The sequence below is a fragment of the Paenibacillus sp. FSL H7-0442 genome, from assembly GCF_038593105.1.
GTDB classification, from domain to species: domain Bacteria; phylum Bacillota; class Bacilli; order Paenibacillales; family Paenibacillaceae; genus Paenibacillus; species Paenibacillus polymyxa_D.
Map to the genome: position 1 here is coordinate 4,086,784 of NZ_CP151963.1, position 225,717 is coordinate 4,312,500.

The window sequence follows — 225,717 nt, forward strand, 5'->3', positions numbered from 1 at the left end:
GTACAGGTAGGCATAGCAAAATCCCTCTTCCTAACAAGAGGGTAAACACAGTTGGACAAGTCCTACCTTGACTGACCGTGATACTATTTGCTCAGCCCATCACACCCATATAAGGAGGTGCACAACATGGCAAAAGACGTTCTGTGTGAAGTCAACTCTTGTACGTACTGGGCCCAAGAGAATAAATGCAGCGCTAGCTCCATTTACATCGTAAGCAACAGACCAGAAGACACTCACAAGTCTGAAGAAACAGACTGCAAAACCTTCGAAGCCAAGTAAATCTTTGATTTCAAGCCTAGCTTTATAATGAAGGAGCCCATGCCCGGGTTCCTTCTTTCTTATGATATTCTAACAAGAATGATAATTATTATCAAGTCCTTTTTCGGTACAGAAAAGCGCTTTTCGCTTGTATACAATCATTTCTCTGCTACTTTATAAATCCACGCTGAAAAGGACACTGCTGTTCTCTCTAAAGACAAAAAAAGAAGCGTCGCTCTGAACGATTCGCTTCTTGTGCTTGACCTTTTGTAATTGTTCCTGCTTGGTCGGCTTCATTCGTATGTGCTGTGAAATCTCGCCATAATGGTCATTTGTTTTGCGGCTCTGTGCCGCGCAATAGATTCCAGCGCGTTTTGCCTTGCTTAGCGCTTTTTGTGTTTGAGTACGTGCCATACGGCTTCACTCTCCTTCATTGGACTCCTTTTATCATAGCATCCAATAGTCAAATCGTGAATGGTTTGTCTGACTCAAGCATTCTTCAATTCATTAAATGTCTGAAAAAATATCCGGATCGCCACTGGAGGCCGCTACAATAAAAACAATAACTATAAAAATGATGATCAGTGTATAAATCAGTGTACCGATAATACTACATACCAGTCCAGCAATGGCCATACCTCTGCCTTGCTCGCCATGACGGTTAATTTCCTTCAGGGAAAGACTGGACAAAATAATACCCACAATTCCGATAATCAACCCGATATAGGGAATGACAACAGATAAAATCCCGAGCACCATCGAGGCAACAGCTTTACTATTGGTAGGTGGAACTACTGGGGGCGGGTTAAATGGGGCGTTATAATCGTTCGTCTCCTGAAAAGGATCGGAAGATCGAGGCTCCTTGTACAAATCACTCATCTGTTAAATTCAACTCCAATACGAAAAATAGCAATTATATAAGTTCTAGGGTACCACAATCTTACAAATCAGGACAGTACTTATTTCGAATTTTTAAATTAGAACGTTAAAAAGAAGAAACATAGCGATATTAGCACTTTTTGAGGTAACTGGGCATACAGTATTTTACCTGTTACAGATCAATTGTGCTCCATGAGAGCATCCTGCCAAGGAGGTCGGAGCTATGCTATATCGTGCAACATCCCACAGAAAGCGCTCGCCTCACAAACGTTTAAATGCAAACACACTTAGGATAATATCCACTGCCATGCTGCCATTTTACAAAGCTATAGCAACTCGCCGTGCGTTTGCAGTTCAATGGTCACGAGCTGTCGTTCAGGCGAATTTGGATCGGATGAAATCCCTTCTCTGCTCAGTAGCTCCATTTGCCGCCAAACAAGGCTTAGGCACGAATGGCATCGGCTACTTTATTTCCTTTTTAGCTCAGCCACCGATGCTCTATTATACGAATGGAACAACGATTCCACCGGGGACTGTGCAGTTTACATTTGAGCCGAGAGTTCATCGCGCCATCGCAAAAGCCGTTTTTCCGCTGTATCGCGAATTAGCACGTAATCCATGTTTTGCTTCTGCCTTAGCCAAAGCGATCAACAGACAAGACCAGCGTGCAGTTCATGTCATGATCCGTAGTTTGATTCCATCCTCTGCGCTGAAATCCGTACAAATTGAGGACGATGGCTTTGCATTGCTTTTTAAGTATTCCTTTAGTAAATACCCCTATCGCAATCTGCTCTTTCGAGAGTTCACTTAAAAAGGTTGCTACTAGCGTGCTTGCTTGAGTTCTCCAATGAGCTCTTTTCCCAGTTGTATGGCCATATCTGTCAGCACTCGGATTTCGTCCTTGGATGCATGGTCCAAATGTGTCCCGCAGCAAATGGCAAAATTGCCCGCAAACTCTTTTCGTAAGCGAACTGCAATTTCTTCGGTAATATAAAACTCCTTGTGATTTTGCAATTGCACAGTTTGAATCGGCTCGAGTCTGGCCCCTGCTGTAATCGTTCCCAAATGGGGCTGATCACCGCCAGAAATGAGTACAACGATATCTTCCCCCATAAAATAGGCATCCAGTACAAGACGGATACGTCCGCTTTCTTTTTGCAAATGAATCATATGATCCTCTCCTGCTAAAATATTATTGTGAAACGATTCACTTTATAGAGTTCTACTCATTGTATCGCTTCCTGAACGGTTCGACAATTAAAAATGGCCCACAGCAGCCTCTATAAACCGTGGCTTGCTGTGGGCCTTCATTGATACTCTAAAACAAGCATTCCATTTCCTACTGGGTGTTAACGGATCGTGATCGTATGCACAGTCTTACCGCTTGCGCCGTCATTATCCGTCACCGTTAGCTCCACGGTATACGTTCCAGCTGTGGTGAATTTATGCTTCACCTTGGAACCGACTGCCGTATCGCCATCGCCAAAATTCCAGCTGTAGCTGACGATTTCACCGTCTACATCACGGGAAGCTTTGGCGTTAAATTGTACATTTTTGTTCTTCTTAGCGGATTCATTAGCCTGAATAATGGCTACTGGCTTTTCATTGGATGTAGGTGGATTCGGATCAGGGTTCTGTCCTCCACCATTGGTTACATACAATCTTCCCGGTGCCTCCGTCTCCACTTCATTTCCCGCTGCATCCCTTACCCGGATCACGATGACTCCGCCTTCCAGGTTCAGAGAAGATGAAGTGAAATAAGTACCTTCATAGTGGCCTGACGAAGTTTCATTTAATGGAATATCGTTGCGACCCAAAGTGGACAGGTTGAAAGGCAGCTCCACATGGAAGGACGCTTCCAAACCGGATGCACTGTCAAAGGATACTCGTACCGACTGTCCTGGAGTAATACGCACATCCTCAGCAGGACTAATGTTTTCAAGCTTCGGCAGAGCTGTATCGACATACACCGAGCGCGTAACGGTTGTTTCGTTTTCGGCAAGATCCTTGGCCGTCACCGTAATTTGATTTTCACCTTCGTTGATAAGCAATCGCTTGTTAAAGGTGCCGTCACTTCCAAATTCGGCTGGCTCGCCGTTAATCGTCAAATCGGTGAGGAATTCGTCATACACCGTACCGGTGACGCTCACGACACCCGCATTCGTACGGGCTCCTTCATCTGGCGAAGTCAGGATCAGACCCGGTTTAGTCTGGTCAAGTGTCACGACCACCGGTTCGGAACGATCCGTTATTTTGCCGTATACCGCTGCTTGGACACTTAGCGGATTAGCACCTGGTTGAAGATCAACCGACAAACTGAACTGGCGATCCTTCACCTTCGTTGTGCCAGCCAGCTCCTTACCGTTAAAGAGCTGAATATCGGCTCCTTCTGCCGGAGAAGTTCCTGTTACGGTAATCGTCTCTTCCTGCGTATAGGTAGCCTTCGTAGGAGTCGTAATCGTTGGAGCATTCACCGGATATCTGACGATAGCCCGGATCATGTAGTTACCCTCCTCCTCAGGTGATTGGCTCCATGTGCCGCTTACACCTTGCCAACTTCGAAGCGCATTGGGACTGCTTTCATCTGTAGCAAGACCCGGCGACTGTGTGCCTACAGCAGACTGTGTATATACGATGTAGAAGTCACCTTGAACCGTCACCGGCTCTGGGAGCTGTACCGTCGTCCATTGTGTCTCATCCCGTACGGCAGTCCCGTCGAATGGACCAGCCAACAATCGTCCAGGTGCTCCTGCGGCACCGGAGGCGTCATAGACAGAATATTGGAATGCCGTTCCTCCCGGATTCGGGAAGGCAGAGTTCCAGAACAAAAGCGATGCTCCTGTCACTTGAGTCACTTCCGACTCAGGTGTCATTCTGACTGCCCATGAATTGCCTGCCGCGTTAAAGGCTCTAGCATTTTCTCCTGTCCCGTCATCGTAAGCAATGCCTCCTTGGAACCCGATAAAAGGTTTCAACATGACATTCGCTTCCACACTACCGTTCGGAGGAGCAGTAACGGATACACTGTCGCTATAATAATTTTCGGCTGCAATGGACAACGTGTATGTTCCTTCCAGCACGTCCAGCGTAAATTCTCCAGCCTCATTCGTTTCTACCGGAGCAATGCGTGCATCCTCCACCACCAACACTTTCGCTTTTTGGATCGGTTCACCGGATTGCTTGTCGGTAATGACCCCGTGAATCGTACCGTGAGGTATGGCCTGAAGACTAAAGTTTGCTCTGATGACTTTGTTATTCTCAATCGTGACTGCTTTCGTTTGAGGAACGTAACCGTAGGCTTCAGCCTTCAGCGTATAGTCGCCGGCTACATGGGTGAAGCTGTATTTGCCCGTGGTCGGATCCGTTTTTACCGAACGTCCGGTTTCCAATACCGTAACCGTAGCGCTGGCTGGAAGACTGTCGAGACCGACACGTCCACGTTCCACCGTTGTTTCTGCCGGCTTCACTTTCTCCTGGAATTCACTCTTTTCAGTACTTGTAATTTTGTACAGCGGGAACTGTTCTTCCGCTTTTTCCAGCTTGATATTCGACTCAGGTACGATGTCCTTAGTCACTGTCGTAGCTGGAATGCCAAGCACACGGAAATCGTCAATATACCAGCCGTTCTTGTTCACACTGTTATCCGATTTCAAACGGAAGCGAATTTGGATTTCATTGCCGGCGTAGCTATCCAGATTGTAATAAACTGGAGCCCACTTTTTCCCGTTCGTATTGTGAGAGAATTTGCCCAGCTCGCTCCACGTGTCACCATTGTTTTTGGACACTTCCACATAACCGTAATCATAGCCAGCCTCAATTTCAAACCAGTGATTGAAGGTCAGTGTTGCGTTGCGTACAGCTTGCAAATTAATTTTTGGTGAAACCAGCGAAAATTCAGCTCCGTTCTCATAATTGCTATCCAGATCGGTTGCCCACACATTGGGTCTGGACGCTGCGCTCTCTGGTCCTACTTCCTTAGGAATGCCGCGTTCCCACTCATCTTTGGTGCCGGAATGAGTCCAGCCATTATCCGAGCTGCCATCAAAATGATCGCTATACAGCGTATCCGGCACGTCTACTCTCAGAGAAGCCTCATTCGACTTGATTCCTTCATTGCCACTATAATCCTCGGCCGCCACTGCATAATGGTAGGTCGCTCCACCGACCGTGATGGTATCTGTGAATGTCAGTGCTGAGGTTGTACCGACGGAAACATAATTTTTACCTGACTGGGTAGAACGATACACCTTGTACTGCTTCACATCTTCATCGGAGGAAGCATTCCAGGCCAGCGTGACGTTGCCCACAGTATCTGCTTCAGCAGTCAAATTGCTCGGCGCAGCAGGTGCAACGGTGTCTGGCTCCTGAATCGACAGATCGTCAATATACCAGCCATCTTTCACAACCGTATTGTCACTAGTAAAGTTGAACAGGAGGTATACCTTTTGACCCGCGAATGCCCGCAAATCAAGATATTGTGTTTTCCAGCCGTTGCTGGCGCCGGTAAATGATAATACCTGCTCAAACGCATTCTGATTGTTTGTGGTTGCTACGTACACTTTGCCGAAATCAGAATTGTTTTCAAGATCGTACCAATGCTTGAAGCTGACCAGTGCCCCTTTTGAGCTCTCGGTCAGATCAATCGGAGGGGCCATAAAATAACTGTTGGAGTTGGTCTGATATTGGCCTTCGAGATTGGTCGCGATGACCTTTGTACCCGAATGTGCGCTTTTAGGGCCGCTTGTTGGAGTTCCCCATTTCCAAACACTGCCCTGTCCACCGATATTAATACCGGCAATGTCTTTTTCAAAGTCTTGTGTGTAGCCTGGTTTTACCCCTTTAGAGATTTTCACCTTATATACTTCAGTTTCAAATCCGTTATTACCGTAATCATTTACACGAATATAGTATTCCAGACCAGCGCTATCCACCAAAAAAGTCGGGATGGATGCTTGATATGTACCATCTTTGCTGTCGCCGGAGGTCCGTTCCAACGGAATATATACATAGTTTGACGTACCCGCTGTTTTGGCAAATGCCTCAACGGCTGTCACGCCGACATCATCCGTTACATGAGCAGTCAGAGGTATATCAATACCCTCGAATGCCGCAGCGGGCGGTGTATGCTCGAGAACAGGTGCTTCCAGATCGTCGCCACCCGTTACAACTTTACCAGACACGGAGCCCAGACCCTGCATGACCGAACCGACCGCATCCAGCGCATTAATGACACCATGTCCGTAGCCATTGTTTGGTGAAGTAGGATATGTGCTGTCCGTTCGTGGTGTAGCCGTATTCATCAAAATTTCCTCAAGTTGATCTACGGTAAGCGAATGATTCGCTTGCAGCAACAGCGCTGCAAGGGCCGCAACATGAGGTCCCGCCATAGAAGTACCGTTATATCCGCCTTTATAGGCGCCACCAGCAACAGATGACCGGATATTAACACCCGGCGCGGAAACTTCGGGCTTCACTTCACCATAGGGTGAGGGTCCTAACAATGAGAAGCTGGCCAGATTATCATTGCTATCCGTGGCTCCAGTAGCGAAGGATTCCGGATAGTTCGCCGGATTGGCTACTGAGGCAGGTCCGCCCGGATTGGAAAGAGAGGTGTTACCTGCAGAGAATTCGGGGAAGATTTGAGCATCCCGCCATGCCTGAACCACAGGCCGGAACCATTCATCAAGACCCGGTCCGCCTCCCCACGAGTTGTTCACTACATCTGGAGCAAGCTCGGGATGAAGATTCCCTTGAGCATCTTTTGGCGCAAGCAGCCATTGACCGCCATCCAGTATAATCGCATCCGTCGTTTCCGGATTAAAAATCCGAACTGCAATCCACTTCGCACCAGGAGCAACGCCCACTCGGTTCGTTCCGTTCTCCTCGGAGCCGACCATCGTGCCCATCGTATGCGTACCATGGGAATCGTCTTCCTGATCGACCGGAAGCGTCGCATGACTATGCGGATCGTACCAGCTCAGCTCGGGATTCACGACATTGCCTGCCGCGTCCAGACCCCGCCATTTGCGATGAAGGGCCGGATGTGTATAATCTACACCTGTATCCAGATTGGCAACTACGATTCCGGTTCCGTCGATTCCTTTTTCCCACACTTGTGGTGCGTTAATATGGGATATGTTCCATTCCACCGTAGATGGGTCTACAGCGTTCTTACCTGCATTGCCAGGCTTAGCCGATGTTTTGCCATCGTCCTTCTCCAGTTCTACAGCTTTCTCTACCGTTGCAGACTTCGCCGTTGCTGCTGTCGCTGTTGCAGCTGTTTCAGCCGTTTTGGCATTTGCTCCCTCTGCTTGCTTGTCAACTGTCACCTTTTGCAGATAACGCGTTTCATTGGGTAAGACTTTATCGACCTCAGGTAGTTTCGAAATATGATCCAGCACCTCCTTGGTGCTTGTTACAGCCAATGCATTGACAATAAAATAGCTTTTATATTCCTTCACTCCGCCGCTCTCTGATTGCTTGTCCAAGTAATTTTCAAGCCCATATTGGGTTCTTGAAGCGGTTTCACGCAGAGAGCTGATCACATGGCTGCGTGCAGCCATTTTGGCAGCGGAGGGTGTTATTTTCTCAAGTGAGGCCTTTTGGAGAGCATTTTTGGAAACCTTGTTGGTGTCTACCTGTTCTTTTAATTTGACCAGATAGGTAACATAGTTATTCTCATCAAACTGTTTGGTCAGTTTCGGAGATACCTTCGCGGTCGTGACCTTGTGAGAGGCTGATTTCAGCTCCAGCTTGGAGCCATCCGGTGTGTTATTCGCCAAAGCAGGTTGAACAAAGGAAAAGGCCATTAGTAAAGATAGTCCGATAGACAGTGGTTTCTTGAATCGTTTAGGTTTAATCAATTACTTTTCCACTCCTTTTACTAGGTTTAATGTTTCTGAAATAACCTGTACAGAGTAAGACCTCATGCCTTGCACATCAAACACACGGGTTGCGCAACATGATGTGGTTGGCGACCACCTCCTTCATAGAATATAGAGGCACAAAAATATTTGGCTGTTCATAGATGGCAGTACTTCATAGGTGAGTTTACAATCCCAATAGAAGAGCGATGAAATTCAGTAGAAACCAAGGAGAAAAAGCAGGAGAACTTCGAAGAAAAACATGTTATATCATTACAGTTTATATTAAAAATTGATATATAATCATATATTATGGAATAGTATAAAGTTATCAAAACAGATATACAAGTCATTTTTTTGCATTTTTCTTGAAATTCTATGACTTTTATATTCTTTTATGTACGAAAACCCCTTTTTAGCGGCTACGTAATTAGTGCATTACACGGTTAGCAGGTGTATGCAATCTCTGTACGAGCCGCTCAAAGGGATTTTCGGAAGACTTTCTTAATCCTGTCTGATTATTTTTACTTAAGTACGGAGTTCACCGCAGCAAGCGCGTCGATCAGACCATATCCGTAACCATTGTTCGGTGAAGTCCGATACTGGCTGTCTGTCAGCGGAGTTGCTGTTTTTGAAATAACATCCTCCAGTTGGTCCACGGTCAAAGATGGTTTGGCCTGAAGCAGTAATGCTGCTAATCCGGCAGTATGCGGGCCTGCCATGGAGGTACCGTTCCATCCCCCCTCATACACTCCGCCCGGTACAGAAGAACGGATGTTTACACCAGGAGCCGAAATTTCAGGCTTCACTTCGCCATAAGGAGAAGGACCGCGCAGCGAGAAGCTGGCTAGCTTGTTGTTAACGTCCGTGGCTCCTGTCGCATAAGCCTCCGGCAGATTTGCCGGATTGGCTACAGACCCAGGTCCGCCCGGATTGGACAGTGTTGTGTTGCCTGCGGAGAACTCAGGGAAAATCTGAGCCGCTCTCCACGCCTTGGTGACTGGACGATACCATTCATCCAGGCCAGGTCCACCGCCCCAAGAGTTATTCACCACATCCGGTGCAAGCTCAGGGTGCTTTTTACCGTTTTTATCTACAGGAGCAAGAATCCATTGTCCACCGTCCAGTAAGATGGAGTCGGTGGTATCTGGATTGAATACTCGAACCGCAATCCATTTGGCGCCAGGAGCAACACCGATTTCATTCGTACCGTTGCTGTCCGAGCCAACGCTTGTACCCATCGTATGTGTACCATGTCCATTTGAATCAGTTGGCAGCGATGCTCCATCAACCGCATCATACCAGCTCAGTTCTGGATTCACGACCTGACCGGAAGCATTCAGACCACGCCATTTTCTTTTCAACGCCGGGTGAGTATATTCAACGCCTGTATCCAGATTGGCGACAACAATGCCTTTGCCGTCAATGCCTTTGGCCCAAACCTGTGGTGCTTTGATTTTAGAGATATTCCACTCGACACGGCTTGGCGTTACCGCATCCTTATATACGGATTCTTCCACCGATTTTTGCGCATTCTCTTCCGTCACAGCCGTATCTACAGCGGCCTGATCTGCAACCACTTGGTCAGCTGTAGATTCCTCAACCACAGGCTGGGCATCCTTATCTATTTCTACCTTTTGCAGTTCCCGCTTTTCATCCGGTAAAATTTTGTCGATCTCAGGAAGTGTGGCCAGATTATCCATGACCTCTTTGGTGCTGGTGACCGCAAAAGCGTTCACGATAAAGTAACTCTTGTACTTTTTGACGCTTCCGTTATTAACTTCTTTCTTTAAGTATTCTTCCACGGATTGTTGCGTTTTTTCTGCTGTATCCATGAGAGAGTTCACAACTGTTGTACGTACAGAAAGCTTAGCAGCAGCGGGTGAAATCTGCTCTGCAGAGGCCTTTTGGAAAGCATGCTTGGCAACGGACTCCGTATCCACCTGATCCTTCAATTTAACCAGATAGGTGACATACTCACTGGCACTGAATTGTTGGTTCAGCTTGGCTGAAACCTTGGCGGAAATGGTTGATCCTCCTCTGAGGTGGTTGTGCTGGAATCCCCATATACCGGGGAAATTAGAGAAAAGGCAAGAAGAGCGGTAAAACTGACCGACAGCGTCTTTTTGATATTTTTCGACTTAATCAATACTTTCCATTTCCCTTTACTTGGTTTTTTAATTCTCAAGGACAACCTTCCGGACAGCTACGTCAAAAGCTCACAAAATAGCCTCTGGTACTCACCTCCTTTAAAAAATATAGATTCCGCCGGGGTGAAATCCATAGATCATCATTCTGAGGTGAACAACCCTTGGTGCAGACCGTAAAAAACGAGCATCGGGTAGAAACAGGTGGACAAGTTTGAAAATGATAAGTGAAAAAAATGAAGAGAAAGGTAGGATAAGAAATTTAGAAGTAATCGAGGAGGTTAATGTGCAAGTATTAAAATACAATTTAAAACAAAAGAATGAAACATATGGTATCTTTTGAATCTAGTATAGTGTCATAAAATCAGATATTCAAGCATTTTTTTGAATTTTATTCCTTTTTTCCTTGAAGAAAAGAAAAATCTCTTCCATTTTCGAAGCAAATGCAAGTCTTCATTGTGCACTTGGTTTCGGAGATCAGAAGAGATTTTTCGACATTCAGCAAGAAACTTAAAAGAGTGTTATCTGCCGCTATTTACAGGTATGGGAACCGAGACGGCTCCATCTGGAAAGGATGATTTGGTTGGCTGCGGTCTGCGGCACAGACTCGTACATTCTCGGAAAGCCATTTGCCTGCATCCACAGCAATGATCCTGATTCACCAGTGCAAGAGCAGCCGTAAGGGCCTCTCCTGTGTGTTCAAAAAAATGCTTTTGTCCAATCATGTCGTAGCATCCAGTTTTCTGTAGTAATGCCAGCGGTTGAGGCTGGAGTCCGGAAACAAGCACTGTCCCGCCAGACTTCCGGTATTTCTGAATTAATGCAGTAAAGTTACCTTCTCCCGTCATATCCATAAAAGGAACCTTTCCCATACGTAACAACAAAATCCCTTGTAGGTGATCCGTCCGGCCTCCCACACCTGAGTTTTCCAATACCGAGGCTGCACCGAAAAATAGAGGGCCTTCCACATTGTAAATAGCCACTTGTGGACAATCATGCTGATCTGTAACCATATGCGCGCCTACTTTTTCATGTTTTACAGAAGGATCAGGAAGTACCTTGTCTACTGAAAGTGTACTGCTCATACGTTTAACAAACAATACAACCGCTAGAATCAGGCCTACCTCCACAGCCGTTGTCAGCGTCGTAAAAACCGTCAACAAAAAGGTGACAACCAGCACAATAGAATCCGCTGTCCGCGTTTTGAGAATGTGCGCAAAATGCTTGCGCTCACTCATATTCCACGCTACTACCATCAGCACCGGAGCCATACTGGCCAACGGAATGTTAGATGCATAAGGTGCAAAAAGCACCAGAATGAGGAGCACCACGAACCCATGTACGATGCCTGACATAGGAGAAACAGCACCATTACGGATATTTGTGGCGGTGCGGGCAATTGCACCTGTCGCAGGAATACCGCCGAACAGCGGTGTCAGCAAATTAGCAATCCCTTGTCCAACCAGTTCACGATTGCTGCTATGCCGGGCTCCCGTCATACCGTCAGCTACCACCGCTGAAAGCAGAGATTCAATAGCTCCCAGCATTGCAATAACAAGTGCTGGCGGCAAGAGTTTCACGATCAAATCCCACGTCACCGCAGGAATATGTAGCTCAGGCAAAGATGCTGGAATTGCGCCATACGCAGAGCCAATCGTAGCCACCTGCCCTGGAAAAAGTAAAGCTGCCACCAGCGTTGACAAGAGTAGACCAACCAGTGATCCGGGTATCTTGGGCCATTTTTTAGGCACCAAAATAAGCGCGGCAAGACAGATACAAGCCGTCAGGATACTATACACATTCAGTGAAGGAAGTCGATGGATGAGCTCTGCCATGGAAGGCAGAAAAGTTTCATGCCTCTCTACCCCGCGCAAGCCGAGAAAGTTAGCAATCTGACCACTGAATATCGTCACGGCAATTCCGGCCGTAAAGCCAATCGTTACTGGCTTGGGAATAAACTTGATCAATGCCCCCAGCCTGAGTACACCCATTAAAATGAGCATAATGCCCGCCATAAAACCGGCTATGAGTAAGTTCTCATAACCGTATTGCATGACAATAGCTAGCAAAATCGGAATAAACGCGCCTGTAGGTCCTCCGATCTGGAATTTGGATCCTCCCAGCAGCGAAACCAAAATTCCCGCAACAATGGTCGTATACAGCCCATATTCCGGCTTTACTCCTGATGCAATGGCAAACGCCATACCGAGTGGAATCGCCACAATCGCTACAATACTTCCGGAAATGAGATCCTTTCGCAAAGCCCCTGCGTTATAGCCTTCGAACCTTCCTATCCACTTCATTCCTGTAACCCTTCTTTTCTGTAATAGCATTACTTCTCGTTACGTATACCTTCCAGCAACGAGATAGCTTCGACCAAATGATTGTCAAAAATCCGTCGCGCCACTGCAAGCAGCTCCGTCAAAAGCGGATCACGTAGTGAATACACAACCGATGTACCTTCCTTGAAGCTGTTCACCAAATTTTTGGCTCGTAAAACGGCCAATTGCTGCGATACGGCAGAACCTTCAGAACCGAGCGCAGTCTGCAGCTCGTTCACATTCCGTTCCCCTTCACTCAGCACCTCCAAAATGCGGATGCGCAGAGGGTGAGCCAATGCTTTGAAAAAGTCGGCCTTAAATTTCTGGAGATCTCCTTCCATGCCTGCTCCGTCCCCCTCACAGAATTGTCCTATAAACGATCAACAATATCTGAATATTTGAATATTTAGTACAATAACAGCTTCGGGCCAATTGAACTATGATGTTACTCACACTTCACCATGAGTAAAGTCACATTTTTCCACACTTCTACCTTTCAGGGGTTGACAGCTTCCACAGGTTTCCATTAACATAGCAATTAACTTTAAGAAAAGGGGGCCGACAGACATGACCGTGCTTTACATGATAACGACAGACAGGCAGCATGATACAACCACATATTTGAGTTTTCGTCTCATCGGCCCCGTTCGGGCGACATGATGGGTGATATCACGCTGTCTGACGGCGTGATTAGCCAGGCTTTTTTATTTTTTTATGCTATTGGAAGAACAAGTTATTTTACGTATTTATGATGTGTTGATCATAAAATGTAATAACACTTTCGGTGCAAGAAGCCGTAGACGACAAGTCTGCGGCTTTTTTTGTTTTTTAAATCTTTTTATGCAAGTATTTATGAATTTACTTGAAGAAGGGAACTACCCATTTATATGAATATACAACATACAACCGACTCGTCCTTGCATGAAGGACCATACAGCCATCTGATGAAGCTTCCGGCAGGTGATCTAACCGTCTATGCTTCTCAGCAACTTTTCTCCTCACTGGATTACAAAGTGTTCGAGATGGCTAATAACAATTTACAAATTCCAGGTATCCGCTATATGGGATACACACCAGATGTACATGTAGGCGTCGGAACCTGCATCGGTACGACTGCTGTATGGGGAATGGAGGATGGTTACGTATCTCCCTCCATCGTCGGCAGTGATATTGGCTGCGGCATGCGCGTACACCTGACCAATCTGCACAAGGATGCTTTGAAGGAAACCAAGCTGCGCCGTAAGCTGGTCAAAACCATCGACAAATATTTGCCCATGGAAGCCCACCAACGCGGGCATTATTCGGATATCCGACTGGAGCATATTGTACGCAAGGGTCTACACGGCTTACCCAACAAATATATTCCGGACAGCTACACTCCTAAGAAATCCACCTCACTCACCCATGTAGAGCACAGTAAGTTCTCCTTTGACGAGGAGGTGCTGAATCTTGTCGAAGACCGTACATGGCACCGGGCTCACCGACAGCTCGGCACACTGGGTGGAGGCAATCATTTCGTCGAAATTCAGGCGATTGAAATCGCGGAGGAAAACCGTGAAACAGCTGAAGCTTGGGGGATGTTCGACGGTCAGGTGGCTGTGATGATTCATTCTGGATCGCGGGCTTGGGGTGGAGCAGTCAGCCAGGCTAGTTCATCTGCCATTGCCAAGACGATGAGCCGTCTCGGACTCGGTACCTCTGACCCGAGACTGGTATTCGCACCGCTGGACCATCCCGAAGCTGCACATTATGTCGATATGATGTATTCGGCGCTGAATTATGCCGTGGTGAACCGACATCTCATCGCATACTCCGTGCGTGAAGCCTTTCGCGATGTCTTTGGTACAAAGTGCGAGTTGCGTACTTTGTACGATCTAATGCACAATTATGCTTGGGAGGAATCCCATCCGGATCACGGTAGTGTGTTTGTGCATCGTAAAGGTGCTACGCGTGCTCTTCCAGCAGGACACCCCGACAATCCGCGGCCTTATCAGGCGACAGGGCATCCGGCCCTGATTCCCGGCTCTATGGGAACAGCCTCTTATATTATGGTAGGCTTACCGGGCGGTCAGGATAACTTCCACTCCATTTGCCATGGAGCAGGCCGTATTCGTTCGCGTTCTGCGACCAAACGACTCGTCAGTGTGGACGATTTTGCAGGGGCCCTGGGTGTAGGGACAGACGACGAAATTGTGGTCAATCAGGCATCACTGGAAAGCATTATCGACGAATCTCCGCAAGCCTACAAAAATGTAGATGATATTATCGAAAGTGTCACCGGGGCAGGACTCGCAGCAGTTGTAGCCAAATGCAAGCCGCTAGCTGCCCTGAAAGGAGCCAAATAATTTGAGTATAGACATCCCAGCTATTTATGAATTTGATGAACGTACAGATGGACGCATTACCGGTTATGCCGCTTATGCCCGTCTGATCGACGGTATCAGTGAAGCACTCTATAACCGCTATGGCGTAAAATACGTGCTGTATGCCAGCGATGATCCCAATATTGAGTATTGGGATCTGCTGGAGGAGGATATTCGTTCAGGCAGTCCCGACCTGGAGCATGTGGCACGGGTCTTCGATCGTTTGGAGGAACGCACCATCCAGTATGACGATGACGGGCCGACTCCTGAATACGGCGTGCATCTGTCGATGCGTAATAATGTATTCGCCTATCCCAAGTGGGGCATCGCGCTGGCGCGAGTTCCCTTTTTCCGTGATAATGGCGTGTACAATGAAGATTACGTATTTGCGATAGGCGACCAGGAGCTGCAAGGCTTCCTCGCGGGAGTACGCGGTCGTGAACGTAAGCAGAATATGAAGCGTGTCACCGTGTTTACCGACACAAGCCGTGGACTTTCTCGGCAGGCAGAGCCGATAACCCGCGCAATTACGCGAGATGACGTGATTTTGAAAGCGGAAATCAAACGGGATATTTTCCGATCACTTGATCAGTTTTTTGAAGCGGATCGTACCTTCTATCAGACTTATAACATTCCTTACAAGCGCGGCATTCTGCTATACGGCCATCCGGGCAATGGTAAAACAACACTTGTAAAATCAATTGCCAGCAGTGTACCGGGTCCGGCAGCCTACTGGCAAATTACGGAGTATACAACCAGTGAATCGGTCAAAGAGGTGTTCGAGGCGGCTACTCGCCTGGCTCCGATGGTGCTGGTCATTGAGGACATTGATTCCATGCCTCAGGAGGTGCGTTCTTTTTTCCTGAATACCCTCGACGGTGCTACATCCAAGGAGGGCATCTTCCTGATCGGAACGACCAATTATCCCGAAAAAATCGACCCGGGTCTGATGAACCGGGCAGGGCGTTTCGACCGGGCTTATGAAATCAGTTTGCCTGACGAAGCGCTGCGACTGGCATATCTCAAGTTGCGTAACTTCCTTGTTTTTGCAGGAGAAACGGGTACACAGAAGGCGGCAGCCATGACTGACGGGTTTTCGCTGGCACAGCTCGGAGAACTTTATGTCAGCACGGCTCTGGAGTGGCATGAGCAGGGAAAAGCCGATATTGAACTGATTATCAAAGGTATGCGAGGCGAGCTCGATAAGAGCCGTAAGCAGGACTGGCTAAAAAATGTGGCCGAAGGACGAGTCGGGTTCTTCTGATTTATCCTTTCATTGCCTTATCAAGAAATTTATGTTACGTTGATAAACAATAAAGTATCGAAAGGGTGACCTTAAGCCAATGATCTACTAATCCTATTCCACCAAAGAAAAAAATCGTAATCTTACGAATTTTCTGGATAGGATTAGTGTAGGCTTTTGGGTATTAACGATAAGAGCATTGCTTCTTTGACGGGAGCAGTGTATCTTCTTGTTCGTATGTCTGCCTCCTATCCAGAAACCAATGGATAAGGAGGTTTTTTGCATGAAAAGAATACTTGGGATTCTAATGATTAATATCTTCATTGTTATGGTGGGCGTGGGTTTAATTACCCCCATCCTGCCGGAACTGATCATTGAGTTTGGAGCCAGTGGGCGGGCAATCGGTTTATTGGTAGCAGCCTATGGCATAACGCAGTTCCTGCTCTCTCCCCTGACTGGACAGCTGTCTGATCGATATGGGAGAAAAGTTTTTATCCTCGTAGGTGTCATTGTTTTTGCTGTAGCTAAATTTATCTTTGCTATCGGAGATGAATTATGGATGCTGTATACCTCAAGACTTCTGGAAGGAATGGCAGCAGCCTTGATTGTTCCACCCATGATGGCATATGTAGCGGATATTACAACAACCGAAGAACGCGCCAAAGGGAACAGCCTGCTCGCCGCAGCCATGTCATTCGGATTTGTTATTGGACCTGGATTGGGTGGTCTTCTTGCAGGATATGGAACGAGAGTGCCGCTTTACACAGCGACAGGTGCTGCTATAGCTGCTGTTATTTTTTCAGTGTTTTGTTTGCCTGAAAGTTTATCGAAAGAGCAAATGAAAGCAGCACGGGCAAGAATGATTCAGAAGGAATCTATTTATAAACAATACGCGAGATCATTGAAGTCAAAATATACAATGCTCTTTGTACTTGTCCTGGTGATGACCTTTGGACTCGCTAATTTTGAATCTGTTCTTGGTTTATATGTAACGAACCGCTTCCAATTCTCGCCGCAAAATATTGCTGTCATTCTGACCGCAGGTGCTGTGATCGGAGTCGGTATGCAAGCATTAGTTGTTGCTAAAATAATCAATAAGTTTGGTGAACAAAGAGTGATCAAAGGATCGCTTCTTTTCACCTCTGTTGCTTATATTTTATTTCTCTTAGCCAAAGATTTCTGGAGTATCTTCCTTGTCACTTCCCTTATTTTCTTTGCCACAGCTATGCTTCGTCCAGCTCTTAATACACAATTATCGAAGATGGCCGGGAATGAGCAAGGATATGTAGCTGGTATGAATAATGCCTATATGAGTGTTGGGAATATTTTAGGCCCTACTCTAGCGGGTTTTTTATTGGATGCAAATCTGTTCGCTCCATTTATAGCAGGCTGTTGTATTCTGTTGATTACTTTTTTGCTTACATTAAAAATGAAATAAAAGAAGACAACTGATGAGCAAAAGGCAGCTACGGGTGCGAGGCTTATTTTTCAATGCCCGGCTGTAGCTGCCTTTTATTCAGTCTAAACGCTTATTTTAATAAATACTGTAGTTCCCTTTATTCCACTTCCCCGCTCAGACGATTCAAAAACTGAATAGCCCGTGGACTGGTGGGCTGCTCCAGAACCTCATGCGGCGTACCCTGCTCAACGATTATGCCCTGATCCATCAAAATCACATGGTCCGCGACCTCGGCTGCAAATTTCATTTCATGGGTGACAATGACCATCGTCATTCCTTCAGCAGCCAGTTTCTTCATGACCTTGAGCACCTCGCCTACCAACTCAGGATCGAGCGCGGAGGTCGGCTCGTCGAACAAAAGCACCTCAGGTTCGACCGCCATTGCCCGGGCAATACCGACCCGTTGCTGCTGTCCTCCTGATAACTGATGCGGATAGGATTCGGCTTTATCAGCCAACCCCACTTTTTTAAGCAATTCCAATGCACGTTTGCGCGCCTCGTCCTTGCTCTTTTTCTGAACCGTGACTTGTCCCTCCATCACATTTTGTGCTGCTGTCATATGTGGGAAAAGGTTGTAGGATTGAAACACCATCCCTGTCCGCTTGCGCAGCGCCAAAATATTTTCTTGCCGGAGCTTCGTTCCTTTCGCAAAATTCAGTGCAATATCCCCTACTTGAATCTCTCCTTGGTCAGGAATCTCCAGCAAATTTAAGCAGCGTAAAAACGTTGTTTTACCAGAACCGGAAGGACCGATGATAACAAGCACCTTCCCCTTACCCAACGTTACGTCAACACCCTTAAGCACTTCCAGCGAGCCGAACGATTTGTGTATATTCCGAATTTGGATCACCGGTACAATCTCCTTTATCTGACGGAAAAACGGCCTAGTCGCTTCTCCAGGTAATTTTGCAGCACAGTCAAAATAGTGCTAAACAGCAGATAAATAACCCCCGCCTCGGTATACACCAATAGCGGTTCGTATGTGGTAGCTACAATCTGGTTAGCCGTTCTGAACATTTCCACATAGGTGATGGTCGCAGCCAGTGAGGTATCCTTCACCAAGCTGATGAATGAATTAGCCAACGGAGGTATGGACACACGGGATGCTTGCGGTAGCACGATACGTCGCAATACTTGCCAGCGCGTCATCCCCAGGGAGTATCCCGCCTCCCATTGGCCTTCCTGAATAGATATGATAGCCGCACGTATAATTTCAGAGCTATAAGCCCCTACGCTGAGGGTAAAACCGATTACTGAAGCAATAAACGGGTCCAATGTAATACCTACGGAAGGTAAACCATAGAAAATAATATACAATTGCACCAGCAACGGAGTTCCTCGAATCACCCATACATAGAAGCCGAAAATCAGCTTGAGTATTCTCCATTTGGACAGCCGGGCTAACGCTGTAATCAGCGCCAGCACGAGTCCCAGAGCAAAGGAGATAAGCGTGAGCGGAATCGTAAAAGAAACCCCTGCTTTTAGCAGAGGCAATAATGAATCCATAATGATTTGTATTTGGCGATCATCCATTGTACAGACATCCTTTGAAAAGATAGGTTTGAGAAGATTCGGTTCGCCTTGGCGAACGTTTGGTCTTCATTTATTATTTGGATACGTCGGCTCCAAAATATTTCTCGGAAATTTTCAGATACGTACCGTCAGCCTTCATATCAGCCAACGCTTTGTTTACTTCCTTGATCAAATCTTCGCTGCCTTTATTGAATACAGCTGCGCTGTGTGAAGCATCTGGAGATTCGTCCACCTTTTTGATGGGTGCGTCTGGCTTTTGCTTTTTCAGATCGAGATAGGATAATCCATCATTGACGGTCGCATCCACCCGTTTGGAAGTGAGGAGGTCAATGGCTTGGTTGAATCCCTCTGTTGCCACAATTTCCGCACCGTTGCTTTTCGCGATTTGAGTCAGGTTGCTGGTCAGGGATTGCCCGGACTTTTTCCCTTTTAGATCAGCAAATTTATGGATGTCTGTATTGTCTTCGCTTACGATCAGAACTGCCTTGGAGACAATGTACGGATCGGAAAAATCATATTTTTGCTTGCGCTCGTCTGTAATGGATACTTCATTGAACACTGTGTCAAACCGCTTGGAGTTCAACCCTGCGAATATGCCGTCCCATTGCGTCTCGATAAACTCCGGTTGTACACCCAGGCGTTTGCTCACTTCAGTCGCAATATCGACATCGAAGCCCGTCAGTTTACCAGCAGCATCATGGTAGGTAAACGGAGCATAGGTGCCTTCCGTGCCAATTCTTAGCTTGCCGCTTGCTTTTACAGATTCAAGAGTAGCTGTAGCAGTGGTATCTGCTTTTCCATTATTAGATCCGTTTTCTCCGGTAGATGCATTATTGGTACTGGCGCCTTTATCGTTGTTCCCGCAGGCCGAAACCAGCAATGCCATCACGATGAGTACAATCGGCAAAAAACTAAATTTTTTCATGGTATCCACACTCTTTCCCTTTTCTTGATAACCTAGCACGCGGCTGGTCATTGAATAGTACATCATTCATTTTCACGCGTCAATGCTTTTATCCAATAATCCCTATGAAAAAGGTAAGTTATATATTTTTGTGGCCTAAAGTTATTCTAGGTTGACTCTTTCATTGGCAGGTTATTCATTATAACTCCCCTCACAGCAACTTTTTCTGTACCCTCACGTTGGAGATTTCGTATAATAGGTTTTAATATGCAATTTAGAAATATGTACCGGAGTGTGATCATGGATACCCAGAATTCAACCTTATCCTCTACTTCACCTGAAGGCAGTCCCTCGGCCTGGGCTACTTTCACTTCACCCTTAAAACAATCCAAAGCGTTCACCTTGTTGTGGCTTGGACATTGGATCGCAATGTTGGGGAGCTCAGTCACCACAGTCATTTTGCCACTGGTTATCTATTCCCTAACAGGCTCGACTACTATCATGGGACTGGCGATGACGGTTTATATGCTGCCTAATGTACTTATTCTGCCTTTCGCAGGAATGATTGTGGACAGAATTGACCGAATCCGTCTCCTTCTGTTTACGAATATCGCCCGGTTTGGGCTGATGTTCATTGCGGCCGTGCTGATGTTTACGGGCGGGATGAAATTGCCGTTTCTATTCGTTGGCCTAGCGTTATACGGATTGATGGACGGTATCTTTAATCCCGCTTATTCTGCCTTACGTGCACAGGTGTTCACACCGGACATACGCAATGCAGCCAACGCGCTTAGCCAGATTAGTATACAAGCCGTCCGTCTACTTGGTCCTCCGTTAGGAGGCTTCATTGTATCTTTTTCCTCACCGGGTGTGGGCTTTGGGCTGGATTCTATCGCTTATCTGATATCTTTTGCCTGTTTTTGGATGCTGAGCGCTCATTTGGCCTCCATCATCGGCAAAGGTCAGGTAGATCCAGAACAGCAAGATCAGGGGGGACAGCATTTTCTCAAGGATTTTATCGCAGGCTTTACCATTCTCAAAAGCCATCCTTGGCTATGGATTACGATTCTTGCCTTTTCATTCATTAATATTTGTTATTCAGGCATTATCGCTGTACTCATTCCATGGCTGTTCAAGGTTCATCATGGCTACAATCCAGTCGTATATGGCATTGCGATGGCAAGTAGCGGTATTGGCGCCATGTTGGGGGCCTTTGTGTATGGATCACGCAAGCATTGGAAGCATCGTGGCCTGCTCGCTTACTTAGGAGCTTTTGTCAGCGGTCTTGCTTTACTACTGTTGTCTGTAGTCACTTGGATGCCAGGACTGATTATGAGCATGATGCTCGAAGGGTTTGGCATTATGATATTTGCGATTATCTGGGAGACGAGCCTTCAGGAATTAGTCCCAGCCGAGTCTTTTGGACGTGTAGCTAGTCTGGATCTAATGTTTTCCTTTGCCCTGCTCCCTGTCGGCTATCTGGCAGTAGGTGCTGTGGCGGATAAGCTTGGTGGTATGTTCACCATGGGTATGTTTGCAACCATCGGCATGTGTATCGTGCTAGGCGTTCTGAGTGTTCCTCATATCAGGCGTTTTCAATAGGACTTTTCCTCAAAAAAAAGCTGCTCCCACAGGTTCATTTGCGAACCTTGCGGAAGCAGCTTCTTTCCATTTTAGCCTTGTGCCCCATAGGGGCTAGTCTATTCAATGATTCGTAAAGTTAGCCTCTAGTCCGTCCAACGGAACGGAAGATCAAGCTTACAATCACGACCAGCACAATCGCACCAATTAATGCAGGAACGATGTAGAATGATCCGATTTCAGGACCCCAGTTTCCCAGAATCAAGCTACCCAACCATGCGCCGATAAAACCAGCGATGATGTTACCTATCACGCCACCCGGAACATCACGACCTGCAATAATTCCTGCCAACCAACCAATAATACCACCAACAATCAATGCCCATAACCAACTCATTTTGCGTCACCTCGTTTAAGTTTTTATCGTTGTGTTCTATTATTAACCACTCGAACTCCTTTTGAACACACAAAAGACGATTGGTTAATATTACCACAGTATGGAACACTGATTTAGGGACTTGATACCATCTTACGTGCCTCTACGACTATTTATACCCCTTGTGTGAAAAGTGTGTCTCATATGCGTTTATCCTTGTATTCCTGCTTTTTTTGTGCCATCCTCACATTATGGCTTCATCAATGTCACTTCATGCATAAGTTACAAAAATAACAGATTATTAAGGAGTGACCCCAACTGGAGTGTCGAGTAGGATGTGCCGCGTGCTGCATTGCCATTACGATTTCTTCCCCTATTCCCGGCATGCCAGATGGAAAACCAGCTGGTGTTCCTTGCCCTCAGCTAACTTCCGATTACCGTTGCCGATTGTTTGGCAAACCTGAGCGCCCAGTTGTATGCAGTGGGTTCCATGCTGATGAGGATACGTGCGGAAGCACTAATGAAAGAGCATATCAGCTACTGAGAGAGCTAGAGGAGTCAACTTTACCGGGTAAAACTTAAGGAGAAGTTCATTCTATATGAAGGAGAATTTTGATTATGAACGTTATTGAAAAAAGAATTGCCGAATTGAAGCAATATCGACCCGATCTTACCGCCCCGAAGGATATAGATTTATTCTGGGCCAAAACACTGGAAGAAGTCCACGCCAAACCTGTACATGCGTTCAAAACTCTCGTAGAAACGCCATATCCTCATATTCTTGCCTACCGGGTTACTTTTGAGGGTGTCGATGATACGCCTCTGCATGCCTGGTATGTACGCCCCCGATTTGCCGGAGATCAAAAGCTGCCATGTATCGTTCTGTTTCATGGCTATACAGGCGGAAAAGGCTATCCTGAAGATTATTCCTCCTGGCTTATGCTTGGCTTTGCTGTATTGGCAGTAGATGTACGTGGTCAAGGTGGAGAAACGGGAGACCGTCTGGGTGATGCTCATGGTACGGTTAAAGGCTGGGTAACGAAAGGAATATTGGACAAAGATACCTGCTACTACAAAACGATTACAACTGATGCCCTTAGAGCCGTAGATTGGGTAGCGGAGCAGTCGGATGTCGATTCGGCTAAAATCGCAATCAGTGGCGCCAGTCAGGGCGGCGGACTTTCATTAATGGTGGCTGCGCTCAGCGATAAAGCTGCTATTACAGTAGCGGATATCCCCAATATGTGTCATATGGATTTTGGTATGATGAATTCTACCAGTTCGCTGACGGAAGCAGCTGAATTTGCTAACCGATTTCCGGAGCATTTGGAGCAGGTGCTACATACATTAAGTTATTTTGACGTGATGAATCTTGCTCATCGTATTCGTATCCCGATCATGGTATCGGTAGGGTTCAAGGATACTGTGTGTATGCCAGAGACGATTTTCGCCGCTTATAACCGTATTGAATCACCGAAAACGATTGAAATTTATCCGTTTACCGGACATTGGGTTGAAGGCTTTCAAAGACGTAAAACAGTTGAATTTTTAGTGCAGCATTTTTCATAATTCCTCCGGTGCACAAAAAAAAGAACACCACGCATCAACCTGCGTAATGTTCTTTTCTGCTGCATCGGGGCCAGTCCCGCTTACGCCAGACAAACTCCTCGACAACTCACACAAAACAAAACTTCTAAGATTACGATGCAGCTCGCTGTTCTGCTGCCGAATCCCCTGTCCATTTTCGCACCCAAACAAAATCCATAATCATCAGACCAAACGGAATGAAGGAGGCAAACATAATAAAAAGAGGCCGCCGTATAGACCAATGCAGTGCTGTTTTCCCATAGATCAAAGCAACGAGGAGCAACAAAAAGCTCACCCGGTATATGTTACCAATCACCATAACCGCCTGGGCCATGCCCGCTGCTTGCAGCGGCTGGTGGGTGAATAGTATCGCCAAATAAGCTATAGCTTGAATCCAGAGCATGAGTCGGACACGCCCTAAAGGTGTTCTTAACACAATTTCAATCCCCTCTCCATTAGCAAGGATGTACTCTCATCCTTTACACATCCTTTATTATAACGAAAAGGTCCCCAAACTCCAACCTATCCATTTTGAATTTTGACCTAGTGAGTTGTGTCTGATAGAGTTGTGTAAGAGGTGATTATAAATGCTTAAACTGGGTATACTGGACCAGTCTCATATTCCTGAAGGCGGTACTGCTCAGGATGCATTATCCAATACAACAGATTTAGCCCGCGAAGCTGACCAACTGGGGTACAGCCGTTATTGGGTATCCGAACATCATGCTTCCAAAACACTAGCGCATTCCAGCCCTGAGGTGCTGATTGCGCATTTGACTGCTCACACATCACGCATTCGTGTGGGTTCAGGCGGTATTATGCTGCCACACTATAGCGCGTATAAAGTCGCCGAAAACTTCCGTTTGCTGGAGGCACTCCATCCAGGACGTATCGACCTGGGAATAGGACGGGCTCCCGGCGGTTTACCGCTTGCTACTCGCGCCCTGCAGGAAGGCAAGTACCAATCTGTCGAACAATATCCACAGCAGATTCTCGATTTAATCGACTACTTCCATGATTCGGTGCCTGACAATCATCGGTTTGCCGGTCTTCATGCCTCCCCGATGATATCGACCGTTCCTGAATTATGGTTGCTCGGCTCCAGCGGAGAGAGCGCCCGATTGGCCGCGATGATGGGGGCCTCCTATGCCTTTGCCCAATTTTTCGGGACTCCAGGCGGTGTAGAAGCTACTGCACGTTACCACGAGCAATTTCAGCCTTCGATCCTGGGTGATAAGCCCCATTCCATGGCGGCAGTTACGGTGGCCTGCGCTGAAACCGAAGAAGAAGCTGAGCAGCTGGCGTCCAGTGCTAGTTTGTATTTCCTTTTGCTCATGCAAGGTAAAGAAATGAGTTCTCTTCCGTCGGTGAAAACAGCAATGTCCTATCCATACACAGAGTTGGATCGTGAGCGGCTGCGTCAGTCCGCAGCATGGCGTGTTGTTGGTACCCCTGAACAGTGTAAGGAACAGCTACTAAGACTGGCTGAGCAGTATCGTACCGATGAGTTACTGGTCGTTTCATCCATTCATGACTTTGATAAACGTGTTCAGTCCTACCGTCTGCTGGCCAAAGCTTTTGATTTGGTATAGACAGCCGTTGAACGGAGGCTGAGCTTCAGAAACATAAAAAACCCCCGCCAGCCTATAATGGCAACAGCGGGGGTTTGTCGTAGAGAAGGGTTCATTGGAACCAACCCATCTACACTATGGAAGTAATTCAAGCACTACAAAAGTCTAACACCATATGGTACTTTGGTAGTATACACATCGAAACTAAAGTTCCAGTTGTTACCTCCTAAAGTTCCAGTTCGTATATACCAAAGGCGCATATTCTATACTCCAAACCTTGGAAAAATTGCACCCAAAAGTCCCATTCTTTACTCATTCCGATAAAGTTAATAACGGTTAAATTCTAAGGTTCCTAAGGTTCTATACCCCAAACCAGCTTACCCTGCTGATATACAGTGCCATGGTCCCAGTCTGCAAATGCTTTTTGGGTAGCACCATAGGAGTAATCGTTGGTCTCATCAAAATTGCTCCAATTTGCAGCATGAATACGGGGTTGAATTTCTCCGCTTTCCCCACCGGGCTGAATCGTTCCGGCTCCATCTGTGAAAGAAATCTCCACATATTTATCAGCCTTGGCCTTTGGATTCGGCAATGTTACAAAAGTTGCTTTTACCTTCTCATTGCCAATCCTGGCCCAGTCTACAAAAAACTGCTGAGCTTGTTTGCTTTCATCTGTGTAATAGTAGCGAATTTTTAGATCGCTCAACTTCACAGCTGTTTTCCCTGTATTTTTGATATTAAATTCAGGACGGATTGCGTTATCCTTGGCATTTGTGTCACCGGTGCGATACTGTAGCACAATTCCTTGATCGTTACTGCCTGGTGTACTTCCTCCGTTGTCGTTATCGCCGCCGTTGTTGCCACCACCGTTATTACCGCCAGTGTTGCCATCTCCGCCGTTATCCCCACCGTTGTTTCCGCCTCCACCAATGTTGCTGGAGCCTTCCAGAATCGCCTGTTTTACGAATTTTCCAGAAGCGGACAATTGTGAATCAGGCCATCCGCCCTTACGGTCAGCACCAGACATCAGCGCAGCAGAGGTCTCATTTTTATCTGACAGCGACCAGTTAGTCCAACTGATTCCACGGCTAGCCAGAAAATCAGTCCATACTTTGGATTCATTCAGGAACGGACCACCGTTACCCGAAGCATCGCTTGTACCCCACTCGGTAGCAAATATGCCCACGCCTTTGTTCAGTGCATAATCGACCCGATCGCGCAAGAATTGTCCATGCGTACCCGCATAGAAATGTACGGTATACATTGTATTCTTGTCTGGAAGTGGATGGTCTGCTGCATCATGTACATCCTGACTCCATGTGCCTGTTCCTACAATAATAATATTGTCCGGGTCCTTAGCGCGAATAACCTGAGATACCTCAGACGCATAAGGTCGGATTTGATTGTTCCAGTTCACATTTCCATTCGGCTCATTGGCAAGTTCATAGATTACGTTAGGTAAATGGCCGTACTGAGTTGAAAATTCATTAAAGAAAGCTTTGGCTTCATTTTTATGAATGTTCGGATCGCCATCTGAAAGAATGTGCCAGTCGATAATGACGTACAAGCCCAGTTTCTGTGCTACCTCAATCGCTTCTTTCACTTTATTTTTCAAAGAAGGATTGGCGATATAACCACCTTCTTCAGTGTACAGTGCAACCCGAAATACGGAAATGCCCCAATCGTCCCGTAGCCATTTCATAGAGTCCTGATTTACCAGATCCCCAAACCATTGGACGCCGTGAGAGCTAATACCTTTGAGTTGCACAGGTTTACCGTTTTTATCCACCAATTTACCATTCTTTACTGAAAGTTGTCCGTAACGTTCCACAGGTGTCGTCCCAGCAGCCTCTGCTGTTTGCGTATTCCAGTTGAATCCGTTCGTTAACGTTAATAGTAATACTGCTGTTAGCATCACCGCTACTCTTTTTGCGATCCTTGACAGGATCCATTGCCCATTCATCATTTACACATTCCTTCCTTTTTATAAAGTAGATGAGACTTATCAGTACGTTGTTCTCTGCTCTTTTACCCCCTCCTTTATACAACAAGAGGATCAGGTCCAAACATCGATGTCACTTACCTGTATATGGATGATACTACTATTATAGTTAGTTCCATGTTACATTTCGACTTTATGATAGAAAATGAACAGGAAGTCACGGTTTTGGGATGTGTTCTACTTGGTTGGCTACTATGGAGTACTAAAGGGACAAAAGACTCATTTACTAATTGCAAAATTCGGAGAATTTTAGTTATTTTAATAAAAAAAGACCGCTTCCCGTGCCTTGGCTCGGTAGCAGTCTTATAGATGATCTTATATGTGATCGAATAATGTTACAAATATCGTCTTAACGTATGATCTCCCTATTACCCCTGAGCAGTTGCTTGAGGTTCTTTGGTCGTCTGATCTTTCTTCATATCGCCGCCATCCGTCGCTTGCTCTGTCAGTACAGTCTCAGATGAGTTACCTATTACCTTGTCAATAAGTTGTAGCCAAGGTTCTTCACTACCTCCACAGCTCTCAATATCACCGAGCAGGGACTCTAGCGTGGTTCCTTCTTCTGGCAAATCAATAACTAAACTGTCTTCGTCAACTTGGATGGTGCAGCAGGTTTTCATTGTAAATCCCTCGCTTAATTCATATTTGAGCATGCAGTAAGCTAGCTCAGATGGGATGAACTCCCATGGATTCCGGGATAAGCCCGTTGAATCCGTCTGAAATTATAAACCTAATGCACATCAATTGCAATGAACAAACCTTGAATTTTTAAGAATTAGCGAGTGGTACGGGCAGGAATGGAAATCTAAACGAAGTGTTCGTGCCAGTAATTTTGGATTTATAGAAAATCAGTTCAAACAATCAGCAAGCTCCGTAAAAATCACGCCAAGCGCATAAGCCCCCGCGTCTGGATAACCAAGGCTTCTCTCTCCTACCGTTCCGGCACGGCCCATACGCGCCACGATGTCTTCCGTCTTTTTGGCCCCTAATACAGCGGCTTGAGCACCACTTACAAAGGCTGTCTTCACGTCAAAATCTAATTTTGCGCTCTCCAACCAGCTATCTGCACATGGCACTAATGCATCTATAAGTGTTTTATCGCCAACAACGGCTCCTCTGCCGAAAGAACGTTCGCCTGTTGATTGTATGCCTTGCACCGCAGCCTGCATCATATCTGCGAATTCGGAAACGGTGAGTTCGGTTCGTTCGCCAGCAGATCGTGCCGCTGCGCGAAATGCTGAGCCCCAGATCGGACCCGAAGCGCCACCGCAGTATTCCATGATGACGAGCGAGCATGAATGAAGAAAGGCTCCCATCGTCAAAGAGTCTTGATTCAGGATGTCTCTCCATTCCCGTTTCAGCTGACGAAATCCCTTAGCAACGCTCATGCCAAAGTCGCCGTCGCCTGCATGAGCGTCAAGATCGCAGAAAGGTACCTCATTCTTGATGATAACCTCACTCATCTTATCGACTAGGTAGGTAAGATTGTTCAACGTAATTTTGTTGTTTTCAATAACTGCGAAGGCAGGGTCCGTTTCTACCTCAAAGGATACTTGCCGCTTTTCGTCTGCTACAGTTGAAATATCCGTGAATACGACATGATCAACAGGTCCAGCCACCTTGAACGCAGGCGCGTTGCTTTCATGAGAGAGGAGCGTTTTCAGTTCCTTGTCCAGCTTCATGATGGAAACCGAGATACCTGCCATATCGATACTCGTCATATAATTGTTGACAAAAGTACGATCAATCTTGACCCCCTTCGCTGCTAGTTCGCGAGTGACCGAATGGTTGAAGAGGTACAGTTCTTGCAGAGGCGTACCGCCGAAACCATTGATCAACAGGGCGATTTCTCCGCTGAATCCAGTTTCGATCTGCATGTCTCGAAGGAGATCGGTTACCATTCTGGCTGCCAGCGTATCTGCATCCGTCAGCTTCTCGCGGCTGGTCCCAGGCTCGCCGTGAATGCCAACACCGTACTCGATTTCATCATGCCCGAGCTCTAATGTTGGCGTGCCCTTCGCCGGCACGGTACACGAAGTCAATGCGAATCCGATACTGCGTACATTCGCAGCGGCTTTCTCGGCTACTGCTTTAACTTCCGCCAGACTCCGGCCCTCTTCCGCCGCTGCACCCGCGATCTTGTGGACGAGTACCGTTCCCGCCACTCCGCGCCGTCCGACTGTATATAGGCTGTCTTCTACCGCGATGTCGTCCTCAACCTTTACATAGTCCACTTCCAGACCGTCTTCAGTGGCCAGATGGGCGCCGTTTCTAAAGTTCATAATATCGCCGCTGTAATTTTTGATAATCAGCAGCGCACCTTTTTTCCCGGTCGTCGCTCGGATGGCCTGATATACTTGAATTTGTGAGGGAGAGGCGAAGACATCACCGCAGACCGCGGCATCGAGCATCCCTTGGCCAACGAAGCCGGCGTGGGCGGGTTCATGCCCGCTGCCACCGCCGCTGATGAGCGTTACTTTCTCCGCGTTCAATTCCTTTTTCTTGAGCACTTTGTATTTTGGCAGAAATTCCAACTCAGGATGCGCGAGCGCAATACCACTGCACATCTCAAGGACCAAATTTTCCGCACGGTTGATGACCTTTTTCATGCTACTTTACCTCCGCTTTGTACTGGCTCCCGATACGGTTGGCCGCAGCGATTGCCGCTGCAACCTGCTCCACTGTGACCGGAAACGGCATGGAATGAATCGATTCCTCCAAAATGCAGGCCTTTGCAGCTACTTCCATAAGTTCTTCCTGGCTGATATGATCGACGCCGATATCAGCCAAGCAGACCGGTAAACCGACGGCTAAACAGAAATCAAGTACCTGATGTAATTCTTCCGTCGGTGCGTTTTCGAGCACCAGCTGTGCGATCGTGCCGAATGCAACTTTCTCTCCATGATAATAATGATGCGTGCCTTCCAAAATCGTGAGTCCATCATGAATCGCATGGGCCGCCGCAAGTCCACCGCTCTCGAAGCCGAGGCCTGAGAGTAAAATATTAGTTTCAATGATATTTTCGAGTGCTTGCGTAACCTGGTTTTCATCACATGCCGCTTTTGCTTTGGCACCGTCTTTCAACAGCATTTCATAGCATAGCGTTGCAAGTGCAATCGCCGCATTTGTGCCTACTGCTGGCGCACACTGTCCTTCGCGTACTCCATTAGGCAGTCCGGCATTGACCCTGGAGTAAGAACGGGAGGTCGCACGGGCTTCAAAGTAAGTTGACAGTGCATCACCCATACCTGACACAAGGAATCGGGTTGGTGCATTGGCAATTACGGTGGTATCGACTAATACGACACTCGGACTTTGCTTAAAATAGGCGTAATCGTCGAAAGCACCTTCCGGAGTGTACAGAACGGCCGAGTGACTTGTCGGTGCATCCGTCGCAGCAATCGTCGGACAGATGATAAGCGCTTCCCCTTGAGCTACGCATTTCGCCGCGTCGATCGCTTTCCCGCCGCCAAGACCTACGATACAATCGCATCCGTTTGCAGTAGCAATTTCCTGAAGTCTGGATACTTCCTGTCTGGAACACTCACCCATAAAACCGCTTTCAATAAAAGTCACGTTATATTTACCCAAAGTGGAATCAAGTTTATCTTTTACCCGCGCCACGTCGGCAGGATGCGCAATCAGTAAAGCGGATTTGCCGAAGGTGCTCACATAGTAACCCAAATTCAACAATTCATTTTCACCTTGTACATATTTGCTTGGGCTGATAAAAGCTTTTCTCATCTATAATTCCTCCTTATGATTGTGTTGGCTTCGTTCTGATTAAAACTATAACCGAACCATGTAAACTTTACATTGGAGGAATCAAGGAATATATTATAATCTACAATCGTATTTTTTTGCACTAAGGATCACGAATTGTACTTTTTTGTTATCGCTTACAAGATAATTTACTATTAAGGGATGAGATCTTGATACGTGAACATTTGAGCATCCAGAAAATCTTTGATTTAAAAAAGTGGGAGCAGTTGCAGGATTCATTAGCATCCGTTACCCAATTAGCCATTCTCACCGTCGATTATAAGGGGAATCCCGTAACTAGCCACAGCCAATGCCAATCGTTCTGCAAGAAGGTTCGTCAGAATGAGAATCTTCTTCCCTACTGCCAAAAATGTGACTCTCGCGGTGGACTTGAAGCGGTACGTTCCAACAAACCTTATATTTATCTCTGTCATTATGACATCGTCGACATCGCGGTACCGATCATTATTGACGATAAGTACATTGGCGCCGTCATGGCAGGTCAGGTCCGCTTAGCCGATCCTTCGAGTGCCCTACAGCTGGAGCAAATCCTCACGTCAAAAAATGAAAAACTGTACAGTTCCAAATGGGAGGAACTTAAGAACGACTACGCCGATCTGCCCTCCATGACCTATCAGGAAATTCAGACGATCTCCAACATGTTATCCTTACTGTGTAATTATATTGTTGAAGAAGCGATGAACAAAAATCTCCTCGCAGAAATGTTCGAGAAGGCGTCGGCCACACAGTCCACTCCGCAGTTGTCCGAGATCCTTCCTGGCTACTCGCTGGAGCATATCGAAAACCTTAAGAAAGAAATGAATAATTTCTTAGCAGATGCCTATCTGAATTCCTCAGAAGATGTGGATATTCCGTGCGGAAATCCCGTACTCAAACCCGCCTTCGAATATATCTTTGAGCACAAGGGTGAAACTTTTTCTTTGAAAGCCATGGCTGACTTGTGCCACATTAGCCCAAGCTATTTTAGTCGGCTGTTTGCCAAGGAAACGGGTGAGAACTTTTCCAGCTATCTTTCCCGCTTGAAGATTAGATGGGCGAAGCAGTTGCTCGAAGCTACAGATATTCCTGTATCTCAGATCAGTAGCGAGCTCGGCTTTAATGAGCCGGGGTATTTCATCAAAATATTCAAAAAGTATGAAGGCACAACGCCCGCGGTGTACCGAAAGTATTACAAGGGATAAAACAAACGAAAAACAGATGATTCACGGGTCTAACGTCACATGATCATCTGTTCATAATTTTCTGCCCAAGCTACATGTTCGTGTGTACTTATCAGGCTGCCTGAGATTGTGTTTTGCGCTCAATCATCATCCCCTATTTATCAGCAATTTTATAGAGTGTTTTTTTATCTTTACTGTAGTGTTTCTGACTGATCCTGGGCGTTCGTTTCATTGTGCATGGATTCCGATTTTTTCTTGCGAAATAATTTGGCAAAAAACTTGCCTATCACGCCAAACACACCTGCACAAGCAGCACCAATAAGTAGGATAACCTTAATTCCCGCGCCCTTAAAAAAAGCAATGAGTAATGCCAACAAGCCTACTTTTTTAGCTACTGCCAAGCCTGCTCCTCCCAAAATCAATCCGGTCAGGCCGTATTCGGAAATTTTGTCCGTTGAAGCATTAAAATCCTCGTACCGCTCACCTGATTTGACTATCAGCTTGGGTAATATGTTCTCATTCAAAAACTTCTTATCTGCGTCCAAATGCGCAGGATCGGACACTAATATTGCAGAGATATAACCCTGACGAGTGAGCAATCGAACATTATAATTGATCAGTTTTTCCTTGTTCCCATCCTCCGCCAGCATAGACCAGGTTAGATTATGGGTCCCTTCATTATAAAAAGGCTCGACATCCCAGCCCGTAACATACAAGCGATCACTTTCCGCTTTTTCCTTGTTACTCTCTTCCGTCCCCTTTTTATAACTATCTAGAATGGCATCTGCATCGATATCTTCTTTTTCATCATCCTTAATGTGTCCAAGTTCATCGTATTCAAAAACAACTTCCCAATTTTGATTTTCATCTTTCGGAAATATACTCCCAATCTCCTTACCAGATGGCTTATCATGATTCATCTCGCTTGCCTTTGCTGTGTTAGCTGCATCCAAGAAAAGAAGAGATGAGTCCAGTTCAACCGTAGCCATTTTTCCCAGATCTACCTTTCGGCCACCCTCAATCCATTTTAATTGTTCATTGGATGAGGCCCACGCATTACCCCCACTGAGTAACACCAGACTAAGCGCCAACAGCGCTCCAAAAATCGTTTGGCCCCATTTCATTTTGTTACTACATCTGTTATCTAGTCTCTTGTTCAAAACTCATTACCCCTTTATAAATTCCAATATCTCCCGTGTACCCAACCATATTAGCCACTGCTTCATATTTTGTCAATTCACAGTAGCAAAGGGAGTTTCCGAGACTTAATACTCATTTTTATACATATGTATGCAAATATTCTAATCTAATCGAACTGAATTAATAAAATGTGAATGAACGATTAGAAATACTCATAAAGGACAAGCACAATTGCGCAATAGCACTGCTTCTCCGTTCCAGTTTCCTACTTATGAATTCCTAAACGGGGCTTATTCCTTGATACGACAACCCCATTGACTTCTAGCTTAATTTCGAACAATCCATCTAGCATAAAAAATGTCGAATTTCATCAGATTAAGGAATGCATAATTCATCTAACAAGAGACTTTAGTCTTAGTGACTTTTTGCCTGTTTTTAGACATATGTCAACTTTTTTATTTAAAAGAATGTATAGGCTTTCATAGAGTCGATTTAATTAGAAATAAGCTAATCATTGAATAGCCTTCTAAGAGTTCACTGCTTGTTTTGGAGACTAGGGACTATTCACCAATATTTTATAGTGTCACCATAGCGCACAACTGGTTATTCTCTACGAGAAAAAAACTTATTCCTCTCATGTTCGAGTGAAATAAGTTTTTTAAGATAAATTATAATTTTGGGGCCAATTAATTGTGTGAATTCTTTTTACAATCTGTTATTCTCGCTCTTTTAATTAGCTATTAATATCTTTATTTACATGCATTTAATCTATTAACTTCAACAATATCATTTACGTTGTATTCATCAAACTTTTCAAGAAGAGCACCAAAACCTTTTGATAGTTGAAATTCCATTTCTTCCTGATATATTGGACAAACAACTAAAAATTGTATTGTTTTATCTTTACTTAACATTAACGAGCTAAATCCTTCATCTTCACGAATAGGAGGTAATAATAGCATACAAGTGAAATTATTGTCATTTGCAATTGGTTCTGGAGGATCCCCATTAGGTATAGTGTCTCCATAACAAAACCATGTGTTTCTTTCATGCGGGAACTTGCCAAGTTTTCTTAGCCAACCAAATGGCCAATAATCTTTAAAATCTTTAATATCCTCTTTAGCCACAGGCCATGATGCCGGAAGATACATGATAAGTTCTGTATATTCCCAATCTTTATTATCTTCTGAAACTTGTGCAGGTAGTAAGCTCATTCCTGACGTTATAATAGTATGAAAGTCTCTTTGGTCGTTTGCTCGAAAAATGATTAAGTTTATATTTAGACTTTCTGAAACGGTCTCTATATTTATTAAATCTGGCTCACCAATGTATTTCTTATAATGTTCTAATAATTGATTATTTATATCCAATATTATCACTTCCTCTTATAAGCAATCTCTTTGTATTGAAGTCCTCCCATAGGCTGTTAGAATACCAATAGGCTTCCTTGAGGCCACTTCCCTTTCCAACCACAAGGTATATGTCCTGAATTATATATTTCCAACAATTCTGTATGAAAGCCTGGTTTTACATACGTGCTATAGGCATATTCCATCATTGCAGTAAGCAAATCCCACTCAACGCTCTCATATATACAATTGTTTAATTTATTTCTTTCTATAAAAGTAGAAATATTTTTAAGGACTCCATCCTTAAGTAATAATTTAGCCTCCATAGTAATATTATTCCACTGTCTGTATTCTTCTCGCCAATTCTCATGTAGAGTCGAAGTTAGTTGATTTCTTATTTGGAGTCTAACATTATCCCAAGTAGAATTAACTTTTTTTTCAACATCAACCCAGTTACGTACTTGCGTAACATTAACATTGAGTGTAGCATTAATAGCATCCCCACAGTTACTGAAAAAGTCAATTTTAGATATTGTATTATCGTAAAAATCCTTTACTTCGTTCATTTTCTTCCCCTCAGTTTAGTTTTATTTTTTGAAATAAATATTTATATATAGAATTTATTTGTCCTGGTATTTTTGGTATTGGATCATCATCTTGTAAACCATATTTTAACCGTTGGCTTCTAGCTTTCTCCACTACATCTAAGGTTTGTTTTTCGGTTAATCCGGCCTTTCTCAACGATTTATATAATGCTACGTTATATTCAGCATTTGTAGGAATTAAACCTTTTTTATCCCCTTTTCTATATCTATTAAAAAATTCTTCCATAGTTTTATGTGCCATAAAATGTGGTGAACCAACATCCTTAAATGCATTGCCCTCTAATTCGATAGTATATCCTTCATCTGACGGGATTACCTGTTTGCCATTCCCATCTTTTTTAAATGCAGCATCTTGATTAAGGTGATGCTTTTGCTTCCCAGATTTATCATATTTCCACTCACCATACTTCTTAACAGTTACTTTTTCTTTACTTCCTACTGTTCCCTCAACCTTTTTCGCCGCGTTCTCTTCCATTTCCTTCATGACCTTGTTGTAATTCTTCTGCACATCCGTCTGTGGAAGTGGTCCGCTGTCCATCTTATTAACGTGCGGAACTGGCGCTCCGTTGGCTGTGGCCAACTTCCCGGGGCTGAGGCCGTCTGCCATTTTACTCAGCTGCTCATTGAACTTCTGGCCCAGTTTACTGCCGGCCTGCTCCAGCTTGGTTACAGCTTTGCCAAAGCCTGCCCCGACTGCATCTACACCTTTGCTAATCCATTGCGGTGTAACTTTGCTGCCTACTTTTTCAGCGAATCCGCCAATGGCCTTGCCTACTTTGGAATCCAGTACGCCTACGGTGACAAAACCCAATCCCGCGTCCTTTGCTACTGAGCCCCAGTTGATCTTTTCACCACTCAGCACCTGACTCGCTAGATTTTCCGCAGCATTTGTGACACCGCCGATCGCTGCTTTCCTCAGTAAGGTTCCCCCTACACCGAGAGGGCCAAAGATTGCTCCAGATACCGCCCCGATTCCCGCTTCCTTCAAGCCGGTCAGGGCATAGTCGCTGAAGTCGCTCACTTCCCCTCGGGCGATATCTGATGCGGCCAAGCTTGCTACACCCAAGCCACCCGCCAGCAGCGCTCCTCCGGCTACCGCTGCAATGACCACCGTACCCGCTCCAAGCGTCGCTACCGTAATGGCTGCTACCACGGCTACGGCTGCCACAACTGCCAAACCGCCCAAAATATTCATCCCCAGCTTGCCCCAGTTAAACGGTTCAGGGGGTGGCGGCGGTGGAGGTGGCTCGCCTTCCTTCGGTTCATCATCAAACGGCGGGTATGCAGTTCGGTCGCTACCGTCCGCCCAGACGTTTCCTCCCAACACGTGGTATTCGTTTTCTACCGAAAGCCCCGTGCTTCCTCCCGTTTGATACGCCATGACCTGGCTGGTTCCATCAATAATGATTTTCTTCGGCGTATTCAGAATGATTTCTTGCTCTGCTTCTAACGATAACTTCTTGGGACTAGTTAATTCAATCCCAGTAGCATCGTCCAGACTCATCTGCAATGTCCCACCCGGATCACCCATGATATGGATGCGACCCGGTGCCATTTTCAGCTCACTTCCATGCTCCGTTCCAAAATATCGATCATTAGGATTACTCGTTTTCGCGCAACCGTCTCCATTTGTACGAACCGCACCCAAAATCATTGCTCTGGAACCAGACGCATCTGGAAAGTACAGGCTTGCCTGTGTTCCCACCTTCGGCATACTGTACATCGCACTTCCCGTTGGGGGAGCGAACGGATACCAATGCGGCTCGGATACCCCATCATCCTTATCAATCGCCAGCCGCAGCTTCACTTCCTCTCCCCGTACCGCAATGACCTCTCCTTCCAGAGAAATTCCGATTGTTTTGGGATTGGGGATGAAATCACTGCGAATGCCCTCTGCGCGGGCCAACACATAACTGAATAGCAAATGCCCCTTTTCCATGCGGCTTCGCAATTCAGTTACAATCATTATTTTCTGGCGAAATTGCACCTCGTCTCCAAGAGCATACCGTTCTCCGCTTTCAATCTCGTATTTGAAAAAGTCGGTATCATGTAGCCCGGCTGACTTTCCGCCTGCCCGCTGATAGCCCTTTAAATCCTTACTTGCCGTATATGGCGTATCCTTCCGAATTGTTCGCTGGGTGCCAGCAGGCATGCCGAAATACAGCTTCGGCGATGCGGACTCCCATATGTCGCTGACCACCACTGTATGTAAACGGCTCGCCATCCGTTTCATAAACTCCCAGTCGGTTTCATCATACTGTAAAATGGCTTCGCCTACCGACTGCTCTCCAGTCTGGTACAAGACATCACTTCGCTCATAGCCTTGAGCAAGCTTATTCACTAACTGTTTATATGTGTGTTTCTCCTCAGGAAAAGACCGCTTTCTTTTGACAATATCCAGCTCAAATGAGCCACTGATTCCTTCCAGTGTAAGTGTATACACTCCATTATGGTTCTCAACTTCTACCGTATGGACGACACCCTTAAACAAGCTGATTTCCTCTTGTCCATTCTGCGCATACACATGTAGCTGATCCTCTGAGGTCGCATCCAGCGCAGCCGTGGCATGACTCGACTCCTTACAAATGCCTGTGAGTGTAATACGCCCATGCTCACCCGGCTTCCACTCGATCTGAACATCCTTTAAGACCTGAATGGGGTAGGGGGAATCTATTCGAATCTGATCATATCCTATCATGTTTCAAACCTCCCTTCCAGCTACTCCTCCTGCTGGCCATTCGTATGAAATTCGATAAATCCATGATATAAACAACTCTGAAATGAAGAGGTCGTCAAGGCTGGCTGGCCTTCCACCTTTGTCGGTTCTTTTGTGTTTTTCCACTTATCCGTCAGCATTGGTAGGCATGGCTTCCCTGAGATTGTGGATCCATCTTCGGCGATCAGATATATAGTCTCGGCACTCGGCTGTTCTGGACTGGTACAAATTCCAAAATGAGGGACATTCTCAGGAGAATAATCTCCTTCATTCATCATGGGTTTACCGTTAACATAAGCCCCGTGGCTGTTCGGCAAATTGATCTTTCGAGGATGGGTCCCGCAAGTGCAACGCATACAAGCCCCCCGTACGACATAATACTCATTGTCTGACATGTGCCCTTTCCCTCCCTATTTCACCTGAATTTGCTCCAAAGCGATCCCGGTATAATCACGCCGCAGTATACTTTCTGCAATGTCCAAACGGACGATGATCATCGGGATAGCACTCTCCTGGATTGTAAATATCTTGTGGCCCCGAATAGCATCTGCACGTAATACCAGCTTTCTAAGCACACTTTGATCTAAATTCCATTCGCTTTCTGGATGTACTGCTGCAAGCCGCTCCACAAAAGGAATATAGTAATTCTTCTGTATCCTCTGTTCGATCTGAGTAAGTATCGTTAATTTCATAGGCATCTCCGGCACATAGGCCTGGACAAGGCGTTTTAAAGCATCTGAAATGAGTGGGATGGGACTTTCTAGATAATCAATAAAAATACTTTCTGCATCTGCCTTCACGTGAAACATCAATGGCTTGACAATATCCTCCGGCTGCAAATCATACAGCTTCCACGGATCAATCGTTTCCATCACCTTTTGTAGCGCAGGAACATGGGTATACCGCACATCCTGTTTTAAGAGGAAATAATCCATAAAGATTCCTCCTTTCGTGTCTCAGCTCCCTCACTACGCGTAAAACGGCACAATATTTCGCTATCATCTCGATACTCTCCAGCAAATATCGTGCATACATTTGCTTTTGGCATCCTTTCTAACGAAGGGGAAGCTATAAAAACTGGCATCTGGCTTTTCAAGAACTCTACAGTGAGCAGATGGTATTTGACCGCCTCAATTTGTTGAATTTGTTCAATATCCATCGTCGAGATCTTACGGGCATAATCTGATTTAAGCTTTTCCAGCTTAGTCATACGATTGAACAGAGGCTCGAAAACAAAGTCTGCCGACCATTCCACAGCGCATTCAGTCTCATCCAGAAACCAATTTTCATCATAGGCATCTAGACGATAAACCGCTTTATTTTTCGCAACACGAGTTCTGAGCAAGGAGATATAAATATATCGAATATCCCCCTTACGACCTTGCTCGTGCTGAAGGGTAGCGAGCTGGCATAGCGACTCTAGAGCTGCTATAAGCTCGTCTTCAATGGCTTGCTGGCGCGTCAGAAAGTTGTTTTCAATAAGAGCCAAATCATGTATCCATTCCGTAAATACGTGCTTTTCCAGCAAATCCTGCAACGCAGCATCCCGATCCATGAGCTTCATTCAATGTTCACCTTACCCCCGGTTAATCTCACATCGTCCATGATGTCGAGTTTGGCTCCGGATTGAATAAAACTTACGCCTTCTTTCCCCTCCATAATAATTTTCGCTCCCCCTGTAATTTGGATATCTTCCTGAGCAGACAGGGTTATTTTTTTGTTACTATTAATTTCGATCCCGCCTTCATCCGTGAGACGCATGAGCATTTGCCCACTGTTGATAATTTCTACTGCACCAGGCTTGAAAACGACTTGTTTGCCGTATTTGGTGCTGATACTTTTAACCGCAGGATCACTTCTTTTAACAGGATCAGAGGAGGCAAGATCGACAGAACTGGCGGCAAAAGCATGCTGCTCCCGTTCATCCGGAAAGTACAGACGGATTTGATCCCCTGCTTCCGGCATAACATACCAGCCGCTGCCATCAGGAGAAGAATAAACCGTAGAATAGGGAAACCACATAGCCCCGGATGCACTCGAGCCTTGATCAATTTCCAGCTTGATTTTTACTTTCTCTTTGGAAATATCAATCACCTTGCCAAACAGAGAGGCTCCTGACAGATCATAGGCATAGACAGTTGGGCATTTTAACCCATGTTCATCACGTAAAATGTAACGATTCACGATCAGATTTCCTTCTGTGGTCGTTTCCGCCTTGGCTATGTAAAGCGTTCTTTTGTGAAAAATGACGGAACTACCGAGTTCTAGCACTTTGTTGCTGGTCACTTCATAGCTCAAGCTGTTAGACTCGCCATATTCCGGCAGTCCGTTACGGGACATGAGCTTGTGCTCCTTCAAGTCTTTTTTTATGGAATAGTTATGTTCGTTCAGCGATTGAGGGGCACTAGAATGGGGGACACCAATCACATATTTCAGTCCTTGTTGCATCGTAATTGGAATTAAAGCAGCATGTAGCCGAGAAGCAATTCTTTTGACAAAGGCCCAGTCCGTTTCATTATATTGCACTAATAATTCACCGATAGCTGCGCTATGAGAAGCCTCATCAATCACTTCTGCATCAGTATATGAACTTGTAACATGCGAAAACAGTTTGTTATACGACTCTCCTGTTTTTTGGAATGAACGACGTTTAGGGCGAATGTCCATCATTAAGGTTTCACTGCTAGCCTCAATCGTAAGCTCGCGTACTCCGTTTACAGCTTTTACAGCAATATTCGTGACGATTCCCTGAAAAAACCGGATCTCCTTGCCTTCACTTTTTAAGAAGACTTCGATGTGCTCATCTTCATCTGCTTTTTCTACGTATTGATCCAGCTTGTCCTCCGAAACAATTCCACGTATGCAGAAGCTCACATGTTCGTTTAACTGTTTAATGAGATGGATACTTAATACACGCTGAAACTGATAAGGGGCCACTTGTACATCTGCCGTGGTGTAAATGGGGTTACTCATTCATATCCCTCCTTTTCTGCCTCGTCAACCGTTTGAATGGTGCGTATCATCTGTAGGGCGACATCCCGCCATTCAGCATACTGCTTATACGGACAACAAAATGTTCCCATGACCGTCTTTCCTTCCAGCTCAAAGTAGAACATATTGTGGTAGATGGGCTGGTCCAGCGCAGGACTTTTAAAGTCAAAATAGCCAATCTGCTTACCATGTACCTCTTCTATTTTTTCTTCATAAAATACATGGGCAGGATTCATATTTTTCATCATTGCCTTCATGCCAGAAGTGAGCTGTTCCACCCATTCATCTTGTAGCGTCTGGTCCACCCGATTCAGGGTAACATCCACACTGCCCAAATCATTCGTCAAAATCATTTCTGGACGTTGCTCATGAGGATATTTAATCTTTTGCAAATGCTTGGGCATTGGACTAAAGATAGAGGGGACATGCATTTTCAGCCGATCCTTAAAGAAAGACCGCTCTTCAAACACATAGGATTGACCGTCAATGATTATGGGTCCTGCTAAAATATTGTTAGGCCTCTTCAGCTTCTCCATCTCACGGAGCTGATCCAAAATCTTTTCATCCTCATATTTCATAATGCACACTCCTCTACCTGATTTTCTAATCCACAATCATCCGTCCGGCTCCGCCGCCCTGCCAACGGCCTGCTGTTCGTTTTCCACGTCCGGCGCCTTCCAGAATAAGAACTAGCTGTCTATGCAACTGAGCATGAGAATAATCTCTGTATTCCGCACCATTTCGGTTTGCGATGTAATGCTGAATGGACTCCCTGTCTACGGCTTCTGAGTTCAGGCATATGAGGGCAAACATACAATCCATCGGATCGGATGCACCACTTTTAAGCAGCTCGGATGCGAAGTAGCGCATCGTCTCCGGGCGCAATGTACTCTGCTTCAAACCCGCAAAAGGAGCATGGATATCACTCCATGTATTGAATTCCGTTGCCATGTCGGCAAAATCCTGATAATCCGAGCGAAGCACGGCTCCCTCTTTGAGCTTGAATCGGCCCAGCTCCATCTCATCCAGACCGATTTCTGCCTCATCCTCCAGCACGATATCTGCATGATGGGCTGTGAAATCCGGGCGATCTGTTTGTTCCAAAAAGAGCAGCTTCAACACCGACAGCCGCCCTGTGGCCGCATACGGCACTTCCTGCTCCTGCTCCAGCAGATACAATCTACCCTTGTGCTTCACGATGCCTCTACCAATGGTCAGCGTGTACTCCCCGACAGTTACGTTCATTCCTGTAATGATGCCATCCGAATAATCCTGATACCGGATATCGAGAAAGCTGCGGGGGTAGTCCCGCAGGTTCTCTAGCATCTCGGTTTTGAGAATACGGCCTTTCTCGAACTTCGGCACGATATGGGTTAACATGTGGTTTCCTCCTCTCCGTGCCGATTTCGGCACAAGTGTCGCCCGGCACCTCAGTAATGACATTGCGTTAGCAACGTTATGCGCCAGCCGGGTCGCTCTGCGACGTCATTACTGCTCTTCTTTATTCAAGGGAACGGACAACCGATTCACACCGGGTGCAGGAGCCGGGACAGGCATCTCTGTCAGCGATGGATTTTGCTTAATATACTCAGAGTAGTCCAGCCAATTTTTGTTCACCACATAGGTACGAGCGATTTTGTCATGCAGCGCCTGCTTTTTTTCAGTGAAAGCTGCCATGATATAGCCTACAAATATAGTGACTAAGCTAATGATTTTACCCCAGTAGCGGGCGTTGGCCCGTCCGAAAGATATTTTTTCATTATTTTCATCCGCAACGACAATCCCCGCAGCCAGCTTGCCGACCGTTCCTCTGCATTTTGATGATTCCATGATGGTGTGGTAAAGCCAATCCAATAAAAGAGGGCCAAAAATAATAATAGCTCCCAAAATTCTCACCGACACATCGTCTAAGTGTGAAACAAACTCCGAAAAATTCGGCATTTTTACGAACGCAGAGACAAACCCTATCGTCACAAACGGCAACGTATCAATCAAACGAATAGTCACAAATAAAATAGTATAATCTAGCAAATGGGCTAAAAATCTTTTCCAAAAACCAGCGTACATCCTGCTGCTCCTCCTGTTTAAAGCCTGCTGTTCATCAGAATCTTTGAATCTGTGTGCCAACCTAAATGTTACATTCCAGCTCCGCGCCCAGCCTGCTCACGAAGGATATAATTCAGCTCGCGTTTGTCCACAACGTAGGTACGGGCAATCAGATCGTGGAGAGCCTGTTTTCTCGCCGTAAAGGCTGCCATAATAAAGCCGGCGAACAAAATGATGACTGATAGAAGCTTACTCCAGTAGCGGGCACTAGCACGTCCAAAGCTGAGCTTGTGATTAAACTCATCTACTACAACGATGCCGAGAGCCAGCTTGCCCACCGTGGCTTTGCATTTGGATGATTCCATAAGCGCATAATATAGCCATATAGCTCCCCAATTCAGCAAGGTCTGTCCTATTACTTTCATGGTAACAATAGAAGACGATCCGTCTGAGAGCAAAGAGCTTTCTGCCGGAGACGGTACCCAATCCCCTAAGGTCCGAATTACCATCCAGATCAATCCAAATATTAAAAATACAAACCATAGAATAAGGCCATCGATGATATAAGCCAAAGTTCGTTTCCAAAAACCTGCATACAGCACGTTATCCCCTCCAAGTGTTGTGTACTTTTCTAATTTCAGCATTTTGCAAAACCCTTAATTTACTATTTCGTGCCGTCAAAGAAATCCAGCTCGGAGAGATCATTCTCGAAGGCAAAAAAGCGTTTGGGTCCCAGATGCAGCAATTCATCTCGGCGAGTAATCGGCACTACATAAAAGCCCCAGCGGCTATCTCCGACAAAAACAAAATATTTCGTTTCCCCATTACGGATGGAGTCCGTATCATCCTGCGGGATATCCCGCCCGTACAGCACTGCAATTTCCTCATACGGCATGGGTTCAAAAGCTTCTGGCCGACTACGATACACATGGCGCTGACGCAGCTTGCCGCCGTCGGCCGTCAGGAAGAACTCCACCTCAGCCGCATGAGACGGCCGGGAAATAGAACCGCGTACCCGATTGCTTTCCAAACTCGCAATCAGCTCCTTCTCGCGTCCCGTATGCGTCCATGCGCTGACCGTGTACGGAATAGCCGGAATATGATTGGTAATGACAGGCTCAATCGTGCCCATTTTTTTAGCGTTCAGGTAACGGATAGCCCCGCGCAGACAGGCCATTTTCAACTCAGGTACCCGGCTGAGGTCCTCTGCCTTTTGACGAAACTCAATACTGCGCCCCGGTACAAATTCCTTGAGTGCTTCGCGAAATACGTCAATCCGGCAGGATTGCCCGGTTAGCTTGATAATCGAATAATCCTGCAAGCGTCCCTCCAGATAAAACTCATCCAGAAACTTGCGCACAATATTGTAGATGTCCGCCTTAAGAAGCTGCTGTATTTCCCGAATGTTAAACACCACATCAGGCAAACCATATTCATCACGAAACCGTCCGTTCTCGATGACTGAAACCAGCCAACGGTCCATCACTGCAATGTTCAGGTCGCTTTCAGCAGATAATACCTGCTCGGATTCGAAGCGGCTGCGCAAGATCCCCGTACGTAGAAAAAATTCCTTTTTCATATTTTCTGCCGCGCTCCACAATAGATGAAAATTACTCAGTACCCGCTGATATTCATCCCGTGTAGCATGCTCATACTGTTTGAACGCGGTAGGCAAGATGGCCTCTGCCTCTCGGTAGCGCTCCTCCAGTCCCGCATATACAGCATCTACACCAAACTCATCCACATGACGGTACAAATCTCCCGAAGGAATGCCGATCAGGGCATCAATATCGGTGTCAGGCAAACGCGTCTCGGCAGCATAATAACCTGCAAATACAATTTTCATAAACTGCATAATCCGATACGTCAGATTATTGCCGCCAAAGTTGGTATCCCCGTTTTCATATGTTGTGTGAATATCCAGCTTGTAAGCAATACGTCCGTCCTCAATTCGGAATCGGCAGGAAGACAAATCTGTCGTGCCTCCACCACAATCAATGACAAGTGCCTGATATTCTTCACCATCCGCAAAAGTCCCTCGTTCCATCTGGTCTGCCAGCGTGTTGTACAACACAGCCAACCCTTCGTCCAGCGCATCCTCCGCTTCAATCCGGTAATCAGGCAAAATATCGCTAAACATCTCTATAAACTGGGGCTGTAGCTTGACCGGAGCAGAAAAGTGCAGGTTGCGGAACCGACACTTAAATTGCTGCTCGGCTGTAGCAATCACATAACGGATAAAAGCAGCTAAAATATCATTGCGGGAAGCAGTTGCTGTATTCCCCTCGGAATCCATTAATTCCTCGATTCGCTTATAATCGTTGACCCACCGCTTGATCCCCCGCAATACTGTTGCACGGCTGCCTGCCACGTCAGATCCACGTAGTGCATCCTCCCCAAATACATAAAGGATATGTTCCGGATTGGAGCAGTCTGCGACGCGAATAGCAGTCGGCAATACTTCGATCCAGTCACCCTCTGCCCCTTGTGGGCCGGGGAATGACACATAGTTGATGGCGTTCAACCTTACCGTGCTGCTCATACCTGTATCAGGAGCCGTAACGTAGGAACTATCTAAATAAGCACCTGCTGTGGTGTTCGAGGTGCCAAAATCAATCGCAAGCACCGCATCTGTTGTTTCCGTGCCCCGAATGATCAGCTCTGCCACAGGAACCCGGTGGCCTTGAAGCTTCAGCGGCAGCATGGGCTTATCTCCATAGTAGAGGTTATAAAAATATTCTGATTCCTGTCTTCGCAGAAACAGCAGGCTATAACTATGATTGGACGTCTCTCGCAGTTCAGCATCACGATGACGAGAAAGATAATATACGCCTGTTCGTGCCTCATCCTTCACCAAATTCAAAACACCGCACAGTTCTCCTGTTGCATTCACCAGCAGCACATTAGATGAGCTCAGCCAAGGCAAATCGGATTCAATCCGGTAGTTGTCCATGCGACCTGTGCGTACACCCTGATACAGCGTGATTTTGGCGGGAACCCGGATACCGCTGCTCTCCTGCCGACGGTCGTTCCAGTTTCGCTGTAGTGCCGATTCCATGCGTTCAAAGCCGCCAGGATTCGGCCTTGTGATGAGTAAATGCTCTTCCGCGCTCCGAAATCGCAAAATCACGCGAATCAACTCTTCACGTGCTAGGCGATTGGCAAAGCCCTCGACCAGTCGTTCCTTATCGCATATTCCGCGTAACTGAAAGGTCGTCATTTGCTCCAATTCCGCCCGCGTGTATTTCGCCGTGAAGCGTATGCTTTTTCGATCGGTGAGCGGGTCTAGCAACCTGTATGTATAGGGTCCGTTCATCGTTCACATGTCCTTTCTTAGCCATTTAGCCTTAATAGAGGGCGATAGCGTCTATTTTCATCGTAGGATCTTCCTCCAAAATGCCGAAATGACTTGTCCAATACAATTCCGTCGTAAAACGTGCCGGAAGAAACAAATCCAGAATCAAATCCACTTTAATCCGTGACAATGGCGTCTCCTCTTGGCCGATATAGATGAGTAGTTCGTCTTTTTCCTCACAATTGGTGTAGATGATTGAGCGATGAAAGACGCGCCGCATCGTTTCTTTTAGCAGATGTACGGCTTCTCCTGTTTCATACAGGCGCAGCAATCCTTCAGCAATCGCGTCCTGATCCTCACGGTTTAATTGTCCAAAGCCTTCCTTTACCTTCGGGCCAAAAATGCCCTCTGCAATATCACGCTGAACAAACCGGATATGGTACTCCCGCCGATTCATCCCTTGATACAAGTCCATTTCCGCCAGAAAATGCATCATAATATCAAATAGCGATTCTCTCAGCTCCAGATACTCTTCAGCATCCGGTGGAAACAGATCCCGAAAAATAGAATAAAAGCGGTAGTACGGATTGATTTCCACTACCTGCTCCAAATGGGAAGTATTCAACTCTGCCAGACTAAGCTCCATATACGGAGAGTAACTGACAGCGGGTACGAAGCGGAATTTATCTACATCCAGCCCCTGTTCCCTCGCGCGCATGAGCAAATCCCAGACGTAATTCACACCCATTCTCCTTCACACTTGTACTCCGGAAAATACATCTGCACTTCCGATACCAGAAAGCTCATTAAATCGGATAAAATATAAGCGGGCGCGGTGGGCAAAACATCGTCAGAACCACGTCTGAACCCCAAACGCATGATCTGCTTGCCTTCCTCTGTCCGTACGTTATCGCTGACAAACGGATTTAACGGATACGTCTGGGTTTTGGTTAAAAGGTTGCTTACATCATTTCTCCCTGCACCTCCCCAGATGTCTACACGTTCCAGCTCAAGCCCCTGCGCTGCTTCAAACGAGTTTACGATGCGCATGATTTCCGCTTTGGCACGGACAATCACGGCCTGTTTTCCTGCATAGCGGCCCAAAAAGCTGTCCTGTCGCCGATTGGACAATAACGGATAAGTCTGACGACTAAGTCTCGTTGTAACAGGCTTCGTAACCTTCAACACATTCCATTCGCCAGACTTATCACGTGGTGTGACAATCGTCAGTTCCTCTTCTGTACGCTTGATATACCGGATATCGCCTTCAGTCCCGTCAATCAAGTAACCATGCTCAGGACCTGTTTTTCGCAAAGGCAGCACATGCTCATAATTCACACGATCCATAGCGGGTATAGGAAAGCCGCTGTTCTTTAGAGATAGCCTTTCAATGTTCCAAAGCGGAAAAACGTCACCCTTCTTAAAACCGTCGAATTCCTCCAATGAAATTGTAATTTCATGAATTTCTTCATGGGCGGCCGGCTCGCCGTTTCCACCAATCAATACACAGTCCACAAACTTATAAGCGTACGGGTGATTAATTGTTTTCCACGGCATGCCATTTTGCATAAACGTGTGATATAACTGCTCAATCTCTAAAATATAAGAACGGTTATGCTCCAGACGAAAACGAATCGGATAATTGCCGGTTTCCGTGACCAACATTCCTGAGAAAATTCGCTTGCTGCGCACCAGTGCTGAGATTCGTTCGGTCTCCATCTCAAGGAAAAGCGTAAACAGCGGCATCGATCCGCCTTCGCGTACCACCTCTGCCACATGGCTGATGTCAATCTGCTTTTCCTCCGTATCCGACGGTAACACAGGGTATAAAAATTCATGAATCGGGTCATAGTCCTCACGCGATGTCAATGACACGTACACATCAATCTTTTCTTCCGTATTCTCAATTTCCTCAAATACCCGCCGTTCTAGCTGGCGGGTCATTTCTTCCTGATATTCGACAAGGTTCATAAATACCCCCGCCATCATATTTTTCAGTAAACGTCTCTGCTCCAAATCGTCCATCTTGCTCAAACGGTCCTGTACCAGCTCTTTCACGACGTCTCACTCCTTTCGGCTCCAGCTTCATTGAACATGAAAACTTAACTTCCATTCGCAGCAGCCCGATCTTGGTTCTCTGAATCAGACGCTCCTTCTGCTTTAGAAGCGGAATCAGCAGTTCCTTGTTCTTTGCTGGTGCCCGCCTTGGCCGAAGAGGCATTTCCATCGCCCGTACCGCTATTTTTTGCCGCTGAAGAGACTTCCTTCTTCGCGGGTGTAGTTCCCGCTGAAGCCGTTGGCGTAGCCTTCGTTTGCGATTCTGCAGCAGGGGTTGCAGCGACGGAAGCTGAAGCATTACTCGCTGCGTCCCCTGCGTCCGTGTCGTTCAACGCTCCGTCAGACAATCCCAATCCAGCAGGAAGCTGACCGTTTTTCTGCTGCTCAGCGCTCTGCTTTTCCTCCGCCTTGGCTATGCTCCGCTCCAATGCCAGAACACTTTCGAGCTTATCGATCTCCTGATAAATTTCCTGTGCCCCGCTATAGGCATCAATGGCTCCTTCATAATCGAGATCCTTCATCATTCGATCCCCTTTAGCCTGAAGCTTGCCAGCTTGAATCTCCTTGAGCTGCTGCTGAATAGCAGTCAATTTATCGTTGGCCTCGGTAATTTTCTTCTCCAGTTCTTTTTGCGCAGACGTATAACCGGATTCCATCGCAGCCTTATTTGCTTTTTTGTACAGCTTGAGTGCATTCGTGTAATCGCCGCCCTGAAATTTCAAATCTCCGTCCTTCATCCAGCTCGCCGTCTCAGCATAGCTGTCCAGTTGGTCGATTTTATGCTCAATATCCTTCACATTGAAAGGCGGGTACAGACCAGCGCTTTTCCGTGCTTTCTCGTAGCTGGCTTCAGCTTTGGTAAAGTCCGCCTTTTCCACGTAGCCGTCTCCGTCCACCAGTAATTGAGATAGTTTCTGCTCGGCTGTATATAGTCGCTTATGAATCTTATCGTTAATTTTAACCGCCGCGTTTTTCGCTTCACTGTAGGACTTGAGTGCCTTCGCATAATCTCCTGCCCTGGCATAATCATCCGCGGCCTGTGCCGATTCGACCATCGTTTCCAGCGCAGCCGCCTTGTTCGCTGCCATACGCGCCAGTGTAATCCATGCTCCCCCGCCCACGATTACAAAGGCGAGCAACGCAATCAAAATCCGTTTGATCAGCTTACGGCGGTTTTTAGGCTTTTCCTGAAAAACTTTATTTACATAAATGGCCGCAGCCGTGTAATTGTTCACCGTCCGGTGCTGTTTGCTTAGCAGAACCTCTTCCAATGTGTCCGTCAGCATGACCGGATCCTTCGCTTCCTCTAGCGCCCCCAGCATTTCCGCCAGCTCAACGTCCTCCCACATCCCGGATGTGGCGAGCAGGATTACATCTCCATCTGCAAGCTGGGTCTTTTTGGCGTAATGGGCATGAACTCCATTCGGATTTCCCAAGTATTCCAGCAGATTACCTCGTTCCTCATGTGTGCTGGTCGCTTCGTCTGGAATGCGTCCATCATCTGCCAATGACTGAGCCAGACTATGATCCTTGCTGCGAAAATTAAGCCTTCCATTGCGAAAATGATATAGCCGCACATTACCGCACGAAACGTACACCATTTTGTTGTAGTTGGTCACTACCATCAGCAGACTGGCTTTGAGCCGAACACGACGGCTTTCAAATTGCAGCCATTCCTGCGCTTCACGCAGATCTCTCATCAAGCGCCGCTTGGACATGGAAGGCTTCTCCATGAAGTTTTCAAGCACCGTTTTGACAACCATTTCTGCGCTGCGCAGCTCCTGATCCGAATCCAGACCGTCTGCGAGGACATAACAGGCCATGTCGTCCGTCTCCATGAATGCAAAATAGTCCCGGTTGTCTATGTAAGAGCCCGCTTCCGACACAAAGGCGGTACTAAAATCGCTGTTGTCCTTGCGCATCGCTACCCCCGTCTTTCTTGTTTCATCCTATCGCCAAAATAAGTACTGTTGCATTATCCTGACTTTTAAAGCCTTTATCATTAATGGCGTCGATCATGGCATCCGCTGTTTCCTGCGGTGTTCCACCCTTGCGCATAATCTCTTCCAATTCAATCTCCGTCAGCGCCTCCTGAATGCCATCGCTGCACAACAGCACATGATCGCCCGAATACAGACGAATCGGTGCACTCCCCAGTTCCATGCTCTCAAAGCCCTCATAGCCCAAGTAGTTGACCAGTTGATTGCGCACTGGACTCGTTTTGGCTTCCTCCGAGGTCATTTGTCCAGCAAGCACTCGTTCCTCCAGCAGTGTTTCTGCTGTATGCTTGGAATTGACTGTTTGGAAATGACCATTACGGTAAATCGTAATCAGGCTGTCACCCACCGCTCCGTAATGCAGCTGATATCCGCACACAATGACCGCAGCCAGCGTCGTTCCTCCACCCTGTCCATTCAAATTTTGCAAAATGCCGCGATTGCTTTGAGTTGCCGCTTCTGCAAAATAGCCGTTCAAATTCGTTGCATCTTCCAGCTTGGCAAATGCCTTTGTAAAAGTCGTCACAGCCAAGGTACTGGACATACGTCCATTGGCCAGTCCACTAATACCGTCTGCGACAACAGCCAGCGTACCGACAGTTGTCGTCATACTGGAGAAATAATCATCCTGCTCGCTCCGGCTCCCGATCGTTTGACCATTTCCGATTTCAATTCCACTTACGGTACGGCTGCCGGAACTTCGCGTCAGTCGTATACGGATCATGAGAAGAACAGCGAATAGTACCGCAGCTCCACTTACAACAAAATAAGGCTGCATATCGTTACCTCCCTGCACCATTGCCCAATTCCATCCTAGTTTTCGTTATCCCACTCAAAATGGGCGCCACACAGCGGGATAAAGATAAATTTGCTGTGTCCCAGCTGAATCACGTCATAGGCAGCCAGCTCTGCTGGTGAATATACCGCCTCGTTATTGTGGTACGCCAAACCCGATGAATCGCCTGGCAGCAAGTAAAAGTTGCGTTTCTTCGGATCATACACAATAACCGCATGATTTCTGCGAGAAATCGTGTTGTCCCCGATAATGCGGACATGCATTTCCTCTGCGCGCCCGATAAAGTTCTTCTCCGCCATAATGCGATAGTCCTGACCCACCTGTGCTCCTTCGATGCATACCAGCCATCCAGTTACCGGATGAATCCCCACCGTCTCACCCAAATACGGCATTGTTTTGTCATTATCTCCCGCGACGTTTGTTTTCGCTGCTGGCTCCGCGCTCTTGGGTGCAGCTATATTTACTACCGTGTTGCAATAAGGACACGTATTTCCGTGCTTTCGTGTACTGAACATGTGTCCGTTCGGGCATCTTGTCAAACTCATAGTCGGTTCCTTCCCCCATTGTCATGATTGTCTTTTCAGCGATCTGAGGATTTTGCAGCATCCTCATCTATTTAACGAGCACCCTTGTATTGGCAATATATAACAAGTCACCTGAGTAAATCCGGTATGGCTCACCGCTTTCCAATTTCTTGGTTACACTTTCGTTGGCAGACCGCAAGCCTGTACCATTACCGGAATCCACATCTTCCACAAACCAGTCGCTGTTCACCCGGTTGAGTACCGCATGTTCCACACTTACCAGGGAGGCATAATCTGTACCTGCCAAATCAATATCCGCCTCCGAACGTGACGTCGTTTTGCCGATTAAGAGCGACGTTTCGCCTTCGATATACCATTCTTTAATGGACTCGCCCTCTTCATCAATCAACACCAGCTTGGCAATCCGCTGACGTTGTGCCCTTGACTTGGCCACAGGTACAACGGACACCAGATTGCGCAGTATGTATACAAGCACGCCGATTCCAATACCTGTCGCGACCACGGTTTTCAAACCGCTGTAGCCTGTACGATTAAACACATAAAAGGCGATCGCCAGCATCAGCCCGAACATGGCAACATCTATGATGAAAACCCATCTGTTCTGCGCCGTTTTCACTGCTTGCTTCCCCCATTTCTATCCTGAAATCATCATTTTTTACGAATACCAAAAAATTGGTTAAACATCGCTGAGGTATCCGTCGGATCACCGGATTTTTTCGTTTTTTTCCCTGGTGAGCCTTCCTTCGTTTTCGGATGAAAACCAAAAAATTGCTCAAAATCAGTTCCTATATCAGCCGGATTGAATCCTTTGGCTGCCGTACGCGCACCGCCGGAAGATGAAGCCCCTCTCCCTCTCTCTTGCTGTTTCCCGCCAGCTCCCTCGGTTTTTCGGATGAGCTCGGCATCGTATGCCTGCCGCAATGCTTCGTCACGCAATGTATTGTAAGCCTCGTGAATCAGCTTAAACTTGCGCGTTGCTTCCTCGCTTCCCTGGTTGGTATCAGGATGATACTTTTTGGCCAGTTTACGGTAAGCCTGCTTAATCTCTGCCTCCGAAGCATCCCGGCTGACACCGAGCAGCTCATAGTAGTTAGTCATTGTGTGATGTTCCCCTCTCCGAAAAAAATAAATATTAAGAGACCCGTAGGCCTCTTAATATTTATCCACCCTGCACTTGTGTGCCGGGTGAGTGTGTGTTTAAGCTGCACTTAACGTGAAGACGTTAAGCTTAAACCGGATATCCGCCGTCGATTGTAGCCAGCTCGGTTTTGTCTTTCTTTTGTTTGATGTAGAGTGTAAATGCACCTACACCTTCTGTGTCGCCGAAGTGCTCGTTGTAGTCTACAACGAAAGCATTCGGGAAGTGGATTTTACGCACAACTTGATCAGCTGCGATAACTTCCAGTGTTACTTTACGGTAGCTGTCTGCTTTTTCAGCAGGAACCAGAGACCACAAAGCCAGTTTCAGCGTGTCATCCGCGCTGTCACCGTCTACTGCTGTGATGATTTTGCCGCTGATGCGCAGCGTGGAGCCTACGTCAGTGGAGCGTGCATTGGAATCGTCCGGTGTATCGGTGTCATAAATAACCGTTTGGATGTTATCCAAGCCCAGCTCAATTGTTTCTTGTCCTTCTACTTTCAATCTGAATCCCATGTGTGTTGCCTCCTTGAAATTAGGTAATATGATGGCGGAAGAAGCAGAGCTTCTTCGCGATTTATGTATAAAGGCGGTTCTAGAAAGAAACGCCTCTAACATCTTTCGTAGGGCTCGGATCATGATTTGACCGAGCTGGTTCCTTTAGTGATCATGACTTCCAGGTTCTTCACATTACCGTTGAAGACCAGGTCGATATGGCACATATTGCTTTTCTCATCAATAATGAAGCTCATATCGTCTCCGTCCTGAATGATCGAGTTAACAGATCCTCTGCTGCTCAGCCACTTGCTCTTCTGACTGCTCGGATTGTTACTGAAGAAGCGGACGATATTTTCGTGTTTGAAGTCCCCTGTCTGGTAGCGCAAAATACGTTCAATGTACGTGCTGACCAGCGTCTTGTAGATGGAGTCAAAACCGTCCTCAGACATCGCCATGCTTCTCGCCTTGTAGACGGTAATCCGGCGGATATCCTTATCCTGGATCTGTGCATTCTCGGACGAGAATACAAAGCCGAAGTTTTTACGGTTGATGGCATCCTTGATCGTGTTGGTGAAACCGGTGATTTCCTTGGCCATCGTCGTCACCGTGCGCAGACTGTTGTCTCCTGCCTCGATATCGAAGCGTACGCCAGGGAAGTTCTTATTGACCGTTTTGAACGTCTCACGCAGGTATTCAGGACACTGATAGGAAGCGACCAAGCCGGCGGCAACGTAGGCTGCACCTACATAAACGCCCTCGATCCACAGCTTGAGAATATCCTCTTTCTCCTTAGAGAGCTGTACACCATCTTCGGTCTGTAGCATTTTGCTGTCGATAATGACACCCGATTTGTCCTTCGGAATAATCGTAAAGTTCGGTACACAAGGAATTGCAAATTCGCTATATTCTCTGCGAACGAGACTAGCGCATTTATCGACATATTTATCAATGCCTGCTGTTGCCATACTGTTGAAAGTCGTTTCTTCACCGGATTCAAAATTAAAGAACATTTGAATTTTGTAATCCTTCACGACTTGCAGCAGCATCGAGAGCGATTCCATTGAATTGCCGCCCTGCTTAACGACCTTCTCGTTGCCCTTGAAGCGTTCACGTGAAACTTTTACCTTACCGGCTGCTTCCAGCTCGACGGATGGAACGATACCGAACCAGATCGTGTCGCTGAATTCATTCTTAGCATTCACCGTGTTCAGGTACGTTTCCAGGCGCGGGATATTGCTGCTTTTTACCAGCATGTCCAGCTTGTTGTTCGCCACCAGCATTGTCGGCAGCATGCCTTTGCTCTTCGTTGCATATTGATCGAAGAACATTTTGACACCGAGAATTTTTTCCACAAGCGGCTTAACCGCCTTTACGAAATCATCCTTGGCATTTTTATAGAACTCCAGATACGTGTTGTAGTTCTGAACCTCAACTGCTGTATCCACCTTGGTCTGAACAGCTGGCAGTGGCACAAACGTGCGAACTACCAAATCCTTCACATAATCAGAAGGCGTATCTGTGATAGAGTTATAATCTTCTTCGAATACTTGAGAGAGATCGCCAGTGCTGTTCTCATCCAACAACATCAGCTCAGTGCTGTCGCTCTTCGGCGCTTCAATAATTTTCAGTTCGCCGCTTTCCCCAATGGAGAGCATGCCCACCTGGATCAGTTCACCGGAGTTTTCCTCTTGCGCGCCACCGAGCAGAAGGCGGGTTTTGATGTCCTCAATTGCCAGTGGAAGCATAGCCATAACGTTGTTGTAGTTTTGACTCGCTTCCTCGAACATGCCATTCAGCTTGTCACCCATGTCAAGTTTCTTCGGGTCACCATCATCCAGCTTGTCGTATTCACCATACATATAGTGAATTTCTTTGCGGACTTGGCGAATATCATCCATGACCTTTTTCGGTGAAATCATATCCAGCAGATTTTCAAATTTGAAATCTACATTAGTGATTCCTTGACTGCGCTTGGTATCGATGAGCGTAAACAACATTTTCAGAAAGTCATTACTTTGATTTACACGAATTTCAGAAATGCTATCCTCATCAATTCCTTCTGGCTTTTTAAGGGTGTAGACGACTTTTTGATTGGCCGCGTTAAAAAACGAATACACGGTCGGTGAAAACTTATCCAAAAATTCGTCAAAGCTGCGCACCAGAAGGTGCTGATTAATCTCCTTGATCTTCTCATCGCTCAAGCTGTCAATACCCTTCACATCACCTACTATGGTGATCAGGTCCAGCTTTTCCGGGTTAATCTCTTCAAAAAGCATTGTCCGGTTGGTTTGATAAATGATTTCCATCGCTGTCGGCAAATGAATAAAGTATGAGTTATAGGTCCATTGCTCCATACACGGACACGGGATGTCCAATTTGAAACGGACGAATACTCATTTTTAGTTCTTTTGCCTCCTCCCCCCTACTTATACATTTAAATTCGTCAAAGGATTGAGCTTATACCACATTTATGGTACAGGCATGTAACCTCGAAAATCGGTCCGAAGCGTTATTCGGCTTTTAACGGCAAAGCATGCAAGTGAGATGTTTTTTTAAATCACAAAGTCAGATAACACAGAAATTTTAAATTTATGATTTCGTATTCCTAACTTCAATCCCAATTTTTGCCGTTGATACGAGAGCTATCATACAAAGCACCCTTCAGTTTTGTCAATTTCTGTAGTCTCAGATTGAAACAGGGCATTTTGACTCATTTTATGCGTGAATACGTAGTTTTTATGATATGTTAGACCTGTTTCTTCAGGGAAATATTCACAAATGGAACTCAATTACCGATAGAAGTCCATTGGATATTTCTGATAAGCGTAAAAGAATCAAATTCATGGCTAATGTGAGGGTTATCAGCTGTTTTGATCCTTTATCCCTTATATCCCAAGGATTAGGAGAGTTGATCCCCTCACGTTGGCCTCGGCGATGGAGGAGCTTATGTTCAGAATAAGGAAACTAGCGATTATTGTTTTCATGACTTTTGTACTATTTTTACAAATGGGCTTAAATGGGGAAATTTGCAGTGTAAATCAGGCTAATGCAGCATCTTTAGGTGCTGTCCCGATCGAGGGTTATGATGCCGTTTTTGTATTGGATACCAGTTATTCCATGAGGGATACCGATCCTGAGGGCATTGCCGCGGAAGTCATCAATATGTTTATGGATTTGAGTGATGCAGACCGCACACGCGTCGGATTCGTTGCCTACAATCATCACGTGGTCGCCTCGAAACCACTCACTTCGATTGCCGTGGCAGCGCAAAAATCCCAGATCCAGCAGGAAATCAGAACACTTAACCGTTCCGGTTATACGGATTTGGGACTTGGGTTGCGCAAAGGCTCGGAGCTTCTAGCCGCAGGAGCATCCCAAGGGCGTCAGCCTTTTATGATTCTATTGTCAGATGGAGAGACTGATTTTGGTGCCTCCTCTGGTTCCCGATCCAAAGGTGACTCCAATAACGATGTATCCTCTGTCATCAAATCTGCACAGACCAAAGGATATCCGGTGTACACGATTGGTCTGAACCATGATGGCACAGTGAACCGACAAGAACTCGAACGGATCGCTTCTCAAACGGGTGGAGCTTCTTTTATTACGAGTAGTGCCGAGGATCTGCCGGAAATTCTGAACCGTATTTTCGCCAGTCAAATTCGCTCCAAGCTCGTTCCAATTGCTGCAATTACGACCACTGGCGAGATGCAGGAATTAACTGTAACTCTACCTGATTCCAGTATGGAGGAAGCCAATCTGGTGCTTTTGTCGGAGCATCCCCTTCTGGAAACACAGCTATATTCCAATTCAGAAAATGTCCGCAGGTACAAGTCGAGCCGATATGCGATTTTAAAAATCGAGCATCCACAGGCAGGCAAAGTGAAGTTGAAACTACGGGGCATACGCGGGGATTTGGTGAAAATCAATTTACTTGGCAGCTACCGACTGGAAGCCGAAGCAACCATAGGAGGAAAGCAAGCATCGGCAACTCATGGCGACAAGCCTGTGCAGTTGCTGAAAGGTCAAGCCACACCGTTTCAAGCTCAGCTCCTGTTACCCGACAGTCAAAAGCTTACGGATGAAGCCGTATATACGTCTCTCCAAGCCCATATTATTGTTACTCCAAAGGGGGGCACAGCCAAAAAGGTGCCTATGACCTATAAGTCAGGAGCCTTCCATACCGAATATGCGTTCCCTCAAACCGGGGATTATACATGGCAGCTATCTCTGGATAGTCCGCAATGGTACCGTAAGGGAACTGTACATAAAGTTCACGCGGCCAATGCAGCGCCACAGGTCTTAAAAGACCTGACGATTCACCTGGTGAAAGAAGACGGTGATTCCCGTCGAAGTGTATCGGATTTTATTGTTGACCCGAATCATGACAAGCTGAACTATAAGTTGGATTCAGAAGCCTCTGGGGATGCGATCCATGCTGAGATTAACGGTAATGATCTGCTGCTATCCGAGCTCCGCACAGGTGACTCTCAGCTAAAGATTACTGCCACCGATCCGGAAGGAGCATCCAGCAGCGCTACACTAACCGTTACCGTACAATCTCGGTATACAGCCATTAAATGGACAGTAGCCATCAGTATCGTGGTAGCCGCTCTTCTGTATTGGTTCTTGCGGCCGAAGCCGCAGTTTGCCGGAAGAATCGAAGGATATTTTCTCGCTACAGCAAGTGGGCAGGAGATTCCGGTAAAATCCTGGCCGCTCACCTCCTTTCCGGGTCGTAAGGTCAGCTTGCAGGAGTTGTTCCGTACGCTTGACGTTCACGAACCGTTGCCAGAAGCGGAACGGATCCTATTTTCCGCAGGTAAAAAAGGGAGCCTGATCGTGAAACATGATACACGCTGTGCCTTACAGCATGGAAAGATCAGATTAGCTCGCAACAAAAAAGCGGTCATGGAGTACAGTGACAAACTGTACATTACATTCGAGGATGGTGTCACTGAAATCGAGCTGCGATACAAAGCGATTAAACCAAATACTTCAGTGTACACCGACCATATCCAAGCTCCGACAGGATAATGTCGGTCACAACGTAAAAAAAGAGAAGCGCCGTCTCTTACGATTAACGAACCGTAAGAGTAGGGCGCTTCCCTTTTTTTATCCAATATTCCGCACGTAGTGCGGCTTTAAACCATCGAAGTGAGCGGCAGCGCTTGTTAGCCTGTACCTCCAGACCACGCCGAATGACATACGGCAGCAGAGAAAGTCCCGCATTTTCAATCTGAATCCGCTCAGCATGATCTGCAAATAATCGGCCTGGCACATCTGGCGGAGGTGTTCCTTTTCGGCAATAATACAGCGTAGCGGCCAAACTATAGATATCCGACACAGGTCCCTGCTGCGAACGATTAGAGTAAAATTCCAGCGGAGAATAGCCCGCCGTGGTGAAAATCGGATGCTCTTTGCCTTCAAAATGCACAGCCGAACCAAAATCAATCAGCTTGACGTTGCCATTTTCCCCAATCATAATGTTGCCCGGCTTAATATCCCGATGAATAATTCCTTTGTCATGAATGTACTCCATGGCATCAATTAAAGGTAGCAGCGTATGGTACAAAAAAGTGGGGTCATACGTTGGCGCAGCCTCTTCTTTCATCATTCGATCCAGTGTCTTGCCTGCACAGTATTCCATGACCAGATAGGCAGTTCCATTTTCCTCAAAGTGATCTATATAACCGACAATTCCCGGGTGACTTAACTCCTTCAACATTTGCCCTTCACGCAAAAAATAATGCATAAACTCCACGTATTTGGATTGCATAGAAGCACCGCAAGTGACCGTTTTTCGATCCATCCCCCGCAAAGCCAGTGCATTCGGAAAAAATTCCTTCACAATGACCTTTTCTCGGTTATCCAACAGCCTTGCCGTATACACGATGGCCAGCTCACTGCGGGACAAGGCGCTTCGAATTTGATATGTATTTCGCAGCTTCGTATTGCGGGCAAGCAGATTCCCGCTTGTATCCACGATCATGACTCGTCCTCCTGTCAGGTTCTTAGCTTATGTCTTTTGTATATATCGGCTTATTACACATCTTTTTATTATACCGTAAAATAGATTATTGGAAAAACAAATAACCTGCCATAATCTCCCACAGAGAAATGATGACAGGTCTTTTGGCATTCATCTGGTCCTTTTTTCTCAAATCCTTTAACCCAGTTTTGTTCCGGGCTTCATGCTACGCACACTGTTCGTATTTTTCTTCCGTTCACTGCGCAGTTTGCCTTTACCTTGTTCTGGAGTGCGAATGGTAAGGGCAATCAGGAACGATACGACGCACAGCACAGCAATTGTGGTAAAGGTCGGGATGAATCCGCCGAGCAAGGCTGCGATAAATGACCCCGCCAGCGCACCAAGGCCAAAGCCTTGATACACAATACCATAGTTTTTACTTTGATTTTTCAGTCCAAAGAAATCAGCTACGATGGCAGGAAAGACTGTAATGTTGCCGCCGAAGCAAAAAGCAATTCCTGCTACACAGGCAAAGAACAAACCATAATTCAGCGGTACCAAACTTAACACTGTAACTGCAGCCGCCGTTGCCAGCAACGCACCCGCTACTACTTTCAAACGACCTACTTTATCCGATAGCGCACCTAAAATGATCCGACCCGCCGTATTGAAAATAGCGACCATAGCGACCGCATTCGCGGCTGTTGCTACATCTAGGCCGGCCATCCGTACGCCGATATCTTTGACGACTCCAATCAGGTATAGACCACTCATACAAGCGGTAAAGAACATGACGAACAGCAGGTATGCCTGCTTGGTGCGCAGCATTTCTTTTACGGTGTAGTCCCGCTGTACAACCCCATTTTGTACCGAAGGCTTGTTCACGACTACAGCTTCTTTTACCAGGAAAGAACCACCCACAATCATGATCAGCACGATCATTCCCCAATATAAGAACGCTTGCGATACACCAACGGACTGAATCAACGAACCATTAATATACTTGAATATAAGACTGCCTGTTCCATATGCCCCAACCGAAATACCGGAAATAAGTCCTTTTTTCTCAGGAAACCATTTAATCAGATTAGAAAGTGATGTAATATATGCCGTTCCATCCGCAAAACCTACGACAATACCCGCCAAAATATATAGCAGGGATAACGAAGTTACCTGTGAACTGAGCATGAGCCCTGCTCCTAACACGACACCTGCACACAAAATCAAACGACGTAGTCCCCATTTATCCTGTAGTTTGCCTGCGAATAAAGTAGCAAATGCCAGTGCAAAACTGGTAATTGAAAATGTAATGGCAACCGAACTGAGGTTCCAGCCAAAGCGGTCCACCAACGGTTGATTAAATAAACTCCATGTGTAAATGGTTCCTAATCCCATCTGGACAATGATTGTTCCAAGTACGACAAGCCAACGATTTCCGCTGTTTGTTTTCATTTCAATCTCCTCTTTTCATTCCGGCTCTACAGCGTCAATTTGTGATTATGATAACCGGGAATCCAGTATACTTTGCGCCTGAGGAGGAGCAAGTCTGTAAGGATTCTCTCTACACGGGTTATTATAACCCTGCATGTCAGCCAGAAATCGTTTGAGGAATGAAATGCACATATAGCGGAATGAAATGCCTTTAAAGTCGCATAATTTGCCGAAATTCCTTGGCCTTGCTACGGCTTACTGGAATTTCAGCCTCTAGTCCACGCAAACGCAGGAGATACGTATGATTAAACCAAGGTACAATTTCACGGATCTGCGACAGATTAACTGTGTACGATCGGTGACAGCGGAAAAAGTCCTGCTGCGGCAACCGGCTATGAAATTCTGAAATGCTCATCGGCATCGTATATTCTTCGTGCCTAGTAAAGACACGGGTCACCTTTTCCTGCGCACACGCATAGTAAATATCGTTCGCATCCGTTACGATGATTTTGTCATTTTTCAGCAGATTAATACGACCTGGCGCAGCAACGGTGCTGGCTTCAGCAGCTCGGGGTTGCGCCGTCTGGACAGGCTCCTGTATTGGAACGTTCTGCTGCTCATAAGCATTTTCCAGCTTACGTAGCATAGATGCGATCCTTTTTTCATCATATGGTTTGAGGATGTAGTCGAACGCCTCCAGTTCAAAAGCCTGCGCCGCATGTTCTTTATAGGCGGTCGTAAAAATAATATAGGGCTTTTTGGCAAATTTGCTAATGTTCTGTGCCAGTAGCATCCCGTCCAATGAAGGAATGTTAATGTCCAGAAAGATCGCGTCCGTCTCCTGATCTTGCAGAAACCGAAACACATCTAGCCCATCCTCGAAACTATCGGTCACCTCAATGTTGCTATGAGTCTGAATAAGATACTCCAGCTCTTCACGTGCCGGAAGTTCGTCTTCTACAATTATGGCCTTCATGACTTCTCCTTTGGTATGTCAAAATAAACTTCGGTGCCCGGCTCATGCTTTAGAATAATAACTCCTTCGCCGTACATAAGCTTGAGCCGTCTGTGCACATTGTACAAGCCGATCTGTTTAGCCGGAACCCGATCATGATACAGGTTATCCACAACATCATCGCGTATACCCACCCCGGTATCTGCCACAGAAATACGCACCTTTTCTCCACGATCCTTTACAGAAATGGTTACTGTACCTGCCCCCTTTTTCTTGAGGATTCCATGATTAATCGCATTCTCAACCAGGGGCTGGATAATAAGGCTTGGAATACGCACAGACACCTCATCCATTACATACTCTACCTGAAGCCGGTTGCCGAAGCGTGCTTTTTCAATTTCTACGTAATCAGACACCTGCTGAAGCTCCTTATGAATTTCAATCAAATCATCATTCAGCTCCAAATTATAGCGCAGATAACCCGATAAATTAATGATCAGCTCTCGGGCCTTATCCGGCTTGGTGCGTGTCGTCGAGGCAATGGCGTTCAACGCGTTGAACAGAAAATGAGGATTGATCTTAGTCTGGAGTGCCTTTAACTCGGCCTTATTCGCCGCTTCCTTAATTTGCTCCACACGCGATACTTCCATTAACGTGGAAATGATTTGAGACAAGCCAATCGCCATCGTCTGCAACGGATACGTGATTTTATAAGCTTTGCGATAATAAATCTTCAACGTTCCGGTTACTTCTCCCCGCTCCTCTAACGGGATAATGAGCAGGGACTGGATTTGGGGTGTTTTATCGTCTGCAATATGATTGCGGATCGTGATTTTACCGCTGCGGATTGTCGATTTAGTCACATCGCTAATGATCTCATCTCCGATGTGATAACGCTCTTCGCCAAAACCGACATAGGCCAGCACATCTCTGGTATCCGTAATCGCCACCGCGTCTGCCTTGATGTCTTCTTTTATGATCGAGCAAATCGTATGCAAGGATTCGGCATTAATGGAGCGAAAATAAGGTAACGTCTTATTGGCAATATCCAGTGCCAGCTTGGCCTGTCTGGCCGCGATATTCTCCTTTTCCCCCTCCACACTCTGGATCAACAGAACGATTAAACCGATACTGACTTCTCCGATAATCATCGGTAGACCAATCTTGGAAACGATGTCCACTCCAAGGCTATGGGGTTGTGCCATCACCATAATGAGCAGCATCGTCAACGCTTCGCAGACCATACCTGCGGCGATACCGACCAGCCATCTCTTGGAACGATTGACCCGGCGGCCGATGTATCCTGACACCACACCTGCCAGAATACTCGTAATCAGACACGGAATCGAGGTCACTCCCCCGATATCAATCAGATAACGATGGATACCCGATATAATACCTGTAACGATCCCAACCCAGGGTCCAAACAAAATACCGCCTGCCATAATTGCTATGATTCGAACGTTAACAAGCGAACCTTCAACTTCAATCCCGGTGTAGGTGCCGAACAGTGCAAACATGCAAAAAATCAATGTTAGTATGGCCAGCTCTGCCGGAGAATGACTGTTCTTTTGCAAGGTTTCCTTAAATCGGGGGATACGTGTAATAAAAAATAAACAAATCAGTAACAACGCTGCGCGCTCAAACAGCTGCATCAGCATTTCCAACAAGGCGTTCACCTGCGTTCCTCCCAAATAAAAACGAATATGCTTATGTTATCGTGTACGTCGTTCATACACACCATACCCAAGTATCATCAAGCCACATACGAATAAAATAATAACAAATATATTGTCAACAAAACTCGGCATATCAGGTTCTGACATAGAAATGCCCGAACTATTCAATTTAACAGGTACGGAATTCGCAGCCCATTGAATGACCGCTATAAAGCGCTCCATCGTATATATCACTCCGCTACCCAATAGGCTCAACACGCCGAATAACAAATATTTAAGCTCCATAAGAATTTATCCCCCCTTAGTTACAAAGCATTTAAACTGCCACAAATTATACCATCAACTTCCATCTAATTATAGCTTCTAGAAATCGCCTCTTCTTCATTTCCCTTCTTCAAACGCAGAAAAAAACCGGAGAGTACCGCTTGATAGCGATACTCCCCGGCTCTCTAGTCCGATGAAGAAGCTTGTCGGTTATTTGCTTTTGCTGATTTCGGTAGGACTGTTGTACTCCTTCTGATCATGTACCAGTTCTTTTAATTGGATAATCAACGCCTCTAGCTCACTAAACCCGGTCACCATATTGGAGGTTATATTTCGTTGTTCCTCTACTCCAGCCAAAATTTGTTCTGATGCTGCACTCGCCTGTTCCGTTACACTTGAAAATTCCGTCATCTCTTGAACAACCTGAGATGAATACTGCTGCATGCTATTCGTACTGTTTTCCACATCCACGGCCTGCATCAGCACTTTATTGGCGTTTTGCAGGATGTCTTCCAGTACAATTTCGGTCGAATGTGCCGATTCCATACTTTGCTGTAGCCTGTGCTGTCCCATGTCAAATTGGCTTACGACAGAATCCATCTGAGTTCTCAGTTGAGTCAAAATAGCTTCCATCGCCACCGAGGTGTTCCCTACCATTTCAGCCAAATTACGCACTTCGCCAGCTACGATGGCAAATCCTTTTCCATGCTCTCCCGCTCTGGCGGCCTCAATGGATGCATTCAAGGACAGCAAATTAGTTTGTTTCGAGATTTGAGTAATATCTTTAAGCATGGCAGACATGTTATCACTTTGTACTCTAAACTCGTCCAGTTCTTCTTTGGTACGACTCATGACTTGACCCAAATCCTTAATTTGAGACGTCAATGCAAGCAGTTGACTGCTCCCTCTGTCCCCGGCATTTTTCGTATCTTCGGAAAGCTGCTTCAGTTCTCGGGAATGATCAGCTACCTCTCGCACGTGCTGGTCAGATTGAGCCAAGTTATCCGTAACCTCGGTGATATTCGAAGCTTGCATTTCTACCCCTTTGGCAACCTCCTGAAATCCGATAGCGACTTCATTTGTCACGCTGCCCGTCGCATCTACTTGATTCCTGAATCGTTCTGTAAAGCTATGCAATCCAGCCACTGCTTGTCTAACTTGCTCAAACAGAAATTCAATTCGTTGCCTTGTAGCATCGATATCTTTATTTTGCTCTTCACTTTTCTTAAACTGCTTTTGATTTAACACCGACACCACTAACAGTAGCAAACCAATGAGTAAAACAATAATAAACTCATGCACATAACGCAAAGAACCGGTAGCCGGGGGAATTGCGGGCGTACCGATTGTTATTTGCACAAAAATATTACAGAGATTTAAGGACATAGCTACCAGAAAATATCGGTAAGATGGATACAGCAAAAACAAAGAGCAGATTAATATGGTGGTCACTACCTCGACGCTAGATAAGTTCAAAAATATACACATTAATACGCTAAAAAACGTAGTAATCCACGGAATAAGGCGGATTCCTTTCTTTTTCACATTCAGGATCGTTAAAACTGCCGCGACTACAAATCCTACACCATTAGATACCCACATCGAGGGATTAGATAATGCCGGGACGATGCCGCTCAAGGCCATAATCCAAAAAATAATGATCACCAATTTGTTTCTTTGCCACAACAATTCACTCGTTCTGTCCATGATTGTGTACGCGCTCCTTAGAATATATATTAGGTATTTATAAAATAAAAATGTAAATACCATACTTTATATATCGTCATATCAGAACACGTAGTGAATGAAAATCATGCAAACACTCCACATTCCCTTTAATCGTCAAATTACAACAGGACAACTCTTAAAGGGAAAGAGTATGTAATTGTAAATAAATGAATGCAAAGAATCGCCCCCCTGACAGGGAGCGATTTTGAATTCATTTTTGATGATCTTTGCAATTGGAAAAGGTTCATGTACCACTGATAATATTAGGATTCCTTGTTTTCAGAAGCCTCTTCAGCGCCTTCGGTTGCCGCTGCATCACCTTCCACAGCAGCATTTTCTACTTCAACTGCACGTGGAACGATAATAGAAGCAAGCAGTTCTTCTTCAGGGACGTGCAGTGTTACTCCTTTAGGGAGTTTCAAGTCGCTAGCGCTCAGCTTGTCGCCAACATCCAGCGCGGATACATCCACCTCAATGGTAGATGGCAAATCAGCCGGAAGACCTTCGACCTCAACTTCCGTTTCCTGAACTTGCAGAATACCGCCTGTTTTTGTACCTGCAGGTGTACCCTGATAATCAATAGAAACACGCACGCGAAGCGGTTTGTTTTTGGAGATTTTCAGAAAGTCGGCATGCAACCATTGGTTATCACGCTGTTGATAATCTTTAATAATAACTGGAATGGTTTCTCCACCCTCTACTGTGAGGTTAAACACCTCTGAACGTCCGGTTTTGACTACTTTATTAAATTCCTTGGCATCGACATGTACAGGGGTTCCTTCAAGCTCAGAGCCGTAAACCACAGCTGGAATCCGTCCTTTTAACCTCAATCCACGAATGGCCGAACCCTTCTTCTCTGTTCTCGGCTGGGCGGTCAGTTGAATACTTCCTCCATTAGAACTCATGATATACAACCTCCTTCAGGTTACCTTACAAATGATTTTCCTCCAAGAATCTTGCCTGTTTACCAGTCGTACTACAGGATGTAAGCCAGCTAGCTGGCAAAACTAAACAAGTCCATAATTTTATTTTACCCCTTTTTTCTGAAACTGACACACGTTTGCATAAAAAAATAGCATTTCTCGAAATGATCGAAAAATGCTATTTTTGTGTATATACGCAACCAAGCACGCAAGTCTAACCGGCCCGATTATCATTTACCAGTAACAAATATTCTTCTCTGCCACTATGAATCAGTACCTGCATCACAGACTGGTTCTGGTCTATATCAATATATCGATCTGCCTCAACATCCTTGGCATCCCAGTGATTAAGCCGGACAATGTAGCCAATTCGCTGTATATCAGGAGCCACCTGAATACGCGCTATTGCACGACCGTCATCCAAATCCCGAAATTCGACATGTCCGTCGCGATGCCCAGTTCCCCATACCCATACGTTCCAGCCAGTGTATTGCCGATCCGTACGCTCGTAGATCAGTTCAATCGTACGAAATGGAGCGACTTCATTATCGTTTCCAAGCTGCACATCTGTCAAAGCCATGGCTGTACCTGCAATTTCTTGATCTGTTCCCTCATCCGAGTCTTCCAATTCGTTCTCCGCCTGACGATTAGCCTGATCTTGTTCAGTCAAAAAGGAGACTCGTGCAGGTTCTTCCTGATCATATAACACCATCATTGACCAGCGCGATACAGTTACACGATGGCCTACGACTTCATACCGTGTCTCATTACCAGCCCCGTGTGCGTCCACGACCACATGCCAACGATCCGATTCCGCAGGCAATACTATCGTCTGCTCCGTATCCGAGCCGTTATAAATCACCACAATATGATTCCAGGCATCGCCGTTAGCATGGTGCCTCAAAGCAAAGGCCACCACATGCCCACTGCTTTGCAGCACTTCCATGTGCTGCTCCACCAGCTCACGTTGGTCCATTCGGAATGCTGGGTGGCTGCGTCGCAAAGCAATTAAGCCTTGGTAGTAATCAAACACGGGGCGAAACCTCGCCTTGTTATCCCAATGAATCGCATTGACCACATCTGAGCTCCGGTAACTATTGTGGTCTCCATATTTGGAGCGCAACAGTTCATCCCCTGCATGAATAAAAGGAATACCTTGAGATGTGAGTACCATGCCGTTGGCCAACAGGGACTTGCGCACGGTTTCGTCCTCTAGCAGGTTATTTTCATCCAGTTCCCCATACGGATCTGCTTCGGCAACAGCATGTTCAGGTGTCCTCCCATCCTGTGGCTTCCCCTGCTCCCATTGTGGAAAACGACAGTGCTCCCGCAAATGTCTTACCGTCAAAATTTTATCCCACAGATTGAGATTATCGTGGGCAGTTACATAATTGACGGTCTCCGATGGCTGAGCTGTGAAATCATGAATAGCCCCAAAAGCACCTTTGAGCACCTGCTCCTCCTGATGTTCTGCCCCCGTGGCAAACCCGCTTCCAGTACCGTCGCTATCCCCCTTAATAGCAGAACGGTAGTTGTCGTTAAAAACAGCAAAGCCTTTGTCCCGTTGTGTTCCTTTTAGCGTAAGCAAGGGTTGTGGAGATTCTCCTCCCGTCCAAGGCTCACCATAGATCAGCAGATCCGGACGCACTTCAGAGCGAAGTTCTTGCGTAAGCTGCACCACGGTTGGTGTATCAATCAGACCCATCAGATCAAATCGAAAGCCGTCTATATGATATTCCTCTGCCCAATAGCGTAGTGAATCCTTGATATACTTGCGCACCATCGGACGTTCGGTTGCCACCTCATTGCCTACACCTGATCCATTGGTGAGCTGCCCTTGTTCATCCGTGCGGTAATAATATCCAGGTACAACAGGCTCAAATGGCCCCTGTTCCACCGAATACGTATGGTTGTATACAACGTCCATAATGACACCGATGCCGACAGAATGCAAAGACTGTACCAGCAGTTTCAGCTCTCGTATACGTGCCTCCGGATCAGCCGGATTGGAAGAATAAGACCCCTCCGGCACATTATAATGCTGGGGATCATAGCCCCAGTTATATTCAGTATCTAATTCCGCAAAGTCATTCACCGTATGAAAATCAGCTACCGGAAGCAAATGAACATGTGTAATGCCCAGTTCCAGCAGATGATCCAGCCCGATACTGTTCCCCTCAGGATCCTTCAATCCCGTATACGTAAAGGCCTCAAACCGTCCCTGAGCAGCAGATAAGCCTTTTTTCCCTGTATTAAAATAGGTATCCATCGAAAAATCACGCACATGAACCTCATAGAGAATGGCATCCGTCGGCCGCTTAAGGGTAGGCCCCGCATCCAATTCCCATCCATCCGGGTTGGTTTGAGCCAAATCAATGATCGCTGTACGTTGCCCGTTGGCTGATACCGCTGTGGCATATGGATCGGCAGCATAATGAACAGTGTTGTCCGCCCACTCCAGCCTGTACATGTAATAATATTTGTTCCAGTCACCTTCCAGCTCTATAGACCATACCCCTTGATCATCACGGATCATGAGAAATTCCTGGCCCCCGCCGTGCTCCTGAACGTTCCCCTCCTGATCGTACGCCCCTGCATCGCTATACAACGCTATATGGACCTGCTTCGCAGTCGGGGCCCATACCTTGAACTTGCTGCCCGCAGGCGTATAAGTAAGACCCAAATCATAGCCTTCATATATGGGATATTTTGTGTGCTCAAGCTCTTTAAGCTGATTGAAATCTGACATTTCTGTTCACCACCCATTTCTGTACATCGGCTTACAGCCTCTGTTCATCCATCATTTATGATGTTTATGACTTGTCAATATACCTTAGGATTTTATAAAATCTTCACCTAATAGGCTAACAAAATAAGACAAGCTTGAAAAGCTGGATGATTTAAATAAGGATGACGCTTCCATTTCAACACACACTCCATTTTATGACAATACCATGAACAGGCTACAACTTTTGCCCTTAGGATATAACAATAGTTAGAAAAGTCAGGACAGTCTTCGATTATCCATTTGAAAAATATCATCAGCAATCCGCATGGTAGAACTTCGGTGCGAAACAAGGACAATCGTTTTATCTTGCTGCTGTTCCTTTAACGATTTTAAAATAATGGCCTCGTTCAGGCTGTCCAAATTGCTGGTAGGCTCGTCGAGCAGTAAGAGAGGCGCATCATGGACAAAGGCTCTGGCCAGCCCCAAGCGTTGACGTTCTCCACCAGACAGCCTGTCCCCTAATTCTCCAACTCGGCTGTCATACCCTTGAGGCAAGGTCATAATAAAATCGTGCACGGATGCCTTACGCGCTGCTTCCACAATCTGCTCATGTGTAGCATCATGCTTTCCGATTTTGATATTAGCTGCAATGGAATCATCAAACAGGAACGTATGCTGGTCGACATAGCTCTGTAAGCCTTTCAAATGTCGGGTCCCAATTTCCTTCAGATCGTGTCCGGATAGCAAAATTGCACCTTGCTGCGGGTCCCTAAATCGCATCAGCAACTTTAGCAGTGTAGACTTGCCAGAGCCGCTTTTACCCTGAATGCCTAAAATCCGCTGATGCGGTATCATGAGACTTACATCATTCAGCACCGTTTGACCATCGTATGAAAAAGTCACCTTGTCTACTCGTGCCCCAGTAAAGGCGACACTCATCCCGTCGATATTTTCCTCTACCTCCGGAGTTTCCTCCAATAGACTCAACACTCGTTCCCCGCTCGCCAGCGTTTGAAGCAAATTGTTGGACAGATTGCTTAGTGCGATGACCGGACCAAATGAACTAAACAGGGCAATGACAGAAATCAGCATACCTGTAAAGTCAACCTGACCATTAGACATACCGTACAATCCAGCCAGCAGCATCAAGAATGAGAATCCAACTACAGCCGCATCTGTGATGGCTCTTGTGATGCCTTCATGATGCTTCAAGTCCTTCTGCTTGGCATCCAACTGATCCGTACGACGGTTAATCTCATTCAAACGTTGTTCTCCTTGTCCATATTGCACAATTTCCTTCATCCCCCGTAAGCTGTCCAAAAAATAACTGCTCAGCTTGCCAAAGCTGCTGCGGTATTCCATCCCCTGACGCTTGCCCATACGTGACGTGAGCAGAGGAATAAATAAACCGACAGTTAGGTAAGCAAGCGCAGCAAGCCAGCCTAGCAGAGGCTCATAAGAACCGATAAAAAACACCATGAGCAGTGAGGTGATGATGCCAATCATAACAGGAGCTATCGTATGCGCATAAAATACTTCCAGCAACTCAATATCACTTGTAATGAGTGAGATCAGATTTCCCTTGTCCTTGCCTTCCAATTTGGCTGGAGCGAGTCTTCGCAGGGCTTGAAGCATCTTGTCACGTAGTACAGCCAGCAGCTTGAAAGCGAGATAGTGACCACTCATTTGCTCGCCATAACGGAATACCCCGCGCAGTACGGCGCAAACCACGATCGTTGTCAGCAAAAACGATAGGGTGTAGCCTGTCGTGATGCCCGTTGCTGTAAGCAGAGCCAGGGCTCCAAACACTATAATGCCAATAGCACAAACAAAACCAAGCACTCCTGTAACAATCGTGATGAGCAGCACAGGTAAAAGAGGTCCCGCCAGTACCAATAATTGGCCCATGATCCGTAATCCGTGTCTACGCATATACAGCCCCTCCTTTTCCAAACTGCTCTACCCGGTGTTGACTGAGATACATCTCCGCATAATGCCCCTGCTGGCTCAACAGCTCATGGTGCGTCCCGGATTCTGCCACCAAACCGTTTTGCAGCACATAGATACAGTCGGATTGGACTACGTTTTCCAGTCTGTGAGAGATAAGAATCACTGTTTTTTGACCTGCCAGCGCATGTATAACCTCCATAATGCCTTCCTCACTTTCACTGTCAATGTTAGAGGTGGCCTCGTCAAAAATGTAGACACGACTATCATGTAGCAATGCTCTGGCTAGTGCTAGCCTCTGGCGCTGTCCTCCTGACAGATTGGCTCCCTGCTCTTCCAGTTCTGCTTCCAGACCTCCTTCTGAGAGGATAAAATCATACAGCTTCACTTGTCGCAAAGCTTCCAGCATGTGTTGCTCATCCGCGTGCTCATTGCCCATTTTTAAATTTGCTTCCACGGTGCCTTTAAAAATATAGCTGTTAAAACCGATCCAGGTCATATGACGCATGCGGCTTTCTTCCGAAATATCGGTAAGCTCGGTTCCTCCAATCGTCAGGCTTCCTCGATACCCCTCGTGATGCCCAACAATCAATCCGGCTACCGTACTTTTACCAGAGCCTGATTCCCCAACAATGGATACAAAGCTGCCCTGGGGAATATCCATGGATACATTTCGTAAGGTATCTCTTTCGTCGTAGGCGAAACTCACCTGTTCCAGACGAATATCTGTGGTTTCTATGCTTTTTTGTCCTTGGATAAGGTCCTCTGTGCTCAACATTTGGAATATTTTGTCACTTGCAGCCATTCCGTTCATGGCGATATGAAAGTAAGAACCCAGAAGACGCAGAGGAATAAAAAATTCTGCCGACAGCAAAACAATGATGATTGCTCCTGCCAAGCCAATTCGTCCAGAAGAATATTCGCTTACCGCGACCAGTACACCCGCAGCGGCACCACCAAATGCGATAAGATCCATAATGGCCACGGAGTTAAGCTGCATAGTCAGCACTTTCATCGTCATTTTGCGAAAATCTTCAGCTGCTGTGTTCATTTCCTGATGTTTATCCTGGTCTGTTCCGTACATTTTGAGCGTAGTCAGACCTTGCACATTCTCCAAAAAGCTGTGGCCCAAATTGACGTAACTACCCCAATATTTCCGAAAAAGCTTTTTAGCCATCCTCATAATGACAATGATCGACACTGGAATTAAGGGAACGCAGATCAATAGTATAATGGCTGCTTTGAATCTGACAAAAGAGAGGGTAATGAATAACGTTACGGGGGCAAGCAGACTGTAAAATAGCTGAGGCATATATCTACCGAAATAGGTTTCAAGCTGCTCTACCCCTTCTACAGCAACCTGAATAACCCCCGAGGTGGAGGTATGATCTGTATATGCGGGCCCTATCTTCAGCAACTTGCTGTAAATTTGCGAGCGCAGCGTTTTTTTAGCATTTACCGAAGCACGATAGGATAACATACTGGCTGCATAATTGCTCAGGCAGCGAACTGCAATAGCAGCAATAACAATGACCGTCATAGATAGAATCAGCTTGCGAGTCACTTGTCCTTCCCATGCCTGCTGCATAACAAAGGCCATAGACAACACAGCGGCTATACTCCCCAAAAGACCGATCCACTGCACAAGCACACCCCATACGATATATTTTCGAGAATGTTCCACTAGACCGAGCAGACGGCTGTCGACCATTTTAGACTCTTTTTTTGGAGTAGGTGCAGGTGAAGATGATGGTGTTATTTTTGCTGCAGCGTTTCTCACTGTTCCGATTCGGAATATAAAGTAATAATATTTAAAAAGGATGACCAAGACGATGAGCGTTTTGCCCCACACATTAGGGGTGAAAATAAAGCCTATAATCAGCATCGTTGACGCTAAGCCCAATGTCGTGATTTTCGTAGACAGCTTCAACGACCTTGTTTGAACAAAACTCTCTAGATGCTTTTGGTACAGGGAGGTATTCGAAAACCACTGGTGAATCCTTTCGGACCCCCGCATAAAGAAAAAGGTCGCGAGCAGCAGAAACGGTGTAGTCGGTAGCAATGGTAGCACTACACCAATAACTCCAAGCGCCAAAAATAAAAACCCTAAGGTAATATAGATCGGTTTCACTATAATCCTCCCTAATAGTTATAATAGTAATGATTTCATTTTATAGATAATGATAATCATTATCAATATAAACAATTTAAGCAGGTTGTTATGTGATGTAAATCACGCATATAAAAATCCTCTTGAAGCACATCTCTACAGAACACGCTAGTGTTGATGTGGATGCTTTGTCTTCAAGAGGATTATCGAAATCTAATGTTAGTAATACGTTGTTTTATGAATTTATAATATCATATTGCTCCAATATCTGCCGATGTAACGGGTGGTCTGCGGTTATGGAAGTATAACGCGTCAGCGCCACACCCAGCCCTTCGTTGCGGATCACCTGCTGAAGCTCGACTGCCTCGGGGTCTTCCGTAATATCAAATTTACAGGCAGCAGCCATTCCTAACGCCAGATGATCCGTCGGAATGCCATACTCCTGCGCTTGGAGCGCGGGACGTACAAGACGGTCATTGGGAGACAGCTTGCGTAATGGTGAACGTCCGACCCGAGTAACATCGTCTATTAGATTAGGGTTGCGGAAGCGATCCAAAATTTTAGAGATGTACTTCCTATGCTCCTCTTGATCCAAACCGAAGCGCTTCACAAGCACCGCTCCCGTTTCCTCCAGTGACCCTTGTATCGAATCCACCACCTTGCTATCCTTCATGGCCTCCTGAATGGTAGCATAACCTGCGGTATAACCAAGATAAGCTGCCACGCAATGTCCCGTATTTACCGTGAACAGCTTTCGTTCAATGTAAGGCTCTAGATCCTGCACGTACAGGATACCTTCGATTTCTTCATGCTCAGATGCCATTTGCGAACGATCCACCACCCACTCATAAAAAGGCTCTACCTGCACATGTAACGGGTCCTCGTGTTGCTGGATCGGCACAATCCGGTCTACGGCAGCATTTGGAAAATACACCGAAGCCTCAGCCTTGGCACGGGTCGCCTCATCCAATAGCGCAAAAACATGCTCTTTCAGTTGCGCACTGCCTCCGATTGCATTTTCACAGGCAATCACATGCAGCGGCCTCGCTCCTCTCTCTACCCGCCGCTTGATTCCTTCCGCAATACCTGCTGCTATGTGCTTGAGGATGCTGACCCCTACCGCGGTCGTTACCAGATCTGCGTGGTCTACTGCATCGGCTACAGCCGCTGCATCCTTGCCGTCAATCGCCGTCACATTCGTGACCAGCTCCGTATCCTTTGTATCATTGGCTAATTCTACGGTGTATTGTTTACGACGGCGTAACTCGGATACAAGGGTGTCGTTGACATCTGAAAAAACAACCTCATAGCCTGCACGCGACAGAATCAATCCGATAAAGCCGCGACCGATATTTCCTGCTCCAAAGTGGACGGCTCTCATAGCTCCAGCTCACTTTCGAACAGATCTATAATTTCCTGTGGGGTCACCGCATTGCGAAGTTTATCCATATTTTCTTCCTCCGCACACACCACAGCGATACTCGTCAAAATCTCCATATGATCGCCGCCTTGTGCTGCAATGCCGATTACCATGTATGCTTTTTCTCCCCCAAAATCTACGCCTTGCGGAAACTGGACGATGGAAATGCCTGTGGATTGAATAAGCGTCTTGGATTCCTTGGTGCCATGTGGAATAGCCAGCCCGTTCCCGATATAGGTGGACACGATCTCCTCGCGTTCCAGCATCTTGTCAATGTACTCACTTGAAATATGTCCTGCATCCAGCAGGATTTGTCCAGCCATACGAATCGCCTCATATTTGTCTTTGGCGGTTGCATTCATTTTTACTTTGTCTATCGTCATAATACTCACGGTAGGTTCCTCCCTGTCCCTAATTTACTGTGGAAAAATCCAGCTAGCTCACTCGATATATAATTGACAATATGATCCCTGCTACCGTGTTCCAGTAGCGTAACCATGTCTTCCTGCAAGAGTAATGCACTAATCTCGCTCAATACCTCCAAGCTTTCTCTCGGCAGCTCACGAGGTCCCAACATGAGCAGCACGCATTCTACCTGTTCGCCTGTATCCGCCAACAGCGGCTCTGCCAGCTTATACAAGGTAAGCGAAGGTTTGCGAATATAGTGGCTACGCGTATGAACTAAAGCAATGGAGGTATCAGAGATCACCTGACTACCTTGGCGCTCTCTTTCCATGAGTTGTGCAGCAACCGCAGAAGGCTCTGTAACATTCCCCCGCCCCGCCTCCAACATGCATATAGCCTCTACGGTCGCCGCCATATCCATCTCCTGATTTTCCAGCGGGTACACTTGAAATTGCTGTACAATGTGTACAATTTCATCGAGACTTTTCCGCAGACCGGTAAGCCACTCCATGTCCTGACCGGGCTGAACAACCTGTTCCTGCTGATGGTCATCAGGATGATTGAGTGTAATATGCTGGATAAATTGACGCAGGCGATCACTCTCCTCCTGCGTCAGCAGCGGGCTGATCTTAAGATAGCGATCTGGTTCAAGCGGTAGCTCTACTGTCGAAATGATCAGATCATAATCCTCCTTGGGGATCCGCGCCGCCTCGTACCATGAGGCCCTATCCACAATTTTGATCTGTGGCAGCTCTTTGGCGAGCCTTGTTGCCAGAAGTCTGGATGAACCAATGCCGCTCGTGCAGACTACGATGGCCCGCACCTCCCGCCGCAATTGTCGCAGCCGCTCCAGCGAAGCGCCGAAATGCATGACGAGAAATCCGATCTCTTCATCAGGGACTTTCATTTCTGTCATGTCCGCCGCAGCCTTTTTCACTGAGTCGAATAAGCTGCTGTAATCCTTGCGGATTTGCTGAAGGAGGGGATTACGAATCGACTTGCCTTCCTTCAAACGTTTGAATACCGGAGCCATATGGGCAATCAGTCCTTCACGCAGAACACGGTCCTCTTCCAATGGCGTGCCTGTTTCTTCCTCCACACGACGAATCAACTCATGAACCGACTCCAGCAGTACAAGATCATCGAGCGGCAGCAGCCGGGTAGAATGATCCTCGGCATCACGGAACAGCAGCCTGAAATAAGATCGTTCCGGGTCCGGAAAGTTAATATCCAGCGCCGCTGACAATTCTGCGCATATGCGTTCTACCATAGCTGTACGCAGAATGATATTCTCATCCGAATCTGTTTTTAAATAGGAGAGAAGAGGATCCATAACATACCCGAGTCGTAGACGTGCCAGCGAAACGCAAATCTGAATCAGCAACTCCATATATTTGCTTTCCACCATGTTTTCCAGCCACTTTTCATGGGGCTGCCAGAGGGCCTTTTCCACGATCAGCAAGTTCCCTCTGCCAATCATCTCCAGCAATTTGTCGGAGACACGGGTCACAGAACGAACCTCTCCCTGGCTGGAAAACAGATCAGATTCATCCAAATGTTCGAGGGCCAGCTCGGAAATCGCCCGTCTTTTGTCTATCTCCCGTCCGGTAATCTCGACACCATATCCCCGTCTGCGGACAAGCACGAGCCCTCGATCTCCGATCCAGTCTTGTAATTCGTCCAGATCATGACTGACCGTAGTTACCGTGACTTTCAGATCTGAAGCCAGCGCCAGCAGCTTGATCGGCTCCCGTGTATCCAGCAGCATGCAGAGAACCACGATCTTTCTCTCCTCAGCCGAATATTCGTCTGGATTCGTATACAGCAATTGCTTTCGCAGGCATACAAGCTGAGCTGGGTCTGCATCTATACAGATACCAATCCCTGACTTTTTCTCCAGCTTCACCTCATGAGTTGCCAGCCAATGCTCGACTGCGCCCAGTTCCCGATGAACCGTCCTTGTGCTGACATTGATCTTCGTGGCAATTTCCCCGGCAGTAACCTCTTTGGACTGCTCCAGAAGATATTCCACGATGTCACGTTGTCGTTTCGTAATATTCATAAGCGCATACCGTTCCTTCCCAAGCTCATCCCTCCAGCAGGAGACGTACACTGCATACAGTCCGCCTGACTATGATGGGGATTAAGAATCGGATTTCAGACGTTCAACCAGCGCTTCGTATTCAGGACTCTTCAGAAAATTGTCAATGGAAATGTGTTCAGCATTCGGGACTACTGTTTTAGCCCGGTCTGTCAACGTTTTTTGCGTAATGACAATATCCGCATCCTGTGGAATTTCACTGATTGCCGTATTCGTAACTGTTACGCCTACGCCCGCCTGCTTCATTTTTTTGCGTAAAATCGAGGCACCCATCGCGCTTGAACCCATACCTGCATCACAGGAAAAGACAATCTTGTTCACTTCGGATTTATCCTTGAGCGTTCGATCTGCGACAATCTCGGCAGCACGATCAGATTCGTGGTTATCTTCCATTACAGTGGCGTTAGCACTGGCACTCTTGCTTTGATTTTTCATATCTTTCAGGCGAGATGCAGCTTCCTCCAGCCCCTCTTCTTGTTGCTTACCTGTCTTGAGTAACACTGCTGCAACAGCAAAGGATACGACCGCAGCAGCGATCACCCCGCTCAGCATTGGCAAATATCCACCTTTTGGCGTCATTAGAAAATAGGCGATGATACTACCCGGTGAAGGAGCAGCAACCAGTCCGGCACCTGTCAACATGAAACAGAAGGTTCCCACAACACCGCCAGCTATAGCTGCAAGAATCAGAATCGGCTTCATCAAAATATAAGGGAAATAAATTTCATGAATCCCGCCGAAAAAATGAATGATGACTGCGCCAGGAGCTGACGACTTCGCAGAGCCTTTACCGAACAGACAGTAGGCCAGCAAAATACCAAGCCCCGGCCCAGGGTTGGATTCCAGCATGAACAGTACGGATTTGCCTGTTCTTGCAGCTTCCTCCAACGCAATCGGACTCAATACTCCGTGATTCAGCGCGTTGTTTAAAAATAATACTTTTCCGGGCTCAATAATGAGGTTGACAAGCGGCAATAGCCCCGCGTTCACGAGGAACTGTACCCCTGCCGACAACACTTGACTGATCATTTGTACAACCGGGCCGATCGCCACATGGGCAAGCAGTGCTAGAATGGCACCGATAATCCCGGCCGAAAAATTATTGACCAGCATTTCAAAGCCTGATCTGACTTTGCCTTCAATGGCCTTGTCGAACTTCTTCAATATCCACGCAGCCAGTGGACCAGCTACCATCGCGCCCAGGAACATCGGGATATCGGCTCCTACTATGACACCCATCGTCATGATGGCACCGATCACACCTCCACGCTGTCCGTGAATCATCGTGCCCCCTGTATAACCAATCAGCAGCGGCAGCAAATAATTTTTCATCGGATCAACCAGTTGTGCAAAACCCTCATTCGGGAACCACCCGGTCGGAATAAAGAGTGCTGTAATTAATCCCCACGCAATAAAGGCTCCCATATTCGGCATCACCATACCGCTGAGAAAACGGCCAAAACGTTGGACGGCGACACGAGCGCCACCGCTTGAACTGGACTTTGTGTCCACTGTGCTCATATTCATATCCTCCTTGTGAGTAAATAGCATCACTACCTTTTCTTAAAATTCATACTAAATGACAGCGCTATCTTCATCAACGAAATGAAAACGTACTTTCGTCATGAACGTTGATGACAACATTTAAATTTAAAATAACGGACAACGTATTATACCTGCATAATTCTTCTTAATATGACCGATAACAATGGAAATTAGTCGAAAAAACAGTGCTGTAAATCTGCACCTTATATAGAGGAGCTCACCTCTAAATCTAATAAATCGACGTAATTACGTCTTCTAAAAGACAACAAAAAAATAGCCGCCATGTCAGGTCATAGCGACTATTTTATACACAAAACGAGCGGACTAACGATGCTTTTATTCAATTTAATATCCATATAAAAATTTAGAATAAAGCGCTAATATTCCATCTTATATTGCTCATTATTGTTCATCCGAAATCAACTTCTCGTACTGATCCGCAGACAGCAGCTTGCTCAGAGCTTCCTCGACATCATTGCCCATCTCTACTTCGATCATCCAACCCTTTTCATAGGGAGATTCATTCACCAGCTCAGGTGTGCTTTCCAGAGCTTCATTTACTTTCAATACGGTTCCCGCCACCGGAGCAAAAAGGTCGGATACGGTCTTCACCGATTCAATTGTACCAATCTCTGCCCCCTGTTCAATCGTTGCTCCCGCCCCAGGTAATTCCACAAAAACAATATCACCCAGTTGATGCTGTGCAAAGTCTGTAATGCCGATCCGCAACGTCCCGTCTACTGTACGCTGAACCCACTCATGTTCGTCTGTATACCAAAGTTCCCGTTTCACTTCACTCATCCTGCTTTCGCCTCACTTCCACATGAATAAAATGCTTTTAATCACCTGTATTAGACAGGTTAAGATTATGACAACATGAACACTCATGTCAATAATACTAACAAAAATACTTCATGTTATCTCATATAGCATAGAATATTAAAAAATGGTAACTTGAAACAAACGCTTACATATCCTTATTTATATATTAAATGTTTTTTGGATTGTTTTATATGACATTTTTATTGACATTTTGAATGGATTTGCGTATTAATGGGTTATAGCAAATGCTTTTGGAAATACCCCGACAACTGCAAACGCGGATGAACGCGGAGGGAGAGACTACCCAAAAGATTCGCATAGCTGTTGTCGTTTCTGAGACAGTTGTGCACGCGAACTCGGATCAAGTTGTTACCTGCAAAACCGGGTAACCTACCGTTGATCCAAAAGGTAGCGCCGAAGGAGTAAACTTGCATTGCAGGTGAATCTCTCAGGCAAAAGGACCTCTGCCGGACGCATCTCTGGAGAGCATTCGCGATTAGAGCGGATCACCCAAGGGGAAACCTGGTTCACACCGGGGTAACTTTCTGGTATCAAGGACAGAGCTGAAAGAAGAGTATGGACTGCCGTCTATACGTTTCTTTCAGCCTGTCTTTTTTGTTTAGCCGATTACACTGGATAGGAGTGAAAAAATGTCTAATTTGCGAAGAACACCATTATTTCCGTCCTACGGGACGCAGCCCGGGGTTCGTTGTATTGACTTTGGCGGGTGGGAGCTTCCCGTTCAGTTTAGCGGCATCCAAAAAGAGCATGAGGCCGTCCGGCAACGCGCGGGTTTATTCGATGTCTCGCACATGGGCGAGTTTTTGGTTGAGGGCAAAGAAGCCGAGGCTTTTTTGCAACGGGTAACCACGAATGATGTCAGCCAGTTGGAACCGGGCCAAGCACAATATTCACTCCTGTGTTACCCCGATGGAGGCGTAGTGGATGACTTGCTTGTATACTGCAAAGGACCAGAGCGCTACATGCTCGTTGTGAATGCCTCCAACATCGACAAAGATTGGGATTGGCTCATGCGCCACGTACCTGCATCGGTTCATCTGGAGAATGTGTCTGATGCGATCGCATTGCTAGCATTACAAGGACCGGAAGCAGCACATATTGCCGCAGCCGTGACAGATGCAGATATTACGAATCTCGCATCCTTCCGATTCCATGAGAACGTGCAATTGTTCGGAGCAAAAGCACTCGTCTCCCGAACCGGATATACCGGGGAAGACGGTTTTGAATTTTATATACCTGCTGAGGAAGCACCCACCGTGTGGAATGGTTTGCTTCGTTGCGGTGAATCGTATGGGCTAATTCCCGCTGGGCTTGGTGCTCGCGATACACTGCGGTTTGAGGCACGGCTGCCGCTGTACGGACAGGAGTTATCTGCCACCATTTCACCGCTTGAGGCTGGTTTAGGTTTCTTCGTCAAGCTGAATAAAGGAGATTTTATCGGCAGGGAAGCACTGCAACACCAGAAAGAACAAGGAATTCCTCGCAAGTTGATCGGGCTGGAAATGATTGACCGCGGTATCCCGCGCGCTCATTATCCAGTCTTCGCGGAAGGCCAACACATTGGTGAGGTCACAACGGGGACTCAATCGCCCACCTTGAAGCGTAATTTGGGGCTAGCCCTGGTGGACAGTCGTTTTAGCACCCTATCTACACCGTTAGAGGTCGAAATTCGAGGTAAACGCCTGCGTGCGGAAGTGGTCGCAGCCCCCTTTTATAAACGGCCACGCTGATCCTAAATCCTCTTCATTTCAAAAAAATGATCATGTCAGATACGAAATTCTGGATTTTCCAACTACGATTATGTATTAGCTAATTTACTATCTAAATTTTGCTTTTCGAAAGGAGCCAGAACTTATGAAGCAGCATCGCTATCTCCCCATGACCGAACAAGATCAAACCGAAATGCTGCGTGTGGTGGGCGTATCATCCATTGATGATTTATTCAGTGACATTCCAGAGGCCATTCGATATCAAGGGGAACTCCCTCTTTCCTCTCGGCTCAACGAAAGAGCCTTAACTCGCCACATGGCCGAGCTGGCCGGGCACAATGCCAATACAGATACACATGCCAGCTTTCTTGGTGCAGGTATTTATGATCATCATATTCCGTCCGTCATTCAGCACATCACCTCACGTTCCGAATTTTACACAGCCTACACCCCCTATCAGCCGGAAGTAAGCCAGGGCGAGCTGCAAGCCATTTTTGAATTCCAGTCGTATATTTGCGAATTGACAGGCATGGCAGTAGCGAATGCCAGCATGTACGATGGAGCGACAGCTCTGGCGGAAGCGGGCTCACTGGCCGCCGCAGCCACGCGCCGTAAACAGCTTATCGTATCAAGGTCTGTCCATCCAGAGGCACGCCAGGTATTGGCAGCCTATGCGCGCGGATTGGACTTGGACATCGTGGAGATCGGCTGTTCGGACGGCGTAACGGATGTCGATGCGCTTGCCGCGGCCGTATCGGAACAGACGGCGGCTGTCTTGATCCAAAGCCCCAACTTTTTTGGAGCCGTGGAAAATCTGAAGCCGATGGCTGACCTGATCCATGCACACAAGGGGCTAATGGTCGTCAGTGCCAACCCATTGGCACTTGGCTTGCTGGAGGCGCCCGGTAAGCAGGGCGCGGATATTGTTGTAGGAGACGCGCAGCCGCTTGGGATCTCGTCCTCCCTCGGCGGTCCGACCTGCGGTTACTTTGCCGTTTCTCAGGCACATATGCGTCGTATCCCTGGGCGTATCGTAGGCCAAACCACAGACCGTAACGGCAAACGCGGCTTCGTGCTGACCTTGCAAGCGCGGGAACAGCATATCCGCCGCGAAAAGGCCACGTCTAACATTTGCTCCAATCAAGCGTTGCTTGCATTATCTGCATCTGTGTACTTGTCCGTCATGGGGAGACAGGGCATCCAGGAAGTAGCCGAGCTGAATTTGCATAAAAGCCGCTATGCGTTAGAACAATTGCTGAGCTTGAAAGGCGTAACTGCCTCATTTCACGCACCGACCTTTAACGAGTTTGCCCTTAGGCTGCCTGAAGGTACGGATGTGAGCAAACTTCAGGACAATCTGCTAGCTGCTGGATTTATCGCAGGCTATGATTTGGGCCGGGACTATCCGGAACTTGCGGGTCACATGCTGATTGCCGTGACGGAGCAAAGAACCAAAGAAGAGATCGACCAATTTGTACACACCTTGGAGGGATTGCTATGACACACACCGGACCGGACCAGAAACAAGAGCTGTTGAAGGAACACGATCAAGCGCTCATTTTTGAATTGAGCCGTCCGGGTCGCATCGCTTATTCCCTTCCCGAGTGCGACGTTCCTCGTCGCCCGGTGGCAGAGCTTTTGCCGGATTATGCGCTGCGCAGCGAACCTGCGGCATTACCCGAGGTATACGAAGTAGATGTTATTCGCCATTATACCGCCCTGTCCCAGCGCAACTTCGGCGTCGACAACGGATTTTATCCGCTTGGCTCGTGTACGATGAAATACAATCCAAAAGTGAATGAGGATGTCGCCCGTTACGCAGGCTTCGCTAAAATTCATCCATATCAGCCGGAGAATAGCATCCAGGGGGCTATGGAGCTGCTGCATACGCTCCAAAACGATCTGGCTGCGTTGACCGGCATGGATGCCGTCACGCTCCAGCCCGCTGCTGGCGCCCATGGCGAATGGACCGGGCTGATGATGATTCGCTCGTACCACGAGGCACGTGGTGAGCGACGTACCAAGGTGCTCGTGCCGGATTCCTCGCACGGTACGAACCCCGCCAGTGCAACCGTCGCGGGCTTCGAAACAATCACCCTTCCCTCCACCCCTGAGGGGCTGGTGGATCTGGACGCGCTCCGCCAAGCGGTAGGCAACGACACCGCTGCGCTCATGCTGACCAATCCGAACACGCTGGGCTTGTTCGAGAAGCAAATTACTGACATTGCCGCGATCGTGCATGACGCAGGTGGTCTGCTCTACTATGACGGGGCAAACTCCAACGCCATCATGGGGATTACCCGCCCCGGGGACATGGGCTTCGATGTGGTGCATCTCAATTTGCACAAAACGATGAGTACTCCGCACGGTGGAGGCGGCCCTGGCGCTGGACCCGTCGGCGTAAAGCAGCGGCTGATACCCTATTTGCCCAAGCCGTTTGTCGTACGTGATCCGCAGGGTGTGTACCGCTGGGATCGGGAGCAGGGAGATTCTATTGGGCGGGTCAAAGCCTTTTACGGAAACTTCGGCATTCTCGTCCGAGCCTATGCCTATATCCGCAGCTACGGTCCTGATGGCTTGAAGCGAGTGTCCGAATGCGCTGTACTCAATGCCAATTATATGATGCATCGGCTCGCTCCACATTTTGATCTGCCCTACCCTGGACATTGCAAACACGAATTCGTGATGTCGGGGCGAGGCTTGAAAAAATTTGGAGTGCGCACGCTTGATGTAGCCAAACGGCTGCTTGATTTCGGCTACCATCCACCTACAATTTACTTTCCGCTGAATGTAGAGGAGTGCATCATGATCGAGCCCACGGAAACGGAAAGTAAGGAAACACTTGATGCTTTTGTCGACACTATGATTCATATTGCGCGGGAAGCAGAAGAGAACCCTGAGCTGGTGCTCAATGCACCATATACTACTCCAGTCACACGATTGGACGAAACTACCGCAGCCCGCAAACCTGTACTGAATTGCTCATGCAGTTAAAACAAATTCTACTTAAAGCATGCAAAAAAGCCGGTATCTAATTAGATACCGGCTGCTGTATGTACACAGCAATTTTTTGTTGGAAAAAGATATAACCTTTGAAATGTAATACCCTTCCTTAGCCTTCGATGCTTTGAACCAATTCAACAACCTGTTCTGCTGTTTGCATGTCCAGAGCTTTTGTAGCCAGTTTTTCCATGTCCGCACGGGACAACTTGGAAATTTGACTACGTGCTGGCAGAATGGAAGTGGCGCTCATACTGAACTCATCAAGTCCGAGACCCAGCAGCAACGGAATTGCTGTTGTATCTCCTGCCATTTCGCCACACATACCAACCCAACGTCCTTCACGGTGAGCAGCATCAATAACCATTTTCACCAGACGCAGAATGGATGGATTGTATGGTTGATACAGGTAAGAAACCCGCTCGTTCATGCGATCCGCTGCCATTGTGTATTGAATCAGATCGTTTGTACCGATACTGAAGAAATCTACTTCTTTTGCGAATTGGTCAGCCAATACCGCTGTAGAAGGAATTTCTACCATGATGCCCAGTTGAATTTCTTCGGATACGGATACACCCTCAGCTACCAACTTTTCCTTTTCTTCCAACAAAACAGCTTTAGCTTCACGGAATTCGTTCAGCGTAGCAATCATTGGGAACATGATGCGCAAGTTACCATGCACACTCGCACGCAATAAAGCACGCAATTGAGTGCGGAAAATATCCTGGCGATCCAGACACAGGCGAATAGCACGGAATCCGAGGAACGGATTCATTTCTTTCGGCAGGTCCAGATAAGGAAGTTCTTTGTCACCACCGATATCCAAAGTACGGACTACAACCGGTTTACCTTCCATTCTTTCCAGAACGGTTTTGTACGCTGTATACTGTACTTCTTCGGATGGAAGCTTATCGCGTCCCATGTACAAGAACTCCGTACGGTACAAGCCAACGCCTTCACCACCGTTGTCCAGGACACCAGCTACATCATTAGGCGTACCAATATTGGCTGCCAGTTCGACATGGACACCATCGACAGAAACCGTAGCTTCGCCGCGCAGCTTGCGCCACTCTTCGCGTTGCTTGTCGTATGCCACTTGTTTAGCACGGTATTCTGCAACAATCTCTTCGGTAGGGTTCACGAATACGTGACCATCCAAACCATCAACGATAATCAAATCGCCGCTTTTAGCTTGAGACAATATATTTTTCGTTCCCACAACTGCAGGAATTTCAAGTGAGCGAGCCATAATAGCCGAATGCGAAGTACGTCCGCCGATATTCGTTGCAAAACCTTTAACAAATTCACGGTTCAGCTGAGCTGTGTCGGAAGGTGTCAAATCTTCTGCAAGCACAATCGTTTCTTCGGCAATTTCTGCAGGACTAACAAAATGAACACCAAGCAGGTGATTCAGGATCCGCTTGGTTACATCACGCATGTCCGATGCGCGTTCTTGCAAATAGGCACTTTTCATGTTTTCAAACATGGAAATGAACTGTGTAGCTACTTCATTCAAAGCATAGTCAGCATTAAGCTGCTCGTCTCTGATTTTAGCTTTAACCGGATCGATCAATTCAGGGTCATTCAAAATGAGCAGGTGAGATGCAAAAATTTCTGCTTTTTTCTCTCCCAGTTCCTTAAGCGTTTTCTCCTTAATCGATTCCAATTCGGTTTGAGATTGTGCCAAAGCCGCATCCAATCTTGCGATTTCAGCTTCAACATCACCAACCGCGCGTCTCTCTACAGCGTAATTCGGATGCTCCAAGATAAACGCCCGGGCAATGGCTATGCCTGCCGAAGCGGCAATCCCAGAAATCTTAAGCATGAACTTCGCCCAGCCCTTCGTTGACGATTACATTTTCAAGAGCTTTCAGTGCTTCGGCAGCTTCAGCGCCTTCGCAGATAATGTTAATAGTATCGCCTTGTTCCAGACCCAGAGACAATACACCCAGAATGGATTTCAAAGTTACTTTTTTACCGTTAGCTTCGGCAAAAGATTCAGCACCGCTGAATTTGTTAGCTGTATTTACCAGCGCAGTTGCAGGACGTGCATGGATACCGTCTTCATCCGTAATTCTAAAAGTTGTTTGCATAATTTGTTCCTCCCACTTTCCTAAAGATAATATTTGTTTACACGCAGTATACCGAATAATTGATCAGACGGCCTAAGCCGCCTAATCAACTAATCCGAAACACATAGAGTTTATTTTATCGTAATTATACCATCTTCGCCAGCCTTCAATACTCCAGTTTTGTTTAAAGTTACCGAAGAACCTTCAGGAAGGTTAGTAAAAATGACAGGTGAGATGATGGATTTAGCGTTTGCCTTCACGTATTCCAGGTCTACTTTCATAATAGGCTGGCCAGCTGACACAAGATCGCCTTCGTTCACCAAAACGTCAAATCCTTGACCTTTAAGCTTCACTGTATTCACCCCGATATGAACAAGCACTTCTTTACCGCCATCGGATTGGATACCAACCGCATGCTTGCTCGGGAATACATTGAATACTTTGCCGTAAACAGGGGACACAATCGTTCCATCATTCGGCACGACCGCAAAGCCGTCACCTGTCATACGTTCTGCAAATACCGGATCGGGAACCGTCGAGATATCAACCAATTCGCCGTTAACAGGCATTACAATATCTTCTACAATAATGGTTTGTTGTTCTTCTCCAGCTTCCTTCTCCTCTTGTGGAGCAGGTTGCGCCGGAGCTGGTGCAGGTGTACGTCCAGCCATGATATCAGCCATTTGAGTTTTAATGGTGTCGGAACGTGTACCGAAAATTGCCTGTACATTGTTACCGACTTCAAGGACACCCGATGCGCCAAGTTGTTTCAAACGAGCTTTGTCAACGTTCGATTTCTCATTAACCTCGATCCGAAGACGTGTGATACAAGCATCCAGATGCTTGATATTCGATGAACCGCCGAAAGCTGCCAAAATGTTGTGTGGGAGCTCGTCACTACTACCAGTTGCTGCGCCATCCACATTTTCTGTGGCTTCTTCACGCCCTGGTGTTTTCAAGTTGAATTTCCGTATGATGAATCGGAATCCGAAGTAATAAATAACTGCCAAAATCAGACCGACGATGATTACATACCACCAAGGCGTACGGGTTGGAATAATCCCGAAAATCAGGAAGTCAATAAATCCGCCTGAGAAGGTCATACCGATTTTGACATGTAAAATTTGCATGGTCATAAATGACAGACCTGCGAATATACAGTGTACTGCAAACAGCAGTGGAGCTACGAACAGGAAGGAAAATTCCAGTGGCTCCGTAATACCTGTCAAGAACGAAGTCAATGCTGCTGAACCCATAATACCTGCTACATATTTTTTGTGTTCTGGTCTTGCTTCATGGTACATCGCAAGCGCTGCTGCTGGCAAACCGAACATCATGAATGGGAATTTACCCACTTGGAACGTACTTGCTGTCAAAGCCACTCCGTCGCGAAGCTGGCTGAAGAAGATCTGCTGGTCACCGTGAACAGTTTGACCTGCTTTGTTAACATATTCACCAAACTCAAACCAGAACGGTGAATACCAAATGTGATGCAAACCAAATGGAATCAGCGCGCGTTCGATAACCCCGAACAGGAACGCCGACAAAGTCGGGTTGGAATACACCATAAAGTGAGATACTGCGTTAAGTCCTTGTTGAACTGGAGGCCAGATCAGAACCAGTGCTAGTCCGACAATAAGTGAGGATACCGCCGTTGCAATTGGAACGAAACGCTTACCCGCGAAAAAGCCCAGATACGAAGGAAGCTCAATTTTGAAAAAGCGGTTGTACATGGCTGCGGCCAGTATACCGATGATTATCCCGCCGAACACCCCGGTTTGAAGCGTTGGAATTCCCAACACGTTCGCATAACCCGGTATTTTTTGAGCAATCAGACCAGGTGTGACACCCACGGCTGTACCCAGAGTAATGTTCATAACGAGGTAACCGATGATGGCAGCCAAACCTGCTACACCTTCACCGCCCGCCAGACCGACGGCTACGCCGACTGCGAACAACAGTGCCAGATTATCAAAAACGATTTGTCCGGCATTCATCATGATCGTCGCAACCGATTGAACCCAGCCCGCATTTAATGCCGGAATATACTGGAGAAAATCAGGATTGACCAGCATGTTACCGATACCCAATAAAAGCCCCGCAGCTGGCAAAATCGCTACAGGAAGCATTAATGCTTTACCGACACGCTGTAAAACGCCGAAAAGCTTTTTAAACATACCTTCCACATCCTTCTCTGAAATTTAGAACAGAGGCAAAACAACAAAAAAGGCATGAGCCGATTTAAGTATGTTTGAAAACAACCTTGGGATATAGCTTACCCCAGTAGGCTGTAAACAATCATAACTTAAAACAACTCATGCCTGATCGAATCAGTAACACGTTAAATGTTCAGTTGTTGTCTTCCTCATTGCAAAATTGATTATAGCACCCCACTAAATGCGAGGCAATACTTTTTTATTCCGGTTTTATCACTTTTTGTTGCTCCCCCTGCTCTTTGCGTTGGGACAACCGCTGCAGATGCATTGTCAAATAACTAACCTCAGCCGGATAAACAGGTTTACGTAGCCTTTTCTCCATAATCTTCGTCAGTTTCCAGGACAGCATATACATTTCTGGATATTCTTCATTCAAAAGCTTGTCCAATCGATAAATCTCCTGCACAATCTCTCCCCGGCGCACACGTTCAATCGCAAACCTCAGATGAGTCAGCAGTCGAGAATAATCAAGGGATTGGAGAGGGATTCGATAATCCAGTGTCGTCTCGACAACCTGAACCATATCAGCAATCAGACGAGAATCCTTCCTAACCTCGGAAATATGCTGGTTTGTCATGGCGCTATAAATATGCAGGGCCACGAATCCGATTTCATCTTCTCCCAGATCTACATTCATCTTATCCCTGATTAAAGCAACAGCCTGCTCAGCCATCTTGTATTCCTGAGGATATATTTCCCTAGTCTCATACAAAAACGGATTATGAATCGTAATTCCCTGTTTATGACGGTTGATGGAAAAAGCGATATGGTCAGTTAAAGCAATCAGAATGTGCTCATTTAGAGGCTTCTTTGCTTGAAGCTGAACAAGATGAAGCACCTCACCGATGACCTCGATGAGCTTTTCATCCAGCTCAGGAAGCAACCGTTTGTATTGCTCCTGTTCTTCATGGCTTTTTAATATAAATAATTTTTCAACTGAATCCAACGGCATAAGATCGCCGGGTCTGCGATTGAAACCGATTCCTTTTCCAATCACGACAACCTCATCATGCTCGGGGTGCATTCCTATAATCACATTGTTATTCAGCGCTTTGGCCACTTTTAGGCTGCTCACATCCGCACCTCTTTTATCAGAACCTTGATCCTAAGAATTATAGCATGAAGCTCAGAGGAATCCACGTTAAAGTACCAAATATTCGGCTAAAGGTCAATAAAAAGAAAACGCTTTTCATCACATTGCCGGAAAATGCTGTGATGAAAAGCGGTCTTTTGGTTAGGGATAGAAGCTCCCAAAGACTTATCGTTATTCTTTATCTGTTAGTGCTGCCTCCACCGAGGCTGGAAGAGGCTGCTTGTTCGCTTCACCGGAGGACGGCACGGAATGAAGGCCTTTTTTCCCAGTGGTAAGCCCCTTGATTAACTGTTCCACATCAATACCGGATACACTCTTCAGCATCTCGGGCGCCGTAGCCATCAGTTCGGTGACATAATTACTGACACGCGCTGCTCCTTCTCCTTTTCCTGTATCAACTACGGTGAGTTTATCAATGGACGCAATCGGTTCGGCAATACGTCCAGCCAGATCAGGCAACATTTTTACGATAATATCAAGCACGGCAGCCTCTCCAAACTTCTGGAACGCCTCCGCCAGTTTTTCCTTGGCCTCCGCTTCTGCAAGTCCACGCAAACGGATGACATCTGCGTCTGCCGTACCTTTGGCGCGTTCGGCATCCGCTTCTGCTTGCCCGTTTAGACGTTTTTGTTCAGCTGACGCTTTAGCCTGTGTCTCAATCGAGTATTGCAGTGATTCAGCCTCACGCATTTTACGCGATTTATCTGCTTCCGCCGCTTGTTCGACCGCATACCGATCGGCTTCTGCCTTCTTTTTCACTTCCGCATCATATTGCTTTTCACGTACCTGTATTTCCTTGGATTGAAGGTCAATTTCCCGTTCTTTGCGCACCAGCTCGACCTTCATCTGCTCCTCGACGGCAGTCTGCTTGGCACGGGCCTCCTGGATGTGATAAGCCTGATCGGCTTCTGCCTTCGCTGTATCCTGTTCTTTTTTAAACGAAGCCACTTTCAGTTCTTTCTCTTTGGCTGCCTCGGCAATGTTGGTATCTCGCAGCAGTTCGGCCTTCTGGCCCTCCTGTTCTGCACGCGCCTTCTGAATCCGGGCATCCCGCACAGCTTCGGCTTCCGCAATCTCAGCATCCCGTTTCACAGCGGCAATTCTCGGCTTACCAAGCGCATCCAGATATCCGTGCTTATCACGCACATCTTTGATGGTGAAGGAAACGATTTGCAAGCCCATCTTTTTCAGATCACGAGCAGCCACGCCCTGTACTTCCTGCGCAAACCGATCCCGATTACGATATACTTCCTCCACTGTCATCGAGCCGAGGATTGCGCGTAAATGCCCTTCCAGCACTTCCTGAGCCTCTCCCCTAAGAGCCTCCAGTGGCTTCCCGATGAACTGCTCGGCTGCTGTAGCCACATCTTCAATAGAACTGCCGACCTTGATGATCGCCACACCATCCGCAATCACGGGAACTCCTTGCTCCGTATACACTTCCGGTGTGGTTACGTCCAGTTTATGGGACAACAGAGAGATGAATTCGGACTGCTGGAAAATAGGCCAAATGAAGGCCCCCCCGCCGCGTACAATTTTAATTTTACGTCCAGAGTCATCCTCGGAAATATTTTTATTTCCCAGAAAAGAACCCGTCACAATCATCCCTTCATCCGGCCCTACCGTTTTGTAGCGGGCCCAAAAAGCGATCCCTAATATGACGATAACGATAACAACAATCCCAGGGACCAGCACAATATCTTGCAAATTTGACACTCCCGATCACGCTCCCTTCAAGTTAAGCGATTGCGCCGTCTAGGTGTCCAGGTACGCTACGCGGACGACGCCCTCTGCGACCTCAACCACGACGATACGGGTTCCCGCAGCAAGCGGTTTGTGATCAAAGCTCGATGCTGTATGTATGGTGTTGCCTGCACCCAAGCGGATCATAACCTCCCCGTAACCAACCTCAGGAACAGGAATGGTGACCTCACCAATCCGGCCAGTCAGCTCACGCATGGAGAAGCCGCTGGATACCTCCGAATTCGCCATGGGTTTGATAAACGCAAAGAACACGAGTATTCCGATGACAAACGAAATCCCTAAAGCAAGCACGACGACCCATCCCGTGCTCAGCCCGGTATACTTTGTCAGCAGTACTCCAGCTCCGCCAAAAGCGGTCATGGCTCCAAGTAAAACGACAGGTCTGAACCAATCAAGGCCCGGCAGCTCCAATGCACCATCCAGCCAACTACCGAGTACATCCCCGATCAGCACACTGACCACGGTAAAGATAGCGCCCCCTGCCAATAGCCACCAAAATATGGTTTCCATGCGACTCCTCCTTCCATGTACCTTTTCAGTCTGGTTTCCAGTCTATAACTATGTTTACGTATTCAACCTAAAAAAGTTTCAAAATTTTCCTCCAATATCCCAAATCAAACCCAAAAAAGCACGTTCGTACGTCTAATGACGCACAAACGTGCTTTAAATGATACAAATGTCGTTTTACAGGGATGCTTTGTAAATTTCGACTACATCTTCGCGATTGAGCTTGTTAAAGCCACCAAAAGATCCGAATTTCACAGCTTTATCAGCCATAACATCGATTTTGGACGCATCAATCTCGTAATCAGCCAGACGGCTTGGTGCACCAATCGAGTTCCAGAAATCACGCAACGCCTGAATACCTTCCAGCGCCACTTCCTCATCACTCTTGCCTTCTGGGTTTACATGGAACACATTGACAGCCAGTTGTTTGAAGCGTTCAGGCTTCACATGCAGATTGTGTTTCATCCAGTTCGGGAACAGAATAGCCAGTCCTCCACCATGTGGAATATCATAAACAGCAGACACCGCATGCTCGATATTGTGAGTAGCCCAGTCACCTGTCAGCCCCATGTTCAGGAAGCCGTTCAGCGCCATCGTACCACAATACATAATTGTTTCACGCAGCTCGTAGTTTTCCAGATCGTTGACCAGACCTGGAGCCGCGTCCATTACCGTACGCAAAATCGTTTCGCACCAGCCAAGTTGGACCGGAGTATTGGATTCCAGATGGAAATAATGCTCCAGCGTGTGTGACATCATATCTACGATTCCGTAAACCGTTTGATTTTGCGGCAGTGAGTATGTGTTCACTGGATCAAGAATAGAAAACGCAGGGAACGCAAATACGCTGCCCCAGCCCAATTTTTCCTGTGTTTTTTCATTTGTAATAACAGAACCCGCATTCATTTCAGAACCAGTGGCTGCCATAGTTAAAACCGTACCTAATGGCAATGCTGCCTGTGGTGCCGCTTTACGCTCTGCAAAATCCCACATGTCGCCATCATATTTTGCACCAACAGCAATGGCTTTGGAACAATCCAGCACACTACCGCCTCCTACAGCCAGAACGAGGTCGATTTGATGTGTTTTACACAATTCCACGCCTTTATGTACTGTAGATAAGCGAGGATTCGGTTCCACACCAGCCAGTTCCGTTACCTCTGCACCGATTTCACCAAGCAAACCTATTACATTATCATACAAGCCGCTGCGCTTAATGCTGCCGCCGCCATATACAAGCAATACACGTTTACCATATTTAGGAACTTCACGCTTGAGAGCCTCCAATTGTCCTACCGAAGATCAATTGTGTAGGATTATAAAATTCGAATGCTTTCATCGCAAACGCTCGCCTCCAATAGTTCTAAAGTTTAATATTAAGAAACTACTCTATTATAACCTTTTCGGTTACAGGAAACAAATCTGCTTTGTTTTCAGAAAAAAACCACACTCCTTGAGGAGCATGGTTCCATGTCATATCTTGGGAGGGTTCTCGTAGTATAGTATGTGCTTCGCAAGCAATTTTATTCTCCCAAAGTATATCCCAATTGTTTCATAAAACGACCAAAGGCCTGCTGTCCGGACGGATTCCGTTTATATACTCCTGCATGCTCTAAAATTTCACTGAATTTCAGTCCAACCTCATTTTGTATGGTACGAACAGCCGTCTCCTTGTCAGGCAAACGACCGAACCGAGTGTTTAACTGGTAAATCCAGTCTGCATGCTTAAACAGCGGATGTCCTTCTTGCTGTACAGCCACAGCCAGTTTGTCATCCCCACACAAAATATCTGCAATTCCATCCAGTTCATCCTTGAGCCGCCCCGGTAATATGGCAAGTCCCATAACTTCGATCAGACCGATATTTTCCTTCTTGATGTGATGCATCTCGCGGTGAGGATGAAAAATACCTTCCGGGTACTCTTCACTCGTTCGGTTGTTGCGCAGTACGAGATCCATCTGATACCTGCCTTCGGAATCACGGCGCACAATCGGCGTCACAGTATTATGCGGAATCGTTTCCCCCTCTTGCTCTGTATGAGAGAGGACATCAGCTACAGGATCACTATAAGCTTTCCAGGCTTCAAAAGCAGCATTTCCCGCTTCCAACAGCGCCTCGGCATCTGTTGACGTAAAACGGATGACCGACATCGGCCAATTTACAATCCCTGCTGTAACCTGCGGGAACGCTTCATTATGGTATACGCCGTCCACACCCGCTTTTTCAATTGGGAATGTATGACGACCACCCTGAAAATGATCATGGGTCAGAATCGATCCGCCGACAATCGGCAGATCCGCATTGGAGCCAATAAAATAATGCGGAAACGCTTTCGTAAAGGCCAGTAATCGGCGCAGTGTATCCTTCGTGAGCTTCATCGGTACATGATTATGATGGAACACGATGCAATGCTCGTTGTAATACACATAGGGTGAATATTGAAAAAACCACGGTTCCCCATTCAATTCCACCGGAATGATACGCAAATTTTGACGGGACGGATGATTTACTCTTCCTGCATATCCAACGTTTTCACGGCATAATTGACACTTGGGATAAACAGGCGGCGGCAAAAGCTTCGCCATCGCAATTTCCTTGGGACTTTTTTCTGGCTTGGACAAATTAATCGTAATTTCCATATCTCCGTAAGATGTCGACTGATTCCAGTACACATTGCTGGCAACCCGATCCATTCGGATGTAGTTCGAATCGATAGATAATTGATAAAAAGCATCAGTCGCCGCCTCTATGCCACGTTCAGCCTCCGTTTGATGAAAGTCACGGATGACTTCAGATGGTCTCGCCATCAGTAGTCCCATAATTTTGGAATCCAGCAAATCACGATACGTATCTGTGTTTTCGGGGATAAGGCCTATGGCAAAACCATAATCTATCAATACATTAAGCACAGGCTGGAGGGCTTCAGGGGCCATAATGCCCCCTACATCCCTACCTGAATAAGGCTCGGAAAAACCAAACTGATCCAATAACAAATTACGGCTGTAATCTGTGTCTTGCGGACCGACCAAGCCCTTATTTTGTGCGAATGCAACCAGTTGCTCCACCGCATATAGAGCCGACTGCTGTACAGTTTCGTCGATGTCATGGGCCAGATGCCGGGAATGTTCCCGGCCTTGGCCTTTATCTGCAGATTGGCGCTCGCTCATATGTCATCGTCTCCCGTCTATTCGTCGCCGTAGCCGTGAGGGTGCGACTGATGCCATCCCCATGCTCCGCTAATAATATCCTCCAGTTGGGTACGCGCTGGACTCCAGCCCAACACCGAACGAGCCTTGTCAGAAGATGCAACCAATATCGCTGGATCGCCTGCGCGGCGAGGTTCTGTCACAACTGGAATCTCGAGCCCGGTGACCTTGCGTGCTGTCTCAATTACTTCTTTCACAGAGAAGCCCTGTCCGTTGCCCAGATTGAACACGTTGCTGTCATTGCCTTCGCGCAAATAATTTACTGCACGCACATGAGCATCCGCCAGATCACTTACGTGAATGTAATCCCGAACACATGTGCCGTCAGGTGTCGCATAGTCCTCACCAAACACAGCGATGTGTGGACGCTGTTTCAAGGCTGTCTGGAGCACCAATGGGATCAGATGACTTTCTGGTCGGTGATCTTCGCCGATCTTGCCGCTCTCATGCGCACCAGCCGCATTAAAATACCGTAAAGACACATATTTGATGCCTAAAACTTTATCAAACCACGACATCATGCGCTCCATCATCAGCTTTGTTTCACCATACACGTTGGTTGGCTCTGTACGGTCACCCTCTTCAATCGGCACCTTTTCCGGTTCGCCGTAGGTAGCCGCAGTAGAGGAAAATACAATTCGGCGCACTCCGGCATCTTTCATCGCCTCCAACAAGCTCAGCGTGCCAAATACATTGTTGTCGTAATATTTACCAGGATTTTGCATACTTTCTCCAACCAGCGAGTTGGCTGCAAAATGGATAACTGCATCGATACTATTTTCAGAGAACAGTTTGGACAGTAATTCTTTATCCCTCAAATCCCCTTCATACAACTTGCCCCCAAGCAACGCTGCTTTGTGCCCTGTTTGCAAATTATCCAGCACCACAACTTCTTCTCCCAGATTCAACAATTCTGCTACGGTATGTGAACCGATATATCCAGCTCCACCTGTTACTAAAATGGCCATGTTATTCGTCCTCCTTCAGTTCTTTAACTCCGTCTCCTGCCTTGCATACATAAAAGCTGGCTTCCAGCCCTGTGCGGGTCTGATAAGCTTCGCCGACTTCCTTCACAAAACGTTCAACATCGTCCTCATGAACCAACGAAACCGTACACCCTCCAAATCCAGCTCCCGTCATACGAGCACCCAACGTGCCAGGAATGCGTCGGGCTTCTTCAACCATGACGTCCAGCTCCGTGCAGCTGACCTCATACAAATCGCGTAATGAATCATGAGAAGCATTCATTAACTGACCAAAAGCTGCAAGTTCATTCGCCGCGAGAGCATCGACAGAGGCCAATACACGAGCGTTTTCCTCCACCACATGCTGTGCCCGCCGACGCACTGTTTCGTCCGTGATGTGGTGCTGAAGCTCTCCGAAACGCGTCTCATCCAGCTGAGCGAGGTATTCCAGTGACGGCTCCTGCTGCTGCAAAATGGACAGTGCTTCGGCACATTGGCTACGACGCTCGTTATAGGCCGAGTCCACCAAACCGCGACGCTTATTTGTATTGCCGATCACCAACTTATAATCTCCCGTACGGAATGGAACTTTGCGGTAATCCAACGTATCGCACATCAGTAGAATTGCATGATCAGCTGCTCCGTTCGCTACAGCGAACTGGTCCATAATGCCGCAATTGACACCAACGTAATTGTTTTCTGCTCGCTGGGACAACAAAGCGATTTCGACCGTATCTGTTTTCTGTTTTTCAATAGTGAGGAACGCGTATCCTGTAACAACCTCAATGGAGGCTGAAGAGGATAATCCAGCACCGTTCGGTATTTCTCCGTGATAGAGCAGGTCATATCCCTTAGACGGATAAACTCCCTTATCAGCTAGCTCTACCAACACGCCCACCGGATAGTCCACCCACTCATCCGTTTTGTTTTTACCTATTTCTCCGCGGGAGATAGATACTTCATACGACAGGTTTGTCGAAGCAAAATGAATCTCATCATCATTACGCGCACGAAGGATCAGCGTCGTTCCAAATTCCAGCGCAGCCGGGAGTACATAACCACCATTATAGTCGATATGCTCTCCAATCAGATTGACACGTCCAGGTGCATGAAATATCCGCAGTTCATTGCTGCTTCCACCATATTTTTTAATAAAATGTTTCTTTAATTCAGTAGAGTTCATATCCGCATCCACCTCGTATACCGTTAGTAAAGGCCACCTGATTTCCCTGTAACATCTTAATCAGGTTGACATCTCTTATGATTTCAGTATAAATGAAAGCGTCACACAATGTAATGCATCCATGTGTTTAAGCTATGGATAAATGTGACTTGGATATGTACAATGTAAGTATACCGCATACGCTAAACTATTCACAAATGCAGGAAGGATGACCCTGTTTTGCAAACGCATTCATATAGTTATGCTGTCGCCTCTAATCCAGTGTTTTATGAAAATAGCCCACTGCATGTGCTTTTTGCAGGAGAGAGCCAAACCAAATCCGGTCATGCCGTAGGGCCGAAAATCTATGATTACTATCTGCTCCACTTTGTAGAATCGGGCAAAGGCATCTTCCGAACGGAACAGCACACATATCAGCTTGAAGTAAACGATTTTTTCCTTATCCATCCTGGTCAGCTGGTGAGCTATACCTCTGATGAAGAGGAACCGTGGCGTTATCGTTGGTCTGCGTTTACTGGACACCATACTGAGCAGGTGGTGCAGGAGGCAGGGTTGCGTGTTCACCAGCCTGTCTTCCATGCTTCCGATCAAAGTCCAATCCCCGGTTATTTGAAGCAAATGCAATTGGCCTTTTATAGCAGAAAATCTAGTTCTCATTTATCAGCCTTGGGCTATTTGTATCTGATTATGGGGGAAGCAGGCAATTACCTGAGCGACTGGACTGATCCGTCCGGGGCGGATTCACAAATTCAACGTACAGTCAAGCAGATGGTGCAATATATGTCCACTCAGTACGCACATCCCGTTTCCATTGAGCAAATGTCTGAAGGACTTGGTTATAACCGTGCGTATTTGTCACGGATATTCAAAAAGGAAACGGGCATCTCCCCCGTCACCTATCTGCTTAAGCTAAGAATTGACAAATCACGTCAACTGCTGCGTGAGCGTCCTGAACTATCGGTAGAGCAAGTGGCCGCTTCGGTCGGACTAACTGATGCCTTATATTTCTCACGTCAATTCAAGCGCTTCTGTGGTCAGTCTCCAACCGAGTACCGAAGCAAGGTTAAGCAGTATCCACAGTCGTAAAACAGACTTAAACAGCCCGCATCCTTTAAACGGATACGGGCTGTTAATTTATATTGTATAAGAGAACACGAAATTAGGCCGATGACTACAAATTAACTTTCGCCATTAGGCTGTGCCGCCGTCCTGTCAGTTCCCGGCATTCAGAATCGAATCAATCCGATCCAGTTCCTCCTGAGAAAAGTCCAGATTGGATAAAGTAGCAACATTTTCTTCAATTTGGCTTACACGGCTTGCCCCAATCAAGACAGAGGTCAGACGTTCGCCGCGCAGAGCCCAGGCCAGCGAGAATTGAGCCAAACTTTGTCCGCGTGCAGCAGCCATCTGATTCAGGGCGCGTACCTTGCGAAGTGTCTCTGGCGTCACATGGTTCTCATTCAGGAAAACCGATGTACTCGCTGCACGTGAATCCTCAGGAATTCCGTTCAAATATTTATTGGTCAGCAATCCCTGCGCCAGCGGGCAAAAGGCAATGCTGCCTACCCCGTTTTCGTCCAGTACATCTTGTAATCCATTTTCAATCCAGCGGTCAAGCAAGGAGTATTTCGGCTGATGAATCAGAAGCGGTGTTCCCAGTTCCTTCAGAATGCGAGCTGCTTCCGCTGTTTGCTCCGCACTATAATTGGACACACCCACATACAGCGCTTTGCCAGAACGTACGATATGATCCAGTGCTCCCATCGTTTCTTCCAGCGGCGTATCAGGATCAAATCGGTGAGAGTAGAATATATCGACATAGTCCAGCCCCATCCGCTTCAGGCTCTGATCCAGACTAGATATCATATACTTGCGAGATCCCCAGTCTCCATAAGGCCCTGCCCACATATTGTAGCCCGCTTTGGTGGAGATGACCAACTCATCCCGGTACGGTTTCATATCACTGGCTAAAACTTGTCCAAAAAATTCCTCAGCTGATCCCGCAGGAGGGCCATAGTTATTAGCTAAATCAAAATGCGTAATTCCCAGATCAAAGGAGCGGGTAATCATGCTACGGCCATTCTCCGCGTTGTTAATCCCGCCAAAATTGTGCCACAAGCCCAACGAAATAGCGGGCAGTTTTAGACCTGATCTCCCTGTACGGTTATATTTCATACTTTCATAACGATCTTCGCCAGCTAAATAAACCATGCTATCCCAGCCTCTCTCGAAACATTGTAATGTCCATCACAACATCATCATAGCGCTTTTATCCAGGCGTTGACAAGAAAACGATTACAAACCTAATTGATGAGCAAGTTTTTCCATAACTTTACCGATTGGATCAGTGATTAAAAGATCCGCCTTATGATCATACGAGGTCGGATCTGTATTCAACAGCACCGTATGTTTACCACGAAAATAAGTAATCAAGCCCGCAGCGGGATGTACTGTCAGCGACGTTCCTCCAATTAACAGCAGATCAGCCTGCGAAATAGCCTGAACGGATTGAATAATGGTATCCTGATTCAGCTCCTCCTCATATAAAACGACATCCGGTTTGATAATTCCTCCATCTATCGGACATTTGGGTACAACCTCAGAGCTGTTCATCACTTCATCTAGACTGTAAAAGCGTCCACATTCCATACAGTGGTTGCGATGCACCGAGCCATGAAGTTCTAGTACATTCACACTACCTGCAGCCTGATGTAAACCGTCAATATTTTGGGTCACAACCGCTTTTAGACGGCCTTGTTTTTCCAATGACGCGAGGAAATGATGACAACCGTTCGGCTCCGCATCGGGATGCAGCATTTTGCTGCGATAGAAGTCGAAGAACACCTCAGGATGCTTCACAAAAAATGAACGGCTCAGCATAACCTCAGGGGAATAAGGCAATTTCTCCTCACTTTGATACAGGCCTGCTGCCGAACGAAAATCCGGAATACCGCTTTCCGTAGATGTGCCTGCTCCGCCGAAAAAAACAACATTCTGCGATTGCTGTATCCATTCCGCCAACGTATTAACATTCATACCCTACGCACCTCCAGTTCTTCATATCCACGAACAACCTTATCCGCATCCAGTAAATGACCAGAACGTTCTGCTTCTGGCGCAAATCCAATAGCGAGCCGCACTCCGGCACGCTTGCCCATCTGCATATCCCCATTGCTGTCTCCGATGACTACCACGTCCGCCGGCGACAGTCCTAGTAACGCGCAGGCTTTTTCAGCCATTTCCGGGTCAGGCTTACCGTATGTAACCCTATCATGTCCGATAATCTCGTCAAAATAAGATGTCAGCCCCATCCACTCCAAATGCTCCTGTGCAGCCTCGGTACTGTCAGAGGTCACAACTGCCAGCTTCAGCCCGGCATGGCGGCTTTGCTCCAGCAATGTCCGCAATCCTGGAAACACCTTCGCTGCCCGATGTCGCCGAATATCAGCCATCGCCGTTTTATTAAAGTCGCGGACAAGCCGCACAGCCTCATTCCACGGTACACCAGCAGTATAAAGCTGCCAAGCCAGTACCCCTGTACTTTCGTCCACCGTCCCCATGGCCAGCGGGCCAGAAGGATCGTAACCGATCACACGCCCCTCCTGATCGTGAACAGTACCTAGAACGGTACCTTTTTCCACCGTAAAACCGGCACCCGCCACGGCAAGATGCTGCTCCATCATATCCAGTATAGAACGAGCCCAGGGGCCCCACAACTGAATAAAATCCAGCAGCGTGCCATCTTTATCGAATAAGATGCCACGGCATGGGTATCGCTTCCCCTGCACGATCAGCTCAGACATGCATTACACCTCCTTTACGGGTTCTTAGAAGCTGAATCCACACTCTCTTTCATCCAATCCTGTAAAGCCGTTACCGTCTGGTTCCATTGCTCGACGGCGCTAATTTTCGCAGGATTATCCCCTTTCTGGGCACCGTAACTGCCAAATTGGGCATGGTTCCCCCCTTCGACTGTAAAATACAGCGTGTTGGCAGGTAAATAAGTTCTACCACTTTGGACATTTTCCATCTGGACGACTCCATCATCACTTCCCAGTAGAGAAATAACAGGCAGATTTTTATCCTTTAAATTTCCTTTGTTATCCGGGTAGGAGGCAAGGAAAAATACACCTTTGACCTGATCAGGATGCGCAGCTGCATATCGGGCCGCCATCACTCCACCTAACGAATGACCTCCAATAACAAACGCTTCTTTCGGATATGCCTTTAGCACTTCATTCGCTAGATCCGGGGAGATCAATGCAAGGTTGAGTGGCATTTTTGCAATAATCACATGATGACCCTTTTCCGCCAGACGGCGTGCCAAAGGCGCATAGCTTTCGGGCTTCACCAACGCCCCTGGATACAAAATGACTCCAGCTCCGCTTCTTTTTACAGGCTCAAAACCAACCCAATGTTCTTGTTCATTTACTTTCACAGCATCCGCTACTTCGGCTAATGCAGCCGCCGCCGTCTCGTCAGGCTGATAAGGCGTAAATACCTTCCATGCTCCCCACCCTGCTATCAGTGCAATAATAATCAGGATGCCTAAGAGAACTTTCCATATTCTCCGAGGACCACGTGTCCCATATGAATTGTATGATCTTCTTGTTCTTCTTCTCATTGTAAAAGTTCCTTTCGCCTTTCGTACCTCGTAATTCGTAATTTGAATATAAAATGTGCCGCTGTATTCTCAGCGTAACTATAGCCTTGTTAGGGTAACATCGTTGCACACACAGGGTCAAATCAGCATACATTTCCAAGTATTAGCCCGTCTTTGTCCGGTGTTCAAGCTTTCGCCACACAATAAGGTTATGATAACGCTTACTATTGTGAATAAAATCACAATGATAAAGTCCAGAGTATCGTACCTTGTTCCTTGTAAAGAATTATTTTTTAAATAGTTTATTCGGCAGAAGCCGCTCGGAGGGAAACACATGACGACAAGCCATGATGTACAAGGGGAAAGCTTCTTTCTCAATTTGCGATTTCTGTTGATCATATGCGTATTTGCAGGAAATGCTCTGGAGCCTCTAGTCGGTTCATTTCATATTGCTCAACAATGGTTCAGCTGGATATTCATGTTTCATATGCCGTTGTTTGTACTCGTTACAGGCTACTTTGCCCAAACATCTTTGACCGGATCTGCAGGCCGAAAAGTTCTGCTTCAGATTGGTATGCAATATCTTATTTTTCAATCGCTCTATTCGATCTTGGATGTTGCACTCTTCCACGTTCCCCATATCCATCATTCGTTCTTTGCTCCTTATTTGCTACTCTGGTTCCTTGCCAGCCATATCTGTTGGAGACTGCTAATGCTGTCTTTTCAGAAAATACCACCTGTCCTCCAATTGGGTATATCCGTGCTGCTCGGTATCCTCGTCGGGTATCTCCCTGTGGATGGTATATGGCTGAGCGTATGCAGAACCTTTGTTTATTTGCCTTACTTTGTAGCAGGTTATCATTTGAATTATGCGGACGTTCGGCGGTTCTTCACAGCTCCTGTCCGCATAATCGCTGGCTTTATATCTCTTCTGCTTATGGTACTGGCGGGAACGTCGTATTTCGACATCCCGGCAGGCTGGCTGTATGGCAATATGACTTACGGTGAATTGGGCCATACCGAATGGTACGCAGGAATTTACCGCATCGGCATTTATGGAGTTCAATGGATAGCATCCATGGCGTTCCTAAGCTTTGTTCCAGCTGTCACAGGACGTATAACCGAGATGGGAAGACGGACACTATATGTCTTTTTACTGCATGGCTTGATCGTCCGTACCGTCGTTGCGAAGGGAGTCTACGAATATATAGATACTCCAGTGGAAGTCATGTTGATTGTGGTGTGTGCTGCTGGTCTGTGCTGTATGTTGACCATGCCTTGGGTTCGAACTGCAACACGACCTCTGATTGAGCCACAGGTAGAGTGGATGCTAAGGCCAGCTCCTTATCCCTTTAGACGGTCCGCGTAATTTTTTTATCCATTTTTTATTTAACATTGAACACGCCACAACCCACTTACAGACCAACATGTGAGCAAGTCTACCCCCTCTTTACTCCACTTGGAGCCTGTTTCATACAGGCGTGACGTGGTAAGTAAAGGATGCGCGCAACAAAAAACAACTTTTTTATTAAGGAGTGATTTGTAATGGCACGTAATCAAAATCAGGGGAAAATGAGTCGCGAAGAGGCAGGTCGTATGGGTGGAGAAGCTACTTCCAAGAAGCACAATAAGGAATTTTATCAGGAGATTGGTAAAAAAGGCGGGGAAGCAACTGCAAACTCTCACGATAAAGAATTTTATCAGGAAATCGGCAAAAAGGGCGGCGATGCTACAGCTGAGTCGCACGACAAAAATTTCTACAGAGACATCGGTCGTAAAGGTGGCAGAAATTAAGGTGTAATGTCCTCTTCCGCTCTCCTTTAACATATAAACAAGCTGAGCCCATCTGCTTTATTGCGGTATGGGCTCTTTCATATTTTCCCTGATACACAAACCTATCAGTATAGATATTTCTAATAGATTCAAATTAAAACCTCTTCTAAATGCAATATATAGACAAATAAAACTGCTCATGTCTATATATTGTTGATTACAGAACACTTCTTGTATTTTTTCAATATCTTCATATATGTAGAAAAAAGCTCACATCTATGATAGACTCTTTAGAAAACATCTGCGCTATCACGGCGTCCATTGAACGCCATACTATTTTTATACTTTGGGGGGAAACCAGCATCATGACAGCTAAGACGAAAATGCGTTCCGATATGATTAAAAAAGGCTTTGATCGCGCTCCTCACCGCAGCTTGCTGCGCGCAGCGGGTGTCAAGGAAGAAGATTTTGACAAACCGTTTATTGCGGTATGTAACTCGTATATTGATATCGTACCAGGCCACGTCCATTTACAGGAGTTTGGCAAAATTGTCAAGCAAGCCATTCGTGACGCAGGCGGTGTACCTTTTGAGTTTAACACCATCGGTGTAGACGACGGCATTGCCATGGGCCACATCGGTATGCGTTATTCTCTGCCCAGTCGCGAAATTATAGCTGACTCTCTGGAAACTGTCGTGTCCGCTCACTGGTTTGACGGCATGGTTTGTATTCCTAACTGTGATAAAATTACCCCTGGCATGATGATGGGCGCATTGCGCGTTAACATTCCAACTATTTTCGTCAGCGGCGGTCCTATGAAAGCTGGTAAAGACAAGAACGGACGCTCTATTTCCCTGACCTCCGTCTTCGAAGGCGTAGGTGCATATCAGGCTGGTAAAATCGACGATCAAAGCTTGCTTGAATTAGAACAATATGGCTGTCCGACATGTGGCTCCTGTTCAGGGATGTTCACAGCGAATTCCATGAACTGTCTCGCAGAAGCAATGGGTCTGGCTATGCCGGGTAACGGCACCATTCTCGCAGTAGCAGAAGAACGTAAAGAATTCGTTAAACAATCTGCACGCCAATTGATGGAATTGATTAAGCTGGATCTTAAACCACGTGATATCGTGACTAAAGAAGCTATTGATAATGCATTTGCATTGGATATGGCAATGGGCGGTTCCACAAATACAGTATTGCATACATTGGCACTTGCCCATGAAGCAGAAGTTGACTACCCTATCGAACGTATTAATGAAGTCGCAAACCGCGTACCTCATTTGTCCAAATTGGCACCTGCTTCCGACTATCATATTGAGGACGTTCATAATGCAGGCGGCGTAAGCGCAGTACTGAATGAATTGTTGAAGAAACCAGGCGCACTGCATGGAGACTGTATTACTGTAACCGGAAAAACCATTCGTGAAAACGTAGAGGGTCAGGAAATTCTGGATACTAACGTCATCCACAAACTGGACAACCCTTATTCCGAACGTGGCGGTCTGGCTGTATTATTCGGTAATCTGGCACCGCAAGGCTCCATCATTAAAGTCGGTGCAGTTGATCCTTCGGTTGGTGGTTATCACAAAGGTCCTGCTATCTGCTTTGATTCACAGGAAGATGCACTGGCAGGTATCGCCAACGGTAAAATTAATGAAGGACACGTTGTTGTTATTCGTTATGAAGGTCCAAAGGGCGGACCTGGTATGCCTGAAATGCTCGCTCCAACTTCACAAATCGTGGGCATGGGGCTTGGTGCCAAGGTGGGTCTGATTACAGACGGGCGTTTCTCAGGTGCTTCCCGTGGTATCTCCATCGGTCATATTTCCCCCGAAGCTGCAGAAGGCGGACCTATCGCTTTTGTTGAGGACGGCGATATCATCGAGCTGGACTTGAACAATCGTAAGATTGAGCTCCAGATTACGGACGAAGAATTCGAACGTCGTCGCGCCAACTGGAAAGGCTTTGAGCCGAAGGTGAAAACGGGTTACCTGGCGCGTTATTCCAAGCTGGTGACGAACGCAAGTAACGGCGGAATTATGAAAATCTAAATGCTTTGCTAAGATAGGACTACTTTATGAACGGCTAAAAAGCCTCTCGATCCCTAACAAAGGATCGAGAGGCTTTTTTATTAGGTCATCAGGGTTAGCCTATTCAGTCAGCTCGCTGTTGAGTGCATGGACATCATCTCTCTGAGCTGTTTGCTCAAGAGCTTCGTTTGAGCGGTGTGAGTCTCCCTGATGAAAACGTTCAAACAAGGTATCCAGTGGCATCACAATTATTTTCGGTACCATTACATCTTTTTTTTCATTCAATTTCTCTAAGCCCGAAGGATGGATAACACGAAATAACAGCTTAAGATATACAGTGGACACATGCTTAAACAATCCTTTGGGAAGCTCTCGAACTTGAAATCCCAACTTCTCTGGTCCCCGATGAATCATACTTACTGCATAGATCGCCTTTACACCCTTCATTTCAGAATCATGTACAATGCGTTGGGTCAGATCAGGAAGTTGTTTTTTTACAATCCGAATTAATTGAATAGCTAGATGTACCATCGACTTTGCCGTCGAACCCAATTGGAACAACTTTTTATTATCAAAATGAAGTTCGATTACCGGGTCCCCTTTTTTTAGCCACCTGCTGTTCTCCATATTTACATTTGGCCCATGATAGATACGGCGACGATAATAAAAGATCGTATCCTCCTGACTTACGGGACGAAGACGAAACAAAACATGAAATAGACGCTCATACTGAAGCCATCCAAATACCAGCGTTCTTTTATACCAACCCGTACTGGACATCTCGGAGGCAGTAGGTTGATTGACAGACTGACGGCAAAACAATGTATCCACCCGCACGCTGCGTAATTGTCGTTCTTGGGCGACCCTCAGTAGCTTCTCCAGTGCGATTAGCATATTCTGTGGCGCTTCCGCGTCTGCCCCCAATGTCGTACCACAGTCATGGAGCAGCATCACCTCGCCACCCCTTAGCTTTTTAAGCATTCTCTCTGCCAATTGTTTAGCTCCAATGCTTGCCTTCCAGTCCCCGAACATGGAAGACCATAATACGATTCGACGACCATTGGTGTTGGAAATATCAAAGAAGTTCACTATCCCCCAAGGTGGGCGATAAAAGGTCGTTCCCTCGCCAGTTACTCGACGAATGACTGACTCTGTCTGGGCAATTTGTCTTCTAACAGTAACAGGCCGCATAAGCCAATTCGATTTGTGCACATAATTATGAATACCAATTAGATGACCTTCATCATGCATGCGTTTCAGAAGCTCAGGGTGTTTTTCTGCATTTATCCCAACAACAAAAAAAGTAGCTTTGGCATCAAAACACTTCAGTAAATCAAGCAGCTGCGATGTATACACTGGATCAGGGCCATCATCAAAGGTGAGCGCATATTCTTGTTCACTTTTGCCGCGCCTGAACACCCGGAAACCAAATATACGACTAACCAGCGCCGGAATAAAAGCATAAAAAGTTGAAATGTAAAACATCCATAACAGCAAAGTCTGCACGTTTTATCCCCACTTTTCTATTCTGAACTCCCCAAGCAGGCTTCCTGAGGAAAACTCACTTACTTATATGTTATCACAATGACGTAAACATGCCGAGATTTCGCTACTTCATATGGTCAGCATTGAGGTCCAATTTAGTGTACAATAAATAAAAATCTAAAAGGAGTCGTTGTATCCATATGCTTCCATTGTACAAAAAATATTGGCGTACCGTTTTTGATATCGGTTTGATCGTATTAACCGTGTATTTAATTATGTTCGTATCCAGCAAACTGTATCAACTTGCCGCACCTGTGTTCCTTTCGTTCGTCGTGTTCTGGTGCATTGAACCTGCTGCCCGTTATTTTCATCGAAAAGGAATGAAAAAAACTTTTGCCTCCGCACTCTCCGTATTGCTGTTTATTATCCTTTTACTTGCTATTTTTTTCGGATTGGGTCTGATTCTGGTTACGCAATTTACGAAAGTCGCGCAAAACCTCCCACAGTATACTCAGATTATCCAAGCGGAATTCACGCGGTATCTTCATCTTTCTCAAGATAAAATCGCTGCTTTACCTCCGGGTGTTACCGAACGTGTGAATGAATATTTTGCGACTGCCACCACCATTGCTACGAAATGGGCACAGCTAGGCTTATCCTTTTTCATACAGTTCCTCAGTTCTTTCACTGTTTTTATGGGCAACTTTGCCATTGCAATCATTTTAGCGTTCTTTTTAAGTATGGAAATTAATCTTTGGAAGAGCATTGCCCGTAGTAAAACACCCAAGACACTAAAAACTGCTTATCTTTTTCTGAAAAACCACGTACTTAAAGCTATCTCCGCTTTTCTCAAGGCTCAAGCTCTACTGGTAGGGATTACCTTTGTTCTCGTATTTATAGGTTTACTCATTTTGCAAGTGGATAATGCCCTCTCATTGGCGCTCGTGGCAGCTTTGTTTGATATCCTGCCCCTGTTGGGTGTACCTGTTATTTTTATTCCGTGGGCCGTGTATCTGTTCATCACAGGCAATACCGGCCTGGCAGTAGGCCTGCTTATTGTCATGGCTGTCACGGTTATCGTTCGTCAGCTGGCAGAGCCTAAAATCACTGGTAATTCCATCGGTGTTTCATCTGCCTATCTGATGCTTTCCTTTGCCATTATATCGTTGTCCATCTTTGGACTGGCCGGATTAATCCTATCCCCCATTCTGATCATTTTGCTCAAGGAATTGTGGCAGCAAGGCTATCTGCAGCAATGGATTCGGTTTCCGACAGAGGAATTTGACGAGCCTCCGTTTATCGTTAAAATACAGGAGGAGGATCGTGAAGCTACTCGTGGTACTCAGGAGGATTGAGCTAACAGATCCATCACTTGACCAAACAATGCTGTAGCTTGATTTGCAGAATGTGTTGAAGCATTTTGCACAAGGACGGCGACCGCATAACGAGGCCGCTCTATCGGACCATACCCTATAAACCACTGGTGATTGATGGGGTGACCGTTCTTCAAAGCTTGGGCCGTACCTGATTTGCCGGCCAGATTCCATGATTTATTACGCAACGAGGCACCAGTCCCCTGTGTCACAACCTTTTCCATTGCTTCACGAAGCGTGCGAGCCGTCGATGTATGAATCAAGCGGCTACCCTCAGGTGAAGGTGCAGCGTGAGTAGGTAGTTCCAGTAAGGTGCTACCATCTGCATAACTGATGCGTTTGACGACGCGTGGTGCATGTACTTGACCATCATGCAGCAAGGTGACGATGAGATTGGCAGCTTGGAGAGGCGTCACCAGCACATCACGTTGGCCGATAGCTGTCTGTACACGTACGCCCGGATCAGACGCGTTCGTATGGGGGCCGAATACGGCTCCCTTTTCTTCGTGATCCAGCGGTCTGAATTGAGGTAGTCCTGCAAGATTCCGCTCCTGCCAGCCCACAGTTCGGCCCAATCCCAGTGCAGAGGCTGTGGCCTGAATTTGCTCAGGATTAAGCCGTTCGCCGAGATGAGCGAACACACTATTACAGGATACGGCAAGCCCTTCCTCCAGGTTCAGGGTACCGTGTCCTTCTTTTTTCCAGCAAGCCAAACCGTACTTGCCATAAGTTCCATGACAATGGAATTGTTCCTGCGGTTGGACAACACCTGATTCAAGTGCAGCAGCAGCCGTAACCAACTTAAAAATGGAACCAGGCGTTATCGCCTTAAGTGCACGATTAGACCAGTCTGTTTTTTTCTGGGGATCAACATGACCGGGATTATAAAAAGGGCGAGACACCATCGCCAGTACATCCGCGTTGCCTGCATCGAGCACTACCACCGCCCCTTCTGCCAAATGACTAGATTCCGTCAGCTTTTCAATCTGTTCCTGTATAGGTAGATCAATTGTAGTCTGTACCTGTAATGGATAGTGACCATTGGATGGAGCACTGACACGCAGCGGTACATGAGCCAATGGACGACGCTGCGCATCTACAAATCGGGAGACGAACGTTTCACCGACGCCGCTCAGTAGCGGCTCCAGCGTTCTTTCCAGCCCGGCTGCCCCCATCGGCAGTTCACTCGCTCGGTCGGCACGTTCATACAAAAAGCCAAGCCATTGCCTGCCATTGGGGAAATCCCTGTAACGTTTCGCATAAGGTACAAGCTCAATAAGCGAAGGGGCTAACTTCAGCAGCTTGCCTGCTTCATGCGGATTGATTTGTACGGGCTCTCCGCGCCCATCTCGCCATATGAGCGGGGATTGCAGCCCTTTCCATCGTGTCAGTAGTTGCTTCTTATTCGTACGCAGTAGCTCGGCCAGTTCTTCGCCATGTAAAGCCGCTTTGCCATCTACATCGGGAAAAAGTACTGGCGTCCATACTACTCCGCCAGTCAAGGGTCGCCCATGCCGGTCCGTAAACTGTCCACGTCCAGAGTCGATAGAAATGCCCTCCTGTCGCTGACGTGCTGACATTTCCTTAAGCGAATGCCCCCCATAAACGGACATATGAATGCCCGCTGTCCCCTGAAGCCAAGCCAGTCGGAATAATAAAATCAGCAGTAGCGCCATCACCCCCAAGGCCATATATGCAATTCGACGTTTTCGTATGAAACTGCTACCACGCCTCGGCACACCCATCCTTCTTTCATCTTTTTTCCAGTAGTATGTCCTGTAGTTGAAAAAGAAAACCCACTCAACTTTTAACGTTGAATGGGTTAACCACGGAGATCAGTGACAATCCTGATTCCCATGGTTTAGTTATATCTACACCGTAAACCGCGAAAGCTGTTCCTTCAAGTTCACTGATACTCCTTCCAGTTTATCCGACAAACCTACCAGTTGATTACCAATATTGGCCTGTTCAGTGCTGAGTGAAGCGACTTCCTGTGAAGTGGCCGAGGATTGCTCAGCTACTGCACTTACATTGGTCATTGCCTCGGACAATGTGGTCTGTGATTCACTCAGATGATGAATGGAGGCGGTGACCGTTCCCAACCGAAGCGCGAACTCTCCCATTTGCTGCTGCACCGATTGGAAAATGTCCGTTGTTTCCTGCACGGCTCCCATTTGCTCCCGGAACAGCGGGTACACCTCAGATAATGCCTGTACCGTTTCATTCATCTCATTGACGATGTTATTAGTAATACCCGTAGCTGTGCGAATAGCTTGACGTGATTGTTCAGCCAACTGCCGAACCTCATTAGCTACCACCATAAAACCACGCCCAGCCGTCCCCGCTCGTGCTGCTTCAATCGTCGCATTCAGTGATAGAATATTCGTTTGTTTAGCAATATCCTGTAATACGTCCAGCACCTTAAAGACATCGGAAGTTGTCTTCTTCAGTTCATCTACTTTGCCTACCAGAGCATGCGTAGTTTCTTCCGTAACCTTAGTCTTGCTCAATAGAGTTTTCAGTTGAACTGTCCCTTGTTCACTGGATTGTTCAACTTCTTGTGCGACCAGACTCATTTCATGATTGGAAGCCATAACCGTATCCATTTGCTGAGATATATTCCCGGTTAGTCCGCTGCCACGTTCGGCCTCTGTTGCCAAACTGGCGGCGCCATGAGCAATTTCTTCCGTTGCTGCTGCTATTTCTTTGGCTGAAATGGCTGTCTTCTTCGAGGCATCGCCTAGTTCCGTCGCTGTTTTCAGAACCTCCTGAGCTGAGGCATTCGTCTGCTCTACCAGCAATGTAATTTGCTCCATCATGATATCAAAGCTTTCTGACAACTGCCCAATTTCATCCTGAGCCTTATAGTTCGTTCGAATTTGCAAGTTGCCTTTGGCGCCTTCGACCATTAAATCCTTCAGGTGTGTCAATGGACGAGCCACGAGACGCACGATCCATAGGCCAATGAACAATGCAATGAGTGCAGCCACTGCAGCAAATATCCAGGTCGTGGTTAGAATCCCCTTAGCGTCTCTCACCAGCTCAGATACAGGTACTACACCCACGAGAATCCATTTGGAAGTTCCCAGCGTATTATGAACCGCAAGCACATTTTGCTCTTTGCCGTCTGCTTCCTGCTCCATAATTTGATTTCCTTCGATCCCCTCAAGCTTGGAAACGTAATCCAGCTTTGTCTTTCCTCCAGCCAAGCTCTCATTGTTAGAGCCTACAAACTCCCCCTTGTCTGTCACAAGGCTAATCATACTGCCTGAGCCCAAATTAACACCTTTCAACTCGTCCTCCACCGCACTGGACTTTAAATCCATAACCAGAACGTAAGTCCCTCCCAACCCAGACATACTGTTCATGGAGCGTGCTAGGCGAAAGGTCTTGCTGCCATTGTCATTCACCTGTGTAGGTAACCAAACAATTCCCTTGTTTTTCAAAATATCCTTAAACCATGCTTCCTGCCGTACATCTTTTTGTGTTCCAGTGCCCATAGCAGCAAACTTGGTTTCTTCCGGGTACAAATACAATGAATCAATCGCTTTATTCGTAAAAGCAATATTCGTTAATTTCTTGTTTACTTCGCCCATAGCAACAAAAGATGCAAAGGGATTTTTATCTTGCTTTACAGCCTTTTGCAACTGATCACTTAATTCAGTATCAAAAAATACCTGTGTCGATGTGTCTTGAAAGCGCTCTAGAATAATGTCAAGCTTTTCTGAAGTTTGCTGAACGGTCTGCTGATAAGCCGTTGCTGCATTTTGCTCAATCGTACTTTTAGCCTTGTAGTATGAGAGCATCCCCAAGCTGACCACAAATAACATAATTGCCGCAAAAAAGATCAGAAACAACTTCATTCCAACCGAACGTATCGGATTATAGTTTTTGACCAAATGCATGAAATCTTTACTGTACCTTTCTGGCTTAAGTAAACGCTTTAAATTGTGTGTACCCTTACGAATCGCCTTAGCTAACCAGGGCGCAACCTTCGAAGACATCGCAACCGTTTGTTCCCCTTTATTCGTTGCTTTACTGCCTTTCAAACCCTGCATTTGATCCGTTTTCTTGGGTTGCCTTTTTACTGTATTCCCCTCTTTTTTCCGTAAACCCATTCCTCTCACCTACCACCATATAATTAGTTTCTAATTCCACGTCATCCATTATGTATCTATTATCTATATAACTTCTATCGGAACTATTCGACAAGGAATGTAGCTTTCCTTTGAGCATCGACTAAATTTTGTGAAACTTTTTTCCTAGAAAACTATTCAAAAAAAGGCCTCTCCAACCGATAGGAGAGGCTTTTGATTCTTTCACCTGTGACTTAAGGCTTATTTATTTCTTTTTACGCATCATATCAAAATACGATACGGGCTGATCTACCTTCATTCTAATTCGTTGAAGCGGGTGACGAGCAGCATCCAACTCGTTGCCTTCCTCATCCCAGATCGTTCCGACCGTTTGTTTGAAGAATGTTCCGTTCGGACCGAAAAATTCAATTTCATGACCGGGTTTAAAATGGTTCCGTTGTTGAATAGTTGCGATCCCACTCGCGGCATCGTAGTCCATGACTAGTCCAGCAAAATCATAAGGGACTGCCTTTTCTTCCGGCTCATAAATATGATCCTCATGATCCGGTGTATCGTAGAAAAACCCTGTATTCAGCGGACGATTAGCTGCCTTGTTAATTTCTTCAATCCATTCTGGTTTGAGCACATAATTTTCAGGATCAGCCATATAGGAATCAATCGCTTGACGATAGACATTCACGACCGTTGCCACATAGTGGATAGACTTCATCCGTCCCTCTACTTTAAAACTGTCTACACCTACATCAATCAGATCAGGGACATTTTCAATCATACATAGATCCTTGGAACCCATAGAAAAAGCATTATCACTCTCTTCAAACAATGGAAGCTGGTTAACACCGAGCTGGAACTGTTTCAGTGCATTGCTAACCTGTGCCTCTTCTTCAGATATCCAAACCTCACCTGGGCGGGCATCCTCAAACAGATCGTATTTCCAGCGGCAAGACTGACAACATCCCCCACGATTGGAATCACGGTCTGTAAAGTGATTGGACAACACGCAGCGGCCGGAAAATGAAGAGCACATCGCACCATGGACAAAAGCCTCGATTTCGATGTCCACATGCTTTTTAATTTCTTCGATTTCCTCCAGACTGGTCTCACGTCCAAGTACCACACGCGGTAACCCCTCGTTTTTCCAAAACTTTACCGCTTGCCAGTTCAGCGTGGACTGCTGTGTGCTCAAATGCACTTCCAATCCAGGAACAGCGCGCAATGCCACGGATACAATAGCCGGATCAGCGACGATAACGGCATGAATTCCCGCCTCGTACAGATTGCGCAAGTACTCCTCAATTCCGGCAATATCTTCATTGTGGGCATAGATATTGGTGGCCACAAGCACTTTAGCACCATACTTGTTCGCAAATTCTACACCTTCGCGCATTTCCTCAAAACTGAAATTATCGGCGTTAGAACGCAGACCATATTTTTGTCCACCAATATATACAGCATCCGCGCCATAGTGAACGGCAAACTTCAGTTTTTCCAGATTTCCGGCAGGAGCCAACAGCTCCGGCTTGTCCAAACGATTCCGTTTACCTATATATTTTCTCGCTTTGGTTATCGTCCCCATGACGTTCCCCCCTCTGTAAATTCATTTTAAAATTAATAAACCTGCTCTTTATAGAAAAATCCGAAGGAAAGTTCCCGTTCAGGATCTTGAAGACGGCGAACTTCATCCAGCCAGCTTTCATCATAAGCGTAAGCATCTGGGTCGGCTGTATAACTATCTATTGCTTTACGATAAGCACGAACAACCGCCTCATTGTAAGCCGTAGGCTTCAATAAGCCCTCGATCTTAAAGCTATGCACGCCCGCCTCCATTAGAATATGCAGGTCCTCCATGATGCAAAAATCATCTGAACTCATAATATGTGTCCCATTTATATCCTCGTAAATAGGGAACTTCTCTTCTTTCCGCTCTGCTTCAATCAGAAACAAGCCGCGTCCTCTACCCAAATCCCCTTCTACATTACGTCCCTGGTGCAGCATATAACTTTGAACAAGCTTACGCTTGGAGTGATAAATATTAGTCATGCCATGTACCTGAACCTGTGCTTCTATGTTCAACTTTGGTATCATTTCGGTAATTTCATCCATACTCAGCTCACGAGCCAAAATGACCCGGGAAGCCCCCTTTTCACCCCAATAGTTGGCGGTTGCGAAGTTGGTAGAGATCATCTCACCGTTCCAGAACAGCTTCAGATGCGGGGCATACTCCTTCACGGCCATAAGCACTGCGGGATCATTAAACTCAATGGCGTCTATGCCGCATCCAGCTAGGGTCTGCACATATTCGGGAATGAGCGGCAATAGCTCGTTCGTCATCAAATTCGTCATAGATACATATACCTGCGCCGCATGCTTGCGTGCTTCTTCTACCACTTCACGGATTTGGTCCGGTGTAAAATGTCCCGGCAGTCGCATTCCAAAGCGGTCATCTCCAATAAGTAATGCAGTAGCTCCAGCCCCCAGCATATGGCGGGCATCCTCCGGAGAGCTGGAAGTTGCCAGTAGTTCGGGTTTGTAAGCCATAGGCTCACCTCCTAATTTGTCTTACGGTTACTTACCTGAATGTTATGCAAATGTTCTTTATACGTTTTGGCAAACAAATGTTCATGTGTCCCGTCTTTTTTGGTCACATAAAATAAATAATCTGTAGCTTTCGGCTGTAAAGCCGCTATCACTGAGTTCAGACTGGGACTTGCAATCGGCCCTGGTGGAAGTCCCAGATGCAAATACGTATTATAAGGGCTTTCCACAGCCAAATCCTTGTAATACAGCCGTTCTTTTTGCTTGTCCAGCATATATTGAACCGTAGCATCAATTTCCAGCTTCTTACCCTGTTTGAGCCGGTTATAAATGACGCCAGCTACTACAGACCGCTCATCTTCCACAACCACCTCGCGCTCTACCAAAGAAGCAACCGTCAGCAGTTGATGCAGCGTTTCACCCCGCTGTTTCAGCTTGGCATCCAGATCGGAAACAGTCTCCAACCGCTTTTGTGTCTGTTCTAGCATCACCTGTATCATATCTTTGGCCGTGCTGCCCTTTTTCAGCTCATAGGTTTCCGGGAAAAGGTAGCCCTCCAGCGCATAGCGAAGCCCCGCCTGCTTTGGAATGTCCCGCACCAGCGCGACGTCAAAAGCGGACGGATCGTTGGCCAGCTGCAAAAATTGCTGCCGGTCTGCCAGTCCTTCCTTTTGCAGCTTATCAGCCATCTGTCTAATCGTAAAACCTTCCGGGATTGTAAAACGAATCATTTCCTCTTTGACAACATCTCCAGCCGATAACTTAGTAATCAACTGATCAAAGGTTGCGCCAGGCTGCGCCTCATATTTTCCGGCCTGAAATGCGCTTCCTTGCTGTTTGAATTTTACATAAGCCTTAAACACGAGCGCATTACGTATAAGTCCCTTTTGCTCCAGCGTATCTGCGATTGCCGATGTTCCTGTTCCCTGCACCACCGTAAAAGCAACGGGTTGTGTTTGGGGCTGAACAGGCTGCATGGCATTCCAAATATAGAGGGCTACCCCTCCTGCTATAATGATAAGCAGTAGCAACAACGTAAACATCCTCGTCCTTCGCTTCACATCCACCCAACTCCTTCACAGCCAAAAAGGGCGGACTGGTCCGCCCTTTCAGGTTTGATCTCATCGCTATCCAGACTTACAGTTCTTCCGGCAACGTACATTCATCGTACAGTTCGGAAATATCTTCCCACTCATCATCATCTTCAATGGTGGTGATAGAGATTTCGCCGTCTGTGGATGAGCTTACATGGTAAAGTTCATGTTCGCCAACAGCAGCCCCGGGTCTACGCAATACGGCGTACCGTTGCTCCCCTACCTTGAACTCTGCTTCCAATTCCATGCGAATCGCATGGCCCTGTTCATCCTGCAACTCTACATCGCCGTCGAACGTTTCCTTCAAATCAGAGGTCCAACTCAGGTCTTCACGTGAATAGCTCGTCATTTCCCGTCTTCCTCTTCCTCTTCTTCTACGAATGTATTAAAGGTCTCTTCGACGATTTCCCATTCGGCATCGTCTTGGATCACAAACAATTTAATATCATCGCCTTCTTCCTCGTAACGGAAGGCGTACACATCGGACTCATCAGCTTCAGGGTCCACTGGCGCAACCATCATGTACTTCGCTTCGGAACCATCTACCTCAAACTTCATAATGACCTCGAACTCTTCCTCGTTGCCCTCGTCATCGGCAATATAAATAATTTCCGGCTCTTCTTCCATACCCACTTGATTTTCAGCCATTACGAAATCCCCCTCACCTTGTACTGTGTGCGTCCAAATAGTTTTGCAAGATCAGGCTTGCGGCCAGTTTATCTACCACCTGCTTGCGTTTTTTTCGGCTGACGTCGGCCTCCAGAAGCGTACGCTCCGCCGAACGCGTCGTCAGCCGTTCATCCCAAAGGTGAACGGGTAAACCCAGTAACTCCTTGAGTCGGTTCGCAAACTCGATGCAAATCTCACCGCGTGGACCCACGGTTCCGTTCATGTTTTTCGGCAAGCCAACAACAACCTCGCCGACCTCATTTTCACGAACCAAATTTGCAATTTTACCGAACTCGCTGTCGTCACCGCGTCGTTCTATGACTTCCAATCCTTGGGCGGTCCAGCCGAAGGCATCACTTACGGCGACCCCAATTCGGCGATCCCCGTAATCCAATCCCATTACTTTCATGCCTGTCTCCTAACGATGCTTAGCAAGATAGAAACGAACCAACTCTTCAATCAACTCATCGCGTTCTTTTTTACGTACCAGGCTTCTAGCATTATTATGCCGTGGCACATAAGCCGGATCACCGGATAGCAAATAGCCGACGATTTGATTGATCGGATTGTATTCTTTTTCTACCAACGCATCATATACGGTCAACAAAATCTCCTGAGCAGAAGCTTCCTTTTCATCTGCCTTGACATTAAATTTGACCGTTTTGTCCATGGAATCCATTGTTGACACCTCGCTTCCACAAAACATGTGTACATGTTTATGCCAGCTTATTCTTTTACATCATACCATAAGCAAAGCCCTACAAGGAAATATCTAAGCCCGTTTTTTCCCAAAAATCTGCAAAAAATATCGAACTTTATCCTTGTGAGGCTGCCGCCACCAGTTCATGCGCACGTTGAAGTGCTTCATCCAGCTTGCTGGCATCCTTACCACCGGCTTGCGCCATGTCAGGTCGTCCGCCACCGCCGCCACCGCATACGGCAGCAATTTCTTTCACGAGCTTGCCTGCATGAAGTCCGGCCTTGGTATGCTCTGCCGGAACTGCTACGACAAAATTAACTTTATCGTCCATTGCAGCGCCGAGCACCAGCACAGCAGCCGGAAGTTTCCCTTTCAGTTCATCAGCAATCGCACGCAACGCGTCCATGCTGGAAGCCTGCACGCGCGCAGCCAGCAGTTGCACCCCGCCTGCTTGCACGACCTGATCGGTCAGCTGGCCTGCCTCAATAACGCTCAGCTTGCTTTGCAGCGATTCATTTTCACGACTAAGGTCTTTAATTTGTTGCTGCAATGATTCGATACGCTTTGGTACCTCAGACAGCTTGGATTTTACAAGTCCAGCCGATACCTTCAACAGCTCTAATTGACCTTCCATATATTCAAAACCAAAACGTCCGGTCACCGCTTCAATACGACGTACACCTGATCCAATGCCGCTCTCGCTGACAAGCTTGAACAAGCCAATTTGCGAAGTATTGCTGACATGACAGCCACCGCATAGTTCAATGCTGTAATCGCCTACTTTAACGACCCGCACGATATCTCCATATTTTTCACCGAACAGCGCCATTGCTCCGAGAGCCTTGGCTTCATCAATCGGTTTCAGTTCAATATTAACGTCCAGTTGGCTCCAGATGGCACGGTTTACACGCAGTTCAATATCCGCCAGTTCTTCTGGTGTAATGCTTCCAAAATGGGAGAAATCAAAACGCAGACGCCCAGGCTCTACCAAAGAACCCGCCTGATTGACATGGTCACCCAGCACTTCTTTAAGCGCTTTGTGAAGCAAATGCGTAGCCGTATGGTTTTTCTCAATTTCTCCACGTGAAGCTTGATCAACTTCAGCTTTCACCGTATCGCCAACGTTCAGCTCACCAGCTTCTACAACAACCTGATGCACATGCTGACCTTGTGGCGCCTTAAACAATCCTTCGACCTTCGCGGTTACCGTACCTCCACGCAGCAAGCCTTGGTCACTGACTTGTCCTCCGCTTTCGGCATAGAAAGGAGTCACATCCAGCACGACCTGGCAAGACTGCCCTTCACTAACAGTGTCCACCAGTACATCTTCATATACAATCGCCACAATTTTAGACTCAGTTACGAGGTCATTATATCCAACAAATTCACTTTTAACCGCCAGATCGGACAAAGCTCCGCCCTGAATCTTCATGCTGGCGCTGTCCTGATGTGCATCACGGGCGCGTTTGCGTTGTTCCTGCATCGCTTCATCAAAGCCTTCACGGTCTACTTTCAAGCCCTGCTCGTCTGCATAATCCTCTGTGAGATCGAATGGGAACCCGTACGTATCATACAGTTTGAAGGCATCTGCTCCACTAATGACATTGCGACCTTCTGCCTTCGCCTGAGCACTGATATCGGACAAAATTGCCAATCCATCTGTCAGTGTTTCATGGAAGCGTTCCTCTTCCGTTTTGATCACTTTGATGATGAAATCACGCTTGTCCACTACCTCAGGGTAATACACACCCATGACATCCCCAACGGTTTCCACCAGCTCAAACATAAATGGACGGTTCATGCCCAGCATTTTGCCATAGCGCACAGCCCGGCGCAGCAAACGGCGGATCACGTAACCGCGTCCTTCATTAGAAGGCAGCACACCGTCACCAATTGCAAAAGCTACGGTACGAACATGGTCAGCAATAACCTTAAGAGCCACATCACTGTCCACATTTTCGTTATATTTCACTCCTGCCATCGCCGCTGTTTTTTGAATTAGTGGCTGGAAGATATCCGTATCAAAGTTGGAATCCACATTTTGCAGAATGGATGCAAAACGCTCCAATCCAGCCCCTGTATCAATATTTTTGTTTGGAAGCGGCGTATAGCTACCGTCTTTGTTATGGTTGAATTGTGAGAAAACGAGGTTCCACACTTCCAGATAACGCTCATTTTCTCCCCCCGGATACATTTCAGGGTCCGTCATGTCGCTACCGTAGGCTTCGCCACGATCATAAAAGATTTCCGTACAAGGTCCGCAAGGACCTTCACCGATATCCCAAAAGTTATCTTCCAGTTTGATGATACGTTCGGCAGGAAGTCCAACTTTTTCGTTCCACAGCTTGTACGCTTCCTCATCCTCAGGATACACAGTTACAGCCAGACGTTCCGGATCAAAACCAATCCATTTTGGATCCGTCAGAAACTCCCATGCCCATGTAATGACTTCTTCCTTAAAATAGTCGCCAATAGAAAAGTTGCCGAGCATTTCGAAAAAGGTGTGATGGCGGCGCGTTTTACCGACATTCTCAATATCGTTCGTCCGAATACATTTTTGCGAATTGGCGATACGTGGATTTTCTGGCTTCACACGTCCGTCAAAATAAGGCTTAAGCGGTGCCATACCCGCATTAATCCACAGCAGGGAAGGATCTTTATGTGGAACAAGCGGCGCGCTTGGTTCAATCACATGTCCCTTGCTTTCAAAAAACTCCAGCCATTTGGAGCGGATTTCACTAGCCTTCATATAAGTAGCCTCCTAATTATGGTGTCACTGGTTCCTGGCACAGGCCATAAAAAAACAGAAAAACGCCCCTGAACGGATCAGGGACGATTGTATCGCGGTACCACCCTGGTTAACGCCGTCCCCTCTGTACGAAATGCCCATGCGCAAGCTGCACACCAACATTTGCTTAACGGACGATCGATCGCCTTGTTTTCACTGGTAACGGGAGCATCCCGGCGGGTTCAGCCCGCACTTCGAAATGAGCTTTCCCTACTGGATAAACACATTTAAACATACTCAATTCAGTATATCCGTGTCATTTAGCCGTGTCAACGCGATATCAGACAAGATACATACGGTGTAAGGACAAAATCAGATCGTTTTCCGCTTCACGTAATAAGCAAAAAAATGTTGAAGTCCTACCTTTAATACCGCCATCACGGGAACCGCTAAAATCAAGCCGGTAATTCCCGCAATTTCACCACCCACTAGCAGAGCGAAAATAATGGCTATCGGATGCAGATGCAGCGTTCGTCCTACCACCTGGGGAGAAATGACATTGCTTTCCAACACTTGAATACAAGTGTTAACGACCACGACCAAAAGCACCATTTTGAAGGAGATTGTAGAAGCCATGATTACTGCCGGAGCGGCTCCCAAAAAGGGGCCCAAATATGGAACGATGTTAAAAACCGCAACCACTCCTGCCAGCAACAGCGCATAAGGCATGCCAATCAGCATATATCCGAGATAAGCCAGCACGCCAATAATGACGCATACCAGTAATTGTCCCCTGACATAGTTGCCAAGCGCCTGATCAATTTCCTTAAGTACCGTTACAATCGCCTTACGACGAGAACGCGGGAGGTAAGACACAATCGTCCGCTCGAACACATCAAAATCTTTCAAAATATAAAAAATGAGGAACGGTACAATGAATACATTGAACAGCATGTTGATCATCCCGCCGATGTTATCCATAAAGGTAGAAATTCCGGTTGCCATCCGATTCTCTAGTTGGAAAAACCATTGATTCATACCCGTTCGCACCCCTTGGGGCAAAATGCCGCTATCCATATTCGTCATTAATCCCTGTGCATGCATGGTCAGCTCAGGCAGATGCTCATTCAGCTCATCCAGTTGTTCAATAAACATCGGAATCAGGTTCATCAGAATCACAACGAGACTGGCCAAAAATACAGCATAGATGAGCAGCACAGCTACGCTTCGAGGCACCTTGCGACCGCCCAGCATATTGACAACAGGATTAAGTACATAGGAGATGATCATCGCTACCGCAAACGGAGCAATGATTGTTTTCAGAAATTCATACAAATGAAAAAACAAAGGTCGCAGCAGCCAGATAAAATATAGAATGACAAGTCCCAGCAGCGTCCATATTCCGTACCGGAACAGTCTACTTTTCGTTAATTGCTCCATTTCGTGCCCCCTTACCGGACTAGCCTTCTTTAAGTATATGCCTGTACCTCTACTTTAATCCTTCCCGCGAGTCTGGAATGCTCCATCGATTACCATTGTAAAAAAATGATGAAAACGGATGAAAATAATTAACAAAGTCATTCCATCTGACGATATAAGTACAAAGCACTATTTTAGGATTTCATATTTCTGAAACATCGGGGGTCATTACATGAACTTAAAAATCAAGCTTATTCTCCTTTTCACTTGCATTGTTATCGTTGCAGCCGGGCCTTTATCCGTTATTAGCATGACAAGTATCAAAAAACAGGCCAACCGTGACATACAAGAGCTTATGACTAGTAAAGCCACCGAAACCGTCAATCAGCTCGACGGATGGACCAGCGGCAATGCCAAAATTATCGAGACACTGGCTGCAGGTCTGGAATCGAGTGATATTTCATCAGATGCCAAAACCGTATCTCTGAAAGCAGCCTTTGAAAACTATAAAGATCAAAATATTTCCAACATCTACGCAGGCTTTGAAGATGGATCCTACTGGGATGGATCTGGCTGGTTTGAAGCTGGTTATGATCCTCGCGCTCGTCCGTGGTACAAGGATGCCAAAACCAAGGGAGAAATGTATTATTCCTCACCTTACACCGATGCAGGCAGCAAGGACTTCACCATTTCTATTGCTAAACCTCTCAAAGATTCCAACGGCTCTATCACCGGGGTAGTCAGCGAGGATATTATGTTAAATGATATGACAAAAATCATTAAAGACATAAACCTGAACGGATTAGGCTACGCATTTCTGATTGACCAGAATGGAGTTGTGGTCGCACACCCAGACAGCAAGCTGGCCGGTAAAAACCTTAAGGATACGCCCGAGTTGGGTTCATCAACTGCGGCCCTGCTGAGCACAGCTTCGGGAAAAACAGACTATACCTATAATGGCAGTGACCGTCAGCTTTATTTTAAAAAGATGCCTAGCACTGGCTGGATTGTAGGATTGTCCATTTCAAAAGATATTGCTTTTCAGGAGTATTACTCCACTCGTAATCAGTTGATTATTACCGTTGCTATCATCTTGGTCGTTGCTATGCTGCTGGCGATCTGGGCGGCAAACAACTTTATCAAGCCAATTCGGAAGCTTCAAGTGAACGTCAAACGTATAGCTGAAGGCGATATGACAGCTCGTGTGGATATTAAGGGTAAAGATGAAATTGCCAGCCTGGGTACAGATTTTAATATCATGTCTGATAATCTCTCTCACCTGTTGCGCAAGGTATCAGATACTGCAGGCGATGTCAGCTCAGCTTCCCATGATATGCATCAGCACGCTAAGGATACTGGAACCATCGCGTCACAAATCTCCAGCGCAGTTCAGGAACTTGCCCAAGGAGCGAGCGACCAAGCTGAGGCTGTATATTCCGGCTCTGAGAGGCTGACTCACATGACAGGCTCCATCGACCAGATTGGCGAAAGTGTCAAACGGACCCAAACTGCCGTATTCGAAACAGATTCTGCCGTGCTTGCAGGGTATGAAACAGCTGAACGTCAAGCGAAACTGGCCGCCGAGTCCAGGCAAACGACGACTGCGGCAGGGGAAGCCGTAGATTCACTCACGCTAAAAACTCAGGATATTGAGCGGCTGGCCGGAGCCATCCATGATATCGCCGCACAAACAAACCTGCTGGCCCTTAATGCATCCATCGAAGCAGCACGGGCCGGGGAACACGGACGAGGTTTTGCCGTCGTCGCCGGAGAAGTGAGAAAGCTGGCTGAGCAAGCGGGCAGTTCCAGTGACAGTATCATGAGTAAGCTGGAAGAAATTAAGATTGCAGGAGTACAAAGCGCGGAGGAAATGAAGAGGGCTCTTGCTGTAACTGTAGAACAGGAGCACGCTGCCATTGCAACGAGACAGGCGTTTGAGTCCATTCGTGGCGCTTCTCAGCATATGCTTGCCCAAATTGAGGACGTTACAGCCGCCGCAGATGATCTCCGTGTGAATGCCGGGCATATTTCCGACGTCATTTCCAGCGTTGTCGCTGTTTCTGAGCAAAGTGCAGCATCTACAGAGGAAGTGGCCTCCTCTGTGCAAGAACAAGGTCATGCCATGAATAATATTGCTGACCTTTCTGCCAAACTCGATTCTCATGCAGATCTTCTATTGGAAGAGGTCAAACGCTTTAAATTGTAGAACTAACCATCTTCACAATAACGGTATACAAAAGAGGGTGCCCTCAGCCATTATGGCCGTACGGGGCACCCTCTTCGTTGTTTTTTATCAAGCGTTATACAACCTACTAAGCCGTATGTAGATCACACCTCTTAGTAAGCAGCCTGTCCACCTTTGGTGTCCAGCTTAGGAAGAAGCGTGAATTTGCGGCAAGTCCTGTTGTGCCATCTCATCTCCAAAGAATAGGTCGTCCAGCGAACTGAGCGTTCCATCCTCTTCCACTTGGTAGACAGACATTTTTTCACCATTCACCTGAAGTTCGATAAAGCATCCCCAGCAATAAAATTGATGGGAGCCAATTTTTCCGATATCTTTGGAATTACAATTCGGACATCTCAATAAACTCACCCTATCCATTAACAGAATATATGGCTTTTTCCAGACGCTGCTCGCTTAATGGGGGAACCATAACAGCATTTTCCCCGATGGACATCTCTTCGGTGCAGGGCAGCCATTTCCGCCCCTCTATAATATCCGATACAAAACCATCGCTGATTTCCAAGCCTATTATGTTATTGCCCATTTCCTGGTCAAAATAAACATCCGAGATGTGCCCGAGCATAAGCCCTTCCTCTGTTAGCACGGATAGATCCTTCAGTTTACAAGGCCCAAGCAAGTACGTATGTTGTATATCATGGGCCTCCATTTTACGCACAGCCTGCTGATTGCGAATCATGATCGCATCCTCACCGTAAGCAACGATGTCATCCCAAGCAACCATTTTCACGTGAGAAGAAAAAAGTCCCTTTCCTTCCAACTCGATCCCTGAGATTCGCCAATCCGCTGTCACCATAAAGTCATGTATTTTACCAATCTGCTTCCCGTCCTCCACATCGAAAACGGCAAGTCCGATCATATCTTGAAGCTTCATATATAGGGTACCTCCTCATTCTGCAATCTGAACGAAGGTGCGGTCCTTTTCCTACATGCCTGTCAGACCTTGCTTCCGTTCATGCAATGAAATGGAAAAACCGCCCCTCCCTTCTTATTAAAATGCGGAGAAATCCCTAGTACCTAGTACGCAGCCGCTTCCATATGGTTTCAATTTTCTTGGCCGTGTATTCCATTTCTTCCGTAGTATTACCCAAACCGAAGCTAAACCGAATCGCTGAATGTAAAACATCTTCAGGAAGATCCATCGCCTGCAATACATGCGATAGCTCTAAAGATCCGGAAGTGCAGGCTGATCCGCTTGCTGCTGCGATTCCTTCCATATCAAGGTTCATCAACATGGTCTCTGTACCAATGGCCGGAAAGCTAACATTGAGAACATTAGGTAAAGAATGATCAGGGTCACCGTTAATCACAAAATTTTGGCTACCCAGAGTGTCTTCCAACCCTTTAAGCAACGTCTGGCGAAGAACCGTATCGTGCGCCCCACGCTCCTCAATGGAAGCATTAGCAAGAGTTGCGGCTTTAGCCAGCCCCGTAATACCGGCGATATTTTCTGTTCCGGCACGGCGTTTCTTTTCCTGAAGTCCCCCATGCATTAGCGGCTGAAGGCGTGTACCTTGGCGGATATACAATGCCCCAACCCCTTGCGGTCCGTTAATCTTATGACCAGACACACTCAGTAAGTCAATCGGGAGGTTCCGGCAGTCGATGGATATATGACCGAAAGCTTGAACCGCATCTACATGGAATACAACTCCATGTTCTCTCGCAATCTGCCCTACTTCTGAGATCGGCTGAATGACGCCCACCTCATTGTTGGCATACATCATGCTGATCAAAAAAGTATCTGGTCGAATGGCAGCCTCGATATCCGCAGGGTTCACGCGTCCAAACCCGTTGACCGGGACATAAGTTACCTCATACCCCGCTTTTTCCAGCTCATCACAAGCATGAAGCACTGCATGATGTTCAACCGCAGTTGTAATCATATGCCCTGAAGTACGGCCGTCTGCCGTAGCCGTCCCAAACAGGGCCAGATTATCACTTTCTGTTCCTCCGCTCGTAAAAATAATTTCTTCAGGCTTGCAGCCCAAAGAGGCCGCAACGGCATCCCGAGCAGCGCTGACGGTGCGCTTGGCATCGCGGCCAAAGGCATGAACGCTCGAAGCGTTGCCGAATTGGCCAGTCATGATGTCCATCATAGTCTGCGCAACCTCAGGATGCATAGGAGTCGATGCGGCATGATCCAGATAAATTCTGTTCATGTTATCCACCTCAAATGTAGAACATGTAATTATCCAATTCATCATGTTCTTGGTATGTGATCAAGTCCTTAAGTGTAGTAGAATCCAACACTTCAGCGATGCTGTCACGAATTCGCAGCCACAGCTGACGTTTTGCCGGATCGTCTTCTTCCGTGAAATCGACCGGAGAAATCGGACCTTCCAGTACACGAATGATGTCTCCCGCTGTTACTCCTGCCGGTTCATTTGCCAAAATATAACCGCCGTAAGCACCACGGATACTTTTTACCAAACCTGCATTACGCAAAGGCGCAATGAGCTGTTCCAGATAATGCTCTGACAGCTGATTTTTTTCGGCAATACTTTTCAAAGAAGTTGGACCTTCGCCAAACCTGGCTGCAAGTTCCATCATAATGGTCAGGCCGTAACGGCCTTTCGTTGATATTTTCAATTGTGCCACCTCACTTATAGTAACAATTCCGTTAAACACGCGGAATAACTGGTGTTGTAAACCTCTCTATTCCGATCCTAACCCTCAGCTTATGTTAACATATTAGGGCAGGTAAAGGGAAACATTACGGTAACTATCTTAAAAAAAGTTGCTTTCGGGCGATTTGGAACAGCTTTAGCCCGCTTTATGTAGCTTTCTTCCATCGTTCGCCGTGTCGTTTGATCGTCCAAACATCGTATCTTATTATCGTTTATGTTACAATAGGTGGGTTCTACAACTATATTGAAAGAATTGGGTGATGACCATGGCTAAAGCCAATCATGAAACCCGTGTCGTCGTCGGGATGTCCGGTGGCGTCGACTCATCCGTTACTGCGCTGCTGCTGAAGGAGCAGGGCTATGACGTAATCGGCATCTTCATGAAAAACTGGGATGACACGGATGAATTTGGCCGTTGTACGGCTGAGGAGGATGCGGAGGATGTGCGCCGTGTCTGCGAACAGATCGACATTCCTTACTATACCGTCAATTTTGAAAAAGAATACTTCGATAAAGTATTCTCTTATTTTCTTGATGAATATAAAGCTGGACGCACACCCAACCCGGATGTCATGTGTAACCGTGAAATTAAATTCGGCGAGTTTCTAAATAAAGCGCTGGATTTGGGAGCAGATTATGTTGCTACTGGACATTATGCACGGGTTGTGGAAGAAGACGGCCACTTTACTTTGCTGCGAGGCGTGGACAGCAACAAGGATCAAACTTATTTCCTGAATGCGTTAAGCCAAAAGCAGCTATCCCGAACCACGTTCCCTATCGGTCATCTGCCGAAACCAGAAGTGCGTAAAATTGCGGAAGCTGCGGGACTGTATACGGCCAAGAAGAAAGACAGCACAGGCGTATGTTTTATCGGCGAGCGTAATTTCAAGGAGTTTCTGAGTGGATATCTACCTGCAAAAGGTGGAGACATGGTGGATATCGCTACTGGTGAAGTCAAAGGACGCCACGATGGTCTGATGTACTATACACTGGGTCAACGTCAAGGCTTGGGCATTGGCGGCTCAGGTTCAGGCGAACCGTGGTTCGTAGCGGATAAGGATCTGGAGAAGAATATTCTGTATGTGGTACAGGGTGATCGTCACCACAGCCTGTATTCTACCAGCCTGATTGCAACAGATGTGAACTGGATTGAAGGCGCAGATACTCGTCCGACCGGCGAATTCCGTTGCACAGCCAAATTCCGTTATCGCCAACCTGATCAGCAAGTAACTTTACAATGGCTTGCGGATGGGACCGTGCATGTCATATTCGATGTACATCAAAAGGCCATTACGCCTGGACAAGCTGTTGTATTTTACGACGGGGAACGCTGTCTGGGTGGAGGAACCATTGATAAGGTTGAAAAACTTCAGCCTGAAACGGTTTAAATGAAAGCCATTTTGCATTGATATAGCAGGAATTAAAAAAGTCGTCTCTCCAGATTTGGAAGGGGCGACTTTTTTTTATGAAAGTTTATTTTAGTTCATGGCTTGTAAAGAATTCATAATCTGCTCTTTATGATGTCTGTCATGCTGGACAAACATTTCTTGCAAAAAATTTCCCATGGTGTATGAGCTATTAGGAAATTGACGGATAAACATTGATTCTGAAACCATCTTGAGCTTCACAATCATTCGCCTACGCTCTGCAATAGCTTCATTTAACAAATCATGTGGTTTCATATTTCTGCCGAATGCAACGGACGAATCGTTAAACGCTTGTACATCAGGATGTTCTTGGAGCGTAATTTGTTCCTCATTGATAATCTGTATGAGTGTCTTAGTGAAGCTTTTGTCCCACCCCATAATATGACTGATCATATCTTGTATTGACCATGTACCCACTATGGGTTTACGAAGTAGCTCATCTGAGTATGGAGATAAAGCTGTAAGAAATACAGTCCATTTTTCTAAATCTTCAGAAATCTCAGCTATCGTCGCCAATTGAATTCCTCCTTTAAGGTAAGTAACTTTTGATAACATCCTCATTTGGGTATATGATGTAAACAAGATCATACTTCAATTGAAAAGGAGCGTGCCTTTATGTCTGATTCATTAGGAATGCTGACACCAGGTAAAAAAGTTTCTTTGAAAGAATGGGACCCTAAGGATACAAATAATATCAAAAATAAAGAAGAAATCCGACAGGAAACAGATCAATTGAAGGAACGCTTCACGGAATTACAAAGCAAATTATTTACAGAGAAAAAACAATCCGTTTTGTTTATATTTCAGGGCATGGATTGCAGCGGCAAAGATGGCGTCATCAAACAGGTATTTTCTAATCTGAATCCGGCGGGGGTGACGGTCCACAGCTTCAAATCGCCTACGGCTGAGGAATTAAGTCATGATTTCTTGTGGCGTGCTCATAGCGTTACCCCAGGACGTGGATATATTGCAGCATTTAACCGTTCTTATTATGAGGATGTGCTAATTACACGTGTTCACGGACAGATATCCGATAAGCAGGCCAAACGGAATATTAAGCATATCAAGCATTTTGAACAGTTGTTGCTGGATAATGGTGTAAAGGTGGTTAAAATCTTTTTACATATTTCAAAGCAATTTCAGTTAGAAAAGCTGATCGACCGAATTGAAAAGCCTCACAAAAACTGGAAACTCGATCCAAGTGATTTGCAGGAACGGAAATTTTGGAAGCAATATACCCAGTATTATGAGGATGTATTAGAGCTAAGCGCAACCAAACAAGCTCCTTGGTATGTCGTTCCTTCAGACAACCGTTGGTATAGGGATTATACTGTGCTGCGGATTGCCGTCCAAACGCTGGAGGAAATGAAGTTGTCTGATCCTGATCCAAGACCTGAACTCGAATCCCTTTTACCTGAATTGTACAAAGAACGAGATAAAAAATAGCTGTATAGGTACAGCACTAAGCTTCCAAAACCGTATCACGGCTGAGAATGCCTTGAGTCGGGATTGGAAGCTTTTTATTGCATTTTTACGTGTTATTTCGAAAATGTATAAAGCTTAACTGACTCTGTACCCGATAGCCGCAGCTACAACTCCTACCACGACAGAGGAAAGTACATACGTAGCCATGCGTCGGTATTCTTTGCGCTCCATCAGTTGAAGAGATTCATAGCCGAATGTGGAAAAGGTGGTGTAGCTGCCACAAAAACCTGTTCCTAACAGCATCCAGAGTGCAGGAGACAACTGGTGTTGCGTAAACTCACCATAGAGCCAGCCTAGCAGCAATGAACCGCTGACGTTAATGATCCACGTCCCCCACGGGAATACGGTACCCAACCTCTTGCCGGCCCACATACCAAGCCCGTATCTCGCCAGTGTACCCATAATCCCGCCTGCCGCCGCCCACCAGATCATAAGCGTTCCTCCTTCGGAGCAGCCTGCGTCATTTTTGTACCTAGACGGATACCTGTCCATGTCAAAAATAGCCCTCCGCCTACGCTTAGCAGGAGGTACAACACAGCCGTCAGCATACGATCGTGAACTGTGAGGCGTACAGCATCCACTGCAAAAGTGGAAAAGGTGGTAAAGCCCCCTGTAAAGCCTGTTCCGATGGCAAGTCGCAATCGCGGCTTGATCCGCCATGATCGCAAGGTTACCGTAAAGAACCAACCAAGAAACAGGCAGCCGATCCAATTAATTAGCAGCACACCAAGTGGAAAATCCGCACCCGCCGCAGGCAGCAGCGATTGCAGGCCATAACGGGTAGAGGTTCCAAGTGCTCCGCCCGCGGCAACGAATAACATGTCTTTCATTTTTTTATCCCCTTCTTCGCACTTGCACGATCATGGCGTAACGTGACGATATCGTACACACTCTGTATATTAAGTCGCACATATATTAAGACTGTGAATCCCGCCAACGCTGGTTTTGCCTGATTTTTGACTCATTCCCCTGCTCAGTAGCCTGATAGAAGGTTTGGTCTGCTATCGCATCGGGCAAATATTGCTGCTTCACATAGTGATTCGGATAATTATGTGGATATTGGTAGCCAACATGACCGAGCTTTTCCGAGCCTTTGTAGTGTGCGTCACGCAAATGGAGTGGCACCTCGGCCGATTTGATATCGTCCATAGCCGACATGGCCCGTGAAATCGCCGTATATACGGCATTCGATTTGGGGCTTTCTACAGCGAACAAAATGGCCTGTGCAATGTTCAGCTTGGCCTCGGGCCAGCCGTTATTGCGATAGGCTTCAAGCGCACTCACCGCTTGCACCATTGCCTGCGGGTTCGCCAGACCAATGTCCTCGCTGCTTGCCGCGATGAGGCGGCGGATAAAGGTCATCGGGTCCATACCGAGTTTTTCTACGGCGTACAGGAACCAGAACAGCGCGGCATCGCTGGAGCCGCGAATGCTTTTGTGGAAGGCCGACAACACATCATACTGCGTGGATTCATCTGCTTTGACAATCGGGCGGCGAATGGATTCCTCAGCGACTTCCAGTGTCACGTGAATCGTGCCGTCTGCCAGCGGAGGCGTTGTGAGCGCCGCCAGTTCCAGCGCGTTTAAAGCGCGGCGGATATCGCCGTTCGCCATGGAAGCGATGTGAGCCAGTGCAGCTTCATCGACCTGGAGCTGCATGTAGCCAAGCCCTTTGTCCGCATCGCTTAAGGCGCGGCGCATAGCAGCCAGCGAATGTTCCTGCGTTAACGCTTCAAGCTGGAACAACGTAGAACGGCTCATCAAAGCGCCGTTGACGTAGTGAAAGGGATTTTCAGTCGTGGCGCCAATAAACACGATCGTGCCCTTTTCCACCGCGGGCAGCAGTGCATCCTGACGTGAACTGTTAAAACGATGTACCTCATCGAGAAACAGAATGGTTTTTTTGCCATACATCGATTTATTCGTCTGTGCAAGGTCAATGACTTCTCTTACGTCTTTCACAGATGCTTCTACAGCATTCAGACGTACAAAATCGCCTTGCGTGTGTTGCGAGATGATATGTGCCAGCGTTGTTTTGCCGCATCCCGGTGGTCCGTACAACAAAATTGAAGAAACCTGATCTGCCTCTATGGCTCTTCGCAGCAGCTTACCTGGACCCACAACATGCTCCTGTCCAATATATTCATCCAGTGAAGTCGGACGCAAGCGATCCGCAAGCAACCGATTGCTTGGCGTTGACTCTTGGGAATATGAAAATAAGTCCATTTCTTTCACTTCCTTATGATTATGAACGAACACTTTCTTTTATCTTTGAAAACATACTATATTAGGCTCGCTCATACGGTTGAAAAACATGAAAATTCAAGTCATCTATAATTCTGATACGGTGTAAACCGACTCTTATTCTACCATATCCGTTAACAAGTTGCAGATAGCATGGTCATGGCACAGCTGTAGGTCTTCAAGTCAGTCGCCCATAAAAAAGAAAGAACAGCCTTAGACGAAAGATGATTTCGTGGCTGTTCTTCGACTGGCATGATTTCATAATTTCATCACTAAGATAAACAGTAAACAAAAAGGAATACAACAACTCAGGCGGTACTTTACAACGCTTTTTCTGTTTACTTCGTCTGTGCCTGTACGTAACTAGGAAGTGAGCCATCATGCAATAGCCACAACTCATGCAGCGCACGGGTACATCCTACATACAGCAGCTTGGCATCCCATGCCCGTTCTCCATAATGCTCATGGTCGGCATCCGCCACAATAACTGCATCGAACTCCAGACCTTTGGATAGGTACACAGGCAGTACCGACAAACCGCCCTCATATTGCTTTTTACCACCGTCAATCAAATTCACATCCATCCCCGCACTTGTGAAAACCTCATGCAGTTCCACAGCCTCTTTTAAGGTACGTGTCAGCACAGAAACAGTACGATACTCCCTGGAGGACAGCTCTTTTAGAGCGGTGAGCAAACTCTGCTCACGCACCGATGAGTCGTAAGATATAGTGCGCACCGGATCGCCACTACGAAATACTGGAACTGCCGTAATACCGCCGCGAACTCCCTGCTCCAAAATCGTGTTTGCAAATTCTATAATTTCCAAGGTTGATCTATAGCTCCGCGTAAGCGCAAAATACCCGGTATGTTCCGGTGCAAAAAGAGAACTCATTTCCTCCCATGCATGTACGCCACGGTATTCATGAATGCCCTGCGATAAATCGCCCAGTATAGTAAAGGAATGTCCTTTGACGAACAAATCCAGCAATGCGATATGAAAAGGTGAAAAATCCTGCGCTTCATCAATGACCACATGGTCAAAACGTTGAGATGATTCTACCTCATGAATCAGCACGTGGAGATACACTAACGCAGTCAGATCTTCTTCACGGATAATCTGTTTTCGCAGATCCGACTGTGTAGCCTTAAAAATAGCAGTCGGCAGAGAAGCCTTCATCTCTGCAGCCGTATCTGCGGGTAACCCTTTAGCTGCTTGAAAAAGCTGCTTGTAGAGCGTCAGTGCGTCGTATTGTGGCCATTTTTTAGCATATGCCTTTTCCCGTGCCCCTGCCTTTTTTTTGCGTTCCTTGAGTGCTGCCGCCGAAGGCGACTTTTTCAGCTCCATTTCAATCCAGCGGTGCACTCTTGCCAGCACACGCTCCTTCCGCTTCGCGAGCGGATAAGGCTTATACTCCTCATTAAACCAATTCAAAATCTCAGCTCGCGGCAGCATCGCTCCATCCCATGGTGAAAAATCCTCCTCGGGAACGGAAATGGGCTCCAGTCGTTCAACAAAAGCTTGAAGTAACTCCATAAAGTGAACTGAACCCTTGAATCTTCCCGGCGCCTCATCCATGGATTCCTCTCTCAGACTGCCACTCTCAAACCAATAAGATAATGTTTCGGCAGGATCAGCCAAAGGTAAATCCAAACCCAACAAGTCCAGCGCCCAGTCTGCAAATGTACTTTGCTGAATATCTCCGACCCCCAGCTCAGGAAGTACATCTGAAATATAGTCGAGAAACATATGGTTTGGTGCGAAAATGACCATTTTGTCCGCTGATACCTGATCCTTGTATTGATACAGTAAAAATGCGAGACGATGCAGCGCTACCGTCGTCTTGCCACTACCCGCTACCCCCTGAATAACGAGGGCAGTATTTTTAGCCGCGCGGATGATCTGATCCTGCTCCGCCTGAATGGTAGATACGATATCCCGTAAACGGTTATCCTTGTTTTCACCTAAACGATAAACGAGAAACTCATCGGAAACGGCCGGCTCGTCGCTTTCACGATTATACGTATCGGCTACCCGTTCCAGAATTCTTTTCCGAATGACAACGTTGCGCTTCAGATAGACCAAACCCTCAATAGTTCCCTCAGGAGCTTCATAGGACGCGGTTTCTTCACCACCTGTAAATGAATAAAATAAGCTGGCAATCGGTGCACGCCAATCAATCACCAGCGGATACGCTGACGTTTCTTCACGCTCTACTCCAATTTTACCGATATAAAGCGGCTTCCGCTGCCCTCTGCCACGCTCGTCAAAATCCATACGCCCAAAATAAGGCTCCTGCGAGCTTTTAGCCAAAGCCTGGCGTTTTTCCTCCCGTGCAGATTCCAGCACTTGCTCTGTAAAATCATGCCCAGTGTATACTGGCGTATTGCGAAGCCGTTCCAATCTCCGATCAATTTCCTCCATAGCAAGCGACAGCCTGTGCTGTTCTTCTTGATAGGCACTTTGAAACTCATTCTCCATTTCAGTTACCTCCTAAGAATATCAAGTCTCGATTTCTGCATCATCCACTTGCTCCGACACAAAAAAAGGAAAGTAAGCGTAACACATTTAACCATAAAAATCCAACCTTATTTCTAATCCCCCTATTTCCCTACTCTTTCACAAAAGTATGGAGCTTTTCGGCACCAGCGAAGCGGGTGATTTGAATCCGAAGAAGCGGAGCGATCGGAGGATCAAGTCACACGCGAAGCGGCCTCTAATACTCCATACTTCTCTCCCCCATCTCCACAAACTGCTTTTGAGCCAGCTCACGGTACACCTGATGGGACTCTAATAACTCTGTATGAGTTCCTGCACCGGTCACCTTGCCCTTGTCCAACACGATAATCTGGTCGGAGTGAACCACCGTAGACAAACGATGAGCAATGACAATCGTCGTGCGTCCTTCCATCAAGTTCGCTAGGGCCTTCTGTACCTCATGCTCAGATGAGCTATCCAGACTAGATGTAGCCTCATCCAGCATGAGGATGTCAGGGCTACGAAGAAGCGCACGCGCAATAGCGATCCGTTGACGCTGGCCTCCGGACAGCTTCATTCCCCGTTCTCCCACCTCAGTGTTGTAGCCTTGAGGTAGATCCATAATAAATGTATCCGCATACGCCATCGTAGCTGCTCGTCTCACTTCTTCCAAGTCAGCTTCGCGCCCCAAGCCATATGTAATGTTATCTCTGACCGTTCCGGTCATCATTGAGCTTTCCTGCGATACATAACCAATTTTGGAGCGCCAAGAGGAAAGTGTATATGACGATATCGGTTCGTCTCCATAACGAATTTCCCCTGTATCTGGCACATAAAAGCGCTCTAGCAATGAAAATAAGGTGGATTTCCCACTCCCGCTCGGACCCACGAATGCTGTCGTCCGGTTAGCCGGAATGACCAAGTTTGCATTATGAAGAACCTCTTCACCTTCGGTATAGGAAAAGACAACATCACGAAGTATAATATCTCTGCTCTCTTTTGCCGCTTCCTGCTTCAACTCGAGCGGTTCCTCTTCATGATCTAAAATCGTCTGAATCCGTTCAGTAGCCCCAACCACCTTTTGCAGACGTGAATACAGAGTCGTGAATTGTGCCATCGGTGTGATCACCTGAAATAGCAGCAAAATAAATGCCACCAAATCCCCCGCGGTCAGCACACCCGATGCAACGCGAACACCACCAACCCCCAATATAATGACCAGTACTGCAGTCAACAAGAAGGTAGAAATTGGACCTACAAGGGCCAGGATACGTGACTCTTGCAAACCGAAGCGGAACATCCGGTAAATACGATCCTCACCAGCCTGAGCCTCTCTGCTTTCGGTTCCGTAGGCCTTCACCAGTCTGATTTCGCCGATAACCTGACTTAACACTGAGGTCAGATCTGCCATCTCATCCTGCTGTTTTTTGGAGATGCGGTACATTTTTCTGCCTACCGGAAATAAAATTAGAGCTGTTAGCGGAACAATAGCCATAATAATGAGCGTCATCACCCAATCCAGATAAAATAACAATGCAATACCACCAATAATTGCAATCACATTAGAAATCAAATTGACTAGATACTCCGTAATTAAGTTCATAATCAGGCTTGTATCATTAGTGACGCGACTCATCGTATCTCCTGACCGATTTCTATCAAAGTAAGGTATAGGTAGAGATAAGATTTTATGCCATAAGCGTTTGCGCAAATTAGCCACAATCTTATGCCCAGCATAGTTCAACATATAGATAGAAACTGCCGAAGCCACCGCTTGAATCACAAAAGCGCCAAGCAGACCAACAATGACCATACGGTTTAGTGAAGAAAAGGTCAAGCCATCAATCAACCCTTTAGTCATCATGGGTACGATTAAACCAGCCATGGTCTGAATCAGGGTCAGAATCAGGGCGATGATCAGAATGGCTTTGGGCGGATGCGCACTCGCAATCAATTTGATAAACCGCCCCATGCCAGCCTTATCCGGTCTTTTACCCGGCTTTTCCTTCATCCGGTCCTCCTGCTCTTCTTGGTGTATATGATGTTCTTTTTCCATATACCATCAACCTCGCTTCCTGTCTGACCATTCTTGTTCAAACAACAACACCCGCGCTCTGCGCGGGTATGAACAGTACAATCTATCTTCGAGTTTACTACACCAGAGAATGAAGCACAAAATTTGCCACAAACAGTACAGATATGATATATAATGCGATAGGTACTTCCTTGCCCCGTCCTGCTGCCAGCTTGGCTACGGGGTATGCAATAAAACCAAATGCCATTCCGTCTACGATACTATAAGTAAAGGGCATCATCACCATGATCAGAAATGCAGGAAACACTTCAGTAAAATCACTGAAATCCATCTCTCGCACATTTTGCACCATTAGCCCCCCAATGATGATCAACACGGGTGCAATGGCACTATCAGGAATATAAGCCAACAGTGGAATAAAGAAAAACGTCGCCCCGAATAAAATAGCAGTTACCAGCGGTGTCATTCCCGAGCGTCCCCCTGCTGCAATACCAGCCGTCGATTCCGCAGCGGCTACCGCCGGACTGCTGCCCAAAATACCGGCAAAGATATTGGTTACAGCCAACACACGCAAGCTGTTTTTAAATAAATCCGGTCTACCAATCATGTTGGTTTGTGCAGTAATCATACCAATATTCTCGAATAGCACAATGAGTAGGAGCAAAAAGACAGCGATCCAGAAAGCTACCGAGACAATGCCTGAAAAGGAAAGCTCTCCAAACAATTGCCCATACTGTCGCACCGTTTCAGAGGTTCGTACCGTGCTTGTAGGCTCTACAGCTCCCAGTATATAAGCAAGCCCAGTTCCCGCCAAAATACTAATTAGTAAACCTCCCTGAACGTTACGCACAAACAATACAATAGCGAGCAGCAACGTTACACAAGCCGTAATTACCTTGGGATCATTAAAATGGCCAATAGCCACAAAAGTCGTCTGATGAGCAATCACGATGCCGCTTTTTTGCAAACCGATAAAGGTTAAAAACAAACCAATGCCTACCGTAATTCCGTGCTGCAAATTATGGGGAATCGCTTGGCTAATCAGCTTGTACAATGATGTAAAGGCCACAATGGCGAATATCACCCCTGTGACGGCAACTACCATCAACGCTTCCTGCCAGCTCAGCTTCATGGAATGTACCAGCGTATAAGTGAAAAAGGCATTAATTCCCATCCCTGGTACAACGACCATTGGAGATTTCCCACCAAAAGCCATCAGTAGACAGCCGATCATCGATGTCAGCAGTGTCCCGAGCATCGCCCCTTGGAGGGGAATCCCGGCATCTGACAAAATAGTCGCATTAACCATAACAATGTATACCACGGAAAAATAAGAAATGGCCCCAGCGGCTAATTCCTTTTTCCAATGATGCTCGGGCTTGTAACCGAGACTTCTGGACCATAGTCCATCCTTCATACCAAAACCCTCCAGCAAGTTGTTCAATCTGTTTACAGTAAGCTGCACTTTTTCAAAACAAAAAAGAGCTGTAGCAACTGTGACACAAAGGATGTGATGCACAGAACTACAGGTCTTAAAGTGAATACATACTGCTGTAAATCTAACGAATGCACTGCCATGCTATTTTTACAACTTACACACCAGCGTGTTCTAATAAATCCTTCACGGCTACACTAACCATGATCAGTCCTGCTACCGGAGGTACAAATGCATTGCTTGCAGGCGGCTGCTTCGCTTTCCGGATTTCAGGTGCGTTGGCAGGTACAATTTTTTTTGTAATTTCTTCACGTGGCTTCTTTGGTTCCTCATCGGAGAATACAACCTTGACGCCTTTGGTAATGCCTTCCTTACGCAACTTGGTGCGGATGACACGGGCAATCGGGTCCATTCTGGTTTGGGAAATATCCGCTACTTGAAAACGACTTGGATCCATTTTATTCGCAGCGCCCATACTGGAGATCAGCGGAATCCCCCGTTTCAGGCATTCCTTAATCAAATGAATTTTGTAAATAATCGTATCTGAAGCATCCAGCACATAATCCAGTTCGTACTTAAATAACTCCTCATACGTTTCTTCCGTATAAAACATGTTCAGTGCAATCGCTTCACATTCAGGATTAATCAGCTTCACACGCTCTACCATCAGATCCGCCTTTTTTTGACCTACCGTCGTTGTCAACGCATGTATTTGGCGATTAATATTGGTGATATCTACAACATCTTTATCAATCAAAATGATACGTCCAACACCTGTGCGCGCCAGTGCTTCCACTGCAATCGAACCGACACCGCCGATACCCAGCACGGCCACCGTGCTATTTTTCATAACCTCAAGACCTTCAGTTCCGATAGCCAGTTCCGTTCGTGAAAATTGATGCAACAATATGGTATATCCTCCCTCACTGATTTAAACTCTATACTTGAACTCCAGCATACAAACCACGAACCCATTATCCATAAAAGGGTAACGGGTTCACGGCATTCTATAATCTATCCACAAGCCACTCGGTGCACTTGCAAAGACAAACGTTCATCTTAAGCTTTAGGAGTAACAGGTTTCGGGGCAAGACGGATGTGAAGCTGTTCCAATTGAGCTTGATCCACTTCGCTTGGCGCATCCATAAGCAGGTCTGTCGCGCTAGCTGTTTTCGGGAATGCAATGGTTTCACGCAGGTTTGTACGACCTGCAAGCAGCATCACAAGACGGTCAAAACCGAAGGCAATACCACCATGTGGAGGCGTACCATATTCAAATGCATCCAGCAGGTAACCGAATTTATCCTTCACTTCCTCAGGCGGCAGGTTGAGCGCTTTGAACATTTTCTCCTGAACTTCACGCTTGAAAATACGCATCGAGCCACCACCCACTTCGTAGCCGTTCAGCACGATATCGTAGGCCTGAGCACGAACTTGACCTGGATCTGTGTCCAAGAGGGCCAGGTCTTCTTCCTTCGGACGAGTGAACGGATGGTGCTCCGCTACATAACGTTTTTGTTCTTCATCATAGCCCAGAAGCGGGAAGTCTACGACCCAGGCAAATTTGAATTTGTTATCGTCGATGAGGCCCAAATGACGGCCAATTTTCAGACGAAGTGCGCCCAATACATCAGCAACTACTTTTTTATTATCCGCAGAGAAGAGTAACAGATCGCCTTCTTCAGCTCCCGTACGCTCTTTCAAGGCTTCGATTTCTTCCGGTGTGAAGAATTTAACGATAGGCCCCTTGAATTCGCCTTCTTTCACTTGGATCCAAGCCAAGCCCTTTGCTCCATAACGTGCTGCAAAAGGACCCAGGTCATCAATGTCCTTACGGCTCCACGTGCCACATCCTTTGGCATTGAGAACTTTAACTTCCCCGCCCTTTTCAATTACTGAAGCAAATACTTTCACACCACTGGTTGCCACGATATCATTGACATTAATCAACTCCAGACCAAAACGCAGGTCAGGCTTGTCTGATCCGTATTTATCCATTGCTTCTGCATGTGTAATTCGTTGGAACGGTGTTTCCAGTTCTACTCCAACGGTTTCTTTGAACAATTTCACCATAAGACGCTCCATCATAGGCAGCAAATCATCCTGTTGCATGAAGGAGGTCTCAATGTCGACCTGCGTAAATTCAGGCTGACGGTCAGCACGCAAATCTTCATCACGGAAACAACGTGCAATTTGGTAGTAGCGCTCCACGCCACCAACCATCAGCAATTGCTTGTACAGTTGTGGAGATTGCGGCAAGGCGAAAAACTCACCTTCATGTACCCGGCTAGGTACCAGATAATCACGGGCGCCCTCTGGGGAACTTTTTGTCAAAATCGGTGTTTCCACCTCAATGAAATCCTCACCGTCCAGGAAATCACGGAATACTTTTGCTGCTTTGGAACGCAGCTTCAAGGTCTGATGCATTTCCGGACGACGCAAGTCCAGATAACGGTATTTCAAACGCAGTGACTCGTCTACTTCCACGCCATCTTCAATGAAGAACGGAGGTGTTTTGGATGCATTCAATACTTCGATTTCAGTGACACGCACTTCAATTTCACCTGTAGGCAGGTTCGGGTTAATCGTTTCTGCATCCCGTTTGACAATGGTACCAGTAACCTCAAGCACATACTCACTACGAACACGGTCCGCAATTTGCAGTGCGTCACCGGAATATGCCGGATTAAATACGATTTGTACAATTCCGCTACGGTCACGCAGGTCTATAAAAAGTACGCCCCCCAAATCACGACGGGTTTGTACCCAACCGTTCAATGTAACTGTTTCTCCGATATGCGCATGAGTCAATGCGCCGCATTGATGACTCCTTTTCATAATACACACTCCTGTTTATATTTAGTAGTTAATGCTATATGACAGCCAGAGGGAGACTCCCCCTGACTGATGTTACACATCTTCTTTATCCTAGTTCTTCCACCAGCTGATCCAGCTTAACAGTGCGCTGCACGCCCGTTTCCATGTTTTTCAGTGCAATTTCACCTTGAACCAGCTCATCTTCACCCAGAATCGCAGTATACCTTGCTTTAAAGCGATCGGCTGATTTCATCTGCGCCTTCATTTTACGACCCAGATAATCTCGTTCTGCGGAAAATCCAGCTTGACGCAATTTGAATAGTTGTTTGGTTACTTCCGTTTCTGCCGCCTCACCCAACGCCACCATATAGATATCTAACGGCTTGGATTCGTTCAGTTTGACACCTTGATGCTCCAAAATCAGCTGGATTCGCTCCAGTCCAATGCCAAAACCAATCCCTGGCTGATCCGGTCCGCCCAGATCTCCAACCAATCCGTTGTAGCGGCCGCCTCCACCGATCGTGTCTATGGCACCAATTCCTTCAGCTTTGAATTCGAACGCTGTCAACGTATAATAATCCAACCCCCGTACCAAACGCGGGTTAACTGTATATTCCACACCCATGGCATCCAAATTTTGCTTCACTTTCTCAAAATGTATGCGAGATTCCTCGTCCAAGCTATCCAAAATCGAAGGTGCACCTCCAAATTTGTCCTGGTCATCTTTGCTATCCAGCACTCGCAGCGGATTACGCTCAATGCGTGCTTGGCTCTCCTTGGTCAACGTATCCTTAATTGGCATCAAGAAGTCCACCAGATGCTGCCGATAAGCTGCGCGACTGGCTGCATTACCGACGGAGTTAATCTCCACCTGTACTCCTTTCAGACCCAGTTCACGGCAGAATTGATACCCGAAAGCAATAACTTCTGCATCCAGTGCCGGATCGACCGCCCCAAATGCCTCAATTCCAAATTGGTGAAACTGGCGCTGACGCCCAGCCTGTGGACGCTCATAACGGAACATCGGACCGATATAATACAGCTTAGTTACATCCGGCTCCCCGTATAGTTTGTTCTCCACATAGGAGCGGACAACCCCTGCTGTTCCTTCCGGACGCAAAGTCATGCTGCGCTTCCCTTTATCCTCAAAAGTATACATTTCCTTTTCCACTACATCCGTCGTTTCACCCACACCTCGAACGAACAAATTCGTTTGTTCGAACATTGGTGTACGAATCTCTCGATAATTAAAGCGGCGGCTAATCTCACGGGCTTTTTCCTCGACCACTTGCCATTTTTCTACACTGCCCGGCAGCAAATCCTGTGTTCCCGTCGGTTTTTGAAAGGCCATTAACGTATCCCCCCATCGTTGTATTTCATATTGTGCTCTTTCTTCTTGCTCCACTTTCAATATAAAACAAAAAATCCCTCGTCCTGTTAACATTAACAGGGACGAGGGATTGTCGTTTACAAATCACCCGTGGTACCACCCACATTCCGGAGTTTGTCCAGACAACCAGCATAAAATCACTCATTGCCCGTCAGCAATATACTGACTCCGCTCATACGTATAACGCCCGTAACGCGCAGTACGGCTATTATGCAGGACCATCCACTGTCGGCACAATTACAATGTACTTTCAGTAGGGTTTCCTCAATTGTTCGCCGCCTGTTCTCGGGGAGGTCATTCATCCGTTCATCAAGGGAATTTTTACAGCCTGGAAATTCCTCTCTGCGCTTGTGGGTTCGGAGTACTTGGTCCCGTCATCAAATCATTTTTCATTATTTTATGATTTTAATGAACCGCTTCGACAAAGTCAAGACATTCTATAGCTTCTCTGCAACTTTCTATCATTGTCACAAATGGACACGAAGAATTTCAACAAATACAAAAAAAAGCAGTCCTAGGCTTTAAAGCCCAGGTTTGCTTTTTTTGTTTATTATTTTATTATCTAACTATACTTCTGTTTGCTCAGTGAAATTCCAGCAATTCTCAAGTCTATTTTCACGTTTTGCAACCATGGGACGCGTTCTAAGTAGAGGGTGCGATGATGTTGCTGCGGTTGTAGCAACATTGAACATAGATCCTTCAGTTGCTGGGTGGGCCGTCTCATGTGGAACCCAGTAACGTTCTTTGGTAAAAGGATATGTCGGTAGATGAAGGCGATGCGGCTTATCCTCACCATATAACCTGCTCCAATCAACATGTAAGCCTCCTACCCACAATCGAGCTATACCTTCCATATCAGCTGAACCGATGTATGTCTCCAATAAAAAATCCAAATCGTCTGAATCATGAGTCCATGCTCTCTCTGACACTGTCTCTTCTCCCTGAATAAATTGCTCCATCTTATGAAGCAGCTCATCCACAGAAGAAGCAACAAAAGAAACTCGCACAGACATAGACTCCCGCCCAACTTGTAGCGTGTAGGCCAGTTCCCTAAGTCTTTCATAGCTTGCTCCCCGCTCTGATGAGCTATGAATCTTAAGAAATTGGAGCAGATTATGCACGATCTGCTTAAGGTTTTCCTCTTTCTTGGCTGAAAGTGGAATAATAACCAATGTTTCCGTGCCTGAAAGTGAGCTTGTTCCCTTCGTTTCCGATGGTACATATTCTTCCAGAATAAGATGAGTATTACTTCCACTTGCCCCGAATGAGCTTATACCAGCCCGTCTAGGTAAAGAAGAGCATGCTCCGTTCATTTCGATTTCTGGTGCTACCCATGCTTCATATTGTTGCTGAATTTGAAAAAATGAATTTTTAAAATCAATATAGGGGTTGATTTCCTTGGCATGCAATGAAGGAAATAGCTCCTTATATTTAAATTGAAGCAGAATCTTAGTTAGTCCTGCAATGCCCGAAGCAGCTTCTAAATGCCCGATATTCGATTTAATAGACCCTATCACACACTGTTGTTTGTTAAGCCCGCACTCACTAAAAGCCAATTCAAGGCCACGCATTTCTATCGGATCCCCTAATGAGGTCCCTGTGCCATGGGCTTCCACATAACCAATAGTTTGAGGATCAACCCCTGATTTCTTAATAGCGTTTGAAATGACTTCCGATTGGGCTACAGGATCTGGTACCGTAGCTCCCGAAGTTTTCCCAGCATGATTTACTGCAGAACCTTTAATGATTCCGTAGATGGAATAACCTTGCTTTTTTGCCTCGGCTAGACTGGTTAAAAGAATTGCTCCAACCCCTTCACCGGGAACGTATCCGTCTCCATCCTTGCCGAAGCTTCGGCATCTGCCGTCAGTCGAGAGAAACTGAGCTTGCTTCAAAAAAAGGTATTTGTGGGGATGAGTAACTAGGTTAACACCACCTGCAACAGCATAGTCACATTCTCCCTGTCTAATGCTCTCACATGCCAAGTGAATAGCAGTAAGAGAAGAAGAACACATTGAGTCTACAGCCATGGATGGCCCATGAAAATTCAGACAATACGAAACCATATTAGCTATTGATGAAGCTGCAATCCCAAATGCTAATGGCGTTCCACGCTGCGTCATCTCCGCACTAAACAGTTCATAGTTATTCCAAAATACCCCTGCAAATACCCCCACACTCTGATCACTGGTGGAGGGATATTGATGATGACTTTTATCAAGCGAGAACCCCGCGTCTTCACAAGCTTCCCAAGCTGTCTGCAAAAACATTCTTGCCTGGGGGTCCATCATTTCCGCTTGCGCAGCTGATATATTAAAAAATAACGGATCAAACTCATCGATTCTGCCCAGGAAGCCGCCGTGATTATAGATCTCTCTAACATCATAAGACAGTTTATTGTCCCGCCAACGCTCGGTAGGAACATTGGAAATACAATCCTTTCCCTCTTTTAAATTAAGATATAATTGCTCTATGTTATCTGCCATAGGATATTTCCCAGATAGCCCCACAATAGCAATGTCGTCATGTTGACTTCGCTTTTTCTTAACACTTGATTCAGCTTCCTCTTCCTGATCCGCGTTCATTTCCGTTAACCTAATAGAGATACCTGGATTTATCGTTATATTAGATTTCATCTGCTCCTTGATTGCTTGAACATTGCCATAGAGAACCACTGTATGAGTGCTCCCATTTGCCAATACAGCATCCAGTATATGAAGCCCATTGGACGTAGGCAGTGCTTCGCTTCCTCCCGCTTTATACAGCAAATCCTGCATATCTTCACTGATCCGCATGCCGCCTTCAGACCACAATGGCCAATTCACCGTTATCGTTTGTCCACAGCGCTCTCCCCGTTCTACTCGACCCTGTCGTTCCCATGCAAATGCATCCATCCATCCATTTGCACTTGCATAATCGGCCTGTCCTAAATTTCCAGTAATAGCTGAAGCAGATGAAAAAATGACGAAGTATTCCAGCGCATCATGTTTTGTTGCCTGATCCAGATTCCAGATACCACTGACTTTGGGTCGAAACACCTCATGTGCATCATGCATTTGTTTATTGATAATAAACTGATCTTTTACGACACCGGCAGCATGAACCACTCCCGTTACAAAACCCCAATGATCACGAATATTTGTCATTATCTTTTCTATAGCAGCCAGATCACCAACATCAGCCTGATAATACCGGACTTCTGCTCCCATTTGAACTAATGAGCGCATTTGCCTATTCTGTGGCTCAGTTAATCCGGATCTTCCAATCAATGCTATCTTAGCCTTACATCTAGCTAAATGATTGGCAACATGAAATCCTAATCCACCAAAACCACCAGTAATTACATATACACCTTGCTCTTTAAAGGGAGAAGCCATTTCCTGAAACTTTTTTTCATACAGTTTATTAACAAAACGTTCAGTAGAATCGGTTGGATACAAAACTGTCCGGGCACCATCTTCGAGATGATGGGCTTCCTGTATTAAAATATCCCTAATTTCCGCTGCCTGCCTTGTAGCCATATGTCTAATCATAATAATTTGACCATGAACTTTGTGATTTTCTAAAGAAGCTGTTTTCAGTAAACCCTCCAATGCATATACAGCTTTATGGTCTTTATCCACATCAGCAACAAGCTGAATCAGGATTTCGGAACTTCCTGATTTCTTAATGTGCGTCTGAATAAGATGAAAAACTTGTTCAAAACAATCCTCAAATTGCTGGATGGACTGTGTACTAACAGAATTAAGGTCTAATATTTTCCATGCATCGTTACTTTGCCGTTCGAACCAGGATAACAGCTTTTTGCTTCCCTTATACATGAGCGTGATATGGAGATATTCAGGATACTGCACTTGGGTTGCCGGTATCGATTCATGGCTCCAGAAACGTTCAAAGAGTAATGCTTGAGGCAAACTAGACTGTGGATCGACAGCAACTTGCGATCCCTGGTCTGTATGCTCCTCCTTTTCCTCTATGAACGCAGTTCCGCTATGTTCAAATAAAAATTCAGTTAATGCTGTAATGTTAGGGTACTCAAACAAAAGTGTAGGGTATAATGCTCCGCTCACTTTCTCCTCTAAAACCTTTACCAGCTTCAACAATTCAATGGAATCCAATCCAAGCTCATAAAACCCTTGTTGTATTCCAATCTCACTGGCAGATACATGAAGAACCCTTGAAATTTCCTCTTGCAAATAACGTTCAATAGCAGTTTTAAGAGTACGTTCGTTCTGTACTGTGGGCGTATCATAATTGTCCTCGCTCCCCACATTTTCATTGAACGCTTGAGCATGATTTTCAAGTAAATATCCAGTCAGGCTGTCGATTGTGGAAAACTCAAATAGCAAAGTGGGATACATTATCGTGTCTACTCTTTCCTCCAATACTTTAACCAATCGGAGCAGTTCGATAGAATCCAATCCTAATTCGTAAAATCCTGCACACACTTCTATCGTATCTGCATCTACCTTGAGTACCTTGGCAATCTCTTGCCGCAGGAAATTCTCAATAGCGATTTTAGTAGTTAAAGAAGAGTATTCACTTTCTTCTATTCCCACATATTTATCTTTCGAAACAGGTTTTATTTGTTGAACAGATTGCGCTTTATCCTTCTCCTCAGGCAGAGAAACTACAGGTTCCATCAGTTTTTGAATCAGTTGGGCGTCTCGGATACGTTTAACTGAAAAATTGCGAAATTCAACAGCCACCTCACCTGTCTCACTATATACAGTGATATCTCGGGATATGAGATCTGGATTGATCAGTAGACCGTCTACAACTTCTCGTTCCTCTGTATACGTATAGATGGTGCTCGGAAGCCTTTGATAAATACAAAATCGTTCTATTGAAATAGGCATATAGGGCGAACCGTCCTGGTTCACCCAATGTTGCGTTCCATTTTTGGAAAAAGACATTCCTGCCATCGATGCCCCATCCAACAATGCAGCATGCGCATAAAAATAATCGGCATCATTTTTCGCTAGCTCACTTAGCTGGAGCTTCATTACTTCCTGATTGCCCCGTTGATAGACGTTTCCCAGTGTTTTCATAAACGTGAAATGCCGAATTTTACATCTGCGGGCCAATTCATACATCTCCTCCATGTCCCACTGCTCTGTGGCATCATCCGCGAAGGCGGCAATATCGGGGCATGGTTCTATGAAAATATGCTCTATTCTATACATCAAACAATTCATATTAATAACCTCAGATGTATCCACAGCTTCCTCATTCTTTACTTTTATACTGGTCACTTTCACCTCCCAATATCGTTCCTTTGGAATGAAAGCAACTAGAATCTGCTGGTCAAAATACTCGGATGTGATGATAGGCTGCATGAACAGGACATGACGTAATTCGATGGCCTGGGTTCCTAAATAGCAATCTGCCAGTCTATAGATCATATCCAGTAAAGCCACCCCGGGCAACGTGCGTATTTCATGCACTTGATGATCCCGTACAATTAAATTGTTATGAGTTAGCCGCTGTGCATAGGTTTTGGGAGTTGTTCCTTTACTCATTGCAGTTTCCCCTCCCTATAAATCTCAATGGGTTCAAAAAATCCCTGCTTCCATTCTTCCGCTTTCCGCGTGACCGGTTTTATGGACTCCGGAATATCCATTGGCTCTGGCCAATAGCGTCGGCGGTTAAAGCGAATCCCTTCATCATCTGAACTCAATACAGCCTGAAGTGCATGTGGAACACCTTCATTACTTACGATGATATGAGCATTATTCCCTCCAAGCCCAAATGAACTGATACCTGCACGTAAAATTCCCGCTATACCTGTCCACTTCGAATGGCGCTTTACAATATAAAACGGAGAGTCATCAAAATTAAACCGTGGGTTGGGATTGCTGCAATGCAGTGTTGCTGGCAGCTCTCCACTACTCATGGACAGTAAAACCTTGATGAAACTTGCTATCCCTGCTGCACTAATCAGGTGTCCAATATTACTTTTAACACTACCAATTCCGCAAAACTGTTTGTTACCTGTAAACTTTGAGAACACAGTTGTCAATGCTTTTAGTTCAATAGGATCACCGATAAGGGTACCCGTTCCATGGGCTTCCACATAGCTAATAGTCTCAGGATGAATATGGGCATCTGCAATCGCTTTTTCAATAAGTTCCTTCTGGGCCTCCGGGTTTGGAGTAGTGATACCCATGGTATTTCCATCATTATTGAGCGCTGATCCGTCAATGACACCATAGATTTTATTGTTATCCTTGATGGCTTGTTGCAGGCGCTTTAGAACGACTACGCCACATCCTTCGCCCACACCAATACCATTAGCATCGGCACTGAATGCCTTGGAGCGCCCTTCAGGAGATATGATATTAGCGGCTCCCAGAAGTTGGTATATGGTCCCATCCAATATAATGTCCACCCCTCCAGCCAGTGCAATCTCACTCTCACCGTTCAATACGCTTTTGGCCGCCACATGTATTGCGGTTAATGAGCTGGAACAAGCCGTATCTACTATCATATTAGGGCCTTTCAGATTATAGACATGAGCCAAATGGGCAGCAATAAAATTTTGACCAACACCGATAATGGTATCTTTATCGTTTTCTTTCAGCTTTTGATAATATTTATTGGTTCTCGCGCCCACAAATACACCCACTTGCTTATTCCATAAAGCTTCTTTCGTATATCCGGCATCTGCAATCGCACCCGCGCCACACTCCAGAATTTTACGCTGTAACGGATCAATTTGTATGGCAAGGGATGGAGGGATGTTAAAATAATCAGGATCAAAATCCTCAATTTGATCCATAAACCCACCCACACTCTCAATTGCTTTTCCGGCAAACGTTTGTCTAATATGCCCCACCCGTGAGATGGGGGCTTCACGTATACTATCCATACCATTCTTTAGATTAAGCCAAAATTCATATTTATTATGAGCATCCGGAAATTGACAATCAATTCCTATTACAGCTATTTTATCATTTTTATATAAATCGTTTTCTTCCCTGTCTAGGAACGCTATATTCTCTTCTAATAAGGGAGAAACGGGCTTCTGTTCACATTCTGTATTTGTTACTCCCTGTGCTTGACTTTCTATGTTAAAAAAAGTCTCAAGTATATCCGTGTGGTTCTCAGTTAGATAGGCTGTCAAACTTTTCATGGTTGGATACTCCAAAATTACGGACGGATCAAGTGAGACTTCCTTTAATTCATAGTCCATTCTGGTGATGACCTGAGCCAGCAAAATCGAATCCATTCCATATTGTTGAAATGGAGTATCCGGTTTGAATTCGGCTTTGTCAATTCTCAATTCTTTGGCAAAAAGTGAAACCAACCATGATTGTGTCTTTTCCGTAAGATCAATTTTATCCAGATATCCACTTCCTAGATTTTGCATGGGAGCCTGTACTGGCCCTCTCTCCTCTTTCACGAACTCTGTTACCGAGAGTCTCCGCTTCATTAACTGAGTAGGGTCCCATATAACCGGATTTACCCATGCAGGAAGAATGACTCGATAGCGGGAATCTGCCAGAAGGCTGTCCAACATATTCAATCCTTCTTCGTTGGACATACTGAGCAAACCTGCTTGTTTGTATGGTTTACTGGTGACCTCCCCCATCCCCACTTCCCTCCAGCTAGGCCACTGGATACTCATTATCGAACAAGGTCCTGTAACCGACTCAGCAAAATAATCCATATATGCATTGGCCATTGCGTAGTCGCTGATCCCTGCGCCAAGTGCTGGAATAATGGCAGACACTGAAGAAAATAGCACTAAGAAGCGCAGAGGCTCATTTCTGAAACTTTGATACATGACATTTAGACCCAGCACTTTGGGATTCAATACTTGTCCAATCACCTGTGGAGATTTTCTTATAAACGCCAGATTTTCCAAATCAGCCAGACCCGCACAATGAATGACGCCACCAATAGGACCCATAAAACGCTTGACGGTTTCCACCGTAATTCGCATGGCCTCCACGTCTGATAATTCAACCGATAGGACAAATACCTCTACTCCAAGGCGTTCGATACTTTGAATTGCCCGTATCTTTGCAGCAGTTGCGCTATCCACAGCCTCAAGTGAATTCCATTGCTCCTTCGGCGGCAGTGGTTCCCTACCCGATAGCATCAGCTTCTTTACACCATAATGCTGTACAAAGTGACGCGCACAGAGTAGGCCTAGTCCTTTCGTTCCCCCTGTCACCCATAAAACATGATTTTCGGGGAATTTCCGTTCATGAACTGGATTGTGCTGTACATTGACTTCATTCAAAAACGCGCAATATCTCTGTCCATCGCGGTAAGACACTTCAGTATCCTCATTGTTGTCCATGTATTCGCAGGCAATTTGCTCTGCAAACAATCTATCAGCCATTCCAGATTGTCCATCCATATGACGTGAGCGGATATAGCTGTACTCGCTTTGCAGCATACGATACAAACCAACGTTCAAAGCTCCTGATAAATTGATTTTTTCATTCTTATAAGATTCCAAGTCTTTTGTAACACAAAGCAACATCAAATTGTTTCTATTCCCATACTCAATAAGCTTTTGCAGCCAGGAAATGTATTCAACTTCCGGCTCCTGAGCATAACCGCACCCAATCAGGTCAATACAGCCCGTATACTTATTCCACATGTGATCCTGCATCAACAGATCATCTTTAATTTCATCTCTACCTAATATTCGCACATCTGAAAAATAAGAAGCCAGACAGGCTGCAAGCTCTCCTGTATCATGAGTGGACAAGATTGCAACTGTACCAACGATATCACTTTTTCCGACAAGCGGACTTGCTGCCCATTGCTTCGTTGTATAAGACAATTTTCGAGTTTCTGATCTGTGATGATCGTCTATACTAGCTTTTCGCGAGTCTGGAGCAATGGTGGCCGCATCTGAGATAGTTTGTTTTTGGGGTACCCAAAATTTTTCCTTGCCAAAAGGATAGGTGGGCAATGAAACTCTAGAATATCCCCCATTTGCAAATAATTGATGGTAATTAAGCCCGTATCCTTGCACATACAATTCAGCTATAGTAGACAAATTTCTAGCGAAAAGAGTTTTATCATTTTCATTTATACATTTCGTAATACATTCATTTCCATGCTGTTTTAATTCCAGATCATCCCTATTCTCAGATCCATTCAGAGCGGAAACATACATATTCGCAGTTCTTCCCGTTTCCAGCCAGTTATCCAGTATATTAGCAAGCTCGCTCGTATGACTTACAATGCATGCCAGCCGATAATCAAGGTGTTTACGGCCCAGTAACAAGGTGTAACTCATATTACCTAAATCCGGCTCTTCCACCTTCTTGCAATAAGCGCTCAACTGATGGGCCTGCTGCTGCAACTGTTCTTCTGTTCGTGCAGACAGAACGATTAAATAACTGGAGACAGGTGCATAATGCCGATTCATTTCAGGAGCTTCTTCAATCACCATATGAGCATTGGTACCGCTGAATCCAAAAGAGCTTATGGCCGCGCAACGTTTTGTATTCCAAGGAACAGACCATTCCTTGAAACTTGTATTTACATAGAAGGGGCTATCGTCCATTTTAATATTCATGTTTCCATGTTGATAATGGAGGGAAGGAACCATTTGCCGATGCTGTAAAGAAAGTAATATTTTCAGCACTCCAGCTATACCAGAAGCATATTGGGTATGACCAAGATTCGATTTAATGGTACCTAACGCACAATAGCTCTTCTTATTGGTGTATCTAGTAAATGCCCGATTCAAGGCCTTATATTCTATAGGATCACCTAACTGTGTGCCTGTCCCATGCGCTTCAACCATTTGTATATTTTCTGGATGAATCCCAAAACGATCGAATACAGTTTGTTCCAAACGTTCCTGAGATTTCGCGCTTGGTGCCGTAATCCCATTAGTAAAACCATCCTGATTGACCGCAGTACCTTTAATGACACCGTATATGTGGTCACCATCGGCAATGGCCTCCTCTAAACGCTTCAGAACAACTACACCTGCTCCTTCGCCTGGCACAAATCCATCTGCTCTATCATCAAAAGCATGGCACCGTCCAGTTGGGGACAACATATTGGCACGATTAGAATACACATAAAAATTGGGAGTTGTCTGAATAAATATGCCGCCCGCCAAGGCCATGTCTATTTCTCTCGTCCAGAGCCCCTGACAGGCCATATGAATCGCTACCAGTGAACTGGAACAAGCCGTATCTACTGCAATCGCTGGTCCATGCAAATCTAGGTAGTAGGAGATTCTGGCAGGGAGAATAGAACTAGCGTTTCCCCAAAAAGCTTGGGCTGGAGGGTTATCGTCGAGCCATTCTGCATAATCGGAAGGACCACAACCTACATAAACGCCACAGTCCTTACCTTGTATCCCCGAACCCGCATATCCAGCATCCTCCAAGGCTTTCCAAGACTCTTCCAGAAAAATACGTTGCTGCGGGTCCATGTATGCAGCTTCCAGTCCTGTAATATTAAAAAATCTGGGATCAAATCGGTCAATATCTTCTATAAAACTACCATAGTTACAATACTCTTTCCCTTGATCGTAATACTGGGATAAATCCCACCGGGATACCTCCTGGATTAAGTCATTTCCATGAACCAAGTGATCCCACAATTCCTCAACCGATGCCGACTGGGCAAAGCGCCCGCTTATACCAATAATGGCGATATCATCTTTTTTATCTTGTATTGGAATTCCTTCAGAAGTCTTTTTATTTAAAATAGAGTCATTTCTGGCAAGTGGACGGGCATTGTCGGTTGCTTTTGTTGTTTTTTCGTTGGCAGATATTCCTTTTCGAGACAAGCCGTCAGTTTGAAACCGGTTGGTCCATGTCCGTGCAACTACATCCTGATGCTGCGACAAAATATAGGAGGACAATTGACGAATGGAACTATAATCAAATAAATCAGTAGTTTCCAATTCAATGCCAAGCGTATGGTTAATCGCTTGAATAAATTGGACTCCCGTAATAGAGTCAATACCGTAATCAGAAAAGGACTCCTCAGAATCTATCATATTAACTTCGACTTTAAGAGTAATGGACAAATGTTGAAGCAAAGTTTCTTTTACAAAATACTGCACATTCTGTTTTGAAGAAGGCGATATCCGAGAAGGGACTGCTGGTGAAAACACTTCCTTATACTGTGACAAGATGTATGCTGTAAGCAAATTAACCGAGCTGTAATCAAACAGATCAGTGCTTTCAAGTTCGATGTGCAATATGCGATTAATGCTCTGCACCAATTGTGTTCCCGTAATAGAATCGACACCGAAATCGGAGAACGAATCATCATGGTCAATTAGGTGAGCCATTACCTTTAAAGATTCTGATAATGTATGGACAATGCATTCTTTCACATATGTTTCGATGTCCATTCCATTCGATTTAAGATTGGTCTGTGTTGGGGCACCAGATGATGGTTGACTTGAAACCGACGTTCTTCCCCTGTCCCGCTTCGTACCTCGAGTGACCTGAACTATACCATCACTTTGCGCACTAATAATCTGCTGCCCAAGCTGGGTTTCTTCCGCTGCCAAAAAGCCAACATGGTGATACCCTTCGATTTCCAATAGTTTTTTCCACTGAGTTGGATATAAGCCTGGACATCCCTGAATACGTACGGCAGGATCTTCATACATCCACCATCCCTCCAACAAACCGAAGGTCAGATGAGTAAAGATGGATTTGTCTGAAATTTCATTTAAGAGAATCAGACCGTTATTAGAGATCAAGCTCTTAGCGTTGCGTAGGGTTCGCCGGATATTCCGGGTAGCATGCAATACGTTAGCCGCAATGACAATGTCATATTTCCCTACCTCAATCCCTTGCTCGGTTACGGCTTCTTCAATATTTAAAACCTCGAATTTCAGAAAAGGATTCTGTTCTCCATAAACTCGTTCCCCATGCTTTAGAAAAGCTTTGGAAATGTCTGTGTAACAATATTCCTCAACATATTGTTGGAATGGCTTTAGTTTATCGAGAACTATTGATGTTGTTCCTCCTGTTCCCGCACCAATTTCCAGAATACGTATTTTTGTTTCTCTATGTTGCTTTAGCCTCTGTTCCAAGAAAGCAGTTACCTGATCCGAGAGCATTTCATTAAAATAATCAGCAACCTTGTTATGCTTGTAAATACCTTCGACAAGGTGCATGGAACCTTTGGGAAACATAATATCAGTTGCGGGAACTTTTCCGGTTAAGATTTCTGGTAGTGCTTTTAACGTAGCTTCAACCAGTAGAACCTGGGCTCTCAAATTAGCATCTTTAGTCCAATGCTGTTTGCTTTGTTCCCATTTCCCCCAAACTTCATGAATATCGGATACGGTAGAGACAACGGCCGGATTACGTGTAAAGATATCCAAACTTTCTTTCATCCATAATCTATATATCTCCTTTAATCCATAGCTTGCCCACAAACGATCATCTTCTGGATTTGCGTTCAGCAGCCCCATAGTACGCAACTGAGCTTGTAATATCTGAATTAAAAGTCTATCTACGGCTTTTATTTGTTCTCTGTAAATGTCGAATTGCTCACCATTCTTCATGGTTGTCCTCCTTGTTTTAATGAGTGCATACAATTTGCTTCTCCCAGTTCACTTCCTTGATTCCCAACGGATCTGTCGTTCGCATAACCCCCAACTGGTGCAGCTGCCCCGATACCAGTTGCTCCAATATTCGCATCCCCTCTTCCGTCCGTATGGATTGGATCCCTAGCCGCTCCATCTGCTTGCGGTATCGTTCTCCTGATACTACCCCAACCTGGCCCCAATACCCCCAGTTCACCACCTTCACCTCACACGACCACTCTACGGATAGCTGGTGCGCGAATGCATCCTTAAAGGTACAGCCTGACACATAGTTGCTTTGCCCCGCTGCCTTGGTGAATGCGTTAAAGGAAGAGAAGAACAATACAAAATCCAATGCTTCTCCTTGAAATGCTCTCGCCAGGTGTACGCTCACATCTACCTTAGCCTGCAGCGATTTACAGAATTCCTCCTCCTCCATCTGTCCCAAACTCCGGTCTGACAGCACGATCGCCGAGTGTACCACACCATGGATATCTCCATACGCCTGACGTACTAATCGACACGCTTCTCCCAAGGCGGTCTCGTCCGATGCATCCGCTGCGATATACATCGGCTCGGGTCCTATCTCCGCTAACCGTTCCCGCTTGCCTCGAATGGCTTCATCCTCTGTCCGCCGCCCGATCCAAACGATCTGTGCCTGGTACGTACGGATCATATATTCACTCCAGACGGTTCCCAATCCCCCCGCTCCACCTATGACTACATACACGCCCCCATGGCGGTAGCGCGTTGGATAACCCGTTTCCATCGTCACAGGGACAAGTTCCTGGCGGTACCATTCTCCTTCCCGGTTCACAAGCCCGTCTCCTTCTGCATTGGGCGGCAGGAACAGCAGCTCAGACCATGGCCACTCCACTCCCGCTTCCATATCCGCTAACCGAACCTTCCAATGGCTATATTCCTTTGCCATCGAACCGATAAAACCGTGTACACTCGCGTGGGTCGGATCGACCTCGTCGTACTTATTTACCGGTTGGGCCTGAACCGTAATCACCGTCCATTCCAACGTCCGATGTCCATACCCCAGCTGCAACATACTTTTGACGAGTCGGAATAACTGGATTACCCCATCTTCTTGGCCCTCAATAATCCGCTTCTCTTCTAGGGCCGGGATTTCCGCTTCCGGACCGATCCAGATCACATGGCGGATGCTTCCGCAATCCTCCAGTTTCCCCTGAATGTCCTCCACCGGCTCTCCGGCATGGAGAGCCACAACCTGCGCCTGCGGGTAGTATGCCATCACAGCTTCCCGTCGCTCCCGGCTCCCGCCAATCAGAACTATGTCGCTCTGAGCAGACCCGGAAGGGTCCGCTTCTTCCGTGATCCTACACGGCTCCCATACGGGCGCTACAATCACGTTCTCTGCTGCCACTTCTACTTCAGACGGTGCCAAAGGATACGTCAAAGGCTGCGTTAAAGAACGCGAACCTCCTCCCTGCAGCCGTGAGGTAAATCCGCGTAGACTTACGCATAGCCTGCCTGTGTCATCGTAGACATCCACACTCCGTTTTTGCACCCGCTCTTCCTGTACTCGCTCCCCTTCTTCGCTCATGTGTACCCACATCTGGCTCGTACACGGACCGTACACGGTCAGCTCCCGCAGGCTAAATGGCAGGGCTGGAGCGCCCGCTGTGTTTTCTTGCGGCCCCAGTAGGGTCAGCCCAATGGCTGCCTGCAACGCCCCATCCATCAAGCTGGGATGAAGCACGTAATCGTGGGCTGTTACCGACACACCAGAAGGTAACGACACTCTTGCCCATACCTGGCCCGCTCCAGCCTGCACGCTTTCCAGCGAGCGCTGGCCTGCTCCATATTCAATCCCCATCGCCGCAAACGCTTCGTAACAGGCGGTAATCGGCACCTCTTGTGCACCCGCAGCCCGGTGCTCCGCAATCCGCTTCGCTATATCCTCCCGCACGCTTTCCACGTTTGTCACCACACGAGCAGTTCCTTGGCTGTACACCACATCTTCCATGGCTCCCGTTGATCCCTTGTAGATTTCATAACCAATGTCACCTTCCTCGCCCGCCATCAGACGGAGCCTTACCTCTACCGGCTGCTCTTCGACTGTGATCGGTTGCATCCAGGTCACTTGCTGTAATTGCAACGTAATCCACTCTCCCGGCTTCCCCTCCAGCGCCTGCTCCACCGCTGTTCGTGCCATTTCCAGATAGGCTACCCCTGGCAGCATCTTACGTCCCTGCACTCTGTGATCCGTCAGGAAAAATTCCTCACCGCTAAAAGTGGAACTATACCGCTGCTCCGACAATACCGAAATATTCCGGTGCAGCAACGGATGCAATCGAGAATCCGTATCCTCCCGGCTTCGCCCGGCCGCTTCCTTCCCTTCCGCCTGCGGAACCCAGTACCGATCCCGCGCAAATGGATATGTGGGTAGGCTGATACGGCACGGCCGGTTCTCTCCGTACAGCGCCTGCCAGTTCATGCTCAACCCCTTAACCCATAAATCCAACAGCTTGGCATATTTCCCTTTATAAATCCACTGACGGATCGTCTCCTGCATATCCTCATCCGTCTCCAGGGCGGATATCGTTTCCTTATAGCGTTTGACATTTCCGCGAAACCATCTGCCAGCTTTCTGATGCTCCGCATATTCCCTCAGCTGTGCTGCTAAATCCGAGACGGATTCCACGATCAGTCCCAATCGTTCTTCCATGGCTTCCCGTCCAACCTGTAGGGTATAGGCGATGGACTCCAACCTGTCGTCGCCGTAATCCCCCTGCTCCATCGCTTCAAGCAATTGAAGCACTTGCTCTTGCAACCGCTGCTCATCCTTACCTGACAGAACAACCATTACGGGTGTGCGCGGTGTTGCTCCGAAATGCTCCTTACGGTTCTCCTGCGGAATATATTCCTCCACCAGCACATGTGCATTCGCTCCTCCGGCTCCAAAGGATGAAATGCCTGCAATACGCGGAAAATCCTTTACCGTACCGTTCATTTCAATCTGAGGTCGTTTCCATTCTGCCAGTTCCTGCTGGAGTACGAAAGGAGTATCCTCAAATGGGATCTCCGGATTCTGCGTCTTTGAATGCAGCGTTGGAGCCAATTGACCATGCTTCATTTGCATCAATACTTTGGTTAAAGCCGCAATGCCTGCCGCGCTTTCACAATGTCCGATATTGGACTTAACAGAGCCAAGAGAACAAAATTGCTTGTCAAGGGTAGATTTTTCATAGGCCTGCTTCAAGCCTTCTATTTCAATGGGATCACCTAGGGCTGTTCCTGTACCATGCGCTTCCACATAACTAACGGACCTTGGATGAATTCCAGCACGCTCCAGTGCATCGGAAACAACTTGCGACTGTGCCGCGGGACTAGGCACCGTATAGCCGTTAGTTTTTCCTCCAGAGTTCAACATGCTTCCACGGATAATTCCATAAATATGATCACCGTCTGCTACGGCTCTACGGAGAGGCTTTAGAATGACGGCTCCTACACCTTCACCATCAACAAAACCATCTGCCTCATCACCAAAAGACTTGCATTGTTTGCCTGTACTTAACATATTCATGTCTGTTAGTTTCAAGTAGTGGGCGGGATCCACAATCAAATTGACTCCACCTGCAATAGCACAGTCACTAGTCCCACTTCGCAAACTTTCCATCGCCAAATGAAGAGCTGTCAGCGAAGAGGAGCAGGCCGTATCTACCGCTAGACTGGGTCCTCGGAAATCAAGAGTGTACGAGATTCGATTAGCGACAGACCAGTATGAAGCACCTGTCGGATAATGCGCATTCATAATCCCCACAAACACTCCCACTCTTTGATGTTCACCGAGAGAAGTAGGAGTATACCCTGCATCTTCAATTGTGGTATAAACGGTTTCCAAAAAAATGCGTTCCTGCGGATCCATTAGTTCTGCTTCACGGGGGGATATACGAAAAAATAAAGGGTCGAATTTATCAGCATCGTCAATAAATCCACCCCATTTTGTATAAATTGATCCTTTCGTGCCTTTCGCTCCCTTGAAATAATCCGCCCAATTCCACCTGTCCTGTGGAATCTCCTGAATACAATTTTTCCCTTTCTGGATATTATTCCAAAAGTCATTAATATTTTTGGCTTGCGCATAACGTCCGGACAAACCAATTACAGCCACTTCATGGTCAAAATTAGAACTCACCTCTAGCTTAAAATCAGGCTCGTCAGGCAGATATAGATGATTTTCAAAAGCGTTAGCCCGTATTCGTACATTGGGGAATTTTAGGGCTGTATAATTCTGTATAGCCTGATTCTCCTTCGGTTCCTCTTCAATACCGACAAGTGCTATTAAATCAGCTTCTCTAGTACGGATAAAATGATCCACCAATTCACGGATCGTGGAGTGCTCAAAAAATAAAGTACTACTTACATTCTTCATTATTTTTTTGAATTCACTTGTCACTTGAACCACAAGAATAGAATCCAGACCGTAATCGGCTAAAGGCTTCTCACTATCCAGCTGCTCTGGAGGAATTTTAAACACCTTGCCAATTAGCGTTTTAAAGAAGTGTTCACTTTTTTGACGAAACAGGCCTCCGTTCATTTGAGACATATGTGTCGCTACTGGCACCTGGTTCCATCGCTGACATGTGTAAGTCTCTGTCTCTTCGTGTTGCCCGCTCCTAAGCGATATATTTAGCTGCTTTTTTTGACGAATGACGCCATCACTTTCAGCCTGAATAATTTGTTGTCCCAATCGATGTTCCCCTGCCGCAGGAAAAGTTACTGAATGAAATCCTTCATGATGCAGCACTTTCTCCCACATTTCAGGATAAAGCCCCGGGCACCCCGGGATACGTACTGCCGTATCCTCATACATCCACCACCCTTCCAACAAACCAAAAGTCAAATGCGTAAATAGGGTATTAGCGGTAACCTCATTTAAAAGAAGCCATCCATTCCGAGACGTACAAGCTTTTACATTCCTTAATGTGTGTCTTATATTGTGAGTGGCGTGCAGCACATTAGTGGCGATAATCAAATCAAAACCACCTTCATCAATGTTCTGTGCGGCAACAGGCTCTTCAATATTCAAAAGCTTATACGTCATCGGTATTTTTCGTGAGTTGTATTTCTCCTGCGCATGGATGAGGAAAGCTCTAGATACGTCAGTGTAGCAATATTCTTCAATATATTCTTGAAAAGGTTCCAGTCTGCTTAACACCGCCTCGCTGGTCCCCCCGGTGCCCGCCCCGATTTCCAATATGCGAATACGTGCAGACAAGTTTCGATCGATACACCCCGTAACATATGCAACAACTTGATCGGACAAAATATCGTTAAAATAGTCGGCAACAGGATTGTTCTGGTAAACATTCTCCACCAGCTTCATAGATCCATTCGGAAACATAATATCGGTAGCAGGATAAGCCCCGCTCAGAATATCAGACAAATGAAACAACATCGGCTCTAACAGATGAATTCTGGATTGTAAGTCTGGATTGTACAAAATCCATTCCTTCTTTTTTTTGTCCCATTCTTCCACAAGTTCATCTAATGGCATAAAACTAGACTCCTCGTTTCTAGCCAGTATGGCTAAACTTTCGTTTAGCCACTTCATGTACATGCTGTTAATTTTCCCGTTCACACGTATCTCGTTGATTTCCAAATTACAATCCGGGTACACTCCTAATTGTTTTAGCTGGCTACCTAACCATTTCAGAAGGAATGTGTTCATCAAGTTCATCGACTCGCTAAATAAATCCAGACGCTTCGTTATTTTCATGACCATCTCTCCATCTGCTTATTTCCGCCAGACCATTAGGGGCATAGCGGACTTCACATATACCGCCCTTTCGCCGCGTTGCATTATCCATGAAATTTAAAAATCTGTGCGCACCATACCTACATTGTAATGAACTCACCCCAGTTCACTTCCTTGATTCCCAACGGATCTGTCGTTCGCATGACCCCCAACTGGTGCAGCTGTCCCGATACCAGTTGCTCCAATATTCGCATCCCCTCTTCCGTCCGTATGGATTGGATCCCTAGCCGCTCCATCTGCTTGCGGTATCGTTCTCCTGATACTACCCCAACCTGGCCCCAATACCCCCAGTTCACCACCTTCACCTCACACGACCACTCTACGGATAGCTGGTGCGCGAATGCATCCTTAAAGGTACAGCCTGACACATAGTTGCTTTGTCCCGCTGCCTTGGTGAATGCGTTAAAGGAAGAGAAGAACAATACAAAATCCAATGTTTCTCCTTGAAATGCTCTCGCCAGGTGTACGCTCACATCTACCTTAGCCCGCAGCGATTTACAGAATTCCTCCTCCTCCATCTGTCCCAAACTCCGGTCTGACAGCACGATCGCCGAGTGTACCACACCATGGATATCTCCATACGCCTGACGTACTAATCGACACGCTTCTCCCAAGGCGGTCTCGTCCGATGCATCCGCTGCGATATACATCGGCTCGGGTCCTATCTCCGCTAACCGTTCCCGCTTGCCTCGAATGGCTTCATCCTCTGTCCGCCGCCCGATCCAAACGATCTGTGCCTGGTACGTACGGATCATATATTCACTCCAGACGGTTCCCAATCCCCCCGCTCCACCTATGACTACATACACGCCCCCATGGCGGTAGCGCGTTGGATAACCCGTTTCCATCGTCACAGGGACAAGTTCCTGGCGGTACCATTCTCCTTCCCGGTTCACAAGCCCGTCTCCTTCTGCATTGGGCGGCAGGAACAGCAGCTCAGACCATGGCCACTCCACTCCCGCTTCCATATCCGCTAACCGAACCTTCCAATGGCTATATTCCTTTGCCATCGAACCGATAAAACCGTGTACACTCGCGTGGGTCGGATCGACCTCGTCGTACTTATTTACCGGTTGGGCCTGAACCGTAATCACCGTCCATTCCAACGTCCGATGTCCATACCCCAGCTGCAACATACTTTTGACGAGTCGGAATAACTGGATTACCCCATCTTCTTGGCCCTCAATAATCCGCTTCTCTTCTAGGGCCGGGATTTCCGCTTCCGGACCGATCCAGATCACATGGCGGATGCTTCCGCAATCCTCCAGTTTCCCCTGAATGTCCTCCACCGGCTCTCCGGCATGGAGAGCCACAACCTGCGCCTGCGGGTAGTATGCCATCACAGCTTCCCGTCGCTCCCGGCTCCCGCCAATCAGAACTATGTCGCTCTGAGCAGACCCGGAAGGGTCCGCTTCTTCCGTGATCCTACACGGCTCCCATACGGGCGCTACAATCACGTTCTCTGCTGCCACTTCTACTTCAGACGGTGCCAAAGGATACGTCAAAGGCTGCGTTAAAGAACGCGAACCTCCTCCCTGCAGCCGTGAGGTAAATCCGCGTAGACTTACGCATAGCCTGCCTGTGTCATCGTAGACATCCACACTCCGTTTTTGCACCCGCTCTTCCTGTACTCGCTCCCCTTCTTCGCTCATGTGTACCCACATCTGGCTTGTACACGGACCGTACACGGTCAGCTCCCGCAGGCTAAATGGCAGGGCTGGAGCGCCCGCTGTGTTTTCTTGCGGCCCCAGTAGGGTCAGCCCAATGGCTGCCTGCAACGCCCCATCCATCAAGCTGGGATGAAGCACGTAATCGTGGGCTGTTACCGACACACCAGAAGGTAACGACACTCTTGCCCATACCTGGTCCGCTCCAGCCTGCACGCTTTCCAGCGAGCGCTGGCCTGCTCCATATTCAATCCCCATCGCCGCAAACGCTTCGTAACAGGCGGTAATCGGCACCTCTTGTGCACCCGCAGCCCGGTGCTCCGCAATCCGCTTCGCTATATCCTCCCGCACGCTTTCCACGTTTGTCACCACACGAGCAGTTCCTTGGCTGTACACCACATCTTCCATGGCTCCCGTTGATCCCTTGTAGATTTCATAACCAATGTCACCTTCCTCGCCCGCCATCAGACGGAGCCTTACCTCTACCGGCTGCTCTTCGACTGTGATCGGTTGCATCCAGGTCACTTGCTGTAATTGCAACGTAATCCACTCTCCCGGCTTCCCCTCCAGCGCCTGCTCCACCGCTGTTCGTGCCATTTCCAGATAGGCTACCCCTGGCAGCATCTTACGTCCCTGCACTCTGTGATCCGTCAGGAAAAATTCCTCACCGCTAAAAGTGGAACTATACCGCTGCTCCGACAATACCGAAATATTCCGGTGCAGCAACGGATGCAATCGAGAATCCGTATCCTCCCGGCTTCGCCCGGCCGCTTCCTTCCCTTCCGCCTGCGGAACCCAGTACCGATCCCGCGCAAATGGATATGTGGGTAGGCTGATACGGCACGGCCGGTTCTCTCCGTACAGCGCCTGCCAGTTCATGCTCAACCCCTTAACCCATAAATCCAACAGCTTGGCATATTTCCCTTTATAAATCCACTGACGGATCGTCTCCTGCATATCCTCATCCGTCTCCAGGGCGGATATCGTTTCCTTATAGCGTTTGACATTTCCGCGAAACCATCTGCCAGCTTTCTGATGCTCCGCATATTCCCTCAGCTGTGCTGCTAAATCCGAGACGGATTCCACGATCAGTCCCAATCGTTCTTCCATGGCTTCCCGTCCAACCTGTAGGGTATAGGCGATGGACTCCAACCTGTCGTCGCCGTAATCCCCCTGCTCCATCGCTTCAAGCAATTGAAGCACTTGCTCTTGCAACCGCTGCTCATCCTTACCTGACAGAACAACCATTACGGGTGTGCGCGGTGTTGCTCCGAAATGCTCCTTACGGTTCTCCTGCGGAATATATTCCTCCACCAGCACATGTGCATTCGCTCCTCCAAAACCAAAGGAACTTATTCCTGCTCGTCTTGGCAGCTCCTTACCCTCATTATCCAACTGAGGCTCCCACTTACAGGTCTCCTGAACGATATAGAAGGGGCTTTCCTCCAGCTCAATATACGGATTCACTGTCTCTAAGTGCAGATTCTTCACAAGCGTTTGATTCTTCATTTGCAACACAACTTTAATTAAACCAACGATGCCAGCCGCCATCTCCAAATGTCCGATATTAGTTTTCACAGTTCCCAATCCGCAATAGCCGGATTTGTCACTACCGTTATGATCCCGATTCTTTAATTCCTGGAAGGCCTGCTTCAGTGCATTGATTTCAATAGGATCTCCTAGAGGCGTACCGCTACCGTGAGCTTCGATATAACCTACTGTATCAGGTCTGATCCCAGCCCTTTGGTACACAGATTTTAATAATTCTGCCTGTGACTTCGGATTAGGCGCGGTCAAAGAGTTGGCTCTTCCTCCATGATTTTCTCCCGTTGCTCTAATAACTGCATAGATATGGTCACCGTCCAGTTCAGCATCCTTCAATTTTTTGAGGAGTATCATACCAACTCCTTCACTTCTGACGTAACCATTCGCTTGGTCCGAAAAGGTCTTACATCTTCCATCCTTGCTGAGCATCCCCGCTTTATGGAAGCTCTTATAATCTTCCGGACTAAGCAGCGTATTAACGCCGCCTGCCACAGCCGTTTCGCAATCACCATTTCTGATCGCCTGAACTGCTCTGTGAACTGCAATCAAAGAACTGGAACAAGCAGTTTCAATAGGCTCACTAGGACCGTGAATATCAAGAAAGTAGCTCATCCTGTTCGGTCCCACGGAGGGCACCTTCCCTGTGGATGAATATCCCTCGACGACTGTACCAGACTTGGTAAGCAGCTCACTGTAGCCAGTTCTTCCTGTGCCTACAAACAATCCCATTCCGGTTCCTGATACTGCTTTAGCCGAATACCCAGCATCTTCTAAAACCTTCCAAACATAGGTCATTAGCAAACGCTGCTGAGGATCCATCAGTTCGGCTTCTCGAGGAGTAATCCCAAAGAACAGGGCATCAAATTCATCCACTCCACTTATAAAACCTCCCCACGGCACCTCCGAATTCACACCTGGATCACAGGTGCCCCATTCCTGGCGTTCACGAGGAATCTTAGTAATACAGTCTTTACCTTGGACAAGATTTTGCCATAACTCATCTACATTTTCGGCCATAGGGAAAATTCCACTTATTCCGATGATAGCCACTGGTTCCAGAACTGCATGTTCTTGTAGGACAGGAGCAACAAATCTGGGGTTCATACGTCTGGAATGAAGGCTTGCTGTTTCTTCCCATTTCCAAGCTCCTAAGTCATTTTTCGTTTCCGATGGTTCTGGCAATGCTTCTCCATACCCTAGTTGCTCTGGCGCCTGCCAATTGAAAAAGTCACGGTGTTCTAGTAACAGATACTTCGCAAATTCCCGAATTCCTGAATATTCAAAAAATAGAGCTGGCGTTATATCCAATTCGTAAGCCTGATTAAGACGATTAGCCAGTTGAGTTAATGAAATAGAGTCAAATCCATATTCTCCCCATTCAGCATCATCATCAATATCCTTAGCATTCACATCCAAAACATTGGATATTGCTTCCGCCAAAATCATAAGCACCTTATGCAACAGTTTTTCCGTACTATCAGCAGCTGTCGAACGTGGTTGAATCGGCTTGGTCTTCGCTTTTTTTAAGGTAAGCAGTTTATCCCTCATTCGCGAAACCTGACCATATATGCCCATAACCTGTTTTCTCCCTGAAGACATGGCCTGATAAAAAATATCCAATCCGGTTTGAATGCTAATTGACTGCATGCCAGTATTTTGTAGCATGAACTTCTCGGTATCCGTATCCATACGCATACCTCCGTCCCTCCAAAGGGGCCAATCCATTACCAGAGTTTGTCCTTTTCGCTGACAAGAAGTCTCCAATCCGGACCGATATTCAGCGTAGCTGTCCATAAACAAATTGGCCATCGCATAATCAGATTGTCCAGCATTCCCCAAAATCCCGGCAGCAGATGAAAATAGAACAAAAAAGTCTAAATCAAACTCTTGGCTTTCTTCATCCAAATACAATGTGCCAGCAACCTTGGGAGCCATTACCTTCTTTACTTCTTCCGCCTGCTTGTTCAAAATGAAACTGTCGTAGATCGCACCTGCACTGTGGATAATACCATTTAAAGCCCCAAACTCCTCTTTAATGCTTTCCATCAACACACGGACTGCTTGACGATCTGTAATATCTGTCCTTTTGTATAAAACTCTAGCCCCGGATGCTTCAAATTCAGTTAGTTTGGACTTCACAAGTTCATTCAGTGGAGATCTCCCAGCGAGAATCACAGTCGGACAGCGAGAGTTTCTTACCATTTCTTCGCAAAAAATAAGTCCCAATCCCCCTGCACCACCGGTAATCAGATATATTCCATTATCCTTCCAAGGCTTCATGGCCTCGGACTGTCTACTAATTTCCTCCCACTCCGAGACCCAACGTCTTTCCTCATGGTAACGAACATGCAGACCCGGTGAGCATTGAGCGTTTTCTGTAATCATTCTAATAAGTTGATCCGCCGTTTCAACTGTACTAATCTCCAGCATTTGTCCTATAATTTTGCTGCTTTCAATTTGCGCGGTTTTGAGCAAGCCTAATAGGCCAGTGAACATATAACGTTCTAGCGGATTGAAAGCTACAATCTGCACTAGCACCTGTCCATTGGCCTGATCTCGAATAATTTTTTGTACTTCTCCCAATGCCTGTAATGCATAATCCTGATATCTATCTACCGCATGTATGGCCTTGGAAAGCAGGGAGACACACACCACATCACGAAGTCCTTTTCGTATTGGTCCTATCCATCTTTCATCAGGTTCACAAAGCAAGACTACGTGCTTGATGCATTCCGTAGTTAGGACTGCCTGTTCAATGGTTTGCTGTTTCCATACAGGTGACAGCATTAATGTAGAAATATCGGGCTTATCCGTTACTTCTTCCTTTAAAATTCTTGAAGTAAGTCCATTCATTCGAATACAGATATTCCCCGCATCATCGCAGATATCGACATCCACTCTTAACAATGAGCTTCCTGCATCATATCCTTCACTGTAACGAATACACGCCCACATGGTAGAAGTGCAGGACTGTAAGATAAGAATTTCTTGTAAGGCAAACGGCAAAAGTGGATTGTTCCCTGTCTGTCGCTGACTAAGCAATCCGATGGTTGCCTGCAATGCTGAATCGACCACACCCGGATGCAGAACATATGCCTTCCCTGAACCACTCGTCACCAGTGGCAGACGCAGTTTCGCTAGAACCTGATCTGTCCCAGCATAGAGCACTTCAATTCCTCGATGTCCTTCACCGTAAGAATAACCCATTTTTTCAAAAGCTTCATAACAAGCTGCCCCCGTCATGCTAGTTTGATTACAGGCTGCTTGTAGACTTGAGATATCCAGTGTTTGTGTTTTGATGTTCGTGCATATTTCGATTCGGCCCTGGCTGTTTACAAAATTATCCGAACCATCCTCAGACTTTCTGTAGATGGTATAACCAATCTCTCCTCCATCCTCCATGTATAATCCGATATGTACTTCAACAGGCAGCGTATCAACCATCACCGGACTGGCCCATACCACATTTTTTAATTTGATGGTAAGTTGATCTGCTGAAGACATGTTTGTCGCCAACTCTGCGGCTTTTCTTGCCATTTCCAAATGTGCCACACCTGGCAGGACTTTATGTCCTCTGATCTGGTGATCAGTCAAAAAGAATTCCTCACCCGTAAATGTGGAGCTGTATCTTTGCTCAGTTAAATCTGATGTATTGCGGTGAAGCAACGGATGAATATAGGCCGATCCTGCCGCTGAAGAATATACGCTGTCCTTTATGTCAGTTCGGGACCGTTCGGATATCCAGTACCGTTCCTTGGCAAACGGATATACTGGAAGACTCATTCTTTTAGGAATGTCCGCTTCGTATATTTGAGTCCAATCGATATCTACTCCCTTTACCCAAAGATCCAGAAGTTTTGTGTACTTTTTCTTCTGAATCCATGCCGATACGGCTTTCTTCATATCCTCATCTGCTAATAGCAACATCACCGACTCTTTATTACGCTTGCTTCTCCCCCTATAAATATCCTTAAAATCTCCTTTTTTCTCATAAAACAACTTGAGTTTTTCTTCCAGTTCCTTGACAGAACCCACCATCAAACCCAAACGTTCCTCCATAGCCTCTCTACCTACTTGAAGGGTATAAGCCACGTTCCGTAAATGATCATCTTGAATTTGCCCTTCTTCTATAAAAGCCAGCAGCTGATGTACCTTTGCAAACAGCCTGTCTTCATTTTTTGCGGATAATACAACGATGGCTTTTTCACCTGAGTTCACATCAAATGAAGCTATGGATTCAACAGGTTCCGTAAATTCCTCCATAATTACATGTGCATTGGCCCCACCCGCTCCAAAAGAGGAGATGCCAGCGATTCTAGGATATTCCTTTCGCTCCCCATCCATCTCCACCACAGGACGGTTCCAATCCGATAATTGCCTTTGAACCACAAATGGAGTGTCTGAAAAAGGAATGTTGGGATTCAATTGTTTCACATGTAAAGTGGGTACAATTTTTCGATATTTCATTTGTAAAATTATCTTAGTCATGCCTGCCATACCAGCAGCCGCTTCCAAATGTCCAATATTACTTTTAACTGAGCCAATTGCACAAAATTGTGATTGCTTCGTAGATGCCCTAAACGCTTGCGTAAGTCCGGTAACTTCAATAGGATCTCCTAGGAGAGTTCCAGTTCCATGAGCTTCGATATAACTGATGGCTCGAGCATCTATACCCGCTCTATCCATAGCAGTCCGAATAAGCTCTGCTTGAGCAGATGGATTAGGGACCGTATATCCATTCGTTTTACCGCCGTGATTTATACTTGTTCCACGGATACAGCCATAAATATGATCTTTATCTGCTGTCGCTCTGGACAACGGCTTTAATATAAATACGCCCACTCCCTCCCCGGGGACAAATCCGTTGGCATCCTGCCCGAAGCTTTTACATTTTCCATCCACCGACAGCATGTGCTGTCCGCATAGCTGTACATAGCTGGAAGGATGCAGGTATAGATTAACGGCTCCTGCAATGGCTACTTCACATTGACCATGACGAAGGTGCTCACAAGCTTCATGTATAGCTGTCAAAGATGATGAACACATTGTATCAATCGGCATGCTAGGTCCATTCAAATTCAACAAATAAGACACCCGATTCGCTAACGAACTGAATGATGTATGCGGAAACAAAGTCTCTCCCTGCCTCCACATATCTGGCCCATACAGATTAAATCCTGTTTTGGTAATTCCCGCAAATACACCCACTCTTCCTTGGTGACGTGTCTTCAGTTGCTCGCGTGTATAAGCTGCATCCTCCAGTGCTTCCCAACAAGCTTGTATAAACAAGCGCTCCTGTGGGTCCATGCTCATAGCTTCCCGAGGAGAGATATTAAAAAACAAAGGATCAAAATCAGCAAATCCTCGGACAAATCCCCCCCATTTGCTATAGCTTTTATTTTGAAGAATTGCTTCTTCACGATCCGGATGATAAAAAGAGTCCAGCTCCCATCGTTCCTCATCCAGTTCTGTTATACAATCTTTTCCACTTACTAAATTGGACCAGAATTCTTGTAGATGATCTGCTTGAGGATAATGACCACTTATACCGATAATGGCAATTGGATCCACCTCTTTTTCAGTTGACGACGGAATTCCAATTCGGGATTTTCGCTTAGCTCCATGACGCGGCACCAGAACCGGTCCTCTCTGCCGGACATCTTTTGCTGTTTTCAAAGATTCCTCTGGAGCTGCATATGAGGAAGTCAATCCTGTCCACAGTATACAAGCTTCCCGAAAATTAGAAATGAAATAAAGGGCTAATTCTTGTAAAGTCCTACATTCATAAAAGATAGTTTTTGAACATTCCCCGAAAATACGCTCCAGCTTCTGATTTAGCTGCAAGATGAGTATAGAATCAATTCCGTAACTTTCTAATGGTTCAAAGATATCAATACGTTCTTCATCCCATTTTATTTCCTCTGCAAGCAACGACTTGAGCTTAGACACTGTTTCTTCCATTAGCCGTTCATGGTCTACTTCCACTGGCTGTTTTATAATTGCAGCTGCAGACTGCCCATCAATACCCCTTTTCAAATAATCACCTATTTTTAACCGATTCCCTTTGACCAACATTATTTGTTCCTGACCCAGACTGAATGCTTTATAGAAAGCTCGAATGCCTGTCTCTGTTGAAATGGGGAACATCCCCGTACGCTCTTCCAATATTTTGGCAATGGATTCATCAATCTGCATGCCGCCTTCTCTCCACAGTGGCCAGTTTATGGATTGCGTCCGACCATGCCGAGATCCAAGCTCCCGCAAATCATTCCGGTAGCCTGCATAGGCGTCCAGAAATGCATTTGCTGCAGCATAATCGACCTGACCGGGGTTTCCAAGCGCACCAGCCACTGATGAAAACAATATAATAAAGTCCAATTGCATGCCTTTGGTTGCCTCGTCCAAACACAATAATCCTGACACTTTGGGCGCAAGGACAGCTCTAAACTCTTCTGAATTTTTATTGACAATGTAATGATCTTGAATGATCCCGGCACTATGAATAATACCGTTAACATGACCATACTCTCTCTCTATGGTATTTATGAATTCAACTACTCCCTCTTTGTCATTCAAATCCTGGTTTTTATAAATAACATGTGCCCCTAACTTCTGAAGCTCACATATCCACTTCTCCTTATGCTCATCCAGAGGAGAACGACCCATAAGAATGATAGTGGAAGATTGTGTATTCTCCGCAATCTCTCTGGCAAAAATCTTTCCTAACCCTCCAGTACCTCCTGTCACTAAATACAGACCACCATCTCGCCATGGTGTAGCCTGTTCCAACCAATCTTGGATACCTTCGTCCTCTAATATAAATTCCCAATGCATAACCTGCCTTTTCCCATTGATATAACGAATATGACTATCTGACGGACTATTCTTATTTTCTGCAAGTTTTTGAATCAAAAGGCCCTCGTCTTCATTCGTATCCACTTCAATCAGCTGCCCAGATAGTTTTGGATATTCAAGCTGCGCCGTTTTCAATATCCCGGCAAGCCCTGTAAAAAGCCTGCCTTCACCTTCACGGCTAACTATAATTTGAACAAGGATATCCTGATAAGTTCGGTCTTGAATTAACTGCTGGATAGTTTCAAATACCTGAACGGTGTAAGCCTGATACCGCTCTTCTACAGAAGTGTGTTCGGACTGTAGAGAAATACAAGTTGTTCCGTTAAGCTGAACATCTATGAGTTCACACATAGATGGATCCATCTCACAAAGCATGACAACATGCCGAAAATGTACTGACAGCGTTCTCTTCTCTGTGATAGCCTGTTCTTTCCATCTCGGCTCAAGCATCATTGTACTTGTCATGGCCAAAACCCTTTCTATAATTGAATTCTTCCAAGAACATAATCAGAATCCGATCTGAATAGCAGGATATTCATTTGACACCGTTACCAGCCCCCTGATACGTATGCATACCTTCCCCTGCTCGTCACACATTTCTACATCCAGTGACGGTATACAATCCTCATTCCCCCTATTGGGAGCATATTGAAGCTTAGCCCACATATTGGATGTGCAGGAATGATAGATGTCAAGTTCTTTTATGGACACAGGATGATAGGATATGTCAGCATGGGAACGTTTATTTTCCATGTGAGTCTGCCATATCGCAGACAATTGGGTAATTGCATGAATCAAATTAGGATGAACCGCATATGACTGTATGGATTCAGACATATTGTGTGGTAATGACAGCCTTACTAGGATCATATCCGCACCTGCGTAAATATCCCCAATTTCCGGCAGGTGATCAACAGACAATAACAGCTGTTGATTGCAATCCATACGCGCGGCCTGTAAATCAACATAATTAAGGTCCATGCTATCTTTCAGACTGGCATAACCTTGACTAAATATTTCCATTTCTTGCTCTTGCTTTCCGGCCTGATAAATCTCAAAGCTGATTTCATCGTGATCCTCGGCATAGAGTGCGATGGTTACTTGAATAGTTGCTGTTTGAATTAAAACGGGGCTTCCCCAAACAATATTTTCCAATTGAATATATTTATGCTCTTCCGCTTGGGTTTCGGTTGACCACTTTACTGCCGCTCTTGCCATTTCTACCAAGACCTCTGCAGGAACAATCTTATAGTCGGCCCCCTGTTCTTCCTTCACAAAAAATTCCTGCCCGGTAAAAGCTGTGCAAAACCGCTGCTCCGATAAGATAGAAGTATTTTCATGCAGTAATGGATGTAGACGGGATACACGCTCTTCTTTTGTGATTTCTTCTATTTTTGTGACTGGCACCCAATATCGTTGTTTTTCAAAAGGGTACGTAGGAAGCGATACTCGCTGCGGTCTGGTATGAGAATGCAACAATGTCCACTCAATATCCAGACCTTTCACCCATAACTGGGCAAGCTTTTCCAACTTCTTTTTGCTCAGGAGCAGGTTCATAAACGCAGCTCCCTCTTCTCCCTCTATCAAAACCTGCAAAGAGGAATTACTTAACTTTACATTTCCCGTGTGAACATTTTCTATATTGCTTTTCGCTTGAAGATACAGATCTAGTTTCCCCACCAACTCCCCGATACTTGACGCAACCACAGCTAGTCTTTCCTCCATAGCTTCTCTGCCGATCTGGAGCGTAAAAGCGATGTCACCCATATTGGCTTCAGGTTTTAATAAAAATGTACGAATTTCCTCAATATAGTGACAAAGTGTGTCTTTGTTCTTGGCTGAAAACAAGAAAATTTGTGGTTCATTTGGTTTACGACCATAGCTCTGTTTATATTCTTCTACAACCATATGGGCATTTACCCCACCAAAACCAAAGGAACTTACACCTGCACGTCGAGGAATATCATATCCTGTCTTTTCCCATTTTTTCGTGTTTTCTACAATGTAGAACGGACTATTTTCCAGTTTGATATATGGGTTTTGTTCCTTATAATGTAATGTTTTAAGTAGCTTTTTGTGCTTCAAGCAAAGTACAATTTTGATTAGACCTGCGATACCCGCTGCTGATTCCAAATGACCTATATTTGTTTTTACTGTACCTATCCCGCAATGGGTTTTATCCGTTGGTTGCCGTCCCCAAGCGGTATATAATTCATCAAAAGCTTTTTTCAGTCCGTTAATTTCAATTGGATCGCCCAAAGATGTTCCCGAACCATGTACTTCTATATAGCTCACAGTGGAAGGGTCCACTCTTGATTTCGTCCATGCATCTACGATTAAATCTGCCTGTGCATTTGGATTGGGTGCAGTAAGTGAATTGGCACGGCCTCCATGATTGACCGCTGTTCCTCTAATCACCGCATAAATATGATCACCATCCCGTCTGGCTTGTGAGAGGGGCTTTAGCATCACCGCTGCACTCCCTTCCCCCCGAACATATCCATTCGCTTTCTTGTCAAATGTCTTGCATCTTCCATCTTCAGACAACATTCCGGCTTTGGCCAAAGCAATATATAGATTGGGACTCGCCAATACGTTCACGCCACCAGCAATAGCAACTTCACATTCACCACTACGCAAGCTTTCCACAGCGCGGTGTATAGCAACCAAAGAGCTTGAACAAGCCGTATCAATGGGTTCGCTTGGGCCATGAAAATTCAGTAAATATGAAATACGATTGGTTAGAATGGAGTTAAACAGTCCTGTCGGTGTGTACGCCTGCATTTCTATCTTGTGCTCTTTTAACAAATCGTCATAATCAGAGCTTCCAGCACCAACAAAAATCCCCGTTCTGCTGCCGGACAATACAGAAGCTTTGTAACCTGCATCTTCAATTACTTTCCAAACGGTCTCTAAAAATATTCTCTGACGCGGGTCCATTAATTCTGCTTCGCGGGGGGAAATACCAAAGAAAAAGGCATCAAAAGCATCTATGTCTTTCATAAAACCGCCCCATCTAATATTCGTTTTCCCCATTTCCTTGGTCGGATCGCCATCATATTCCTCCCAATTCCATCGATCTGGCGGAATTTCGGTAATCAGATCTTTTTCTGCCTCCAGATTCAACCAAAATTCGTTAAGATTATCTGACTGAGGCATCTTGCAAGCAACACCAATAATAGCAATCGGTTCATTTGCGTTCTCAAAGGCTTGAGCAGGAATATTCGATGGAATATCCGCTGGTTCTACTACTGCTTCTTTCGCGGATTCATCCGAGTGGAATGAAGAAGTTGAAGAATTGACAGTATATAAAGAAGCCACTCGTTCTGTATAGTTATCTTTTAAATAAGAAACAAAAGAGCCCATATTCACAAATTCATAGAATACAGGCGGAGTCAACTCCAAGTGAAATTTTTGATTGACCCGATTAATAAAATCAGTGGTAGAAATGGAATCAAATCCATATTCGCTGTAGTCGGTATCCATTTCAATCGTATCTTTATCAACGAATAGAATGTCCGAAGTAATCATTCGGATATCCTCGCACAAGCCACGGTAAATCATCTGTTCATCCGATTCAGAAAGTTGCCCCTTCGCCGAGAATTTCTCCTTAATACTAGAAGTGGAGTTAAACAATTTTATTTTTTTCGACGGATTCTCTTTTAAAACAATCATCTGATCTCCCGACATATGTAACGCATCTTCAAATGCTCTTATCCCTTCTTCAGTGGAGATGGGGAGAATTCCCATGGTATTCTCCATGAAAGCAAGGGTAGGGGCGTCTACTGTCATTCCACCTTCTTTCCAGAGTGGCCAATTTATCAATAAAGACTTTCCACTGCGTCCCTCCATCTGCAATATGCTTGTACGGTGATGAGCATAATAATCCATAAAGGCGTTTGCATATGCATAATCACACTGGCCTGCATTCCCTATGACCGACATAATGGAAGAGAACATTAGGAAAAAGTCCAGCTCTTCATGACGGGTCGCCTCATCCAGCCACACTGTTCCATACAGCTTAGCAGCCAGTACTTCCTCTATTTGATCAATAGACTTCCTCAAAATATACGCATCCCGCAGCACGCCTGCCGCGTGTATCACCCCATGAATATGACCAAATCTCTCTTTCGCCTTGGCAATCATTGCAATGCATTGTTCACGCAACGAAATATCTGCCTGCACATACAGAACACTTGCCCCACACCGTTCCCATTGCTTGATCTTTTGCTCATGTTCGGATGTGAGAGGCGAACGTCCTGCGATAACCAGACGAGCTTTGTACTTACTGGCCAAATATCCAGCGAAAATGGAGCCTAATCCTCCCAATCCTCCGGTAATCATGTAAGTACCTTTCTCCCTCAATGAAATGCTAGATGTACCTAATTCATTGATTAGTGACATATAACGTACAAACCGCTTTTGCTGCTGATAACGAATTTCAACCTCTTCATCATCCACAGAAAATTCACTTAACAATTGATCAAGAGATGTTTCAGCCGACTCACTAAGTTCTACAGTAGCATATATCAATGCAGGATTTTCTTTTCGAAGTGTTCTAGCAAATCCTGATACTGCCGCGTTCTGCGGCTGACCACTTCCTTGATAAACGTAAAGCAACTTACATCTCTTGGGCAAAGACTCCCTCATTAATGCTTTACTGAGGTAGAACAAAGAATAGATTCCACGCTCAAGTTCGGTTTGCAATTCTTCTTTTTCCGATACAAACCGTTGGTCCGACCAAGCGTAAATAAGGGCTTCGGCGGTCTGCTGGTTTTGTTTTATGGTGCTGAACAACATCTCATAGTGCTTCGGATTCAAAGGGTCTATTTCATAGATATCACCTTGCACAGAGCGATAGGCATCCCCTGGCTGTACAAGTACAGCCTTGATGCCGCGTTTTTTCAAGCTATTCCAAAGGCCGGTATCTGTACCGAAAACGATGACCTGTTCGGGAACTCCTCCGTCGGAATTGGGAAGACATTCTCTCCACAATGGCTGATAGTATGTGGTTGCTCGTTCCGTCGATTTCAAACTATCTCTGATTTTACGAATCTGCTCAAATCCTTTGTCTGAAGTCATCTTCCCTTCTTTGATCAAATGTAAAATCTCATCTATTGTGAATTGATCGTCTGACACCACGCATCCCCCATCTCCCTTTTGATGTCATCAATTTCCAGTTCACCTTTTTCAAGACTTTGCAGCAGTTGCTTAAGCTTCAAGTCCTCCAATTCGGAAGCATTGTTTACCAATACCTGCTCTTTTCGTCCATTGATCCGAAACGTATTCCGATCAAATGGGTACACTGGCAAGCCAATTTTATGATATGGCTTGTCTTGAAATAATCGGTACCAACGAATAGGTACACCTTTCAACCACAGCTGAAAAACACCTTGGTAAAACTGCGTAACTGTATCGATTGTTGCTCCAAAATGTATGCCAGGGTCAGCGACCGTATGGCAGCTGTCTATATATACAACCTCCACATCCGCTTGTTGTGACAAATCATGATCTACATTTTCTATCCTGCTGATCCATTCGGGATTCATAGCTACTTTCATTTCATTCTGATAGTATTTTTTCATTAATGGATATTTACGTTCAGGATGAATTTTCATCAAATTATTGTTTATAATTTCAACTGCTCGTTCTACTGTATTGGTTTGTATCATTATTTGCACAAGCGTTTCCTTGGGCAAAATCCCCTCATCTAGTAAGTCCATTATCTCTTCCAATCGTGATCCAATAATGAATTGTTGTTCCTCTAAATTCCACTTTCGATACAGCTTTCTCAGAGAACTCGCAAGCACAATCAAGAGTAAATCGTGGTTTACATTCCCTGTATTTAAAAGCTGCTCATCACACAATATACCGACAATACTGCAGCTTGTCTCTTTTTGGATGACCGATTCCCAATCGTCAATGTACCCTTTAAAGGTGTACTGTACAGGGTATAGCAGCTTGGATTTTTGGATATATGTTTGAAGTCCATTATCATTTGGTGACTTGGATACTGAAGAACCTGACTGTTCTTTTACTCCGTGTTCTGTCAAACTGATTAGATCATGGATATATGCTTCATTACATTGTAATGAAGCATAAATTTCACCTATAACTGGCTCCCGAATAGGAATAACAGGACAAGAAAACATTACGTCTTTTAGCTCGCATTTCCCCGTTTTTACAGCTAGTATATCCTCCAGTGTCAGAATGCCACTTATAGCCATCGCAACCCACCAGCCATCTTTATGTCCAGTTACGACGGACGGAGTCAGCCCAAGAGATATAAATGAAAAGGCGTATGCATACCCTGTAATTAACTGGTATAGTGATTTTTCTAGCCCAATCCAGGACTCCTGAAAGAAACCACTGCTTATTTTCCTGCCTACATGCAAGCTTCTTAATGTCTTCATGGCGTCATCGATAACCTGCTTGAATAAACTACATTCTACATATAATGGCTCAATATCTGCATAACTTTCCCAAGAGAGATTACTAATGTTCAGTTCCCATGAGCATTTCGTCGCTTTCATTTGAGGCAAATAGTCAGCCAACAGTTTCTCTTTCAATTCTTCTTTATGGTGTACCAGTATGCCACAACGATACTGGAATGCCTCTCTGCCCATTAGCAATACACTGCTTATATCGCTTAAAATGTGAGCTTTAAAATCTTCAGTGGTAACGAATGTCCTCCATGCCTCTTGTAAATTTTCCAATGCCTGAGGAGTCTTTGCAGATAAAACAAAAAATTCACTTCTATTTGTATTGAATACCTCGTCCGTCTCGGCGCCCTGATACTCCTCAAGCAATACATGGCTATTAACACCACCAAAACCAAAAGAACTGACACTGGCACGCAATGGACCGCCTTCCTCAACGGATTCCCAAGATGATAAACCATTTGCAGGGATAAACGGAGAGTTAGCCCAATTCACGATCGGATTTAGAGTCTTAAGATGGAGGGTTTTGGGGATTTTTCTGTGCTTCATCATCATTAACACTTTGATTATACCTGCTAGCCCTGCAGCACTCTCCAAATGGCCGATATTGGTTTTGACAGATCCAATCTTGCAAAATTGCTTCTTATCTGTAAATTCTCGGAACGCCCGTGTCAAACCCTCCAGTTCTATCGGGTCTCCCAATGAAGTGCCTGTTCCATGAGCTTCCACATAATTGACCATTTCGGGACGCAAATCTGCATCTTGATATGCACCTTTGATGACATCTTGCTGTGCCTGTATACGTGGAGCTGTAATCGACTGACTTTTTCCGGAATGATTGACGTCCGAACCTTTGATAATGCCATAGATATGATTTTGGTCTTTAACCGCTTCATCCAAACGCTGTAGCAAAAGAACAGCTACCCCGTCCCCAGGTACATAACCATTAGCATGGAGATCAAAAGCCCTGCACATACCATCAGGGCTTAGCATACGAGATTTTGAAAAAGAGACATATTTCCATGGATGAAGATTTAGATTCACACAAGCAACCAACGCATAGTCGCATTTCCTAAGCCTTAGAGCTTGCTTCGCTTCATGTACTGCAACAAGTGAAGAAGCACAAGCAGCATTGATAGTTTGACTGGCTCCCTGAAAGTCAAACGTATAGGAAATGCGGTTGGATAATAGGCTTTCAAAGTTGCCTAAACATGCATAACTGTCCATTCCATGCTCTGTATCTATCATCTCTTGACGATAATCCGTTGTCATAACACCTGCATAGACGGCAGTTTGTTTATGTTGAAGTGTGGCTAAAGAGATACCCGAATCTTCAATACAATGCCAAGTTTCCTCTAGCATTAATCTTTGCTGAGGATCCATATGAATAGCTTCACGAGGAGATATCTTGAAAAATTGATGATCAAAGTCATAAACATGGTTCAATATACCGCACCACTTACTTATGCTTTGGCCAGACTTGTCCATATCCATTGCATAATAAGTCTTCACATCCCAGCGATCAGGAGGAAGTTCCCGAACAGAGTCTACACCTTCTTCGAGGTTATTCCAAAATTGGTTATAATCATAAGCATCTGGAAAACGGCATGACATACCTACCACCGCGATATCTGCCTTTTTGGATCTCATCCGCCTCACTCTTCCCGATTGAACTTTACTCATAAACTGCTCCATGAAACGCAATAAATCTACGATTCAGTATTTGGGCTGTTTCTGTCATGATCTTGATGCCAATGTCATCTACATGACGATGCTGCCAGCGTTCCCATTTTGTACCTTTAACCCACTGATTAAATGAGCCCAGTGCTGGGCCGCATTGGATCTGATAATCGAGTCGATTGTCTGCTTCCCCACTGCAAGCTAAATACGACGAATAAGCAAAATACCACTTGAAAATTAAAGCCATTTTACGCTTGGGGTTTAGTTCCGCTTTTTCAATCTCCTGTTGTGGATAATGTCGTCTAACTTCCTCGTATACTTCATCAAAACTTCGCTTGAAATATTTTTCCTGAATTTGCTTCTGATCCTTATCACTAATCTCTTCCAATGAATTATATTGACGATATAGATCATAGAGCTTGTTAGCCCGTGCTGGAAAGAACACACCTTTTTTTAGAACTTGTACTTTGGCCCCTAATTCAAACATATCTCCTGCCGGAGCATAGGTCGTGTCCTGAATATTGATTTGTTCAAGCATATCTTTGGCATTATTGCTAGTACCTGCCTCCACAGTACATTGATTAATAGAACCGGTAACTATAAAATCGGCACCCAACATAAATGCAGCTGCTGCGGCTTCAGGAGTACCAATACCACCTGCTGCGCCGACCCTCACCTTTTTCTTGTATTCATACTTCTTCATCATGTCGTCACGTAACCTCGTGATAGCAGGCATTAATACGTAGGCTACTCCGCCATCTGTATGTCCTCCCGAATCAGCTTCCAGACATAGATCATCCGCCATTGCAACCTGAGCCAGCCTTTTCGCTTGTTCTTGCGTAATTTGACCAGCCTGGACCATTTTCTCCACTAATAAAACAGGGGCCGGACTCAGAAAGTTTTCCGCAACCTCCGGTCTCGATACCTTAGCGAGAACGCGGTTGCGAATCTCTACCGTTCCGTCCGGTTTATCGTATAAACCATTAGCACGATAGCGGATTAGTGACTCTGTTATATTAATAAATGCTGAAACTTCTATTTTACGTATTTCATATTTGAGATAAAGTTCCGTAAGATCTCTTTCTCTATCAAGCTTGCCGGGTGTATGTAAAAAATTCATTCCGTAAGCTTGTCCTTCATCCAACTCCTGCTGAATATATTGAATATCAGATTCAATCTGAGGAATAGACAACCCTCCAGTTCCCAAAAAGCCCATCATACCTGCTTTGCCCATCTTAACTACCATCTCTTTGGATGAAATCCCTTTGAACATAGCTCCGGTCAGATAGGCATATCTGATGCCATAATCCTTTCTAAACTCCTCAGAGCCGAGAAACTCTGGTGTAATCCCAGACACTAGCGGACTAGTAGGTGTCCTAGTGTCATTGGTTAGTTGAATTTGTTCAGACTCTTTATAATTCCATTCTTCCCGAGATAACGTAATGGGAGCAGCTCCCTGTTTGATTTTTTGCGTCAAACTTGTCAAAACATGACCTGGGCCAATTTCTCTGATTTCCACATGATCCAACCCCAAGAGAATCTGCACGGTCTCACACCATTTTACGGAACTTGTCATTTGTCGAACTAGATTTGATTTTAATTCTGACTTAGTGTAGGGTCTGGCACTAAAATTCGATATAACTGGTATTTTTAAATTAGAAAATGCAAACCCATCTAAATAAGCAGCAAATTTATTCCCTGCTTCCTCCATATATCTGGAATGAAAGGCTCCGCTCACAGTAAGTGGGATATAAGTAATGGTAGAAGTCGCCTCAAAAATCAACTTTGCCCGCCCCATATCTTCTTCTAATCCAGAAATCACTACTTGTTGTGGAGAATTCAGATTAGCTATATCTATGCCGTCCAGTCTATTCTGTGTTAAAGTTTGTTGGATATTGTTCATATCCATTCCTATAATGGCTGCCATTTTGCCACCAGCGGCGAGACTCATTAATTCTCCTCTTTTTTTCACCAACTTCAAACCTGTGGCAAAATCGAAGGCACCTCCAGCAAATAATGCATTATACTCCCCCAGACTGTGCCCTGCTACAATTTCGGGAGAAACACCACTTACTTGCAACGTTTTTAGATACATAAGTGCATTAACTGTGTATAAAGCAGGCTGTGTAAATTGCGTTTGTTGCAACTGATTGTACGCATCCACTAAACACAATTCCTCTATGGAATAACCAAGAATGGCATTAGCCTGCCGTGTAAGCTCAGGAAATTCCTCAAATAATCCTTCACCCATTCCTTTACGCTGCGAGCCCTGTCCAGGGAAAACAAATGCTAACATACGCCATTCTCCTTTGAATCAGCATAACGCCGTATAATGTCATCCAATTGATTACAGTCTTTATGAAAGGGTGTCATTATAGACAAAGCCGTTTGTTTTTGATTATATATAGGCAGATTTTTCACAATATTTACCAAGGTACCCGAAGGCCCCATATCAATATAGATGCCTTTCTTTTGTTCGTGTGTTATAGAACTTACTGCCTCAGCGAATCGGATCGGTTTACGGGCAACCTTCCAAAAGTAATCTGGCTCCAGTCGTCCAATAATTTTACCGTATACGCTTGATCCATAAGGAATCACAGGTTTATGTAGGATCTGCTCCTGCACATAGCTCAGGTATGGCTTCTCCGCGGGATCAATACAGGACGAGTGAAACCCATGCGAAACCGCGAGCCGTAAGCAGACAACTTCCTTGCTCTTAAGCAATTGCTCTACACGATCAATATTTCGGGCACTACCTGATACAATAAAATGTGATTGATGATTTACAGCTGCAAGTTCACAAAGCTCACGCAACAACGGATCAGACGAATATATATTCAAATTGTGCAGAATGGCTAACATTCCTCCTTCAGCACAGGTAGATTCAAGCAGCTCTGCTTGTCGAACGACCGCTTGAAGAGCCGTTTCCATGCTCCATACTCCTGCGGTTACCGTTGCTGCGTATTCTCCCAAGCTTGTTCCAATGACAGCATTCGGCTCAATTCCATGACTCAGAAATATCTTGGTGAGTGAGCATTCGACCATAAAAATCGCAATATGAGTGTATAACGTACGGTCAAAACGTTCTCCCACCCTACGGCCCGGGTCATAAATGATATCCAGTACTGACTCCCCGATAAGTCCGTATACCTGGTCATTTAATGTGTCCATACACACTCGAAACACATCATTATGTTTGTACAGCTGAATTCCCATGTGATAATACTGCGATCCCTGACCCGGATACATAAATACAACTGACTGATTCATACACAACACCACCTCCACTTGCAATGCATATGAAAAAAGTTATGTTCACCTTTTGATGAACATAACTTTACAAAACGGACTTTAGATTATCATAAAAACTATAATTATTGTTTTCGCTCACATTCAATAATGCAGAATTGATCTGAAGTGGGAATAACACGTGTAATTTGTAAACCGGATCGATGTATCAACACCTCGAATTCCGACTGAGTTCTAACGCCTCCACCCGGAGTGACGGCCAGAAACAGTAAATCCCGAATTACCTCTTCTTTTGTCGGATGCTTATCATCAACAAGCATCTCTATAATAATTAATTTAGAGTCATTTAACATCGCTGAACGTATATTACTGAGTGCGGACAGAACGTGCTCATCATCCCAATCGTTTAACGCTTTGCTGATAATATAGAGATTTCCACCAGCCGGAATCGTTTCAAACATATCTCCACCAATTAACTCACAACGTCCTGTCATATCTACAGAATCTATATATTCCTTTGCTCGCTCGATCGTTGATGGCAAATCATATAAAACCCCGCGACTATTTACATTTTCCTCTAGAATACCAGCCAATATTTGTCCTAGACCACCCGCAACATCCACAATGACATCAAACTCGTCAAATGAATATGAATTCAGTATTGTTGGTAAACTTACTTTTGAATATACTTCCATCGCACGGTTGACCACTTGCTGCTGCTCAATATTTATTTTCCCAGCTTCAAACCATGCGGAATTGTCGAATGCAGGCCGTCCGGTCCGGATGCTGTATCCCAAATTCATCATAGGTTCAATAATAAAATCCCCTAGCAAATAATTTGCAATGGGCTCAATCGATTGAGGGGTTTCCCCTGGTTGCAATGTAGCTCCATACGCAGTTACCTCGTAATTTCCAGATGCATCAACCTTAAGAAGATCCATGGCGACTAATGCTCTTAACAATCTTCGTAAAGAAACTGAGTCTAGCTCCAAATGAGTCGCTAACTCGTCGTTCGTTTTTTTCCCTTGCTGTAAACCTTTAAACACACCCAACTCTGTTGCAGTCTTAATCACAAACGAGAAAAAGTAACTACCAATATACCCCATAACACTAGCCTGTGGCGGTATAGATTGCGGCTTAACCTCAACTTTGTTCACATTTGTTGTTTCCATAGCGATAACTCCTCTCTAGTATTCGCACTTCCAAACATAAAGTCAATTCCACTGTCTGCATGCAATGCAGTAGTATCAAAAACAGGAACGCTGACATCCTTTTGATTAATAAGCAACGGAATCTCTGTGCAGCCCAGTATGACTCCCTGAGCACCTTCAGAGATTAATTTAAGGATAATGCGTTGGAACTTTCTCTTAGCTTCCGTGGTAAACAGGCCCAGCACCAATTCGCTGAAAATCACTTGATGTATATAATTGCGATCAGGCTGATCTGGAAGGATAACATCAATGCCTCTTTCTTCCAACTTGCGTTTATAAAATGTTTCTTTCATTGTAAAGTTGGTTCCGATAAGTCCAACCCGCTTAACGCCTGTTTCGGAAACTTTATTTGTAACTGCATCTGTTATATGAAGAAGAGGTATACGAATATGACGTTGTACTTCTTCCGCTACTTGATGAACCGAATTGCAACATATCAGCAGACAATCAGCCCCGGCTCTCTCAACTACGATTGCAGCATTGACTAATATTTCCGTAACATCCTGCATTCGATTAGCATTTACAAGAGACAAAACTTCCTCATTATTCAAGCTGTTTAGAATCAACTTGGCCGAATGAGTTTTTCCAAGCTGCTGATTAACACGCTCATTAATATACTTATAGTAAAATAACGTCGATTCATAGCTTAATCCACCGACTAACCCAATTATTCTCATCTTCTGTTTCCTCCTTCAATGGTCTATCAGCTTCAACCACTGCACCTCCCTACCCTCGTGTCATATGTATATAAGAGTCGATAATTATCAGCTAAGGTAGCATTCGGTCTGTTGCTTCCCGATAGTTCCCCACTTAAATCCAAGACGGTCAAGTATGAGTTCTGTTCGGTCACATACACGTAAATAATTCAACCATTCAGTATTGCGGAGTAAAAAAAGATTGAGAATGACATTTATGACTTCTTTGCGAGTAGAAGGGTCATTAAACTTTTGAGTTATGATACGTATAAATAATTCATAGTCGACCAGTTCTATTTTTTCATTGATAGATTGTAGTTCTCTCCCCAACTGTCCCCAACTGATTCGATGAGGATTAAATACATGATGGTTTTGATTATGCAGAGCAGGCCGGTCGAATAGAGTAACAATAGCTTTGGCAGCTTGATCCACACCTGTCATATCCAATATTGGTTCATGCAAATCTGGAAACAGACCGATGTTATTCATTGCATTTACAAAAGAATAAAATGCGTTACTCTCCTTGTTAACCATAAACTTTCCTGTTTGAGTGTTATTATTAAGAGAATTTAAGCGATAAATTGTACAACTCAGTCCCCTATCTCTAGCGGTCCTCAACAGTGCTTCAGCTTCCATTTTACTTCTTAGAAAGTGATTATTAATATCCGCTCGAATAGGCCCTACCTCTTCAATATACTCGTCAAACAACTGAATATTACTTCCCGTACCGATGCTCATATTGGACGTAAAGTGGATGTCCTTGATATTCTTGAAAGCAGCAAAATGAAGTATGTGTCGAGTACCATCGATGTTCACTTTTTCAAATTCCGCTGCTGTGCCGTAATGTCTTGTCAGTGATGCCGTATGAATGATACAATCCACGTCCTCAGCCAATTTCTCATATTCTGTAGATTCCAATCCCAGATTCGATAGTGTTACATCACCGCAAACTACAGATACTCTTGCCCATCCTACTTCATGATGTCCTTCTAAAAAATAGTATTGAAATCTCTCTTGGAGATAGTCCTCTGATATTATTCGAGACTCACCTCTTACTAGAAGGGTAATTCGGGCATTCGATCTGTTGAGAAGCTCCTGTAGAAGATGTGTACCCAAAAAACCTGTACCACCTGTCAATAGAATATGCTTGTAGGACTTTTGCAGCGTGAGATCTCGATCCCGCCAAGCCTCCACTTTTGCTAGGTATGTCCGTAGTGCCTCCTCTCTTGATCCGAGTGACGCAACCATATCCACATCCGTATGAACAGCTGAAGGCTTCATCACCTCAAGCAAATGATGAAAATACCCTGCATGTTCAACCACGTGAAGAGACAGTTGAGCGATAGTCGGATAATCAAATAAGTCGTTAATGGAGATAGTGTATCTGTCACTCAGCAGTGCAACCATTTTGACCCCGGACAAGGAAGTTCCTCCAATTTGAAAAAAATTATCATCAATTCCTATCCGTTCAACTTCAAGCAATTGCTGCCATACTTCAACTAAAGCTCTCTGGATATTATTCATGGGTGCCCGGTAAAGTGTAGCTCCAGACAACTTCAGTTGATCCATGCTTGCCAAAGCAGATTTATCAATTTTTCCATTTACCGTCAGAGGTAGAGCAGACACCTGAGCATAGCGCACCGGAACCATATATTCAGGTACCTTCAGCTTCAAAAAGTCGTATAGGACGTTGAAGCTCAATTTATGATCGCTAATCAAATAAGCGACCAGTTCCCCAACACCATTGGGTCCTGGATTGACAAGCACAACCGCCTCACGAATATCTGGGTGAGAGATTAAAGCGGTTTCAACATCACTGGTTTCAATGCGGTATCCTCTTATTTTGACCTGACTATCAATCCGTCCCAGATACTGAATCTCCCCAGTGGGCAACCAACGTGCCAGATCGCCTGTCTTGTACATTCTTTGTCCCTCATACAACAAGTCTTCAATGAATTTCTCCTCGGTCAACCTTGGATTGTTCACATAGCCCCGCGCCACCCCGGTTCCGGCTATTACCAATTCGCCAATTGCACCGATCAGTTGCAACCGATTCTTTTCATCTACAATGTAGCATCTATAATGATCCAATGGGCGACCAATCGTGACTTGGGAAGCCTGATTCAATACAGCTGATGTCGCCAAACACGTCGCTTCCGTTGGTCCATAGACATTCACAATATAAGCTTTGGTCATTTGTTGAATCTCACGTAAAAAACCTATCTTCAATTCTTGACCGCCAATAAGAAACATTTTGATACGCTGCAGTGCTTTCGCAGACTCCTTGTGAAGCATCATCAGTTGCAGTCGCGAAGGTGTAATCATCATGACATCGATATGATGTTCTTCTACCAAACGCCCCAACTCAGCAGAATCTATATGTTCTCGTTCATTGGCAATAACGACTTGAATTCCCTTGAAAAGACCATACAAGGCCTCAGATATAAATAAATCAAAGGCTATACTGGCAGCATTAAGAATAACTTGAGGGGAAACAGGAGCGATTACTTCATCGATAGCATGTAGGAATCGGACGACAGAATTATGCTCAATTTCAACTCCCTTGGGTTTCCCGGTTGATCCAGATGTAAAAATGATATAGGCCAGCGATCCACCTGAGCTGATCATTAATAAGGGCTCTACTGCCATGACACTAAGATCATCTGTGTCTACGCAGAAAACTCTTTCCAGCAATTCACATTTTGGCTTAATTCCCCGTAAAGCTTGCTTGTTAGCAGCTGTTGTTAGTGCAATGCGTACATTCCCTTCCCGAAGAATATCTGTCACACGTTCCAATGGAACAGCCGGGTCAATAGGAACAAACACGCCACTTGCCTTCCAAATCGCTAACATGGCTATATATACATAAGGTGATCTATTCATATATACGGCAACTGCTTCTTCTGGGAGCAGTTGATGGTTTTTTACGAGATCAAAAGCCAAACGATCAGCCTGATCGTTGAGCTTTTGATACGTCCATTCTTGATGTTCAAAAATTAAAGCGGTTTTCTCAGGCTGTGCTCGAACCTGCTCATTGAATAATTGTTGAAATGTGCAAGCAGTACCGGATTGCAATTCTTGCGGCTTGTTAAATTGATACAGTAACTGATGACGATTGCTCTCAGAAAGAAGTTTAATATCTTCCAGAATTGTTTGCGTATCTTTCAATATACAGGCATAGTACAGAAACAATGCATCTGTTAGATGCTCTATCGTAGCGGCAGAAAACAATTGGGGAGAGTACTTAATTGTCAAAGATAATACTCCCTCAATCATATCAAAGTCAAAAATGATCTCCGAATGAATTTCATCTATGCTTTCCCTTGACTGAATGGGGTTAAATAACACAAGTGTTTTTATCTGCGGTCTGGTGTCATCCGAGTATACAATTCCAGCTCGCTGCGCTATAGCGTGGAACGATACATCCTGATGCCGGAATGCTTCTGTCATAGTTTCCTTCATTCCGTTGATCCAATCGCGGATCGTCATATCTGGGATAAGTTTGCTACGAAGCAAAACCCATGAGCTACCTGCCGGTTCACTTTCTTTCATTTTTAAAGCAGGTGTCCCCACAACTATATCCCGCAGGCCAGTATAGCGGGATAACAGATATTTTACGCCAGATACCAAAATCATAAAAACACCCAAATGAGAGTGCCGGGTCATCTCAAATAATCCAGTCTGTACTTCGCCAGAAAATAGACGAGTATTCAAAACTTTATTCGTCTTCAACTCTTGTCCAGTATAGTCATGAGGGAAGCCAGTCATGTCCAATTTTTTATCCAAAGTACGACTCCAAAATTCCAAGCCAACTCGATCTGCAGGTTGGTTTATTCCTTCTTTAGATATAGTCTCCATTGTTTACCCTCCTACTTGCCGATCCCAGATCAGCCATCTAAAACAAGAATTCAACATCTTCCACTATATTCACATTTTTGTGAAGACAAGGGTGCTTACCGATTGGAATATTCGGTTGGCAGATAAGCTGTGCCAAGATTTTCATGAATTCCTTCCCTAGTGTTTGCACGGTTTCTTGCTGGAACAACGAAGTGCTATACTCCCAGTTACATGAAATTCCCTCTACAGTCTCATGTACTTCCAAAGCAAGATCAACCAGAGAAACTCCGTTGTGATACGGATAATTGTATATATCATAAAACTCTGGACTTTTCAGAGAGGTGTACATGTTATGCAGAATAAATGCTACATCAAATAAAGGGTTACGGCTTCTATCTCTGTTCAGCTGTAGCATTGCCACCAAATCTTCAAATGGGTAGTCTTGATGCTCAAAACTTTGCAACGTATTTGTCCTAACCTGATTGATAAATTCATGGAACGTAATCTCTTTGCTGGAACAGTTACGCATGATTATGGTATGAACAAACATGCCAATTACAGGATCAACATCTCTATGAGGTCTTCCCTGTGATACAGAGCCGATGATAATGTCGTTTTGTCCAGTTTGTTTCTCTAACAGTAAATGATAGGCGGCGAGCAGCACAATATATATCGTTGAGTCTGTTTCCTTAGAAAAACGATATATGCTCTCTACTAACTCTGAATTCATTTGCAAACAGATTTGTGAACCTTGATAGGTTTTATGGGCTGGTCTTTCAAAATCTACAGGCAAATTCAATTGAGGGATTGGTGCAGCGCATTTGGATATCCAAAATTGCCGCATCTGTTCCTTCTCTGGAGAATGTTTTCGTTCATTTTGCCATACCACATAATCTCTAAATTGAACTGTAGGCGGCTCCAGCTCCTGATTTGATTTATAGAAGTGGATTAGCTCTTTGAAAAAAATCAATAGCGAAGTGCCATCAGAGATTAGATGATGGAAATCAAATACCAGCGCTTGTTTGCCATTTGTTAATTGAACTAGAGCTCCTCGTGCCAAAGGCGCCGTTCTCCAATTAAACGGGTTCGTGAATTTTTTCATCATCACTTTCAATTCGTCTTCCTCTAATATTGAAGGATACATTTCCATTTCTATTCTCGCATCATCATGAATAATTTGGATCGGCTCTCCATCCATAACATCAAATGACGTCCGTAACGCCTCATGTCTTCTCACAATTCGATCAATAGCTATTTGTAGTCTGTTAAAGTCCATATTTCCGTCCACAATAAGGGCCAAAGGCTTGTTATACATCGTAAAATCAGGATTATACTGCATCATTACAAATATCCTGCTTTGGTCTGACGATAATGGATAATATGGTTTAACAGGGTGCTTTTTTATAGTGCTGAATGGACCAGGTACCATCCCTTCTGTATTCCTCAACAATTCAGTCAGTTGTGCAACAGACGGGTTTTTAAGCACATCCACATCTTTTAGATCGGTATGCAATATAGCATTCAATTCATTCACAATCTTGATAGCTGTAATAGAATCTCCACCTAATTCATAAAAATTGTCCGCCAATTTAATGTGAGAGAAGCCAAGGTATTTTTTAAATAATTCTAATATGATTACCTCTCTTTTCTCCCTTTCAGTGCCAATACTTTTTATGACTGGCGCCGACGAATCTATCCAACAACGCAGCTTTGAAAATGGATATACAGGCAGGCTGATCTTTTGATAATCACTATTTTTGTATATTTCATCCCAAACGAACTCTGCCCCTTGTGCATACAACTGACCAAGCTCGTTCATCGCTTTTTCACGCTCTTCATTTTTTTTCAAATATGTTTCCCTTACTTTCTCAATAACAGGTTGATGATTGTCCAACTCACTATAATATACCGCTGGTACATCCATCAGTTCTAAACTTGTTGTACATAATGCTGTCAGTTTATCTAGCATTTCCTCTTTATTCGAAGCTATAATAGCCAATCGATATCCAAAGTGTTTGCGACCAGCATTTGCGGTATAGCATAAATCACCTAACCGATATCCTTCAGATTGAGTCATCCACTCTTTGTAACTGTTTATTAACTCTAGCAAACTCGATTCGCTCTGAGCCGAAAGAGCCAACATCTCCCAATCTTGGCCTTTTTCCTCTGAGGGTGTCTTCAAGAAATTTTCTAAAATGACATGACAGTTGGCCCCTCCTCTAGAAAAGGAACTGATCCCGCACCGCAAAACTTCTTTTTTTGTCGAGAATTGGATAACATCGCTATAACATTCAGCAGAGTCATCTGGAGTGATATTAGCATCTCCCCATTGCTTGTATGCTCCTGACGGCAGTTCCTTATATTTTAAGGCCATAACAGCTTGCAATAGCCCTGCCAGACCAGAAGCATGATACAACTGTCCTATAGAGGATTTTACAGATCCCAAGAAAAGCTGACTCTGTGTTCCCCTCAAATGTGAAAATGCAGACTGTATCCCCTCTCTTTCCCTGACATATTCCAAGTTATTTTCAATGTTATGTGTTTCTATAAATGAAATAGTTGAAGGATCGATACTTGCATTATTCCATGCTTGTACAAGCAAATCCTTATATGTACTGCTATCTCGTACTCGTCCATGATGATTCGTCGACGAGCCCTTTATAACAGCATGAATGTGATCTCCGTCCAGCATCGCCTTGTTTAAGGGCTTGATCAGGATTGCCATAACTCCTTCTCCATAATCTACTTGAGTATCGCCTGATTGTATTGGAAACAAATTAATGCGGGACGTCCCTATTAGTGCTTGTTCACACTCTCCCGCCCGTATCGATTGGCAAGCCTGATGTACTGCAACTAATGATGAAGCATCTGAAGCGTTGGTTACTACAGTGGGACCATGCCAATCCATGATATAAGCGATCCGACTAGGAATTAACGAAGATAAATTCTCCGTAACACATAGATCACCTAGGACAGGATTAACATCGGCGACCATCTGAGCATATGAATATTCCGGCAGATCACTTTCTCCGTAAAACACACCTGTTCTGGTTCCATACAATGAATCGCCACCGTACCCCGCATCTTCCAGCGTATGCCATACTACTTGCAACAACAAACGAAGAGAAGGGTCTATCACACATGCTTCTTCGAAAGAGATGGAAAAGAAAGGATAATCAAAATAATCAACGTTATACAAAAAGGCTTGGCGTGCAAATGAAATAGCTCTGTTTTCCTCTTTCCCCATGATCCAGTTTAAATAGGAATTCATATCCTGCTGTCGTTTTTCTGATAAATTATTGATAAACGCTTTCCCCTCTTTTTGATGATCCCAGAGCTGATCAATTGTAGCATCAGAGGCAAATATCCCAGATATCCCTATAATAGCGATATCATTTTGTTTTCTATGAGGATTTTCAGAACTCGACATGCACCTCAACATCTCCTTTTACTCAAAATATACGCTTCCTGATCAACCTATAAACATAATAAAAAGGATGCTTAGCATCCTCTGAATATGACCCTATATATTTAGAACTAATTAGAGAAGCCCTCTACATCAACTGTATTAATTTCGAAATGAACATAGCTTCGCCCACTCATCTATTTTTCAATAGACTACACACACAACTGCAATATGACCTCATCGCTACACCAATGTACCGAAGCATCAGTTGGCTTCACTCTGATTTTTTGGGGTAATGTTCATTTGGGCATTTTCCGATACTGAAACAATCTTAATTCCCACATCAATATATTTTTCTGCGCCATTCAGCCTCAAGATAATCCTCGCTCTTTTTTTCCGCGCATCAATCTTTTTTATTCTTTCTTCCTCACCCGTTAGCGGACCGTCACATACAACGGCCCTTGTATTTCTTAGATATAAAGACGAATATCCTATAATTTCATCTTTATCAATAAGTTGGAGAATAGGTCTCATTTCTTCGTCGTCAATTTTTGAGAACGAATAGGACTCAATTCTATCTTCCGGATTCACTCTTATTTCTTTAGACTCTATTTGATGATAACGATGGTTAAAATTATTTAGAAGTCGATAGCATTTAGGAAGCCGCCTAAGATCATTATAAGTTTTTGCATTCATCTCCGTATTTACAAATACATAACCTGGAAAAATCGTTCGACAAACTTCATAGATGTGGCCCTGTCTTTTCTCTAACAGCCTACGTTTGGGAACTATCGCATACATTGACGACGGATTGTAGAATTTACGTATCATCGCTCGAACCACATTTTCTTGTCCGGTTTCGACATGCAGCACATACCAGCTCATAATCGCTGTCAATCCCTTCTCAGTAGAGACGCAGAAATATTTCAATTTTAAATATTATATTTATTCCCTTTTATAGTTATATTATGAAGTAGATATTATCAAAAGGAAAAACATTAATCAACAACTAATTTCATACAAATTTCGACACCTATCTATTTTTTATCCAATTAAATCATTTCCTGATATCATACGGTATCATGAATATATAACAGCTTTACACTAATATCATTTGTTGAATTTATGCATTTAATTTTACTATACATAAAAATTATACGAACAGGATGGTCCATCACTACCATGAAAAAATCATAAATTGATATAATCAGTATATTTTATGTATTGTGAACCCAAACAAGCTGCCTCCGACCAGATACCGAAGACAGCTTACCGCTTGTTTATTTAATATTATGAAATGAGATTTAAGGAGGCAAACAGAAGCCTCTTCTTAAACATAGGCTCAATTGTTTATAGTGGAAGGCCAGTCTCCAAGAGATTTAATGCTTCAGATAATAATTCAGAAAAATTTTCAGTTGGATTTTCCGCATAATGCAACATAACAGATATGTTAACACCTATGACGGCGCCTGCAAAAGTTCGAATCTGCAAGTCTCCAGGATCTCGTCCCACCCGTTTGGAAACCATCTCAGCAATCATATGCATTGTATCAGTCAAATTATTCAAGGTTGCAGCCCGGAGTTCCGGTACTGACATCACGAGTTGGTTACGCTCACGTGTAGTGGACATTTCGTCGCCGGACATGTCAGACATGGTTGCTAACATAGCATTACGCACAGCTTGAAGTGGAGTTAAATGAGCTGGCTGTTCTTCAAATGCAGATATAAGCAGGGGATCATAGTTATCTGTAACAATCACATCCTCCTTGCTCGAAAAATAGCGAAAAAAGGTGCTTGGTGAAATCTCCGCTGCTTCTGCAATCTGTTCCACAGTAGTTTCGTTATATCCCAGTTCGCTGAATAGGCGTAACGCATGCATTTGAATCGATGCAATGGTTTTTGCTTTTTTTCGCTCCCTCAGCCCAAGATTTTGCTGGTGTTCAAGTGACATTTGTTTCACTCCTCAATAGATTGCTCATTCAAGTTTCACTCCTCATCGAGCAATTTGCTTCAGCATATATTTTTGACCACATGCACACTATTGCCCGATTTTGCGTTTACACTCAGTTTATCATGATCCTTTGTACTTCACGATACCCAGGATTGTATTATTCCTGACTGTAAAGCAATACATCAAAACTTGAAACCACTCCAATTTCAGCTTTTATAGGCGAATATGCGGCGTACAGAAGCTGATAGGTTGAATCAGGTTGGTTCTATTGAGAAATTCAAAAAATTTATCTCCTCACCTCGTTAGTACAATTCCCTGCCCACCATCAACAATAACCCTGTCGCCGGTTTTCATTCTTGTAGTAGCATTTCCACATCCTACAACAGCTGGAATGCCTAGCTCTCTGGCTACAATTGCAGCATGAGAGAGTGGTGCTCCTATATCTGTTACAATCGCAGCTGCTTTTGGAAAAAGTGGAGTCCAGCCTACATTCGTTGTCGAGGTCACCAGTATTTCACCAGGAAGGAGCTGGTGTCCATCCTCAGGATTCCTCAGTACACGTACAGTCCCCTCAATTCTACCTGCCGCTCCAGCAACTCCTTCAATGATTTCGGAATGGATAGAGCTATCTAATGGTATATATGGATCATAATAATCTACTCTGCGATTGGGATCCTCCATCCATTGTAAAGGTTCAAATCGCCCACGTATAATCGAGGGGAACGCAGGCAGTTGCTTATATTTTAAATAGTTCACTTTTCTGGTCGAGATTCTCTCCTCAATAACACTTCCTCCTGCAAGCCAGCCCAATATCTCATCTACATATAAAAAAAATACATCTTCTCCTATGCCAATCAACTCGCCTGCTTTCAGCGCGAAAGAGCGATTTAATCTGAAGACACGCGTCCATTCCGAACGAACAGCTTCCCTTAAATGCGGTCCTTCAGAAATTTTTGCTATGACACGTTTCAACTTATTTATCTTGTATGGAAAACGCTGCTCCAATCTTCTCCAAACCACTTCATTTTGTTCACGTTGTTTATACAATAAATCGTCAACATTTATTCCAGATTTCTTTGTTTCTTGGATTTGCTTTTCCAGCCAACTCGGTTCTTCTCTTGGATCAGGTATCGATAGCTCAAACTCATGTGGGCCTCGATGCCCATATTCCAATAGATAATCCTCCTGACTCATTTCACCTTTCACGACTGAAGATATACCAACAACAGGTCCCAAGCTGGCCAAACCTGTACTTCCGCTCAGATTAGATAGAAGTACACTAGCATCATCACGTCCAAGCCATTTCTCCAACTTTTCCTTCAATCGAACAAAATTTTGCATCTTGCTACTAGGTCCTTCCAGTGCAATCCACATCGCTTCAATATTTTTAGGCCAAAGCTGCTCACGCCATAATGTAATCAATTCTTCCTTGGACTGGACATTGCCAATTAACTCTTCCGTTTGAGTGCACCAGGCCGCTGTTTCTTTTATGTGCTGTGGTAATAATTTCATCGCTTTTCGGGTCTGTTTAAAAGCATACAGCATCTTGGGGAGCATTATTTTAATGAGCTCTTTCCTAGAAAACGGATATATAGGAATTTGGATTTCATCTGGAATTTCCCCAAAAACATTGCTCATTTTTTTTAATATTGACTTTTTATTCCACCCAAATGCAAAAAAAACGGACAATGGTACACTCACATTGGAGTATACTCTTCCACAGATATTACCAGACATTAAATAATGACCAGGAATCACATTATGTTCTTCGTCCAAAGCACGAATAATAGACCAGCTTAAGGGAGTAACAACATCTGAAATGGATTCACCTACATTAGTATTCGTCCAAAGAAAATCACCTGATAAAGAATCATTCCATTCAAATGTATCCATATTTCCAGGGCTTAAAGTAGTAACAGGTCGTGCTTGTAAAAAAAAGAGTTGGCCATTGGCAATGGCCCATTCAATATCCTGTGGTTCTCCCATCGCTTTTTCCAGACGGGAAGCATACCAATATAGCTTTTTGATATAAGGAAGTAATTCTTTTGGCCCTTTATATCGACCTGAGGGTTTAAATAAGGAGAAAACACGAGCATTTCCTTTACCAGATACCAGTTGCTCCCCTAACCCGAACACAAAATTTCCAGACATTACTGAACGATTGCCCGTAATAGGGTCTGCTGTAAAAAGAACACCCGAGATTTCAGAAGGAACCATGATTTGGACTACAATCGCCATTTGGTGTGCTTCTTCAAAACCCTTAACTGCACTGTATGCCCGCACCCTCTCACTGTATTGAGAATGGTGAACCACATACAAGGCTTTCAGAACGTCCTCGTTTGTTTGTACTTCTAAGACACTTTCAAACTCTCCTGCAAAAGAAGCTAAGGCTGAATCCTCGCTCAAGGCTGAAGACCTTACTGCAAATGAGACATTAGGGTAATCCTTACGAAGCTTTTCCAAATACCTGATCATTTCTTTCCATGTCTTTTCCTTAAGTTTTTCCCCTTGAAAGGCCTGTGGAAAAACAATAAAACCATTAGGAATCGGATAACCAGCTTGAAGCATCCTAGCAAGCATCCCTCCTTTGCCTCCGGTCCATTTCCGCAGCTCAGGAGTTATCTCTGCAAACCATTCTATTTCATTACCCATTTTGACACTTCCTAACTTTTTCAGTTGTAATATTTCGGTCCCGTAATTGGAAATGGGTATATTTATTGTTTATATTTTTATTATTTCGGGACTTAGTATCTTTTTACACTTTATACAAAAAGACAGTCAGTGTCAAATTAAATAATCTTTCACTTTTTTTGTATCCTGTATCGTTAGCCTCATAGCAACTTACTGTACAAATAAGTCCTAAAAAAGAAAATAGCCTGCGGAAACGGTCCGCAGGCTCAAAAAGATATATCAAAAGGGGGTCATGCTGTTATTATAAACTGCTAATATTAAGGAATGATGTTTCGAATATTACAATTGTATTACAGTCACTCTTTTGTAGCTAAATTCTCAAGTATCGACAATCTTGTGCCGTGCTCTCAACTTTAATCCAACTGCGATACATATCCACGATTGGAACGCAGCTTATAAATGACCTCATCATAATCGGCATCATTCACCTTTGCAGATAATACATACCGTAATTCATCTTGATCACCGTTAATATACACATCTGTTGCACGGAGCAACCCTCCGTCATGATTCGTTGTTCCGCTCCGATCTTCATCCAGATCCCTTTGGGCTGAGCCAGAGTTAATCTGGCCATCCTTCACATCTGGTAAAATATTCTCGCCATAAGCACCCGCCGCAGGGATTGCCGCACCCGCTGAGCCTCCTGTGCTCACAGAGCCAGTATTGTTATAAGGGACCAACGGAATTAAAACCCTCGTCTCCCGACCGAGCGTCTCATCCAGAGCACCTACTTCCAAATGTTCAGTTCTATAAGCCTGAAGCGAAGCTCTAGCGCCCTCAGCTTCATCTTCTGTGCGAAAATAAGCCTGAATCTGTTTAGCCATATCAAATCCTCCTCGTTAGGGAATTGTACTGGCATAAATCTAGGAAGCATTCACGGAAATTACAATGCCTTTAACAACTCACGCACAAAAGCGGGCTCATCCTTAGGGGTCCGAGACGTAATAAAGTTACCGTCCACAACCGCCTCTCGATCCTCAAAATAAGCACCCGCATTAATCAAGTCATCTTTCAATGGAGGATAAGCTGTAATCGTCCGGCCTTGTAACAAATCGGCACTCGCCAAAATTTGTGGCCCGTGACAGATAGCGCCAATCGTTTTTTTGGACTCATTAATTTCAGTTACAAATTTCAGAACATTTGCATCCAAACGGAGATTTTCCGGAGATGATCCACCAGGAATAACAACTGCATCATAATCACTTGATTTCACATCTGCAATGGCTTTTTCAATAGTATAGCTTACTTTACCTTGCTTACCGCTCACTTTCTCACCTTGCTTCAGCCCAACAATATCCGCCTCATGTCCAGCCTTTTTTAATTCATCATAAGGTACCTTCATTTCGGAATCTTCAAATTGGTCAGCCAATAAAAATGCAATTTTACTCATGAATGTTCAGATCTCCTTTCCGGTTATCCCTGATACAAGTTTAAAATTAAGCTTATTTTTCTACCACGATTTGTTATTACCCGCTTGATCTGTTTTTATAACAATTCGCAGCGGCGGAAAAGAAAAAGGAGCCTTTCGGCTCCTCCACTAATTCAATGCTACATATTTTATTTTTGGCCACTTTATGCTACTTTCGGGTGGCACCTTATTAACGCTCCATTTAACCCAATGTTACCTGCGCGGCAAAGCGCCGCGTCCTGGCTTGTCTATGGCTGTTGCAACATGCTGTAATAACGTATCAGCATTACGAGTAAGGCTGATTGCCTCCTGCATACTACCGGGAAAAAGCAGCATAGTGCTTCGATGCCCGTCCATTTTTGGGGTTTGACGCATAGCTTCGTCTCTCCTGTCACCCTTAGGCTATCCGCCTGGCTAATCACCAATTGGGATGACATTATGGTCCCTCTGAACAGCTATTTTATTCTACTCAGACCTCGCCGTGAATGTATAGTTACGAACGTTCGGTATCCAAAATCAGTGTGACTGGGCCCCAGTTCGTCAATGAAACATCCATCATAGCCCCAAAAATTCCCGTTTCTACCTTCAGGCCCTTGGCTCGAAGCTGACTGTTGAAGAAATCATACAGCTTCTCCGCTTCCTCAGGTTTGGCCGCCCCCATAAAGTTAGGCCTTCTTCCTTTACGGCAGTCACCATACAACGTAAATTGAGAGACAGACAAAATGGCTCCACCGACATCCAGAACGCTGTCATTCATTTTGCCTTCAGCATCATCAAATATACGTAATCCCGCCGTTTTATCCGCCAAATAAACGGCATCGGCTGCTGTATCTCCCTGACCAATACCAACCAGCAGCATTAATCCGGTTCCAATCTTGCCAACCACCTTTTGATTCACCGTTACCTGAGCGTCTTTACAGCGCTGAATAATGATCTTCATCGACTATCCGATATCTCCTTTAACCTTCCCTTTTAAAAGGTGCTCACAGCCGTACTACGGCTCTTTTAGCAGCCTATGGGTCTTTCTACCCAAGATATGTTACAAAGGCTATAAACCTATCTGTACGCTTCATAAGGTTATTGCATAATCCGATGCACGGTGTATACATCCTTCACCCGTTTAATCCGTTCGACAACAGAATGCAAATGATCCGTGTTGCGAATGAGAATCGTGATGTGAATCATCGCCATTTTATTTTTATCTGTACGACCTGTAACGGCCGAGAAGCTGGTTTTGTTCTCAGAAATGGCCTGAAGCACTTCATTCAGCAAACCGTTGCGATCATGGCCCGTAATCTCAATATCGACACTGTAATTGACTTCCGCTGCTTCTTCCCACTCTACTTCAATCACACGCGCCTGGTCTTCGCCCGTACCCGAAGGAATATTCGGGCAATCCGTCCGGTGAACGGATACGCCGCGTCCACGTGTTACATAGCCAATGATGTCATCTCCCGGTACGGGATTACAACATCGTGCAAAACGAACGAGTAAATTATCGACGCCTCTGACGCTGACACCGTTGGTAGGTGTTTTTTTCCGTTCGCCCTGCGGCTTGTACTCCTTGACCTCGGTCGTCAATTCGATCAACCGTGCCTCTTCTTGTTCCTTACGCAGCTTCTCTGTCAAACGTGTACAGACCTGCGCTGCGGTTATACCACCAAAACCAATCGCAGACAGCATATCTTCGGAATCGTTAAAAGAGAACTTCTGTGCCACTTCCTGAAGCTTGTCGTCGCTCATCCACACCGATGGCTCGATATCGCGTTTTCTTAGCTCACGTTCCAGATTTTCACGGCCTTTTTCAACATTCTCCTCACGCTTTTCTTTCTTGAACCATTGTTTGATTTTACTGCGCGCGTGAGAGGACTGAGCAATTTTGAGCCAGTCCTGACTAGGTCCATAAGAATGTTTGGACGTCATAATTTCGACAATATCCCCAGTTTTAAGCCGATAATCCAAAGGTACGATTCTTCCATTTACCTTAGAGCCAATCGTTCGATTGCCAACTTCGGTATGAATACGGAAAGCAAAGTCCAGCGGAACGGATCCGGCTGGCAACTCAATGACCTCTCCCTTAGGAGTAAACACAAACACAAGGTCTGAGAAAAAGTCCATTTTGAGCGATTCCACAAATTCCGACGCATCCTTCGCTTCATTTTGCAGCTCCAGGATTTCTCGAAAAAAGGTGATTTTATCCTCAAAGTTAGTGTTGTTTGCTCCGTTGCCTTCTTTATAGGCCCAATGGGCCGCAATCCCGAATTCAGCGGTACGATGCATATCCACTGTGCGAATTTGCACCTCGGTAGGCTCCCCGTTAGGACCTACTACTGTCGTATGAAGGGACTGATACATATTGGCCTTAGGCATAGCGATATAATCCTTAAACCGCCCCGGCATCGGCTTCCACAACGTATGGATAATCCCCAGTGTGGCGTAACAGTCTTTAATGTTATCCACAATAATTCGAATCGCCAGCAAATCATATATTTCATTGAACTGCTTGTTCTTCGTCGTCATTTTTTTAAACACACTGTAAATATGTTTAGGGCGTCCGGACAGATCAGCCTGAATGCCCATCTCTTCCAGCTTTTCTCTGATACGCTGTATGACATTATCAATAAACTGCTCCCGCTCTGCCCGCTTCTTATGCATCAAATTAGCAATGCGATAATACTGCTGAGGATTCAGATAGCGCAGAGCAATATCTTCCATTTCCCACTTAATGGCTGAAATACCCAGTCGGTTTGCAACCGGACAGAAAATCTCTAACGTTTCATAAGCAATCCGACGCTGGCTTTCCTCTGACTGATATTTCAAGGTACGCATGTTGTGCAGACGATCTGCTAACTTAATGACAATGACACGAATGTCCTGCGCCATAGCAATAAACATTTTTCGATAATTTTCGTTCTGTTGTTCTTCCTTGGAACGGAACTGGATACGCTCCAGTTTCGTCAGACCATCGACAAGCATCGCACATGTATCGCCAAAATGCTCGCGAATCTGCGCCAAAGACACCGTCGTATCCTCCACAACGTCATGTAAAAGAGCGGCGATAATGGAGATGGTATCCATCTGCATATTAACGACGATATCAGCAACCGCAAGCGGATGCAGAATATAAGGTTCACCGGACTTACGAGTCTGGCCGGAATGGGCCTGTTCGGCAAAATCATAGGCGTCCCTGATGCGGATAAGATCTGCTTCTCTGGTATAGGCCCCGGCCTTTTTAAGTAATTGCTCTATCCCCATTCTGCTCTATTCCGTGTCCTTTCTATGCAAAATGGAACCCGCCGATCAATGTCGCGCAAAGGTTCCCTTTTAAAAGTGATTTCCTACAATTATGACGGTTAGCACGTCACACGTCAACTATTACAGGTTTGGCATTGTAGCATTATTCTGTCACACATGGATAAGTAAAATGAGGAATGTTGACGAATTGAAACGAATTATATTGAAAAAATTACGAAAAGTAATTAATGTATATAAGAATAATTGAAAGAACTAAGGAGTGAACTGCGTTGCAACGCGAAATTCAAGTTAATGAAAAGCTACCGGCAGGACCTGGGTTCCTGCTCAGCGTACAGCATTTGTTTGCCATGTTTGGCAGTACCGTGCTGGTGCCGAATATTTTCGGCGTCGATCCCGGCATGATTTTGCTAATGAACGGTATTGGCACATTGTTGTACATCTGGATCTGCCGTGGCAAAATCCCCGCCTATCTCGGCTCCAGCTTCGCTTTTATCGCTCCCGTCAGTCTTGTGCTTAAAAACAATCCCGGCGGCAACGGCTATGCTATGGCCCTCGGTGCTTTCATCATTACAGGTATTATTTTCTGCCTCGTCGCACTGGTGATCAAATATGCCGGAACCCGTTGGCTGGACGTCGTTTTTCCTCCAGCTGTTATGGGCTCCATCGTAGCCTTAATCGGTCTGGAGCTGGTTCCGGTTGCAGCAGGCATGGCAGGCATTATCAATGCCGATCCTACTAAAGCATGGACTCCAGATCCCAAAACGATTACTCTTTCGCTCGTTACACTCGGGGTTACTGTTCTGGGTGCGGTGTTGTTTCGCGGGTTTGCCAAAATCATCCATATTCTGATCGGTATCGTAGTGGGCTATGTGCTTGCTTATTTTATGGGCATGGTCAATACACAGGCCATCGCAGACGCTCCTTTTTTCGGACATCCTGCAATTACCACTCCAGTTTTTAATACCTCTGCTATGCTGACGATTCTTCCTGTTGCTCTGGTCGTCATCGTAGAGCATATTGGTCACTTACTTGTGACTAGCAACATTGTCGGGCGTGAGTTGTCCAAAGATCCTGGTCTCCACCGCTCTCTGCTGGGTAACGGTATTTCCACCGTCATTTCGGGTTTTGTCGGTTCTACGCCTAATACGACTTATGGTGAAAATATTGGTGTCATGGCATTAACTAAAGTGTACTCTGTATGGGTTATTGGCGGAGCGGCTATCATTGCCATCCTGCTGTCCTTTTCAGGCACGTTCTCAGCGATTGTTTCTAATATTCCAGCTCCAGTTATGGGTGGCGTATCCTTACTATTATTCGGTGTCATTGCTGCCTCCGGTCTAAGAATCTTCGTTGAGCAAAAGGTTGATTTCGCCAAGCCAACTAACATGCTGCTTGCGACCATCGTGCTTGTTGTCGGAATCAGTGGTACTACGCTCACTTGGGGCGCTGTAACCTTGAAAGGTATGGCATTGGCTACAATCATCGGCATCATCCTCAGCTTGTTCTTCAAGCTGATTGACGTGCTCGGCTGGTCCAACGATAAATCACAGGAACCTTTAACCGAGAAAACACCAGATTGATATCTTTTTTTCAACTTTAAAAGGCCGCTCCATGTTAGTTATGGATCAACACGCTCAGGCTGTATAGACAAGCGTGTAAAGATCCATATCTCAATGGAGCGGCGTTTTTTTATGCACGGCCTTTTTTTCTAAAGATATCACACACGAAAGCGAGATACGACCTGATTAAGCGTATCAGAGACACCTGTAAGTGTCTTGACAGAGCTGTCCATACCTTCCAGATCCTTAAGCTGCCGTTCGGATCGTTCCGAGGCTTGCTCTGTACGTTTAGCTGAAGCTTTCGCAATGTCTGCAAGATATCCAATAGAGGCTGCAACTTCCTCTGAACCTGCCGACATTTCTTCTGAGGCAGATGAAACCTCCTGCACTTCTATCGCCACCTGCTGAATATCTTGATTCATCGCAATAAAACGTTCTTCCACCTCAAGTAAAATAGATACTCCTTCATCCATCTCCAGAGCACCCTGCTGCATTCCTTCCAAAGCTAATTTGGTTTCTTCCTGCATGGATCGGATTCGACTCGTAATTTGTTCCGCAGACTCGCTCACGTTTACAGCCAGCTTGCCGATTTCTGAAGCCACCACAGCGAACCCTCGGCCATGCTCCCCTGCACGTGCGGCTTCAATGGAAGCATTCAGTGATAGCAACTTGGTCTGCCCACTAATTTCCTGAATCATTCCAATTATGCTGCCAATTTGGGCGGACCGCTCATTCAATGAGCTTACTACCCTGCCTGCCTCATCCATAGATATTTTCGCTTTATGCATTCCTTGGTTGACCACGGTCAACCGTTCATTTCCTTGTTGTGCCTTATGTTCAATCTCAGTGGTAGCCTCGGATACATGCTGGATAGATTCAGCAATACGCTGTATGCCAACAGCCATTTCTTCCATCGCAGTCGCACTCTCTGCTGCTGCGACCAATTGAAGCTCGGCTCCTTCCTTCACCTGTGCCAGTTCTCCTGCATTATGCTGCGCATCTTTAGTAGCCCCAGAAATCTCTTGGGAAATTTTTATAGATACGCCTGAGATAACATCTGACTCTTCGCTCAAACGTGATGCCATTCCTCTGGTTGCCGCAATCACCTTATTGATCCCGTCAGCCATTTGGCCAAATTCATCCTTACGTTGTTGTGTTAGTTCAACGCTGTAATCCCCATGAGCCATACGATTGGTTATCTGCATAATTTTTTTAATCTCTTTGATCATACCTGAATTGTTAATTAATAACGCTCCCATAATTAGCAAGATGCCTATAACACTAACAATAAGAAGAAGTTTAAGCATTTCGTTCGCAGAGCGGTTCAAATCGGATTCTGGCAGTAATACGCCGATTTTCCATCCGGTTTGTGGGAGTGTTTCGTACATTATCCGGTAGTCCTCACTATCAATGGGTACGGATAGTTGTCCGGACGTACCACTTTGAATAGATTGTGCTGCTTCCGCATTCATCGTTTTTGTTAACGGCTCGCCTGCTTTTAAGGACGGAAGACCGGATGACAAAATGGCTCCATTCTTATCCATCAAGATCGCACTACCGTTAGCACCAAACTTCATTTTTTCAATAAACGTTTGAATGTTTGTCATATTCAGGTCGCCAGTAATGACACCTAACAGCTTCCCTTCCCTGTCATAAAATGCTTTCCCTGCAGTAATCATATTGACTTTCAGTCTGCTATCGTAAAAAGGCTCCGTAAAATTTATTTCCTTACCACGTTCCACGGCTTCTGTATACCATGGCTGTGTTAAGTAGTCATATTGTGGATCATCATATTCAATCGTTTGCTTCACTAGCTGGCCATCTCTATGCACATATATGGAACGGTAAGTCACTCCCGGATCATACGCACCTTTAGCAAAATAAATCCCTAACCCATAGGTCATATCATTTAATGCCAGCTCTTGTTCAAAGAATCGTCCATAACCCTCAATGTTCATTCCTGTTCCCAGTTGTTCCGCACTCTTAGTCAGCATCGAAACAAGTAAAGCATGACGATCTACGTTAGCTGCAATATCTGCTTTAACCCTCGATAAGGAATGAGCAGCATTTTGGCTTATTTCCGTATCTAGCTTCTGCTTGGCAAAAAAATAAGACAAAAAGCTGATTAAAATCAGCGTTATAAGTACAAGCGGAATCAAGGTAGAAAATGTCCGTGCCTGTAAACTCTTAAATCGAAATAAACCCAATATGACCACCTCTGCTCCTTTTTAATTATTTATCGACATTTATTTTAAATTTTTTATAACTATTCCCAATAAAAACAGTGGTAATTTGCACCAGTCAAACAAAGTCACACCTAAAACGCTTCTAAACAAAATAGCCCGATGGAGCAACTCTTTAGATAAAGAGATGTTCCATCGGACTATTTAGGCAATCCATACATAATTATTTCCCGGGAAACCCAGGTTTCGAAATACTTAATACGTAATCAGGGTGAATACATCTACGTCAGGCAGCTTCGCCCGACCGTTTAGATCAGACAGCTCGATAAGAAAAGCAGCCCCTGCCACATTGCCACCAAGCTGGCGTACCAAGTTTACGGATGTAGCAATAGTTCCACCTGTAGCAAGCAGGTCATCAGCAATCAAAACATTTTGGCCTGGCTCTATAGCATCCTTATGCATCGCCAGCGTATCTTTACCATACTCCAAACCGTATGCTTCCTCAATGGTTTCTCCAGGGAGCTTGCCACTTTTACGGATGGGAATAAAACCAACGCCAAGCGCATAAGCCAGAGGCGCACCGATAACGAATCCACGTGCTTCTGGACCTGCAATCAAATCAATTTTTAAATCCGATACCAATTCCTTCATATCGTTGATAGCCTTGCGGTACAGTTCACCATTTTTCATTAGGGTTGTAATGTCTTTAAAACTAATCCCTGGTTGTGGAAAATCGGAAATCACCCGAATATATTCTTTGTAGTCCAACTTAGTTCCTCCTACTGTAAACTTCAAATTAGTATATACATTTTACAACATAAATTACGAAATAGTATCTCAAGACGCACCCTTCATAAGAGACATAATCCAGCTCGTCATCTGGGTGGTGTCCGCATCCAGCAAATACCGCTCCATTTCAGCCATATTATATAATTCCTGATAGCGCGGAGAAGCAGTTAAATCCCGCTTGGGCGGATTGGATACAAAACGGAATTGACCATCTGTACGCGTCATAAACTCAAGCTCTTCGAAGATGTCCAATACTTTGGATAACATGCGTACTGAACAGGAACACTGTCGACTAAGAGCAGGCAGCATTGCCTTTTCATCAATAGGCTGTGTTCCCAATCGGGAAAGCACAACGTAAATGCGCTTGAACAGCTCTCTGTCTGGGCTTACGAGTCGACCGCCACGTTCACTGACTGAATGAAGGAGAAATACGTTTTCTACATTTTCAAAGGTAGACCATAATGCCTGGAACTGATCCGGTGTATCCGGCGGCTCCAGTACGAACAGCGACTTCACAGAGTGCTGTGCATCTCTTTGACCATCACTGGAAATAACGCTGCCATCTTTATCGTATAACCATAAGGATTCAGTGTCCACGGAGCTAGATGTACGAAGCCTAGATGACGGGTGGACCAACACCGCAACGTCTTTCTTTCTTTCCTCTATGCGTGGATGAAAGATCTTGAGTCCCCGCTCTAATTCGGCAAAAGGGTCCGACACTCCACGATAATCAAAAATTTGCGGCGCCTGCACTCGAATGTCCTGCATCATGAGCTGGAGAGACCTTTTACCGTTCCATTCGTTAATTGACAATTCACCCAGCAGATCTATCTCCGTTTCTTGCTGTAAAAAATCAGCCAAATCGCCACGACGGAAGGCAATCGCGTCCAGCGATAAACCGTTCTGCTCCAGCAGGAGCTTCACATGATTTTTCTCACGTCCCATTTTACGAGCCTCACGCAATTGCAGACCCTGTAATACGAATCGTGGAGATGGATTCCCCATACCAAAAGGCTGAAGCAACTCCAGTTCTTCAACCACTTGCAAAGATACCTCGTCCAAACGACAGACCATATCAGCCTCAGCTACAGGAATGAGATCGTCTGGTGTCAAAATGGAACCCGCATAGCGGTTCAGCTGCTCTTCAAACAATTCCAGATTATCACAGGACAGCGTCATACCCGCTGCCGAAGGATGACCACCAAAATGCTCCATAAGCTCATGGCTGTCCGTAAGAGCACTGTAAATATCCAATGCAGGAATAGAACGGGCGGAACCTTTGCACATACCTGTCTCAGCATCTATACCCAGAATAATGGTCGGTCGATAATAGCGATCCAACAGCTTGGATGCCACAATTCCGACAACGCCGACATTCCAGCCTTCACCAGCCAATACAATAACTGACGGTAGCTTGCCTCCGTTCAGTTTGGATGCCAATTGTTGCTCGGCTTGCTCCACAATACGTTCGACCACCTGTTGACGCTCACGATTGAGCAGGTCCAGCGCATGCGCAAGTTGGTCTGCTTCTTCCTCTTTTTCTGTCGTCAGCAGAGAAACGGCTCGTCCCGCATGATCCAGGCGCCCGCTGGCATTAATCCGCGGAGCCAAGGCAAATGCGATGTTGACTGAAGTCACTGTAGATATATCTACGCCCGCTACATGGAGCAACGCACGAATCCCCGGAAAAGCAGAGTTTCTCATGGATTGAATCCCTCTGCGTACCATCGTCCGATTTTCACCATGTAGTGGCATCAGATCGGCTACCGTGCCGATAGCGACGATTTCAAACCATTCCTCCGGCACTTCACCCAACAGCGCCTGAGCGAGCTTCAGGGCAACACCAACACCTGCAAGACCTTTAAATGGGTATGGGCAACCGGGGAGCTTCGGATTAATCAAAGTATATGCCTCGGGAAGTACTGCAGGCGGCTCATGATGGTCCGTCACAATAACGTCTATCCCCAAGGAAGTTGCATAAGCAATTTGCTCTACTGCACTAATTCCCGTATCTACCGTAATGACCAGTGTAACTCCCTGCTGATGTGCCCAATCAAGGGCATGGTTATGCAGACCATATCCCTCGTTAGAACGATGAGGAATATAAATATCATAGGAAGCCTTTAGAAAACGCATGAGCTGAATCATCAATGATGTACTGGATACGCCGTCCGCATCATAATCTCCATAGATTAATATATGCTCGCCACGTTCCAGAGCCTGACGAATTCTCGGCACAGCCTCTTCCATACCAAGAAGCAAAAAAGGGTCGTGTACATCGTCCACACTTCCGTACAAAAAGCGGTTTGCTTCCCCGGCGGTAGTGACGCCCCGGTTCACTAAAAGCCGGGACAACAATGGTGAAATCCCCAGTTCCCCTGTCAACAGCTGAGCCGCTTCCAGGTTAGCCTCTGGGGTCTTCCATCTGTACTGCGAATGAAGCAATCCTATTCACCTTTCTTTCATAGTCGTCCTGCCCTATTGAAGCAACGACGACACATCATTATCTGGCAGTTCATGATTGGATTTGTATGGATATCCGGCTTGATAAGAAATGAACTGCATTTGTACATGGGTCACCTGTGGAAAACGGGCTAACAGTAAATTTTTGGCTCGATCGGCGATTTCCTGCGCTTCCTGTACCGTAATCCGCGGGTTCACACTTATCGTTACATCCACTGTTATGAAATGCCCTGTTTCCTGGGCATGTAAGTGTTCAACCGTTACAATACCATACACCCGTTGAATCGTCTCCATAAAGCGTCGGGAGTCTTCCTCCTGCAAGGGCTGCGCAGGAACCTGGTAAGCGGTATTCATTACCATCAAATATCCTTTACGCAGCACCAGACAGGCTACGAGCAAAGCTGCGGTTGGATCAAGATATAATAATGCAGGCCATTCCATTGCTTCGCCAGTCATTGCGCCGATCATGCCAATCAATGCAATCAACGATGCATACAGCGAGTAACGTTCATGGTTTGCGTACCGATCTGCTTCCTCTTTATGACCATGTTTAATCGAGTAGCGATATTGAAACTGAAATAGCGCTTCTCTCAATACCAACGCAATAAATACGGTAATTAATGCATACAGACCGGGTGCCTGCGGTTCCGAACTGCTTAATGAACGAACAGCCGAGATAGCTAGCTGAAGACCGCTCATCAGCACTAAAATAGCCAGTACCACAGATATGACCGTTCGAACCTTTTCACCGTTTCGCAACCGTGCCAGCATTCCGTGCCCTGTAGCACCCTTGGAACACAGAAGCTCCTGCAAACGGGAAGCACTATCTGCAGCCGTGTGCAGTGCATCTCCCAACAACGCCTTGCTGTTTGCCGCATAACCGACGGCTCCCTTTAGAACAGCCAGCGCGAGATTACCTACAATCCCGCTCAACGCCGCAGTTTCCAATGATCGGCTGCGTTCGCTATTCACAACGTTTCCCCCTCAATCCTGAACTAACCCTTTCCCAATAAAGCTCAATCTAAAATAACCGAATTTCTCAAAATCAAAAACCATTCACATTTAAGTGCCACTACTGAGCCTTACTTAAGGTAAATCTTAAAACCTTAGAAAACCGCGCCCAAGCAGACGCGGCTTTCTCTTTAATTTATACTACTGGTATTTGCGTAACTTAAGACTTTGCAGTTTTGGCCGCGCCCCCGCCAGCTGTCGGAGATTTTTGTTTTCCTTTCAATGCCACCCACAGCGGGCTGGCAATGAAAATGGAGGAATAAGCACCAAACAACAAACCAATGACCATTGCAAGTGAGAACATACGGATCGATTCGCCGCCAAATATGAACAAACATACGGAGGCAATAAACACCGTAAACACGGTTGCAAGTGACCGAGTCATTGTCTGCGCAATACTGTGATCAACTACCTGCTCTAAGTCGTCCCTGGACTTCTTCTTCGCAAATCGTAGATTTTCCCGAATACGGTCAAAAATAACGACGGTGTCATTAATGGAGAAACCAACAATCGTCAGAATTGCCGTAATAAAGGTCAAATCCACCTCAAGCCGGAAAAGCGAGAAAATACTGATAACGAGGAAGGCATCATGCAACAACGAAACGATGGCTGCAATGGCAAACCGCCATTCAAACCGGATCGAAATATAGACCGCTATGGCTACACATGCTAGCAAAATCGCCCATATTGCATTCTGCTCCAGTTCTTGTGCCATTTCCGTATCCACTGTATTGACCTCAAACGAAGCCTTCGGATCCAGCTGTTTATTAAAAGAAATCTTAAAATCATTCACTTGCTGATCCGTCAACACCTGTGAGAAGCGAATGCCGAAACGCTCTTTCCCCGGTGTATAATCTACCTCTTTACCGATTTTCTGCTTGTCCAGCAAAGTTTGGATCTGTTCCTGTGTAACAACCTTAGTCAAATTGACATCCACATTGGAACCGGAACGAAAGTCTACCCCGTAATTCAAGCCGAATATTGACAAGCTTAGAATACCAAGCAGTGTGATAATAATCGAGAACGTGTAAAACCACTTGCTCATCTTAATATATTTCAAGTTCCAATTAAAGCGCACTGATATCACTCTCCTTCACACCAAAATACTTGGCCTTCTTCACAGCATCCGCTTTAACCAGCAGATTGAGTAAGAAGCGGGAGAAGAAGATATTCGTCAAAATACTGGTGACAATATCAACGATGAGCACCAAAGCGAATCCTCGAACGGAGCCTGTTCCCAGACCAAACATAACCGCTGCCGCTATAATTGTCGTAACATTGGCATCCATAACGGTACGGAACGAAGCCTTACTACCTGCAATGACAGAAGAACGAATCGTTTTGCCTGACTTGATTTCTTCTTTAATCCGTTCATACGTAATGATGTTGGCATCGACCGCCATCCCGATCCCGAGCACAAAGGCGGCGATACCTGGGAGTGTGAGTACAAATCCACCCAAGTAGAAAATCGCAAGCACTACCCAGGTATGAACGATGAGACAGAAACTGGCCACTAATCCCGGTACACGGAACATTGCAATCATAAATACCAGAATAATGATCGAGCCGATCAATCCAGCACGAATCGTCTGATCCAGTGACAATTGACCCAGCGTAGCACCTACACTCTGAGAATATTTTTCCGTCAGTTTGAGCGGAAGGGCACCCAGATTAATCGTATCCGCCAGTTTATTCGCTTCATCACGAGTGTAGCTACCTGTGATTGACGCGCTACCGTCCGTTAATTCCCCACGCACTGTGGGTGCAGACAGCAATTCCTGATCAAGGAAAATAGCTAATTCTTTATTCAGAAGCCGCTTTGTGATTTCTGCAAATTTAGCTTTGTCCTTGACTTTGATACTAATCTCAGGTTGATTCAGCTGATCATAGCCTACAACAGCGCCATTCTCCACAAAATCATTACCGCGGAGCTCAATTTTGCTGTATTGACCTGGCTTCTTAGCATCTGCTGCCGTTGCACTGCGAAACGTTAATTCTGCAGGCTTTTTCAGCATGGAGCGAACTTCTGCCTCATTAGTGACACCAGCAAGCCGCACGCGAATACGGTTGCTCCCCTCTGTTGTTACTTCCGGCTCAGTCGTACCGAGCGCATTAATCCGTCTCTCCAGACTTTGAGCTGTTTGTATAAGAGACTGTCTGGTTACACTCTGCCCGGCTTCCAAAGGCTGGGCTTCATATAAAATTTCAAAGCCTCCCTTTAAATCGAGGCCTAATTTTAAACTGTTCAGTAGGCCCGGGCTTGTCCCGATCATAACACCAGTAGTTATGAGCACGACCACGATGAAACTTAGAATTCTCTTCATTCCGTCCCATGTTCCCCTTTCATTCTCAATATTCCTATTATAGCTACCCCTCAAAAAGCAGTCAATTTGAACGCAAAAAAAGACCCCCTTCTATTCGAAAGTGGAGCCCCGTAATGCGGACATAGTCAAATAGTTCATAAAGCTCGTCGCTTTAAGGGAAAGTATATCGTTAACGAGCTTGTGCAGCGGAGGAATACCCTCCTTTTCATATTTATGGCTGACGCAATTCCACACGTCCTTACTTGTGACATGCTCATAGCCTACGAGAATCAACTCGTCCGCCTTACTTTGACAAAGCATCTGAATTGCGTCATCCCAATCCTGCTCATCCACCTCTTCCATACCCACGATGGCCGTTCCTCCTCCCAGCGACTACCGGTTCCGCAGATCAGCAATTAGCGGGGTTATTGACTGCTTTGTAGAACATTTCTGTCCTGATCCTGGAAAACCCTTCTTCTCGTTGAAAATAGCCTTAAATCAACAATATATGCAATCATTTCGCTCGTCAATAGCAGAATTCACCACTCTCCCTCTTGTTGTCTAAATCACTTTGTTTCTGAACGGAAAAGCTTGTCATGAAGATGGACAGGTCCAGCATATCTTCTAAAGTAATGTATAGACGCAGAATTACATTTTGGGGAAGAGGGAGTTGCGATTGAAAAAGCAGACATTCATCCATGGAGCAATTATTTTATTGGCAGCAGGAATTATCAACCGGATACTAGGTTTTATTCCCCGAATCGCACTCCCGCGTATCATCGGCCCCGAAGGAGTTGGCTTGTACCAACAGGGGTATCCCTTTTTTATCGTTCTGGTGACGCTTATTACAGGGGGAATCCCTCTTGCGGTAGCCAAGCTAGTAGCCGAAGCCGAAACGGCGGGACAGCCCGAAATGTCGCGGCGTATTTTGCACACCAGCCTGCGCTTAACCATTACACTCAGTCTGATCGCCATGGTTCTCTGTCTTGTGTTCGCGCCTTGGATCACAAGCCATCTTCTGACCGACAGCCGCGTGTATTATACATTCGTGAGCATGAGCCCAATGATTGTCATTGTAGCTGTTTCTTCAGCTTATAGGGGCTATTTTCAGGGAAAGCAAAATATGATTCCTTCCGCTAGTTCCTCGATTGCCGAGACCGTTATGCGCATTTTTTGTGTCATTTGGTTTGCTTACTTGTTACTTCCCCATGGGGTAGCCTACGCTGCTGCAGGTGCCATGCTCGGTGCTCTGGCGGGCGAATTCATTGGCATGATTGTGCTTCTATGGCAATACGTGTGTAACCAGCGAAAAGATCGCATCCTTCAGCCGAATTCGCCTGGCCCCTCCTCTGAGGTTTATCCCGAGCAATCATCTGTTTTGTCACGTCTTATGTCTATATCCGTTCCCGTGACTGCTGGAAGGCTTGTCGGTTCCTTATCCTATTTGCTCGAATCTATCTTGTGCATGCGCAGCCTTGCCGTAGCAGGCATTGCAACTGGCGTGGCAACCGCACAATATGGAGCCATGCAGGGCATGGTCATTCCTGTGTTATTACTACCTGGGGTTCTGACCAGTTCATTAGCTGTTTCACTCGTTCCTTCGTTATCCGAAGCAGCGGCTAAGGGGCATATTATAGCCATTCACAAACGTCTACATCAATCGCTTCGGCTCGCTTTGGTTGCAGGAGCCCCATTTGCCGTGATCATGTATGTATTGGCGGAACCTCTGTGTCTGCTACTCTACAATAATGGCGATATTGCAGGAATGCTTAAGCTCATGGCACCTTTTGCTCTTTTTATGTACATTCAGGCCCCGCTTCAGGCAGCACTTCAGGCGTTAGACCGTCCTGGAAGTGCCTTATTAAATACCTTTATCGGAGCCGTTATCAAAATTGTGCTGATCGTCTGGCTTGCATCCCAACCTCAGTACGGTATCTACGGAGCTGTCATCGCCATTTGTATTAACAGTGCCATTGTTACTCTCCTTCATGGCTTCAGTGTCAGCAGGCTACTTCGCTTCCGCGTACGTTTGCTCGATTTCTGGAAGACCGGGATAGGCATGATCATCATGGCAGCAGCAGTGTTATATACCTACAGACATTTAACGATGTTCGACCAAATGTGGCTCCAATTTATTTTTGCCGCAGGCTTGGGAATTATTCTGTACCTTTTCCTGATGACCTTGATCAAAATGATTGATTGGGACAACCTTACACGCATTCCAATCCTGAGAAGATGGTTTAAAGCATAAGAAATCTAATCCGAAGATTTTCCATAGGCCGGTGGTGTAATGTACACATCACCTCTATGGTTAACCGAGCATAAAAAAACATCCTTAAAATCTTTGTGTCCCTTCGCTTGAATTTGATTTTTAAGCCAAAACCGGTTCATATCCATTCGTTCCAAATTTCGATCCAGCACCTTACCATCCATGATTAATGGAATAGGCAGTCCCTCATATCTAAACTTTCCACCGATTTGTGGAGAAGGATGGACTTTATCCACCTGTAGCTCTTTGTTTGCCAAATCTGTTCCGTTTAATTCCTGCTTCATTTTTTCGTGTTCCACTCCGACGTTATCATCCTTACCTATAACCGTTAGCTTACCTGTCGTTTCCAAAATAACATATTCAACTTCGTCCAGACTTTCTATATTTTGTTCACGAAGTTGTAACAGCAAGTCATCCAAATTGTAACGTTGTTTCACCATTTCGTCCTTGTTTAATTGTCCATTAGAGTACAATACACTGGGCCTACCATCAAATAGTAAGCGCAGTCGCCGACTTTTCAGACTGAAATAGGAAATCCCAATTTGCAAAATTAACAGCACTCCTAAAGGAATCAATCCTTCGTAAAGTGGACGTTTTATGTCCTCCAGACTGAATACAGCAATTTCTGCAATCATAATGGATATGACGAGATCGAAAACAGACAATTTACCGATCTCCCTTTTACCCATCAAGCGCATCACCAGATATACAATAAAATACATGAGCAGCGTCCGAAAAATATGAGCAAAAATATCGTGACTCAATATGTTCGCCTCCTCCCCTGTACTTGCAATAAGACATGAGTCGTTCATTGTACACGTATTCTGACCGTTCCTCACTTGGCTCATACAAAAAACAAAAGGCTAAATTATTGAAATAAAGAGAAAGACTGCTTGCGACTTGGTACTAAGCCGTGAGGCTTGGCCATAGAATGATAATAGTTCAAACCTTGGTACAGGAGGAATTATCAATGGAGCTCATTCGCCGCTGGTGTTCGTTTCGTCTGGCCCATCCTATTTTATCCGGCTTATTCTATGCTTTTGCATGGATGCTGCTTGGCGCATTGATTCTTTCACTACTCTTGTGGCTGACACAGATGCAGGAACAGGACTTATCATTGTATACGTACATCGTCCATGCATTCGCCATGCTATCTGGTGGCTTCGTCGCCGGTAAAAGATCAGCAAACAAAGGCTGGTATCAAGGCGGTATTACAGGTATCCTGTATGGACTAATCGTTCTGCTGGTCGGTTTTCTGGCATTGGATGCGGGCATGGTCGGCAAGGACCTGTTACACTTAGGTTTCGCGTTTGTCATAGGCGCAGGTGGTGGGATGTTTGGCATTAATCTCAACAAGTAATCAAAATGTTTGTACCCATGTAATAAAACAACACAAAAAACCGAGCCTCCTCAAAGGCTCGGTTTTTGTATAACGGTCACCAGCATTTTACGATTTGGAAACAACTTCCTCAGATGCCGTGTCTTTTGCAATCGCGTTGCTGATTGCACTGCGGTCAAAGGTCAGCTTCGTGACATCATTCACACGCAAAACTACTACATCATCCGTAATCTCCATAATTGTACCGTGAAGACCTCCGATTGTAATGACTTTATCTCCCTTTTTCAAAGCTTGAAGCATCGTTTGACGTTGCTTTTGTTTTTTCTGATTCGGGCGAATCAGCAAGAAATAGAAGATTACAAACATCAGAGCCAGTGGCCAGATCATTTGAAAAAGTCCGCCAGTTCCACCGGGTGTAGCAGCGGCTGTAGCAAAATGAAACATGTTAAATCCCCCTTTCGTATACTCTCCCTAAAACTTAAAATCCTTTATCATTATCATGAAGACCGTACTGCTCAAAAAATTCATCTCGGAAATCAAGCAGCCTGTCATCCATAATCGCTTGTCTGACATTACGCATCAATTGTATTAAGAAATGCAAGTTATGATACGTTGTCAGTCGGAGCCCGAAGGTTTCATCCGCTTTAATCAAATGTCGCAAGTAAGCACGTGAATAATTGCGACAGGTATAACAATCACAAGCAGGATCGAGCGGGCCAAAATCACTTGCATATTGGGCATTGCGAACGACAAGACGACCTTGGCTGGTCATCGTTGTCCCGTTGCGAGCAATTCGGGTTGGAAGTACACAATCGAACATATCCACACCACGGATAGAGCCTTCAATCAAAGCATCAGGCGAACCCACGCCCATCAAATAACGTGGCTTGTTGGTGGGAAGCAGAGGAACCGTATAATCGAGCACTTCATACATCAAATGTTTCGGTTCACCTACGCTCAGTCCACCAATAGCATACCCCGGGAAATCCATGGAAGTCAAATCCGCAGCGCTTTGCTTGCGCAGATCTTCATGCATGCCTCCCTGAACAATGGCAAACAGCCCTTGATCATGAGGACGCGCGTGTGCCTCTAAACAACGCTCAGCCCAACGGCTGGTACGTTCCAGTGACTTTTTCACATACTCATATTCAGCCGGAAATGGCGGGCATTCATCGAAGGCCATCATAATATCTGAGCCAAGCGAGTTTTGAATTTCCATCGCCACTTCTGGTGAAAGAAACTTCTTATCTCCATTTAAATGAGAGCGAAAATGTACACCCTCCTCTGAAATTTTACGCATTTCACTCAAAGAAAACACCTGGAATCCGCCGCTGTCTGTTAAAATAGGGCGATCCCAATTCATAAACTTGTGCAGTCCACCCGCTTCACGAATAATATCGTGGCCGGGACGAAGAAACAAATGGTACGTGTTACTCAAAATAATTTGAGCATCCATCGCTTTCAGTTCCTCAGGACTCATCGTTTTAACAGTTGCTTGAGTTCCCACAGGCATAAAAGTTGGTGTCTCAATAACTCCGTGAGGTGTGTGTACACGCCCGAGACGAGCTCCCGATTGCTTGCAGGTTTTAATATGTTCGTATCTTATTGCTGGTGCCATATTTTCTCTACCATCCTTAATTAATAAATGAACATTGCGTCCCCGAAGCTGAAAAACCGATATTGTCGGTCAATCGCCTCCTGGTAAGCATGCATAATATTCTCCCTGCCCGCCAGTGCACTAACCAGCATAACCAAGGTAGATTTAGGCAAATGAAAATTCGTAATCATCGCATCCACCACACGGAATTCATAGCCTGGATAAATAAAAATCTGTGTCCAGCCACTGCTGGCCTGCAGCACTCCATCTGCGAATGTATTGCCCACCGTCTCCAGCGTTCGGCAACTGGTTGTTCCCACTGCCACGATTCTCCCACCGCGCGCCTTGGTTTCATTGAGTACATCGGCTGTTTCCTGTGACAATGAATAGTATTCTTCATGCATTACGTGCTCTTCAATCGTATCCACAGACATCGGTCTGAACGTCCCTAAGCCAACATGAAGTGTGATAAAGGCAACGGTAACGCCCTTCTTTTTAATCTGGTCCAGCAATTCTTCTGTAAAGTGCAGCCCTGCCGTTGGAGCCGCAGCCGAACCTTCATGCCGAGCATAAACGGTCTGATAGCGCTCGCGGTCATCCAGTTGTTCCTTGATATACGGCGGAAGCGGCATTTGGCCCAAGCGGTCCAATATCTCCTGGAAAATACCGTCATATGAAAATGACAGTACCCTTCCGCCCATATCTCCTTCTTCCTCAATTACTGCTTTCAGCTCATCACCGAAAACGATAACAGCACCCTTTTTCAGCTTTTTACCAGGTTTCACCAATGCTTCCCATCGGTCCCCTTGCAGTTGCTTAAGCAACAAAACCTCAGCCTTAGCTCCCGTGTCTTCCTTGATGCCAAACAAGCGTGCAGGAATCACTCTCGTATCGTTTAATACCAACGTATCCCCTGGTTGGAGATACTGCACAATATCCGAAAACGTATGATGGCCCACTTCACCGTTATTTTTGTTTAATGTCAGTAATCTGGAAGCGCTCCGATCAAGCAAAGGCGTCTGTGCAATTAATGTTTCAGGCAGTTCAAAATCGTAGTCGTTTACGTTCATATATTGGTCAGTCCTTAACTATATCCACATTTTTATAATAGTGTTGCAAAATTTTCTTGTAATCATACCCCTGCTCGGCCAAACCATTGGCACCCCATTGGGATAAGCCCAAACCATGACCATTTCCTTTACCTGTAAAAATAAAGCTTTGTGTTTTGTCAATGACTCGTGCATGACGATCTTCATTCATGACGATCACCCCGTTACCACTTGAAGTACTGCTGCCAGATGCGGACAGGATTTGAGTGCCTTGTGTACCACTTACATGAGAAGTAGCCCCATCAGCGCCTAATACAGTATAACTTCCGGTACTCGCAATATCAAACAGTGTGCTCGGGAGGCCGCCCATTGCTGAGCGAAACATATCCGGATATTTCACTTTCAAAGGGGTTCCGTTCGCTTCAACCTCCAACACTCGCCCTGATGGACCACGTTTGGTGACATCGAGGTGATTAATAGAGGAAGGCACTGTGCCCGTTACTTTCCCTTGCAGGGATTTAGCAAGCTGAGCTGACGTAAAGGGCCCCCGCACCCATGCATAGTCTCCGGACTGAGGCACCTTTTCTAATACAATGATCTCTTCGCCCGGCTGCGCCTTGGCTATTGGTGTAACCGTCGATTGAATTTGGGGAATAGGACGCACATTTGTATTTTCCGCAGTGACGGTGATTTTGTCTAACCCCGCTTCTGTGACACCCTCCAGTTCCTTAGCATTATCCTCACGAATATACCCTGTCTTGCCACTGGAGAGAAGTACATGATACCACTCCTGTGCTCCTTTTTGCGCCGAAGTATCCCCCGAGCTGTCTACGCTAGCAAAGGCTTCGCCACCACTGTTCCACACCTCAGAGGCATCTGCTGTCACACCGCCCGCATTAGATGAAAATACAGCTTCGACCACTTTACCGCCACTTTTAATGACTTCACCAGCCGTTGCATCTACAGCCTTATTGACGTTGGCATGTTCCGAGCTCTTCCCGTTGTAAGCCTGGCTTAACGTGCCATCTACCACATTGCCGATCTGAAACCGATTGCCTTGGGCAAGCGCATAGCTACGAGCCGCTACCGCTTGAGCCTTGAGCGCTTCATCTGGCCATGAGGAATAGACCTCTGCTCCTACCACGGAATACAAATACTGCTCCAAAGGAACTTCGTTCACAAGCGCCAGCTGGCCTGACGTCATGCCAATCTCCATCTCGCCGCGATATGTACGCTGTGATCTTTCCATCACTTGTACTCCATTATTACCGCCGTTGACAATTATCTTGCTATTATCAGAACCACTTAGCATGTAATGAGACATCACCTGCGAGCCGGTCGTGACTCCTGCTTCCTGTCTTATAATGAGGCCGGCTTGAGTAGCATTAACTTTAGACAACGTGAGTCTCGGCTGCTTGCTCTCCAGCTCAGTTTTCAAAGCCAACAGCTTGCTGTCATTACTTTCTTCTCCAACCCACACGGCATACTGACCTCTTGATTGAATCACAGTAAAAGCATCAAAGCCCGCCGCAGCAATTGTCGTTCGAACGAGATTAGCTTCCTGCTCGCTTCCGTAGCTTCCAGTGGACCAATGCTTGTTTCCCTTCACCTCGGCCTGCGCTCCGGTTGCCGAGGAAATCCGCTGTACAGCAGCCTGCGCAGACTGTTCACTAGCATATATTCCCGCGTACACTTGATACACAGAGCTACCATTTTTTGAACCGATAAAAACCGTAGGTTTATCATTAGTCTTTTGCAGGGCTTGTGCCGCTTTTATCGCCGCTGCTTCATTTCCTTCAAGTACCTTCACCCGATAGCTGTCTACACTAAAACGAGCTGTACTATCTGGCAGTCCCATCCAAGTTTGAAAGCTGCCTCCACTGTTCTGTCCAACACTCAGACCTCCTGATGATTTCAAGGTTACAGCGGGGACTGTCGCTTTATATTTGCTGCCTAGATCCGCAAAAATCACTACACGAATATCCTCTTGGGCGGCGGCAGCGTGAACGCCCGAAGACCAAGGTATGCACACTGTAGCTAATACCATAATCGCTGCTGCTCGTTTGGCCCGGCCCATCCATGCACCGAAAATACTTTCTCGGTTAAATGCTTTTCCACTCATTTCTGGCTCCCCCAATCTAGCTGCCTAGCACTTATATTTGCGTAATTTATCGGGCTCTCGATCCTTGTCTGTCCCTTTAAATACATCGGCGGAATAAACCAAAATATAAACCCGCCAAAATCTTACTTATACTCTCATTCCCTCAGTCATCCGTCAGCCGATATCGTATTCACCATACTGCATGTAACCATGCAATAATTTTTTTAAAAAGTGCATCATGTTTCCTAATCACCGTGGATCCGTTGGCATGGGGATTCCAAGGTGGGCATATGCCGCCGGAGTCACTGTTCGTCCCCGAGGTGTTCTTTGTAAAAGACCAATTTGTAACAAATAGGGTTCATACACGTCCTCAATAGTCTGACTCTCTTCACCAATGGTTGCAGCAATTGTGTCCAATCCTACAGGTCCGCCCCGGAATGAATGAATCATGGCCTTAAGCATTTTATGATCAATTTCATCCAGCCCGAGAGGATCTATTTGAAGTCTCTTTAGTGCCTCTGCAGCCAACTCAGAATGGATAATTCCGTCTCCGGCAACCTGGGCAAAATCACGCACCCTTTTTAATAGTCGGTTGGCAATACGCGGTGTCCCCCGTGAACGCAATGCGATTTCCTCCGCCGCATCCCCGACAATTTCAATCTCCATAATATCCGCGTTCCTGGACACAATGTAAGCCAGCTCGTCTGTCGTATAAAACTCTAATCGACTAATAACACCAAACCGATCACGCAATGGCGCAGAGAGCAGCCCAGCGCGCGTAGTGGCCCCTATAAGTGTAAAGGGTGGCAAATCCAGACGGACTGAGCGTGCACTCGGGCCTTTACCAATCATAATATCCAGCGCAAAATCCTCCATCGCCGGATACATGACTTCTTCCACCGTACGATGAAGGCGATGAATCTCATCAATGAACAAAACATCACCCTCTTGAAGATTGGTCAGCAATGCTGCCAAATCTCCCGGTCTTTCAATTGCAGGACCTGAAGTCGTACGCAGATTAACCCCCAACTCATTGGCAATAATGTTAGCAAGAGTTGTTTTACCCAACCCAGGCGGTCCGTACAACAGTACATGGTCCAACGCTTCTTTACGCATTTTGGCCGCTTCAATATATACTTTCAGATTTTCCTTAACCTGATTTTGCCCGATATATTCATTTAGATAACGGGGGCGAAGGCTTAGCTCCGCCGTCTGGTCTTCCATCATCAAATTGGCGGAAATAATCCGGTCATCCATATTCCATCGCTCCTCTTTTCACCAGACACTTGTTAACGGACATCCGCGTCCTATCCGGCAAACAACAGTTGCAAAGCCCGCTTCATCAAAATATCGGCAGATTCATCAGGTTTTGCATCTTTCTTCATTCTGCTCCATACCTTATCCAACTCAGTATCAGTATAACCGAGGGCCTTGAGCGCCTCACGGGCCTCGCCCCAATATGAACCTTCGCCTTCTTCTACGACAGGCTCAGCAAACAATCCGGTTGCCATCCCTAACGAGCCAATACCGTCCAGCTTGTCTTTCAAATCCAGAATCATACGTTGTGCCGTCTTTTTACCGATCCCCGGTAACTTGGTGAGAAATGTGATATTCTCCTGATAAATCGCCGTTACCACATGAGCAGGCGTACCGCCTCCTAAAATACCAAGCGCAACACGCGGTCCAATACCAGATACATCAATCAGTTTACGGAATAGCTGCTGCTCCTCACGGGTCGCAAAACCGAACAGTAAAATAGCATCTTCCCTTACATGATGGTGAATATAAATAACCACTGAACCTTCAGTTTTGGCGAACGCGTAAGGATTCGGACAAAATACCCGGTACCCTACACCCTGTACATCTAAAACGACATATTCATTTTCCAAATGGGCCACAGAACCACGCAAGAAATCTATCATTTTCGCAATACCTCATTTAATTTTGAATTTAGTCCATAGGAGTGCGCATGACAAATAGCCACCGCCAAAGCATCCGCTACATCGTCCGGTTTCGGCACAGTTTGAAGCTTTAGAAACATTCTAACCATTTCTTGTACCTGTTTCTTCTCAGCCTTACCATACCCTACAATAGCCTGCTTTACCTGCATCGGCGTGTATTCACCTATAGGCAAATTACGTTGTTTTGCAGCCAGCACCAGCACCCCACGTGCCTGACTTACAGACATAGCGGTTGTAACGTTGCGATTAAAAAAGAGCTTTTCCAGTGCTACCGCATCAGGCTTATATTTATCTATTAATTGCAACATGCCTTCATACACATGAAGCAGCCTTTCTTCTTCCGGTGTATGAGCCTCCGTCTGGATGCAGCCATACTGCACAGGCACCACTTTACTGCCAATCTTGTCTACAAACCCGAAGCCCACAATAGCAATACCCGGATCAATTCCTAGAAAACGCAAAAAAATCTCTCCCCTATCGCTCAATCATGGCGTAACTAATCAATAGCCAGCGTTATCCTGAATATACTCACGGTCAAATACCATATAAAGCGAACATATGTGTCGTTCTTTTCATTATAACAAAACTTTGTATCTAATAGAGGAAAAAATTTAAACATGAGTAAAAACATAAAAAGAGACGCTTCAAGCCTTACCTCATGGGCAAAGCCTAACGTCTCGCAGTTGTAATCAATAGTGCTGTTTTAATACCCTCTGTGTTCGCTCCACGGCAAAGTCACTAAAAGTGGAAATTACACTGTTATACTCATTTATATCCTGTACACGGATTCCCTGCTGAAGTTGTTTATACACCCCTTCTGGCAAGGCCGTCTCCATGGAACCCACATCCAATTGAAAAAAAGTGCGGATTACTTTTTCTCTTTTAGGCAGCCCTTCATACAATGTAAGCTGGCCGTCAGTGCTCAAACCCATGTATCCACGCTCTTTGCATGACTCTGACAAGTCTTCCACCCTGCGTTCCAGCCACACCTCTCCTTTGGTATTAAGTCGTCCCTTCCAATCGGGATGTTGCTTCAGTAAGGTCTCTAGCTGCTGTGAACTTAGCGTTCCCAAGGAAAGTGTTTCCGTACCACATACGTAGGTGGTTAACAGACGGGTCTTCCTGCTTATACCGGAAGCACGAATACTTTGTAATAGTTGCATATGTGAGGAGTGATCTTCAGTTGGACCCAGATGTGAAGCCTCCTCCATGCCCTCCTCTGCCATGACGGTAGTAGCGAGTGGCTGTGACAACATAGCCTGCATATAATTCGATAACAGAATACCCAACCCTGCCAGCAAACAAGCCGCGCCCAAAATGCTACAGGCCCACACTGTTCTTCTCCACTGTTTCCAGCGCCGTTTCATCTGTTTTTTCCAACTTAATCGCTTCACAGTAATCCCTTCCGTCCCACTTTTTGTGTTAGTGTGACCTGGCGATTACTGATTTATACAAAAAGATAATTAATATAACAAAAAAGCCGCTGCTTCCAGCGACTTTCCTTTTGAATCGGGATGACACGATTTGAACATGCGACCCCCTGGTCCCAAACCAGGTGCTCTACCAAGCTGAGCTACATCCCGAAATACATGCCGGTGAGAGGACTCGAACCTCCACGGTTTCCCTCACGATTTTGAGTCGCGCGCGTCTGCCAATTCCGCCACACCGGCTTATGAAGTTAATGGCGCGCCCTGAGAGATTCGAACTCCCGGCCTTTTGATTCGTAGTCAAACGCTCTATCCAGCTGAGCTAAGGGCGCAAATATGGAGCGGACGACGGGAATCGAACCCGCGACCCTCGCCTTGGCAAGGCGATGCTCTACCGCTGAGCCACGTCCGCAATATCATTATATCCATGACATATAAGTGCATGAATGGTGAGCCATGAAGGACTCGAACCTTCGACACCCTGATTAAAAGTCAGGTGCTCTACCAACTGAGCTAATGGCTCCCAACAGGGTAACATAACTTTGTGAAAATGGCGGAACTGACGGGATTCGAACCCGCGATCTCCTGCGTGACAGGCAGGCATGTTAGGCCTCTACACCACAGTTCCATAGCAGTTTACATTCAAAAGTTAATTGGTTGCGGGGGCAGGATTTGAACCTGCGACCTTCGGGTTATGAGCCCGACGAGCTACCGAACTGCTCCACCCCGCGATAATATTAGGGACTGCTATTTAAATAAATGGTGGAGGCTGAGGGGCTCGAACCCCCGACCCTCTGCTTGTAAGGCAGATGCTCTCCCAGCTGAGCTAAGCCTCCATACTACTTATGACCCGTAGGGGATTCGAACCCCTGTTACCTCCGTGAAAGGGAGGTGTCTTAACCCCTTGACCAACGGGCCATACAATAAAATAATTATGGCGGAGAGAGAGGGATTCGAACCCTCGAGACGCTTTTGGCGCCTACACGATTTCCAATCGTGCTCCTTCGGCCAACTCGGACACCTCTCCATATGGCTCCCCGAACAGGACTCGAACCTGTGACAACTCGATTAACAGTCGAGTGCTCTACCAACTGAGCTATCAGGGAATAATAATCATAAAGCTCTGCTTGGCGACGTCCTACTCTCCCAGGACCCTGCGGTCCAAGTACCATCGGCGCTGGAGGGCTTAACGGTCGTGTTCGGGATGGGTACGTGTGGAACCCCTCCGCTATCGCCACCAAACATGAATTTGCTACGCAAATTCTTCCGTACGGCTATTCAGTTCATCACTTATCGTGTGAATGAATAGCCATGCGCTTGTTGTATGTCACTTGTACATACCTTCAAGGTTACACCCTGAAAACTGGATCCGAAACTCATTGCGTCTTATCTTAGGATAAGCCCTCGACCGATTAGTATTGGTCAGCTCCATGCATTACTGCACTTCCACCCCCAACCTATCTACCTCGTCGTCTTCAAGGGGTCTTACATACTGGGAAATCTCATCTTGAGGGGGGCTTCACGCTTAGATGCTTTCAGCGCTTATCCCTTCCGTACATAGCTACCCAGCGGTGCTCCTGGCGGAACAACTGGTACACCAGCGGTACGTCCATCCCGGTCCTCTCGTACTAAGGACAGCTCCTCTCAAATTTCCTACGCCCACGACAGATAGGGACCGAACTGTCTCACGACGTTCTGAACCCAGCTCGCGTACCGCTTTAATGGGCGAACAGCCCAACCCTTGGGACCTACTTCAGCCCCAGGATGCGATGAGCCGACATCGAGGTGCCAAACCTCCCCGTCGATGTGGACTCTTGGGGGAGATAAGCCTGTTATCCCCAGGGTAGCTTTTATCCGTTGAGCGATGGCCCTTCCATGCGGTACCACCGGATCACTAAGCCCGACTTTCGTCCCTGCTCGACTTGTAGGTCTCGCAGTCAAGCTCCCTTCTGCCTTTGCACTCTTCGAATGATTTCCAACCATTCTGAGGGAACCTTGGGGCGCCTCCGTTACTCTTTAGGAGGCGACCGCCCCAGTCAAACTGCCCACCTGACACTGTCCTCGCACCGGATTACGGTACCAAGTTAGAACCTAGATACGATCAGGGTGGTATCCCAAGGATGCCTCCCTTCAAGCTGGCGCTCAAAGTTCGACGGCTCCCACCTATCCTGTACAGATCGTACCCAAATTCAATATCAAGCTGCAGTAAAGCTCCATGGGGTCTTTCCGTCTTGTCGCGGGTAACCTGCATCTTCACAGGTATTAAAATTTCACCGGATCTCTCGTTGAGACAGCGCCCAAGTCGTTACGCCATTCGTGCGGGTCAGAATTTACCTGACAAGGAATTTCGCTACCTTAGGACCGTTATAGTTACGGCCGCCGTTTACTGGGGCTTCGGTTCATAGCTTCGCTCTTGCGAGCTTACCACTCCCCTTAACCTTCCAGCACCGGGCAGGCGTCAGCCCGTATACTTCGCCTTGCGGCTTCGCACAGACCTGTGTTTTTGCTAAACAGTCGCTTGGGCCTTTTCACTGCGGCCCCCTCGGGCTATTCACCCTACCGAGGCACCCCTTCTCCCGAAGTTACGGGGTCATTTTGCCGAGTTCCTTAACGAGAGTTCTTCCGCGCGCCTTAGAATTCTCTTCTCGCCTACCTGTGTCGGTTTGCGGTACGGGCACCTTCTCCTGGCTAGAGGCTTTTCTTGGCAGTCTGAGATCATGACCTTCGCTACTATAATTTTCGCTCCCCATCACAGCCCAGCCTTACGATGTGCGGATTTGCCTACACACCAGCCTCACTGCTTAGACGGACATCCATCCGTCCGCGTCACTACCCTACTGCGTCACCCCATCGCTCATAACGGATTACGGTGGTACAGGAATTTCGACCTGTTGTCCTTCGACTACGCCTATCGGCCTCGCCTTAGGTCCCGACTTACCCTGAGCGGACGAACCTTCCTCAGGAACCCTTAGGCTTTCGGCGGATCTGATTCTCACAGATCTTTTCGTTACTCATACCGGCATTCTCACTTGAATGCAGTCCAGCGCTCCTTACGGTACACCTTCAACCCGCATTCAACGCTCCCCTACCCCTGATGCAAGCATCAAGCCATAGCTTCGGTGGTGTGTTTAGCCCCGTTACATTTTCGGCGCAGAGTCACTCGACCAGTGAGCTATTACGCACTCTTTCAATGGTGGCTGCTTCTAAGCCAACATCCTGGTTGTCTGTGCAACTCCACATCCTTTCCCACTTAACACACACTTGGGGACCTTAGCTGATGGTCTGGGCTGTTTCCCTTTCGACAATGGATCTTAGCACTCACTGTCTGACTCCCGGAACTAAATCTATGGCATTCGGAGTTTGACTGAGCTTGGTAACCCTTGCGGGCCCCGCACCCAATCAGTGCTCTACCTCCACGATTCTTCTTTCCGAGGCTAGCCCTAAAGCTATTTCGGGGAGAACCAGCTATCTCCGGGTTCGATTGGAATTTCTCCGCTACCCCCACCTCATCCCCGCATTTTTCAACATGCGTGGGTTCGGGCCTCCAGTGCGTGTTACCGCACCTTCACCCTGGACAGGGGTAGATCACCCGGTTTCGGGTCTACGTCCACGTACTCATTCGCCCTATTCAGACTCGCTTTCGCTGCGGCTTCAGCTCTTCACCTTAACCTTGCACGGGAACGTAACTCGCCGGTTCATTCTACAAAAGGCACGCCATCACCCATAAATAGGGCTCTGACTTCTTGTAAGCACACGGTTTCAGGATCTATTTCACTCCCCTTCCG

The 225,717-nt window shown here is 45.9% G+C and carries 153 protein-coding genes, 11 tRNA genes, 2 rRNA genes, 2 pseudogenes and 1 riboswitch (1 of these 169 only partly in view); of the genes and pseudogenes, 26 read left to right on the top strand and 142 right to left on the bottom strand.

Annotated elements, in window-relative coordinates; all coding sequences use genetic code 11:
• Positions 1-126 precede the first annotated feature (126 nt).
• Positions 127-279 (top strand): DUF1540 domain-containing protein, encoded by a 153-nt coding sequence (locus MHH57_RS18120; protein ID WP_013311427.1) that lies wholly within the window; start codon positions 127-129, stop codon positions 277-279.
• A 153-nt stretch (positions 280-432) separates the two neighbouring features.
• On the opposite strand, the gene MHH57_RS18125 is transcribed toward MHH57_RS18120, so the two are convergent.
• Together MHH57_RS18125 and MHH57_RS18130 are read right to left on the bottom strand one after the other, a co-directional pair.
• Positions 433-672 carry a hypothetical protein gene (locus tag MHH57_RS18125; protein WP_340886161.1) on the bottom strand — a complete coding sequence of 80 codons (240 nt, stop codon included), beginning with the start codon at positions 670-672 and terminating at the stop codon, positions 433-435.
• Between the two features lie 93 nt (positions 673-765).
• Positions 766-1,137, bottom strand: coding sequence for a DUF4190 domain-containing protein (locus MHH57_RS18130; RefSeq protein WP_025720792.1), 372 nt, complete (start codon positions 1,135-1,137; stop codon positions 766-768).
• A gap of 223 nt (positions 1,138-1,360) precedes the next feature.
• On the opposite strand from MHH57_RS18130, the gene MHH57_RS18135 reads away from it, so the two are divergent.
• On the top strand, positions 1,361-1,948 hold the full coding sequence (locus MHH57_RS18135; protein WP_029515643.1) for a hypothetical protein: 588 nt from the start codon (positions 1,361-1,363) through the stop codon (positions 1,946-1,948).
• A gap of 11 nt (positions 1,949-1,959) precedes the next feature.
• Here the strand turns inward: MHH57_RS18135 and MHH57_RS18140 are convergent, their stop codons facing one another.
• The 5 genes and pseudogenes from MHH57_RS18140 to MHH57_RS18160 all read right to left on the bottom strand — a co-directional run bounded on the left by MHH57_RS18140 (position 1,960) and on the right by MHH57_RS18160 (position 12,809).
• Entirely contained in the window at positions 1,960-2,307 is a 348-nt protein-coding gene (locus tag MHH57_RS18140; RefSeq protein WP_029515644.1) for a hypothetical protein, read from the bottom strand.
• A gap of 179 nt (positions 2,308-2,486) precedes the next feature.
• On the bottom strand, positions 2,487-8,000 hold the full coding sequence (locus MHH57_RS18145; protein WP_342434373.1) for a S8 family serine peptidase: 5,514 nt from the start codon (positions 7,998-8,000) through the stop codon (positions 2,487-2,489).
• A 524-nt stretch (positions 8,001-8,524) separates the two neighbouring features.
• Positions 8,525-10,149 (bottom strand): annotated as a pseudogene (locus tag MHH57_RS18150) (S8 family serine peptidase).
• Between the two features lie 519 nt (positions 10,150-10,668).
• A complete protein-coding gene (locus MHH57_RS18155; protein ID WP_029515646.1) occupies positions 10,669-12,450 on the bottom strand; it encodes a SulP family inorganic anion transporter in 1,782 nt (593 codons plus the stop codon).
• 29 nt (positions 12,451-12,479) lie between these two features.
• The gene (locus tag MHH57_RS18160) at positions 12,480-12,809 is read right to left on the bottom strand and encodes a metalloregulator ArsR/SmtB family transcription factor (protein ID WP_013311437.1); all 330 of its coding nucleotides are present in this window, start codon (positions 12,807-12,809) and stop codon (positions 12,480-12,482) included.
• Between the two features lie 546 nt (positions 12,810-13,355).
• Between MHH57_RS18160 and MHH57_RS18165 the strand changes: the two genes are divergently transcribed.
• The 3 genes from MHH57_RS18165 (at position 13,356) to MHH57_RS18175 (ending at position 17,512) form a co-directional block, all read left to right on the top strand.
• Positions 13,356-14,813 carry an RtcB family protein gene (locus MHH57_RS18165; RefSeq protein ID WP_029515647.1) on the top strand — a complete coding sequence of 486 codons (1,458 nt, stop codon included), beginning with the start codon at positions 13,356-13,358 and terminating at the stop codon, positions 14,811-14,813.
• A gap of 1 nt (position 14,814) precedes the next feature.
• Positions 14,815-16,095 (top strand): AAA family ATPase, encoded by a 1,281-nt coding sequence (locus tag MHH57_RS18170; protein WP_029515648.1) that lies wholly within the window; start codon positions 14,815-14,817, stop codon positions 16,093-16,095.
• A 262-nt stretch (positions 16,096-16,357) separates the two neighbouring features.
• A complete protein-coding gene (locus tag MHH57_RS18175; protein WP_069012512.1) occupies positions 16,358-17,512 on the top strand; it encodes an MFS transporter in 1,155 nt (384 codons plus the stop codon).
• 118 nt (positions 17,513-17,630) lie between these two features.
• Here the strand turns inward: MHH57_RS18175 and MHH57_RS18180 are convergent, their stop codons facing one another.
• The 3 genes from MHH57_RS18180 to MHH57_RS18190 all read right to left on the bottom strand — a co-directional run bounded on the left by MHH57_RS18180 (position 17,631) and on the right by MHH57_RS18190 (position 19,991).
• Positions 17,631-18,383 carry an amino acid ABC transporter ATP-binding protein gene (locus MHH57_RS18180; RefSeq protein WP_069012511.1) on the bottom strand — a complete coding sequence of 251 codons (753 nt, stop codon included), beginning with the start codon at positions 18,381-18,383 and terminating at the stop codon, positions 17,631-17,633.
• 14 nt (positions 18,384-18,397) lie between these two features.
• Positions 18,398-19,066, bottom strand: coding sequence for an amino acid ABC transporter permease (locus MHH57_RS18185; protein ID WP_069012510.1), 669 nt, complete (start codon positions 19,064-19,066; stop codon positions 18,398-18,400).
• A 73-nt stretch (positions 19,067-19,139) separates the two neighbouring features.
• Positions 19,140-19,991, bottom strand: a complete 852-nt coding sequence (locus MHH57_RS18190) for an amino acid ABC transporter substrate-binding protein (RefSeq protein WP_165149613.1) — start codon at positions 19,989-19,991, stop codon at positions 19,140-19,142.
• A 279-nt stretch (positions 19,992-20,270) separates the two neighbouring features.
• Here MHH57_RS18190 and MHH57_RS18195 point away from each other — a divergent pair, with 279 nt between their 5' ends.
• On the top strand, positions 20,271-21,572 hold the full coding sequence (locus tag MHH57_RS18195) for an MFS transporter (protein ID WP_069012509.1): 1,302 nt from the start codon (positions 20,271-20,273) through the stop codon (positions 21,570-21,572).
• A gap of 118 nt (positions 21,573-21,690) precedes the next feature.
• On the opposite strand, the gene MHH57_RS18200 is transcribed toward MHH57_RS18195, so the two are convergent.
• Positions 21,691-21,948, bottom strand: coding sequence for a GlsB/YeaQ/YmgE family stress response membrane protein (locus MHH57_RS18200; protein ID WP_013311445.1), 258 nt, complete (start codon positions 21,946-21,948; stop codon positions 21,691-21,693).
• A 297-nt stretch (positions 21,949-22,245) separates the two neighbouring features.
• Between MHH57_RS18200 and MHH57_RS18205 the strand changes: the two genes are divergently transcribed.
• Positions 22,246-22,509, top strand: a complete 264-nt coding sequence (locus MHH57_RS18205; protein WP_238437904.1) for a YkgJ family cysteine cluster protein — start codon at positions 22,246-22,248, stop codon at positions 22,507-22,509.
• Positions 22,510-22,545: 36 nt separating this feature from the next.
• Positions 22,546-23,496, top strand: a complete 951-nt coding sequence (locus MHH57_RS18210; protein ID WP_069012508.1) for an alpha/beta fold hydrolase — start codon at positions 22,546-22,548, stop codon at positions 23,494-23,496.
• Between the two features lie 130 nt (positions 23,497-23,626).
• Here MHH57_RS18210 and MHH57_RS18215 read toward each other — a convergent pair whose 3' ends face one another.
• Positions 23,627-23,950, bottom strand: coding sequence for a DUF3817 domain-containing protein (locus tag MHH57_RS18215; RefSeq protein WP_029515655.1), 324 nt, complete (start codon positions 23,948-23,950; stop codon positions 23,627-23,629).
• A 151-nt stretch (positions 23,951-24,101) separates the two neighbouring features.
• Here MHH57_RS18215 and MHH57_RS18220 point away from each other — a divergent pair, with 151 nt between their 5' ends.
• Complete coding sequence (locus MHH57_RS18220) at positions 24,102-25,106, top strand: LLM class flavin-dependent oxidoreductase (RefSeq protein WP_069012507.1); 1,005 nt, start codon at positions 24,102-24,104, stop codon at positions 25,104-25,106.
• A 331-nt stretch (positions 25,107-25,437) separates the two neighbouring features.
• Here the strand turns inward: MHH57_RS18220 and MHH57_RS18225 are convergent, their stop codons facing one another.
• The 4 genes from MHH57_RS18225 to MHH57_RS18240 all read right to left on the bottom strand — a co-directional run bounded on the left by MHH57_RS18225 (position 25,438) and on the right by MHH57_RS18240 (position 30,831).
• Entirely contained in the window at positions 25,438-27,051 is a 1,614-nt protein-coding gene (locus tag MHH57_RS18225; RefSeq protein WP_069012506.1) for a cellulase family glycosylhydrolase, read from the bottom strand.
• A gap of 404 nt (positions 27,052-27,455) precedes the next feature.
• Positions 27,456-27,707 carry a hypothetical protein gene (locus MHH57_RS18230; RefSeq protein ID WP_039273050.1) on the bottom strand — a complete coding sequence of 84 codons (252 nt, stop codon included), beginning with the start codon at positions 27,705-27,707 and terminating at the stop codon, positions 27,456-27,458.
• Between the two features lie 228 nt (positions 27,708-27,935).
• Positions 27,936-29,696, bottom strand: coding sequence for a dihydroxyacetone kinase subunit DhaK (dhaK, locus tag MHH57_RS18235; protein WP_069012505.1), 1,761 nt, complete (start codon positions 29,694-29,696; stop codon positions 27,936-27,938).
• 1 nt (position 29,697) lies between these two features.
• Positions 29,698-30,831, bottom strand: a complete 1,134-nt coding sequence (locus MHH57_RS18240) for a glycerol dehydrogenase (RefSeq protein ID WP_069012504.1) — start codon at positions 30,829-30,831, stop codon at positions 29,698-29,700.
• Between the two features lie 188 nt (positions 30,832-31,019).
• Between MHH57_RS18240 and MHH57_RS18245 the strand changes: the two genes are divergently transcribed.
• Positions 31,020-32,051, top strand: coding sequence for a PocR ligand-binding domain-containing protein (locus MHH57_RS18245; protein ID WP_340956475.1), 1,032 nt, complete (start codon positions 31,020-31,022; stop codon positions 32,049-32,051).
• Positions 32,052-32,221: 170 nt separating this feature from the next.
• Here the strand turns inward: MHH57_RS18245 and MHH57_RS18250 are convergent, their stop codons facing one another.
• The 22 genes from MHH57_RS18250 to MHH57_RS18355 all read right to left on the bottom strand — a co-directional run bounded on the left by MHH57_RS18250 (position 32,222) and on the right by MHH57_RS18355 (position 55,510).
• A complete protein-coding gene (locus tag MHH57_RS18250) occupies positions 32,222-33,154 on the bottom strand; it encodes a DUF2167 domain-containing protein (RefSeq protein ID WP_340957590.1) in 933 nt (310 codons plus the stop codon).
• A 765-nt stretch (positions 33,155-33,919) separates the two neighbouring features.
• Entirely contained in the window at positions 33,920-34,540 is a 621-nt protein-coding gene (locus MHH57_RS18255; RefSeq protein ID WP_051718019.1) for a suppressor of fused domain protein, read from the bottom strand.
• A 56-nt stretch (positions 34,541-34,596) separates the two neighbouring features.
• Complete coding sequence (locus MHH57_RS18260; RefSeq protein WP_029515665.1) at positions 34,597-35,085, bottom strand: hypothetical protein; 489 nt, start codon at positions 35,083-35,085, stop codon at positions 34,597-34,599.
• Positions 35,086-35,095: 10 nt separating this feature from the next.
• On the bottom strand, positions 35,096-37,822 hold the full coding sequence (locus tag MHH57_RS18265; RefSeq protein ID WP_342434374.1) for a hypothetical protein: 2,727 nt from the start codon (positions 37,820-37,822) through the stop codon (positions 35,096-35,098).
• 20 nt (positions 37,823-37,842) lie between these two features.
• Positions 37,843-38,235 (bottom strand): DUF4280 domain-containing protein, encoded by a 393-nt coding sequence (locus tag MHH57_RS18270; RefSeq protein ID WP_069012500.1) that lies wholly within the window; start codon positions 38,233-38,235, stop codon positions 37,843-37,845.
• 15 nt (positions 38,236-38,250) lie between these two features.
• Complete coding sequence (locus tag MHH57_RS18275; protein ID WP_069012499.1) at positions 38,251-38,775, bottom strand: hypothetical protein; 525 nt, start codon at positions 38,773-38,775, stop codon at positions 38,251-38,253.
• Complete coding sequence (locus MHH57_RS18280; RefSeq protein WP_069012498.1) at positions 38,757-39,404, bottom strand: hypothetical protein; 648 nt, start codon at positions 39,402-39,404, stop codon at positions 38,757-38,759. Before MHH57_RS18280 ends, MHH57_RS18275 begins: the two co-directional genes overlap by 19 nt.
• The gene (locus MHH57_RS18285; RefSeq protein WP_069012497.1) at positions 39,401-40,813 is read right to left on the bottom strand and encodes a contractile injection system protein, VgrG/Pvc8 family; all 1,413 of its coding nucleotides are present in this window, start codon (positions 40,811-40,813) and stop codon (positions 39,401-39,403) included. Before MHH57_RS18285 ends, MHH57_RS18280 begins: the two co-directional genes overlap by 4 nt.
• Positions 40,810-41,409 (bottom strand): hypothetical protein, encoded by a 600-nt coding sequence (locus tag MHH57_RS18290; protein ID WP_039272935.1) that lies wholly within the window; start codon positions 41,407-41,409, stop codon positions 40,810-40,812. The genes MHH57_RS18285 and MHH57_RS18290 overlap by 4 nt, the downstream gene beginning before the upstream one ends.
• A 25-nt stretch (positions 41,410-41,434) precedes the next feature.
• Positions 41,435-42,211 carry a hypothetical protein gene (locus MHH57_RS18295; RefSeq protein ID WP_029515673.1) on the bottom strand — a complete coding sequence of 259 codons (777 nt, stop codon included), beginning with the start codon at positions 42,209-42,211 and terminating at the stop codon, positions 41,435-41,437.
• Between the two features lie 108 nt (positions 42,212-42,319).
• Positions 42,320-42,898 (bottom strand): RDD family protein, encoded by a 579-nt coding sequence (locus tag MHH57_RS18300; RefSeq protein ID WP_029515674.1) that lies wholly within the window; start codon positions 42,896-42,898, stop codon positions 42,320-42,322.
• Positions 42,899-42,966: 68 nt separating this feature from the next.
• Positions 42,967-43,479, bottom strand: a complete 513-nt coding sequence (locus tag MHH57_RS18305) for an RDD family protein (RefSeq protein WP_029515675.1) — start codon at positions 43,477-43,479, stop codon at positions 42,967-42,969.
• A gap of 62 nt (positions 43,480-43,541) precedes the next feature.
• The gene (locus MHH57_RS18310) at positions 43,542-46,193 is read right to left on the bottom strand and encodes a molecular chaperone (RefSeq protein WP_342434375.1); all 2,652 of its coding nucleotides are present in this window, start codon (positions 46,191-46,193) and stop codon (positions 43,542-43,544) included.
• A 31-nt stretch (positions 46,194-46,224) separates the two neighbouring features.
• The gene (locus MHH57_RS18315; RefSeq protein ID WP_134902813.1) at positions 46,225-46,914 is read right to left on the bottom strand and encodes an iron-dependent peroxidase; all 690 of its coding nucleotides are present in this window, start codon (positions 46,912-46,914) and stop codon (positions 46,225-46,227) included.
• Positions 46,911-48,230 carry a normocyte-binding protein gene (locus tag MHH57_RS18320; RefSeq protein ID WP_165149637.1) on the bottom strand — a complete coding sequence of 440 codons (1,320 nt, stop codon included), beginning with the start codon at positions 48,228-48,230 and terminating at the stop codon, positions 46,911-46,913. Before MHH57_RS18320 ends, MHH57_RS18315 begins: the two co-directional genes overlap by 4 nt.
• 44 nt (positions 48,231-48,274) lie before the next feature.
• The gene (locus MHH57_RS18325) at positions 48,275-50,152 is read right to left on the bottom strand and encodes a serine/threonine protein phosphatase (protein WP_340886183.1); all 1,878 of its coding nucleotides are present in this window, start codon (positions 50,150-50,152) and stop codon (positions 48,275-48,277) included.
• 22 nt (positions 50,153-50,174) lie between these two features.
• Positions 50,175-51,005: a protein phosphatase 2C domain-containing protein gene (locus MHH57_RS18330; protein ID WP_340886184.1), complete on the bottom strand. Its 831-nt coding sequence runs from the start codon at positions 51,003-51,005 to the stop codon at positions 50,175-50,177.
• A 35-nt stretch (positions 51,006-51,040) separates the two neighbouring features.
• Complete coding sequence (locus MHH57_RS18335; RefSeq protein WP_028542470.1) at positions 51,041-51,568, bottom strand: FHA domain-containing protein; 528 nt, start codon at positions 51,566-51,568, stop codon at positions 51,041-51,043.
• 67 nt (positions 51,569-51,635) lie between these two features.
• The gene (locus MHH57_RS18340) at positions 51,636-52,184 is read right to left on the bottom strand and encodes an FHA domain-containing protein (RefSeq protein ID WP_029515681.1); all 549 of its coding nucleotides are present in this window, start codon (positions 52,182-52,184) and stop codon (positions 51,636-51,638) included.
• Positions 52,185-52,216: 32 nt separating this feature from the next.
• On the bottom strand, positions 52,217-52,666 hold the full coding sequence (locus MHH57_RS18345; protein WP_029515682.1) for a DnaJ domain-containing protein: 450 nt from the start codon (positions 52,664-52,666) through the stop codon (positions 52,217-52,219).
• 130 nt (positions 52,667-52,796) lie between these two features.
• Positions 52,797-53,222: a hypothetical protein gene (locus MHH57_RS18350; protein WP_013311475.1), complete on the bottom strand. Its 426-nt coding sequence runs from the start codon at positions 53,220-53,222 to the stop codon at positions 52,797-52,799.
• A gap of 119 nt (positions 53,223-53,341) precedes the next feature.
• The gene (locus MHH57_RS18355; RefSeq protein WP_023989860.1) at positions 53,342-55,510 is read right to left on the bottom strand and encodes a hypothetical protein; all 2,169 of its coding nucleotides are present in this window, start codon (positions 55,508-55,510) and stop codon (positions 53,342-53,344) included.
• Positions 55,511-56,150: 640 nt separating this feature from the next.
• On the opposite strand from MHH57_RS18355, the gene MHH57_RS18360 reads away from it, so the two are divergent.
• The gene (locus tag MHH57_RS18360) at positions 56,151-58,238 is read left to right on the top strand and encodes a vWA domain-containing protein (RefSeq protein ID WP_340956514.1); all 2,088 of its coding nucleotides are present in this window, start codon (positions 56,151-56,153) and stop codon (positions 58,236-58,238) included.
• Between the two features lie 43 nt (positions 58,239-58,281).
• Here MHH57_RS18360 and MHH57_RS18365 read toward each other — a convergent pair whose 3' ends face one another.
• The 15 genes from MHH57_RS18365 to gcvH form a co-directional block, all read right to left on the bottom strand.
• A complete protein-coding gene (locus MHH57_RS18365; protein WP_029515684.1) occupies positions 58,282-59,193 on the bottom strand; it encodes a serine/threonine-protein kinase in 912 nt (303 codons plus the stop codon).
• 177 nt (positions 59,194-59,370) lie between these two features.
• Positions 59,371-60,624: an OFA family MFS transporter gene (locus MHH57_RS18370; RefSeq protein WP_342434376.1), complete on the bottom strand. Its 1,254-nt coding sequence runs from the start codon at positions 60,622-60,624 to the stop codon at positions 59,371-59,373.
• Positions 60,625-60,814: 190 nt separating this feature from the next.
• Complete coding sequence (locus MHH57_RS18375) at positions 60,815-61,579, bottom strand: LytTR family DNA-binding domain-containing protein (protein WP_029515686.1); 765 nt, start codon at positions 61,577-61,579, stop codon at positions 60,815-60,817.
• A complete protein-coding gene (locus tag MHH57_RS18380; protein WP_176715758.1) occupies positions 61,576-63,237 on the bottom strand; it encodes a sensor histidine kinase in 1,662 nt (553 codons plus the stop codon). Before MHH57_RS18380 ends, MHH57_RS18375 begins: the two co-directional genes overlap by 4 nt.
• A 36-nt stretch (positions 63,238-63,273) precedes the next feature.
• Complete coding sequence (locus MHH57_RS18385; RefSeq protein WP_029515688.1) at positions 63,274-63,522, bottom strand: hypothetical protein; 249 nt, start codon at positions 63,520-63,522, stop codon at positions 63,274-63,276.
• A gap of 189 nt (positions 63,523-63,711) precedes the next feature.
• Positions 63,712-65,208 (bottom strand): methyl-accepting chemotaxis protein, encoded by a 1,497-nt coding sequence (locus tag MHH57_RS18390; RefSeq protein ID WP_342425128.1) that lies wholly within the window; start codon positions 65,206-65,208, stop codon positions 63,712-63,714.
• A gap of 284 nt (positions 65,209-65,492) precedes the next feature.
• Positions 65,493-66,134: a 50S ribosomal protein L25 gene (locus MHH57_RS18395; protein WP_029515690.1), complete on the bottom strand. Its 642-nt coding sequence runs from the start codon at positions 66,132-66,134 to the stop codon at positions 65,493-65,495.
• Positions 66,135-66,366: 232 nt separating this feature from the next.
• Positions 66,367-68,901, bottom strand: a complete 2,535-nt coding sequence (gene pulA / locus MHH57_RS18400; RefSeq protein ID WP_342434377.1) for a type I pullulanase — start codon at positions 68,899-68,901, stop codon at positions 66,367-66,369.
• 255 nt (positions 68,902-69,156) lie between these two features.
• A complete protein-coding gene (locus MHH57_RS18405; RefSeq protein WP_342434378.1) occupies positions 69,157-70,812 on the bottom strand; it encodes an ABC transporter ATP-binding protein in 1,656 nt (551 codons plus the stop codon).
• Positions 70,805-72,958 (bottom strand): DUF454 family protein, encoded by a 2,154-nt coding sequence (locus MHH57_RS18410; RefSeq protein ID WP_342434379.1) that lies wholly within the window; start codon positions 72,956-72,958, stop codon positions 70,805-70,807. The genes MHH57_RS18405 and MHH57_RS18410 overlap by 8 nt, the downstream gene beginning before the upstream one ends.
• Before the next feature lie 214 nt (positions 72,959-73,172).
• Positions 73,173-74,318 (bottom strand): mannitol-1-phosphate 5-dehydrogenase, encoded by a 1,146-nt coding sequence (locus MHH57_RS18415; protein WP_069012488.1) that lies wholly within the window; start codon positions 74,316-74,318, stop codon positions 73,173-73,175.
• A complete protein-coding gene (locus MHH57_RS18420) occupies positions 74,315-74,749 on the bottom strand; it encodes a PTS sugar transporter subunit IIA (protein WP_069012487.1) in 435 nt (144 codons plus the stop codon). Before MHH57_RS18420 ends, MHH57_RS18415 begins: the two co-directional genes overlap by 4 nt.
• The gene (locus tag MHH57_RS18425) at positions 74,746-76,824 is read right to left on the bottom strand and encodes a BglG family transcription antiterminator (protein ID WP_342434380.1); all 2,079 of its coding nucleotides are present in this window, start codon (positions 76,822-76,824) and stop codon (positions 74,746-74,748) included. Before MHH57_RS18425 ends, MHH57_RS18420 begins: the two co-directional genes overlap by 4 nt.
• A gap of 81 nt (positions 76,825-76,905) precedes the next feature.
• Positions 76,906-78,384: a PTS mannitol transporter subunit IICB gene (locus MHH57_RS18430; RefSeq protein ID WP_342434381.1), complete on the bottom strand. Its 1,479-nt coding sequence runs from the start codon at positions 78,382-78,384 to the stop codon at positions 76,906-76,908.
• Between the two features lie 426 nt (positions 78,385-78,810).
• Positions 78,811-79,209 (bottom strand): glycine cleavage system protein GcvH, encoded by a 399-nt coding sequence (gcvH, locus tag MHH57_RS18435; protein ID WP_342434382.1) that lies wholly within the window; start codon positions 79,207-79,209, stop codon positions 78,811-78,813.
• A 302-nt stretch (positions 79,210-79,511) separates the two neighbouring features.
• Positions 79,512-79,704: riboswitch (glycine riboswitch) on the top strand.
• Between the two features lie 176 nt (positions 79,705-79,880).
• Here gcvH and gcvT point away from each other — a divergent pair.
• The 3 genes from gcvT (at position 79,881) to gcvPB (ending at position 83,954) form a co-directional block, all read left to right on the top strand.
• The gene (gcvT, locus tag MHH57_RS18440) at positions 79,881-80,981 is read left to right on the top strand and encodes a glycine cleavage system aminomethyltransferase GcvT (protein ID WP_342434383.1); all 1,101 of its coding nucleotides are present in this window, start codon (positions 79,881-79,883) and stop codon (positions 80,979-80,981) included.
• 124 nt (positions 80,982-81,105) lie between these two features.
• Entirely contained in the window at positions 81,106-82,461 is a 1,356-nt protein-coding gene (gene gcvPA / locus MHH57_RS18445; protein ID WP_342434384.1) for an aminomethyl-transferring glycine dehydrogenase subunit GcvPA, read from the top strand.
• Positions 82,458-83,954: an aminomethyl-transferring glycine dehydrogenase subunit GcvPB gene (gene gcvPB / locus MHH57_RS18450; RefSeq protein ID WP_342425133.1), complete on the top strand. Its 1,497-nt coding sequence runs from the start codon at positions 82,458-82,460 to the stop codon at positions 83,952-83,954. Before gcvPA ends, gcvPB begins: the two co-directional genes overlap by 4 nt.
• Positions 83,955-84,072: 118 nt before the next feature.
• Here gcvPB and ptsP read toward each other — a convergent pair whose 3' ends face one another.
• From ptsP to MHH57_RS18500, 10 genes and pseudogenes are all read right to left on the bottom strand, one after another.
• Entirely contained in the window at positions 84,073-85,785 is a 1,713-nt protein-coding gene (gene ptsP, locus MHH57_RS18455; RefSeq protein ID WP_029515702.1) for a phosphoenolpyruvate--protein phosphotransferase, read from the bottom strand.
• Positions 85,778-86,053 carry an HPr family phosphocarrier protein gene (locus tag MHH57_RS18460; protein ID WP_013372579.1) on the bottom strand — a complete coding sequence of 92 codons (276 nt, stop codon included), beginning with the start codon at positions 86,051-86,053 and terminating at the stop codon, positions 85,778-85,780. Before MHH57_RS18460 ends, ptsP begins: the two co-directional genes overlap by 8 nt.
• 110 nt (positions 86,054-86,163) lie before the next feature.
• A complete protein-coding gene (ptsG, locus tag MHH57_RS18465) occupies positions 86,164-88,209 on the bottom strand; it encodes a glucose-specific PTS transporter subunit IIBC (protein WP_069012482.1) in 2,046 nt (681 codons plus the stop codon).
• 238 nt (positions 88,210-88,447) lie between these two features.
• Positions 88,448-89,323, bottom strand: coding sequence for a PRD domain-containing protein (locus MHH57_RS18470; protein WP_029515704.1), 876 nt, complete (start codon positions 89,321-89,323; stop codon positions 88,448-88,450).
• 189 nt (positions 89,324-89,512) lie between these two features.
• Positions 89,513-91,048 (bottom strand): flotillin family protein, encoded by a 1,536-nt coding sequence (locus MHH57_RS18475; RefSeq protein WP_069012481.1) that lies wholly within the window; start codon positions 91,046-91,048, stop codon positions 89,513-89,515.
• 48 nt (positions 91,049-91,096) lie between these two features.
• A complete protein-coding gene (locus MHH57_RS18480; protein WP_029515706.1) occupies positions 91,097-91,615 on the bottom strand; it encodes a membrane protease regulatory membrane protein in 519 nt (172 codons plus the stop codon).
• Between the two features lie 174 nt (positions 91,616-91,789).
• Positions 91,790-92,951, bottom strand: a pseudogene (locus tag MHH57_RS18485) (iron-containing alcohol dehydrogenase).
• Between the two features lie 184 nt (positions 92,952-93,135).
• Entirely contained in the window at positions 93,136-94,779 is a 1,644-nt protein-coding gene (locus MHH57_RS18490) for a UDP-glucose--hexose-1-phosphate uridylyltransferase (protein WP_029515708.1), read from the bottom strand.
• Positions 94,780-94,796: 17 nt separating this feature from the next.
• A complete protein-coding gene (galE, locus tag MHH57_RS18495) occupies positions 94,797-95,786 on the bottom strand; it encodes a UDP-glucose 4-epimerase GalE (RefSeq protein WP_029515709.1) in 990 nt (329 codons plus the stop codon).
• 1 nt (position 95,787) lies between these two features.
• Positions 95,788-96,966 (bottom strand): galactokinase, encoded by a 1,179-nt coding sequence (locus tag MHH57_RS18500; protein ID WP_342434385.1) that lies wholly within the window; start codon positions 96,964-96,966, stop codon positions 95,788-95,790.
• A gap of 219 nt (positions 96,967-97,185) precedes the next feature.
• Here MHH57_RS18500 and MHH57_RS18505 point away from each other — a divergent pair, with 219 nt between their 5' ends.
• On the top strand, positions 97,186-98,052 hold the full coding sequence (locus tag MHH57_RS18505) for an AraC family transcriptional regulator (protein ID WP_069012478.1): 867 nt from the start codon (positions 97,186-97,188) through the stop codon (positions 98,050-98,052).
• Between the two features lie 126 nt (positions 98,053-98,178).
• On the opposite strand, the gene mgrA is transcribed toward MHH57_RS18505, so the two are convergent.
• From mgrA to MHH57_RS18525, 4 genes are all read right to left on the bottom strand, one after another.
• Positions 98,179-99,177 (bottom strand): L-glyceraldehyde 3-phosphate reductase, encoded by a 999-nt coding sequence (gene mgrA, locus MHH57_RS18510; RefSeq protein ID WP_039272878.1) that lies wholly within the window; start codon positions 99,175-99,177, stop codon positions 98,179-98,181.
• Between the two features lie 84 nt (positions 99,178-99,261).
• On the bottom strand, positions 99,262-100,002 hold the full coding sequence (locus tag MHH57_RS18515; protein ID WP_340886205.1) for an NAD-dependent protein deacylase: 741 nt from the start codon (positions 100,000-100,002) through the stop codon (positions 99,262-99,264).
• Positions 99,999-100,769 (bottom strand): HAD family hydrolase, encoded by a 771-nt coding sequence (locus tag MHH57_RS18520; protein WP_342425135.1) that lies wholly within the window; start codon positions 100,767-100,769, stop codon positions 99,999-100,001. The genes MHH57_RS18515 and MHH57_RS18520 overlap by 4 nt, the downstream gene beginning before the upstream one ends.
• Positions 100,770-100,783: 14 nt before the next feature.
• A complete protein-coding gene (locus tag MHH57_RS18525) occupies positions 100,784-101,590 on the bottom strand; it encodes an alpha/beta fold hydrolase (RefSeq protein ID WP_342425136.1) in 807 nt (268 codons plus the stop codon).
• 313 nt (positions 101,591-101,903) lie between these two features.
• Between MHH57_RS18525 and MHH57_RS18530 the strand changes: the two genes are divergently transcribed.
• From MHH57_RS18530 to ilvD, 3 genes are all read left to right on the top strand, one after another.
• A complete protein-coding gene (locus MHH57_RS18530; RefSeq protein WP_069012476.1) occupies positions 101,904-102,938 on the top strand; it encodes an acyltransferase family protein in 1,035 nt (344 codons plus the stop codon).
• A gap of 176 nt (positions 102,939-103,114) precedes the next feature.
• A complete protein-coding gene (locus MHH57_RS18535; RefSeq protein ID WP_023989894.1) occupies positions 103,115-103,363 on the top strand; it encodes a general stress protein in 249 nt (82 codons plus the stop codon).
• A gap of 344 nt (positions 103,364-103,707) precedes the next feature.
• Entirely contained in the window at positions 103,708-105,396 is a 1,689-nt protein-coding gene (ilvD, locus tag MHH57_RS18540) for a dihydroxy-acid dehydratase (RefSeq protein ID WP_039272868.1), read from the top strand.
• A gap of 99 nt (positions 105,397-105,495) precedes the next feature.
• Here the strand turns inward: ilvD and MHH57_RS18545 are convergent, their stop codons facing one another.
• Positions 105,496-106,881, bottom strand: a complete 1,386-nt coding sequence (locus tag MHH57_RS18545) for a polysaccharide deacetylase family protein (RefSeq protein WP_069012475.1) — start codon at positions 106,879-106,881, stop codon at positions 105,496-105,498.
• A 179-nt stretch (positions 106,882-107,060) separates the two neighbouring features.
• Between MHH57_RS18545 and MHH57_RS18550 the strand changes: the two genes are divergently transcribed.
• Positions 107,061-108,215: an AI-2E family transporter gene (locus tag MHH57_RS18550; RefSeq protein WP_209949778.1), complete on the top strand. Its 1,155-nt coding sequence runs from the start codon at positions 107,061-107,063 to the stop codon at positions 108,213-108,215.
• On the opposite strand, the gene MHH57_RS18555 is transcribed toward MHH57_RS18550, so the two are convergent.
• The 10 genes from MHH57_RS18555 to alaS all read right to left on the bottom strand — a co-directional run bounded on the left by MHH57_RS18555 (position 108,203) and on the right by alaS (position 120,077).
• Positions 108,203-109,978, bottom strand: a complete 1,776-nt coding sequence (locus MHH57_RS18555; protein WP_209949777.1) for a penicillin-binding protein 2 — start codon at positions 109,976-109,978, stop codon at positions 108,203-108,205. The two genes, MHH57_RS18550 and MHH57_RS18555, sit on opposite strands and share 13 nt — an antisense overlap.
• 126 nt (positions 109,979-110,104) lie before the next feature.
• Entirely contained in the window at positions 110,105-112,351 is a 2,247-nt protein-coding gene (locus tag MHH57_RS18560) for a methyl-accepting chemotaxis protein (RefSeq protein ID WP_209949776.1), read from the bottom strand.
• 223 nt (positions 112,352-112,574) lie between these two features.
• The gene (locus MHH57_RS18565; protein ID WP_069012471.1) at positions 112,575-113,906 is read right to left on the bottom strand and encodes a U32 family peptidase; all 1,332 of its coding nucleotides are present in this window, start codon (positions 113,904-113,906) and stop codon (positions 112,575-112,577) included.
• A 32-nt stretch (positions 113,907-113,938) separates the two neighbouring features.
• The gene (locus MHH57_RS18570; protein WP_069012470.1) at positions 113,939-114,868 is read right to left on the bottom strand and encodes a peptidase U32 family protein; all 930 of its coding nucleotides are present in this window, start codon (positions 114,866-114,868) and stop codon (positions 113,939-113,941) included.
• Positions 114,869-114,879: 11 nt separating this feature from the next.
• Positions 114,880-115,908, bottom strand: a complete 1,029-nt coding sequence (mltG, locus tag MHH57_RS18575) for an endolytic transglycosylase MltG (protein WP_069012469.1) — start codon at positions 115,906-115,908, stop codon at positions 114,880-114,882.
• A 94-nt stretch (positions 115,909-116,002) separates the two neighbouring features.
• A complete protein-coding gene (locus MHH57_RS18580) occupies positions 116,003-116,308 on the bottom strand; it encodes a DUF1292 domain-containing protein (protein ID WP_013311522.1) in 306 nt (101 codons plus the stop codon).
• Complete coding sequence (locus tag MHH57_RS18585) at positions 116,305-116,607, bottom strand: DUF1292 domain-containing protein (RefSeq protein ID WP_013311523.1); 303 nt, start codon at positions 116,605-116,607, stop codon at positions 116,305-116,307. The genes MHH57_RS18580 and MHH57_RS18585 overlap by 4 nt, the downstream gene beginning before the upstream one ends.
• A gap of 13 nt (positions 116,608-116,620) precedes the next feature.
• Positions 116,621-117,037, bottom strand: coding sequence for a Holliday junction resolvase RuvX (ruvX, locus tag MHH57_RS18590; protein ID WP_029515724.1), 417 nt, complete (start codon positions 117,035-117,037; stop codon positions 116,621-116,623).
• Between the two features lie 9 nt (positions 117,038-117,046).
• Positions 117,047-117,307, bottom strand: coding sequence for an IreB family regulatory phosphoprotein (locus MHH57_RS18595; protein ID WP_007431624.1), 261 nt, complete (start codon positions 117,305-117,307; stop codon positions 117,047-117,049).
• Positions 117,308-117,443: 136 nt separating this feature from the next.
• A complete protein-coding gene (gene alaS / locus MHH57_RS18600) occupies positions 117,444-120,077 on the bottom strand; it encodes an alanine--tRNA ligase (protein ID WP_029515725.1) in 2,634 nt (877 codons plus the stop codon).
• Positions 120,078-120,164: 87 nt separating this feature from the next.
• Here alaS and MHH57_RS18605 point away from each other — a divergent pair, with 87 nt between their 5' ends.
• Complete coding sequence (locus tag MHH57_RS18605; protein ID WP_142657862.1) at positions 120,165-120,347, top strand: hypothetical protein; 183 nt, start codon at positions 120,165-120,167, stop codon at positions 120,345-120,347.
• An 81-nt stretch (positions 120,348-120,428) separates the two neighbouring features.
• Here the strand turns inward: MHH57_RS18605 and MHH57_RS18610 are convergent, their stop codons facing one another.
• Positions 120,429-121,496 (bottom strand): AI-2E family transporter, encoded by a 1,068-nt coding sequence (locus tag MHH57_RS18610; protein WP_029515726.1) that lies wholly within the window; start codon positions 121,494-121,496, stop codon positions 120,429-120,431.
• Positions 121,497-121,707: 211 nt separating this feature from the next.
• Between MHH57_RS18610 and MHH57_RS18615 the strand changes: the two genes are divergently transcribed.
• A complete protein-coding gene (locus MHH57_RS18615) occupies positions 121,708-123,681 on the top strand; it encodes a methyl-accepting chemotaxis protein (RefSeq protein WP_342434386.1) in 1,974 nt (657 codons plus the stop codon).
• A 165-nt stretch (positions 123,682-123,846) separates the two neighbouring features.
• Here MHH57_RS18615 and MHH57_RS18620 read toward each other — a convergent pair whose 3' ends face one another.
• The 4 genes from MHH57_RS18620 to MHH57_RS18635 all read right to left on the bottom strand — a co-directional run bounded on the left by MHH57_RS18620 (position 123,847) and on the right by MHH57_RS18635 (position 126,309).
• The gene (locus MHH57_RS18620; RefSeq protein ID WP_013311529.1) at positions 123,847-124,059 is read right to left on the bottom strand and encodes a hypothetical protein; all 213 of its coding nucleotides are present in this window, start codon (positions 124,057-124,059) and stop codon (positions 123,847-123,849) included.
• Positions 124,060-124,069: 10 nt separating this feature from the next.
• Positions 124,070-124,591: a PRC-barrel domain-containing protein gene (locus tag MHH57_RS18625; RefSeq protein WP_029515728.1), complete on the bottom strand. Its 522-nt coding sequence runs from the start codon at positions 124,589-124,591 to the stop codon at positions 124,070-124,072.
• Between the two features lie 136 nt (positions 124,592-124,727).
• Complete coding sequence (locus MHH57_RS18630) at positions 124,728-125,879, bottom strand: cysteine desulfurase family protein (RefSeq protein ID WP_029515729.1); 1,152 nt, start codon at positions 125,877-125,879, stop codon at positions 124,728-124,730.
• Positions 125,880-125,889: 10 nt separating this feature from the next.
• A complete protein-coding gene (locus MHH57_RS18635) occupies positions 125,890-126,309 on the bottom strand; it encodes an Rrf2 family transcriptional regulator (RefSeq protein ID WP_013311532.1) in 420 nt (139 codons plus the stop codon).
• Between the two features lie 304 nt (positions 126,310-126,613).
• Between MHH57_RS18635 and mnmA the strand changes: the two genes are divergently transcribed.
• The gene (gene mnmA / locus MHH57_RS18640) at positions 126,614-127,735 is read left to right on the top strand and encodes a tRNA 2-thiouridine(34) synthase MnmA (protein ID WP_342434387.1); all 1,122 of its coding nucleotides are present in this window, start codon (positions 126,614-126,616) and stop codon (positions 127,733-127,735) included.
• Positions 127,736-127,825: 90 nt separating this feature from the next.
• On the opposite strand, the gene MHH57_RS18645 is transcribed toward mnmA, so the two are convergent.
• A complete protein-coding gene (locus tag MHH57_RS18645; protein ID WP_069012468.1) occupies positions 127,826-128,290 on the bottom strand; it encodes a DinB family protein in 465 nt (154 codons plus the stop codon).
• A gap of 99 nt (positions 128,291-128,389) precedes the next feature.
• On the opposite strand from MHH57_RS18645, the gene MHH57_RS18650 reads away from it, so the two are divergent.
• A complete protein-coding gene (locus tag MHH57_RS18650) occupies positions 128,390-129,220 on the top strand; it encodes a PPK2 family polyphosphate kinase (RefSeq protein ID WP_165149671.1) in 831 nt (276 codons plus the stop codon).
• Between the two features lie 114 nt (positions 129,221-129,334).
• Here MHH57_RS18650 and crcB (MHH57_RS18655) read toward each other — a convergent pair whose 3' ends face one another.
• From crcB (MHH57_RS18655) to MHH57_RS18795, 29 genes are all read right to left on the bottom strand, one after another.
• A complete protein-coding gene (gene crcB, locus MHH57_RS18655; protein WP_029515732.1) occupies positions 129,335-129,691 on the bottom strand; it encodes a fluoride efflux transporter CrcB in 357 nt (118 codons plus the stop codon).
• Positions 129,688-130,089 carry a fluoride efflux transporter CrcB gene (gene crcB / locus MHH57_RS18660; protein ID WP_029515733.1) on the bottom strand — a complete coding sequence of 134 codons (402 nt, stop codon included), beginning with the start codon at positions 130,087-130,089 and terminating at the stop codon, positions 129,688-129,690. Before crcB (MHH57_RS18660) ends, crcB (MHH57_RS18655) begins: the two co-directional genes overlap by 4 nt.
• A gap of 85 nt (positions 130,090-130,174) precedes the next feature.
• Positions 130,175-131,485 carry a replication-associated recombination protein A gene (locus MHH57_RS18665; RefSeq protein ID WP_342434388.1) on the bottom strand — a complete coding sequence of 437 codons (1,311 nt, stop codon included), beginning with the start codon at positions 131,483-131,485 and terminating at the stop codon, positions 130,175-130,177.
• Between the two features lie 356 nt (positions 131,486-131,841).
• Positions 131,842-133,983, bottom strand: coding sequence for a UvrD-helicase domain-containing protein (locus tag MHH57_RS18670; RefSeq protein ID WP_318627539.1), 2,142 nt, complete (start codon positions 133,981-133,983; stop codon positions 131,842-131,844).
• Positions 133,984-134,218: 235 nt separating this feature from the next.
• A complete protein-coding gene (locus tag MHH57_RS18675; RefSeq protein ID WP_029515736.1) occupies positions 134,219-136,036 on the bottom strand; it encodes an ABC transporter ATP-binding protein in 1,818 nt (605 codons plus the stop codon).
• Positions 136,037-136,133: 97 nt separating this feature from the next.
• Positions 136,134-137,432: an NCS2 family permease gene (locus MHH57_RS18680; RefSeq protein ID WP_342434389.1), complete on the bottom strand. Its 1,299-nt coding sequence runs from the start codon at positions 137,430-137,432 to the stop codon at positions 136,134-136,136.
• A 175-nt stretch (positions 137,433-137,607) separates the two neighbouring features.
• A complete protein-coding gene (locus MHH57_RS18685; RefSeq protein ID WP_029515738.1) occupies positions 137,608-138,357 on the bottom strand; it encodes a tRNA threonylcarbamoyladenosine dehydratase in 750 nt (249 codons plus the stop codon).
• A 152-nt stretch (positions 138,358-138,509) separates the two neighbouring features.
• On the bottom strand, positions 138,510-140,288 hold the full coding sequence (gene aspS, locus MHH57_RS18690; protein ID WP_029515739.1) for an aspartate--tRNA ligase: 1,779 nt from the start codon (positions 140,286-140,288) through the stop codon (positions 138,510-138,512).
• Positions 140,289-140,373: 85 nt separating this feature from the next.
• Positions 140,374-141,618: a histidine--tRNA ligase gene (gene hisS, locus MHH57_RS18695; protein WP_029515740.1), complete on the bottom strand. Its 1,245-nt coding sequence runs from the start codon at positions 141,616-141,618 to the stop codon at positions 140,374-140,376.
• A 605-nt stretch (positions 141,619-142,223) separates the two neighbouring features.
• On the bottom strand, positions 142,224-147,179 hold the full coding sequence (locus MHH57_RS18700) for an SDR family NAD(P)-dependent oxidoreductase (RefSeq protein WP_342434390.1): 4,956 nt from the start codon (positions 147,177-147,179) through the stop codon (positions 142,224-142,226).
• Positions 147,176-154,180: a beta-ketoacyl synthase N-terminal-like domain-containing protein gene (locus tag MHH57_RS18705; protein ID WP_342434391.1), complete on the bottom strand. Its 7,005-nt coding sequence runs from the start codon at positions 154,178-154,180 to the stop codon at positions 147,176-147,178. The genes MHH57_RS18700 and MHH57_RS18705 overlap by 4 nt, the downstream gene beginning before the upstream one ends.
• A 16-nt stretch (positions 154,181-154,196) precedes the next feature.
• Positions 154,197-159,953 (bottom strand): type I polyketide synthase, encoded by a 5,757-nt coding sequence (locus tag MHH57_RS18710; protein ID WP_342434392.1) that lies wholly within the window; start codon positions 159,951-159,953, stop codon positions 154,197-154,199.
• Positions 159,954-160,072: 119 nt separating this feature from the next.
• Complete coding sequence (locus MHH57_RS18715; protein WP_342434393.1) at positions 160,073-170,524, bottom strand: SDR family NAD(P)-dependent oxidoreductase; 10,452 nt, start codon at positions 170,522-170,524, stop codon at positions 160,073-160,075.
• 42 nt (positions 170,525-170,566) lie between these two features.
• Positions 170,567-175,198: a type I polyketide synthase gene (locus MHH57_RS18720; protein ID WP_342434394.1), complete on the bottom strand. Its 4,632-nt coding sequence runs from the start codon at positions 175,196-175,198 to the stop codon at positions 170,567-170,569.
• Entirely contained in the window at positions 175,174-178,182 is a 3,009-nt protein-coding gene (locus MHH57_RS18725) for a beta-ketoacyl synthase N-terminal-like domain-containing protein (protein WP_341071163.1), read from the bottom strand. The genes MHH57_RS18720 and MHH57_RS18725 overlap by 25 nt, the downstream gene beginning before the upstream one ends.
• The gene (fabD, locus tag MHH57_RS18730) at positions 178,175-180,475 is read right to left on the bottom strand and encodes an ACP S-malonyltransferase (RefSeq protein ID WP_029514837.1); all 2,301 of its coding nucleotides are present in this window, start codon (positions 180,473-180,475) and stop codon (positions 178,175-178,177) included. The genes MHH57_RS18725 and fabD overlap by 8 nt, the downstream gene beginning before the upstream one ends.
• Positions 180,469-181,449 carry an acyltransferase domain-containing protein gene (locus MHH57_RS18735; RefSeq protein WP_029514835.1) on the bottom strand — a complete coding sequence of 327 codons (981 nt, stop codon included), beginning with the start codon at positions 181,447-181,449 and terminating at the stop codon, positions 180,469-180,471. Before MHH57_RS18735 ends, fabD begins: the two co-directional genes overlap by 7 nt.
• Before the next feature lie 104 nt (positions 181,450-181,553).
• On the bottom strand, positions 181,554-182,600 hold the full coding sequence (locus tag MHH57_RS18740; protein WP_029514834.1) for a methyltransferase: 1,047 nt from the start codon (positions 182,598-182,600) through the stop codon (positions 181,554-181,556).
• Entirely contained in the window at positions 182,582-183,316 is a 735-nt protein-coding gene (locus MHH57_RS18745; RefSeq protein ID WP_342434395.1) for an aspartate/glutamate racemase family protein, read from the bottom strand. Before MHH57_RS18745 ends, MHH57_RS18740 begins: the two co-directional genes overlap by 19 nt.
• Before the next feature lie 87 nt (positions 183,317-183,403).
• Entirely contained in the window at positions 183,404-187,192 is a 3,789-nt protein-coding gene (locus tag MHH57_RS18750) for a non-ribosomal peptide synthetase (protein WP_029514831.1), read from the bottom strand.
• A 37-nt stretch (positions 187,193-187,229) separates the two neighbouring features.
• The gene (locus MHH57_RS18755; RefSeq protein ID WP_318627547.1) at positions 187,230-190,601 is read right to left on the bottom strand and encodes a condensation domain-containing protein; all 3,372 of its coding nucleotides are present in this window, start codon (positions 190,599-190,601) and stop codon (positions 187,230-187,232) included.
• A 240-nt stretch (positions 190,602-190,841) separates the two neighbouring features.
• Positions 190,842-191,450 (bottom strand): antiterminator LoaP, encoded by a 609-nt coding sequence (loaP, locus tag MHH57_RS18760; protein WP_342434396.1) that lies wholly within the window; start codon positions 191,448-191,450, stop codon positions 190,842-190,844.
• 477 nt (positions 191,451-191,927) lie between these two features.
• Complete coding sequence (locus MHH57_RS18765) at positions 191,928-192,527, bottom strand: TetR family transcriptional regulator (protein WP_029514826.1); 600 nt, start codon at positions 192,525-192,527, stop codon at positions 191,928-191,930.
• A gap of 294 nt (positions 192,528-192,821) precedes the next feature.
• On the bottom strand, positions 192,822-195,179 hold the full coding sequence (locus MHH57_RS18770; RefSeq protein ID WP_029514825.1) for a PEP/pyruvate-binding domain-containing protein: 2,358 nt from the start codon (positions 195,177-195,179) through the stop codon (positions 192,822-192,824).
• 392 nt (positions 195,180-195,571) lie between these two features.
• Entirely contained in the window at positions 195,572-196,042 is a 471-nt protein-coding gene (locus MHH57_RS18775) for a hypothetical protein (RefSeq protein WP_069012463.1), read from the bottom strand.
• A 59-nt stretch (positions 196,043-196,101) separates the two neighbouring features.
• Positions 196,102-196,608 carry a type 1 glutamine amidotransferase domain-containing protein gene (locus tag MHH57_RS18780; protein WP_342434397.1) on the bottom strand — a complete coding sequence of 169 codons (507 nt, stop codon included), beginning with the start codon at positions 196,606-196,608 and terminating at the stop codon, positions 196,102-196,104.
• Between the two features lie 231 nt (positions 196,609-196,839).
• Positions 196,840-197,001, bottom strand: a complete 162-nt coding sequence (locus MHH57_RS18785) for a hypothetical protein (protein ID WP_165150826.1) — start codon at positions 196,999-197,001, stop codon at positions 196,840-196,842.
• 118 nt (positions 197,002-197,119) lie between these two features.
• Complete coding sequence (gene dtd / locus MHH57_RS18790) at positions 197,120-197,566, bottom strand: D-aminoacyl-tRNA deacylase (protein ID WP_069012461.1); 447 nt, start codon at positions 197,564-197,566, stop codon at positions 197,120-197,122.
• Between the two features lie 137 nt (positions 197,567-197,703).
• On the bottom strand, positions 197,704-199,881 hold the full coding sequence (locus tag MHH57_RS18795; protein ID WP_025720225.1) for a bifunctional (p)ppGpp synthetase/guanosine-3',5'-bis(diphosphate) 3'-pyrophosphohydrolase: 2,178 nt from the start codon (positions 199,879-199,881) through the stop codon (positions 197,704-197,706).
• 269 nt (positions 199,882-200,150) lie between these two features.
• Between MHH57_RS18795 and uraA the strand changes: the two genes are divergently transcribed.
• Positions 200,151-201,461, top strand: coding sequence for a uracil permease (gene uraA, locus MHH57_RS18800; RefSeq protein WP_318627548.1), 1,311 nt, complete (start codon positions 200,151-200,153; stop codon positions 201,459-201,461).
• Between the two features lie 137 nt (positions 201,462-201,598).
• Here the strand turns inward: uraA and MHH57_RS18805 are convergent, their stop codons facing one another.
• The 7 genes from MHH57_RS18805 to MHH57_RS18835 form a co-directional block, all read right to left on the bottom strand.
• Positions 201,599-203,656 carry a methyl-accepting chemotaxis protein gene (locus MHH57_RS18805; protein WP_318627549.1) on the bottom strand — a complete coding sequence of 686 codons (2,058 nt, stop codon included), beginning with the start codon at positions 203,654-203,656 and terminating at the stop codon, positions 201,599-201,601.
• A 222-nt stretch (positions 203,657-203,878) separates the two neighbouring features.
• Complete coding sequence (locus MHH57_RS18810; protein ID WP_029514814.1) at positions 203,879-204,391, bottom strand: adenine phosphoribosyltransferase; 513 nt, start codon at positions 204,389-204,391, stop codon at positions 203,879-203,881.
• Positions 204,392-204,460: 69 nt separating this feature from the next.
• On the bottom strand, positions 204,461-206,857 hold the full coding sequence (gene recJ / locus MHH57_RS18815) for a single-stranded-DNA-specific exonuclease RecJ (protein WP_342434398.1): 2,397 nt from the start codon (positions 206,855-206,857) through the stop codon (positions 204,461-204,463).
• 33 nt (positions 206,858-206,890) lie between these two features.
• On the bottom strand, positions 206,891-207,847 hold the full coding sequence (locus tag MHH57_RS18820) for a cation diffusion facilitator family transporter (protein WP_029514810.1): 957 nt from the start codon (positions 207,845-207,847) through the stop codon (positions 206,891-206,893).
• A gap of 199 nt (positions 207,848-208,046) precedes the next feature.
• Positions 208,047-208,964 (bottom strand): protein translocase subunit SecF, encoded by a 918-nt coding sequence (gene secF, locus MHH57_RS18825; RefSeq protein ID WP_049816863.1) that lies wholly within the window; start codon positions 208,962-208,964, stop codon positions 208,047-208,049.
• Positions 208,954-210,210 (bottom strand): protein translocase subunit SecD, encoded by a 1,257-nt coding sequence (secD, locus tag MHH57_RS18830; RefSeq protein ID WP_039275022.1) that lies wholly within the window; start codon positions 210,208-210,210, stop codon positions 208,954-208,956. Before secD ends, secF begins: the two co-directional genes overlap by 11 nt.
• Before the next feature lie 90 nt (positions 210,211-210,300).
• A complete protein-coding gene (locus MHH57_RS18835) occupies positions 210,301-210,558 on the bottom strand; it encodes a post-transcriptional regulator (protein WP_342434399.1) in 258 nt (85 codons plus the stop codon).
• Positions 210,559-210,865: 307 nt separating this feature from the next.
• On the opposite strand from MHH57_RS18835, the gene spoVB reads away from it, so the two are divergent.
• Entirely contained in the window at positions 210,866-212,440 is a 1,575-nt protein-coding gene (spoVB, locus tag MHH57_RS18840; RefSeq protein ID WP_029514809.1) for a stage V sporulation protein B, read from the top strand.
• Positions 212,441-212,445: 5 nt separating this feature from the next.
• On the opposite strand, the gene MHH57_RS18845 is transcribed toward spoVB, so the two are convergent.
• Positions 212,446-213,222, bottom strand: a complete 777-nt coding sequence (locus MHH57_RS18845; RefSeq protein WP_029514807.1) for a DUF421 domain-containing protein — start codon at positions 213,220-213,222, stop codon at positions 212,446-212,448.
• A gap of 206 nt (positions 213,223-213,428) precedes the next feature.
• Here MHH57_RS18845 and MHH57_RS18850 point away from each other — a divergent pair, with 206 nt between their 5' ends.
• Positions 213,429-213,818, top strand: a complete 390-nt coding sequence (locus MHH57_RS18850) for a TIGR04086 family membrane protein (protein WP_029514806.1) — start codon at positions 213,429-213,431, stop codon at positions 213,816-213,818.
• Positions 213,819-213,905: 87 nt separating this feature from the next.
• Here the strand turns inward: MHH57_RS18850 and yajC are convergent, their stop codons facing one another.
• From yajC to MHH57_RS18955, 21 genes are all read right to left on the bottom strand, one after another.
• Positions 213,906-214,241: a preprotein translocase subunit YajC gene (yajC, locus tag MHH57_RS18855; RefSeq protein ID WP_029514804.1), complete on the bottom strand. Its 336-nt coding sequence runs from the start codon at positions 214,239-214,241 to the stop codon at positions 213,906-213,908.
• 34 nt (positions 214,242-214,275) lie between these two features.
• Positions 214,276-215,415 carry a tRNA guanosine(34) transglycosylase Tgt gene (tgt, locus tag MHH57_RS18860; RefSeq protein WP_039275028.1) on the bottom strand — a complete coding sequence of 380 codons (1,140 nt, stop codon included), beginning with the start codon at positions 215,413-215,415 and terminating at the stop codon, positions 214,276-214,278.
• Positions 215,416-215,435: 20 nt separating this feature from the next.
• On the bottom strand, positions 215,436-216,464 hold the full coding sequence (gene queA / locus MHH57_RS18865; protein ID WP_342434400.1) for a tRNA preQ1(34) S-adenosylmethionine ribosyltransferase-isomerase QueA: 1,029 nt from the start codon (positions 216,462-216,464) through the stop codon (positions 215,436-215,438).
• 7 nt (positions 216,465-216,471) lie between these two features.
• A complete protein-coding gene (locus MHH57_RS18870; protein ID WP_340956561.1) occupies positions 216,472-218,565 on the bottom strand; it encodes a SpoIID/LytB domain-containing protein in 2,094 nt (697 codons plus the stop codon).
• Positions 218,566-218,793: 228 nt separating this feature from the next.
• Entirely contained in the window at positions 218,794-219,801 is a 1,008-nt protein-coding gene (gene ruvB / locus MHH57_RS18875; RefSeq protein ID WP_013372650.1) for a Holliday junction branch migration DNA helicase RuvB, read from the bottom strand.
• 50 nt (positions 219,802-219,851) lie between these two features.
• The gene (gene ruvA, locus MHH57_RS18880; protein ID WP_029514798.1) at positions 219,852-220,466 is read right to left on the bottom strand and encodes a Holliday junction branch migration protein RuvA; all 615 of its coding nucleotides are present in this window, start codon (positions 220,464-220,466) and stop codon (positions 219,852-219,854) included.
• The gene (gene ruvC, locus MHH57_RS18885; RefSeq protein ID WP_029514797.1) at positions 220,463-220,966 is read right to left on the bottom strand and encodes a crossover junction endodeoxyribonuclease RuvC; all 504 of its coding nucleotides are present in this window, start codon (positions 220,964-220,966) and stop codon (positions 220,463-220,465) included. The genes ruvA and ruvC overlap by 4 nt, the downstream gene beginning before the upstream one ends.
• A gap of 228 nt (positions 220,967-221,194) precedes the next feature.
• Complete coding sequence (locus MHH57_RS18890; RefSeq protein WP_029514796.1) at positions 221,195-221,899, bottom strand: BofC C-terminal domain-containing protein; 705 nt, start codon at positions 221,897-221,899, stop codon at positions 221,195-221,197.
• Between the two features lie 115 nt (positions 221,900-222,014).
• Positions 222,015-222,088 (bottom strand) — tRNA-Pro (locus tag MHH57_RS18895).
• 7 nt (positions 222,089-222,095) lie between these two features.
• Positions 222,096-222,175 (bottom strand) — tRNA-Leu (locus tag MHH57_RS18900).
• 12 nt (positions 222,176-222,187) lie between these two features.
• Positions 222,188-222,264: transfer RNA gene (locus tag MHH57_RS18905), tRNA-Arg, on the bottom strand.
• 5 nt (positions 222,265-222,269) lie between these two features.
• Positions 222,270-222,344, bottom strand: a tRNA-Gly gene (locus MHH57_RS18910).
• A gap of 35 nt (positions 222,345-222,379) precedes the next feature.
• A tRNA-Lys gene (locus MHH57_RS18915) sits at positions 222,380-222,455 on the bottom strand.
• 28 nt (positions 222,456-222,483) lie between these two features.
• Positions 222,484-222,560, bottom strand: a tRNA-Asp gene (locus MHH57_RS18920).
• A gap of 26 nt (positions 222,561-222,586) precedes the next feature.
• Positions 222,587-222,663, bottom strand: a tRNA-Met gene (locus MHH57_RS18925).
• Between the two features lie 29 nt (positions 222,664-222,692).
• A tRNA-Val gene (locus MHH57_RS18930) sits at positions 222,693-222,768 on the bottom strand.
• Positions 222,769-222,778: 10 nt separating this feature from the next.
• Positions 222,779-222,850 (bottom strand) — tRNA-Glu (locus tag MHH57_RS18935).
• Between the two features lie 17 nt (positions 222,851-222,867).
• Positions 222,868-222,959 (bottom strand) — tRNA-Ser (locus tag MHH57_RS18940).
• Positions 222,960-222,962: 3 nt separating this feature from the next.
• Positions 222,963-223,038, bottom strand: a tRNA-Asn gene (locus MHH57_RS18945).
• Between the two features lie 19 nt (positions 223,039-223,057).
• A 5S ribosomal RNA gene (rrf, locus tag MHH57_RS18950) occupies positions 223,058-223,174 on the bottom strand.
• A 150-nt stretch (positions 223,175-223,324) separates the two neighbouring features.
• Positions 223,325-225,717: ribosomal RNA gene (locus MHH57_RS18955) — 23S ribosomal RNA — on the bottom strand (it continues 534 nt past the right edge of the window).

Coding starts and splice junctions, on each gene's coding strand:
- MHH57_RS18750 (WP_029514831.1), bottom strand. CDS start 187,192: ATGGAGACTATATCTAAAGAAGGAATAAACCAACCTGCAGATCGAGTT.
- hisS (WP_029515740.1), bottom strand. CDS start 141,618: ATGGCCTTTCAAAAACCGACGGGAACACAGGATTTGCTGCCGGGCAGT.
- alaS (WP_029515725.1), bottom strand. CDS start 120,077: ATGAAGGCTAGTGAAATCCGCTCCAAATGGCTGGAGTTTTTTGAAAGC.
- ptsG (WP_069012482.1), bottom strand. CDS start 88,209: ATGTTTAAAAAGCTTTTCGGCGTTTTACAGCGTGTCGGTAAAGCATTA.
- MHH57_RS18240 (WP_069012504.1), bottom strand. CDS start 30,831: ATGAGAAAAGCTTTTATCAGCCCAAGCAAATATGTACAAGGTGAAAAT.
- MHH57_RS18560 (WP_209949776.1), bottom strand. CDS start 112,351: ATGGGTTTACGGAAAAAAGAGGGGAATACAGTAAAAAGGCAACCCAAG.
- mnmA (WP_342434387.1), top strand. CDS start 126,614: ATGGCTAAAGCCAATCATGAAACCCGTGTCGTCGTCGGGATGTCCGGT.
- MHH57_RS18430 (WP_342434381.1), bottom strand. CDS start 78,384: ATGAGCACAGTGGACACAAAGTCCAGTTCAAGCGGTGGCGCTCGTGTC.
- MHH57_RS18795 (WP_025720225.1), bottom strand. CDS start 199,881: ATGGGGATAGAGCAATTACTTAAAAAGGCCGGGGCCTATACCAGAGAA.
- MHH57_RS18480 (WP_029515706.1), bottom strand. CDS start 91,615: ATGGAAACCATATTTTGGTGGCTATTGGCAGGGGGCGCTATCTTTACC.
- MHH57_RS18530 (WP_069012476.1), top strand. CDS start 101,904: ATGACGACAAGCCATGATGTACAAGGGGAAAGCTTCTTTCTCAATTTG.
- MHH57_RS18405 (WP_342434378.1), bottom strand. CDS start 70,812: ATGCGTAGACACGGATTACGGATCATGGGCCAATTATTGGTACTGGCG.
- MHH57_RS18270 (WP_069012500.1), bottom strand. CDS start 38,235: ATGTCAGACAATGAGTATTATGTCGTACGGGGGGCTTGTATGCGTTGC.
- MHH57_RS18375 (WP_029515686.1), bottom strand. CDS start 61,579: ATGAAGGCCATAATTGTAGAAGACGAACTTCCGGCACGTGAAGAGCTG.
- MHH57_RS18280 (WP_069012498.1), bottom strand. CDS start 39,404: ATGAAGCTCATGGATCGGGATGCTGCGTTGCAGGATTTGCTGGAAAAG.
- MHH57_RS18565 (WP_069012471.1), bottom strand. CDS start 113,906: ATGGGGACGATAACCAAAGCGAGAAAATATATAGGTAAACGGAATCGT.
- MHH57_RS18610 (WP_029515726.1), bottom strand. CDS start 121,496: ATGGAGCAATTAACGAAAAGTAGACTGTTCCGGTACGGAATATGGACG.
- MHH57_RS18725 (WP_341071163.1), bottom strand. CDS start 178,182: ATGAGTAAAGTTCAATCGGGAAGAGTGAGGCGGATGAGATCCAAAAAG.
- MHH57_RS18570 (WP_069012470.1), bottom strand. CDS start 114,868: ATGGCTTACAAACCCGAACTACTGGCAACTTCCAGCTCTCCGGAGGAT.
- MHH57_RS18330 (WP_340886184.1), bottom strand. CDS start 51,005: ATGCAGCCTTATTTTGTTGTAAGTGGAGCTGCGGTACTATTCGCTGTT.
- MHH57_RS18490 (WP_029515708.1), bottom strand. CDS start 94,779: ATGAGCGAGCGCCAATCTGCAGATAAAGGCCAAGGCCGGGAACATTCC.
- MHH57_RS18550 (WP_209949778.1), top strand. CDS start 107,061: ATGCTTCCATTGTACAAAAAATATTGGCGTACCGTTTTTGATATCGGT.
- MHH57_RS18325 (WP_340886183.1), bottom strand. CDS start 50,152: ATGCGCAAGGACAACAGCGATTTTAGTACCGCCTTTGTGTCGGAAGCG.
- MHH57_RS18190 (WP_165149613.1), bottom strand. CDS start 19,991: ATGAAAAAATTTAGTTTTTTGCCGATTGTACTCATCGTGATGGCATTG.
- mgrA (WP_039272878.1), bottom strand. CDS start 99,177: ATGGTTTATTTAGCTGGCGAAGATCGTTATGAAAGTATGAAATATAAC.
- gcvH (WP_342434382.1), bottom strand. CDS start 79,209: ATGAGTGAAGTGAAACGGGAACTTTGGTATACAGACGAACATGAGTGG.
- MHH57_RS18775 (WP_069012463.1), bottom strand. CDS start 196,042: ATGGCTAAACAGATTCAGGCTTATTTTCGCACAGAAGATGAAGCTGAG.
- MHH57_RS18705 (WP_342434391.1), bottom strand. CDS start 154,180: ATGAAGAATGGTGAGCAATTCGACATTTACAGAGAACAAATAAAAGCC.
- MHH57_RS18670 (WP_318627539.1), bottom strand. CDS start 133,983: ATGGAGAATGAGTTTCAAAGTGCCTATCAAGAAGAACAGCACAGGCTG.
- MHH57_RS18200 (WP_013311445.1), bottom strand. CDS start 21,948: ATGAGTTGGTTATGGGCATTGATTGTTGGTGGTATTATTGGTTGGTTG.
- secD (WP_039275022.1), bottom strand. CDS start 210,210: ATGAAGAGAATTCTAAGTTTCATCGTGGTCGTGCTCATAACTACTGGT.
- MHH57_RS18365 (WP_029515684.1), bottom strand. CDS start 59,193: ATGATCGTGGATACAAGCGGGAATCTGCTTGCCCGCAATACGAAGCTG.
- MHH57_RS18285 (WP_069012497.1), bottom strand. CDS start 40,813: ATGAGTAACCCCATTTACACCACGGCAGATGTACAAGTGGCCCCTTAT.
- MHH57_RS18230 (WP_039273050.1), bottom strand. CDS start 27,707: ATGAAAACCTGCTGCACCATCCAAGTTGACGAAGACAGTTTAGTTATT.
- MHH57_RS18415 (WP_069012488.1), bottom strand. CDS start 74,318: ATGAGAGCCGTCCACTTTGGAGCAGGAAATATCGGTCGCGGCTTTATC.
- pulA (WP_342434377.1), bottom strand. CDS start 68,901: ATGTCAGATTTCAATCAGCTTAAAGAGCTTGAGCACACAAAATATCCC.
- MHH57_RS18745 (WP_342434395.1), bottom strand. CDS start 183,316: ATGAGAATAATTGGGTTAGTCGGTGGATTAAGCTATGAATCGACGTTA.
- dtd (WP_069012461.1), bottom strand. CDS start 197,566: ATGAAGATCATTATTCAGCGCTGTAAAGACGCTCAGGTAACGGTGAAT.
- gcvT (WP_342434383.1), top strand. CDS start 79,881: ATGTCTAATTTGCGAAGAACACCATTATTTCCGTCCTACGGGACGCAG.
- MHH57_RS18370 (WP_342434376.1), bottom strand. CDS start 60,624: ATGAAAACAAACAGCGGAAATCGTTGGCTTGTCGTACTTGGAACAATC.
- MHH57_RS18225 (WP_069012506.1), bottom strand. CDS start 27,051: ATGATGAATGGGCAATGGATCCTGTCAAGGATCGCAAAAAGAGTAGCG.
- ruvX (WP_029515724.1), bottom strand. CDS start 117,037: ATGAAAGTAATGGGATTGGATTACGGGGATCGCCGAATTGGGGTCGCC.
- tgt (WP_039275028.1), bottom strand. CDS start 215,415: ATGGCACCAGCAATAAGATACGAACATATTAAAACCTGCAAGCAATCG.
- MHH57_RS18555 (WP_209949777.1), bottom strand. CDS start 109,978: ATGGGTGTGCCGAGGCGTGGTAGCAGTTTCATACGAAAACGTCGAATT.
- MHH57_RS18140 (WP_029515644.1), bottom strand. CDS start 2,307: ATGATTCATTTGCAAAAAGAAAGCGGACGTATCCGTCTTGTACTGGAT.
- gcvPB (WP_342425133.1), top strand. CDS start 82,458: ATGACACACACCGGACCGGACCAGAAACAAGAGCTGTTGAAGGAACAC.
- MHH57_RS18295 (WP_029515673.1), bottom strand. CDS start 42,211: ATGTTAACCCATATCGTGCCGAAGTTCGAGAAAGGCCGTATTCTCAAA.
- MHH57_RS18625 (WP_029515728.1), bottom strand. CDS start 124,591: ATGAAGCTTCAAGATATGATCGGACTTGCCGTTTTCGATGTGGAGGAC.
- ruvA (WP_029514798.1), bottom strand. CDS start 220,466: ATGATAGATTTCTTGCGTGGTTCTGTGGCCCATTTGGAAAATGAATAT.
- MHH57_RS18175 (WP_069012512.1), top strand. CDS start 16,358: ATGAAAAGAATACTTGGGATTCTAATGATTAATATCTTCATTGTTATG.
- MHH57_RS18780 (WP_342434397.1), bottom strand. CDS start 196,608: ATGAGTAAAATTGCATTTTTATTGGCTGACCAATTTGAAGATTCCGAA.
- ilvD (WP_039272868.1), top strand. CDS start 103,708: ATGACAGCTAAGACGAAAATGCGTTCCGATATGATTAAAAAAGGCTTT.
- MHH57_RS18500 (WP_342434385.1), bottom strand. CDS start 96,966: ATGAACTCTACTGAATTAAAGAAACATTTTATTAAAAAATATGGTGGA.
- MHH57_RS18120 (WP_013311427.1), top strand. CDS start 127: ATGGCAAAAGACGTTCTGTGTGAAGTCAACTCTTGTACGTACTGGGCC.
- MHH57_RS18360 (WP_340956514.1), top strand. CDS start 56,151: ATGTTCAGAATAAGGAAACTAGCGATTATTGTTTTCATGACTTTTGTA.
- MHH57_RS18755 (WP_318627547.1), bottom strand. CDS start 190,601: ATGTCGAGTTCTGAAAATCCTCATAGAAAACAAAATGATATCGCTATT.
- MHH57_RS18125 (WP_340886161.1), bottom strand. CDS start 672: ATGGCACGTACTCAAACACAAAAAGCGCTAAGCAAGGCAAAACGCGCT.
- MHH57_RS18650 (WP_165149671.1), top strand. CDS start 128,390: ATGTCTGATTCATTAGGAATGCTGACACCAGGTAAAAAAGTTTCTTTG.
- MHH57_RS18250 (WP_340957590.1), bottom strand. CDS start 33,154: ATGAAATGGGGCCAAACGATTTTTGGAGCGCTGTTGGCGCTTAGTCTG.
- MHH57_RS18665 (WP_342434388.1), bottom strand. CDS start 131,485: ATGGACTTATTTTCATATTCCCAAGAGTCAACGCCAAGCAATCGGTTG.
- MHH57_RS18595 (WP_007431624.1), bottom strand. CDS start 117,307: ATGGATTCCATGGACAAAACGGTCAAATTTAATGTCAAGGCAGATGAA.
- MHH57_RS18535 (WP_023989894.1), top strand. CDS start 103,115: ATGGCACGTAATCAAAATCAGGGGAAAATGAGTCGCGAAGAGGCAGGT.
- MHH57_RS18520 (WP_342425135.1), bottom strand. CDS start 100,769: ATGTCTGAGCTGATCGTGCAGGGGAAGCGATACCCATGCCGTGGCATC.
- MHH57_RS18615 (WP_342434386.1), top strand. CDS start 121,708: ATGAACTTAAAAATCAAGCTTATTCTCCTTTTCACTTGCATTGTTATC.
- MHH57_RS18350 (WP_013311475.1), bottom strand. CDS start 53,222: ATGGGATTCAGATTGAAAGTAGAAGGACAAGAAACAATTGAGCTGGGC.
- MHH57_RS18335 (WP_028542470.1), bottom strand. CDS start 51,568: ATGAGTTTGACAAGATGCCCGAACGGACACATGTTCAGTACACGAAAG.
- MHH57_RS18785 (WP_165150826.1), bottom strand. CDS start 197,001: ATGCGTCAAACCCCAAAAATGGACGGGCATCGAAGCACTATGCTGCTT.
- MHH57_RS18355 (WP_023989860.1), bottom strand. CDS start 55,510: ATGGAAATCATTTATCAAACCAACCGGACAATGCTTTTTGAAGAGATT.
- MHH57_RS18870 (WP_340956561.1), bottom strand. CDS start 218,565: ATGAGTGGAAAAGCATTTAACCGAGAAAGTATTTTCGGTGCATGGATG.
- MHH57_RS18715 (WP_342434393.1), bottom strand. CDS start 170,524: ATGACAAGTACAATGATGCTTGAGCCGAGATGGAAAGAACAGGCTATC.
- mltG (WP_069012469.1), bottom strand. CDS start 115,908: ATGTTTACGTTGTTGCTACTGCTTATCATTATAGCAGGAGGGGTAGCC.
- MHH57_RS18130 (WP_025720792.1), bottom strand. CDS start 1,137: ATGAGTGATTTGTACAAGGAGCCTCGATCTTCCGATCCTTTTCAGGAG.
- MHH57_RS18310 (WP_342434375.1), bottom strand. CDS start 46,193: ATGAACGGACCCTATACATACAGGTTGCTAGACCCGCTCACCGATCGA.
- yajC (WP_029514804.1), bottom strand. CDS start 214,241: ATGTTTCATTTTGCTACAGCCGCTGCTACACCCGGTGGAACTGGCGGA.
- MHH57_RS18710 (WP_342434392.1), bottom strand. CDS start 159,953: ATGAAAATAACGAAGCGTCTGGATTTATTTAGCGAGTCGATGAACTTG.
- queA (WP_342434400.1), bottom strand. CDS start 216,464: ATGAACGTAAACGACTACGATTTTGAACTGCCTGAAACATTAATTGCA.
- MHH57_RS18525 (WP_342425136.1), bottom strand. CDS start 101,590: ATGAGAAGAAGAACAAGAAGATCATACAATTCATATGGGACACGTGGT.
- MHH57_RS18265 (WP_342434374.1), bottom strand. CDS start 37,822: ATGATAGGATATGATCAGATTCGAATAGATTCCCCCTACCCCATTCAG.
- crcB (WP_029515733.1), bottom strand. CDS start 130,089: ATGAAAGACATGTTATTCGTTGCCGCGGGCGGAGCACTTGGAACCTCT.
- MHH57_RS18700 (WP_342434390.1), bottom strand. CDS start 147,179: ATGAGTAAAGGAACAACTCCCAAAACCTATGCACAGCGGCTAACTCAT.
- MHH57_RS18135 (WP_029515643.1), top strand. CDS start 1,361: ATGCTATATCGTGCAACATCCCACAGAAAGCGCTCGCCTCACAAACGT.
- galE (WP_029515709.1), bottom strand. CDS start 95,786: ATGGCCATTTTAGTAACAGGTGGAGCTGGATATATCGGTTCACATACC.
- MHH57_RS18155 (WP_029515646.1), bottom strand. CDS start 12,450: ATGAAGTGGATAGGAAGGTTCGAAGGCTATAACGCAGGGGCTTTGCGA.
- MHH57_RS18740 (WP_029514834.1), bottom strand. CDS start 182,600: ATGGAAACAACAAATGTGAACAAAGTTGAGGTTAAGCCGCAATCTATA.
- MHH57_RS18290 (WP_039272935.1), bottom strand. CDS start 41,409: ATGAAATATGAGGATGAAAAGATTTTGGATCAGCTCCGTGAGATGGAG.
- MHH57_RS18765 (WP_029514826.1), bottom strand. CDS start 192,527: ATGTCACTTGAACACCAGCAAAATCTTGGGCTGAGGGAGCGAAAAAAA.
- MHH57_RS18850 (WP_029514806.1), top strand. CDS start 213,429: ATGGAGCTCATTCGCCGCTGGTGTTCGTTTCGTCTGGCCCATCCTATT.
- MHH57_RS18300 (WP_029515674.1), bottom strand. CDS start 42,898: ATGTACGCTGGTTTTTGGAAAAGATTTTTAGCCCATTTGCTAGATTAT.
- MHH57_RS18165 (WP_029515647.1), top strand. CDS start 13,356: ATGAATATACAACATACAACCGACTCGTCCTTGCATGAAGGACCATAC.
- MHH57_RS18195 (WP_069012509.1), top strand. CDS start 20,271: ATGGATACCCAGAATTCAACCTTATCCTCTACTTCACCTGAAGGCAGT.
- aspS (WP_029515739.1), bottom strand. CDS start 140,288: ATGAAAAGGAGTCATCAATGCGGCGCATTGACTCATGCGCATATCGGA.
- ruvB (WP_013372650.1), bottom strand. CDS start 219,801: ATGGATGACCGGATTATTTCCGCCAATTTGATGATGGAAGACCAGACG.
- MHH57_RS18770 (WP_029514825.1), bottom strand. CDS start 195,179: ATGGGTAATGAAATAGAATGGTTTGCAGAGATAACTCCTGAGCTGCGG.
- MHH57_RS18220 (WP_069012507.1), top strand. CDS start 24,102: ATGCTTAAACTGGGTATACTGGACCAGTCTCATATTCCTGAAGGCGGT.
- MHH57_RS18680 (WP_342434389.1), bottom strand. CDS start 137,432: ATGAAGGATGGACTATGGTCCAGAAGTCTCGGTTACAAGCCCGAGCAT.
- MHH57_RS18185 (WP_069012510.1), bottom strand. CDS start 19,066: ATGGATGATCGCCAAATACAAATCATTATGGATTCATTATTGCCTCTG.
- MHH57_RS18735 (WP_029514835.1), bottom strand. CDS start 181,449: ATGAATCAGTCAGTTGTATTTATGTATCCGGGTCAGGGATCGCAGTAT.
- MHH57_RS18585 (WP_013311523.1), bottom strand. CDS start 116,607: ATGGCTGAAAATCAAGTGGGTATGGAAGAAGAGCCGGAAATTATTTAT.
- fabD (WP_029514837.1), bottom strand. CDS start 180,475: ATGTTAGCATTTGTTTTCCCTGGACAGGGCTCGCAGCGTAAAGGAATG.
- MHH57_RS18630 (WP_029515729.1), bottom strand. CDS start 125,879: ATGAACAGAATTTATCTGGATCATGCCGCATCGACTCCTATGCATCCT.
- dhaK (WP_069012505.1), bottom strand. CDS start 29,696: ATGAAAAAGGTCATCAACCGTGCGGAAAATTTGGTCCTTGAGATGTGC.
- MHH57_RS18395 (WP_029515690.1), bottom strand. CDS start 66,134: ATGAGTTCTAATGGAGGAAGTATTCAACTGACCGCCCAGCCGAGAACA.
- MHH57_RS18425 (WP_342434380.1), bottom strand. CDS start 76,824: ATGAATATTACGAAACGACAACGTGACATCGTGGAATATCTTCTGGAG.
- MHH57_RS18460 (WP_013372579.1), bottom strand. CDS start 86,053: ATGCAAACAACTTTTAGAATTACGGATGAAGACGGTATCCATGCACGT.
- MHH57_RS18275 (WP_069012499.1), bottom strand. CDS start 38,775: ATGGATTATTTCCTCTTAAAACAGGATGTGCGGTATACCCATGTTCCT.
- MHH57_RS18390 (WP_342425128.1), bottom strand. CDS start 65,208: ATGGACAGAACGAGTGAATTGTTGTGGCAAAGAAACAAATTGGTGATC.
- MHH57_RS18160 (WP_013311437.1), bottom strand. CDS start 12,809: ATGGAAGGAGATCTCCAGAAATTTAAGGCCGACTTTTTCAAAGCATTG.
- MHH57_RS18385 (WP_029515688.1), bottom strand. CDS start 63,522: ATGGAGCTTAAATATTTGTTATTCGGCGTGTTGAGCCTATTGGGTAGC.
- MHH57_RS18210 (WP_069012508.1), top strand. CDS start 22,546: ATGAACGTTATTGAAAAAAGAATTGCCGAATTGAAGCAATATCGACCC.
- MHH57_RS18675 (WP_029515736.1), bottom strand. CDS start 136,036: ATGGAAAAAGAACATCATATACACCAAGAAGAGCAGGAGGACCGGATG.
- gcvPA (WP_342434384.1), top strand. CDS start 81,106: ATGAAGCAGCATCGCTATCTCCCCATGACCGAACAAGATCAAACCGAA.
- crcB (WP_029515732.1), bottom strand. CDS start 129,691: ATGATCTGGTGGGCGGCGGCAGGCGGGATTATGGGTACACTGGCGAGA.
- MHH57_RS18260 (WP_029515665.1), bottom strand. CDS start 35,085: ATGAACGAAGTAAAGGATTTTTACGATAATACAATATCTAAAATTGAC.
- MHH57_RS18580 (WP_013311522.1), bottom strand. CDS start 116,308: ATGACGAGCTATTCACGTGAAGACCTGAGTTGGACCTCTGATTTGAAG.
- MHH57_RS18515 (WP_340886205.1), bottom strand. CDS start 100,002: ATGAATGTTAATACGTTGGCGGAATGGATACAGCAATCGCAGAATGTT.
- MHH57_RS18345 (WP_029515682.1), bottom strand. CDS start 52,666: ATGACTAACTACTATGAGCTGCTCGGTGTCAGCCGGGATGCTTCGGAG.
- ptsP (WP_029515702.1), bottom strand. CDS start 85,785: ATGCTTAAGATTTCTGGGATTGCCGCTTCGGCAGGCATAGCCATTGCC.